Annotated in this window: 191 protein-coding genes, 11 tRNA genes, 1 other RNA gene and 3 pseudogenes (2 of these 206 running past the window's edge); 97 read left to right on the top strand and 109 right to left on the bottom strand. The window is 41.0% G+C overall.

Annotated features, from left to right (window positions below):
* Together J8Z28_RS12300 and J8Z28_RS12295 are read right to left on the bottom strand one after the other, a co-directional pair.
* Positions 1–1062: the beginning of a M3 family metallopeptidase gene (locus J8Z28_RS12300; RefSeq protein ID WP_130166967.1), read on the bottom strand. Its footprint begins 1077 nt before the window's first position; the window shows 1062 of its 2139 coding nt (coding positions 1–1062); its start codon is at positions 1060–1062; its stop codon lies beyond the left edge, outside the window.
* A gap of 217 nt (positions 1063–1279) precedes the next feature.
* Complete coding sequence (locus J8Z28_RS12295) at positions 1280–1489, bottom strand: hypothetical protein (protein WP_054561957.1); 210 nt, start codon at positions 1487–1489, stop codon at positions 1280–1282.
* Between the two features lie 195 nt (positions 1490–1684).
* Here J8Z28_RS12295 and J8Z28_RS12290 point away from each other — a divergent pair, with 195 nt between their 5' ends.
* Positions 1685–2557: a mechanosensitive ion channel family protein gene (locus J8Z28_RS12290; RefSeq protein WP_054561956.1), complete on the top strand. Its 873-nt coding sequence runs from the start codon at positions 1685–1687 to the stop codon at positions 2555–2557.
* Positions 2558–2581: 24 nt separating this feature from the next.
* Here J8Z28_RS12290 and J8Z28_RS12285 read toward each other — a convergent pair whose 3' ends face one another.
* A complete protein-coding gene (locus J8Z28_RS12285) occupies positions 2582–3130 on the bottom strand; it encodes an HdeD family acid-resistance protein (protein ID WP_054561955.1) in 549 nt (182 codons plus the stop codon).
* Positions 3131–3285: 155 nt separating this feature from the next.
* Here J8Z28_RS12285 and J8Z28_RS12280 point away from each other — a divergent pair, with 155 nt between their 5' ends.
* The 6 genes from J8Z28_RS12280 (at position 3286) to yegD (ending at position 11083) form a co-directional block, all read left to right on the top strand.
* Positions 3286–4980 carry a mechanosensitive ion channel family protein gene (locus tag J8Z28_RS12280; protein WP_054561954.1) on the top strand — a complete coding sequence of 565 codons (1695 nt, stop codon included), beginning with the start codon at positions 3286–3288 and terminating at the stop codon, positions 4978–4980.
* Positions 4981–5348: 368 nt separating this feature from the next.
* Complete coding sequence (locus tag J8Z28_RS12275) at positions 5349–7610, top strand: TonB-dependent receptor (protein WP_239962640.1); 2262 nt, start codon at positions 5349–5351, stop codon at positions 7608–7610.
* A gap of 110 nt (positions 7611–7720) precedes the next feature.
* Positions 7721–8020 (top strand): hypothetical protein, encoded by a 300-nt coding sequence (locus J8Z28_RS12270; RefSeq protein ID WP_054551791.1) that lies wholly within the window; start codon positions 7721–7723, stop codon positions 8018–8020.
* Positions 8021–8068: 48 nt separating this feature from the next.
* Positions 8069–8725 (top strand): HAD family hydrolase, encoded by a 657-nt coding sequence (locus tag J8Z28_RS12265; protein WP_250659515.1) that lies wholly within the window; start codon positions 8069–8071, stop codon positions 8723–8725.
* A gap of 83 nt (positions 8726–8808) precedes the next feature.
* Complete coding sequence (locus J8Z28_RS12260) at positions 8809–9648, top strand: DNA ligase (protein ID WP_250659514.1); 840 nt, start codon at positions 8809–8811, stop codon at positions 9646–9648.
* Positions 9649–9715: 67 nt separating this feature from the next.
* The gene (gene yegD / locus J8Z28_RS12255) at positions 9716–11083 is read left to right on the top strand and encodes a molecular chaperone (protein ID WP_175079190.1); all 1368 of its coding nucleotides are present in this window, start codon (positions 9716–9718) and stop codon (positions 11081–11083) included.
* 32 nt (positions 11084–11115) lie between these two features.
* Here yegD and J8Z28_RS12250 read toward each other — a convergent pair whose 3' ends face one another.
* The 4 genes from J8Z28_RS12250 to J8Z28_RS12235 form a co-directional block, all read right to left on the bottom strand.
* On the bottom strand, positions 11116–11580 hold the full coding sequence (locus tag J8Z28_RS12250; protein ID WP_054551787.1) for a methylglyoxal synthase: 465 nt from the start codon (positions 11578–11580) through the stop codon (positions 11116–11118).
* Between the two features lie 8 nt (positions 11581–11588).
* Positions 11589–12221 carry a LysE family translocator gene (locus J8Z28_RS12245; RefSeq protein ID WP_054561948.1) on the bottom strand — a complete coding sequence of 211 codons (633 nt, stop codon included), beginning with the start codon at positions 12219–12221 and terminating at the stop codon, positions 11589–11591.
* A gap of 98 nt (positions 12222–12319) precedes the next feature.
* Positions 12320–14161: a S8 family serine peptidase gene (locus J8Z28_RS12240; RefSeq protein ID WP_250659513.1), complete on the bottom strand. Its 1842-nt coding sequence runs from the start codon at positions 14159–14161 to the stop codon at positions 12320–12322.
* 244 nt (positions 14162–14405) lie between these two features.
* The gene (locus J8Z28_RS12235) at positions 14406–15578 is read right to left on the bottom strand and encodes a multidrug effflux MFS transporter (protein WP_250659512.1); all 1173 of its coding nucleotides are present in this window, start codon (positions 15576–15578) and stop codon (positions 14406–14408) included.
* 177 nt (positions 15579–15755) lie between these two features.
* On the opposite strand from J8Z28_RS12235, the gene J8Z28_RS12230 reads away from it, so the two are divergent.
* Positions 15756–16232 (top strand): hotdog fold domain-containing protein, encoded by a 477-nt coding sequence (locus tag J8Z28_RS12230; protein ID WP_054561945.1) that lies wholly within the window; start codon positions 15756–15758, stop codon positions 16230–16232.
* Here J8Z28_RS12230 and J8Z28_RS12225 read toward each other — a convergent pair.
* The 13 genes and pseudogenes from J8Z28_RS12225 to bcsR all read right to left on the bottom strand — a co-directional run bounded on the left by J8Z28_RS12225 (position 16229) and on the right by bcsR (position 36103).
* Positions 16229–16711: a bactofilin family protein gene (locus tag J8Z28_RS12225; protein WP_054561944.1), complete on the bottom strand. Its 483-nt coding sequence runs from the start codon at positions 16709–16711 to the stop codon at positions 16229–16231. The genes J8Z28_RS12230 and J8Z28_RS12225 overlap by 4 nt on opposite strands.
* On the bottom strand, positions 16701–17852 hold the full coding sequence (locus J8Z28_RS12220) for a M23 family metallopeptidase (RefSeq protein ID WP_054561943.1): 1152 nt from the start codon (positions 17850–17852) through the stop codon (positions 16701–16703). Before J8Z28_RS12220 ends, J8Z28_RS12225 begins: the two co-directional genes overlap by 11 nt.
* 151 nt (positions 17853–18003) lie before the next feature.
* The gene (gene fahA, locus J8Z28_RS12215; protein ID WP_063527710.1) at positions 18004–19317 is read right to left on the bottom strand and encodes a fumarylacetoacetase; all 1314 of its coding nucleotides are present in this window, start codon (positions 19315–19317) and stop codon (positions 18004–18006) included.
* A 143-nt stretch (positions 19318–19460) separates the two neighbouring features.
* Positions 19461–20507: a 4-hydroxyphenylpyruvate dioxygenase gene (gene hppD, locus J8Z28_RS12210; RefSeq protein ID WP_054551780.1), complete on the bottom strand. Its 1047-nt coding sequence runs from the start codon at positions 20505–20507 to the stop codon at positions 19461–19463.
* Positions 20508–20524: 17 nt separating this feature from the next.
* Positions 20525–20719: a hypothetical protein gene (locus tag J8Z28_RS12205; RefSeq protein WP_250659511.1), complete on the bottom strand. Its 195-nt coding sequence runs from the start codon at positions 20717–20719 to the stop codon at positions 20525–20527.
* 103 nt (positions 20720–20822) lie between these two features.
* The gene (locus tag J8Z28_RS12200) at positions 20823–23546 is read right to left on the bottom strand and encodes a metallophosphoesterase (RefSeq protein ID WP_250659510.1); all 2724 of its coding nucleotides are present in this window, start codon (positions 23544–23546) and stop codon (positions 20823–20825) included.
* A 115-nt stretch (positions 23547–23661) separates the two neighbouring features.
* Complete coding sequence (locus J8Z28_RS12195) at positions 23662–25092, bottom strand: peptide MFS transporter (RefSeq protein WP_054561940.1); 1431 nt, start codon at positions 25090–25092, stop codon at positions 23662–23664.
* Positions 25093–25336: 244 nt separating this feature from the next.
* Positions 25337–29149: a cellulose synthase subunit BcsC-related outer membrane protein gene (locus J8Z28_RS12190; protein WP_250659509.1), complete on the bottom strand. Its 3813-nt coding sequence runs from the start codon at positions 29147–29149 to the stop codon at positions 25337–25339.
* A complete protein-coding gene (gene bcsZ, locus J8Z28_RS12185) occupies positions 29140–30255 on the bottom strand; it encodes a cellulose synthase complex periplasmic endoglucanase BcsZ (protein WP_250659508.1) in 1116 nt (371 codons plus the stop codon). The genes J8Z28_RS12190 and bcsZ overlap by 10 nt, the downstream gene beginning before the upstream one ends.
* Complete coding sequence (gene bcsB / locus J8Z28_RS12180; protein ID WP_250659507.1) at positions 30255–32504, bottom strand: cellulose biosynthesis cyclic di-GMP-binding regulatory protein BcsB; 2250 nt, start codon at positions 32502–32504, stop codon at positions 30255–30257. The genes bcsZ and bcsB overlap by 1 nt, the downstream gene beginning before the upstream one ends.
* Positions 32501–35167: pseudogene (gene bcsA, locus J8Z28_RS12175) on the bottom strand (UDP-forming cellulose synthase catalytic subunit). The gene bcsB and the pseudogene bcsA overlap by 4 nt, the downstream one beginning before the upstream one ends.
* Positions 35157–35879: a cellulose biosynthesis protein BcsQ gene (gene bcsQ / locus J8Z28_RS12170; protein ID WP_239964546.1), complete on the bottom strand. Its 723-nt coding sequence runs from the start codon at positions 35877–35879 to the stop codon at positions 35157–35159. The pseudogene bcsA and the gene bcsQ overlap by 11 nt, the downstream one beginning before the upstream one ends.
* Positions 35876–36103 (bottom strand): BcsR/BcsP family cellulose biosynthesis protein, encoded by a 228-nt coding sequence (gene bcsR, locus J8Z28_RS12165; protein ID WP_239964547.1) that lies wholly within the window; start codon positions 36101–36103, stop codon positions 35876–35878. The genes bcsQ and bcsR overlap by 4 nt, the downstream gene beginning before the upstream one ends.
* Positions 36104–36224: 121 nt before the next feature.
* Here bcsR and bcsE point away from each other — a divergent pair, with 121 nt between their 5' ends.
* The 3 genes from bcsE to tyrR all read left to right on the top strand — a co-directional run bounded on the left by bcsE (position 36225) and on the right by tyrR (position 41251).
* The gene (gene bcsE, locus J8Z28_RS12160) at positions 36225–37850 is read left to right on the top strand and encodes a cellulose biosynthesis protein BcsE (protein WP_250659506.1); all 1626 of its coding nucleotides are present in this window, start codon (positions 36225–36227) and stop codon (positions 37848–37850) included.
* A 169-nt stretch (positions 37851–38019) separates the two neighbouring features.
* Positions 38020–39600, top strand: coding sequence for a cellulose biosynthesis protein BcsG (gene bcsG / locus J8Z28_RS12155; RefSeq protein ID WP_250659505.1), 1581 nt, complete (start codon positions 38020–38022; stop codon positions 39598–39600).
* 94 nt (positions 39601–39694) lie between these two features.
* Positions 39695–41251, top strand: a complete 1557-nt coding sequence (gene tyrR, locus J8Z28_RS12150; protein WP_054561931.1) for a transcriptional regulator TyrR — start codon at positions 39695–39697, stop codon at positions 41249–41251.
* Between the two features lie 65 nt (positions 41252–41316).
* On the opposite strand, the gene J8Z28_RS12145 is transcribed toward tyrR, so the two are convergent.
* Positions 41317–41805 (bottom strand): hypothetical protein, encoded by a 489-nt coding sequence (locus J8Z28_RS12145; protein WP_054561930.1) that lies wholly within the window; start codon positions 41803–41805, stop codon positions 41317–41319.
* Positions 41806–41914: 109 nt separating this feature from the next.
* Between J8Z28_RS12145 and J8Z28_RS12140 the strand changes: the two genes are divergently transcribed.
* Positions 41915–42445 carry a thioesterase family protein gene (locus J8Z28_RS12140; protein ID WP_054561929.1) on the top strand — a complete coding sequence of 177 codons (531 nt, stop codon included), beginning with the start codon at positions 41915–41917 and terminating at the stop codon, positions 42443–42445.
* A 61-nt stretch (positions 42446–42506) separates the two neighbouring features.
* Here J8Z28_RS12140 and J8Z28_RS12135 read toward each other — a convergent pair whose 3' ends face one another.
* From J8Z28_RS12135 to J8Z28_RS12090, 10 genes are all read right to left on the bottom strand, one after another.
* A complete protein-coding gene (locus J8Z28_RS12135) occupies positions 42507–43751 on the bottom strand; it encodes a DUF642 domain-containing protein (RefSeq protein WP_054561928.1) in 1245 nt (414 codons plus the stop codon).
* Between the two features lie 247 nt (positions 43752–43998).
* Positions 43999–46752, bottom strand: coding sequence for a hypothetical protein (locus tag J8Z28_RS12130; RefSeq protein WP_250659504.1), 2754 nt, complete (start codon positions 46750–46752; stop codon positions 43999–44001).
* Between the two features lie 58 nt (positions 46753–46810).
* Positions 46811–48088, bottom strand: a complete 1278-nt coding sequence (locus J8Z28_RS12125) for a hypothetical protein (protein WP_250659503.1) — start codon at positions 48086–48088, stop codon at positions 46811–46813.
* The gene (locus tag J8Z28_RS12120) at positions 48078–52352 is read right to left on the bottom strand and encodes a hypothetical protein (RefSeq protein WP_250659502.1); all 4275 of its coding nucleotides are present in this window, start codon (positions 52350–52352) and stop codon (positions 48078–48080) included. The genes J8Z28_RS12125 and J8Z28_RS12120 overlap by 11 nt, the downstream gene beginning before the upstream one ends.
* The gene (locus J8Z28_RS12115; RefSeq protein WP_054561925.1) at positions 52337–53080 is read right to left on the bottom strand and encodes a hypothetical protein; all 744 of its coding nucleotides are present in this window, start codon (positions 53078–53080) and stop codon (positions 52337–52339) included. The genes J8Z28_RS12120 and J8Z28_RS12115 overlap by 16 nt, the downstream gene beginning before the upstream one ends.
* Positions 53070–55334 carry a hypothetical protein gene (locus tag J8Z28_RS12110; protein WP_250659501.1) on the bottom strand — a complete coding sequence of 755 codons (2265 nt, stop codon included), beginning with the start codon at positions 55332–55334 and terminating at the stop codon, positions 53070–53072. The genes J8Z28_RS12115 and J8Z28_RS12110 overlap by 11 nt, the downstream gene beginning before the upstream one ends.
* Entirely contained in the window at positions 55321–58434 is a 3114-nt protein-coding gene (locus J8Z28_RS12105) for a poly-gamma-glutamate biosynthesis protein PgsC/CapC (RefSeq protein ID WP_054561923.1), read from the bottom strand. Before J8Z28_RS12105 ends, J8Z28_RS12110 begins: the two co-directional genes overlap by 14 nt.
* Positions 58434–60326: a CHASE2 domain-containing protein gene (locus J8Z28_RS12100; protein WP_239963799.1), complete on the bottom strand. Its 1893-nt coding sequence runs from the start codon at positions 60324–60326 to the stop codon at positions 58434–58436. The genes J8Z28_RS12105 and J8Z28_RS12100 overlap by 1 nt, the downstream gene beginning before the upstream one ends.
* Before the next feature lie 9 nt (positions 60327–60335).
* The gene (locus tag J8Z28_RS12095) at positions 60336–62549 is read right to left on the bottom strand and encodes a CapA family protein (protein WP_250659500.1); all 2214 of its coding nucleotides are present in this window, start codon (positions 62547–62549) and stop codon (positions 60336–60338) included.
* A 333-nt stretch (positions 62550–62882) separates the two neighbouring features.
* On the bottom strand, positions 62883–63536 hold the full coding sequence (locus tag J8Z28_RS12090) for an OmpW/AlkL family protein (RefSeq protein WP_054561921.1): 654 nt from the start codon (positions 63534–63536) through the stop codon (positions 62883–62885).
* Between the two features lie 235 nt (positions 63537–63771).
* On the opposite strand from J8Z28_RS12090, the gene J8Z28_RS12085 reads away from it, so the two are divergent.
* Together J8Z28_RS12085 and dapE are read left to right on the top strand one after the other, a co-directional pair.
* Positions 63772–65190 carry an MATE family efflux transporter gene (locus tag J8Z28_RS12085; RefSeq protein WP_250659499.1) on the top strand — a complete coding sequence of 473 codons (1419 nt, stop codon included), beginning with the start codon at positions 63772–63774 and terminating at the stop codon, positions 65188–65190.
* Between the two features lie 70 nt (positions 65191–65260).
* Complete coding sequence (dapE, locus tag J8Z28_RS12080; protein ID WP_250659498.1) at positions 65261–66439, top strand: succinyl-diaminopimelate desuccinylase; 1179 nt, start codon at positions 65261–65263, stop codon at positions 66437–66439.
* Between the two features lie 52 nt (positions 66440–66491).
* Here dapE and olsF read toward each other — a convergent pair whose 3' ends face one another.
* Positions 66492–68210, bottom strand: a complete 1719-nt coding sequence (olsF, locus tag J8Z28_RS12075; protein ID WP_250659497.1) for a bifunctional ornithine lipid synthase OlsF — start codon at positions 68208–68210, stop codon at positions 66492–66494.
* Positions 68211–68333: 123 nt separating this feature from the next.
* On the opposite strand from olsF, the gene J8Z28_RS12070 reads away from it, so the two are divergent.
* Both J8Z28_RS12070 and J8Z28_RS21855 read left to right on the top strand, forming a co-directional pair.
* A complete protein-coding gene (locus tag J8Z28_RS12070; RefSeq protein ID WP_054561917.1) occupies positions 68334–69254 on the top strand; it encodes a 2-hydroxyacid dehydrogenase in 921 nt (306 codons plus the stop codon).
* Between the two features lie 97 nt (positions 69255–69351).
* Positions 69352–69486 (top strand): hypothetical protein, encoded by a 135-nt coding sequence (locus J8Z28_RS21855; RefSeq protein WP_258535966.1) that lies wholly within the window; start codon positions 69352–69354, stop codon positions 69484–69486.
* A 62-nt stretch (positions 69487–69548) separates the two neighbouring features.
* On the opposite strand, the gene smrA is transcribed toward J8Z28_RS21855, so the two are convergent.
* From smrA to J8Z28_RS12055, 3 genes are all read right to left on the bottom strand, one after another.
* Positions 69549–70130, bottom strand: coding sequence for a DNA endonuclease SmrA (gene smrA / locus J8Z28_RS12065; RefSeq protein ID WP_250659496.1), 582 nt, complete (start codon positions 70128–70130; stop codon positions 69549–69551).
* 148 nt (positions 70131–70278) lie between these two features.
* Positions 70279–70524: a hypothetical protein gene (locus tag J8Z28_RS12060; protein WP_054551958.1), complete on the bottom strand. Its 246-nt coding sequence runs from the start codon at positions 70522–70524 to the stop codon at positions 70279–70281.
* Positions 70525–70624: 100 nt separating this feature from the next.
* Positions 70625–71068, bottom strand: a complete 444-nt coding sequence (locus tag J8Z28_RS12055) for a hypothetical protein (RefSeq protein ID WP_054561915.1) — start codon at positions 71066–71068, stop codon at positions 70625–70627.
* A 151-nt stretch (positions 71069–71219) separates the two neighbouring features.
* Between J8Z28_RS12055 and J8Z28_RS12050 the strand changes: the two genes are divergently transcribed.
* The gene (locus J8Z28_RS12050) at positions 71220–71603 is read left to right on the top strand and encodes a response regulator (protein ID WP_250659495.1); all 384 of its coding nucleotides are present in this window, start codon (positions 71220–71222) and stop codon (positions 71601–71603) included.
* A gap of 261 nt (positions 71604–71864) precedes the next feature.
* On the opposite strand, the gene rpsT is transcribed toward J8Z28_RS12050, so the two are convergent.
* Positions 71865–72125 carry a 30S ribosomal protein S20 gene (rpsT, locus tag J8Z28_RS12045; RefSeq protein ID WP_054561913.1) on the bottom strand — a complete coding sequence of 87 codons (261 nt, stop codon included), beginning with the start codon at positions 72123–72125 and terminating at the stop codon, positions 71865–71867.
* A 243-nt stretch (positions 72126–72368) separates the two neighbouring features.
* On the opposite strand from rpsT, the gene murJ reads away from it, so the two are divergent.
* From murJ to J8Z28_RS11970, 15 genes are all read left to right on the top strand, one after another.
* The gene (murJ, locus tag J8Z28_RS12040) at positions 72369–73949 is read left to right on the top strand and encodes a murein biosynthesis integral membrane protein MurJ (protein WP_268795220.1); all 1581 of its coding nucleotides are present in this window, start codon (positions 72369–72371) and stop codon (positions 73947–73949) included.
* 73 nt (positions 73950–74022) lie between these two features.
* Positions 74023–74949 carry a bifunctional riboflavin kinase/FAD synthetase gene (ribF, locus tag J8Z28_RS12035; protein ID WP_054561912.1) on the top strand — a complete coding sequence of 309 codons (927 nt, stop codon included), beginning with the start codon at positions 74023–74025 and terminating at the stop codon, positions 74947–74949.
* A gap of 25 nt (positions 74950–74974) precedes the next feature.
* Positions 74975–77800: an isoleucine--tRNA ligase gene (gene ileS / locus J8Z28_RS12030; protein WP_250659494.1), complete on the top strand. Its 2826-nt coding sequence runs from the start codon at positions 74975–74977 to the stop codon at positions 77798–77800.
* Between the two features lie 9 nt (positions 77801–77809).
* Positions 77810–78310 carry a signal peptidase II gene (lspA, locus tag J8Z28_RS12025; protein ID WP_054561910.1) on the top strand — a complete coding sequence of 167 codons (501 nt, stop codon included), beginning with the start codon at positions 77810–77812 and terminating at the stop codon, positions 78308–78310.
* The gene (gene fkpB, locus J8Z28_RS12020) at positions 78307–78747 is read left to right on the top strand and encodes an FKBP-type peptidyl-prolyl cis-trans isomerase (RefSeq protein WP_239963899.1); all 441 of its coding nucleotides are present in this window, start codon (positions 78307–78309) and stop codon (positions 78745–78747) included. Before lspA ends, fkpB begins: the two co-directional genes overlap by 4 nt.
* Positions 78747–79676, top strand: a complete 930-nt coding sequence (ispH, locus tag J8Z28_RS12015) for a 4-hydroxy-3-methylbut-2-enyl diphosphate reductase (protein ID WP_062564284.1) — start codon at positions 78747–78749, stop codon at positions 79674–79676. The genes fkpB and ispH overlap by 1 nt, the downstream gene beginning before the upstream one ends.
* 38 nt (positions 79677–79714) lie before the next feature.
* On the top strand, positions 79715–80740 hold the full coding sequence (locus tag J8Z28_RS12010; protein ID WP_250659493.1) for a sensor histidine kinase: 1026 nt from the start codon (positions 79715–79717) through the stop codon (positions 80738–80740).
* The gene (locus J8Z28_RS12005) at positions 80737–81447 is read left to right on the top strand and encodes a LytR/AlgR family response regulator transcription factor (RefSeq protein WP_350338373.1); all 711 of its coding nucleotides are present in this window, start codon (positions 80737–80739) and stop codon (positions 81445–81447) included. Before J8Z28_RS12010 ends, J8Z28_RS12005 begins: the two co-directional genes overlap by 4 nt.
* A gap of 181 nt (positions 81448–81628) precedes the next feature.
* Positions 81629–82183 (top strand): type IV pilus modification protein PilV, encoded by a 555-nt coding sequence (gene pilV / locus J8Z28_RS12000; RefSeq protein ID WP_062564361.1) that lies wholly within the window; start codon positions 81629–81631, stop codon positions 82181–82183.
* Between the two features lies 1 nt (position 82184).
* Complete coding sequence (locus tag J8Z28_RS11995; RefSeq protein ID WP_250659492.1) at positions 82185–83174, top strand: PilW family protein; 990 nt, start codon at positions 82185–82187, stop codon at positions 83172–83174.
* On the top strand, positions 83162–83644 hold the full coding sequence (locus tag J8Z28_RS11990; protein WP_250659491.1) for a pilus assembly PilX family protein: 483 nt from the start codon (positions 83162–83164) through the stop codon (positions 83642–83644). Before J8Z28_RS11995 ends, J8Z28_RS11990 begins: the two co-directional genes overlap by 13 nt.
* Positions 83645–83665: 21 nt before the next feature.
* On the top strand, positions 83666–86686 hold the full coding sequence (locus tag J8Z28_RS11985; RefSeq protein WP_250659490.1) for a PilC/PilY family type IV pilus protein: 3021 nt from the start codon (positions 83666–83668) through the stop codon (positions 86684–86686).
* A gap of 453 nt (positions 86687–87139) precedes the next feature.
* Positions 87140–87652 carry a pilus assembly PilX family protein gene (locus J8Z28_RS11980; RefSeq protein ID WP_130166997.1) on the top strand — a complete coding sequence of 171 codons (513 nt, stop codon included), beginning with the start codon at positions 87140–87142 and terminating at the stop codon, positions 87650–87652.
* 12 nt (positions 87653–87664) lie between these two features.
* The gene (locus tag J8Z28_RS11975; protein WP_250659489.1) at positions 87665–90871 is read left to right on the top strand and encodes a PilC/PilY family type IV pilus protein; all 3207 of its coding nucleotides are present in this window, start codon (positions 87665–87667) and stop codon (positions 90869–90871) included.
* A gap of 154 nt (positions 90872–91025) precedes the next feature.
* Positions 91026–91451: a type IV pilin protein gene (locus tag J8Z28_RS11970; RefSeq protein WP_250659488.1), complete on the top strand. Its 426-nt coding sequence runs from the start codon at positions 91026–91028 to the stop codon at positions 91449–91451.
* A gap of 6 nt (positions 91452–91457) precedes the next feature.
* Here the strand turns inward: J8Z28_RS11970 and J8Z28_RS11965 are convergent, their stop codons facing one another.
* Complete coding sequence (locus J8Z28_RS11965; protein ID WP_054561900.1) at positions 91458–91997, bottom strand: GspH/FimT family protein; 540 nt, start codon at positions 91995–91997, stop codon at positions 91458–91460.
* Positions 91998–92069: 72 nt separating this feature from the next.
* Positions 92070–92618, bottom strand: a complete 549-nt coding sequence (locus J8Z28_RS11960; RefSeq protein WP_055197039.1) for a GspH/FimT family pseudopilin — start codon at positions 92616–92618, stop codon at positions 92070–92072.
* A 138-nt stretch (positions 92619–92756) separates the two neighbouring features.
* On the opposite strand from J8Z28_RS11960, the gene J8Z28_RS11955 reads away from it, so the two are divergent.
* Positions 92757–93095: a P-II family nitrogen regulator gene (locus tag J8Z28_RS11955; protein ID WP_054551748.1), complete on the top strand. Its 339-nt coding sequence runs from the start codon at positions 92757–92759 to the stop codon at positions 93093–93095.
* Between the two features lie 68 nt (positions 93096–93163).
* On the opposite strand, the gene J8Z28_RS11950 is transcribed toward J8Z28_RS11955, so the two are convergent.
* The gene (locus J8Z28_RS11950; RefSeq protein WP_054561898.1) at positions 93164–93922 is read right to left on the bottom strand and encodes an outer membrane protein assembly factor BamD; all 759 of its coding nucleotides are present in this window, start codon (positions 93920–93922) and stop codon (positions 93164–93166) included.
* A 129-nt stretch (positions 93923–94051) separates the two neighbouring features.
* Between J8Z28_RS11950 and rluD the strand changes: the two genes are divergently transcribed.
* The 3 genes from rluD (at position 94052) to clpB (ending at position 98432) form a co-directional block, all read left to right on the top strand.
* A complete protein-coding gene (gene rluD / locus J8Z28_RS11945) occupies positions 94052–95029 on the top strand; it encodes a 23S rRNA pseudouridine(1911/1915/1917) synthase RluD (RefSeq protein ID WP_239963327.1) in 978 nt (325 codons plus the stop codon).
* Between the two features lie 5 nt (positions 95030–95034).
* On the top strand, positions 95035–95757 hold the full coding sequence (gene pgeF / locus J8Z28_RS11940; protein WP_250659487.1) for a peptidoglycan editing factor PgeF: 723 nt from the start codon (positions 95035–95037) through the stop codon (positions 95755–95757).
* A 98-nt stretch (positions 95758–95855) separates the two neighbouring features.
* Positions 95856–98432, top strand: coding sequence for an ATP-dependent chaperone ClpB (gene clpB, locus J8Z28_RS11935; protein ID WP_054561895.1), 2577 nt, complete (start codon positions 95856–95858; stop codon positions 98430–98432).
* A 59-nt stretch (positions 98433–98491) separates the two neighbouring features.
* Here clpB and J8Z28_RS11930 read toward each other — a convergent pair whose 3' ends face one another.
* Positions 98492–100039, bottom strand: a complete 1548-nt coding sequence (locus J8Z28_RS11930; RefSeq protein WP_054561894.1) for a methyl-accepting chemotaxis protein — start codon at positions 100037–100039, stop codon at positions 98492–98494.
* Positions 100040–100431: 392 nt separating this feature from the next.
* On the opposite strand from J8Z28_RS11930, the gene gshA reads away from it, so the two are divergent.
* Together gshA and J8Z28_RS11920 are read left to right on the top strand one after the other, a co-directional pair.
* Positions 100432–102006 carry a glutamate--cysteine ligase gene (gshA, locus tag J8Z28_RS11925; RefSeq protein WP_250659486.1) on the top strand — a complete coding sequence of 525 codons (1575 nt, stop codon included), beginning with the start codon at positions 100432–100434 and terminating at the stop codon, positions 102004–102006.
* 136 nt (positions 102007–102142) lie between these two features.
* Positions 102143–102751, top strand: coding sequence for a transglycosylase SLT domain-containing protein (locus tag J8Z28_RS11920; RefSeq protein WP_054551741.1), 609 nt, complete (start codon positions 102143–102145; stop codon positions 102749–102751).
* 44 nt (positions 102752–102795) lie between these two features.
* On the opposite strand, the gene J8Z28_RS11915 is transcribed toward J8Z28_RS11920, so the two are convergent.
* The 3 genes from J8Z28_RS11915 to J8Z28_RS11905 form a co-directional block, all read right to left on the bottom strand.
* Entirely contained in the window at positions 102796–103635 is an 840-nt protein-coding gene (locus J8Z28_RS11915; protein WP_054561892.1) for a mechanosensitive ion channel family protein, read from the bottom strand.
* A 165-nt stretch (positions 103636–103800) separates the two neighbouring features.
* Complete coding sequence (locus J8Z28_RS11910; RefSeq protein ID WP_130051057.1) at positions 103801–105069, bottom strand: HlyC/CorC family transporter; 1269 nt, start codon at positions 105067–105069, stop codon at positions 103801–103803.
* Between the two features lie 61 nt (positions 105070–105130).
* Positions 105131–105934 (bottom strand): cytochrome C assembly family protein, encoded by an 804-nt coding sequence (locus J8Z28_RS11905; protein WP_054551738.1) that lies wholly within the window; start codon positions 105932–105934, stop codon positions 105131–105133.
* Positions 105935–106177: 243 nt separating this feature from the next.
* Here J8Z28_RS11905 and ffh point away from each other — a divergent pair, with 243 nt between their 5' ends.
* The 6 genes from ffh to tyrA all read left to right on the top strand — a co-directional run bounded on the left by ffh (position 106178) and on the right by tyrA (position 111145).
* Entirely contained in the window at positions 106178–107554 is a 1377-nt protein-coding gene (gene ffh / locus J8Z28_RS11900; protein ID WP_054551737.1) for a signal recognition particle protein, read from the top strand.
* A gap of 240 nt (positions 107555–107794) precedes the next feature.
* Positions 107795–108043, top strand: a complete 249-nt coding sequence (rpsP, locus tag J8Z28_RS11895) for a 30S ribosomal protein S16 (RefSeq protein WP_054551736.1) — start codon at positions 107795–107797, stop codon at positions 108041–108043.
* A 17-nt stretch (positions 108044–108060) separates the two neighbouring features.
* A complete protein-coding gene (gene rimM, locus J8Z28_RS11890; RefSeq protein ID WP_054561890.1) occupies positions 108061–108594 on the top strand; it encodes a ribosome maturation factor RimM in 534 nt (177 codons plus the stop codon).
* Positions 108594–109361 (top strand): tRNA (guanosine(37)-N1)-methyltransferase TrmD, encoded by a 768-nt coding sequence (trmD, locus tag J8Z28_RS11885; protein ID WP_054551734.1) that lies wholly within the window; start codon positions 108594–108596, stop codon positions 109359–109361. Before rimM ends, trmD begins: the two co-directional genes overlap by 1 nt.
* Before the next feature lie 33 nt (positions 109362–109394).
* Complete coding sequence (gene rplS, locus J8Z28_RS11880) at positions 109395–109754, top strand: 50S ribosomal protein L19 (RefSeq protein WP_054551733.1); 360 nt, start codon at positions 109395–109397, stop codon at positions 109752–109754.
* Positions 109755–110011: 257 nt separating this feature from the next.
* The gene (tyrA, locus tag J8Z28_RS11875; RefSeq protein ID WP_248527480.1) at positions 110012–111145 is read left to right on the top strand and encodes a bifunctional chorismate mutase/prephenate dehydrogenase; all 1134 of its coding nucleotides are present in this window, start codon (positions 110012–110014) and stop codon (positions 111143–111145) included.
* Positions 111146–111236: 91 nt separating this feature from the next.
* Here tyrA and nhaB read toward each other — a convergent pair whose 3' ends face one another.
* Positions 111237–112817 (bottom strand): sodium/proton antiporter NhaB, encoded by a 1581-nt coding sequence (gene nhaB, locus J8Z28_RS11870; RefSeq protein WP_054561888.1) that lies wholly within the window; start codon positions 112815–112817, stop codon positions 111237–111239.
* A 233-nt stretch (positions 112818–113050) separates the two neighbouring features.
* Here nhaB and fadR point away from each other — a divergent pair, with 233 nt between their 5' ends.
* Together fadR and J8Z28_RS11860 are read left to right on the top strand one after the other, a co-directional pair.
* Positions 113051–113764 (top strand): fatty acid metabolism transcriptional regulator FadR, encoded by a 714-nt coding sequence (fadR, locus tag J8Z28_RS11865; RefSeq protein WP_054561887.1) that lies wholly within the window; start codon positions 113051–113053, stop codon positions 113762–113764.
* A 284-nt stretch (positions 113765–114048) separates the two neighbouring features.
* Positions 114049–114654 (top strand): peroxiredoxin C, encoded by a 606-nt coding sequence (locus tag J8Z28_RS11860; protein ID WP_054561886.1) that lies wholly within the window; start codon positions 114049–114051, stop codon positions 114652–114654.
* A gap of 68 nt (positions 114655–114722) precedes the next feature.
* Here the strand turns inward: J8Z28_RS11860 and J8Z28_RS11855 are convergent, their stop codons facing one another.
* Together J8Z28_RS11855 and smpB are read right to left on the bottom strand one after the other, a co-directional pair.
* On the bottom strand, positions 114723–117248 hold the full coding sequence (locus J8Z28_RS11855) for a TonB-dependent receptor (RefSeq protein ID WP_235575475.1): 2526 nt from the start codon (positions 117246–117248) through the stop codon (positions 114723–114725).
* Between the two features lie 265 nt (positions 117249–117513).
* Positions 117514–117993, bottom strand: coding sequence for an SsrA-binding protein SmpB (smpB, locus tag J8Z28_RS11850; RefSeq protein ID WP_054551727.1), 480 nt, complete (start codon positions 117991–117993; stop codon positions 117514–117516).
* Between the two features lie 133 nt (positions 117994–118126).
* Here smpB and J8Z28_RS11845 point away from each other — a divergent pair, with 133 nt between their 5' ends.
* Both J8Z28_RS11845 and J8Z28_RS11840 read left to right on the top strand, forming a co-directional pair.
* Complete coding sequence (locus J8Z28_RS11845) at positions 118127–118567, top strand: type II toxin-antitoxin system RatA family toxin (RefSeq protein ID WP_054561884.1); 441 nt, start codon at positions 118127–118129, stop codon at positions 118565–118567.
* A complete protein-coding gene (locus J8Z28_RS11840; RefSeq protein ID WP_055197025.1) occupies positions 118564–118890 on the top strand; it encodes an RnfH family protein in 327 nt (108 codons plus the stop codon). Before J8Z28_RS11845 ends, J8Z28_RS11840 begins: the two co-directional genes overlap by 4 nt.
* Positions 118891–118932: 42 nt before the next feature.
* On the opposite strand, the gene J8Z28_RS11835 is transcribed toward J8Z28_RS11840, so the two are convergent.
* On the bottom strand, positions 118933–119295 hold the full coding sequence (locus tag J8Z28_RS11835; RefSeq protein WP_054551724.1) for an outer membrane protein assembly factor BamE: 363 nt from the start codon (positions 119293–119295) through the stop codon (positions 118933–118935).
* Between the two features lie 117 nt (positions 119296–119412).
* On the opposite strand from J8Z28_RS11835, the gene J8Z28_RS11830 reads away from it, so the two are divergent.
* Positions 119413–119730, top strand: coding sequence for a GIY-YIG nuclease family protein (locus J8Z28_RS11830; protein WP_062564301.1), 318 nt, complete (start codon positions 119413–119415; stop codon positions 119728–119730).
* On the opposite strand, the gene J8Z28_RS11825 is transcribed toward J8Z28_RS11830, so the two are convergent.
* The 4 genes and pseudogenes from J8Z28_RS11825 to ilvC form a co-directional block, all read right to left on the bottom strand.
* Complete coding sequence (locus J8Z28_RS11825; RefSeq protein ID WP_250659485.1) at positions 119731–120642, bottom strand: M20/M25/M40 family metallo-hydrolase; 912 nt, start codon at positions 120640–120642, stop codon at positions 119731–119733. It lies immediately after the preceding gene.
* Positions 120584–121768, bottom strand: a complete 1185-nt coding sequence (locus J8Z28_RS11820; protein WP_250659484.1) for a tetratricopeptide repeat protein — start codon at positions 121766–121768, stop codon at positions 120584–120586. Before J8Z28_RS11820 ends, J8Z28_RS11825 begins: the two co-directional genes overlap by 59 nt.
* Before the next feature lie 84 nt (positions 121769–121852).
* Positions 121853–123729, bottom strand: a pseudogene (locus tag J8Z28_RS11815) (methyl-accepting chemotaxis protein).
* Positions 123730–123873: 144 nt separating this feature from the next.
* Positions 123874–125346, bottom strand: coding sequence for a ketol-acid reductoisomerase (gene ilvC, locus J8Z28_RS11810; RefSeq protein ID WP_055020946.1), 1473 nt, complete (start codon positions 125344–125346; stop codon positions 123874–123876).
* Positions 125347–125492: 146 nt separating this feature from the next.
* On the opposite strand from ilvC, the gene ilvY reads away from it, so the two are divergent.
* The 6 genes and pseudogenes from ilvY (at position 125493) to J8Z28_RS11780 (ending at position 131001) form a co-directional block, all read left to right on the top strand.
* On the top strand, positions 125493–126395 hold the full coding sequence (ilvY, locus tag J8Z28_RS11805) for an HTH-type transcriptional activator IlvY (RefSeq protein WP_054561877.1): 903 nt from the start codon (positions 125493–125495) through the stop codon (positions 126393–126395).
* 206 nt (positions 126396–126601) lie between these two features.
* Positions 126602–127651, top strand: coding sequence for a GGDEF domain-containing protein (locus J8Z28_RS11800; protein ID WP_055197016.1), 1050 nt, complete (start codon positions 126602–126604; stop codon positions 127649–127651).
* Between the two features lie 167 nt (positions 127652–127818).
* A complete protein-coding gene (locus J8Z28_RS11795) occupies positions 127819–128652 on the top strand; it encodes a MipA/OmpV family protein (protein WP_217876358.1) in 834 nt (277 codons plus the stop codon).
* Position 128653: 1 nt separating this feature from the next.
* A complete protein-coding gene (locus tag J8Z28_RS11790; protein ID WP_055197014.1) occupies positions 128654–129040 on the top strand; it encodes a DUF3019 domain-containing protein in 387 nt (128 codons plus the stop codon).
* 14 nt (positions 129041–129054) lie between these two features.
* Positions 129055–129747, top strand: coding sequence for a response regulator (locus J8Z28_RS11785; protein WP_054562019.1), 693 nt, complete (start codon positions 129055–129057; stop codon positions 129745–129747).
* A gap of 6 nt (positions 129748–129753) precedes the next feature.
* A pseudogene (locus tag J8Z28_RS11780) lies at positions 129754–131001 on the top strand (ATP-binding protein).
* 112 nt (positions 131002–131113) lie between these two features.
* Here the strand turns inward: J8Z28_RS11780 and J8Z28_RS11775 are convergent.
* The 3 genes from J8Z28_RS11775 to J8Z28_RS11765 form a co-directional block, all read right to left on the bottom strand.
* Positions 131114–131329, bottom strand: coding sequence for a DUF3820 family protein (locus J8Z28_RS11775; RefSeq protein ID WP_054561873.1), 216 nt, complete (start codon positions 131327–131329; stop codon positions 131114–131116).
* A 133-nt stretch (positions 131330–131462) separates the two neighbouring features.
* Complete coding sequence (locus J8Z28_RS11770) at positions 131463–131744, bottom strand: hypothetical protein (protein ID WP_054561872.1); 282 nt, start codon at positions 131742–131744, stop codon at positions 131463–131465.
* Positions 131745–132029: 285 nt separating this feature from the next.
* On the bottom strand, positions 132030–133601 hold the full coding sequence (locus J8Z28_RS11765; RefSeq protein ID WP_054561871.1) for a cation:proton antiporter domain-containing protein: 1572 nt from the start codon (positions 133599–133601) through the stop codon (positions 132030–132032).
* 221 nt (positions 133602–133822) lie between these two features.
* Between J8Z28_RS11765 and J8Z28_RS11760 the strand changes: the two genes are divergently transcribed.
* Both J8Z28_RS11760 and J8Z28_RS11755 read left to right on the top strand, forming a co-directional pair.
* A complete protein-coding gene (locus J8Z28_RS11760) occupies positions 133823–134566 on the top strand; it encodes a sporulation protein (RefSeq protein ID WP_054561870.1) in 744 nt (247 codons plus the stop codon).
* A 68-nt stretch (positions 134567–134634) separates the two neighbouring features.
* Positions 134635–135072: a GNAT family N-acetyltransferase gene (locus J8Z28_RS11755; protein ID WP_055197006.1), complete on the top strand. Its 438-nt coding sequence runs from the start codon at positions 134635–134637 to the stop codon at positions 135070–135072.
* Between the two features lie 31 nt (positions 135073–135103).
* On the opposite strand, the gene J8Z28_RS11750 is transcribed toward J8Z28_RS11755, so the two are convergent.
* From J8Z28_RS11750 to J8Z28_RS11725, 6 genes are all read right to left on the bottom strand, one after another.
* On the bottom strand, positions 135104–136456 hold the full coding sequence (locus J8Z28_RS11750; RefSeq protein WP_250659483.1) for a sodium-dependent transporter: 1353 nt from the start codon (positions 136454–136456) through the stop codon (positions 135104–135106).
* Positions 136457–136629: 173 nt separating this feature from the next.
* On the bottom strand, positions 136630–137919 hold the full coding sequence (locus J8Z28_RS11745) for an ATP-binding protein (protein ID WP_054561867.1): 1290 nt from the start codon (positions 137917–137919) through the stop codon (positions 136630–136632).
* Positions 137920–137931: 12 nt separating this feature from the next.
* A complete protein-coding gene (locus J8Z28_RS11740; RefSeq protein WP_054561866.1) occupies positions 137932–138639 on the bottom strand; it encodes a response regulator in 708 nt (235 codons plus the stop codon).
* 13 nt (positions 138640–138652) lie between these two features.
* Positions 138653–139057 (bottom strand): DUF3019 domain-containing protein, encoded by a 405-nt coding sequence (locus J8Z28_RS11735; protein ID WP_250659482.1) that lies wholly within the window; start codon positions 139055–139057, stop codon positions 138653–138655.
* On the bottom strand, positions 139047–139886 hold the full coding sequence (locus J8Z28_RS11730; RefSeq protein ID WP_250659481.1) for a MipA/OmpV family protein: 840 nt from the start codon (positions 139884–139886) through the stop codon (positions 139047–139049). Before J8Z28_RS11730 ends, J8Z28_RS11735 begins: the two co-directional genes overlap by 11 nt.
* Positions 139887–140052: 166 nt before the next feature.
* Entirely contained in the window at positions 140053–140859 is an 807-nt protein-coding gene (locus J8Z28_RS11725) for a hypothetical protein (protein WP_250659480.1), read from the bottom strand.
* 115 nt (positions 140860–140974) lie between these two features.
* Between J8Z28_RS11725 and J8Z28_RS11720 the strand changes: the two genes are divergently transcribed.
* The gene (locus J8Z28_RS11720; RefSeq protein ID WP_055197000.1) at positions 140975–142123 is read left to right on the top strand and encodes a serine hydrolase domain-containing protein; all 1149 of its coding nucleotides are present in this window, start codon (positions 140975–140977) and stop codon (positions 142121–142123) included.
* 105 nt (positions 142124–142228) lie between these two features.
* On the opposite strand, the gene yhbY is transcribed toward J8Z28_RS11720, so the two are convergent.
* Positions 142229–142525, bottom strand: a complete 297-nt coding sequence (yhbY, locus tag J8Z28_RS11715) for a ribosome assembly RNA-binding protein YhbY (protein WP_054551950.1) — start codon at positions 142523–142525, stop codon at positions 142229–142231.
* Between the two features lie 89 nt (positions 142526–142614).
* Here yhbY and rlmE point away from each other — a divergent pair, with 89 nt between their 5' ends.
* The 8 genes from rlmE to J8Z28_RS11675 all read left to right on the top strand — a co-directional run bounded on the left by rlmE (position 142615) and on the right by J8Z28_RS11675 (position 150047).
* Positions 142615–143244 carry a 23S rRNA (uridine(2552)-2'-O)-methyltransferase RlmE gene (gene rlmE / locus J8Z28_RS11710; protein WP_054551703.1) on the top strand — a complete coding sequence of 210 codons (630 nt, stop codon included), beginning with the start codon at positions 142615–142617 and terminating at the stop codon, positions 143242–143244.
* A gap of 66 nt (positions 143245–143310) precedes the next feature.
* The gene (gene ftsH, locus J8Z28_RS11705) at positions 143311–145251 is read left to right on the top strand and encodes an ATP-dependent zinc metalloprotease FtsH (RefSeq protein WP_054561861.1); all 1941 of its coding nucleotides are present in this window, start codon (positions 143311–143313) and stop codon (positions 145249–145251) included.
* Between the two features lie 128 nt (positions 145252–145379).
* Positions 145380–146228: a dihydropteroate synthase gene (folP, locus tag J8Z28_RS11700; protein WP_250659479.1), complete on the top strand. Its 849-nt coding sequence runs from the start codon at positions 145380–145382 to the stop codon at positions 146226–146228.
* Positions 146221–147576, top strand: coding sequence for a phosphoglucosamine mutase (glmM, locus tag J8Z28_RS11695; RefSeq protein ID WP_250659478.1), 1356 nt, complete (start codon positions 146221–146223; stop codon positions 147574–147576). Before folP ends, glmM begins: the two co-directional genes overlap by 8 nt.
* 69 nt (positions 147577–147645) lie before the next feature.
* Positions 147646–148395: a triose-phosphate isomerase gene (tpiA, locus tag J8Z28_RS11690; protein WP_055020942.1), complete on the top strand. Its 750-nt coding sequence runs from the start codon at positions 147646–147648 to the stop codon at positions 148393–148395.
* 1 nt (position 148396) lies between these two features.
* Positions 148397–148744, top strand: a complete 348-nt coding sequence (secG, locus tag J8Z28_RS11685; protein ID WP_054551698.1) for a preprotein translocase subunit SecG — start codon at positions 148397–148399, stop codon at positions 148742–148744.
* Positions 148745–148820: 76 nt separating this feature from the next.
* Positions 148821–148905 (top strand) — tRNA-Leu (locus J8Z28_RS11680).
* Positions 148906–149102: 197 nt separating this feature from the next.
* Positions 149103–150047, top strand: coding sequence for a general glycosylation pathway protein (locus J8Z28_RS11675; RefSeq protein WP_250659477.1), 945 nt, complete (start codon positions 149103–149105; stop codon positions 150045–150047).
* Between the two features lie 41 nt (positions 150048–150088).
* Here J8Z28_RS11675 and J8Z28_RS11670 read toward each other — a convergent pair whose 3' ends face one another.
* The 3 genes from J8Z28_RS11670 to J8Z28_RS11660 all read right to left on the bottom strand — a co-directional run bounded on the left by J8Z28_RS11670 (position 150089) and on the right by J8Z28_RS11660 (position 151888).
* On the bottom strand, positions 150089–150241 hold the full coding sequence (locus J8Z28_RS11670; RefSeq protein WP_167350228.1) for a hypothetical protein: 153 nt from the start codon (positions 150239–150241) through the stop codon (positions 150089–150091).
* The gene (locus tag J8Z28_RS11665) at positions 150241–151083 is read right to left on the bottom strand and encodes a VOC family protein (protein ID WP_250659476.1); all 843 of its coding nucleotides are present in this window, start codon (positions 151081–151083) and stop codon (positions 150241–150243) included. Before J8Z28_RS11665 ends, J8Z28_RS11670 begins: the two co-directional genes overlap by 1 nt.
* 211 nt (positions 151084–151294) lie before the next feature.
* Complete coding sequence (locus J8Z28_RS11660; protein WP_250659475.1) at positions 151295–151888, bottom strand: LuxR C-terminal-related transcriptional regulator; 594 nt, start codon at positions 151886–151888, stop codon at positions 151295–151297.
* Positions 151889–152414: 526 nt separating this feature from the next.
* On the opposite strand from J8Z28_RS11660, the gene J8Z28_RS11655 reads away from it, so the two are divergent.
* Entirely contained in the window at positions 152415–154637 is a 2223-nt protein-coding gene (locus J8Z28_RS11655; protein ID WP_055196989.1) for a TonB-dependent receptor, read from the top strand.
* Between the two features lie 41 nt (positions 154638–154678).
* Here J8Z28_RS11655 and J8Z28_RS11650 read toward each other — a convergent pair whose 3' ends face one another.
* Positions 154679–155047: a hypothetical protein gene (locus tag J8Z28_RS11650; protein WP_054551695.1), complete on the bottom strand. Its 369-nt coding sequence runs from the start codon at positions 155045–155047 to the stop codon at positions 154679–154681.
* 49 nt (positions 155048–155096) lie between these two features.
* Here J8Z28_RS11650 and J8Z28_RS11645 point away from each other — a divergent pair, with 49 nt between their 5' ends.
* Both J8Z28_RS11645 and ggt read left to right on the top strand, forming a co-directional pair.
* On the top strand, positions 155097–155642 hold the full coding sequence (locus tag J8Z28_RS11645; RefSeq protein ID WP_055196987.1) for a GNAT family N-acetyltransferase: 546 nt from the start codon (positions 155097–155099) through the stop codon (positions 155640–155642).
* 76 nt (positions 155643–155718) lie between these two features.
* Positions 155719–157377 carry a gamma-glutamyltransferase gene (gene ggt, locus J8Z28_RS11640; protein WP_239964389.1) on the top strand — a complete coding sequence of 553 codons (1659 nt, stop codon included), beginning with the start codon at positions 155719–155721 and terminating at the stop codon, positions 157375–157377.
* 58 nt (positions 157378–157435) lie between these two features.
* Here ggt and J8Z28_RS11635 read toward each other — a convergent pair whose 3' ends face one another.
* Positions 157436–158638 (bottom strand): aromatic amino acid transport family protein, encoded by a 1203-nt coding sequence (locus tag J8Z28_RS11635; protein WP_250659474.1) that lies wholly within the window; start codon positions 158636–158638, stop codon positions 157436–157438.
* A gap of 406 nt (positions 158639–159044) precedes the next feature.
* Between J8Z28_RS11635 and J8Z28_RS11630 the strand changes: the two genes are divergently transcribed.
* On the top strand, positions 159045–159950 hold the full coding sequence (locus tag J8Z28_RS11630) for a DMT family transporter (RefSeq protein ID WP_250659473.1): 906 nt from the start codon (positions 159045–159047) through the stop codon (positions 159948–159950).
* A gap of 21 nt (positions 159951–159971) precedes the next feature.
* Here J8Z28_RS11630 and J8Z28_RS11625 read toward each other — a convergent pair whose 3' ends face one another.
* A complete protein-coding gene (locus J8Z28_RS11625) occupies positions 159972–160850 on the bottom strand; it encodes a flagellar protein MotY (RefSeq protein ID WP_054561850.1) in 879 nt (292 codons plus the stop codon).
* 216 nt (positions 160851–161066) lie between these two features.
* Between J8Z28_RS11625 and rnt the strand changes: the two genes are divergently transcribed.
* A complete protein-coding gene (rnt, locus tag J8Z28_RS11620) occupies positions 161067–161747 on the top strand; it encodes a ribonuclease T (protein ID WP_054561849.1) in 681 nt (226 codons plus the stop codon).
* On the opposite strand, the gene J8Z28_RS11615 is transcribed toward rnt, so the two are convergent.
* Positions 161731–163356, bottom strand: a complete 1626-nt coding sequence (locus J8Z28_RS11615) for a FapA family protein (RefSeq protein WP_062564333.1) — start codon at positions 163354–163356, stop codon at positions 161731–161733. The genes rnt and J8Z28_RS11615 overlap by 17 nt on opposite strands.
* A gap of 278 nt (positions 163357–163634) precedes the next feature.
* On the opposite strand from J8Z28_RS11615, the gene ssrA reads away from it, so the two are divergent.
* From ssrA to J8Z28_RS11580, 7 genes are all read left to right on the top strand, one after another.
* Positions 163635–163993: a transfer-messenger RNA gene (gene ssrA / locus J8Z28_RS11610) on the top strand.
* Between the two features lie 175 nt (positions 163994–164168).
* Positions 164169–165404, top strand: a complete 1236-nt coding sequence (locus J8Z28_RS11605) for an integrase domain-containing protein (protein WP_250659472.1) — start codon at positions 164169–164171, stop codon at positions 165402–165404.
* Between the two features lie 7 nt (positions 165405–165411).
* Positions 165412–166122: a hypothetical protein gene (locus J8Z28_RS11600; protein WP_250659471.1), complete on the top strand. Its 711-nt coding sequence runs from the start codon at positions 165412–165414 to the stop codon at positions 166120–166122.
* Positions 166123–166173: 51 nt separating this feature from the next.
* Positions 166174–167342, top strand: a protein-coding gene (locus J8Z28_RS11595) for an IS3 family transposase (RefSeq protein WP_502934611.1) whose coding sequence is annotated in 2 segments (ribosomal slippage) — positions 166174–166420 and positions 166420–167342 — 1170 coding nt in all. Because the reading frame shifts where the segments join, the coding sequence is not laid out codon by codon here.
* 163 nt (positions 167343–167505) lie between these two features.
* A complete protein-coding gene (locus J8Z28_RS11590; protein ID WP_008111294.1) occupies positions 167506–167769 on the top strand; it encodes a helix-turn-helix transcriptional regulator in 264 nt (87 codons plus the stop codon).
* On the top strand, positions 167766–168080 hold the full coding sequence (locus J8Z28_RS11585) for a hypothetical protein (RefSeq protein WP_250659470.1): 315 nt from the start codon (positions 167766–167768) through the stop codon (positions 168078–168080). The genes J8Z28_RS11590 and J8Z28_RS11585 overlap by 4 nt, the downstream gene beginning before the upstream one ends.
* 280 nt (positions 168081–168360) lie before the next feature.
* On the top strand, positions 168361–168921 hold the full coding sequence (locus tag J8Z28_RS11580) for a YagK/YfjJ domain-containing protein (protein ID WP_350338372.1): 561 nt from the start codon (positions 168361–168363) through the stop codon (positions 168919–168921).
* A gap of 323 nt (positions 168922–169244) precedes the next feature.
* Here the strand turns inward: J8Z28_RS11580 and J8Z28_RS11575 are convergent, their stop codons facing one another.
* Positions 169245–171581 (bottom strand): TonB-dependent receptor plug domain-containing protein, encoded by a 2337-nt coding sequence (locus tag J8Z28_RS11575; protein ID WP_250659469.1) that lies wholly within the window; start codon positions 171579–171581, stop codon positions 169245–169247.
* The gene (locus tag J8Z28_RS11570; protein WP_250659468.1) at positions 171514–171828 is read right to left on the bottom strand and encodes a hypothetical protein; all 315 of its coding nucleotides are present in this window, start codon (positions 171826–171828) and stop codon (positions 171514–171516) included. The genes J8Z28_RS11575 and J8Z28_RS11570 overlap by 68 nt, the downstream gene beginning before the upstream one ends.
* Positions 171829–172430: 602 nt before the next feature.
* On the opposite strand from J8Z28_RS11570, the gene dgcN reads away from it, so the two are divergent.
* From dgcN to J8Z28_RS11535, 7 genes are all read left to right on the top strand, one after another.
* Complete coding sequence (gene dgcN, locus J8Z28_RS11565; protein WP_250659467.1) at positions 172431–173438, top strand: N-acetyltransferase DgcN; 1008 nt, start codon at positions 172431–172433, stop codon at positions 173436–173438.
* Positions 173435–174451, top strand: a complete 1017-nt coding sequence (gene dgcA / locus J8Z28_RS11560) for an N-acetyl-D-Glu racemase DgcA (RefSeq protein WP_250659466.1) — start codon at positions 173435–173437, stop codon at positions 174449–174451. The genes dgcN and dgcA overlap by 4 nt, the downstream gene beginning before the upstream one ends.
* Positions 174452–174511: 60 nt before the next feature.
* Complete coding sequence (locus J8Z28_RS11555) at positions 174512–175843, top strand: M20/M25/M40 family metallo-hydrolase (RefSeq protein WP_250659465.1); 1332 nt, start codon at positions 174512–174514, stop codon at positions 175841–175843.
* Between the two features lie 31 nt (positions 175844–175874).
* On the top strand, positions 175875–176765 hold the full coding sequence (locus J8Z28_RS11550) for a LysR family transcriptional regulator (RefSeq protein WP_250659464.1): 891 nt from the start codon (positions 175875–175877) through the stop codon (positions 176763–176765).
* A 129-nt stretch (positions 176766–176894) separates the two neighbouring features.
* Positions 176895–179105: a penicillin acylase family protein gene (locus J8Z28_RS11545; protein WP_250659463.1), complete on the top strand. Its 2211-nt coding sequence runs from the start codon at positions 176895–176897 to the stop codon at positions 179103–179105.
* A 57-nt stretch (positions 179106–179162) separates the two neighbouring features.
* Positions 179163–180392, top strand: coding sequence for a dipeptidase (locus J8Z28_RS11540; RefSeq protein WP_250660393.1), 1230 nt, complete (start codon positions 179163–179165; stop codon positions 180390–180392).
* Entirely contained in the window at positions 180376–181497 is a 1122-nt protein-coding gene (locus tag J8Z28_RS11535; RefSeq protein ID WP_250659462.1) for a DmpA family aminopeptidase, read from the top strand. The genes J8Z28_RS11540 and J8Z28_RS11535 overlap by 17 nt, the downstream gene beginning before the upstream one ends.
* A 384-nt stretch (positions 181498–181881) precedes the next feature.
* Here J8Z28_RS11535 and J8Z28_RS21915 read toward each other — a convergent pair whose 3' ends face one another.
* Positions 181882–182034: an AraC family transcriptional regulator gene (locus J8Z28_RS21915; protein ID WP_350338389.1), complete on the bottom strand. Its 153-nt coding sequence runs from the start codon at positions 182032–182034 to the stop codon at positions 181882–181884.
* On the opposite strand from J8Z28_RS21915, the gene J8Z28_RS11530 reads away from it, so the two are divergent.
* Positions 181982–182527, top strand: a complete 546-nt coding sequence (locus J8Z28_RS11530; protein ID WP_350338388.1) for a sulfite exporter TauE/SafE family protein — start codon at positions 181982–181984, stop codon at positions 182525–182527. The two genes, J8Z28_RS21915 and J8Z28_RS11530, sit on opposite strands and share 53 nt — an antisense overlap.
* Here J8Z28_RS11530 and J8Z28_RS11525 read toward each other — a convergent pair.
* From J8Z28_RS11525 to J8Z28_RS11515, 3 genes are all read right to left on the bottom strand, one after another.
* On the bottom strand, positions 182517–183995 hold the full coding sequence (locus J8Z28_RS11525) for a methyl-accepting chemotaxis protein (protein WP_250659460.1): 1479 nt from the start codon (positions 183993–183995) through the stop codon (positions 182517–182519). The two genes, J8Z28_RS11530 and J8Z28_RS11525, sit on opposite strands and share 11 nt — an antisense overlap.
* A gap of 7 nt (positions 183996–184002) precedes the next feature.
* Positions 184003–184839, bottom strand: a complete 837-nt coding sequence (locus J8Z28_RS11520; protein ID WP_055196941.1) for a substrate-binding periplasmic protein — start codon at positions 184837–184839, stop codon at positions 184003–184005.
* A gap of 93 nt (positions 184840–184932) precedes the next feature.
* The gene (locus J8Z28_RS11515; RefSeq protein WP_055196939.1) at positions 184933–185568 is read right to left on the bottom strand and encodes an SDR family oxidoreductase; all 636 of its coding nucleotides are present in this window, start codon (positions 185566–185568) and stop codon (positions 184933–184935) included.
* A 142-nt stretch (positions 185569–185710) separates the two neighbouring features.
* Between J8Z28_RS11515 and J8Z28_RS11510 the strand changes: the two genes are divergently transcribed.
* Positions 185711–187168 carry an OmpA family protein gene (locus tag J8Z28_RS11510; protein WP_250659459.1) on the top strand — a complete coding sequence of 486 codons (1458 nt, stop codon included), beginning with the start codon at positions 185711–185713 and terminating at the stop codon, positions 187166–187168.
* A 26-nt stretch (positions 187169–187194) separates the two neighbouring features.
* On the opposite strand, the gene mnmC is transcribed toward J8Z28_RS11510, so the two are convergent.
* Entirely contained in the window at positions 187195–189243 is a 2049-nt protein-coding gene (mnmC, locus tag J8Z28_RS11505; RefSeq protein ID WP_250659458.1) for a bifunctional tRNA (5-methylaminomethyl-2-thiouridine)(34)-methyltransferase MnmC2/FAD-dependent 5-carboxymethylaminomethyl-2-thiouridine(34) oxidoreductase MnmC1, read from the bottom strand.
* 179 nt (positions 189244–189422) lie between these two features.
* On the opposite strand from mnmC, the gene fabB reads away from it, so the two are divergent.
* The 4 genes from fabB to J8Z28_RS11485 all read left to right on the top strand — a co-directional run bounded on the left by fabB (position 189423) and on the right by J8Z28_RS11485 (position 197847).
* The gene (gene fabB, locus J8Z28_RS11500; protein WP_250659457.1) at positions 189423–190637 is read left to right on the top strand and encodes a beta-ketoacyl-ACP synthase I; all 1215 of its coding nucleotides are present in this window, start codon (positions 189423–189425) and stop codon (positions 190635–190637) included.
* Positions 190638–190769: 132 nt separating this feature from the next.
* A complete protein-coding gene (locus J8Z28_RS11495; protein WP_250659456.1) occupies positions 190770–191891 on the top strand; it encodes a 4-phosphoerythronate dehydrogenase in 1122 nt (373 codons plus the stop codon).
* 32 nt (positions 191892–191923) lie between these two features.
* Positions 191924–192940 carry an aspartate-semialdehyde dehydrogenase gene (locus J8Z28_RS11490; RefSeq protein WP_250659455.1) on the top strand — a complete coding sequence of 339 codons (1017 nt, stop codon included), beginning with the start codon at positions 191924–191926 and terminating at the stop codon, positions 192938–192940.
* Between the two features lie 320 nt (positions 192941–193260).
* Positions 193261–197847 (top strand): FimV/HubP family polar landmark protein, encoded by a 4587-nt coding sequence (locus J8Z28_RS11485; protein ID WP_250659454.1) that lies wholly within the window; start codon positions 193261–193263, stop codon positions 197845–197847.
* A gap of 61 nt (positions 197848–197908) precedes the next feature.
* Here the strand turns inward: J8Z28_RS11485 and J8Z28_RS11480 are convergent, their stop codons facing one another.
* Both J8Z28_RS11480 and J8Z28_RS11475 read right to left on the bottom strand, forming a co-directional pair.
* A complete protein-coding gene (locus tag J8Z28_RS11480; RefSeq protein WP_250659453.1) occupies positions 197909–199534 on the bottom strand; it encodes a M28 family metallopeptidase in 1626 nt (541 codons plus the stop codon).
* A gap of 127 nt (positions 199535–199661) precedes the next feature.
* Positions 199662–200681: an MBL fold metallo-hydrolase gene (locus J8Z28_RS11475; protein WP_250659452.1), complete on the bottom strand. Its 1020-nt coding sequence runs from the start codon at positions 200679–200681 to the stop codon at positions 199662–199664.
* A gap of 175 nt (positions 200682–200856) precedes the next feature.
* On the opposite strand from J8Z28_RS11475, the gene J8Z28_RS11470 reads away from it, so the two are divergent.
* Entirely contained in the window at positions 200857–201450 is a 594-nt protein-coding gene (locus tag J8Z28_RS11470; RefSeq protein WP_062564346.1) for a TetR/AcrR family transcriptional regulator, read from the top strand.
* A gap of 59 nt (positions 201451–201509) precedes the next feature.
* Here J8Z28_RS11470 and lipA read toward each other — a convergent pair whose 3' ends face one another.
* From lipA to leuS, 13 genes are all read right to left on the bottom strand, one after another.
* Complete coding sequence (gene lipA / locus J8Z28_RS11465) at positions 201510–202475, bottom strand: lipoyl synthase (protein ID WP_250659451.1); 966 nt, start codon at positions 202473–202475, stop codon at positions 201510–201512.
* Positions 202472–203125 (bottom strand): lipoyl(octanoyl) transferase LipB, encoded by a 654-nt coding sequence (gene lipB, locus J8Z28_RS11460; protein ID WP_082389180.1) that lies wholly within the window; start codon positions 203123–203125, stop codon positions 202472–202474. The genes lipA and lipB overlap by 4 nt, the downstream gene beginning before the upstream one ends.
* Before the next feature lie 19 nt (positions 203126–203144).
* Positions 203145–203423 (bottom strand): DUF493 family protein YbeD, encoded by a 279-nt coding sequence (gene ybeD / locus J8Z28_RS11455; RefSeq protein ID WP_054551674.1) that lies wholly within the window; start codon positions 203421–203423, stop codon positions 203145–203147.
* 183 nt (positions 203424–203606) lie between these two features.
* Positions 203607–204767 carry a serine hydrolase gene (locus J8Z28_RS11450; protein ID WP_054551673.1) on the bottom strand — a complete coding sequence of 387 codons (1161 nt, stop codon included), beginning with the start codon at positions 204765–204767 and terminating at the stop codon, positions 203607–203609.
* A gap of 54 nt (positions 204768–204821) precedes the next feature.
* Positions 204822–205589, bottom strand: coding sequence for a septal ring lytic transglycosylase RlpA family protein (locus J8Z28_RS11445; protein ID WP_063527804.1), 768 nt, complete (start codon positions 205587–205589; stop codon positions 204822–204824).
* Positions 205589–206695 (bottom strand): rod shape-determining protein RodA, encoded by a 1107-nt coding sequence (gene rodA, locus J8Z28_RS11440; protein WP_062564348.1) that lies wholly within the window; start codon positions 206693–206695, stop codon positions 205589–205591. The genes J8Z28_RS11445 and rodA overlap by 1 nt, the downstream gene beginning before the upstream one ends.
* Positions 206692–208572, bottom strand: coding sequence for a penicillin-binding protein 2 (mrdA, locus tag J8Z28_RS11435; protein WP_054561830.1), 1881 nt, complete (start codon positions 208570–208572; stop codon positions 206692–206694). Before mrdA ends, rodA begins: the two co-directional genes overlap by 4 nt.
* Before the next feature lie 8 nt (positions 208573–208580).
* The gene (gene rlmH, locus J8Z28_RS11430; RefSeq protein WP_036967350.1) at positions 208581–209051 is read right to left on the bottom strand and encodes a 23S rRNA (pseudouridine(1915)-N(3))-methyltransferase RlmH; all 471 of its coding nucleotides are present in this window, start codon (positions 209049–209051) and stop codon (positions 208581–208583) included.
* Between the two features lie 27 nt (positions 209052–209078).
* The gene (gene rsfS, locus J8Z28_RS11425) at positions 209079–209396 is read right to left on the bottom strand and encodes a ribosome silencing factor (protein WP_054561829.1); all 318 of its coding nucleotides are present in this window, start codon (positions 209394–209396) and stop codon (positions 209079–209081) included.
* A gap of 56 nt (positions 209397–209452) precedes the next feature.
* On the bottom strand, positions 209453–210088 hold the full coding sequence (gene nadD, locus J8Z28_RS11420) for a nicotinate-nucleotide adenylyltransferase (RefSeq protein ID WP_063527533.1): 636 nt from the start codon (positions 210086–210088) through the stop codon (positions 209453–209455).
* A gap of 12 nt (positions 210089–210100) precedes the next feature.
* Positions 210101–211141 carry a DNA polymerase III subunit delta gene (gene holA, locus J8Z28_RS11415; RefSeq protein ID WP_250659450.1) on the bottom strand — a complete coding sequence of 347 codons (1041 nt, stop codon included), beginning with the start codon at positions 211139–211141 and terminating at the stop codon, positions 210101–210103.
* Positions 211141–211629 (bottom strand): LPS-assembly lipoprotein LptE, encoded by a 489-nt coding sequence (locus tag J8Z28_RS11410; protein WP_250659449.1) that lies wholly within the window; start codon positions 211627–211629, stop codon positions 211141–211143. Before J8Z28_RS11410 ends, holA begins: the two co-directional genes overlap by 1 nt.
* A gap of 1 nt (position 211630) precedes the next feature.
* On the bottom strand, positions 211631–214219 hold the full coding sequence (gene leuS / locus J8Z28_RS11405) for a leucine--tRNA ligase (protein WP_175079005.1): 2589 nt from the start codon (positions 214217–214219) through the stop codon (positions 211631–211633).
* Positions 214220–214405: 186 nt separating this feature from the next.
* Here leuS and J8Z28_RS11400 point away from each other — a divergent pair, with 186 nt between their 5' ends.
* The 4 genes from J8Z28_RS11400 to J8Z28_RS11385 all read left to right on the top strand — a co-directional run bounded on the left by J8Z28_RS11400 (position 214406) and on the right by J8Z28_RS11385 (position 219080).
* Entirely contained in the window at positions 214406–214864 is a 459-nt protein-coding gene (locus tag J8Z28_RS11400; RefSeq protein WP_054551664.1) for a zinc ribbon-containing protein, read from the top strand.
* A 69-nt stretch (positions 214865–214933) separates the two neighbouring features.
* Positions 214934–217336: a Lon protease family protein gene (locus tag J8Z28_RS11395; protein ID WP_250659448.1), complete on the top strand. Its 2403-nt coding sequence runs from the start codon at positions 214934–214936 to the stop codon at positions 217334–217336.
* Complete coding sequence (gene bamJ, locus J8Z28_RS11390) at positions 217333–217809, top strand: BamJ family beta-barrel-assembly machinery protein (protein ID WP_250659447.1); 477 nt, start codon at positions 217333–217335, stop codon at positions 217807–217809. The genes J8Z28_RS11395 and bamJ overlap by 4 nt, the downstream gene beginning before the upstream one ends.
* 356 nt (positions 217810–218165) lie before the next feature.
* Complete coding sequence (locus tag J8Z28_RS11385) at positions 218166–219080, top strand: hypothetical protein (RefSeq protein WP_250659446.1); 915 nt, start codon at positions 218166–218168, stop codon at positions 219078–219080.
* A gap of 51 nt (positions 219081–219131) precedes the next feature.
* On the opposite strand, the gene lnt is transcribed toward J8Z28_RS11385, so the two are convergent.
* Genes lnt through miaB form a run of 5 tightly spaced genes read right to left on the bottom strand, consistent with a single transcriptional unit; the run spans position 219132 to position 224572 of the window.
* Positions 219132–220685 carry an apolipoprotein N-acyltransferase gene (gene lnt / locus J8Z28_RS11380; protein WP_250659445.1) on the bottom strand — a complete coding sequence of 518 codons (1554 nt, stop codon included), beginning with the start codon at positions 220683–220685 and terminating at the stop codon, positions 219132–219134.
* Entirely contained in the window at positions 220666–221550 is an 885-nt protein-coding gene (corC, locus tag J8Z28_RS11375) for a CNNM family magnesium/cobalt transport protein CorC (protein ID WP_054551660.1), read from the bottom strand. Before corC ends, lnt begins: the two co-directional genes overlap by 20 nt.
* 22 nt (positions 221551–221572) lie before the next feature.
* Positions 221573–222028, bottom strand: coding sequence for an rRNA maturation RNase YbeY (ybeY, locus tag J8Z28_RS11370; protein ID WP_250659444.1), 456 nt, complete (start codon positions 222026–222028; stop codon positions 221573–221575).
* Entirely contained in the window at positions 222025–223077 is a 1053-nt protein-coding gene (locus tag J8Z28_RS11365) for a PhoH family protein (protein WP_055020914.1), read from the bottom strand. Before J8Z28_RS11365 ends, ybeY begins: the two co-directional genes overlap by 4 nt.
* 49 nt (positions 223078–223126) lie before the next feature.
* Complete coding sequence (gene miaB, locus J8Z28_RS11360; protein ID WP_250659443.1) at positions 223127–224572, bottom strand: tRNA (N6-isopentenyl adenosine(37)-C2)-methylthiotransferase MiaB; 1446 nt, start codon at positions 224570–224572, stop codon at positions 223127–223129.
* 258 nt (positions 224573–224830) lie between these two features.
* Here miaB and J8Z28_RS11355 point away from each other — a divergent pair, with 258 nt between their 5' ends.
* Positions 224831–226000, top strand: a complete 1170-nt coding sequence (locus J8Z28_RS11355) for an FAD-dependent oxidoreductase (protein WP_250659442.1) — start codon at positions 224831–224833, stop codon at positions 225998–226000.
* A 204-nt stretch (positions 226001–226204) separates the two neighbouring features.
* On the opposite strand, the gene J8Z28_RS11350 is transcribed toward J8Z28_RS11355, so the two are convergent.
* The 14 genes from J8Z28_RS11350 to J8Z28_RS11285 all read right to left on the bottom strand — a co-directional run.
* A tRNA-Gln gene (locus tag J8Z28_RS11350) sits at positions 226205–226279 on the bottom strand.
* A gap of 38 nt (positions 226280–226317) precedes the next feature.
* Positions 226318–226402 (bottom strand) — tRNA-Leu (locus J8Z28_RS11345).
* A gap of 147 nt (positions 226403–226549) precedes the next feature.
* Positions 226550–226624 (bottom strand) — tRNA-Gln (locus tag J8Z28_RS11340).
* A 40-nt stretch (positions 226625–226664) separates the two neighbouring features.
* Positions 226665–226749, bottom strand: a tRNA-Leu gene (locus J8Z28_RS11335).
* A 66-nt stretch (positions 226750–226815) separates the two neighbouring features.
* Positions 226816–226890 (bottom strand) — tRNA-Gln (locus tag J8Z28_RS11330).
* Positions 226891–226930: 40 nt separating this feature from the next.
* Positions 226931–227015, bottom strand: a tRNA-Leu gene (locus J8Z28_RS11325).
* An 87-nt stretch (positions 227016–227102) separates the two neighbouring features.
* Positions 227103–227179 (bottom strand) — tRNA-Met (locus J8Z28_RS11320).
* 4 nt (positions 227180–227183) lie between these two features.
* Positions 227184–227258: transfer RNA gene (locus tag J8Z28_RS11315), tRNA-Gln, on the bottom strand.
* Between the two features lie 36 nt (positions 227259–227294).
* Positions 227295–227379 (bottom strand) — tRNA-Leu (locus J8Z28_RS11310).
* A 60-nt stretch (positions 227380–227439) separates the two neighbouring features.
* Positions 227440–227516: transfer RNA gene (locus tag J8Z28_RS11305), tRNA-Met, on the bottom strand.
* Between the two features lie 623 nt (positions 227517–228139).
* Positions 228140–229231 carry a redox-regulated ATPase YchF gene (gene ychF, locus J8Z28_RS11300; RefSeq protein ID WP_054561818.1) on the bottom strand — a complete coding sequence of 364 codons (1092 nt, stop codon included), beginning with the start codon at positions 229229–229231 and terminating at the stop codon, positions 228140–228142.
* A gap of 34 nt (positions 229232–229265) precedes the next feature.
* On the bottom strand, positions 229266–229850 hold the full coding sequence (pth, locus tag J8Z28_RS11295; RefSeq protein ID WP_350338371.1) for an aminoacyl-tRNA hydrolase: 585 nt from the start codon (positions 229848–229850) through the stop codon (positions 229266–229268).
* Positions 229851–229869: 19 nt separating this feature from the next.
* Positions 229870–230481: a 50S ribosomal protein L25/general stress protein Ctc gene (locus tag J8Z28_RS11290; protein WP_054551653.1), complete on the bottom strand. Its 612-nt coding sequence runs from the start codon at positions 230479–230481 to the stop codon at positions 229870–229872.
* A 151-nt stretch (positions 230482–230632) separates the two neighbouring features.
* A protein-coding gene (locus J8Z28_RS11285; protein ID WP_054551652.1) for a ribose-phosphate pyrophosphokinase crosses the window boundary here: on the bottom strand, positions 230633–230686 show its end. Its footprint extends 894 nt past the window's final position; only the last 54 of its 948 coding nucleotides appear in the window; its start codon lies off the right edge, out of view; it ends in the stop codon at positions 230633–230635.

Below are 230686 nucleotides of genomic sequence, written 5' to 3'. Positions count from 1 at the left end.
AATTACTTGTTGGATTTGCTCTGCTTCAGCTTCTGCTTTAGCAACCGCTTTCGGTGCTAAGTCATCAAGGATGCCGTAAACATTTTCAGTTGTTTGCGCCATACGGTTAGTCATTACATACGAAGCCCAATCTTTATAACCAAGTAATGCCGCTTTTTCTGCACGTAGCTTAGTTTCTTTGATGATGATAGGGCTGTTTGTTGCTTGTGCACGCGTTGAAGAAGTTGTCCAAATCTTTTCACGAAGCTTGCGGTTTTCAAGGCTTTGTAAGATAGGTTGGCGAGTCGTGTTCACCAATGTGATCATGTAACCTTCTTTACCTGCTTTTTTAGCAGCAGCTGCAAGGCTTGCAATTTCACCTTCAGATAAACCCGCTAATTCACTTTTATCTTTAACTAAAATCACATCTTCTTTAAATGATTTTAAGATGTTTTGTGAAAACTCAGTTGAAAGCTTGGCAAGCTCTGCGTTGATTTCACGCATTTTTGCTTTTTCAGCTTCAGTTAGTTTTGCACCCGCGTTAACGAACTTTTTGTAGTAGTAATCAACAAGGCGTTGATCTTCAGCATTTAAAGATGCTTTGTTGTCGTAAATGCTTTGTACGCGAGCAAATAAAGCTTTGTTTAGGTAAATGTCATCAGTGTGAGCTGACATAATCGGCGCCATTTTCGCGGCGATACGTTGGTACTCACTGTCAGAGATTAAACCTGATAAGTTAAAAAATGCCGCAGATGTGCGGTCTAATAGCTCACCAGAGAACTCCATTGCAACAAGGGTATTTTCAAATGTTGCTGGTTCTGGGTTGTTTGCAATCTTTGCAATTTCAGCTTTTTGCTGTGCGATGCCTGCTTCAAACGCTGGCTCGTAGTCTTTGGTCGAAATTTTATCAAACTCAGGGGCCATGTATTGTAAAGGGCTTGGCTTGAAAAGAACGTTTTCAACATTAGCTGTTTGTGTTTCAGCGGCAGTTTCAACTTGAGTTTGAGTGTCGGCTTGTTGTGAACTACAAGCAGATAATAAAAGCACACTAGCAATCGTAGTTGCTACTAAGGTCTTACGCATGAGAGCTCCAAAAATGTGGATAAATCTTTTCTAACTTACCAAATTTTTGGCTAGAAACAATCAAGTTTGTCGTTTGATTGGGGAATTTGAACGCAAATAATGTGATTGAGAGGATAAATGTGTGTAAAAAGCCATCAATTGTTTATTAATGGCTCACTTAAGTAAAAAGTGGCACTAGCTGCCAGTTTAAATCTTGATGGTAATAAGTCACCATAGATTAGTTGTAACCCAACACAAACTTTTTCTCTGAGCCAAAGCTTTCTGGCATAGCGTTGCCAAACTCTTTGTTAATTAAATTCAGTGAGTGTTCTTGCTCAGCAAGTAAGTTTAAGATGCGGTTACGGTACTCCAAACTTGATTCAAATAAGTTTAGATCAACCAAGGGTTGTAAAGTGGCAAGTTTTTGTGTGAGTGTCATTTGTGACATTGTGTTCTCCTCGTGCTATTCAAAGCCTGTGAAACCTCAAGCTCTCTATGTATATAGCAGCTGTAGTCTAAAATAGTTAATAATTAGCGCATATTGCGCATAAAGAACTTAGTATTTACCAAGTTTTCACCTATTATGCCGTGCTAAACTTAGTCACAACTGAACCAAACTGATTTTTACTAGGAATGTTAATTTATGACCCTTGTTGATCTGCAATCTGCATTATCGTTTGTATTGTTCACCTACAATGATGTGCAAATTACTGTACTAAAAGTAATTCAAGTGCCTTTGGCGCTGTTTTTAATGTGGTTTGTGGTTACCTGGATTGGTCGATTAATTAAAAAAGCATTACTGGCAAAAAACCTAGGCCCTGACGCGGTTCACTTATTTACCCGTATTTACCTTGTTGTGACCATCGCAGTGCTTGTGTTTACCTCGCTAGAGGTACTCAATATTCCTCTAACGGCGTTTGCATTTGTTTCTGGTGCCATTGCGATTGGTGTTGGTTTTGGTGCACAAAACATTATCAATAACTTCATTAGTGGTTGGATTTTAATGTGGGAGCGACCAATTCGTATTGGTGATTTTTTAGAAGTGGGCACAGCTAAAGGAGTCGTTGAGACAATTAATACTCGCTCAACCCGTATCCGCCGTAACGATGGTGTGCATATGCTGGTACCAAATAGCCAGTTATTAGAAAACACAGTAACTAACTGGACCTTAATTGACCGTAATGCCCGTTCATTTGTGAATGTTGGCGTTGCTTATGGTTCAGACGTGGTGCTTGTAGAGAAGCTGATGAAGCAAATTCTTGATGATCACCCAGCCATTTTAAAAACACCAGCATCATCCGTGTTATTTGATGACTTTGCTGATAGCTCTTTAACTTTTAGCGCTATTTTCTGGGTATGTGCTGAATCAGAAGCACCGCTTCGCCAAGTGCGCAGTGAGCTGCGTTTTAGCATTTATAAAGTATTTGCTGAAAACAACATTACCATTGCATTCCCGCAGCGCGATATTCATATCGATGGTGAGATTGCTTTAACAAGGCGTAATAACCAAAAATAAAAAAAGCGGCTTAGCCGCTTTTTTTTATGCTCGTTCATTGAGTTTTTTTAGCTTCATAGCAAGCAACACCATCATTATGCCAAATACGATGGCATAGGTTGCAACTAGCCAAAGTAGGGTGATTATGCCCGCGCCAGGGTTAAATATCAGATAACCACCAAAGATAATCGAAATAATACCGCTACCAATTAACAGCCATTCATTACTGATCTCTTTGCGTAGCTTACTCGCAATCAATATTTCAATCACTCCGATAGCAATGGCCCATGCGGCAATAAAGTACAGCATTAAGATAGCTGTTACGTTGGGAGCAAACAGGGTTACAAGTGCAGCAGCAATTGAAATTAAACCACCCACTAATAGCATCCACCAAAGTGGGTTTTCATTTTTTGAAGCAATAGCTAACCAAGTTCTAATGGCACCATCGACAAAAAAGTAAGCGGCGAAAATAAACATCAGAATCGCTAATGAGGCTTCTGGGGCAAACCAACCACATAAGCCAAAAACGATGGCAATGGCACCGTGGATCATTAATGATGACCAATGGGGGATCAGTGAACTTGAGATTTGCATAATAGTATCCTTTGCTTAAGTCTCTATATAACTAACATTTCAGTGCTTGCTTGCAAAGATTTTTAATTATTTTTTGTACAGTTACACAAACCATGCTCTAATTTAATTAGCTGATTATTTCAGCGATTTAATGTTTATCGAACAAGGAATAGAGTGTGAGCCGTTGTAATACCAAGTTTTCATTACAATTTAGTAAGTTATTAGTGTGTTTTTTACTGTTGTTTAATGCGCCATTATGGGCAACAACCACACCAGAAGTGACCGTTAAATCCTTAATTGATAAAGACAACAAGGAAGAGCAAGCCGAACAAAAACCGGCCAAACAAGAATCTGAAACCAATACACCTGCTACAACGGAAAAAGTGCAGGAGCCTCTTGAAGATGACTTACCCTATGATGCTTTTGACCGAATTACGCCACGCAGCTCCATGCAGGGGTACTTAAAAGCGGCCCGGGACCGCGATTTTGAACGTGCAAGCCATTATCTTGATTATCGTAACTTACCCAAAGACGTTGAGGCATTAGGAAAAATCCAGCTTGCTGAAAGTTTATCTGTGGTACTTGATCGTACCTTATGGGTCGATGTTGATAACTTGAGCAATAAGCCTAAAGGAAAACAAAAAGAAAGCGTGCCTAGTTATCGTGATTTGGTTGGAGAAATCAGCACTTCACAAGGTAAGGTGCAAATTTTATTGCAAAGTGTACCGGATGATAAAACAGGTAATCGGATCTGGAAAATATCGAATGCCACCGTAAGTCAAATTCCTTTACTCACCAAAGAGTATGGCTATAACCGAGTCGGTGAGTGGCTTTACAATAACCTGCCAGACATAGAGTTTTTAGGGGTGATGCTTTGGCAGTGGATTTACTTTGCCTTCACATTTGTTCTGTTTTTAGCGGTCGCGATTATCATAACCCGCCTAATTACGTTTGTTCTCGCACACTTAAAAGTCCCTGTAGAAAAAGATGTTATTGGTTTTATTAATGGGCCAGTTAGCCTGTTACTTGCAGTATTTATGGCGCGTTCATTGAACGACCAATCTAATGTAACTATTGCTGTGATGGCGCTATTCCATGGCGCGACCGTGTTATTGATCGCTTGGGGCTGGATTTGCCTACGGGCAGTTGATCTTGCCAAACACAGATTAAGCCAGCGCTTTATTAGACAAGATAAACCACAAGCGATTTTCTTATTACGCCCTATAAGTAATGTAGCTAAAACCCTGATTGTCATTTCGTTGCTATTCATGTGGTTTGAAAACTTAGGCTTTAATGCCACTACCTTACTGGCAGGTTTAGGTATTGGTGGCCTTGCAATTGCCCTTGCAGCGCAAAAAACTGTTGAGAATATCATTGCAGCAATCACCTTATATATTTCTGCACCAGTAAAAATAGGTAGCTTATGTAAGTTTGGCAGCCAGTTAGGCACGGTAGAAGAGATAGGGCTAAGAGCAACGCGAATTCGAACGCTTGATCGTTCAGTTATCTATGTAGCGAATGCAAAGTTTGTTGATATGCAGCTTGAGAATGTCTCGGAACGGGAGCGTATTTCTTATCGACCTAAATTGATGCTCAGTGCCAATACTAAGCAACAAAACCTAATGTCGTTTATGCAAGCCCTAAGAGAGCTTTTAGAGCAACATAAGCACATTGCCTTTGAGCCTTGCCGTGTTCGCTTTAAAGGCTTCACACCTTGGGCTTTACAAGTGGATGTACTAAGCTACGTAGAGACCGTCGACTTTGCTTTTTATATGGAAGTAATCGAAGAGTTAAACTTAGCAATCTTAGGCTTATTAAATGAGCATGAATGTGAATTAGCTAACCCAGAATTCGCACGTGTGACTGATTAGTTGCTAAAAAAGGGGTAAATGAAAGCGGCTCTCATTTGTACATAATGTATACACATTGTTGCAATTAGATGCACAGGACATATGTCCGCTTTGGTGAAAAATAATTGCATAAAATCTTCTAAATGTGGCGATGTTGCCGCTAATTGTTGTAAAAAAATTGTATATTTCTAATTTTTAATGCAGTAAAAGTGTCATAAAGTGTTATAATCGTCAGCGTTCGTTCAGCCTCTTTACTTCGTTTTGCACTCTCGAACTAGAGGTCCGCGCAGCTTATTACAAGGCGCGAAAAATTGGCCGAGCCCGTCAAATGAATTGACGCAACATCATCACCGTTGAATAAGAGTGCATAAAAAAGGTTAAAACCCGACATGAAAGCAATGAAAAGATCTACGTTAGCAACACTTATCAATGCAACGTTGTTCTCTGCCGTAGCAGGTACTTCATTTTCAACTCTTGCTGCCGACGAAGCGACAGCAGAAAAAAACAACCAACTAGAAGTTATTCAAATCACCGCTCGTAAACGTGTAGAAAACGCTCAGGAAGTACCTGTAGCTGTATCTGCATTACAAGGTGACAGCTTAGATGCTTACAGCTCAGCTGGTATGGATATTCGTTTTATGAATGCGAAGATCCCAAGCTTATCAATCGAATCTTCGTTTGGTCGTTCTTTCCCACGCTTTTATGTTCGTGGTCTAGGTAACACTGACTTTGACCTAAATGCTTCTCAACCAGTTTCTTTAGTTGTAGACGAAGTTGTTCAAGAGAACGCAATCTTAAAAGGTTTCCCTGTATTTGACGTAGCACGTGTAGAAGTTCTACGTGGCCCACAAGGTACTTTATTCGGTCGTAACACACCGGCTGGCCTTGTTAAATTTGATACAGTTAAACCATCACAAGAATTTGAAGGCTATGGCTCTGTATCTTACGGTAGCCGTGGCGCAGTTGATTTTGAAGGTGCTGTTGGCGGTGGCTTAACAGACCGTTTATCAACGCGTGTTTCTGTACTTTGGCAAGAAAAAGACGATTACATCGATAATCGCGCACCGGGTTTTGAACAAGATGACGTATTAGGTGGTTACACTGAAAAAGCGGCACGTGTTCAGTTCTTATATGAAGGTGACGATTTCACAGGTCTTTTCAACTACCACGTACGCGATATGGACGGTACGCCAATCGCATTCCGTGGTAACGCTATTAAAGCTGGCACAAACGATTTAGCTGATAACTATGAGCACGATGTGGTTTACCACGATGCTGCTTCTCGTGCGACACAGCAAGTTGAGTCTCAAGGCGCAAGCTTAAAGCTTGAGTGGGATATCAATGATTTAACTCTTACGTCAATCTCTGCATGGGAAAGCGCTGAAATCTATTCTCGCGCTGACATCGACGGTGGTTATGGTGCAAGCTACTTACCAGATATGGGCCCAGGTTTTATCCCGTTCTATTCTGAAAGCGCTGACGGTATTCCAGATCAAGATCAATACACGCAAGAACTTCGTTTATCTAGCAACTATGCTGGTGACGTTAACTTCCAAGTAGGTTTATTCTACTTTGATGAAGCGCTAACAATCGAAAACTTCAGCTACGACACTTATGGTTCAACACCAGGTGAGTTAAACGGCTATGTTATCCAGCAACAAGATACCAAAGCATGGGCGGTATTCGGTTCATTAGATTACACAATCACTGACGACTTAAAAATCACTGCGGGCCTTCGTTACTCAGATGACGAAAAAGAATTCTCAGCAGACCGTACTTTAAGCCCAATTGGTGGTAGTGCGTTATACCTTACAGAAAACCCAAGTGACGACCACGTTAGCTGGGATTTATCTGCTAACTACAAGATCAACGATGACGTAAACTGGTACGCGCGTGTTGCTAACAGCTTCCGTGCACCAAGTATCCAAGGTCGTATTTTATTCGGTGATGAAGTAACCGTTGCTGAGTCTGAAACTGTGACGTCTTTCGAAACAGGTATCAAGTCAGATGTTCTTGACGGCCAAGGTCGTGTAAATGCAACTGTGTTCTACTACACAATGGATGACCAACAATTAACTGCTGTAGGTGGTGGTGCAAACTTCAACCGCTTAGTTAATGCTGATAAGACAACTGGTTACGGTTTTGAGTTAGACACTGAGTGGGTATTAACTGACAACCTAAACGCTACATTTAACTTAAGCTACAACAACACTGAGCTTGACGATAAAGACTTAGCCGTTGACGTATGTGCGCAGTGTACTGTAACAAACTCACTAAACAGCTCAGGTCAAGCTATCCTTGATGGTAACAGCTTACCGCACGCACCTGAGTGGATCTCTAACCTTACATTACGTTATAGCCGCGAAGTAGCTGACGGTGAATTCTTCACTTACGCTGACGTGTCTTACCGCAGCGAAATCAACTACTTCTTATACGAGTCAGTTGAGTTTGAAGGCAAGCCATTAACTGAAGTAGGTTTACGTGCAGGTTATGCTTGGGCTGAAGGCGACAACGAATATGAAGTATCAGCATTCGTTCGTAACATGTTCGACGAGCAACAATCAATCGGTGCTATCGACTTCAATAACAACACAGCAATGGTGAACGAAGAGCGTTACATCGGTGCTGAGTTCAAAGTAAGCTTCTTCTAAGCTGAAATAAGAAGCCCTATTAAAACCCGCTGTATAGCGGGTTTTTTCGTTTATAATCGCGTTGGTAACTGCTAAAGTGGCAGGATTAATTGAAGAGAAAGAGAATAACTATGGCTGGATTTTGGAACTACCGTGTAATTTTTTGTGAAGCAACAAAAGATGAAGCGGCACAATATCAAATTCATGAAGTTGAATATAACTTAAATGGTAAAGTGACTAACTGGTCAGAAACTGGTGCAGCACCATTTGGTAATACAGTCGAAGAACTTGAAGCAGATGCAGATCGTTTAAAAACAGCGTTTTCTAAGCCGATTTTAAAAGTGGTAAGAAAGCAACGTGGCTACGAGCTGGTTGATGTAGAAACAGGCGAAGAAGCGTTTGCTGAGCCACCTGCGGGCTTAACTGAATAATCATATTTAAAGGTGCCTATGGCACCTTTTTACTTTGAAGGAATGAGGATGACTTTAAAAGCAGTATTGCTTGATATGGATGGCACCTTGGTTGACTCTGAAAGTGTGCATTTTAATATTTGGAATGACTTGTTAGCTCCTTTTGGCGTGCAGTATGATGAAGCTACGTTTTGTCAGCGCTTCTCAGGAAGACCAACACTTGAAGCCGCTAAAGAGGTTGTGACAAATTATGGGCTTACTATCAGCCCAGAACAGTTAACGGATGATAAGTACGCTGCATTTGGCCGTTTTGTTAGTACTAATTTACCTGCCTTTATGCCACATGCAAAAGCGGTGCTTGAGCAAGTCAAAGCCAGTGGTTTAAAAATGGCATTAGTAACAGGTAGTGCAAAAGATGAAGCCTATCCTATTTTAAAAGGCTATGGCATTTTCGATTGGTTTGACTGTGTGGTTACCAAAGATGATGTTAATAATCCTAAACCTGCTGGTGACCCTTATCAATTAGCTCTAGATACGCTAGATATAAAGGCTAATGAGGCTGTAGCCGTCGAAGATACCTTTACCGGTGTCACTGCAGCAAGCAATGCCGGTGTTGCTGTGTATGCGGTGCCAAATCATTTCACGTTAGAGCATGATTTTAGTAAAGCCGCTGGTGTGTTTGCTGATTTGAACGAATTTTTCAAATGGCTACAAACTAAACTATAATTAGCTGACTGTTGCTAAGCTGCTATTGTTAAGTAGTCAAAGCCAGAGCCAGTTAATACTCACAAATTTGCAAGGAAGCAATAATGGTTAAATTCACTCGTGCGCTTTTGTGCGCAATCACGTTATTTATAGGCTTTTCAGCCGAAGCGCAACAAGCTCCTTCAGTGCTTTTAGCAAACGTCTATCAAGCCGAAAAGGTAAATGTATCTGACTATTTAGTTAGTGAAAAATATGATGGCGTTCGGGCTATTTGGACAGGGAGTCAATTAGTAACCCGAAATGGTAACCCAATTTATGCCCCCAAGTGGTTCACAGATCCACTGCCAGGTGTTTGGCTTGATGGAGAGCTTTGGACTAAGCACCAAGATTTTGCCAATGTGAGCGGGATCGTTCGAAAAGTCACACCTGTAGAATCAGAATGGCAAACCGTCAATTACATGATATTTGATATGCCGGATGCGACAACGCCATTTAGTCAACGTTATGAAAACTACACAAGGTTAGTAAACCAGCTGCAAAGTGAGCATATTAAAGGCGTTGCGCAAATGCACTTTAATGATAACAAGCAACTTAGTTTGTTTATGGATGAACTAATCGCACAAGGAGCTGAGGGCGTCATGCTGCATCTAGCAGCTGCAAAGCATAGTGCAGGGCGAAGTGATGCATTGCTAAAGTTAAAGCCTTATTTTGACGCTGAAGCGGTTGTAATCGGTTATATCGCAGGAAAGGGTAAGTATAAAAATATGCTTGGTGCACTCAAGGTGCGCAGCAGTGATGGTACCGAGTTTAAAATTGGCTCGGGGTTTACCGATCAACAAAGATCATCGCCCCCAGCGATAGGTAGTACTATTACCTACAAATATCATGGCTTTACTAAGAATGGCCTACCACGTTTTGCAAGCTTTTTACATGAAACGCCATAGCGTCATTCAAAAACGGCTGCGACTATGGTAAATTTCGCGGCCTTTTTATTGATGTATAGGTGTTAGAATGTTTGCAGGCTTTGATTACGGTAGCTCAAATTGTGCAATCGGTGTAATGAATAACGAGCAACAAGTCTCTTTAGTGCCGCTTGAGCAGGGCAAGCAATATTTACCCTCAACACTTTATACTCATCACAGTGCATTAGTTGTCGATTTTGTGACAAAACACCTTACGGGTAGCCCATTTGAGCACGACTTTAAAACTGAGCGACAAGCGCTTTTAAATACCATTCCTCGTATTAAATCTGACCTCGATATTCAAGCTGGTGATGAGACCTTATTTATAGGTCGAGAAGCAATTAGTGAGTATGTGCAATTTCCTGAAGAAGGTTACTTTGTAAAATCGCCTAAGTCATTCTTTGGTGCAGTAGGCTTAAAGCAAGGGCAAATAAACTTCTTTGAAGACATTGCCACGGCGATGATTTTAAAAATTAAACAACGCGCCGAGCAATCATTGCAAGACACATTAACAGAAACGGTAATTGGACGACCGGTAAACTTTCAATCAGTCGGTGGTGAAGAGTCTAATCAACAAGCGCTCGGTATATTAGAGCGAGCAGCAAAACGCGCAGGCTTTAAAGAGGTGTCGTTTTTATATGAACCATTAGCGGCGGGCATTGATTATGAAACCTCATTGCAGCAAGACCAAAAAGTGTTGGTTGTCGATATTGGCGGGGGTACTAGCGATTGCTCATTTGTACAAATGGGGCCGAGCTTTCGTGATAAGCAATGCCGTGACAATGACTTTTTAGCTCACAGTGGTAAGCGTGTAGGTGGAAATGATTTAGATATTGCGCTGAGCTTTCATGGTTTAATGCCATTACTAGGTTTAGGCACTGAGTTTAAATCGGGTCTTCCACTGCCGAATCAACCGTTTTGGCAAGCCTGTAAAATCAATGATGTAAATCTGCAAAGCCAGTTTTATAGCGATGCCCATCATCGCGAGTTACTGACTCAACTTCGTGAAGTTAAAGAGCCTGCGCTTTTTAAACGCTTAATTCAATTGCAGCAAAATAAGCAAGGTCACCAATTAGTGCAGCAAGGTGAAGCGGCAAAAATTGCGCTCTCGTCAGCGAATGAATTTACTACAGATTTGCGCTTCTTAGATTCAGACTTAACGCAGTGCTTAACGCTAAAAGATCTAGCTTTAGCTGTTGATGACTCAATAAGCCAGATAGTGAGCTTAGCTAAACAAGCGATTCAAGAAGCTGGCACAACGCCTGATGTCATTTACTTAACGGGCGGTAGCGCGCAATCACCGCTGATCAAGGCCGCGTTAAAATCCCATTTAGGCGATATAAATATGCTGAACGGGGATCACTTTGGTAGTGTTACTGCAGGTTTAACTAAGTGGGCGCACAAGCTTTATAGCTAATAGCCCCCACTTTGATATATCGACTTATAGAACTAAAGAGTCACTTGGCGCGTTGCGAGGTATTTTTCGTAATCTGGCAACGTGCGGCACAGCTCAGTTTCCATCATAGGTGAGCTTAATAGCATATCGGCACTGACTTCATTACAGGCAACAGGAATATTCCAAACCGCAGCTAAACGCAGTAATGCTTTTACATCTGGGTCGTGTGGCTGCGATGCAAGTGGATCCCAGAAAAACACCAGCATGTGCACTTCATGTTCAGCAATTTTAGCACCAAGTTGTTGATCGCCACCCATAGGGCCGCTTAGCAGCTTAATTACTTCAAGCCCTGTTGTACGCTCGATTAAATGACCTGTTGTGCCCGTACCGTATAGCGTGTGCTTACTTAAAATGTCTTGGTGCTTTTCACACCACGCCTGTAGGGCTGCTTTTTTACCATCATGGGCTACGAGGGCAATATTCTTTTTGGCTGGTAAGGCTTGTTGTTTTTGTTCCATAAGTGCTCTTATATCAATAGGTTAATTGCTAGTGCAATAAACACCAGCCCCGTGATCCGATCAATCCAAATTTGGGTTTGTGGGTGCTCACGAAAATAACTGGCTATCTTATCGCCGAAATAAATATACGTGCAGTCGATTGGAAAAGCAAAAAGCGGGTAAAGTAAACCAAAAAAAGCGAGCTGAAAGGTCGTTGAAGATAAGCTCGGATCGACGAACTGCGGTATAAACGCAATAAAGAATAGAGCGACTTTTGGATTAAGTACCTCGGTCATCATTGCTTGAAACATCACATTTTGCTTTTTACTGGTACTTACATGGGGTTTTTCTTCGCACTCTGACTCAGGCTGTGTAAAGGTGTCTTTTAACGTCATTACGCCTAAATAGCACAGGTACGCCGCACCTAAATACTGAACTGTGGTATAGGCAACAGTCGACGCTTTTAAAATTGCCGTTAAACCTACCACCGCAAAAAAAGTATGCACCACACCACCTAAGGCAAAACCAAAGGCACTTTGCATCCCGGCTTTACGGCCATTGGCAAAGGTTTGTGCCATTAAAAATGCATTAGAAGGGCCGGGGGCCACGGCAATTAAAAAGCTGGCGCCTAAAAACGACAGTAGAAATTCTGGATTGATCATCGGCACAAAGATAAAAAGCTAGGTAGTTGATTTTAACAAGCTTCTAGAAAAAGAAAAAGCGGACAATCAATGCCCGCTGATTTGGGTTGGGGAAAGTATTAGAACGTCACAGTGCTGTTGTTTGAACAAACAGTTGTGCTTTGTGCTTCACATACTTGGTAAGTGTAAGTGCCACCACCTTTTGTTGTGATAGTATCAGTATAGCTGTTAGTGTTTGCCACTGAGCCTACTTTGCTACCATTACGGTAAACATCTACAGTGCTTGTAGCAGCGCCACTCCAGCTTAAATCAATGTATTTAGTGCCTTTTGACTTATAACCTGAAGTAGAAAGACTAATATCATCACCACCTGGTGTTGTGCCACCGCCATTATCGCCACCACCTGCACAGCCATTGGCTGTTAGGTATGCATCTGCGTCAGCTGCTTTAACAATACCGTGACCGAAGTAAACATCGTGACCAGAAGCACCTTGATCTTCTGCCGTTGCTTTTAGTGCATCACGTATTTCTGTACCCGTACACTCAGGGTGATTTGACCATACTAGCGCTGCGATACCTGAAACAGCAGGCGTTGCCATTGATGTACCGCTCATGAAACCATAATCACTAGTACCAATTGCGATATCAATAGTTGTGCTTGAAAGAAGAGCTGAACGGTCTTCAAGTGCCGCACCGACAGCTGGAATTGTTGTATCGTTAGTATCGCCTAATGTAGCGTATAACATGCCAGCTTCGTTATTGATGATCACAGCCCCGATACCGCCTGAGTTTTCGCAGTTATTTACCTTGTCATAGAACGAGATATTGCCGCGGTCAATCATACAAATTTTCCCCGCTGCGCCAGCATCTACGCTTTCAGCAGTACCCATGTAATACGCCGTGCCTGATGCATTACCCGCGTTTTCCATTGATGAAGTAGCAAAGCCTGCGCCATCAGCTGCTAAGCTAGCTGACGTTGCCATACCAGCAGGGTAAGTAGAAAGAGTATCAACACCACCTGCTGTTACTTCAACACAGATAGTTTCATCTGTAGTAGCGCGTTTACCGCGACCAGATGTACAGCTAGGGAATTGCGAGAAATCTGCAATTTGGTTGTCCGCATCATTTGCACCAACCATCATTACTGATGGATAGCCTGCAGGGTATGAACGTACGTTGTTACCATCGTTACCCGCTGCAGCAACAACTAAACCGCCAGCGCTTGTGAAATTAGCAAATGCGTTAGACTCGGTGCTATTTGAACCACCGCCACCAAGGCTCATGCTGATGATATTTGCACCTGCCTGAGAACATAAATCTGCTGCGTGTGCTAAGTCTGAAGAGTAACCCCAGCCTTCAGCGTTGAATACTTTTATGATGTGCATTGCCACACCGGGCGCCATACCAACCACACCAACATTGTTGTCTGCTGCGCCAATAGTACCTGCTACGTGGGTACCATGTGGGCCACCATTGTCGTACCAGTTGCCTGTGCCACTGTCATTATCACCTGTAATGTTACCCCATACGAAATCAGGGGTTGTAGCATCTAAACCTGAGTCAATTACACAGACTTTCATGCCAGCATTTGCATCGAAGGTAACTTGATCAGCTTGTGATTGGTAAACTGCGTATGGCGTTAATTGCTGCTGCATTGCATTACCAGCGTCATCGTTATAAAGCGCCATTGGTACACGCTTTTGGTCTTCTTCAATTAGTTTGATGTGAGGGTTGTTTAGTAAGCCTTTTACGCTTGCAAGGTCATGACCTGTAAATTGCGCTGCAATAAAGCCATTACCATCAACTTTAATATCACCACCAAGCTTTTTAGCGAGTGCTTTAACTACGCCTTTTTTATTGTTGTCTACTTGGATGATGTAACGGTCATTTGCTGCGTTTGCAGTTCCTGCTGCACATAGTCCACTGATGATCAGTGCTAATGCTAATTTATTCTTTTTCATAATTCGTATCCCAAACATGTTTTTGAGTTAACTAAATGTTAACGTGAGTTAACTAAATATTAACGTGAGTAAACAATAGATTAATGGTGCTATAGGTACAAGTAAAATAATCCACAAAACTGGAACAAATTATTCTAGAAAGATGCTTTTTATAACGGTAGGAAATAACAAGATGTCTAAACGGATAAATAGAGTATAACGATTCTCATTTACCCGTTATGACTAAAAGTATGATAAAACTTTTTTATGACAAGTGCTTATATTTGAACAATAAGTAGGTGAAAGGGATGAGCATTAAAAAATGCACGCCAATTAATACTGGTGTAGTCAAGTTTAACAATTGCGTTATAAACACTAATAAGCTTGCGCCACTCATTTGCATTAAGCCAATAAGTGCTGATGCTGTGCCTGCTTGCTTAGGAAATAAACTTAGTGCACGGCCTGCTGATGAGCCAAGTGTCAGTGCAAAACCAAACGCAGCAATAAACATCGGAAACATCAAGGCAAGCGCAGTACGTTGTTGGCTAAAGGCCAACATTAAGGCACCTGCGATTACAAGCAACAAGAGTCCTGCTTTTAACGCGCGTTTTGGTTGGCGTTTGATGTAAAGTGGCATAATAAAGCTTGCAACAATGCTCAAGACCGCATTACAGGTAAACCAGAAAGTAAAGTCGGTAACACTGCCACCTAATTTAGTAATAAGCCAGCCAGGTGCTAACGTAACGAAGACTAAAATAGCCGACATAGTTACCAAGCAAATTAAGCTATGAAATAAAAACAATGGCGTGCTGATAATTGGCATAAAACGGCGCAGGTCAAGAATATGACCACTATATACACTATCTGCAGGGCGGGTTTCTTTGTACATTAACAAGGTTATGAATAAACCAATGAGTGCAAATACAGCCATGAATAAAAAGTTCATGCGCCAGCCAAACTGTACTGTGAGCCAAGCACCTAAAATTGGCGCGAGGGCAGGGATAAAGCAGACGATACCATTAAGATAAGTAATGATTTGGCCGCTACGTTCACTACCAAATCTATCTCTTACAATGGCAAACGCTACTACAAATGTGGCACAGGCCCCCAAACCTTGCACTGCTCTTGCAATCATCAGGCTTGTAAAATCAGGTGCCAGATACGCGCCAAAAGCCGCTAAACCATAAATTGTCACACCGGTAATTGCCACAGGCTTACGACCAAATTTATCTGCTAATGGCCCTGCAATGAGCTGTCCAAGCCCAACGGTAAGCATAAAAATAGCGACAGTTTGCTGAATTTGCTTTTCTGAAGCGCTGAATTGTTCTGCAATGGTCGGAAAAGCGGGTAAGTAAATATCAATTGCTAACGGGCTAAAGATAACCAGAAGGCCAAGAATAAATAGTAAGCTGAGGTTTTTGTGCTGGCGTGACTGCATTCGCTCTCCTTTAAAACGGTATTTTATGTGCCCCTAAAGGAAAAGAAAAGCGTTCACTTGGCTAAAAGTGTAATACATACGTAATCATTAAAACTGCTAACAAAAATTTTCCATTTCGCTATCTGGTCTGATGTGTTAGCTTTTTACCTCACATCATAAAAATAATGGATAAACGTCGTGAGCTCACAATCATCATTATTAAAAATTTGGACTAAATGCCTGTCACTGCCGAAGGGTAACTGGTTGTTTAGTAAAGCCGTGTGCTTTAAAGCCCCTTACTTTGGTTCAATAAAGCCATTGATCACAGATTTAACTGCTGGGCATTGCAGCGCAACTGTTAAAAATCGCCGAGCAATCCATAATCACATTGGTACCATCCATGCAATTGCACAATGTAATGTTGCTGAGCTATGCGCTGGCTTGATGGTTGATGCAACTGTGCCGGCAAAAACACATCGCTGGATCCCAAAAGGCATGACAGTGAATTATTTAGCGAAAATTGACACAGATATGCGTGCTGTTGCCCAGATAGACGTGCCGAGTGAGTGGTTAGAAAAGCAAGACTTGCTAGTACCAGTGAAGGTTTATAATAGCCGCGATGAACTCGTTTTCACCGCGGATATTACAATGTATGTAACCGCTAAAAAACGTTAAGACTTATCAGCGGCTTGTTTGTTTACAAACGACAGGTCGTTGTCATCATCAGCCAGTATTGAAGAACTGTTTTGTTCTTCAGGCTTAATAGGCGCCACATTATCTTCTTCATTACGATGTTTTAAGCTGCCTTCAATGATTGCGCCGGCTTCGATGCTCAGGGTGTCATGAAATACATCGCCATGAACTTCTGCAGTGCTTTCAATAGTCACTTTATTGGCAATAAGCGAACCAATAATTTTACCTTTGACGATGACACTGTCAGCTTCAATAACACCTTCAATCATGCCAGTGTGACCAATCACTAAATGTTTAACACGTAAATCGCCTTCGATGCGACCGTCAAGCTGAACTTCACCTTGGCTGCTGAGGCCGCCAGTTAAACGAACGTCTTCAGAAATAATAGAAGGGGTGTGGTTGGTTCTTTTTAAAGATGAGCCAGACGAGCTAGCTGCTGATTGTTTTTTTTTACCGAACACGAGAAAGCGCCTTTGTTATTTTAACCGGGTTGACATGTTTGCCATTCACTAAAACTTCGTAATGTAGGTGAGTGCTGGTACTACGGCCAGTACTACCCATTAAGCCGATGACATCGTCTTTAGTCACTGTTTGGCCTTTTTTAACCTTAATTTTATTAAGGTGACCGAAGCGAGTAACGAAGCCATTTTTGTGTTGTAGTTCGATAAAGTTGCCATAACCGCCATTACGACCAGCACGTAAAACGGTGCCGTCAGCGGGAGCAAAAATTTCGGTTTTATGCCAACCTGCTAAATCAACGCCTTTGTGAAAAGCGCGGCGGCCATTCATTGGATCTTTTCGTAGACCATAACTACTTGAAATGTAGTAATCGGCAGCAGGAAGTGTTTGTGGTAATTCGCTCAGTAAGTTTTCGAGGTTATTTAATGCCAGCAATTTGTCGGCAATTGCTAAAAACTCAAGAGGGATTTTTGATTCGTCGAATAAGTCTAATGGGCCACCCTGTGCTGTATCTGTACCTTCTAATACCGAACCATTGGCAAGGCTACTATCAAGGCCTGCGCCCTCTAACATAGCAACAATTTCTTGGTGGCGAAGTTTAATTTGCTCATCTAATACAACAAAGCTGTTGTTATAAGCTGCATCAAGGCGAGCTAGGCGCTCAGAAATGCTCTCTAAGCGTTTAACTTGTTTTGGTTGCTGTTCATCTTCTAAAGGTGCGTGAAACTCTTCAGCGTGCTCCTGAACAGGTAAAAGCAATGGCTCTGCGTCGGTTGGCAGTGCCGGTTTGTTCATTGATTCTGGTAATGACTCGATCATGCTTTGCAATAGCGCTTGCTTTTGTTCAAGTACGGCTAATTGCTCGAGCTGTTTTTCATAGACAGCTTGTTGCTGATAATGCTGTTTTTGCCATTCTTGTTGTTTCGTAAGCTGGGTTTGTTCAATGCTGGTGATCTTGTCAGCTTGAGAAATGATTTGTAGTGTCGAAATGCTTAACCAAACAATAGCAGTTAAAATGACTAGTAAAGTCGTTAATTGCACCCAAGGGGCTAATACTAAGTGTTTTACCTCGCCATTTTGACGGATCAACAGCTGTCTAGCTGGAAAAAACGTGCGATAAAAAGACTTAAGTTTAACTAACATGGCGTACAAAATTTGACTAATAACCGAGCTAAGATAGCAATCTGATTTAAAAAAGCCAGCAAAAAATTGTAACTCAACTGAAAAAAATGCAAAAAAAAGGGCAAAAAATGCCCTTAATCGTTGTTCTGGAAATAAAAATAGCTAGTTATTTTTATTTTGCAGGTAGTACTGTACCTTCGACTGAACCAAAACCAATACGTGCAAAACCGTCTTTTTCACACCAACCACGCATGATTACGTTGTCGCCATCTTCTAAGAAAGCACGTTGTTCGCCATTAGCTAGGGTGATCTTTTCTTTACCACCGCGTGATAGTTCTAATAATGAACCAGCTTCTTCGTGCTCAGGACCTGATTGCGTACCTGAACCTAACATGTCGCCTGGTTGGAAGTTACAGCCATTTACTGTGTGGTGAGTCACCATTTGCGCGACTGTCCAGTAGGAGTGTTTGAAGCTTGATTTAGATACTTGTGTTGGTGCTTCGCCAGCCGCACGCATCTTTTCAGTTTCAATTTGCACATCCATTTTGATATCGAATGCACCAAACTCACGGTTATGAGCTGACTCTAAATAGTCCATTGGTTGTGGATCGTTTTCGTCACGTGTCCAATTTGTTCTAAATGGTGCCAGTGCTTCTGTGGTAACAATCCAAGGAGATACAGTCGAAGCGAAGTTCTTCGCAAGGAATGGACCAAGCGGCTGGTATTCCCATGCTTGTAAATCACGTGCAGACCAGTCATTAAATACACAGAAACCAAATACGTGGTTTTCAGCATTTTCAATGGCAATTGCATCGCCTAATTCATTACCTTTACCAAGGTAAATGCCTAACTCAAGTTCGTAGTCTAGGCGTTTACAAGGGCCGAATGAAGGGACTTCTGCATCTGGCGCTTTAGTTTGACCGTTAGGACGGTGGAACGTTTGACCTGAAACATCAATTGACGATGAGCGGCCGTGATAACCAATAGGTACCCATTTGTAGTTAGGTAGAAGTGGGTTATCAGGGCGGAATAGACTACCTACCGCTGTTGCGTGGTAAATAGAGGTATAAAAGTCAGTGTAATCACCAATGCGACACGGCAGCGCAAATTCGATGTCTGCTTGAGCGATAAGCGCTTCGCTTAATTGCGCTTGCTCACTCGCACCTTCACGAAGTGCTTTTGATAACGCTAGACGAAGTGCAGACCAATACTGCTGACCAAGACCCATAAATTCATTGAGTGTAGCTTGGCTTGCGGCTTTAACGGCAACCTGTGCATCACCAGAGAATAAACCAAGTTCATTTACTTTTGCTAAGTCGATAACTTGATCACCAATTGCGACAGCGCCACGGAACGCTTCGTCTGAATTTTTACGACGTACTTCTGCAAAAGGAAGGTTTTGAATTGGGAAGTCACAGTTAGCTTCGTTAGCAGATGCAACCCAGCTTTTTAGATTAATATCGTGGGTTTCGTTAATTAGGCTCATACTCTTTCCTTATTGGTTCGCGCTGATTTATTAGTTATCTATATGGAGGCAATCAACGCAATTTAAACAGTTAGTTTAAAACAGAATTTAAAACGACAAAAAGCAGCGTGTGAATAACGCTGCTTTTTATTCATCATGATGAACTAGATTACACCACGACGCTCTTGATCACGTTCGATTGATTCGAAAAGCGCTTGGAAGTTACCTTCACCGAAACCGCCGTCATCTACACGTTGGATCATCTCGATAAAGATAGGACCGAATAGGTTCTTCGAGAAGATTTGTAGTAGGTAACAATTTTCGCTTTGGCTATCTACTAGGATCTGATGCTTACGGATCTTCTCTTTATCTTCTTTAACCCAAGGCACACGGTCAAAAATAGTGTCGTAGTACTCAGGGATGATATCAAGCGTCGCAATCGTTGATTGGTCAAGCTTATCAAGTGAGCTTACTAGGTCATTCGTTAGGAATGCTAAATGCTGTACACCCGGACCATTGTACTCATTTAAGTACTCATCGATTTGGTTATTATTGTTATCTTTACCTTCGTTGATTGGAATCGAGAAAGTACCGCACGGAGATTTAAGTGCGTAAGATAATAACGCTGTTTTTTGACCTTTAATGTCGAAGTAACGAACTTCAGTAAAACCAAATACGTCTTTATAGAAGTTAGCCCATGTTTCCATCGTGCCTTTATAAACGTTATTGGTTAAATGGTCGATACGGATGAAGCCTTTGTCTTCAACAATGTTTTGCTCGTTTAAATCTTCAAAATCTGACTCATAGATAGAACCTTTGTCGCCAAATTGCTCGATGAAATAAATTAAGCTGTCGCCGATACCGTAAATAGCAGGGTATGGTAAGTTTTTGTGAGTTGAGTCTGTTGCAGGTTTTGCACCGCGCTCAACAGCAACTTCGAATGCTTTTTGTGCATTCTCTACACGCCAACCCATAGAACAGATTGCCGGGCCGTGGCTTTTAGCAAATTCAGCAGAGAAACCTTCACGTTCATTGTTTAGTAAGAAATGAATGTCATGTTGGTTGTAGTAAACAATGTCTTTACCTTTGAATTTTTTTAGCTTTGAGAAGCCAAAATCAGTAAACACTTTGTCCATGTAATCTGCATCTGGTGTTGCGTATTCAGTGAATTCAATGCCCATTAGGCCTAATGGATTATTTACTTCGCTCATTGTCATTACTCCCGCAATTATAAGCACTGCGCTAAAAAAGAATTATTGTTCTGTAATGAGCGGATGATTAACCAGAATCTCAATAAGGGGAAGATCCCCGCACTATTTAGCCAAAGCCCCTTTTGTAAATTAAATGGGACAATGATTTTAATTTCAGCAATTGCAGTTTCAAAGGCAATGAGTAAGCCACTAGGTTGACTAATATCTACCATTCTATTTTGTGCTTATCTATATGTATTTAAAGGTAAATTTAAGTATTTGTCAGGCAATAAAAAAGGCCAGAAATGGCCTTTTTTATTAAGTTGATTGTATAGCTTAGTTTACAGTTTGGCGCGCTTTGTTAAAAAACTTGCTGCGTTGTTGTAACCAAGGGTTATTCATAATTTGTGGCGCAGCTTGATAATGGCGCTCAACCACTTGGTTTAAGGTACGGGTTGATTGCGTAAAATTAAGTTGCTGCTGTGCAGCACCCATATTAGCAATCTCGGTATCAGTCATCGCACGACCAGCAAATAACAAGGCGTTTAAGTAACCCGGCTTAGTTTCATAGTCATTATCGGTTAAAAGTAAGACCGCATCGTTGATTGCCCAGCGCCCATTGATTTCACCTTCATCTTTAATACCAATCAGCTCGCCATCAAGATAAATTTTTAGTGCACCGTTGTTTGGAGCAGCATAAAACACAAAAGCAATACGGTGCCAGCTGTTTGCCAAAAGCTCGCCAAAGTAACCACTGTCACTGGTGGCAATACCGATGGCGTTATCTCGGCTGACGTAAAGATCTGCGTCATCACTGTTAGTGATATCGGTTTGTAGTAATGAGCGCCACTCATTGGTGCTTTGTTCTGGCCACATAATATCCATCACTAAGGTGTAATCAGCGATAAGGCCTTCTGTTTGGTAATCACCGATTGCAGCACTATTAGCCGTTAAGGTTAAGCCTTGCGTTGGGCTATGGCGAGCAAAGGCGAGCACACCTGAGGCACCACTTGGTAAATCAGTAATTTCAAGCTCAGTGGTGGTGGCAAATTGGCTATCTTCTGGTCCCCAATTGCTGTCTTCAGGGTCATAAAAGCTGAGTGTTGCAGGGCCAAAGTCACTGCTAAAGCCTTGCTCAGGGTTATTAAAATTCCATACTGTGACCGCATCATCTGCTTTACACGCATTAAGCATGTTATCGGTATCGATATATAAACATTGGCTGGTGCGTGCTCGCGCGTAGTTATCAAGCAGCCACCAACTTTCAGCGACCAATTGTGCTTCTAAGTTTGGCAGAGCAGGGAAGAACAATTCGCTATTTAGCGCTGGGCCTTTAAATAGAGCAACGAGGTAAGTGCTTGCATCATCAATGTTATCTGGCACTAAAGAGACCCATTCTGGCTGGCTTTCGAGCATGCTTTTCAATTGGCTGCCAGTCACCTCAACTTGATAAATTGAATTAAAGCCCGGGGTATTCGATGGTTGGCGTTCAACCTTAAACGCGGCATGAAAATCTTCTTGGGTTAATGTACCCGGTAGCCAACGATCTTGTACTTGGCTTGCATCTAGTAACGCTGCATCAATAGCAGGGAACTGCTGCATAGTTGCTTTGGCTGTAATCGTGGTGAGTTCTTCTGCAGTGGGGTAGTTTTCTGAAACGGCAATTTCGGTGTTTGCATCTGGGGCATAGCGACCCATGATTTCATCGATAGCGGCCTTAGTGCTTTCATCTCGGCTTGTAATGCTGGTGGTTGCGACGGTATTGTAATCAACATCTGCAAGAGTTTTGTCATCAAGGTTAAAGGTTAGGGTAAGATCCGTTAGACCTTGTGCAAAAAAGTTTGGCTGAATAACAATACTGCCGTTATCTAAGGTTTGATAACTTTCACCGCCATGGGTATGCCCACCAAGCACTAAATCAATTCCAGTAACATTTTGTGCAATGCGGGTGTCAGTGCCTTCACCTAAGTGACTGACCATGACCATATAATCAACATCTTGACGGTATTGGTTAACAATCAGCTCAGCCACTTCTTGCCACTGCCAATTCATTTTGAAATTAGCGATAAAATCAGGAATTGGCTCGTCTTCAACTGGTTCATCGAGTTCATTCCAAGGCACTGAAGTCATGCCAAAAAAGCCGATACGTAGGCAACCTACTTGGACAACCGAAAAATCAACACCGGCAAACGGCGTATCATCGCTACCATCATATTCGGTGTTACTTGAAAGCACGATGGCATTATCGTCATCGGCAAAGTCCAGTAGTTGCTCAGGTCCCCATGCATAGTCGTGGTTACCAATCACACGTACGTCAAAGGCCATGGCTTTTATTGCTTCGACTGTGGCTAAACCTTGTGATGTTTGTTCTGCTACGGTGCCCTTTTCATAATCGTCACCGCCATTGGTGAATAAGGTGTTAGGGTTTTCAAGTTTAGCTTTGTCGTAGTAACTGCGAATACGGCTGAATAACTGCTCTTTAAAGCCAAAGCGCGCGTGTAAGTCAGCAACATGAATAAAGCGTACTGTTTGGTTACTGGCAGTGTCATTACATTGCTCGCCAATGGTTTTACTGGCTGCAGGAACGGTGCGAGACATTAAAGCAAAGCTACCAAATTCTGTAATAGCACTGACTGCAAATCCATCATTGCTTTGTTCTGTACTGAGAGTTTGCCATTGCTCATCGACTAACTGCACTATGCTAAAAGCAAGGTTGGTTTGTTCATCTGGTAATTTGATCGCTAAACTTAATGGCTCAGCAAATATCAGGTTATTAGGGCGAAAGGTATGAATACTCGAGACAATACCTTGCTCTATATCCGTGCTTGAAGCGCTCGTCTCAGTGTAAGTAAATGTGGTGTCTGTAGTGACTGTGTTACTTATTGCATTAAGTGTGACATCGCCCTGTGCAAATTCAGCCGATAAACCATTTTCAACAGAAATAATTAAACCAGACTGATCAGGAGCTGTTGCGACTTCTTTTGTTGTTTTATCGCCACCGCATGCTGTTAGTAATAAGCTGGTCAGAATAATAACCAGTAGTTGAGTGTTAGAGCGCACTTACTCAGTTCCTTTGCAAACCAAATTAATATCAGAATATAGTATCAGTTTTAAGGACGCTGAGGGAATAGGGGAGAGAGAAATTCCCCGCAGCGGGTGCTACGGGGAATAAGTATTATTGCTTTTCAGCTGTCACTTCTAGCTCTTCAGCTAGGATGTGCTCAGTAGTTTGTGGCTCGTGTTGACCTTCAGCACCGTGCATCCAAGCAACTAGTTTGTCACTTAGTAAGTACATGATCACAGCAGAAAGAACCGCTGTTGCGCCTAAACCAATGAAGATACCCATCGCGTTGTCTAACGCTTCTTCACCTTCACCTAGGAAAGAACCTACGAAACCTGCAATCTTGTTTGCAACCGCTGTACATAGGAACCAAATACCCATAAGCATTGAAGCTAAACGTAGAGGTGCAAGTTTACTTACCATAGATAGGCCAATTGGAGATAAACATAACTCACCTAGGGTGTGGAATAAGTAGAATAAAACTAACCACATCATGCTGATTTGTAGGTGCTCACCTTGACCTTGTGTCATAAGCGCTAGGATCATAGTAATGAAACCTAATGCTAAGAAAATAAGTGCAATAGCAAACTTAACCGGTGAATTTGGTTCACGTTTATCAAGTTTCAACCAAATGATGGCAACTAATGGTGCAAAAACAATGATGAAAATTGAGTTTAAAGATTGGAACCAAGAAGCTGGTACTTCAAAACCAAGTAACATACGGTCTGTGTAATCGTTAGCGAAAAGGTTCATTAAACCACCCGCTTGTTCAAAGCCCATCCAGAAGATGATGCTGAATACACTCATAGTAAAGATAACTTTAATACGGTCAGTTTCTACTTTAGTTAGTGGCTCTTTAGTGTTTGATTCAGACTGTGCTTGAGAAAGCTTAGCAGAAGGCACAACACCGATATCGCCTAAGTATTTGTTGCTTAATGCAAGCTGTAAAAGTACAGATAACACCATACCAACACCAGCTACGATGAAGCCCCATTGCCAGCCCATTGCAGCTGCAGCATAACCCGCAACTAGAGGGCCTAATGCACCACCTAGGTTGATACCCATGTAGAAGATAGTGAACGCGCCATCACGACGTTGATCACCTTCTTTGTATAGATCACCTACCATAGTTGAGATGTTTGGCTTGAATAAACCGTTACCCACACAAAGAAGTGTTAAACCAATGTAGAATACGTTTTCTTCTTGGCCAGCTAAGTAGCTGTGTGGGATACCCATAGTGAAATGGCCTGCAGCCATCAATAAACCACCAAGGATAATTGCTTTACGTTGTCCTAATACGTTATCGGCTAACCAACCACCGAATAGTGGGGTGATGTATACAGCCATTGTGAAGGTACCATAAAGGCTTAATGCGTCTGCATTTGACCAACCAAAACCACCTTCTTGTACAAGCGCTACTAAGTATAAAACTAAGATGGCGCGCATGCCGTAATAACCGAATCGTTCCCACATTTCTGTGCCGAACAACAGGAATAACCCTTTAGGATGCCCTAAAAAGTCACCTGCTTTAGGTAATGAACTCATATTTACTTCCTAACTCTAAGTTTTTATTTGAGGCCTTATTGTTTTTGCTTTGGTCGTTCTATGTATTTATTTAGTGAACGGGCGGCCATGTTTTTTGATGCAGCTAAGATAATGGTTTGTTGCTCAAGTTTTGTACTTGAAGGAAAGGGACACACCCTTATCCTAGCTACAAGTGCGCTACAGTATACATAGACCTTATGGAGAGGGGAAGAACTTGCGACACTTGCCCCTTGTGATGCGACAGTTAGTAGCTTGCATAAGGCACAACAGGTTTACCCGGGAAAGCCAGTTCGCTATACACCGGATTAAAGTAATAACGAAAGTACAGCTGAGCATAATTCGGCTCGTAAAAATCGGCTCTATCTAAGTTGACGTAACCACCAAAGAACCAATGAGGCGTGAATCGATACTCAAAACTTGCCCCTAAGTTATACGATAAACCATTGCTGGTATCGCCTTCAAAGTAAGGTACAACGCCCGTAACAGCTGTTTGAGCCTCTGCTTGGCCTTGCAAAATAGGGTCGTTAGGAAAAAATGCGATGTCGTCTGTCGTGGTGGTTGACCAAGATACGCCAGCGCGCAGTCGGTATACAAAATTATGACCAACTCGCTTATCAAAAATCACAGGTAATGAAGCGCCCAAGTAGTTTTGTGGACTGTAATAGCCACCATGTCCCCAGGTTTCTTCACTTAAATTATACTTATACGACCAGTGTAATAAGTTAAGGCCTAGACTTAATTCGGTGTTTCTTTCGCGAATATAACGATAATAACTGCCACCCATTAGGCTGTAGCTTTGATTATCTTTTACGTTTTTACCTTGCAAGATTTGATAGTTAGTACTGCCCCAAAAACCCCAATCTAGGCCAAGGTCATGAGATAGACTAAGTTGTAATTGCGTAGCTCTAACACCGCCCCATACTTGGTTGGTAAAGACATCTTCTAGTCCGGCGTAAGATAATACAGAGCTGGTAACCGGGCGTTTATTAAAGGTAACGCCATAACCAAAGTCGCCTAAATCACCATTGTAATTAACGCCCCACACGATATCTTCGACTAAAAAGCCAAGTGGAGTGGTCCCAACATCAATTCGCCATTGCTCGTTTTGCCAAGCAAGGCCAATATCCATACCTTGTTGCTTTGGTTTTATACTTAAAAGTGGGCAGTCAAAAATACACAGGGCTCCTTGACCATAGCGGCTACCAGCAAAGGTTTCATCAAAGCGGGTTTCTTGGCTCGATATTGTCATTGGGTCTAATTTCACAATCCCAGTGCCACCCCATAGCGGGAAACCTGCTTCAATAGGCGTTGCACCAGCGCCCAGTGTGGACTCATTTTGTGTGCTGGTTTGGCTACTTAAGTTGATTGCAGCAGTGATATACGCTTGCTCATCGCGCTCAATACCTTGCAATTGACGCTTGGCATTATTGACATACCAAGCTTCATTTTCATCAAGGGCATACAGTTCATAGTTCTGCTCATCGCTTAAGGTGCTCGTTGCCGTATCTGGATCAACTGCAGCGCGGTACCAGCTTTGAGCAAGCGTAGTTTGTTGCTTAGCTTGCGCAACCGCTGCTGCTTGATAATAAAGCTCTTGGTTGTTGTTTGATTTAGCTAGCAATTGCTCAGCTAGATTTATCGCACTTTGTGTATCTTCAAATTGTTCAAGGGCTGCCATTAATTGCTGCTGACGATAGCTTTGCTCACTTGAAAGCTGATTAATTTGCCCAGCAATGATGCGATCTGCTAAACCATCTCTTTGTTGCTGACGAGCAAGTGTCGCAATAGCTAAAGCAGTATCCGTTGACACAGTTTGTCCTTTTGCAACGTGCTGCTCAAAGCGGATAATGGCCTGATTACTATTGCCTTGCTCGATATGAGCATTGATCAGCGCCTCTGACAGTTCTGGGTTATCAGGGTAACGTGTTGCAAGCTCTGAGAGCTTAGCAACTCGTTGGTTACTATCACTAAAGCGATTAACGTAATTAACTTGTAGTGCTAACCATTGTGATTGCTCTGCATCGGTTGCGTTACTCGGCAGTTGATAGTCTGCAAACCAGCTATCAGCAGCGTTTTTATCGTTGCTTTCAATTAGCCAATTTGCATATGTCATGTGCCAATATGGGCTCAAACTTGGGTCACGAGTAAGAGCTTTTTTCAGTTGCCTTATTGCATACTGCTGCTCATTAATTTGTTGCCATTGACTGGCAAGCTCAGCTTGCATTAAAGGTGTTAATGGCTGTGCTTCTAACTCGGTGAGCTTATAAATCACCGTGGCTTTATTCGTGGCTGTATTGTTGGCAGAGAGCCTTTCTAGTTTGGTATTAATACTTAGCTGCTCTGTAAGCACATTAATTTGTTCAGTGCGCGCGTTATTAGGAATGTATTCTAAGGTTGCCAGTGCTCCTTGGTAATCGTTCAACGAACGTAAAAATAGTGCATGGCTATAACGCAAATCTGCATCTAGCGGAAATTGCCACAAGGTTTTTTTATACAGAGCTTTGGCATGATCAACTAAACCTTGTTGTTGATATAAATTTGCAAGGTCGTAGTAAAGCCAGCTTTGACGTGGGCTTTGTTTGATTGCCATAAGTAGCACATCAACTGCTTCATCTAGCTTACCTTCAGCAGTAAGCTCATCAGCGCGGGTTCTCAGTTGCTGTGTTTGTAATAGGGTATAATCTTCAGCAATTAATGCCTGTTGCTGACGAGTTAAGCCATTATAAAAACGATGACTACGAGCATAATTACCATCTGAGGCGGTCAATTCAAGCATGGCACGCAAAGTAGGCTGTTGCAGAGGGTCGTCTTTTAGCACTTGCTTATAAAGGTTCATCGCGTTTTGAAGTTGGCCTGCTTGTTTGGCAAGTTCTGCGCGGTAAAACAATACCGTATTAGGGTCTTCATTTAAGGTGTCAGCTAAATCCAGCTTAAGCGCAGCCTGTTTGAGTTCATTGCTACTCATGGCTGATTTAGCTTCATCTATGTATTGCCAAAAACGAGCAGTATTGGCGAGGCCTTTTAACACCGTTATACGGTTTGCATCTATGCTGTATTTTTGAGCTTTTTTAAAGTACTGGTAAGCATTGGCATTGCGACCTTGCCTTAAATTCAATAAACCTAAGCTATTGTATATTTCAGGATCTTGAGGACGACCTCGCAGTGCTTTATTAAAAAGCTTTTCTGCTGCATCAAAGTGGCGTTTTTCAAGTTCGACACTGCCCTTAAGCCATGTCTGATACGCAGGGTCTGCTTGCTTTTTTTGTTCAGCTAAATGCGCTTTTTTAAAGTCACTAAATTGTAGCTGACCTTTACTGCTTTTAGGGTAGGCTGCAAAGTAACGCTGATATTCGCGCTCAGTTTGTTTATTAAGCGGCATATCCTCAAGGGCTGCAAGCCACGCAAACTCAGCTTCAACACCATATTGGTTACTGTGTGCATAATGGCTCAGTAACCCTATGGCTTCTTTGTTTGTTGGGTTTTGTTTTAACAGATGTCTTGCGTAGGCAAGCTCAAAACGGCCACTATTTGGGTAGCGTTTTAGTAAAGAGCGATAACCGCGCAGTGCTTGCTGATATTGATTTGGATCTTGAGCAAGCCAGTTTATGTGCTCCAGCTCATATTCAATATTAGGGTAGGCGGATTTAAATAGCCGATTGTAGATTTTTACCGCATCACTGTATTGTCCGGCCCTGGCACGAAGCCTGGCTTGTTGAACCGCTTCTTTGTCTTGGTTATTGACGCGTGCAAGTAGGATTAAGCTTGTTACGCACGGATGTGATAGGTTACTAAGCTCTGCTAAATGCGCATTGGCTTTGTCGGTTTCTTTGAGGCTATATAAAACGCGCACCTGGGCGCATTGCACTTGAGTATTTTTAGGTGCAATGCTTTGCAGCTTTTCTAAGCTGTCGCTCATCAATTGATTATCACGCTCAATTTCACCAAGTTGTACTTGGCTAATTAACCAATCAATTGATTGACTATCAAGGTCTTTTTTTATTGCTGCGGATGCACTGGAGCTTGCTAAAACTGCAGCAAGTAGCCACTTTATCGGCATTCATTGCTCCAGTTAGTTGTTAAAGCCCCGTTTTTATCAATACTAAAACGTTTGTTCAATGCGCTGTTACCAAATAAATACAACACGCTGTCGTAGTAGCGGCTGGTGGTAAAGCGGGTATCCATCATTATTTGCTGTTGTAAAGCTGTCACAGTTTGTGATGCATTATCTTCAGCAAGCAATGGCAATAAGGCGGCAACAAAACCACTTGGGGCGTTGCCTGCTGTTTTGCCTGAGACTGCATTGGTTTCTAATGGCACTTTGCCTGAAGAAACAATGCTATCAACAAAAGGTTTAAACTGCTGTGTAAGGGCATTTTTATAGGGGGCATCTTCTGCCATCATACTGGCCCAAAGGTAGACGCGGATCGCATTATAACTACCTGTAGCAGGGGCGCTTTTATCATGATAAAAGCCTTTTTCCACGCTGTAATTAACCCAATCAGGGCTCACGCCTTTTGGTGCTGTATCTATTAATAACTGCGCCGAGTTATCGTGTAATGTTTGCCAAGGCGAGTGCGGGTATAGGTGTGCAAATTGCGCAAATATAAATAGCGGTGCATAGCTTGGATTTAATTTCCAGCTACTGTCTTTTTCAAAGCCTGTTGGCCCAGGTAATAGAGTCAGACCGAGGTTTGGTATTTGCGCTGTTTCTTCACGAATGATGCGCTCAGCAAGCACTGAGCTGAGCACTGCGTAGCGTCTTTCATTCCATAAGATAGCTGCTTGCGACAGGGTATAAGCAATCCATAAATCTGAATCAGAAGCTGGATTTGAATCAAGGATTTGTCCTTGATTTTGCTTTATTCCCCATTGCCACGCTGGTAAACGGGTACTTAAATCACCTTCAGAAAGATGTACTTCAGTCCACTCAAGCAACTTATCGAAGCTGGCTTTATCATTGGCAAGTAAAGCAAAGAATAACGCATAAGATTGCCCCTCTGAGGTGGTAATACTGTAATTACTACCCAAATCAATTACGCGTCCTTCTGGTGTAATGAAGTGAGTTTTAAAGTTATTCCATTGCGGCCAAGCGCTGCAGCTTAACTGAGCTAAGGCGTTGCTTGAAAAAACAAAAACGAATAGTAAAGAAGCGATAGTTTTCATTATGCCTGATCTCCTTCAGATAAACGTTTTTTGGTAAGTAGCGCGAGCACTCGCCACAACATAAATGAAATAAGTAATAGGGTTAGTAGTGATAGAATCGCTAACAATACTGGGCGGTCTGAAAAGTGGAACCAAATGAGGGTATGAATAGGCACGTGACCGACAAAATACTGTTCATCGGTTTTAATCGTTTTGATGCCTTGGCTATTGATAATGGCTGAGCTTCCCATTATTTGAGCTGTTTTATCATTATTCAGTAGAGCATCAGTGAGAAGTGCAAAAGCATTTTCATTACTGGCAATCAAAGAGACTACTGAGCGGTCTGAATCAAACGGTGACTGGAACCCAGACATCACGGCTAAACGGCCAATGCTGCTTATATTTACTTTAATTTTTTCAGCACCTTTAGTGTCGTAGGCACCATTATAGATAGCTTGATCAACAATGCGTTGGTTGTTGTTGATAAGCACACTTAGGGCGCTGTCTTTGGCAAGTGAGTTTAAGAAAGAGTCAGGCTTACCAATAATAATAATGTCTTTATCGTTTAGCGCCAATTGGTTACTTGGAAATTGAATGTCTAAACGGTGCGCTGGGTAGCCTGTTATGGCACCCAAATGACCTGTGAAATTAAGCAATAAACTAATCGCGTTAACTGAGCTGTTAGCTTCCATTACAAGCGTACTTTGGTGTAAATCGGCATATTTGGTGAATGGGAAACCGCCATTTGCAAAGGCGCGTAGGTTTGGCATGGCAATATAGTGATGGAAGTCACTTACATCAATGGTAGAGCTGCCATCAATTGCACCAAATTCACCGCCTGCAGGAATGGCGCTACACTCACCGGTTTTTACGACTGCAAAATTAAAATCATAAGTAAGCTGGTTATTTGTTGTTAAATCTAACCCTGTTAGCTCAAAGTCTTGACGAGTTTTGGTTGGATTGAATTCAGATAAAAGCGGTAACAAGGTATCGGTTGTAATCGTTTTACCACCTTCGTTATCAAGAATAAAACCATCCACAAACTTACCGTTAATCAACATATTCAAACGCGACAACATGTTTTGCTCAACAGGCGTGTTGCGGTAATTCAAGGTAATAGGAATACCATTTTCACGCCAAGTGAATAAATCTGGTGCAAAACGCAAGTCTAACCGAACAGGTAGACCGCGATAGCCTTCCGATTGCAGCTGAGTTGGGTATTCAATAAATTCATCAAAGCTTACTGGGCGATCAGAACGCACCCACAGTGGCGCATCGTAGGCTTCTCGAAGCGGTAAGTTGCTAATTGCATCAATGGTTGCACTGCGACCTGTCATTACTTTATAGCCAAAGACTAAACCTACTACGGCTTCTTTCAATTGTGCTGTGTCTTTACCTAAAACAAGCAGTACTTTGGCGTAGCGCTGAGTAGGGCTGCTGATAATTTCTACAGTTGGCTTTTCAACATCAGGGTAATTCAATAAAAAATCAGGCTTGTTGTCGTTTGTTGCGAATACGACACTATGTTCTGTCGGAGTTGCATTAATTTGTACAGGGAACTGTGCTTTGCGCCATTTTGCTTGAGCGCCAAAAAAGCTTGATAGTGCAGCCGCTGCTTCGAGTGTGTTTTCATCAGGTTGTGATGCAAACACAAATGGCAAAGTGACCTTGTTGTAATCTCGCGAATCAAAAAATGGTGCAGGGAAATACTCAAGTAAGCTTTCAAGAGCAAGTGACTGACGGTCAATAGAAATACGGCTGCTTTTACTAAGCTCGGCCCATATTGTTTTACTATAGTCATCCTGACAAACCAGATCGTAAAAACCGACTAGTTCGAAGCGAATTTGGTTAAAGTCTTTAATTAGCTTAGGGTTAAGAACAACGCTGCGCTCAGAGACTGTGCCAATTGGCGTTGTCTTATCATCAATGGGTAGCACAGTGACAAGGTTTTCATTTAAGAAAATTTTCAAATGTGAGACACGGCCAATAAGTGATGGTGAGGTTGTGTATGAAAAGTCTAGAGTCAGTTTTTTCCCTAATTTATCGAGGCGGTTTGTAAAATCAACACGGGTACTATTACTCACTCCATCAAGCTTGAACTTGCTTAAACCAAGCTTTTCAAAGCTTAGCGTCATGCTTTCAATTGGTGCTTGCTCTGGGTAACCATCATCAAAAATCGCTTTATTAGAGAGAGGCTCAGCACTTATCGCCCAGCCAGATATGCCGAGTGTGCCAAAAGCTAATAACAAGGTTAAAAAAGTTTTTATCATGATGTTTTTAGTACTTTTGTTGGTTTTTTAGGTAATAACGACGCCACAAAGTACAAGACTCTTGATGCAAACGCAATCGCTGGTCTTAATTCATTTGGGGCATGGAAAATCAAGTTCTTAAAGCCTCTTAGACTGGTATAAAAAACGTGAGAAAAGCTGTATGAAGGCTTGTCGTGTTTAAAGTTTTCTTGCCAATCAAGCCAAGCATCAGCACGTGAGAAAGTGCATTGAATAAAGGCTTTTTGTTTTTCTAAATCTAAATCTCTGAGGGTAAGACCCAGTTGTTTATCGCGGGTGTTACAGATATAAGTTGGGAATTAAAACTGCTTCAAGCCACGGCTCATGAGTAGCTCGACTTTATCATTTACGCGGCAAAGGTGATTATGGTCAGTTTCAAGGCCAACACCATTATTTGAGTAGTCCGTAATTTTCACTTTAATGGTACGGCCATTAGCAAGGCGAATAGCTGCAGGGAAGTTTGCTTTTATACGGTGTGAGCTACGTACTTGTTTGGCTTCAGCGGCAACAGCCACAGCTGCGCCCAAAATTATCACATTATAGCTTGCCCACAACATGCTAATGACGAGTACACCTATTTGTGAGCTGTCACCAAAGAACAACCTGAACACGCCATAGGTCATACCTAACACGTTAACCAGTAATAAGATGATATAGGGTTTTGAAATCGTCCAGTCGTAGTGATCTTGCTTGTTTAAGCCACCTTTTTCTGTCACGTTAAATTTACCCTTATTCGGGTTGATAAGCGCAACTGTCGTGGGTTTTAAAATATACCAAGCAAGTACTGACTCATAAACTTCGCCCCAAAATGAATAGCGGTATTTTCCTTGAATCCGTGAATTGGTGATTTTTACCTGTAATAGCGTTGGCACAATATAAAGAAAGATGGCAACAAACGGCGCATAGATAATTTGCGCATTAAAATAAATTAATGCCAGTGGCGCTGTTAAGAATACAATTCGCGGAATGCCTGATAAAAAGTGCAACATAGCGTTTAAATAGCACAAGCGCTGCGCGATATTTAGGCCCTTACCAAACAGCGGGTTATCTAATCGGAATATTTGTGCCATGCCGCGTGCCCAGCGAATACGTTGACCGACGTGGGCAGATAAACTATCTGTAGCTAGGCCGGCGGCTTGTGGAATATTAATATATGTTGTTTTGTAGCCAGCGCGCTGCATTCTTAGGGCGGTGTGGGCATCTTCAGTGACGGTTTCTACGGCAAAACCACCAATTTCTTCAAGGGCACTGCGCCTTAAAACAGCACACGAACCACAAAAGAAGGTCGCATCCCACATATCATTGCCATCTTGAATTAAGCCATAGAACAACATATTTTCATTTGGGATTTTACGATGGTTTTTGAGGTTGCGCTCAAATGGATCGGCAGAAAAAAAGTGGTGAGGTGTTTGTACTAAACACACTTTACTGTCATTGATGAATTGTCCCATTGTCATTTGTAAGAATGAGCGAGCAGGGATATGGTCACAGTCAAAAATAGCAATGTAGTCGCCATTAGTTACTTTCATCGCATGGTTCATGTTACCGGCTTTGGCATGTTTGTTATCAGGGCGAGTTAAATAACCAACACCAATTTGCTTTGCGAATTCGGCAAATTCAGGGCGCTTACCATCATCTAGAATATAAATATTAAGCTTATCTGCTGGCCAATCAATACTTTGCGCGGCGATTGTCGTTGGCTTAACAACATCAAGCGGCTCGTTGTAAGTAGGAATATAAATATCAACTGTTGGCCAGTTTGTTGTATCTTTATCTAAAGCGATCGGTTTACGGTTTAATGGGTTGATGGTTTGGAAAAAACCTAAGATCAGTACCAACCAAGCGTAGCTTTCAGCAAGCAGCAAACCAATCCCTAGGGTAAGGGCTAAAGGGTCACCCCAGTTAAGAGTGTCAGTGTAGCGCCACCATAGATAACGTGTAGAGGTTGTAACAGAAAGGGTGATCATCACAATAGTGGCCATTTTCCCTTCAACCCGCCTTAGAGAATAAGCAACAACCAAAATTAAACTAATGAACACTGCTTGCGCTTCAATACTAAATGGCACGGTTACAAATATAGCCACCGCAAAAATAATGAGAGTGAAAAAAGCGACCTTTAAGGTGCTGTTTCTCCAAAGTGGAGAGCGACTCACTGCTTTATATGATTTAGTTTTTGTTTGCTTTCTAGCAACTAACCAAAACCCTTTAAAAGAGCGTACTAGTTTACTGTCTGCCAGTCTCAATAAGCGAGCTGAACGCGTGATTTTACGCCAAGATTTACGCTGCTCAACGGCGATATGTTGCTGTGAGGTTGTGGTGGTATTGAATAGCGCAAGGTACACACTTTGCAATGCAATCCGAATGCAATTGCTTGGTGTAAATACTGGTTGAGAAACATGAGGATACAAGCGTTTAAGTTTAAGCTTTAACTCACGTTTTTTATTGTTTTCTAATTTAATAAACAATGACAAAAAAAGCACAAAGAAGGGGAGTAAAATCGCTCCCAATAGGCTCATTTTGTGTTGGTTGTAATAACTATAAAATTTTATAAATACGAAGCGCACAAGTTGCTTCGTTAAAAACAACCCTAAAATACCTTTAAGTAGTCGGTGTGTGATACCGAGTGAATGGATGCTATTGGTCATTCTGACTCGCGCGGCTTACAAGCCAACCGGCTAGCGTTTCAAAGTCATCATTAGCAACGCTGTATGGAGCACAGTTAATCGCCACATTTCTAAATGCAGTTGCTTCTTTGATGACTTCATCTTTATTGATATATAAAGGTGCAATCAATGGTAATTCAGTTTGCCAAAGCTGCAATAAATCTGATTCAATCTCAGAGGCTGAATTATATTTATTGGTTAAAAAATAATGCTGCCAAGATGATTCAGCCTGCTTTAGAGTGTTTAAACGTTTGAAAGCAAAACTGTGACAAATAGCATCACAATTAATAATCTCAAGGAATATATCGTCTTCATTTAGTGAATAGCGGTGCACATCAACATGGGCTGGGCAGTCAAATAAAAACCAGCTGTCATCGCTGTCATTAAGCTGCTGACAACTCTCTATAACGCTTGAAAAGTCTAACCCTAAGTTCGAACGGCTGCCATAGGGTAAAAACTTTACGCCGTCGTTATCTTGGTGAAACTGCTCACATGCAGAGGCAAAGTTTGGGTAATCACTCCAGCCTAGCTGATGCTCCCAAGCAAGACCAAGGTGTAGGCCTAAGTCGCCTTTTGGATCTAAATCGATGGCATACACAGGCACATTTGATTTTCTCAAAGCACAAGCAAGGTTGGCCACAATAGATGTTGTACCAGTGCCACCTTTAATTCCTTTTAAAAAAATTCGCTTCATTTATGATTCTTTATTGCGTTTTTGTTAATTTTTTTTGTGCTCTGTGTTTGTGTTGTTGCTAATGCGATATCGTTAAGCAAAGGGTACTTTTCAATCGTTTTGCGATTTTTTTCAACATCAATAATTTCAACATAATCCGTTTCCTTGCCGCCAAATTGGCGTAACAGCTTTTCAATATCGTATTGAGTTAAGGTATGTGAATTTTTTACTGCAAAGTCATTCATCTAAAAAACCGTTATGAGAAAAATTAGCTTAAAAATGTTCACGATCCATGGACATAATCTGCATTATATATAGAATAGCGTTTAAAACTAGTACTAAAGTATCTTTTTTAAGGGTTTGTTGGTGCCTCATTTAAATATTACAGGACTAAACGGAGCTTTCTCTGAGCTAAAGCGAGGCGCAAACTACGCTTTACTTGCCCCGCTAGATAATCAGCTATTAGAGTTAACAAGGCATCTTTTAACCAATCATAAAGACTCGGTTTTTTTGCTTTCTGAACAAGTCGAATTATTTTTCGAAGGCGAGGGAAGCGAGTTATTATTTACCTTGTTCGAACAAGGGGTACTACGTCCTTTCCATTTACATCATAATGAGAATGTATCAAAAAGTTTGCATTTTTCCCGTGGTGTTATTAACGAAATAAAACAGTATGAGCAACTGAAAAACAGCACGGTTATCGTGCATGTCGATTCAGAACATTTAGTCTCTTTGAACGAACAGCAGCTTGGTGAAAAACTCAAGCTCTATGTTGCTTTGTCACAATCAAAAAATGTCACTTTAGTGTTTTTAATGTCAGGTGCTTATGTCAGTGAATTGAGACGTCAGTTATTAGCCTTAAACCGTTTCTTTGATGGCCTTATTTATATAACTCAAGAGGCATCAATTCGCACTCTTGAGTATGATTATTGGTGTCATAAAGAAGGAGTTATCGCTGGGCGTTCGGTTAATTTACAGCTTCATGATGGTCAACTTGCATTAGTTGAGGTAGAGCAAGAGGCTGATGATAAGTCGCAAGCAACGGAGCAAGACTTTGATGAAGACGAGGTATGGCTAACTCGCAGTGCTGTACCTGAGGGTACAAAGCTACCCGTGTTTTATAAAATAATTGATGATAATGATGCTCTTTTTTCTAAAGGGCTTACCAAAAAATCAGCGACGTTAGTTTTTGCAGTTACCCGATACACTGATTTAAAAGCGTTAGCCAAAGATTGCTTCTCTCTTCGAAAGAAATGTGGTCGCCGACTGAAATTAGTAATTCAAAATGTTGATGGCATTATTCGTCACCAGGACGAGTGCTTATTTTTAACTTTAGGGGTTAATCTTATTTTATATAGTTATTCTGAGCCTTCGCGTTTACTGTCACAAATTCAGTCAATTCAAGGGTTTCAGTTTACAAGGCCACTACCGAAATCTATTGATGATGTTCTAAAATACAGTGAAAATGTATTGGCTAAAGGTTATTTGCCTCCAGATAAGTTCGTACAGCAGGTTGCTAAACATAGTGACTCAGCTGCCAATCTGGGTGTAAGTGGCGTGCTTGTTATGTTGCAGCTTTTACCGCGTATTGATGCCATACATCCATTACATTTATTTCATGTAAAACGTGAAGGGGATATTTTTAGTTTTGCTGATGGCACGGTTTACCTTTATCTACATGCTTGTCGAGAGCACGATGTGGAAAGTGCGATTAAACACTTATTTAAATTACAGATAAGCGACTTTTTTATGTCAAAAAATGTCATTGCTGATCATTTTTATATTCAGCAAGAATGTCGCCGTATGCAACGTCATTTTGCTAATACTGAAATAACCGACTTTACCCAACAATTACAAGAAAACGTCAGTTACATTTTTGATACAAAAATAGCAGACATTGCAAATTTAAATACAGAGACACCGGAATTTAAAAAAGTGATTCGACCTATATCTGAGCCAATTAAAGTGACCTTAAAAGGTGAGCTATCATGAGCTTAAACCAGTTTTTTATTACTTTTATCATCGCAATGTTAATCGGCATTTTGCTAAGTAATACAGGTAAGGTATTGTTTAATAAAGTAGTCGTGCTCTACCGAAAACTAACATTTAGGCATGTATTATTAACGCCCTATACGCCAAAACGACACAAGAAGGATAACAAGTGAGGCTTTCAGGATTAGGTATTTGGAATTTATACTTTCTAGTTAAGTTTGTTCTGTATAGCCGAGGTGATATTTCTTTTGATTTATTTGCAAACTTAGCATTTTTTGCTTTTCTAGCTATCTCTTTTCAACATGTTTGGTTATCTCGTATCAAACACGCTATGAGTGTGGTGGTAGGAGTGGCCTTGTTGTATCACGACTCGTGGTTGCCCCCGATTTCCAGGCTCACCAAGCAAGCTGGCAATGTACAAGACTTTAGCATCGGCTACTTTTTTGAGATCTCAGCGCGCGTTGTTAGCCTCGATATGATTTTTGCGCTCTTTGCTTTAGTGGTTTTTTATTGGTTTACTGTGAAGTGGTTGCGTTACACCAGTATTTCAATAATTGGCTTTATGTATGCGTTTTGGTTAGGTGGGGCTGTTACGAGTGATGAGGTTACAACTCAAGTCGCTAGCAATAACCAAACTACAAAAAAACAAGTACCCGTTTTAGTTTCTGATACAGCAAAACAAAAGACACCGGATCAACAGTTACAAGACTTTTACCAGCAACAGAATTTACTACAAAGCCAGTTTCCTGACGTATTTAATGGCCAGCCATTTGATGTTGTTGTGCTAAATATTTGCTCTTTAGCGACGGCTGATTTAAATGCAATTGGTGTTGAGCCACGTAACTTATTTGCTGATTTTGATATTTTGTTTAGCCAATTTAACTCAGCAACGTCGTACAGTGGTCCTGCGGCAATTCGACTATTACGAGCAAGTTGCGGGCAAACAAGTCAAGAGCAACTATTTAAACCTGTTGATAAGCAATGTCAGCTATTCACTAACCTTGCTGAGCTTGGCTATAAAACCAGTGTGGCTCTTAACCACGATGGACATTTTGATGACTTTATTGGTTTGATTAGACAATACGGTGGTGTTTCTGTGCCAAAACTGGATTTTAGCCAATTTAGTGCTGCGCAGTATGGTTTCGATGGCAAACCGATTTATTCTGATGCGGATATACTCACTAATTGGTTGAAAAAGCAAGGTTCGAGTGAGCAGCCTAGGGCTCTTTACTACAACACCATTAGCTTACACGATGGCAATCAACTTGCTGGTCGTGAACGTATGAATAGCTTTGAAAGCTATCCGCTTAGACAACAGCGCTTATTTAATGACATCGATAAGTTTATAACTGAGTTAAAAGCACAAGGTCGAAACGTAATGCTGGTGGTTGTGCCTGAGCATGGGGCTGCCTTACAGGGTGATAAACTACAATTCTCTGGTTTGCGCGAAATTCCGAGCCCTTCAATAGTTTCAGTGCCAACAGCGGTTAAATTCATCGGTCCTGATATAAAGCATGATGGGCTGAATGTCGTTGATGAAACAATGAGTTATTTTTCATTATCAGAGTTAATCAATAATACGATGAAGTTAGATTTGTTCACAGGGTCGGTACCCATTAACCGAGTGCTTGATAATTTACCAACTTCAGCCAAGGTCGCCGAGAATGAGGATACGGTAATGATGTATATAAAAGGGCAGCCTTACATCCAATTAGATGGTGGAGAATGGACCAAGTACCCGACTAATTAAGTTATTTGTCCAAAATTGTTTACAATAGACTACCCAGCTGCAGGGAGTTAGCGTATTATTCTCATACTATAGGTTCCCGTTTTTTGAGGATGTAATGCGTTTAGATATCCACTGTGCTGACCGAATTGGTATCGCACAAGAGATTCTCAATATCTTGGTTAGTTACCAAGTTGATTTAAAAGGCATCGAGGTAGATTCGGTTAATTGTCGAATGTACGTGAGCTTTCCGCCTATTGAGTTTGAACAATTCCAAAAAATTATGCCATCTATCCGTTTGATAGATGGCGTGAAAGACGTTCGTACAACTGCATTTTTACCTTCTGAGCGAGAGCATAATGAGTTAAATACATTACTACGTGCATTGCCAGACGGTGTGATATCTATTGACGCTAAAGGCTGGGTGCGTTTATGTAATGATGCCGCTTGTCGCGACTTGCAATTATCTGAAAGCGAAGTGATTGGCGCTAACATTAATAATTTGCTCAAAGGCTTTAATTTTACGCGTTGGTTAGAAGGCAAAGAAGTACTTGGTCAAACAACCCGAGTTGAAGTAGCTGGCGAAGACTTTATTGCCGATATTCTACCTATTTCAGTCCCCCAAGGTGCTGAAGGGGATGTGTTAGCCGGTGCAGTTATCAATATCAAATCACAAAGTCGCTTAGGCCAACAAGTCAGTGCGTTCCGTCGTTATGGCCAAGAAAGTTTTGCAACCATACATAACTTTAGTACTGCAATGCGCCGTGTGGTTCGTGAAGCGCGTAAAATGGCACAACTTGAAGCGCCAATCCTGATTACTGGTGAAACAGGTACAGGTAAAGAGCTACTTGCTCGTGCTTGTCATTACGCATCAAACCGCTCAGTAAAACCGTTTATCGCTTTGTCGTGTGCTTCGTTGCCTGATGATGTCGCTGAGTCTGAACTATTTGGTTACGCAGGCTATGAAGAAAACGCGGCACCAAAACGCGGCGTTTTAGAGCAAGCTGATGGTGGCACAGTGTTTTTAGATGAAGTTGGTGAAATGTCGACTCAGCTACAAACTAAGCTACTACGTTTTTTACAAGACGGTACCTTCCGAAAAGTCGGTGATGAAAACGAAGTAAAAGTAAATGTGCGTATTGTTGCCGCAACACAAAAAGATTTACCAGCGATGGTGCAAGAGGGAACATTTAGAGAAGATCTCTATTACCGAATTAATGTTTTGACTTTAGAAATAGCCCCATTACGTGATAGAAAAGCAGATATCGGCCCGCTAGCAGAGCACTTTATTCAAAAGTATGCCCAGCAAAATGGTCATTCTGTGCCTGTGATGTCTGAGGATTGTTTACGCTTTTTACAAGATTACCCATGGCCGGGTAACGTGCGCCAATTAGAAAATGCGATTTATCGTGCGGTATCCTTGCTAGATGATAACGAACTGCGTATTGAGCACCTGCAGTTACCAACATTTACTCATGATTTAGGTTATCTTGAGTCTGACTTTGAAGGAACCTTAGACCAAGCGGTAAAACGTTTTGAGGCGACATTACTTCGCAAGCTTTACCCCGCTTATCCAAGCTCTCGCCAGCTCGCTAAGCGATTAGGTTTGAGCCACACTGCAGTAGCAAATAAGCTGCGCGATTATGGGATTAACCGTAAGACAGTGAAGGTTTAATTATATAGTTTAATTAAGCAAAAAAGGCTTAGGTAAAACCTAAGCCTTTTTCTTTTCGATAAAAACTATTGTTTGGTACCCATATCTTTGGTGACACCATCAATGGCGATACTTTTTATACCCTCATCGTCGAACTTAATAACAACACTGATGTTATTGCGGGCAAAAAAGTAGTCTCGATTATCAAGGCTGATAACATAATCACCTTTGACTGAATCGCTGAATTTGCGCTTTTCGAGTTTTAGGGTGTGATCAGCAATTTGCCAGTTGAAGCCTTCAATAAAGCCATTATTAAATTCCTGAACCCATACCTGTTGCTCGTCTTTGCTGAGTGTAATCGCCACAGAATATGACTCAGGTAATGACATATCATAGCTTTTATCACCAATAGTGAACTTTTCAGCATCTTGTTGCCAAGCAAAGCCAAATTTAAAGGCTTTTTCAACACCCGTTGGGTACTTTAAGGTTCCATCCCCAGCAAAGTTAAAATCTGCAAAGGCAGAGCTGGTAAATAAACTGGCTGAAAACAGAGTGACCAAACTAAATAATTTCATTAGGTTATTCTTTTTTTATACTAATATATGCACAGATTAGAGCAGAATATTCGCCTTAGCAATACGCTGTGATACACTTTGTGCATCATCAACTGGTTAGACCTTTACCGTGAACCTCTATTTTCGACTAATACTGCTGTTTTTTAAAATTAAACGTAATCGTGATTATCAACAATTGTTAGACACGATTGATATTGAATTCAAAGCGTTACCGACCGATTGCGATATTAACTTCCATCTGACTAATTCTCGCTACTTAGCAATGATGGACCTTGCCCGTACTTGGATGACTGAGCGAGTAGGCTTGTTAAAGCACATAATGAAGCGCCGCTGGTTTCCAATCGTTAATGCAACTGCAATTACCTATATTCGCGATATAAAGCCAATGCAAAAGTACACAGTTAGCACTCGCTTGGTTGGCTGGGATCATAAATACTTTTACATTGAGCAAAAATTTCATTCAGAAAGAGGTTTGCATGCAATTGCTTATGTGCGTGGTGTATTTAAACGCAAAAAAGGTGTAGTCAGCGTTGAAGAGATGCTTGAAGTTGCGGGCTTTAGCGGTGTTGCCCCTATTTTGCCAGCAGAAGTGATGCACTGGAAAGAAATGTTAGAGCAAAAGAAGCTCACTAATAAGTGATACCTAAGATTAGCTAAAAAAAATGCCAGCTAAGCTGGCATTTTATGGCTTTAAACACAGTTTACTCTGCTGCGCAAACTGCTTCACTAACAAACGTTAAGTCGTTTACGTGTGCTGGACCATCCATTACGAATGTCGCTTCAGCGGTGTTTTGATCTAAGGTGTAGATTTTTGCATTCTCGCCGCTTTCTCTACCTGAAATATAAATTGTACCGTCATCAGCAATCGCAATACCTGACGCCCAGTTAACACCGTGCTCACCGATTTGAGTTAACTCAAGGCTGCCTTCATCTAATGTGTAAAGTGCTTTACCAGTTAATACGTAAAGTACATTGTAGTCACTTGAATAAGCGATGTCGCCATCAGAGAATGAGTCGCCTTCATACGATAGTTTACCTAATACCGTTTTTTCACCTGTAGTTAGGTCAAAATCATACATGTATGTTTTGCTTGTCGCACGTAAAGACAGACCATCCGCAGTCACTGTTGAGCGATAAATAGGGAATGATGTCGCATCGGCAACTTCAGCTTGCGTATCAGTGGCTAAATCTAGGCTATAGATTTTTGACGCTTTGCTGCTTTTATCAAGTTGCTCCATGAAGTACAGCATACCGTCTTTGCTAGCAATATTTGATGCTGTATTGTTAAGACCTGCAACAACCGTTACAGCGCTTGATTCTGGGTTAAAGTGATACACATAGCCTTCAGTCTCAGAACCAAAGTTATTAATACCATATAAACCGGTTACAACTGCACATGGTGCCGGAATTTCAGTCACTACGACGTTATCAATGAATGCACCTACTGAATCAGATGTCCCCGCGCCTGCAAAGCTTAACACTGAGCTTGCGCTGTCAGCCTCAACTGTAAAGCTGTATTTAGTCCAGCCTTTTGTGCTGCTGTTGACAACGGCTAATGATTCACTATTCCAGAAAACTTCTGCTTTATTTGTTTGTTCATTGCCTGTTACACGTGCAGAATAGTAAAAGCTCACTTCATATTGATTCCCAGCAGTCGTCGCAATTGCTTGCGAAATACTGTAGTTGGCTGTTGAATCAAGCTCAATGAGTTGCTCACCATCTTGTGCAGGAACAATGCCAAGTTTATTGGTTTGAATTTCAAATTTAGCGTTAGTACTACGAGTCCAACCAGGTATTACATCAAATAACTGCCATTGACCATTGTGATCGGTCACTGTATCTGTATTCTCAAATGATCCGTTTTCTACTAAATTTGTGCCAGCCATTGCGATCGTTGATGCAATAGCTAAAGGTAAAATTGCTAGTTTAGTAACCAAGCTTTTCATGACACTCTCCGTTAGGTGATTAACATAAAATTAATATTGAATAGTATAATTTTACTGCTTTAAATGGCTTTTGTTCAATTAAGGAACAAGCCGGATTTGCGGTGATTTTACGTTTAATCGTTTAACTTTATGATTTGTAAAAGCTTGTTTTTTTGATCGGAAATTTCTGATTTTTCAAGATTTTTTTATAGCTCAAAAAAACCAAACCCATAAGTATTGGGGTTTGGTCTTGGGTCTAACCATAAAGTTAGTCTTGATTTGACTTGTTCGCGAACCATCCAGACTTTTGATTGCGACTAAGTTTACCGAGTAGCTTAATCGCTTTTTCTAAAGTGATACGCTGATCTGCAATATCGCGATAAATTTGGTTTGCGCGCTTTTTCCGTTTTACTGCAGCACCGGCATCTAAAAATGATTCAATTAGTTGATTGAAGTATTTCACAAGTAAGGCTTGTTGTTGCTCCTGCTTCTGGTTTGATTCATCTTCTTCAAGTTTTTCTAACAGGCTAGATATTTCAGCCTGGCAAAACTCATTTTGCGCAAGGTGAGTTTTCTTTAAAGTTGCTAAATGTTGTTTCATATAGTCTATTTCAATGAGATTGAACGAAACAATCATATTTAAGTTTGTAAGTGCGGTACGAAACTCTTTAGCTGAACACTGTTCAGTAAATAAGTGGCGAATGGTTTGATGTATTTTCTGCCACTGTTGCCATGCGTACACGTAGTTTAAACCCGCACCTTTTATGTTTTGCATGCCTACAATAACCTGATGTGTATTTGGCAGAGCTAAATCGGCGGTTGAAATAGTAAGTTCATCGGCAGATAAGTTACTATTTTCATGGACTGTTATTTTAGACTTAGTAATAGTTAATAGGCGCTCTTTTATTTCATTTGCATTTTCAGCTATGTTTTCTTGTAAAGCAGCAAGCGCATTTCGTTGAAAGTGGTGGCAGAAATAACTCAAAATAACACCTACTTGTGAGTCTAAAATATCTCCGAGAATTTCTTTTACGCAGGCTTTATTGAGTGTCCCTTCACTCAGCGACATTAATTTATCTGCATTGGTTTGCCCATATGCATTGACAAAGCAGGCATGGAGCTGCTCTGCAGTAAATAAGTTCAGTTGTACCAATAGGCTTTCAAGTTCTTCAATATCATTATTTTCAATGAGCTTATCAATTCGCTCTGTTAATGCATTAATAAAATAACTATAAAAGCCATCTACATTAGTACCTATCACTACAATTCGGTCAAACCTTAAGTCATGGCTCAAAATATTAGCGAATACTTTCGAGCGAGCGACACGATCATTACGGTTATTAATTAATGCAATGACTTGTGTCTTAGGGCAATCATTGAGCTCATAAAGGCTGAGTCTGCGCCAATTCTCAAGCGTTGCTAAGCGCTCGTTTGCCGACATACTATTTACAAAAGACTGCTCTATAGAACCTATTGGTGCCCTAGGAAACTGTTGTAATACGCCGATATCAGGAATAATTCGCGCAGAGGTTTCTTTAAATACATAATCTTTGCTGAGGCCAATGTGTTTGGCCATTTTACAAACTAAAGCAATATTTGCAGGGTGCTCTTGATATGGATAAAGGGCTCGAATATCTTCGGTAATTTGTAGGCCGTCAGCCCAATGAACCTGAATTAAATTTGAATTCTTTTGCTTCGCATTCGCCTCAAGTATAGGGGCCATGTTTTGCTCGCTGGTGAATACTAAGCTGTTTTCACCAATAAAATGGCTTGTTTCATTAGCAACATCGATACCTGTTGGTCCTAAAATGTCTTCATGATCCGGGTAGGCGTTAGTGATAGTTGAAAAGCTATCTTGCATCCAGTTGCGCAAAATTCTGACATAACGCGGAGTTAACCCCATGCATTCCCATAAAAAAACATCCGCATTTACATTTTTGGCAAAGTGTAAAACGTCACTTTGTTCCCAAATGCTGGCTTTATCAAAGGGTCTAAATAGAGGGATTTCGAACTGTTCACCACTGGCTCTGGCATAGATCATGGTCGCTTCACAGCCTGTGGTTTTACTAACAACTTTTAACGTGAGGCTACTAAAAAGTGCAGCTTTTAAACGCTCAGTTCCTGACTTTCCTCGCGTTCCCCAACCACCAATTGAAACCGGAATGTGTGCTCTGTCAGACTTTATTTGACGACTAATCTTCAAATGCCTTGCCCAAAAGTAGGCAATAAAGCTGAGCACAAAGAATATAAGCTGGCCTATGCTATTTTGGTAAATTGAATACGCATACTCTTTAAAGCTTGACCATAGATTAAACAGAAATGGTGTAATTGCGAGTTTGTTATATAACCTACTGATACTTGTTTCTACCGGGAAGTTTGTATCAAGTACGCTACCATACGGCTGAAAATCAAGTGTAAACCCTTTACTTTTTAATATCTCTAAAAACTGTTTTTGTTCAACTTCTGAGCCATTTCTCAGTTCGTTTAATTTTTCATAGTTAAACGATATCCAGCTATAGCAGTAAAGCCTTTTAAATAGGCTCTTCGGTGGGGTCACTATGAGAATACCATCCGGTGTATAGGTTTTTGCTGGCGTTTTTAGGTTGTCTTGAGAAAGGCTGCTCAAAAGAAAGTCGAGTAATGGCAAGTGTTCACGAGCACTAAATTGCTGTTCATCAAAGCGTGGTTCGCCAGGGACTTCTGTTTGACTAATTTCAGCCACTGTACTACTAGGTACATGCATAAATGCACTTGGTTTTCTTGCATGCAAGTGGTTAAAACTCTGGCGTTTATCAGTACTCGGCGTTTTGAATTCATGCCAAAGTCGCCAAAAACGAAAGCCTCGCTTGTAGCCATATTGTACTTGCCATGATTTCTTTCGCGCACTGACATTGTAGGCTTCATAATTTTGCGCTTGATTACTTAATAACCTGCCGAGTAACTGCTCATTCCAATCAGCTAAATCTAGATTTTTGTGGGCGCTCAGGTCAACTTCAAGTTGTGCTACTTGCTGCTGGTGCACAAAGCTGACAAGTTGTTCCCGTACACGGCTGATAATGCGGCGAATAGCGAGACTTGGCTCATCTTCTAGGCGCTGATAGGCGCTGATTTAAAAATTCCACAAATGATTTAAATAAACTATTAGCTTGCTGCTCTGTATGGCAATCCACTTGCAGGTTAAACATAATGCGAGGACTTAATTCGAGTAATAAGCGCTTTTCAGCAAAGCTAGCCGTTGCTATTAATTGTTGTTGCCAAACTTTGAATCCTTGCTGATGCTCACTGAAACGTGGATCGGCTAATTGCTTGATCAGAGTTAACCTAACAGCCTGTTGAGTCTCATTTTGTAAGCCTTCTAAAATAAGCTGTTGCGAGCATGGCCATGGCAACACAGAACACAGCTCATAGACACTTTGCCTTACTCTTGGGTAGCGATGTTTGGCGAGTAAAAATAATAGTTTAATGTTAACCTCACTGAGGTTAAGCTGTTTGCTAAGGATGCCAGCAAAGGCACTGAGTAAAAATAACTGCCTTCGGTCAATTTGCTCATTTTCAGGTAGCTCTAAATCAATATGAGAGCGCATATAGTAGCGTGTGAATGTTGGCCTTAAATTAATTAAAATTTCTAAGATATCGACTTTTGCAGCATGCGGGGTTGTTATTTTTTCAAGAGACTGTAGTAAGTTTTCTACTAATTCGGCATTAAACTCAGGATCATCTACATATTCACTTATTAGCTGCACTTGATTTGCCAAAGCGCGAAAAATTGAGTTGCGAATGGCTTCATTGTCAGTTTTTTCTAATAACGACAAGAAAAAGCTTTCTAAATTTAGAGTCAGCCATGATTGCGCAATTTCGTCAGCGTGGCTACGTAAATAGCGATTCGCTAAATCCCCAAGTTTACCAATTAAAAATTTCAGTGATTGTTCAAGCTCAGAGGTTTTATCTTGATAGCGATTAATCATCGCACCTTCATCAAACCAGCGCTGAAAAGCCTCTTGATCTTTTTTTAGCTGCAGTCGGTCTGCCCCTAAAATGTATGCGTAATCAAGAATGTGAAACTCACGTTCTGCTTTTAACTCTGCATGGCTCAAACGCTCTACAAAACGGCGATGGTCGGTATCAAGTTTAAGCAACTGATTCTGCAAGGTTTCAATCTTGTGAGTAAGGAAAGCAATCGCTTGTAATAAAAGCCAGTCATCTTCATCGTCATCGTCAGGTTGATTTTTTATCAGCTCCCATTGGCTTAATTCATCAACAAGTTCATGGTACTTCTGACGGTATAAGTCTAGCCAAAAACTAGCTATATCAGCAAATAGCAAGGTTTCTAGGCGTTGTTTAAGTTGTTTACTGCTCATAATCACTGTGCTCTAGCAAATGGTTAAGTTGAAGTGCAGGGAAAATAATTTCATCATGAGCAAAAGGTGCAAAGCCGGTGTGCTGGTTATTACCTGATGAAAACTCGAGACTAATATTATGATTGTTCCAGACCCAGTCTTGCTGCCAGCTTAGTTTCAGCCAGCCATTTGTAAAACTGCCTAAATTGACTTGTTTTTGCCACGCAAAGCGAGTGATGTATTGCCATGTGGCTGTAGCTCTATGCTCATCGGCAAAGCGATAGTAGCTATCTAAACCAACTTGAAAAATGTGGCCACGATAATATTGGTTCCAACTTGAGTTGAAACGTAAGTAGTCTAGGCTTATCCAGTCATCGTTAGAACCAGAGGAAACACCAAAATTAAGGTAGTTATCAACCCAAGGTTGATAACGGTACTGGTAATAACTCAACCAGCCAGATGCATGATTTTCACGGTAGAAGTTGAAAACGCTCGAGTTTAGTTGCTCATCTGATAAGTAATCATCAAGGTCTGCGCTGTTATAACGAATGTAAGGCGTTACTTGCCATTGGTGACGGTGCACAGTATCGCGCTGCCAAGACTGACCAATACTGATACTTGCATCTAATGCATACTGTAAGTCAAAACTATCATGGCTTGGCTGCCAACGTGAGTTGATTTGCGTGTCGATATACCATGGGCTGTTTTCATCTTGCCAAGAATGGTAACCATTTAGGGCAAAAATATCAGCCTGGCTATCGCTCATAGAGTAATAGCCCTCTAATTGATACCAGTGGTTATCATCATTGAGGCGTAAGCGGGCACCTATATCTATTTCTTCACGGGCAGGTATATCTTCGGCACTTTGGAAAATTGTTTGTTGATCGTAGCGAATAAATCCCTGCCAATTTAATTCGTCACTATGTAGGTTTATCTGCTCATTGATAATAGAGGGCTTTTCTGGCGCTTGATAAGTGACCAGTTCTGGCAACAGGGTTTTTGCCTGTGAGTAAGGTGAAATTTTATTGCTTTGCTCACTTAGCTGCCAGCTATACAAACGAACGTATTGTAATTTATCTGCAGTCACTTCAACCTTACCCGCAGGGTGGAAGAAACGTCTTTCTGTTCGCTTAAATTCATTCATCTGTTCTAACTTAATGAGTCTGTCAGCAGGTAATTTGGCCATTAAAGGCGTATCAGGTGTCACTGTGTAAAAGAGTAACGTTGTCGGCAGCTCTAGGTGTTGCCAGCGACCTGAAACATATTGTTCAGCTTCAATTGTTAGGTGCTGCGATAGATACGGGTTCAGCCACCTGACAGAAATGATGTTGTTATCCAATTCACGTTTATTAAATGTGAAAGGAATGCTTTGCTGCTCTGTGACTGACCAGATCTTTTGATCATTTGCTAATTGTAATGACAGGTTAGCAACATTTGCACGAGCCAATTCAGCAGTAGAAAAGTTAAATTTAAAGCGAATTTGTTGCCCTTCAGTTTGTGCTAAATCAATGTTTAATGTGTGGAATGGGCGCAGCAGTATGCCTTTATTGGAGCCTGCCTGTGTATTAAGCAATGTAAAACGATCTGCAAAGCTACTTTGTGCTGTACTTTGCATGTCAAATAATCGCGTACCAGCAAAGTCGAGCAAACTATCTAATGGCTGCCATTGACCATAACTTTCTATTCTGTTCTGTAAAAAGGTCGACTTAGAATCCGCACCTAAGGTTTCTAAGCGCTGAAGAAGTTGTGTGTATTGGTTATTGGTAAGGCGCTTTTTACTAAGTAAATAAAGCCCATTTAATAAAAGTTCGGCTTGTGTAGCGTCTGCAGAGTAGATAAGCGACATAATATCATTTGATGGGGATTTATTTGCGGCGTCAGACACATAATCGAACTGACTAAATAAAGAGTCTGGAATGAAGCTCACATCAAGATAACTCGTATGGTCAGCTGTTATTTTTAGCGCTTCACCAGCTTTAAGGCGAATTACTAGTGTGGCTGCAATTGAGGCCGCTTGTTGGTTTTTAACAAACAAAGTAGTTGCGGGTATATCACTAAAAATAGGCATGAGTTTATGCTGATATTGACTCTCAGCCATAAGCCAAGCGGTTTGATACTCACCGTTCTGCTTGGCTGCTGTGCGAGCCTTAATAACTAAATTAATAGGTGTTTGGGCTGTAAAGTGCCATGGCATTGTTTGTTTGATGACAGTATTTTGATATTTCCCCTGGCTGTTAATAAAGGTTTCTTGCATACCTGCTTTTACTAAATAACGCGCTTCATCAATGAAGGGAGTGGCACTGAGAGTTTGATAGTTAAGCGCTTTAAAGCTTTCAGACACTTTAGTTGGCACAGTTGATGAGTGAGCCAGCCAGGCAGCCAAACGATGTTTTTGCTGTTTTACTGCTAAATTAATCAAAACTGGCGGGCACTCATTTATGCTTGTTAAGTTACCTGCACACAGTGCAAATAGTTTGATATCTTGACGTTCTGTTTGATAACTATCAATCAAGGCTTTTGCTGCAAATTGCTTCAGCTCTAATTGCTGTGTACTTTTGTATAGGCCTTCTAAATAACTATTGGCTAAGTGGAACTGTTGCTGTTTACGTAAAATTGCGACTCTAAGTTGCCAAGCTTGTTTAGCAATTGTTGTATTCGCATTTTGGGTCAGAGGTTTTAAAAATGCTAAGGCATCGAGAGGGGCGCTATTAGCTAAGTCTTTCGCTGTTAATAATGATTGTTCGGCATTAAATGCAGAGACGTTTTTACGTGCTGGCGCGTAGGGCTCGATGGCCGCTAAATAATCAGCATGTTGTTTGTGTAGGTCATCTGCAATCAGTTTTGATATCGCAGGGCTTATATTCTTAGTATTAACTGCTTGTTGATATATCACTTCGTCGCTGGGCAGATCAGCAAGCGTTCTTGCATAGAGCGCAAACTCAACTTTATTTGATTGACTACTTAAGCTTTGAATTGTTAACGACTGACTGCTCAGTGGCACAGAGATAAATAATGTTTGAAAGTCATTTGTTGCTTTTAGGTTTACTAACCAACTATTTTCACCTGCAGATAGTTTCAATTGGCTGTCTTTAGTGCTCCTTGCAATTAAAGTTAACCAAGGTGTTGCACGTTTTTCACTAGATAAATCAAATAGCTGTGCAGATTGGCTTAAAGTGCTTATAAGGCGGAGCTGTTGATTTATACGCGGATAAAACTGATCGTCTACTAAGCGTTGCTCAGCGAGTTCAGTAACCATACTATTTTGAGACTCAACTGGGTTCAAAGTGCGATAACTACCGTTAAGCTGAGATTGCCCAGTCATCATAGATAGCAAGTTGGTACGGCGTTTTAGGGCAAGTGAGTTATTTGCTTTAAATACATCATCACTAAACACTTGCAATGAGTGGTCGCGATAAACCGCTGTAATGGCATCATCAGCGACTTGATACCAGTAGGGTAACAGTAATTTTTCTTGTTCTTTTTCTGCAGCATTATCATCATAAATTGCGCGGTGACTTTGCTCCAGTTTGATAAATGCATCGGTTTTACTTTTTATCGTTAAGTATTGTCCGGCAGCGATAGCTAGGTACTCAGTATTTTCAAGGCCTAACGACTGTTCTTTATATTCTAATGCTTGGCTATTAATGGTATTGATTTTAGCAACCAATTGTTTATCGACATACGCATAAACAACACCTTTTTCATCAGGCTGTTGCATATTTTGGCGAACAGATAATTTAAGCTTTTTTGCTGCCGAGAAAAACAAGGTGACTTCGTCATCTTTGCTTAGTTGATAATAACGTTCACTGCCATTGCGGTTTTTAGTTACAACTGAGGGCTTAGCAAGCGACAAGGCTCGTCTAAAGCTATCTACATTTTGTGGTATATGACCAATCATAGCGCTGAACGTGGCACCCTCATCTAGGTGATTTTGGATGGCGACAATTCGGTTATGGCTCATAGCGGGGAGTTGGCATCGCTTCGTATCGCATAATAAATCGCGATGCACTTGTAGGCGTTGTTGTATGTATTGGGTATTCCCCGCACTAATAATGAATTTATTAAGAAGCTCAGGGTCAATGTCTAGCCAATGCCCTTTCGGAAGCCAAAGATAGCGATGTTGCTTGGCACTAAAGTTCATATCTTGGCTGGTGGTATAGGGCGCGAGCTTTGGCGAGGTTTGCAGCCAAATTGCGGGCTCAAGAACACCTCTATTTGTATCAACAGCGTATGCAGGCTGCATTGAAAGCAGCAGTAAAATAATAGCAATTATGAAATAAGGCATTGGTTAAACAACTTAAATAGCTGGTTATTAGAAACTAATCGCTCACGCAACTGGCGACTTAACTCGATATGGAAAAACTGACTGTTGTTAGGAGCCAGCGATGCAAGAATATTGGTGGTGCCTCCAAGTTCTTTAACATCAAGGCCATAAACCATAGCTGTAATATCTAGCTGTTCATTTAAACAGGCTGTGATTGCAATCGTCCGCTTGCTAGGTATTGCATGACCATTACTTATAATTGCATCAGCTTTTTTACCCTCAGGAGTCTTCCTTTTTTCTTTTGCGTAACCATGGATCTGATAAATCGAAAATGACTCAACATGTTCAGAGTATGCAAGAATAAAGGCATTACTCGCGCTTGGTTTATACTTACCAAAGTCAATAAGTTCTCCATGCTCATCACGGTCGTTGCGGTGTTTAGTGTTGCTTAAAAATACTTGGCAGTGTGCATATAGTGCCTTTGCAATAGTATGTGTGTGTTTGTCATAAAAGCGATGTGGTGCATAAGCAATGCACTTTTCACCTTGCTGTTTATAATGAATTTCACCACCGGAATTTAAAGATTCATTTGCAAATAGAGCACCTTGGTTGACATTAAAGTGTGTGGGAGTCTGTTGCTGATCAACAAGCCATAACTTTAAGCTCAAGGTAAGCTCATTTAAACTAGGTGTTGCGTGGCATGTAGATACAAAGAGCCAAACTATAATCATCATTATTTTAGTTTTCATGGTTCCACCACCTTACTTTTTGCTCCTGCAAAGGATATTCCTCAAGTATAGAAACCCACACCGTGTCAGTTGTTTGCAGTGTTAGGGAATGTAATTCAGCAATGTCATTAGTGATTGTTTGAGTAACGCTAGGATAGCTTGTTAACTGACTATTTTTTGGGTGAATTAAAAAAGCATCGAGTAATGCCGATTGATTTAGCATAAAGCGTTGTTTAGCGATGCTGTATTCACTGGTCAGCCCTGCTTTGTAGTCGGCATTTTGTGTAAGCGATAACTCTACAGGTTCGCTGCTATTTGCACGAAACACTTTAAATACTAAGCTCATAGGGCGCTGTTGCTTTGTGAAATCAAGTGTCAAAGGAGTATTTTTATCAAGTTGGTAAATGCGTTGCTTTATCCATGGACGATCTCCATACCAATTTTGGTAAATAGTTTTCGCCTGTGACTGTAATTGCTTTAATGCCTCGACCGATAGCTCAGACACCGCGACTTCTTTGCTGCTTTTGTTAGTTAAGCTATAAACTAAACTATTGTCCTCAGAATCGTCATAAGGTGAATAGTTATTTTTGTTATATAAGCCAAAGTTAAACACCTGCGGTGGTAACTTCGGCATAAAATAGCGATCAGGACTTAGCACTAAAGCGACATTTGATAATGGCAGCTTTGCAAAGAGCTCTTTAGATTGATAAAAAGTTGTCACTAAATCCGGCTCTTTCGGCGGAGTAAAAGTACGGATATTAGTAAAATGTGCTAGCTGCGTTAACTCATAATGATTTGCAGCTCTCTGTTCATACCAAGCGGCAATATCGTAAAAACCATTGATTGGCTCGGGTAGATATTGATGAGAAATTGTTCGTTGATAATTGAAATCTGCTAACCGAGATTTTAATCGAACGTAGACATCTTTTTCAGCGCTAATTTTCAGATGATGAGCATTATCTGGGGTACGTAAATAGTAACTATTGAGCATACCGACACGCTGTCTTTGAGTTGTATCGGTGATCAATCGGTCGAAGTCTGACACTTCACCTTTTAAAGTCACGGTGTAATCTTCTATTGCTAGGTTACGTTCATCATAAATAACCACGTTAAGCTGACTACTTTGCAATGCACGAACGTCAATATTGAGATTACTATTTGGCTCTATATCAAAATCTACACTGGCAAATTCATTCACCAAATAGCTGCCTGCATAACTCGTTAAAATTGGTGTGCTTGACGCTGTTCGCCAATTTGTCAGTAATGGCTCTTCACTACAAATGGTGACTAGGCCTGCATCAATAAGCTCTGTCTTATAGCTATTTTTGCTATCGGTTGGAGATACACTGATTGGTATTGGCGCCTTGAACTGATGCTTATCATACCAAGTTAGCGATGGTAATAGCTGCTCTGAGTTGACGGTGAAAATAAGGCTGTCAGTCACATCAAGTTTAATACTGGCACAGAGGCCAAGTTCAGTGTAATAAGCGCCTAAGTCATGCTGCTGCATGCTAAAGTCATAAGTAGTGACATTGTAAGGTAGCGTTTCATACAAAATGTCAGATTTAAAGTCGATACCAGGGATCCCTTGAGGTGCAATTTTTTGCCACCAAAATGCCATCGCATTACTAATTTCAGCGCTGGTTAGCGTGTTTTCACCCATAGTTAAATAGTCAGTGGCACGTCTTCGCCTTTCTAGAGGGCGTTTAAGCCAACTGTTGAGTGGGTCGATATTTTGTTCAGGGGTTTTTGCATGAACACGGACAACCACGCCTTGTAGTGATTTTTCTTCTGGGATCAGCGTTAAATCAAGGCTTTTGGCATTTGGATAATGAGTGATTGGCAAATAAAAAGACTGCCCAGAAGCAACGTTTAGTGATTGTTTATTCTCTATTATTTGTTTGATCTGTTGTTCTTCACTATTGTTAACTAGTTTTGAAGCGTGATGGTAAATTTTATCTAAAATCACATTACCTTTATCGTCATAAAGAACGTATTTAATTGCGTAATTGACCGGTAATTCAAGAGACACAGATTGGTCAAACACGGCATTCGAGAGAATTCGTAATGAATGAGTTCGCTGATTAGAAAATGTAAATCGCAGTGGCTTTTCGCTACTTAACCACTGTACATTAGATCGCGTTTCGGTATTGCTACGTGCATCCACTGGCTCTGCTGAGTCTAGCCACACTAAAAAGCTGCGCCCTGCAAAAAATATAGCTAAAAGTAATGTCAAAATAAGTAATAGGGCGAATAAGCGTTTAATTAAATACACGCTGACCTCCTCCCATTAGCAGGTTAAATGCTTTTACATCAATCAGTTGATTGTTTGTCGGGTTATAGATCGCAAGGATGTTATTGTTCTGCTTTATCATTAGTGCGAATTTATCAAGGTGTTCCAGCTTGATGGTTTGTAAACTACAAGCGGGGATTTGGAAGCAAAAATCTCGCAACGATGTGAGACGCTGATTAGCGACATAGTTATTTACAAGGGTTTGTAGCTGTTGGTTCTTGTTAACATCCAACGGTTGCCAGTTAAATGGCGATAGAGTGGCAAGGTTTATTACCTTAACCTTAGAGTTACTCGAAATGGCTAATAAACGTTGTAACACACTACTTTGATCCATCGAAAACTGTTGTTTAAAGTCTGAAGCGAGCCACAAGGTTGCCAGCTCACTATTGGCATTAAACTGCTGGTAACCGGATTGCGGAGAGCTACCAATCTCGAGACCGCGAGTGGCTTGTTGCCCCATGACTGTTTGATAATTGACACCTAACGCGTTGAGTTCATTATCAACTTGCTTCATTAATGGGAGCGCTGTATCGCTTATTTGTGTTGTTGAGAATGCGATTGCATTTGGGCGTATCCATGAAGGTGCGCTATGGCTGCGAATTTGAATATTCAAACTAGGCTGGTTTTGTGTAAAACGTAAGAAGCTTTGGTGAATAATATTGAATAAAGAATCAACATTATCTGCAGCTAGTACATTTGCTTGTGGATGTGCATAAGGGTGCGCCCCTGCAACGAGTAGGTTAGCAGCGTTCGACTTAGCAAATAACTCACTGGCAAAGCTTAACGTATTACTTTCAAATAAAGGTCTAGGGACACTTAAGGTAATTGCTTCGTGCTCGGTCAAATTAAATAGGAATATGCCTTGGCCTTGTTGTAATGCAGCAGGAGTATCTAGCGGGCTCAGCAGTAAATAACGGCCACTGTTGTTCTTTACAAGCCTTAATTGATAGCTCAAAAGCTGTGCGGTGCCATTAATTTGTTTTAGCTGGTTTAGCATATCTTCAGTCAGCGCATCATTACCAATGCGAGCAATCAGCTTGTAAAGTGGCGTTAAGACTTCAAACTCCCAAAGTGCGACCTGACTATTAGAAAGTGGTTGATAGTCAAAACTGCCTTTTTTGCTTATGTGAGTCGAATAAATATCAACTATTTGATTAATTTCTTCATTTAATTCATTCAACTGTAGATTACTGTAATTGAAATTATCACGGTATATACTGGCTAAAATATTGGTGTAATTATCACCATCTAAAAACATTTCGAACATTGAACCAGAAAAGCTTGAAGAAGGTAGGCTGCTACTCGTTGCCGTGCCAAAAGAGGTTGTTTCACTGCCGACAAAATCATGTAACTCGCGTTGACTTACTGAGCTTGGTAATTGGTTATAGATCCAATATTGGCTGTTTGCGTGTATTGTTTTGTCTGAAAACAAAGTAGCAGTATGGCGGTTGGCCTCTCGAATTTGCAATATCTCTGTACCTTCTAATGCAGAGATAAACGCCTGATAAAATGGGCTTTGTTGATTTTCTTTCGCTAAGGTCTTTTGTGGCGTTTTACTTGTACCAAATACCAAAGCTTTACTTTGTAGCTGTTCGAAAATCAGGGCCGCAGAATCACTGGCTAAACTTTCAGTAATTGGAAATGGCACGGTGACTAATAAAGGGGTTTTAGGTTGTTTGTTGAAAACAAACAGTCCGCGTTGCCTATCTTCAATTGTATCAATCAGATAAATATAGTTTTCATCACCTTGCAGTAAAAAGCCAATGCTAGAAAATAAAGCTGAGAGCTCAGCGATATCTTGCTGTTTAATGATTGCCTTATTTAGCTGATAAACAGCATACTTAAACTCAGCAACGGCTTGATTTGCTTTATAACTACTTACACTAACTTTATTACTACGACTGGTATAAAGGTAACTTTTATACTGACTAACTTGCTGATTAAGCGTAATAACATGCTGAATTTCAGTTTCGGGTTTAAGGTTCGGCTTAGATAGTATCGAAGGAATTAGCATAACAATAAAGCCAACGATAATGGCAAGTACACCACCCACTATCGAAGTTTGTAATGTTGCTCTGACGACAAGACCTAAGGCGTTTTTTTGATAAATCTTTAAAGCAAGTAAGGTCGCTAACATATAACCAAACGCGAAAGTATCGGTCACTTTTATGGCAGGGAAATACCAGACCACAATGTAGTTAAGAATCAGTTTATAAATAAAGCCGATAGTGAAGAACAGCATCAATAATCTGGCACCTTCAATATTGGCGTGTCTAAGCCTAGTAAAATGAATAAGTGCCCCGCCAACGGCCAAAATAATGGCTGTTTCAGCAAATGAAGTTAGTAATTTACTCGGTTGAGTAAGTTGAAGGGCAAGAAGTGCTGGTAGCATGATACCGTTAAACTCCCAGCCGTACTTAATATTCGCCCGAGAGGCAAGAAAAGCGGTAATAACTAGGATGATATAGGCTTTGGGAGCCGCAATAATCGACGCAGCTACTGCTTCGTACATAATACCCAAGTTAGCAATACTAAAGTTTGTGAAAGGCATGAGCACAAAACGTACGAGAATAAAGGTTATAAGTATCTGAATAAAGGTTACTTTTAAGCCATATTTAAAGCCCCCGTTCCACATTACATTAGCTGTTAAAGCGATAATGATAAGACCAAGAGAGTAGAGCTGTGAAGCATAATCAAAGGTGATATCCCAGCGACTTAATTGGTTTGCAATTAACGGCCAAAACAAGGTATCCATACATACTCGAACTAGGATACTTATCAATATGATGGCAAAAAAACGATCACGACCAAACATTTGGCTATAGCCAAATTTTTCCATCATATAATGTGCGCTAAAACGCATTAAGGCATATACAACAATAGCTTCAATGATAATAACTGCCGCAGAGGTCGGACTAATTATTAACAAAGGAACGATATAACCGGGTACTACAAGGCCTGTTAATGGAAAGCCGAAGCGCAAGTTAAGTAAGCATACAACTGCAGTGCCTACCCAAACTGTTGTAATAACAGATTGACCAAGGCCACTACCTGCAGGGAAGAGTGCTAACACAAAATCCATTAACCTTGCCCCTCATTACGAGCTACATGGTTATCGATAAATTCAAATAATATACCTGATACTTGAAAAGGCTCACCGGATGCCGCTTGTGAGCTGTCAGTGTGTAGGGCTTTAATATTTAAGGTATAGTCTTGTTCGCCAAACTTAGCTGGTAAGGCTACTTCTGCTTTGTTTAGAGTGATATAACGCAATTTCCCTTTAGCAATTTCAGCGTCTAAATCACAGCTCTTGCAAAGTAGGTCTAGTGCCGTCATTTCAAAAATCGCAAGTTGGTGCTGCTTGGCAAATTGTTCAAGGGATGCGTTTGTTTGAATTACTTGACCAAACAAATTAAATAAAACAGTGGCAGAGCGGGTATGATTAAATACCATTTCTAAGGTTGTTAGCTTTTGCTCCATTTCATTAATAGATTGTTTAACCTGCTCACTAATCGGCTCATGTAGCTTTAAGGTTAGTAATTGATTTAATAAGCTATTGTTACTCGCTTGAGTCGTTTTAAATATATGATAATGGAAAAGCAATTCAGCAACTTGAGCTGCGAATTTATTGACGTTTTTTTCAAACGCTTGCTGATTGAAGTATTTGTTAGGGATAACAGATAGTGCCCAAAAGCCGCGGACGTCACCGGCATAAACCAAGGGCGCCATAAATTCGATTTCACCTTCTTTAATATGTGTAAAGAAGGGGCGGGTAATTTGTACAACCCCTAATGATTTTAACGCTTTGCTGTAAGGAGTGCGCTTGTAATCACGACGCATCTCTTGAATATCATCTAAATTACAATTTATCGCACGAATTTCAACAACACGATGATCATCTTCTTTTCGGGCAAGGAATATTGATTTTTCTAAGTCTAGCTGCTGGCTAATTAATTGAATGATTGGATCCCACGGCGAGGCTTGCTCAATAAAGCTTTGTGGGATAAAACGGCCCATCATTTTTTGCTGAATATTGTTCACAACAGTGTTCAGCTCGTTATCTTCAGACATCTTTCGAACAACAATTACCCAAAATAAGGTGATAAATGTCAATACTATGTATTGTCCGATTGGGATGAAAAGTTGATTAAATTCTATGAAAAAATAGCCCAATAAGCACCATAGCAGCACGCTATTTAAGGCAATAATAAAAGAATATATGAGCGACAGTTTTTGAAAGCTAAAAAGCAGTACAAAAACAAGCGCAAGCTCAATAAAAATAGTCAGTAAGCTATTTAGTTGTTTTACAGTTGTTTGTTTATCAATACTGTCAGCGAGATAGGCTATCAGTAATAAAGGATCATTTAAGCCGTCGACTTTTGGGGCGTGAATAAAGACATTAAAAGCGGCCGCTTTTTGACCAATGATAATAATCTTATTTTCAAGTTGCTCACTCATTACGTCAACATTTAGCACCCGTTCAGCACTAAATTTTGGCAGCGCAGTGACAGCTAAATCAAAGTCAATAAGTTGAACGTGTTCTGAATCATAATTAAATATCTGCTGCCAAATACTTTTGCATTCAAGCTCATTTGATTGAGGAATGCGCATTTGGTAAGTAGCCCAATTATCAATTTGTGGTACGCAATATTCTCCCTCAGCGTATGGGTAATAGACATTTTCTAGTTTTGGTGCGACTAATGTTTCATTAGCCAGCACTACAATCGCGCGAGGTTGATATTCAACCAATTTTTCAACGAGTTGCTGGTGGTTGTCTGTTAAGCGGTCGCTGGTAATAAGTACAACATTAGTTTGTTGAGTGTGGCTTAGTGACTCTAAATTTTGATAGAAAAAAGCATTGCTCGCCTGAAAGAGGTTGAACATATTACTTAACAAGACCACACAAAATAAGCTTAAAGTAAGCCAAAATGCGCGCAAGTTTTTTAAACGCAACAATTGTTGAACAGCAGACACATCTCCTCCTTAATCAAGTAATGTGAACGTAATTTTTACACTCGTATCATCACTTGCTGAGATTTTTAAAAAGTCAAAACCGTGCATTTTCTCGGTTTGCCATAGTCCATTATCTAAGCTGATAGCATCTTGCCAGCTAATTAGTGCAACATTATCTAAGCGAGAGATTGCTTCACCTGTACTTGGTGCATAATGTCTAAATTGCAGTTTCACACCTCTTGGTGGAAGTTCTTTTGGTCCTAAAGTGAACTCATCTGACGGTAAACTAAAGTCATGACTAAATGCATGCCATGCTTGGTCACCGCCTTCACTTACATCTATTTTATGTTGTGAAAAAGTAAGATCGTCTATTTCGGTTGTATAACTTAATAGAGCATCAATTTTTCCACCATTTTCTGATTGTAAATAACCATAAAATGAGAAGTCTTTACTCAGAAGTGGATCGCCATTTTCATCTGTTAATTCCATCACTCGCATTGTATGTCTAAACGGTATTATCGATGGCGTATTATCGAACTCGTCACGACTTGAGCAAAGTGCTTGAATGCCACCATAAGGTTGGTCTGTACATGGAAAAACGCTGTCACTGGTGTGATCCCAGCGGCTTACTTCAAACGCCTCGCTGTCGTTATCCCAATCTTCAAAATCACCAAACACCATTATGTCGCGGCCAAAGACCATACTACTGAGTTCGCCACTGGTTACTTCGATCTCAGATACGAATGCGGCTGATGAAGGGGCGTATTGTCGCAAGTCAATAATGTCACTATTGCTATTTACCTCAATAGTGACGTCTGTCGTGCTCTTTGTTGCCTGATTTTGACTAAAATAGACTTCACCATAATTATCACGAGGAATTAAAGTGATATTGTCATCAGAAAACTCAGCAAGGCGTCTTAATAAGTAGTGAGTTAAAAAACCTGTTGTAAAGCGTGGTTTATAATCTTCAACAAAAATAGGATAAGCAAAAGCCCGGTTGACGGTTTGCGTTTCTGTGTTTAAATCGATCATCACAGCAACACCGAGTAAGGTATCAAGGCGAGGTTGGTCAAATACGAAATTACCAAGACCGAGTACAGCAGGAATATCGTTATAGACAGCAAAGCCTTGCGCTACATGGGGGTGGTGAGCAATAAGGAGATCTGTATTTTGCTTTGATAATGCTTCAAACCGGCTGCCAATATAGCTTGAAGGAGAATAGGTGTATTCATCACCTCCGTGCATTTGGGCAATGATAAATTGTGAAGAATCCTGTTCTTCTAGTGAAGATTTAACTGTATCCGTGTTGGTTAAATTTGCAGCCCCGCCTTTTTCAGTATCAGCAATGTAGCTGTATTCGTGTTCTGTCCCTGTGATTGAAGTGGCGGCAAAAAGCACGAGCGTTACATCTTCAAGTGTTTTACTCACTGTGGTCATTGCTTGGGTTTCATCAAGTCCTGCACCGCTATGTAGTAAGCCAGCATTGCTTACTTCAATAAGGGTATCTTCTAAGCCGGATTGCAAGTAATCGTAGATATGGTTATTACCAAGACCAACATAATCTATGCCTATCTCGGTTAGCCCTTGCAGTGAGTCTGGTAGACTAAAAAAGCTGAACTCTTTGGTTGGATGGACGGTTGCTGGATTAGTCGTCACTGGCGATTCTAGGTTAACTGATGCAAAGTCAGCATTTTCAAATAGGGCTGCGACATCCGCAGTAATTGCAATGCTGTCTGGCCCGGCTGTATCTGGATGGATCAAGGCATCAGTTACATCGGGAATAGACGTGCCCATGGTTTTTAAATTGGGATCTAAATAACGACGGCCAAACATGGTATCTCCAGCAAATAAGAGGCTTTTACTGCTCGAAGCTTTAGTTTGGAGTTGGACTGTAGTTGTCGATGAGTCTGGTTGATTAACGACAATACTTGCACGCGGAAAAAATCCCGTTTGCTCAACCATAATCGCATGATTGCCATAAGCAAGGTTACTAACACTTATAGTACCATCGCTATCAGACTGATAGCTTTGCCCAGCTAAGGTAACACTGATATTGCTTAGAGGTGTTTGATTTTCATCGGTGATCGTAAAAGAAATATTTGCACTACCAGCAAGCAGCTTTTCGCGATCGCTGATTGCGACCTGCGTTTGCTCATCTGGTTTATCTTCGTTCGGGTCTTTTACTTTACATGCAGTTAAATTAAGACACGTAAGCAGAACTAAAGAATTAAAAAATATTTTCAACTAACGCCCCTCGTTATCACACAATTTACATTCTATACGTCAAAATTATTATGGTTATTTTATAATTGCTGGCTAATAGGGACAACAATTGACCAGCTCTGAAAATTCAGATATTGCATGCTCTTGGGCATAGTTTCGATGATATTTTGTACTGGTGGCTCAATAACCAATGATAAAGGTGTAGCTTAAGTTTTAAGTGTAGTTCAAATTTATTGGTTAGCAGAATTTGTCTTAAAATTTAGACAAATAGCAATTTGGTATTAGGAAATGAATGGAAATAAAAAAGGCCAATAAATGGCCTTTTTGTGCGTATGGGCTTTCACAAAATGAAAGTTAGAATTTGTATTTAACACCGAACATAGCAACAACTGGGTCGATTTCTACAGTTGAAGTTAGTGCTTTTGCGCCGTCAGCATAAACAGTTGCATCTGTATCGATGTCGATTAGTGAAACCATGCCATGAAGGCCCCAGTTTTCACTCATCATGTAGTTAAAACCAGCTTGAGCTGCAAAGCCAAATGAGTCATCTAGTTTAACTTCTACATCGTCAGTGCCTAGTGTTGCTTTTAGTGCAGCTGAAGGCTCTTCATCAAAGAAAACAGTATAGTTTACGCCTACACCCACAAATGGACGGAACTTATAAGTTGAGTCTAAGAAGTGGTATTGCGCTAAAAGTGTTGGTGGTAAATGTTTGATTTTCGCAATTTTGTTACCTGCTAAACCACCTGCACCTTGAACATCATGACTAAAAGGTGTTGCTGCTACTAATTCAATTACCCAATTGTCATCAAGCGCATAATCTACAGTAATACCTAGCTGAGTATCATCATCTGCACGTAGACCTAATGTTGGTGCTTCATTGATTTTTGAGCTGTCGTTATCAGGGTTTACATTAATTGCACCTACGTTCACGCTTAAGTTTGCGTTTGCAACAGGAGAGAGTGCTAATAGTGAAGTAAGTAATGCAATGCTTAATTTAGTTTTCATGTTGTTCTCCGCGAACTACTTGTCTTATTTGGTTGAGGCTATTATTACTAACTTGAAGCGGACAAAACCTGTTCTAGATCAAAGTTTCAAAAATGTTTGAACTAAGTGAAGCCATTTATTGATTTAGATTAAGTTTTTAAACAGGTACAGCAAAAAAAAGATTGACTCTTATTGACTCTATATTCAGTTGCGGCTGGTAAACTAACAGGGTTATTTGCTTAATTAGGTGTTTTTCATGGCTGATCCGCAGCACTTATTTCTTCATGGCTCGATTTCAAAAGCGTTACTTAAATTAGGTATCCCGATCATCTTAATCAATATTTTGCAGTCTGCTTATCAGTTGACCGATGCATTTTGGGTAGGGCGCTTAGGGGCAGAACAAGTGGCTGCCGTTTCTGTCAGTATGCCCGTTACCTTTTTGGTGATTGCTATTGGCTCTGGTTTGGCAATGGCGGGCGCTATTTTATCCGCTCAATACATGGGAGCTGGTCAGCAAGATAAGGTAAACCATGTTGCTGCCCAAACTATGTTAATGGTGACAATTACCGCAACCATACTTGGTTTAATTGGCTATGTGCTTTCTCCTTACTTTTTGACTTTATTAGGTGTTGAAGATCAAGTGTTTGGTGATGCGCTTAAATTTATGCATGTATCTTTTATTGGCGTTGTGTTTGTATTTATTTATGCCATGTTTCAAGCCTTAATGCGTGGCATAGGGCAAACCAAGGTACCGCTTTATATTGTAAGCGCTACTGTATTAATCAATTTTGTGCTCGACCCTTTACTGATTTTTGGTTTTGGTGACTTTGCTGGATTTGGCGTAATGGGGGCTGCACTAGCCACACTAATCACGCAAAGCTTAGCGGCTGCAATCGGGGTATGGGTGTTTTTGCGAGGCCGCCACGGCATCCAACTTAAACTCTCTAGCTTTAAACCAGACTGGCAATATATGAAACAAGCCTTCTTTTTAGGGGCTCCTGGCTCGGTTGAACTTTCTGCGAGAGCCTTTGGCTTAATCATTATGTCGTTTTTGGTTGCCAGCTTTGGTACGCACACCATTGCCTCTTATGGTGTTGGTTCTAATATTTTACAAATGGTGATGATCCCTGCAATGGGTCTTTCAATGGCTGCTTCAACCTTGGTTGGTCAAAACATGGGGGCAAGAAATCCACAGCGTGCAGCACAAATAACACGTTTAGCCTCGCTTTGGGGATTACTAGGCCTAACATTAGTGGGCGTTGTTGCTTATCTGTTTGCTGAATACTTTGTGGCTTTTTTCATTCCTGATGATGAGTCTGTGATTGCTGGTGGCGCAGAGTTCATTCGCGTTATGTGTTTAACTTGGGGCGGAATAGGCGTGCAGCTTTGTGTGGTTGCTGCATTTAGGGCTTCAGGAAACATGCTCAATGCTATGGTTGTGTCACTGCTTTCGCAATGCGTTATTCAATTTCCTACCGCGTATATTTTGTCAAAGCATACTTCACTTGGACCACAGGGCATATGGTATTCGTTTGCTATTACTAATGTACTTGTGGCTATTATTACTTATCTTTGGTTCGCAGCTGGTCGTTGGCAGCGAACACAATTAACCAAAGAAGACAAAGATATTGCCAAGGTAACCCAAGAAACCCTCATTGAAGAAGGAAATCATTAATTTAAGTTTCACACTGCGGTCATAATCTCTCGTTGTAATAACCTAAGGTTTCTAACTGACTAGGGTTATTATGAGTTTGATATCAAATGCAGAGTTAGCAACGCACTTCTCGGTGCAATCAGATGTGGTAGAAACATTACAAACCTTGATCCGATTTAAATCGGTAACGCCTGCTCAAGCTGGTGCAATTGATTGGCTTGAAAGTAATTTAAGCCAGCTCGGCTTTGACTGTGAAGTATTTAGCTTTAATCATGTTACTAATTTAATTGCTAAAATCACCTTTGGTGATGGCCCTATCGTTGCTTTTTCTGGTCATATTGATGTGGTCCCTGCTGCAGAAGGTGATTGGCGAGTTGATCCTTTTAGTGGTGAGATAGTTGATGGCAATATCTATGGCCGTGGCGCAGCAGACATGAAAGGCGGCGTTGCTGCTATGCTTTGCGCAACAAAACGCTTTTTAGCGCAAAATAGCAATAAACGCGGCACATTTTACTGGTTAATTACCTCAGATGAAGAGGGCGAGGCTGAATACGGCTCTTTACTGATTGCTGAGCGGTTAGCAAAACAAGGTGTTGTGCTAGATGGTTGCTTAGTAGGCGAGCCGACGAGTCATTTGCATGTGGGTGATACCATTAAAAATGGCAGAAGAGGCGCTTTGTCTGCTCGATTATCTATTCAAGGTAAAGCTGGGCATGTTGCCTATCCAGCAAACACTATAAACGCAGCGCATTTAAGTGCAGAGGTTGTGAAGCGCCTAACGGCAATTAGTTGGCACAAAGATGAAGCTAGTTCGGCTACAACACTGCAAGTGACCGGAATTAATATTGCCAATGTGGTCGATAATCTTGTTCCTGCTCAATGTGAGCTCACGTTTAACGTACGTTATAGTCATGGCTACAAAAGTAAAGACGTTAAAGAAGAAATTCAGTTTGCATTGGCAGATCTAGCATCACAGCTAACGCTTGTTTGGGAACGCCCGTGTGAATCATTTTATACCCTGCATCAAGCAAGCAATTGCTTATTGCAGCAGCTTGAACAAGCCGTGCATGAAGTAACTGGCAGCTTCCCTATGCTTAGTACTAGTGGTGGCACATCAGATGGTCGCTTTTTTGCTAATGAGCACACGCAAGTGATTGAATGTGGAGTGCGAAACCATACCATTCACCAAGTTAATGAGCATGTTCCTATCGCAGATTTAAAAACTATTGAGCAAATATATCTAGCTGCACTTAGAAATATCTTTAATTAAAAAGAAAAAGCCGGCGAGCGTACCGACTTTTCTTTTAGCTATTTTATAACGACTATTCGCGTGTCTGCCCTAAGTATCGTTTGGCTTTACTCGCTTTCACTTTATCTAGGTCGACAAGCACTAAACCATCGATGCAGTTATTAAACTCAGGGTCGATGCTAAAACTTAAAAATTGTACGCCACCAGGTTCGCAAAGCTCGGTGTATTGTTTAAATAGGGTTGGGACTTGCGCGCCGATATTGGCAAGTACATGCTTAAGTTCAACAAAGTCTTCTTTAATATCATCCCCAGCAAATAGCTGAGCACATTGTTCTTTTTGTGATTCGGTATGGCGATATTCATTATTGGGGATAGCTAACACTTGTTTAGCACCATAATAATGCTGGTAATAATGAACGAGTAGTGATTTAGCTTGCTCGGGGAGTGCGTTAGATACGCTAACTGCGCCAAACAAATAGCGGTATTGCGGGTAGCGGTTCACAAATGCGCCAATGCCGAACCATAAATAATCTAAGCTCTTTCTGCCCCAGTACTTGGGTTGCACAAAGCTGCGACCAAGCTCAATGCCCTTTTCAAAATACGGCGTCATATCATTGCTGTAGCTAAATAGGCTATCGGTATATAAACCTTTACGGCCATGTTTTTCTATAATGTCTTGTGCGCAGGCAAGTCGGTATGCGCCGACTAGTTCAAGTTGCTTAGCATCCCACAGTACAAGGTGTTGATAATCCATGTCGTATTTATCTATATCTCGGCGTTTGCCACTGCCTTCACCGACTGCCCGAAACGCAATTTCACGTAGTCGTCCCAATTCACGAAAAATCGGTGAGCTACCACAGTATTGATATAAGTAAATTTTCATACCATCAGAGGTTTCTCCCAATAACTCACACTCTTCAATGGCTTTTTTTAGGTCTTTCGTTGCTTCTGGACTGGCAATAGGGGTTTGTGATTTTAACGGCAGAGGCTTTTTAGTGATAAGTCGATACAACTGCTTTCTTATCAGCTGAGCTATTTCTTTGTCTTTTAAATTCTCGATTAAATATGACTCAGGTGGGATGGACGCGCCAATTTCAAACTCTAATGATTTTTGTCGTTGTTTAAACATCTCTTTGACTAACAACAAACTGGCTAAGGGTTTGTAGATCATTGAGGTGCCGTAGAATAATGGGCTGTTTTTCGCTTTGATGTAAATAGGCAAAATAGGTGCGTTGGCCTTTTTCGCCATACGTAAAAAGCCAGTATTCCATTTACAGTCTTTAATGCCCGTTGGACTTAAACGTGACACCTCACCTGCAGGAAAGATTAATAACGCACCGTCTGATTTTAAATGCTGTTGGATATTAGCAAGCTCTTTCTTTTTGCTTGTACCAGAGAGGTTGTCAACGGGAAGGAGTAACGAGTGCATCGGAGTGATTGACATCAGCATGCGGTTTGCAACGACTTTTAAGTCAGGGCGAACACTTGATAAGACTTTTATTAGCGCTAATGCATCAAGAGAACCGATAGGGTGGTTAGCGACAATAACGACATTACCTTCACTAGGAATATGTTCCATCTGCTTTGGCTTGTAGCGCGTGTCAAAGTCTAGCTCATCAAGTACTTGCTCTACAAACTCAAGTCCTTGTAAGTGTGGGTATGCATCACCAAAGGCAACAAACTCTTGCTCGTGTAATAAATAACCCAAACCTTTCTTTACTAAGCCTTTTACTTTTGGTGAATTTTCTAACTGTGGTAAATTTGCTTCTATTACTTTATCAACACTGATCATACAAACCTCAAACATAAACGCATTCAGCGATGAGGTTAGGGTAAGAGTTCGCTGTGACAGTTAGGTTGCAGTTGTGTGACTTTTTAAAGAGCGCTTCGAGTACGAGGCAAAATGGAGAAGACAATGATTTTACTTGTAGCTGTAACTGGCCGAGATTGCAGCCAATTAATTGCCCGATTACAAGCGTTATTACCAGAGGTTGACGTGCAGCTTTGGTCTGAATGCACTGATTACCAAGCCGTGGAGTTTGTATTAGCTTGGAATGCCCCTGCTGATTTATGGCCTAAGCTGGTAAATTTAAAAGCGGTTTCTTCATTTGGGGCTGGCGTTGATAGCATCGACTTAACGAAGATAGCGGCGCACGTCCCCGTTGTTAGAATTGTTGATGATAATCTTGCGAATGATATGGCAGAGTACGTGTTGACCCATGTGTTGGCACACAAGCTGAGACTCAAAGAATATTATTTAAAACAATCAGCCAGTACTTGGAAGCCAAAGCGAGCGTATTCACATCAACATGTGGGTATTTTGGGTTATGGTGAACTCGGTAAAGCCTGTGCTAAGCGTTTACTCGCAAATGGCTTTAGAGTGAGTGCTTGGTCTAATAGTGAAAAACACGATGCTGAAGTAAGTACCTATTACACACAGCAGGGATTAGATGACATGCTTGGTCAAATTGATTATCTCGTGTGCTTGTTGCCACTTAACCAACACACTCAGGGTATCATTAACAAATCACTGCTAAGTAAATTGCAAAATCATGCGGTGCTTATTAATGTTGCCAGAGGCAAGCATGTTGTCGATGAAGATTTGCTTGAAGCACTTGATAGTGAGCAATTACGTGGCGCTACCCTTGATGTGTTCAGTGAAGAGCCTTTACCTAAGTCGCATGCTTACTGGTCTCATGAAAAGGTGACCTTAACACCTCACTGTGCTGCATTGTCAGATTTAGAGACTGTGACTTTGCAAATTGCGGGTAATGTCAAAAGATTAATTGAAGGTAAAAATCTAATAAATCAGGTTGATAGAACAAAAGGTTATTGACACATTACAAATTAGTTTAATATACAGCTTGTTAACATCTGTAACTTTGCTATTCTGTTGTTGCTCAATAAAAAAACAACAATAAAAAAGAGGCGTTATGAAATCTAATCAAGGTGGAGCTAAATTTAGTCTAGTCGTAGTGTCAGTAATCGTTCTTGGTGTTTCAGCATGGTTTAATCAAGCGAATGCGTCGGAGCAGCCAGCTCAGGCTATTGAAGTAAGCCAATCATAACCAACCAATCACAGTTAATATGTGCAGCATGTTTTTATGCTGCACTTCAATCACTTATTCTATTAACTTCTTTTTGAATGGATTTCTCTGTTCTCGTGTTTCTTCTCGTCTGACTTTTTAATCATCACATACGTCGCACCGCTACTACCATGATGCTTAAGGGCGCTATGAAAGGCTAAAACCGCTGGAATTTCTTGCAGCCACTTATTGGTATAGCTCTTTAAAATACCCGGCTGTGATTTATTTTTGATACCAATACCATGGCGAATTAGTACGACACGAATATTTCGTTTATGGCAGTCATCAATAAAATTAAAAAGCGTACTGCGCGCTCGTTGAAGAGGCTGGCCATGCAAATCAAGCGTGGCATCGAGTTGATATTTAGCTAAGCGCAGGTTTTTATATACTTGGCCTTGTACGCCATCTTTTTTAAATGCCAATATGGCATGAGGATCTAATAGCTCAACGAATTCAGTACGTAAATAGTTTTCATCAATTGCTAAATCACACTCAGCTGCTTTACGTTTTTCTTGTTGCGCTAAAGAAGGGCCCTGTTTCGTAGAATCAAATTGAACAGTGTCATGCTTAAGAGGTTTTACGTCTTCCATTGATGAGAGAAATAAGTCGAAGTCGTTTAATGACATAAGGTACCTCCAAATTATTTATATACGCCATTAATGGTATCTCAGTTCAATCATTTTGTAAGTAAAAAAAAGCCCAAGCAGAGGACTGCTTGGGCATAAAAGCTGATAGATGGGATAGCCTATTCTATCAATTTATCTTAGGAGAAGATTAACCTTGATTGATATTCAATTGGCCAAATGTGTAGACCTTGAATAAATAAAATGTGTTGATCAACACCAAGCTCATATTTGAGATAACGCTTGATGACATCAGATCTAAACTAAACGATAAAAATAATAAACTACACGCGCTAATCGCTGCAAAACGCAGTAATGTAAGCTGGTTAATAAAAAATGCACCTAGTCCTAGTGCAAGTAACGTTAAGTTTAAAAGCCAATCTAGCTCGTTTAGCATGGTCGTATCTGATCGTGTCTGTGTTGAAAAAGGAGCGCCATTATGGTGATCTTTTACACAGCTTTCAACCAAGTAATTTTAAATTTTCGGATTAGATTTTTTAATCCATTATTAGCTTTTTCATGGCAGCAAAAAAACCACTTTGCTCTGTCACGCGATACTTCTGGCAGGTATCTGGTTTGCGCTTATCCTGGCACAGGTAAATAATGTTGCGGCTTAGGTCTGCACGGGGGCTGAGGGTTGAATCAAATAAGTTTGCACCATAACCAAAAACCCCTGGCCAAAATACACTTTGCGAGACCATACCTAGCTTTTCATAAGTGATTAACACAGGTTTGGGCGTAATTAGCAGAATTAATACAACTGCTGCTAGCGCATACCATCGTGTTTTACTTTTTTTAAGTTCGACTTCAGGAACGCTTTGCTGCGCAGCTTGTGCACGCGCTTGTTGCTGGGGGGCTGGTCTTTGGCGCTTTGCTTGTGTTGGTTTTTTTCGTGCAGGTGTTTTACCAAGCAAAGATTGTTTTTTTATTTTATTAGACATAAAGCTTATCTGGCCTTTTAAACATAGGTCTCTATAATGAGATTATAACGAAGTTTTTGATATAATAGTCAAATTCAAATCACTTATAGCTTAAATGCGTTACACTCTACAGTGCAATGAGTGTTTATCTTCATAGTTTAAGAGGAATAGTATGGATACGCAGCTTTCAATTCTTATTGTGGACGACGTAGGCACAGTTCGCAGTTTTTTAAATCAAACATTAATGCACCTAGGTATCGATAATGTGCGTGAGGCTTCTACGGCCGCGCAGTGTTTAAGCGCATGTAAAGAAAAAGAGTTCAATATTATCTTTTTAGATATTGAATTACCCGATGGTGACGGCAAAGAGATTATCTCGCAAATCAACGAAATTTCGCCTGAAGAAAACGTAGTAATGGTTTCAGCCCATTCAACAGTAGAAAACGTTAAAGAAGCGATTGAGAAGGGCGCTAAAGGGTTTGTAGTAAAACCTTTCACACCTAAGAAGATTGCCGCTATGCTGAAAAAGTTTTATCCAGAGCTCGAAATTGTCTAGTTAACAACTTTAATGAGGCATATAGAACACGAGCCTTTTATACCAACCCGCAATAATACTTAATCATTTTGAGGGATTAAACCTGTCGCTAACTGCGTTAAAAATTTCTCTTTTAGAACAACTAAATAACGAAATTTTTGCCTTTTTATCAACGAGGTTTTATTGCCTCAAAATAGACTACTTAATTAAGCGGATTGGTATTAAATTACAGATAAAAAAAAACCGGCAAAAGCCGGTTTTTTCATATTCATCAAAAACAAATTATAGCGCTTTGATTTTAGCTGCTAAACGGCTCTTATGACGAGCTGCTTTGTTCTTGTGGATTAGACCTTTAGTTGCGTAACGGTCTAGGATAGGTGTTGCAACAGCGAATGCCGCTTGTGCAGCTTCTTTGTCGCCCGCTTCAATAGCAGTAACTACTTTTTTGAAGTAAGTACGCATCATTGAACGACGGCTTGCGTTATGTTGACGATTTTTTTCGCTCGTAATAGCGCGTTTTTTTGCAGACTTGATGTTAGCCAAGGTTTGCTCCTAACAATCTTAAAATAAGCTTAATTTAAAGGCCGTGGAATATGCCTGTTTTTATCATGAATGTCAACGAAATTTTGACATCTCAAGAAAAACTGCTCCTTATAACGAACATCAATTTGCCGCTTTAGCAGTTAATATCGCCATTGTAACAAAGGGTCGGGTTCGAGCCTAGTGCTTTAAAGATATTTTAGGCATAATCGCCCATCTTAGAAGTTTTTTGATAATGGGTTTAAGGTGGCAAAAGGATTATTTCGTTCTGGGATGATTGTTAGTGCAATGACGATGATCTCGCGTATTTTAGGGTTAGTACGAGATGCTGTTGTGGCAAATCTGCTAGGTGCCAGTGCTGCTGCGGATGTGTTTTTATTTGCCAATCGAATTCCTAACTTTTTAAGACGTTTGTTTGCCGAAGGTGCCTTTGCTCAAGCTTTTGTGCCGGTTTTATCTGAGATAAAAGAACAACAAGGCGATGATAAAGTGAGGCTGTTTGTAGCTCAAGCAGCCGGTACCCTAGGTACTATTTTATTAATTGTTACTTTGTTTGGGGTTGTTGCCTCTCCTGTGATAGCGGCCTTATTTGGTACTGGCTGGTTTATCGATTGGTGGCAAGGAGGCGAAAATGCAGAAAAGTTCGTACTGGCTAGTGCACTGTTAAAGCTGACTTTCCCTTATTTATTTTTTGTGAGTCTGGTTGCCTTAAGTGGTGCGGTTATGAACGTATATAATCGTTTTGCTGTGGCTGCATTTACGCCTGTGCTGTTAAATGTATCAATTATCACGTGTGCTGTTTTTCTACACGATAAATTTTCGGTGGGGGCATACGCGCTTGCCATCGGCGTGTTTGTAGGGGGCTTAGTACAGTTATTATTCCAGTTGCCATTTTTGTATCGTGCCCGCATGTTGAGCCGCCCTAAATGGGGCTGGCAAGATGAAAACGTTAAGAAAGTCCGAAAACTCATGCTACCAGCCTTGTTTGGCGTGTCTATCAGTCAAATAAACCTGTTACTCGACACTATGATCGCCTCAATGTTGATGACCGGCTCTATCGCGTGGCTTTATTACTCTGACCGTTTAATTGAGTTTCCTCTTGGTTTATTCGGTATCGGTATCGCGACGGTCATATTGCCTGCATTGTCTAAGTTACATAGCACCAATAGCACAAAAGATTTTCAACTAACCCTCGATTGGGGGGTGAGGTTTGTAATTTTCTTAGGCTTGCCGGCCATGTTTGGCTTAATGGTGATAAGCCCGCTCATTATTACGGTTTTATTTGATCATGGTGCGTTTCAAAACGGTGAAATTGATCATGTAAAAGCGGTAAGTTACGGTGTGATGGCCTACTCAGTGGGACTGGTTAGCTTTATGTTAATCAAGGTGTTAGCTCCAGGTTTTTATTCACGTCAAGATACTAAAACTCCAGTAAAAATAGGCATTAAAACACTGGTGTTAAATATGGTGTTTAACATTATGCTAGCTCCATTTATTGGCTATTTGGGGTTAGCGTTAGCAACCGCGATGTCGGCCAGTTGTAATGCCTATTTGTTGTACCATCAACTACGTAAAGAAGGCGTTTATCAGTTTTCTGCGATGAGCCTTGGCTTCACCTTTAAGTGTTTGTTTTCAAGTTTATTAATGGCTGCTGCAGTGTGGTATGTTGGCCAGCAATTTGCGTGGAAAACATGGTACTTTACTGAACAAGTGCTGCTGTTGAGTGGGTTATTAGTGCTGGCGGTTTTTGTTTACTTTGCGGCCTTATTCATTTTAGGTGTGCGACTAAATACGATAAAAAGTGTTGCAACTACTGAATCAAACTAAAAAAAAGATTATAATCGGCGCTTCAAGCCCGATATCAATGTTTTGGGCTCGCTGATAAAGGCAAAAAGGTGGCATGGAGTTAATTAGAGGTATTCACAATATTCGCGCGCAGCATTATGGCTGTGTGTTGACCATTGGTAATTTTGATGGCGTGCACTTAGGTCATGCAGAAGTGATTAAAGGCTTGCTGCAAGACGCAGAAAAGCATCAATTGCCAAGTACCGTGATGTTATTTGAGCCTCAGCCACAAGAGTTTTTTGCTAAAGATAATGCACCCGCGCGTTTAACTCGACTACGTGATAAGCTCAGTTTGCTTGCTAAATTAGGCGTGGAGCGAGTGATTTGCATTAGCTTTAATCAGCAATTTGCCAACATGGAAGCAGAACAGTTTGTCAGCCAAGTACTGGTTGAAAAACTAGGCGTTAAGGCATTAACTGTTGGTGATGACTTTTGTTTTGGCAAACGTCGTCGTGGTGATTTTGCATTACTAAAAACCATGGGCACTGAGCTGAACATGGATGTGAAAAGTACTGCAAGTTTTCGCAGACTCAATGATAGAGTTAGTAGTACCCTTATTCGCCATGCGCTTGCTGCAGGGCAATTAGAAGATGCAAAAACCATGTTAGGTCATGGTTATGCGATTTCTGGACGTGTTATTCATGGCTGGGCGAAAGGTCGTGAATTAGGGTTCAGAACTGCCAACATAGCTCTAAAACGCCAAGTATGCCCTGTAAATGGGGTATTTGCGGTACGAGCTAAAGTTGGTGATAAAGAATTATATGGGGTTGCAAATATTGGCAACAAACCCACATTTAATGGAACACGCGCATTGTTAGAAGTTCATCTTTTCGACTTTGCGCAAGACATTTACGGACAATTTATGCACGTGGAGCTAATTAAAAAGCTTCGCGATGAGAAAAAATTCGAGACATTAACACAACTGACGGCGCAGATTGCAGATGATGTAACCGCCGCTAAGCAGTGTTTTGGTTTAAATTAGGTAGCCGATACGGAAAGTAGGATTAATGAGCGACTACAAACATACTTTGAATTTACCGGAAACAGCGTTTCCAATGCGCGGCAATTTGGCACAACGTGAACCAAAGATGCTTAAGACATGGTATGAAGACGATCTTTACGGTCAAATTCGCAGCGCTAAAAAAGGTAAAAAAACCTTCATTTTGCATGACGGTCCTCCGTATGCAAACGGTGATATCCATTTAGGCCACTCGGTAAACAAAATTCTTAAAGATATTATTGTTAAGTCAAAAACTTTGTCTGACTTCGACGCACCTTACGTGCCGGGTTGGGACTGTCACGGTTTACCAATTGAATTAATGGTTGAAAAGAAAGTAGGCAAGCCAGGCGTGAAGGTGTCTGCTGCTGAGTTCCGTGAAAAATGTCGCGCATACGCAAAAAAACAAGTCGAAGGTCAAAAAACAGACTTTAAACGTCTTGGTGTATTTGGTGACTGGGACAAGCCTTACTTAACAATGAACTTTGACTTTGAAGCGAATGCAATTCGCGTACTTGGTCGCATCATTAAAAATGGTCACTTACACAAAGGTGCTAAGCCTGTTCACTGGTGTACAGATTGTGGTTCAGCACTTGCTGAAGCGGAAGTTGAATACCAAGATAAACAGTCTCCAGCAATCGATGTGCGTTTTCAGTTTGCTGATCAAGATGCTGTAATCAATGCGTTTGAACTTGCTGAAGGCCATGAAGGTACAGGTGCAGTTAGTACAGTGATCTGGACGACAACACCTTGGACATTACCAGCTAACCGTGCAGTAGCGGTTCACGAAAAGCTTGAATATGCTCTTGTTCAAATTGATGATGAAGGTGCACAGCAACGTCTAATTTTAGGTTCTGAGCTAGTTAAAGATGCTATGGACCGTTATGGCTTTAAACATTACCACGTACTCGGTTATGTAAAAGGCGCTGCACTTGAGAACTTACAAGTTGCTCACCCATTCTATGACTTCACAGTGCCTGTGATTGTTGCTGATCACGTAACGACTGATTCTGGTACTGGTGTTGTTCATACTGCACCTGGTCATGGTCAAGAGGATTTCGCGGCAGGTCTTGCTTATGGTTTAGAAGTAGCTAATCCGGTTGGGGCTAACGGTGTTTACTTACCTGACACACCAATGTTTGCAGGTCAGCACGTATTTAAAGCGAATGCGAGCGTTATTGACGTATTAACTGAAAACAATGCGTTATTGCATCATCATGCACTTACGCACAGCTACCCACATTGCTGGCGTCATAAAACTCCTATTATCTTCCGTGCTACGCCACAGTGGTTCGTAAGTATGGACCAAGCTAACCTTCGTCAAGATTCATTAAGCGAAATCAAAAAGACTGAGTGGTTACCTGAGTGGGGCGAGAGCCGCATTGCAAACATGGTTGAAGGCCGTCCTGATTGGTGTATTTCACGTCAACGTACATGGGGTGTGCCAATTGCATTATTCGTTGATAAAGACACTGGTGTGCTTCATCCGAATACCGAAGAGCTAATTGAAGAAGCTGCGAAATTGGTTGAAAAATCAGGTATTCAAGCTTGGTATGACTTAGATCCAGCAACCTTACTTGGCGATGACGCTGAGCAATACATGAAAGTACAAGATACGCTAGATGTATGGTTTGACTCAGGTGTGACTCACGCATGTGTGGTTGATGCACGTGAAGATTTAACCGGTCCTGCTGATCTTTACTTAGAAGGTTCTGATCAACACCGTGGTTGGTTTATGTCGTCAATGATGACATCGGTTGCTATTAATGGTCATGCGCCATATAAGCAAGTGCTAACACATGGTTTCACGGTTGATGAAAATGGCCGTAAGATGTCTAAATCATTAGGCAACGTAATTTCGCCACAAAACGTGATGAACAAACTAGGTGCTGACATCTTACGTTTATGGGTTGCATCAACTGATTTTACAGCTGAAATGACTGTATCTGATGAAATCTTTAAGCGTTCAGCAGACCGTTATCGTCGTATTCGTAACACGAGCCGTTACTTACTTGCGAACTTAAATGGTTTTGATCCAAAAACTGATCAAGTTGCTATTGAAGACATGGTTGAGCTTGACCGTTGGATTGTGGGCCGTGCAGCTGAACTTCAAGATGAAATCTTAGCGGCTTACGACAAGTATCAAATGCTACTTGTAACGCAAAAGCTAATGAACTTCTGTACTGGTGAGCTTGGTTCGTTCTACCTAGACGTAATCAAAGATCGTCAATACACAGCGAAAAGCGACAGCCACGCGCGTCGTTCATGTCAAACTGCGCTTTACCATATTGCTGAAGCAATGACGCGTTGGATGGCACCGATCTTAAGCTTCACCGCGCAAGAAATCTGGGAAGCATTACCAGGTGAGCGTGACAAATTTGTATTCACTTCAGTGTGGTACGATGGCTTGCAAGCCTCTTCACAAGGTAAGTTCAGCAACGATGATTGGTTAACAATCCTTAACGTGCGTGATGAAGTAAACCGTGTACTAGAAGCAGCTCGTAAAGAAGAAGTTATTGGTGCAACTCTACAAGCAAACGTAAACATTTATGCAGGTGAAGAGCTAAGCGCGAAATTAGCTGCATTAGGTGATGAACTGCGCTTTGTACTATTAACGTCAGGCGTAACCGTTGAAACTGTGACAGCACAGCCAGAAGATACGCAAGCTACAGAAATTGATGGCTTATACATTAAAGTTGCTGCAACAACCGCTGAAAAATGTGAGCGTTGTTGGCATTACTGTGATGATGTAGGTGCTGATCCTGCTCACCCTGAGATCTGTGGCCGTTGTGTAAGCAATGTTGATGGCGATGGTGAACAGCGTCAGTTCGCATAGGAGTTGTTTGTGAGCAAACTAGCCGGAAAAAGTGGCTTGGTTTGGTTATGGCTTAGTCTACTACTTTTGGTAGTAGACTATGCGACAAAATCACTTGTCGTTAGTACCATGGCCTACGAAGAGTCGATTGATATTCTGCCGTTTTTTAATTTCACTTATGTACATAATTATGGTGCAGCCTTCAGCTTTTTAAGTGATTCAGGTGGCTGGCAGCGTTGGTTCTTTAGTTTGATTGCAGTGTCGATCAGTGTGCTTTTAGTGTGGTGGCTGAAACGCTTACCAGCGTCTAATAAAGTATTATGTTCTGCTTATGCGTTAGTATTAGCCGGTGCGATTGGCAACTTATACGACCGCATAGCTTATGGCTATGTCATTGACTTCCTGCATGTATATTACGAAAACTGGCACTTTCCTGTTTTTAATATTGCCGATTGTGCAATTTGTATCGGTGCCGCATTACTTTTATTTGATGCCTTCACAGGCGAAAGTCCTAAGGAGCAACAAGCATGAGCCAAGCTGTAATTGGTGAAAACTCTGAAGTGATCTTTCATTTCTCAATTAAGTTAGAAGATGGCTCAGCAGCCGATTCAACTAAGGTACATAATAAACCTGCAAAATTGCGAATGGGTGATGGTAGCCTGACAGAAAACTTTGAAAAGTGTTTACTCGGTTTAGCGGCTGGTGACAGTAAGTCATTTGCATTAGAGCCAGAAGATGCATTTGGTCAGCCAAACCCAGATAACATTTATTATGTTGACCGCAGTAAGTTTGGTGCAGACACTCCAGCTGAAGTAGGTAATATTATTGCCTTTACTCAGCCTGATGGCACTGAGCTTCCGGGTCTTGTTCGTGAAGTCCAAGGTGACTCAGTCACGATTGACTTCAACCACCCTCTTGCAGGGCAGCGATTAACCTTTGAAGTTGATATTTTAGAGGTAACAGGCTAATGGACATTTTATTAGCAAATCCACGTGGCTTTTGCGCAGGTGTAGACCGTGCAATTAGCATTGTGGAGCGTGCACTGGATATCTTTGAAAAGCCAATTTATGTGCGCCATGAAGTCGTTCACAACCGATATGTTGTTGATGGCTTAAAAAATCGCGGTGCTGTGTTTGTTGAAGAGCTAGATCAGGTTCCTGACGACAGCATTGTTATCTTCAGTGCGCATGGTGTATCGCAGGCAGTTCGTAGTGAAGCAAAACGCCGCGACCTTAAAGTGTTCGATGCCACTTGCCCACTGGTAACAAAAGTACATATGGAAGTAACACGCGCAAGTCGTAAAGGCACTGAGTGCGTGTTAATTGGTCACCATGGTCATCCTGAAGTAGAAGGCACAATGGGGCAGTACGACAACGAAGCGGGTGGTATTTACTTAGTAGAAACCCCTGAAGATGTTGCTGGCCTAACGGTTAAAAACCCTGAAAACCTGTTTTACTGTAGCCAAACGACGTTATCTGTAGATGATACGGCAGATGTGATTGATGCACTTCGCACTAAGTTTCCGGCAATTGATGGCCCGCGTAAAGATGACATTTGTTATGCTACGCAGAACCGTCAAGATGCAGTCCGTGACTTAGCAGATAAAGTGGATGTGCTGCTTGTAGTAGGGGCTAAAAATAGCTCTAACTCAAATCGTTTACGTGAACTTGCTGACAAAATGGGCACCACTGCTTATTTAATTGATGATGCGAGTAATGTTGAAGCGGATTGGTTCAACAGTGTCAATGCAGTGGGTGTGACTGCAGGTGCATCTGCACCAGAAGTTTTAGTTCAACAAGTAATTGCTCGTCTAAAAGAATTGGGTGGTAATCAAGTTGTTGAAAATCCAGGTGAAGAAGAGAACATAGTATTTGCCGTTCCTGTTGAGCTACGCTAATCTAAGCAAATAGTAGTCAACAGTTAAAAGAGGAGCCCATGAGCAAACAGCCTAATTCTAACGGCTTGCTGATTGCGGCTCTTTTTCAATCTCGCGGTGTCCTTGCCACACTGATCGTCAGCCAAGTCATCGCTATTTTGCTCGCTTTTTCACCCATGAGCTTAGGTGATGTTTGGTTACGCCTTGCTATATTTAGTTGCTTTTTACATCTAATCTTTCTTTCAAGCTTGTCGTTACTGTATGTGTGCCGAGCCTTACTTACAAAGCTGTCACATTCAAAGCAGCTATTCATTCTGATATTCACGTTACTGGCATTAACGTATGTTTTTAGCTGGCTGTTTTTGTCAATGTTTTCAGATGTGTTCCCTATGGAGTCGAGGGTTAGCTTTATTGTCAGCAATTTACTGATCATATTTTTGGTCACAGCGTTATTCAGCCAATTCCTGCTTATTCATAATCAAAAAGAGCAGCAAACGAAAGCGTTAGCGCAGGCTGAGCTTGATGCCTTACAAGCAAGAATTCGCCCCCACTTTTTGTTTAATAGTTTAAACACTGCTGCTGAGCTTACCCATTATGATGCTGAGGCGGCTGAACAAGCAATTTTGGCGCTGGCGGCGCTGTCGCAGGCCGCAATGCGTAGCGGTAAAGCCATAAAGCTTGCTGATGAAATCACTTTGTGCCAGCAGTATGTGGCACTTGAACGTTGGCGCTATGGCGAACGCCTAGCATTAAGCTGGCAATTACCTGACGCGTTGCCAGACATTGATATTCCGTGTTTAACAATACAGCCAATTATTGAAAATGCGGTATTTTATGGTGTAGAGCCTGCAGAGCAGGGCAATATTTCTGTCGAGATGCATCAATCGGATAAAGCTTATACCTTCCTTATAACGAATCCTGTAGCTTCACAAGTGAGCCATTCGCGGACAGGTAATGGTATGGCACTGGATAATATTCGCCAACGTTTGGCGCTTTTCTATCAACAAAAAGCGCAACTTACGACGACTATCCGTGAGGGAATTTTTAGAGTGAAGTTGGTTATACCAAAGCAGAGGGGCGCATGATAAAAGTATTGATTGCTGATGATGAGCCTTTAGCAAGGGCGCGTATCAAACGTTTATTATCTGCAAACGAGGGTTGCACTATTGTTGGTGAAGCAAGTAATGGTGAGCAAGCAATTGAACTTTGTAAGCAACTACAGCCCGATTTAGTGATGCTTGATATTAATATGCCTAAGCAGTCTGGCCTTGAAGTGGCCGCAGAGCTAAAACAGTTTTCGATCCCGCCTGCAGTTATGTTTTTAACGGCCCATTCAGAACATGCTCTAACTGCATTTGAGCTCGCTGTTGATGGCTATTTAGTTAAACCTGTGTCTGAGCAGGCATTAATCAAAGCAATGACGCAACTGAGTAAATTAAACCGTACTCAAGTAACCGCCCCCGAAAATAACTACATTAGTTATCAACTTGCAGGTGTAATACGACGAGTCAATTTAGATGATGTGGTTTGCTGTATCGCAGAGCAAAAATATACCCGAGTAGTGTTTTTTGAAGGTGAGGCACTTGTTGAGCAAAGTTTAAAGCAACTAGAGCAAACCTATCCGCTGCAGCTACTTAGAATTCACCGAAATACACTTGTGAATAAGCAACATATTGTTAGCCTTAATAGGCCATCTTCAGGTGGGCATACTGTTACAATGAAGCAGTTTGAGGAGCCTTTGGCAGTTAGTCGCCGAGAGCTTAAAAATGTTAAAGCTGTAATGGGTAAATAATAACAATCTTCATTGCAGCATCTTATCTTCAATAATTACTTTCTTTATTAGTCATTATCTAACTTTGAGCAAAGTTTAAGTACCGTTTATCGCTCATTTTGACCGCTCGTCCATATACAGATTGTTATTTATTTGTGCCGTAATACTCTTACTGTATGTAAAAGTATCCATGAAACTTACCATGATTAAACATTCTGAGCAGCAAGGCTTTACCCTTATAGAAGTACTTATTGCCTTTGTTATTTTAAGCTTTGGTTTATTAGGCGCTGTGGCCCTGCAAGCAAAAGCGAAGCAGGCAAGCTTTGATTCTATGCAGCGTGCAGCTGCTGTAGCACTTGGTAATGACATTATCCAGCGTATGCGAGCGAACGACTCACCTGGCTTTGCAGCGTTATATAATGGCACTTTCGATAGTGATACAGCTCTAAATACGAGTTTGAGTTGCTATAACTCAGCATGTAGTGCTCAGCAATTGGCAGAATTAGATAAACAACAGTGGGTGCGTGCAATTCAGGCTCGTGAAAACACCGGCGCTTTAGACGATGCAACTGTGTGCATTAGTAGTACTCCCGTTGCTGCAGGCAATGCCAGCGAATTCAATATTGAGGTTGTGATCAGTTGGCAAGGCCGTCAAGAACTTAGTGCTAATAAAGATACAGCTGCAATTGATTGTGGTTCTAAAGGCGATAAGCGACGTTTGATTGTTCTACAAAGCTATATTTATTTAAGGTCTTGATATGAAAAAGCATAATGGATTTACTCTCGTCGAGATGATGGTTGCTTTATTCATCGGAGGTGTGGTGCTCGGCGGGGTGATGTTTACCTATATAAGCATGAAATCAACAACTCGTGACACGATGACAATTGGTGAGCTACAAGAAACTGGTAGACTGGCTATGAATATCATGCAACGTGATATTGAACAGATTGGTTTTTGGGGCACGTTTTATGAAGACTCATTTTCGGATGCAAATACAAACAGTTTAGGAAATCCCGGTAATGATTGTTCAGAAGGCCTTAATAATGGCAGCTTTCCAGATACAGCTGCAACCAGTAACTTTCGCTCCGTTTATGCAGTGCAAACAACCGGTAACTCAGCCCTTGGATGTATAAACAATGTTGAGAAAAATACAGATGTACTGCAAATTAAATTTTTAGAAGGCTTACAAATTCAACCTGCTGATACTAGTGATAACTATTACTATTTTATTGCTGAGCAAGAGCTTGCTGAGTTTCAGCGCGGCCCAATCGCGGCAGCAGCTGTAAATGGTAATGCTACGATTTGGCGTTATCGACATCATGTTTATTACATAACAAAGCAAACCTACACCATTAATGACCAAAGAGTGTCTGTTCCTTTACTTAGACGTAAACGCTTAACTCCTTCTGGGGGCATGACAACTGAAACGGTTATGGAAGGGGTAGAAAATATGCACTTTGTGTTTGGTCTTGATACTACAAATAACAGTCGTGTTGATACATATAAAAGTATCAGCCAGATGACCAACACTGATTGGGAAAATCGCCGTGGTATTTTGACAGTGCAAGTATTCTTACTTGTGAGATCGCTTTTACCAGATTCAAACCTTAAGTTAAAAAATCAAACTTATACATTGGGTGAAGACGCAAATAGCCGCGTTCTTACATTTGACGATAACTACCGACGCGCACTATTTACGACCACTATCCGCTTGAACAATGTTGGGGCAAACTTATGGCGCATTTAACTATGATGCATAAGCAACAAGGTGTTGTATTAATCGTTGCTTTGATCATGGTTATTGCGATAACCGGTATTGCTGTGACTTTGATGAGTAGCAGTAGTGTAGATATTAAAATCACAAATGCCGCTCAAGAGAGAGAAGCGGCAGAGAATGAATTAATTGGTGATGTACAAAACCTCATTGCTAATGAAGCAAAAAAATTAGGTAACAGCCGATTTTTCTTTAGTCGAGGGCAAGTTCCTGAAACAGGCCTCGATCTAGGTAATACAAATGACACATCTAATACCATGTTTAACAAAAATGAAGGCCCTATGGCTTTAAGGTGCCCAAGACGTTTTGATGATACTGCAGGCTTAAGATGCAATATGGTTGAGATTAATTCAGTGATTGAATATGGCTCTAAAAGTAAGCATAACCTCACTATTACAACAGGGATTGCTCAAGAAATGCTGAGCTTAAATAGTGGAAATTAATGGAGTAAGGCGAGTATGAGAATGAAGTTAAACAGCCTATTTTTTATTTTTGCATGTGTATTTTGCCAAAATCTTTATGCTGAAGATATAGACCTATATGTAAATTATGAAGTAGCGGAAGATGAAAAATTACGGGTCTTACTTGTTTTTGATACATCGAATAGCATGGCATTCTCTATAGAGACGGGCAAAGTCTGTAGAAGTAAGGGGAAGCTTATACTATGTCCAGAAGGAAGTCGTTTAGAGGTCGCACAGGAGGCGATGATTAAATTAATTAACGACAATAGTGATATTGAGTTTGGTTTAATGCGGCTCATTAAAGGAACTGGTGGGTATATTATTCACGGAATTGGAACAAATCATAATAAGATAAAAAATACTATCCGAAACTGGGATGTAACTGATCTTGAAGGGGGAACACCACTTGTAGAAACTATTACAGAAGCATGGCGATACCTAACGGGCGACGAAATATCCTATGCTAATTTAGTAGATCCCGTTGAACGAGATACTTCTATAGAACAAAGTGGTAAGTATATTTCTCCATTCAAGCAGTACTCAGGTGATCCAATTCGTTGTGATAATAGCGTTAATATCATATTGATGACAGACGGTGAGCCTTATTGGGATGTTGATCAAGATGACTATATTAAACGCCTGTACAAAAGTATTTATGGTACTGAACCTCAAGCAGTTGGTAAGAGTCATTTACCATCAATGGCAACAATTCTTCATGGTAAAAAGAATGAAAATAGGGATATATACCCTGCAACAAGTGTTGTAGATGGCGCAAATGTTTACACGATAGGTTTTGGTAAAGGCTTAGTTAAAAACGCAGGAGATATTTTACAGGCGACTGCTGATAATGGTGGTGGTGATTATATTTTCGCAGAGTCTCCAGAAGAGTTAAGTGAGGCATTTGATTATGTTGTCGACAATATAAGAAAGGTTAACTCAACATTTTCTTCGCCAGCGGTAGCATCAAATAATTCAGATAAATTATCGCACCGTGATGCAGTTTATTATCCTATGTTTCTACCTTCAAACGATGCTCGATGGCGAGGGAACCTTAAAAAGCTAAAAGTATCCAGTGGTGTCGTAGTTGATGCTAACTTTGACTCTGCCCTTGATAATGATGGGGCGATTTTATCAACAGCAAAAACATATTGGCAATCTAATAGCAACCTCATTGCTGATGGTGGTTCCGTTGAAAAAGGAGGCGTAAACGCTTATTTAGCTGAACAATCGAGTATTCCAAATAAAGGCCGGAAAGTGATCACCAACTTATCGGGCGGTCGAATGCTCAATTTTACGGTTTATAGAGTTATTTTCCATTATGTAAATCGATTTAAGGCTGCCGTTGATTTTGAAGCAGACCCAGATGAAGTCTTTGATCTTATTAATTGGTCTCGTGGACTTGATGTTGATGATGAAGATCAGGACGGTTCAACAGACGATTCTCGCCATGATATTTTTGGTGATGTACTGCACTCTAAGCCTGTTACGATAGATTATGGCTACAATGATGTTCGTATTCTTATTGGCACTAATGCGGGCTATTTACATATGTTTAGGGACAGAAACGATGTTTTAAGCGAGAGCTGGGCATTTATGCCTGCGGAACTGTACTCAATTATTAAGCCATTACGCGATAAAAAGATACACACAAAAGTATATGGAGTGGATGGCCCAATAACCGTTTATTTTGATGATAAAAACGAAGACGGCATCGTTAATAATGATGACAGGGTATGGGCATTTTTCGGATTACGTCGAGGTGGTAGTAGCTATTACGGTTTAGATATAACTAACCCTAATTCACCTTCTCTGATGTGGGGTGGTCCGTTAAAAAGTGGTGATGGAAAATTTTTAGAACTAGCACAAACATGGTCTAAACCTCAAATTACATTTATCAATCTTAAAGGCTATGAAGATAGACCGCTATTGGTTTTTGGTGCTGGCTACGACACGAATAAAGATAATTCAATCTCAACAGATTCTAAAGGGCGAGGCTTATACATTGTTGATGCAGAAACTGGAAAACAAGTTTGGGCGTTAACAAACTCAGAAGGTGGCTTTAAAGGGCAGCACAGTATAGCGTCAGACATACATTTACTTGATTCTGATTACGATGGTTACACTGACAGATTGTATGCAAGTGATACTGGTGGTGGGATCTGGCGAGTTGACTTAGCAACAAACAACAAAAAAAATTGGACGCACTTTCAACTTGCAAAATTAGGCAATAATAACCGCCGCTTTTTTTATGAGCCATATGTTTCAAGAACTTTGTTCAGTAAAGTAACAGAAACAACACTTGATGGTGAAACAACTTACTCAAGAATTGATACCCCATTTGATGCAGTACTTATAGGAAGTGGTGATCGTACAGATCCATTGAATTTAAAAGTCGGTGATAAGCTCTATATGATTCGAGATATAAACACAGTAACTCGAAGCTTTGAAGAGAAAGAAATACCAGATTTAATTTGGCAATCAGATTTAATGAATGTAAATAGTGACCCATTTGCCAAAGTTACCGACAGTTTGAAAGACTTTGTTGAACTAGAAGCTGATTTAGCTGAAAAAGATGGTTGGTTTTATAATTTAGGGTGGGGTGAAAAGGCAACTTCGAAGGCTACCGTGTTAGGAGGCGTTGCTTATTTTACTACATATAAACCAGATACCAATTCTTCATCGGATTCACAGTGCTCAATTGCAGAAGGGCAAGGTTATCTTTATGCATTTCATCTTCACTATGGGACCAAAGTGTATAATTGGTTAAGAACCCCAACAGCGGCAGAACTACCAGATACACCAACTATGTATGTTGAAAATGGTGATGTGTATATCTTTCCATTACCAAATAAAGACCCAAATTGTACTGAAAACTGTGAGAAAATTGAGGCTAAAGTAGTTAATGGGCCAACTCCTAGCGTTGATGAAAATGGCAATGTTCAGCTTTATGATGAGGAACCACTTAAATTAGAAGTTCATCAAAGTTATATTTATAAGCAAGAAAGAAATGATAATAGCTTGTGATTAAACTGTTTTTTTCTTAATTTTTATATTTAATTTCTTATTTATTTAAATCGTATTTTTAACCTGGTAATTTGTCTGGGTTGGAAATTTTTTATAATCGCTATTTCATTGCTGGTTATCTAGTATTTATAATCTCCTGTCGTAACTTTGTCCTGAAAAGTTTACATTTAACCTGTTGTAAGTTGGTTGATTTTTTCTTTTGATTCTAGGCGCTTTGTAACATTTTAAATTAATTGAAATTTTCTTTTTTACCTTTCTTCTTTTTCTTTTATTAAATCTTTAAATATTTTAATAAATAACTGGAATGATGTTGTGTATTTATTATAATACTAATTAGTTAGCCTTAATTGGTTGCGTGTTTTAAATTTAAAAATACTTTTTACCTGATTTTGTTTTGCTGACTTAGATATTACTAGGCGAGATGTAGATGAAATATCAACACGAAGGTTTGCTATGAAAAACTTTTCAATTAATCGAAATAGAAAAAACAGTGTTCCTAATATACGAAAACAGCAAGGTATTGTGCTTATTATTGCTTTGATTATGGTCGTTGCTGTGACAGGTATAGCTGTGACTTTAATGAATAGCAGCAGTGTAGATATAAAAATTACAAACTCAGCTCAAGAGCGTGAGACTGCAGAAAATAGCTTAATTGGTACAGTGCAAAAAGTTATCGCTAATGAAGCGGCAGCAGGTGGTAATAGTGCTTTTTTAATGAAGGCATCTGAGATACCTGAGGGTGGTTTTGGTATGGATGATATGGATGGCGCATCTAATACTATGACAAATCTAAATAATGGTGCGCTAGATTTACCATGCCCACGTAAATTTAACTTTACCGCCGGTGTGTCATGTAACATGGTCCAAGTAGATACCACTATTACTTATGGCACTAAGAGTAAACATACCTTAACGATCAGCACAGGTGTTGCCCAAGAAATGGCTAGCCTCAATACCGGTGGTTAGTGGAGAAAAGTGATGAATTTAGAAAAAATAACTCAACGTATACTGCTAACTTCTTTAGCAGTGTTTAGTTTTTTGGGTCACGCTGAAGATATTGAATTATATGTCAATCACAATGCCAATCTAGATGAAAAACCTCGGGTTCTTATTGTTTTTGATACCTCAGGTAGTATGGCTTTTTCGACTAGTTCCGGTAACAGTTGTGGCTACTCAGGTGGTTATATTTTATGTAGTGATAGCCGTTTAGGCGTTGCACAAGATGCTATCACTAAACTGGTTGATGGTAACGATGACATTGATTTTGGCTTAATGCGTTTTAACAGCACCAATGGTGGCTATGTGCTTGCTGGTATTGGTTCAGATATATCTGCCTTAAAGACCACAATTGCGGGGCTGCCAGCCGATGGGGGTACACCACTGACCGAAACGCTTTGGGAAGCCTATCTTTATATAACAGGGCAAAGTCTCTTCTACGGCGAAAAAGTTGATATCACTAGACGTGATACTTCTATAGAAAATGCCAATCCTTACACATATTACGAGCGTGTTTGCTCAGGTCCTTGGTGGGATCGTGATTGTTATAATAAACCCCGAATTGGGTATACCTATTCATATATTTCACCGTTTGATAATTCTGAAGAAGTAAAGCGCTGTGATAACTCAGTTAATATTATCTATATGACAGATGGTGACCCATCAGCTGGCTCTGATAATGAACAAGACTCTAATATTAGCGCGTTACACAAGTCGTATTTCGGTAGCTCTCTATCAAGTGATGATAAAATCGCTGGTGTTTACTTACACAAGCTCGCAAAAATCATTCACGGTACTGATGATGTAGAGGTGGATTTAAGGCCAACGACGGCAGACATTCACGAAACAGGTCGAGTCTATACCATAGGTTTTGGTTCTGGTATGAGTGATAATGGTAAGCGCTTACTATCAGAAACGGCAGCTGAAGGTGGCGGTAAGTACCTACATGCCAATACTGCAGAGCAACTTTCTGAAGCCCTTAAAAATACGATTACTCAAATTCGAGAAGTGAACGATACTTTCACGGCGCCATCTATAGCAAGTAATAATGTTGACCAAACACGCAGCCGCGAATCAATTTATTATGCGATGTTTTATCCTAAAACTGGGGCTCGTTGGCGCGGAAATCTGAAAAAGCTAAAAGTATCTGGCGATCAAATTATCGATAAAGATGGTAAATCTGCTTTAAATGAAGATGGTTTAATCGATAAAGACGCTAAAACCTTTTGGCTGCCTAGCGGTGAAAGCGCTGATGGTAATTCAGTTGAGTTGGGTGGTGTAAATCTTTATTTATCTAACTCTTCGAGCGTGCCGAATGAAGGGCGTAAAGTACTAACAAATGTAAATGGTCGCATGCTTAACTTTACCCGCTATCGTGTTGTATTCCATTATGGAACTATAGACAAGGCTGCCGTTGATTTTGAAGCTGATCCGGATGAAGTTGAAGACCTTATTAACTGGTCAAGAGGCCTAGATATTGATGATGAAGACAAAGATGGATCGACAACGGATTCGCGTAAAGACATCTTTGGTGATCCACTGCATTCAAAACCTGTAACAATTGACTATGGTAATGATGATATCCGAGTTTTAATAGGCACTAATGCCGGTTACTTGCACATGTTCCAAGATAAAAATGATGTGCTAAGTGAAAGCTGGGCGTTTATCCCCAGAAGCTTGTATAAAATAATAAAGCCACTTCGTGATAACCAAGCAGATACCAAGGTTTATGGTGTTGACGGGCCAATCTCAGTATTCTTTGATGATAAAAATAGTGATGGCGTAGTAAATGGCTCAGACCGAGTTTGGGCATTCTTTGGCTTAAGACGCGGTGGAAATTACTACTACGGACTCGACATAACTAACCCAGACTCGCCAAGTCTACTGTGGGATCAACCAATTGTAGGTGGCACAGGCGACTTTAAAGAATTAGGGCAAACTTGGTCTAAACCTTCTGTTACTTATGTGAATCTAGATGGTTACAAAGACAGACCTGTGCTTATTTTTGGCGCGGGTTATGATACAAACAAAGACAATGTTATTCGTACAGACGACACTCATGGACGTGGTATTTTTATTGTTGACGCGCAAACGGGCAAAAAAGTGTGGGCATTAACGCCGAGTGAGAATAGCTTTTTAGGTAAGCATAGTATTGCATCAGATATTAGTATCTTAGATTCTGACTATGATGGCTATATTGATAGGCTATATGCAACGGATACGGGCGGTGATGTGTGGCGTGTTGATATGCCTTCTGACAGCCCAACAGATTCAGAAAACCCATGGACACATTTTAAATTAGCAAGCTTAGGTAGCGCACTTTCAACCCAAGATCGTCGCTTTTTCTATAAGCCTTTGATTGCAAGAACTATGTTCAGCAAAGTATCAGAAACATCTGTTAATGGTGAAACAGTAACTACACGAATTGATACGCCATTTGATGCTGTGCTAATAGGTAGTGGTAACCGCTCTAAACCAACGAGCACTGTTACCAACGATCAACTGTTCATGATCCGTGATATCAATACGGTAACTCAACCATTCCTTGGTAATGATGTACCCGCAGCAATTACACAAGCAGACTTGATGAATATGGATTCTGATCCATTTGGAAATTCACTGGACGACGTGGATAAATTTACTGACTTAGAAATTGAGTTAGGTGAGTATCACGGTTGGTATTACAATTTATCTTCTGCTGGTGAAAAATCCCTTGCTGCAAGTACAGTTATCGGTGGTGTAGCTTATTTCACCACTTATACACTAGCTTCAGCGACAGAAACAGCGAACCAGTGTTCACTAACTGGTGGTTCAGGAAGTTTATACGCTTTCCACTTACATTACGGTACAAAAGTGTATGATAGCTTGAAATTTACTACTTCGAATGACGTGCCAGATACTCCTCAACTTTATTTTGGTGTAGGTGACAGTTGTGTTGATGGTAATAGCGATGGTTATTGTGATGACAACACAGATGAAAAGGTTAAAGAGCAAAGTCAGTTTTTAACCATTGGTCCAGGTATCAAAGGTGAGCAAAATCCACTGAAAGTACAGGAGATCCAAGGTCCAGGTTTAGTTATTGAAGATGGTAAAATTAAACTTGTTAGTGATGCTGTGCCTATTGGCTTTGGCTTTAAAACGCAACAAACTTTCATTTATAAGCAAGAGCGAAACGATAATAGCCAATAAAGCACTAAGTGACTGCTCTGCCTTACATGTTAAGGCAGAGCATGTGGTCGCTATTTGAATACTCGCCTTAATTGCATAATTATTGTTAGCCATCTAAGATAAGAACAAATAGAGGTAATTCCTCTAAAAAAACAATTATATAGGTTTTTAAAATATGAACTTTATAAGAACAAAGAGTCATAATGGTTTTACGCTAATCGAGCTGATGATTACTGTAGCTATCTTAGGGATCATCGCTAGCATTGCTATTCCTAGTTATTTTGAGCACGTAAAACGTACCGCTCGAACTGAGGCAATTACTTCGTTATTAGATGCAGCTAATAAACAAGAGCAATACTTTGTTGATAATCGAGAATATACAAGCACAATTGCTGATTTAGGTGTTTCTAGTACTACAGAAAATAATTTCTATACCATTAGTGTTAAGGTAGATAATGATGCAGGTACATTTACATTTAAGGCAACACCTAAATCTGGCCCACCATTACAAGATTCTGAATGTGCAACATTGTCTATTTCTGATACAGGTTTAAAAACGTCAACGGGGTCTGCTGATTCAAGCACCTGTTGGGGTAAATAAGCTTTATCAATTATCAGTTTGGCATTTATCAGTATCAATTAATCTAACTCGGCCTATCGGGCTGACCCTAATTGCAAGCCCTTTGAGGCTTGCTTTTATGTATTCTGGGCAGTAGATAAAAGTGCCATTGCCTAATCCCATCGGCATACCCGCTGGGCTAAACGTAACTGCATGACGTGGGTATGTTAGCATGTCAAACTTACTTATTGCTTCGATTTCCATTAGTTTAGTATCACCACTTTCAAATATACCTAGTTCGCCTTTGTCTACAAAAACGGTTAACGATTTGTGCCATATAGCTTTGTTGCATCTGTTGTTTTTTAAGGCGCAGAAGGTGACATAGGCATCATTTGTTTGCGCTTTTAGGCGAGTAAACTGCAGCGCTCTTTTCACCGTTTGCATGTTGCTTTCTAAACGGTTTGTAGCCAGAAGTGGCTTAAATTCAAATAAGGCGATATGCAGCAGGAGTGATAAAATTGATAGCACTACGAGGCTTTCAATTAACGTTGCCCCATTGAGGCTGCGCAGAGTTGTAAGTGCCTTCATCCTTGAAGATTCCAAATTTGCGGCTGTTTATTTAACTATAATTCGAGAAGGTGGGCTGTCAATTTACCAAGCTTAATTACAGCCATCTGTCGTACTGCCAATATATAAAGCAGTCCCTGAGGCAAATACTTCTAGTTGTTTGTTATTATCGTCATCAGCTTTTGAAGGGCAGTAAGTGAATTTTCCAGTATTTGACGTGAGCATCCCGCTGGTATCAAATGTGATAAAGTTATCACCAGTGAAATTTAACTGACTGTTCTCAGGCACTTCTTCCATGACTCTTAAAATGATATCGCCAACTCTTGGGTTGTAAACACCATTTTGGTTTGAATCGAAAAAGACGAATACAGTACCTTGGCTCCAATCGTTTAAGCATGGAACTCGTCTGTTACTTTCAACTCTTGAAGTGTTGCCACTACAAACAACAATAATTGCATCACTACTTGTTGCTTTTGCTCGTGCAAAGCTGAGTGTACGTTTTAATTCTAATAAGTAGCTCTCAGCTCGGTCATTTTCAAGCATATCTGAGCTATCCCATAGTGCTATCAGTGCAACGATACCCACAATAGCAAGCGTGACCATCAGCTCTAATAATGTAAAACCCCGTTGTAATGATTTCATTGTTGTCTCTATTTTGAATCACTTTGTTTAATAATATCATGATTGCTGATTTAATCACCGTAATTCATAGCTTTGTTTGCCATCAGCAATCGGATTGTCTAAAATCGAGGCAATCGAGAAATAATAAGTAACCCGAAAATGAAAAAAATCGAAGCAATTATTAAACCATTTAAGCTTGATGATGTACGCGAAGCATTATCAGATGTGGGCATCACAGGTATGACGGTAAGTGAAGTAAAAGGCTTTGGCCGTCAAAAAGGACATACCGAGCTTTATCGCGGTGCTGAGTACATGGTGGACTTTTTACCTAAGGTAAAACTAGATATCGTATTAAGCGACGAAGATGTTGACCGTGCTATCGATGTTATCGTTAAAACATCGCAAACTGGTAAAATTGGTGACGGTAAAATCTTTGTCACTGACGTTGAGCGTGTAGTACGTATTCGTACCGCTGAAGAAGATGAAGATGCGATTTAATACAAATTTAAATTAACCGCAAACATTAAAAAAGGCGCCTAAGGCGCCTTTTTTGCTTTTAGTCTATTTTAACGCTTGTTAGCTTCTCGCGTCGCTTTAGCGTGTTCGCTCAACTCAGGTAAACCCAGCTTGTTGTAGCTTTTTTCCATGATCTCTAGTGCTTGATCAAGGTAGCTGCTTTGTGAGTAGTGCTCAACCACATATTTACCACGGTTTGCTGCAGCAAGGTATGCCTCACGCTCATAGTAGTATTCAGCAACTTTTAACTCGTAGCGTGCCATTTTATTCAGTAGCCATACTAAACGTTTTTTCGCTTCTGGTGCGTAGGCACTGTTAGGAAAACGCTTTAAAAGTGTTGATAAATCAGTAAATGCGACACGAGTACGATTTGCGTCTCTGTCGGCACGGTCTACACCAAAATATTCTTGGAATGCGTTTTCATCCGCTTTGATGTTTACCAAGCCACGCATGTAATACATGTAGTCTAAATCTTTATGGTTTGGGTTTAAACGAATGAAACGGTCGATAGTTGCTAGTGCTTGCTCAGTATTACCTGCTTGATAATGCGCAAATACTAAGTCCATTTGTACTTGTTTTGATAAAGGACCAAAAGGATAGCGAGAATCAATAGCACTTAATAGCTCAATTGCACGAGCATACAAGCCAGAATCTAATGTTTGTTTTGCATCTTCATATAAAGCTTGCGCAGATTTATTAGGAACGCGTTGGATATCTTCTTGGTCTGGTGCTGATGAACAGGCACCTAAGCCAAGTACAGATACTGAAAAAACTATGGCGAACGCACGTTTCCCTATTTTATTTATCATTTTATTTCTTACCTTCGATGTCTTCGGCTAGGCCAAGTGAGGAAAACCGAGTAAACTATACGTATTATATTAAAGCGATTCTAACCCAGTCGAGCACAGCTTGCACTGGTAAATTGGGTAAAGTTACTAATGTCAGAGCAAATTTCTCTCCAAGCCGAGGTTCCAATTGACCTTGGCGGTAAACGTCTAGACCAAGTATTAGCGCAATTGTTCCCTGATTATTCTCGTTCACGCATAAAAACGTGGATTTTGGATGATAAAATCACAGTAAACGGCGAAATATTAAACACACCGCGCGAAAAACTACTCGGTGGCGAAACGGTGAGTGTTGAAACAACCATCGAAGCCCCTCGTGAATACGAGGCACAAAATATCAAATTAAACATCGTTTATGAAGACGATGATATTTTGGTGATCAATAAACCTATGGGGTTAGTAGTACATCCAGGGGCGGGTAACCCAGATGGCACGGTATTAAATGCTTTGCTACATCATTACCCTGACATCATTAATGTGCCTCGTGCAGGTATTGTGCATCGTCTAGATAAAGACACCACCGGTTTAATGGTGGTGGCGAAAACAATTCCGGCACAAACACATCTAGTATCTGCATTACAAAAGCGTGAAAACTTCACCCGTGAATACGAAGCAATTTGTAATGGCACAATGACAGCAGGTGGCATGGTTGAAAAACCAATTGGTCGCCATGCAACAAAACGTACTCATATGGCCGTGCACGAAATGGGCAAACCAGCAGTTACGCATTATCGTGTTGCAGAAAAGTTCCGTGCACATACACGCTTACGTTTACGCCTAGAAACAGGCCGTACTCACCAAATTCGTGTACACATGGCTTATTTAAACCACCCATTAGTTGGCGACCAACTGTATGGTGGTCGTCCGCGCCCGCCAAAAGGTGCTACACCTGAGCTGTTTCAAATGCTACGCGACTTTAAACGCCAAGCATTACATGCTGTTAAGCTATCAATTGCACACCCAATTACAGGTGAGCTAATGACTTGGCAAGCGCCAATTCCAGATGATATGGCAGCTATGACAGAAGCATTACGCGCTGATACTAAAGCAAACCCAAATATCGAGTTCTAAGCGTTATGTTCAAACCAGCATGGACTGCCCCAAACACTGTTAGCGCGCTGAGTACCACCCGAGAGGGCGGTGTATCAGTTGCACCCTTTGATAGTTTTAATGTGGGTTTACATGTTGGTGATGATGAGCAAGCCGTGCTTGCAAATCGCGCGTTACTTACAAATCAGCTGCCTAATCCTGCTGTGTGGTTAAACCAAACACATAGCAGCGATGTAGTCGTAATTGATGAACAGTCTGACTTAAGCCAAGTACGCTCTGCTGATGCGCTTTACACCCGTTTAATAAAGCAGCCGCTGGCGATAATGACTGCAGATTGTTTACCTGTGTTACTTTGCTCGAGTTCTGGGGATGAAGTCGCTGCTGTCCATGGTGGCTGGCGTGGTTTAGCGCAAGGTATATTGGCAAACACGGTTTCGCACTTTCAAGCGCCAGCAAGCGATATTATTGCTTGGTTAGGCCCAGCTATTGGTCCTTTACAATTTGAAGTCGGGCAAGAAGTAAGAGAGTGTTTTTGCTCACAAAACCCAGAGCATCAACAAGCTTTTACAGCCAAACATGAAAAATACATGGCTGATATCTATTTATTAGCACGTCAGCAATTAGCACAATTAGGTGTGGTCAAAATGTATGGTGGTGAGCACTGTACTGTTACTGAAAAATCACAGTTTTTCTCTTATCGCCGTGACGGACAAACAGGCCGTATGGCGAGCTTGATCTGGCGCAATTAATACGCCTTTTTTGCGATTAAATTTTCTTCTTTTACTTGAACAAATCACTAAGCATACCCATTAATTAAGCAATTAGATTTTTTAATAGGTAAACCCTTATGCGTTTAGATAGATTTACAAGTAAATTTCAATCTGCGCTTTCAGATGCGCAGTCATTAGCACTTGGGCGCGATCATCAATTTATTGAGCCTGTGCATTTAATGTATTCATTGCTTCAGCAAAATGGTTCAAGTGTGCGTGCGTTACTTGCACAAGCAGGTGTGAGTGCTGATGAGTTAAACACCAAGTTATCCCAAGAAATCGAGAAACTGTTTAAAGTTGAAGGTATTGGTGGCGATGTTCAGCTGTCAAATAACCTGATTTCGTTAATTAACTTATGCGATAAATATGCTCAAAAACGAAAAGATAAATTCATTTCGAGTGAGTTGTTTGTTCTTGCTGCGTGTGATGATAAAGGTCCATTAGGTGACATTTTTAAAGCGCTGAATATTACTTCTAGCAAGATCGAATCTGCAATTGAAGCCATTCGTGGTGGCCAAAAAGTAGAAGACCCAAATGCTGAAGAAACTCGTCAGGCATTAAAAAAATTCACCATCGATTTAACTGAGCGAGCAGAGCAAGGTAAGCTTGATCCTGTTATTGGTCGTGATGACGAAATTCGTCGTACTATCCAAGTTTTACAGCGCCGAACTAAAAATAATCCGGTGTTAATTGGTGAGCCAGGTGTAGGTAAAACAGCGATCGCTGAGGGCCTTGCACAACGTATTATCAATGGTGAAGTACCTGAAGGTTTAAAAAACAAGCGAGTATTATCCCTTGATTTAGGTGCTTTGGTTGCTGGTGCTAAATACCGTGGTGAATTTGAAGAGCGTTTAAAATCAGTATTGAATGAACTTGCCAAAGAAGAAGGCCAAGTCATCCTCTTTATTGATGAAATTCATACCATGGTAGGCGCAGGTAAAACAGACGGAGCAATGGATGCGGGTAATATGTTAAAGCCTGCACTTGCCCGTGGTGAGTTACATTGCGTGGGTGCCACAACCCTTGATGAGTATCGTCAGTACATCGAAAAAGATGCGGCACTTGAGCGTCGTTTCCAAAAGGTATTTGTTGATGAACCATCGGTTGAAGACACCATTGCGATTTTACGTGGTTTAAAAGAGCGTTATGAGCTGCATCACTCAGTTGATATTACCGATCCGGCCATTGTTGCCGCGGCGCAGTTATCGCATCGTTATATCAGCGATCGGCAATTACCAGATAAGGCAATAGATTTAATTGACGAAGCAGGTTCTTCAATTCGTTTGCAAATAGACTCAAAACCAGAGTCTTTAGATAAGCTAGAACGTCGTATTATTCAGTTAAAACTGGAAGATAATGCACTGGCGAAAGAAAAAGACGAAGCAAGTCAAAAGCGCCGCACCGAAATGCAAGAGCTGATCACTGAACTTGAAGCGCAATACCGCGAACTAGATGAAGTGTGGAATGCTGAGAAGGCCTCACTGCAAGGCACGCAAGTAATCAAAGCAGAACTTGAGCAGGCACGTCTTGATTTAGACGTGGCACGCCGTGCCAGCGATTTACAGCGTATGTCTGAGCTGCAATATGGTCGTATCCCTGAACTTGAGCGCAAACTCGACCTTGCTTCACAAGCTGAAATGCAAGAAATGAGCTTGCTTAAAAACCAAGTGGGTGAAGACGAAATCGCTGAGATTTTATCGCGTTGGACAGGTATTCCGGTATCGAAAATGCTGCAAGGTGAACGTGAAAAGCTACTGCAAATGGAAGATCAATTACACCACAAAGTGATTGGTCAAGATGAAGCTGTTGTAGCTGTTGCAAATGCAATTCGTCGTTCTCGCGCAGGGCTTGCTGATCCAAATCGCCCAATCGGCTCATTCTTATTCTTAGGCCCAACAGGGGTGGGTAAAACTGAGCTGACCAAAGCACTCGCCAGCTTCATGTTTGACACTGAAGATGCCATGGTGCGCATTGATATGTCGGAGTTTATGGAGAAACATTCGGTGGCACGTTTAGTCGGTGCACCTCCGGGTTATGTTGGCTATGAAGAGGGTGGCTATTTAACTGAAGCGGTACGCCGTCGTCCGTATTCCGTCATTTTATTGGATGAAGTCGAAAAAGCGCACCCTGATGTATTTAACATCTTACTGCAAGTTCTTGATGATGGGCGCTTAACGGATGGTCAGGGCCGTACCGTTGATTTTAAAAATACGGTGATTATCATGACCTCTAACTTGGGTTCCGATATTATCCAAGAGCAAGCAGGTTCTAATGATTATGCCGGGTTAAAAGAAAAAGTGATGGGCGTATTAGTTAGTCAGTTCCGCCCTGAGTTTATTAACCGAATCGACGAAACCGTGGTATTCCATCCACTTGCTAATGAGCACATTAAGGAAATTGCAGATATTCAGTTAAGTAAGCTACGTGAGCGATTAACTGAAAAAGGCTACATTCTTGAAGTTACGGATGCAGCTTTAGACCGCATCGCTGAAAGTGGTTTTGATCCTGTGTATGGGGCAAGGCCTTTAAAACGTGCTATTCAACATACCATTGAAAACCCATTAGCACAGCGCCTGCTCGGAGGGGATTACCAACCAGGTGCCATCATCCATATTGATGCTGATGAGAATGGACTTGTTTTCTCGAGTCGTTAATTAGCCCTAAAAACAAAAGCCGCATCAATTATGATGCGGCTTTTTTGTATCAGTTAAGTTTAAACTTTAAAGGTTAACAGCATATCATTAACTTTGCGTGAGCCTTCAACAAGCCCCGCTGCATCTTTAGCCACGTTGTAGCTAAGCTTTAAGTTCTCTTCGCTGTGTCCTTTAATGCTTTCTACATTTTCGCGTATATCGGTGCTAACAACTTGTTGTTCCTCAGCAGCCGTCGAAATCTCCGTCGCAAGGCCTGATATTTCATCAATTTGTGCGAAGATGCTCGCAAGCTCAGTTTGAGTATGTGCAGTCGTATCAACACAACTATCTGCTTGCGCTTTAGTTGATTGCATCACTTTAGACCAGCTAAATAACGTATCTTGGATCTCTTTAATTGAGCTATGAATTTGTGCCGTCGCATTTTGCGTGCGTGAAGAAAGTGCGCGTACTTCATCTGCTACAACCGCAAAACCACGGCCATGCTCACCGGCACGTGCTGCCTCAATTGCTGCATTCAGCGCTAATAAGTTTGTTTGTTCAGCAATGCCTTCAATCTCACTCATTACTTGGCCTATTTTGTCAGCTTCACTAGCAAGAGAGTTAGCGGTAGTGGCTGCTTGCTCTACCTGGTTAGCTAGATCAGTCACCATGCTGCTATTATCTTCAATATGCAGTTTGATATCGTTACAGCTTTGGTAAGTGGTTTTAACCTTATCAGCAGTGTGATGAGTATTTGCTGAAATTTCGCCAATAGTCGCACTCATTTGTGTCATTGCCGTAGCAATATCACTTAAACGCTGGCCTTGTGCAGCAATACCTTGCTCGGTTAGTGACGATTGTTTATCTAAGTTGGTAGCAATGTCTTTAAATGAGTAAGTAGAGTCTTTAACACGACCTAATACAGTTCTAAGCTTAGCGAACAGCATTTGCTGATTATAGGCAGCAATACTAAATGGGTGCGAGCCCGAATACACATAACGTGATACTGAATCAAACTCTGCACGTTGCTGCTTTAAATGTCTTGGCGTAACTACGAGTTCGTCATAATTTAAAGCAAAAAGTAGTGCTACAAGGACACATGCGGCTATAGCAATCATCCATGAGGCGGCCACAGCTAAACCAACAATGCCTGCAATTAATAAAATCGCAGACACTATTTGTCTAAGTGAAATATTCTCACGAAATGATGCGATTGATTTACCGTCATTAATTTTAGTGTAAAGGGCCATCGCACGGGTTTTTAATTGTTCAGATGGCTTGGTACGCACTGATTGATAGCCAACTAACTGGCCATGTTCATATATAGGTGTAACGAACGCATCAACCCAATAGTAGCGACCATCTTTACAGCGATTTTTTACCATGCCACGCCAAGAGTGGCCCTCTTTAAGTTTTTCCCACATCTCTTTAAATGCCGCTTTAGGCATATCAGGGTGGCGTACAATATTATGATTTTTTCCGAGAAGCTCTTCTTCGGTGTAACCTGCTATAGTACAAAATTCCTTATTTACGTATGTGATTACACCGCGTAAATCTGTGGTAGAGACAAGCTCTTGATTATCTGAGTATGTCACTTCTTGATTGACGATTTCTTGCCCACGACGCATATGAGTCCTCGAAATATACTTTTTTATGGTGTGCGGATTATAGTCTCAGAAAAATGTAAGGGAAGGGGGGACATAGTGTTAACTGTGAAACTTTTAATAATTTCATCTTCCCTTTGATCTAAAACAATATCTTGCCTGAATTATTATGTTTAGCCTCAGTCTTTTATATTAGTTAAAAGGTCTAATATCCTCAAGGAAAAAGCCTAAATTGTATTTTTAACCGTTTTAGCAACAATGAAGTGCCACCAAAGCAATTGTATATTGTGACTCACAATGGCAAGATTGAGCTTCAAGTGTATGGGTAAATAATGAAACTGATATTTCTGACTTGAGTAATTGTTTTTTGCCCCCATACACTTAGGATTACAGCCACGCGGCTCGAGGAAGCATTTTTGATAAAACATGATTTAAATAAAACGCTAGAAGCGTTAACGGCACAATTTCCTAACGCAATTAATGGGATTCAACGTGGTATCGAGCGAGAAGCATTAAGGATAAAACCAAGTGGTGTTATCTCACAGCAAGGTCATCCACAAGGCGTAGGTAGCGCTTTAACGAATGATCATGTCACCACTGATTTTTCAGAATCACTTTTAGAATTTATCACTCCGGTTAGTACATCTGCAGAGCAAACACTCGCGCAGCTAAAAGATTTGCAAAAGTTCACCTTATCGCAGATGGGCGATGAGCTGTTATGGCCGATTAGTATGCCATGCTTTATTGAACATCAAGATGATATTGTACTCGCACAGTTTGGTGACTCAAACATTGGCCGCATGAAAACACTTTACCGTGAAGGCTTAAAGAACCGTTATGGTAGCATGATGCAAGCCATTGCCGGTGTGCATTTCAATATCTCTTTCCCTGAGAGCTTATGGCAAAGTTTGTATAGCTTAAACGGCAACCAAGATACATTAGCTGAGTCTATTTCGAATGGCTATTTAGGGCTTATTCGTAACTTTAAGCGTGAGCTTTGGTTAATAAGCTTTTTATTTGGTGCATCACCAGCGTTATGTAGTTCATTCTTACAAGGGCGCGAAACTGATTTACCATTCAAAAAGCTAGGTAAAGGTACCCTTTACTTAGAAGTGGGTACAGCGCTGCGTTTGGGTAACCTTGGTTACACTAACAGTGCACAATCGTCTTTACGTGTTATGTATAACTCACTCGAAGAATATGTAGCAGGCTTAAAAGAGGCGATTCATACACCATCAGATATTTATGGCCATATAGATGACTACACGAGTGCTGAGCCAAAGCAGTTAAATAAAAATATTCTGCAAATCGAAAACGAGTTTTACTCGCCAATTCGTCCTAAGCGCAATGCAGCATCGGGCGAAACACCAACCGATGCATTACTTCGCGGCGGTATAGAATACATCGAGGTACGTGCGCTTGATGTTAACCCGTTTAGCGAAACGGGTATCGATTTACAACAAATTCGTTTCTTAGACGTATTCTTAACTTATTGCCTCTTGAATGACTCGCCAGAAATGGATTGGCAAGAGCAAAAATTAAGCACAACTAACCTTGATGCGGTTGTCAATGAAGGTCGAGACCCAGAGCTAATGCTCAACAAGCAGGGGGAGATGGTGCGTCTAACTGATTGGGCCGAGACAATTTTTACTCAGCTATCTGAGGTTGCCCGTTACATGGATAATGCATATGGCGTGAGTTATTACAGCGAAACCATAGCTGAGCTTGCAACCTGGGTGAACAGCCCAAGTAAAACGTTCTCTGGCAAATATGTTAGTGCGCTGGCAAAAGAGAACCAAGATAATGGTCATTTCGCTTTAGCACTTGCACAGCAGTACAAGCAAAGCCACCTTGATGCTGATTACCAATTTTATGATCAAGCATTTTTGGCAAAGCAAGCGGTTGACTCTGTGCTTAAAGAGCGTGAAGTTAAAGCGGCAGACAGTGTATCTTTCACTGAATTTTTAGATGACTATTTTGCTAAAGCTTAGTATGGTGAAGGCATAAAAAAACGCAGCCTAGGGAGGCTGCGTCAAAGATTCTTCAGGGATGAAACAATGCTATACTGCTGCATTCATAAGTTCAGACTGACCTGATGAGAAAAAGTTCAGCGAGATCCATAAAAAAATGAAAAAAAGTATAATTATTTTATCGCTGGCCGCATCTTTGGCTGGTTGTGCAACGGCTCCCCCTGAGCAACCTCATGATATATGTAAGATTTTTGAAGAAAAACCTGACTGGTATTACGATGCTCGTGATGCACAAGAAAAATGGGGGTCGCCAAAACATGTGCTAATGAGCATGATGTATCAAGAAAGCTCATTCCGCCATGATGCAGCGCCACCAATGGAATACTTCTTATGGGTAATTCCAATCGGACGTGCTAGCTCTGCATATGGCTACTCTCAAGCAAAAACCCCAACATGGTCAGATTACATTCGTGAAACAGGTAACAGCGGTGCAGACAGAGATGATTTTGATGATGCTATCGACTTTATGGCTTGGTTCGTTTACAAAACTCATAAAGTAAATGGTATATCGAAATGGGACGCCTACGCGCAGTACCTAAATTACCACGAAGGGTGGGGCGGCTATAAGCGAGGCACTTATAAAAGTAAAAAATGGCTAATGAGCGTTGCTAATAAAGTTAAACATCGAGCTAGCCGCTATGGCGCACAACTTAAAAAGTGTGAAGCCGATTTAGACAAAAACTGGTTTGAACGCTTATTTAGTTAATGCATAAATAGAAAGCCCGCATCAATTAGCGGGCTTTTTGTTAGTTATTTACCAGGAAACTGGTGAATATGAACATCCCTTTGCGGGAATGGAATCGTGATATCAGCGGCGTCAAAGGCAATTTTAACGCGTTCGTATAAGCCAAAATACACTGGCCAGTAGTTATCAGACTCAACCCACGCCCATACCAACATGCCAATATGGCTTTCACCGTGCTGGCTAACATGAACCGATGGTTTTTTATCTTCTATATCTTTTAGTATCAAATCATAGTCATTAAGCACGCTCATAAGCACATCACGGGCTTTATGGACATTATCTCCATAACTAATGCCAAATTCGATAGCAACGCGGTGTGTTGGCTCTGAAAACTTATTCTTAACGCAGCCATTTGATAGCGTGCCATTAGGAATAATGATTTTTTCATTGTCGTAGGTGAGTAAAACAGTGACAAAAATTTGTATCTCAACAACTGTACCCATGTAGCCTTGCGCTTCGATTACATCGCCAACTTTAAAAGGCTTAAAGAACAGGATAAGCACGCCACCTGCAAAGTTAGCAAGGCTACCTTGAAGAGCCATGCCGACCGCAAGGCCTGCAGCACCTAGCATTGCGATAAACGACGTGGTTTCTATGCCAATCATAGAAGCAACAGATATCAGCAACAGTACTTTTAAAATGACCGAGATAAAGGAGACTAAAAAGTGCGTAAGGCCAACTTCAAACTTGACCTTGTTCATTGATTTTTCGGCCATATTGGCAATTCTACCAATTAACCACCAACCTATAATTAAAACCAGTATTGCGAGGATAAACTTTGGCCCGTAAAGCATCAGCAATTCGATAGCTTGGTTATAGATTTTCTCGATTGATATTTCGTCCATTATTTTCCCTTTTATATCAATATATGCAAAAGAAAATAATAGTAGAGGAATTCGTGTTCGGGTGTGCGGGATAGCTAATAAAATGTGAATCTTCAGAAGTAATTCAGCTATAAGTAACAAAAAAGGAGTAGCAAGCTACTCCTTTTGTTTAGATGGTGTAGAAAATTATTCTGTACGTTTACTTGGAATAACTTTAACTAACTTAACCATATTTTCTTTTATCTCGATAACTTCAATAGGGTAGCCGGCAATACGTAAACTTAGGTTTGAGTCTGGGATGTCCTCTAAGTATTCAACGATTAAACCACTTAGCGTTTTCGGGCCATCAATCGGTAGCTCCCAACCCATTTCTTTATTTAAATCACGAATGTTAGCACCGCCATCAACAAGTACTGAGCCATCATCTTGCTCTGTTACTTCTTCACTCGGTGTACGCGTTTGCGTTGTAGTGAAATCACCCACTACTTCTTCAAGAATATCTTCAAGCGTTACTAGACCTTGAATATCACCATACTCATCGACAACTAAGCCAATACGTTCTTTTGATTGCTGAAACTTAAGTAGTTGCGTGTTCAGTGATGTGCCTTCAGGAATAAAGTAAATTTCACGTACCGCGCGTAGTAGTGATGGTTTATCAAACTGCTCTTTCGTTAATAGACGCAGTGCATCACGTGAGTGAATAAAGCCAACAGCATCATCAATTTGGTCACGATACAACAGTACACGGGTGTGCTGTGCATGAGTAAGTTGGCGGCTGATAAGCTTCCAATCGTCATTGATATCGATAGCAACAATTTCGTTGCGTGGGATCATGATATCTTCAACAGTGACTTGTTCTAAATCTAAAATTGAAGTCAGCATGCTTTGGTGGCGAGCAGGTAACAGTGCACCTGATTCGTTCACCACAGTTTTTAGTTCTTCTTTACTTAAGCTGTGCTCTTCAATTTGTGCGGTAGTAATACCAAACAAGCGTAACATGCCGTTGGTCATCCAGTTTACGATAACCACAAACGGGAAAAGGATTTTCAATAGGCCTTTGAGCACAATTGAGCTTGGAAAAGCAACCTTCTCTGGGTATAGCGCAGCAAGTGTTTTTGGCGTTACTTCGGCAAAGATTAAAACAACCAGCGTTAGCGCGCCGGTTGCAATAGCGATACCGAGATCACCATACAAACGAATACCAATAATCGTTGCAACCTGTGCTGCAGCGATATTTACAAGGTTATTACCAATTAAGATCAGACCAATGAGTCTGTCAGGGCGACTTAATAGTTTGCTGACGCGCTTCGCTGCACGATGATCTTCTTTAGCAAGATGACGCAGGCGAATACGGTTGATTGACATAATTCCAGTTTCAGAACCAGAAAAATAAGCAGAAATAAGTATCAATAATCCCAATATAATAAACAGGGTACTAGTCGATATGTCGTCCAAGGATGGATCCTTTTTTTATAAATCAGTGCATATTAAGCTAGAGACAGCTTGCTGAGTCAAGTTAAAACTTATTTAGAACCACTTCTTGGATGAAACGGCTGCCAAAATAAGCAAGTGACAAGATAAAAGCGGCTATCATGATCGAAAATACCACAGGCTTACCACGCCAGCCTTGGCGTAAATGACCTACAGTGACCACAGTGAAAATTAGCCAAGCAATTAACGATAAAACCGTTTTGTGGATAAACTCACTGGCAAACATTCCCTCTAAGAAGATGAACCCAGAAAGGAGAGCAAAAGTCAGTAAGATAGTACCCAGCGTGAGTAATTGATATAGCTGACGCTCAACCACCATCAAAGGAGGGAGGTGGCTGTGTACAATTGCCAAGTCTTTGCGTTTGAGGCGCTTATCAATAAAGTAGAACTGTACAGCATAAAGTGTTGAGATTATCAAAACACAATAGGCTAGCAGTGATAACGATATGTGAGTAACTAAACCAAGCTCAACATCGATTGACTGTAAAATCACATGATGCGGTATAAACAAGCTGGCAAGAGTCAGTAAGGCTGCAAAACCATAAACAACTGGCAACAATAAAGTCGCAGGGAATTTGAGAGACACAGCAGTTACTGACACCACAATGACCCAACAGGTTAATAAAGCAACGTTGACGATACTTAAATCTTGGCCGTCAGCACGAAAAACTGAATTAACCAGTAATAGCATATGAGCAAGGATAGCCACAGTGCTAAGAATGACTGTGAGTTTTTGGCTTGGACCTTGTTTGTGAAAAAGGCGTGATAGCACATGTGACGTTGCTAACACATAAAACAAACTAGCAATAATAGTTAAACTAATAATCATCGTGTTTTGGCCACTTAATTTATATCGATAAATCCTTGTCTCTTTGATGCCATTGTATTTTATAGCAAGGCAAAAGCATAGAGTTTGTAAAAAGAAACTCAAACTGAACACTTGAACACTGTATTGTCGACCACCATTTACGGTATACTGCTAGGAATTAAATTTTAATATTGCCTGTATTGTCGCCAAACTTGTTTGATTTATGTACATTGCAGGTGCAACACGTTTTATCGGAACCTTTACATGTTTGAGAATCTCCAAGAACGCTTAGGTAAAACCTTAAAAAATATCAGTGGCCGCGGACGCCTAACTGAAGACAATATAAAAGATACATTACGCGAAGTCCGCATGGCATTTTTGGAAGCGGACGTTGCATTACCTGTTGTTCGTGAGTTCGTTAAGCAAGTTAAAGAACGCGCTGTAGGTGTTGAAGTAACAAAGAGCTTAAGCCCTGGCCAAGTCTTTATAAAGATTGTTCGTGAAGAACTTGAAAAAGCCATGGGTGAAGCTAACGAAGAGCTAAGCCTTAATGCACAGCCGCCAGCGGTCGTGATGATGGCGGGTTTACAAGGTGCTGGTAAAACGACCAGTGTTGGTAAACTAGCTAAATTCTTAAAAGAGCGTAAAAAGAAATCTGTATTAGTTGTGAGTGCTGACGTTTATCGTCCGGCAGCAATCAAACAGCTTGAAACACTGGCTGATGAAGTGGGGGTTGAGTTCTTCCCGAGTGACATTTCACAAAAGCCGGTTGATATCGCAAACAATGCGATTTCGCACGCAAAGAAGAAATTCATTGATGTGGTATTAGTTGATACCGCAGGTCGTTTACACGTCGATAACGACATGATGGACGAGATCAAAGCACTTCACAGTGCGATTAACCCAATCGAAACCTTGTTCGTTGTTGATGCGATGACAGGTCAAGATGCAGCAAACACTGCAAAAGCATTTGATGAGGCGCTTCCTTTAAGTGGTGTGATCTTAACCAAGACCGATGGTGATGCTCGTGGTGGTGCTGCATTATCGATTCGTCATATTACCGGTAAGCCAATTAAGTTCATGGGTGTGGGTGAGCGCACTGATGCTCTTGAACCATTCCACCCTGACCGTATTGCTTCTCGTATCCTAGGTATGGGTGATGTACTTTCATTAATCGAAGAAGTCGAAATGAAAGTAGATAAAGAGAAAGCCGCTAAAGTTGCCGAAAAAGTATTTAAAGGCGATGGTTTCACATTAGATGACTTTGCTGAGCAACTTCGTCAGATGAAGAACATGGGCGGTATGATGTCGATGCTAGATAAGCTGCCAGGCATGCAAAACCTACCAGACGCTGTAAAAGGCCAGATGGGTGATAAAACTTTCGTACAAATGGAAGCTATCATCAACTCTATGACGCCAAAAGAGCGTGCTCGCCCGGAAATCATCAAAGGCTCGCGTAAAAAACGTATTGCAGCAGGTTCTGGCACTCAGGTGCAAGAAATCAATAAACTGCTTAAGCAATTTACGCAAATGCAGAAGATGATGAAGAAGATGAAAGGCAAAGGTGGCATGAAGAAAATGATGCGCGGCATGAAAGGCATGTTACCACCAGGTATGATGGGTGGCGGCCCTAAATTTTAATAGTGCTGTTTATTAAGTGTATAAAAAGGAGCATATAGCTCCTTTTTTTGTAGATAATTTATGCGTAGTTGTTAGCTGCATGTAAGATTTAAAGCCCAGATCAGTGTTTAATCAACTAAACTTACATTTTGCAGCAGTTCTTACTTGCAATGTTGCAAAAAACTCGTACAATTCCCCAGCTTCCCGTACTGGGGAGTAAATCTTATTAATGAAAACAGTCAATCTAATGTAGAGGACGGTATGGTAACTATTCGTTTGCAACGTGGTGGCGCTAAAAAACGCCCTTTCTATCAAATTGTGGTTGCGGATAGCCGTTTCTCGCGTGACGGTCGCTTCATCGAGAAAGTAGGTTTCTTTAACCCAATCGCTTCTGGTCAGGAAGAAAAAGTACGTTTAGATTTATCTCGTGTTGATCACTGGGTAGGTCAAGGCGCATCTCTTTCAGATCGCGTAGCTAAGTTAGTTAAAGACGCTCGTAAAGCGGCTTAATAGGCGTAAGAGTAACCATGAGTCAAGAGAACACCTCGTATATTACAGTAGGAAAGCTCGGTGCCCCGTATGGTATAAAGGGCTGGCTTAAGGTGCATTCATTTACTGATGATCCCGAAGGGATCTTCGATTTCAGCCCATGGTTGATAGGGCAACAAGGTAAATGGCAGACCTTAGAAGTGGTCGACTGGCGTCGCCACAACAAAGGCTTTATCGCTAAAGTTGCGCAAGTAAACGACCGAGACGAAGCAATGGCTTTAACCAATGCAGAAATCTCAGTAGATGCAGCGCAGCTACCAGAATTACCGCAAGGTGAATTCTATTGGCGAGATCTGATCGGCATGTCTGTTGTAACTGATAAAGGTTATAACTTAGGCACTGTTGATGACCTAATGGAGACAGGGTCAAATGACGTTTTGGTTGTGAAAGCAAACAAAAAAGATGCATTTGGCCAAGCAGAGCGTTTAATTCCTTTCTTAACAGATTCTGTTATTAAAGAAGTTAAACATGATGCAAGAGAAATTACCGTAGACTGGGACCCAGGGTTTTAATGTCACAAACGAGTTCGCTATGGGTAGGGGTGATAAGCCTTTTCCCGGACATGTTTGATGCGATTACCACCCAAGGGGTAACAGGTCGCGCAGTTAAAAATGGTCTAATCGACTTTAACTGTTGGAACCCACGTGACTATGCTACTGATAAGCATAGAACTGTGGATGATCGTCCTTACGGGGGCGGTCCTGGCATGTTAATGATGGTTGAACCATTGAAACAAGCTATCCTTGACGCTAAAAAAGCGGCAGGTGATGGTGCAAAAGTAATTTATATGTCACCGCAAGGGCGCAAATTAGATCAGCAAGGTGCAAGCGAGCTTGCACAATCAGAAAAGCTGATTTTAATTGCAGGTCGCTATGAAGGTATAGATGAGCGAATTATAGAATCATACGTTGACGAAGAATGGTCAATTGGTGATTTTATTTTAAGTGGTGGTGAGCTACCCGCGATGACGCTAATTGATGCAGTAGCACGATTAGTACCAGGGGTGTTAGGTCATAACCAGTCAGCTGAGCAGGATTCATTTTCGAATGGCTTGCTTGATTGTCCTCACTATACACGGCCAGAGACATTGGATGATAAACAGGTGCCTGCTGTATTACTCAGCGGAAACCACCAAGAAATCGCTAAGTGGCGCACAAAGCAATCACTTGGTAGAACTTGGCTTCGTCGTCCTGACTTGTTGCATAACCTAGCTCTGACTGAGGAGCAAGCGGCACTCCTTGCTGAATTTCAGCAAGAGTACCAACAAGCTTGTGGCTAGAAGACAGTTACACCTAGGAAAGTGAGAAATATAATGGCAAAAGTAAACCAAAATATTATTAAAGCGCTTGAAGAAGAGCAGCTTAAAACAGACGTACCAGCATTCGGCGCTGGTGATACAGTAGTTGTACAGGTACGTGTAAAAGAAGGTAACAAAGAGCGTCTACAGGCCTTTGAAGGTGTTGTAATCGCTAAGCGTAATCGTGGTCTTCACTCAGCATTCACAGTTCGTAAAATCTCGAGCGGTGAAGGTGTTGAGCGTGTATTCCAAACGCACAGCCCTCTTATCGATAGTATCTCAGTTAAACGTCGCGGTGCAGTTCGCCGTGCGAAACTTTACTATCTACGTGAGCGTTCTGGTAAATCTGCACGTATTAGAGAAAAACTTAACTAATACGCGCTGTTTTACAACGCAAAATAAAACGGGTTGCAGCCTTAGGTTGCAACCCGTTTTGGTTTTTATACCACAAAAAAATTTCTCTCCCCTGAGAAATACTCCCTTCTAGATTATCTGTTATCCCTTTATGAGCTATGCTACATGCACGTTAGGGCTTTGTGCTTTGGCTGTTATCCTGTTACTATAATTTGTATTAAAAGCTTTACTTTTTTGTATATAAATATTTACGTTTTAAGGGTTTGAGGTGTGGTAACGTGGTAACAGTGAATGATCTAGCTGATTTAAGAGCAGGAATAGATGAATGTGATGCGCAATTGGTGGCATTACTGGCAAAGCGTAATGGGATTACAGAAAAAATAGGCGCAATTAAGCAACAAATCGGTGCTCCATTACATGCACCTGATCGCGAGGCTGATTTACTCGCGGCACGTCGTCAAGAAGCAATCGCACAAGGGGTTAACCCTGAGTTAGTTGAGGACATCCTACGCCGTATGATGCGTGAAGCCTATCAGAATCAGCAAGGTAGCCTTGCTTGTGTTGCGCCTCAGTTATCACCTATTGTAATTGTTGGTGGTGAAGGTGCAATGGGCCAGTTGTTTGCACAACAGTTTACTCGTTCAGGTTATGAAGTGCGTATTTTAGATAAAGCACAGCAAGCACAAAGTGAAACGATATTAAAAGGGGCAAAATTGGTTCTTGTTAGTGTGCCAATTAATGCACTTGAGCAAGTTGTCGCAGCGTTACCAACACTTGATGATGACTGTTTACTGGTTGATATTACCTCAGTTAAGCAAAAACCTTTAAAAGCACTTATGGCGGCACATAGCGGCCCTGTAGTTGGCTTACACCCCATGTTTGGCCCAGATATTTCACATTGGGTAAAGCAAACGGTCGTCGTGTGTGAAGGGCGAGATCATGAAGTGGCTAAAGGGTTAATGGCACAACTACAAGTTTGGGGCTGTCAAGTAGTTGAAATGGATGCTAAAAAACACGATGAAGCAATGCAGATCATTCAGGTTATGCGCCACTTAACAACCTTTGTATATGGCCAGTTTCTTGCCAAGCAAAGCCATACACTTGCAGAGCTTCGCAGCTGCTCATCACCCATTTATCAATTAGAGTTAATGATGGTAGGGCGCTTATTTGCCCAATCGCCAGAGCTTTACTCTGACATCATGTTAGCGCAATTCGACGATGTAGAAGCACTGCTTGCCAACTACCAAGATACTTTTGCAGACACGCTAGAAAAGCTAAAAGCAGGGGATAAAGCATCATTGATTGCCGCATTTGCTGATGCGAAAGAATACTTCTCTGATGCAACTGCACATTTCTTAACGCAAAGTCGCAGCTTACTCAATAAAGCAAACGACGCGAAAGTACTTGATTAAATGCCTCTTATTTAGCAAAAAAGAGCTCTAGCAAAAAAGCCCGCATCAAGCGGGCTTTTTAGTTGCAAATAAATTGTTTTAAATAATCGTTTTAATGACCACCTAATGAGCCAGGTAACGCACCGCTGTGGTGATTGATTAATCCCCATTGATAAAGTAAGTCAGTCATATCTGAAAGGCTGAATAAAGTCATGCTCAAGCCAACAATCGTCAACACTATGGTATAAGGTAGCGCCATGTATACCATGCGTCCATAAGATAGCCTTAACACAGGGGCTAATGTTGATGTAAGCAAGAATAAGAATGCAGCTTGTCCATTTGGTGTAGCAACACTTGGCAGGTTGGTACCGGTATTAATTGCTACAGCTAACAAATCAAACTGATCACGGGTAATTTGACCTGCCTGTAACGCAGCAGCCACTTCATTGATATACACAGTACCCACGAAAACGTTATCGCTGACCATCGACAGAATACCGTTGGCAATAAAGAACATCACTAGTTGCAGCTGACCTTCAAAGGTAAGCACCCATGCGATCACAGGTGTAAATAAATGCTGGTCGATAATAACTGCGACAATTGAGAAGAATACGCAAAGTAATGCTGTGAATGGTAGGGCTTCTTCAAATGCTTTACCTAACTGGTGTTCTTCAATAATACCAGCACTGGCTGTGGCAAAAATAATTACAGACAAACCAATTAAACCAACAGTGGCTAAGTGAAGGGCTAAACCTATGATCAACCAAACAGCAATGAAAGCTTGAATCGCTAGGTTCACTTTGTCGCGTGTGGTGCGTTTTTTCTCAAGCTTTTTAGCATGATCCGATAAAATCGTGTGGATGGGGGCAGGGAGTTTTGCGCCGTAACCAAAGGCTTTAGTTTTTTCGAGTAAGAAAGTAGTGGCAATACCGGCAATCATAACGGGTAAAGTAATAGGCAACATTCGGAAGAAAAATTCGCCAAATAACCAGCCAGCACGCTCAGCAATGATCAAGTTCTGTGGCTCGCCTACCATGGTACAAACACCGCCTAAGGCAGTACCAATTGATGCATGCATTAATAAGTTACGAAGAAAAGCACGAAACTCTTCAAGCTCCTGACGATTGACAGGGCGAACTTGGTTATCGTCATTAATATCATGCTCGCTGCTAGAGTCTTTTCCTGATGCAACCTTGTGGTAAATACTGTAAAAGCCCATCGCGACAGCAATAACAACGGCCATTACCGTTAACGCATCTAAGAAAGCAGATAAAAAAGCCGCAGCAATCGTGAACGACAGCGACAATACGGTTTTACTTCGCACCGAAACAACCAGCTTTGTGAAGATATACAAAAGCAAGTCTTTCATAAAATAGATGCCGGCAACCATAAAGATAAGTAACAGGATCACATCGATATTCTGAACTATTTCATGTTCAACTTGGCCGGCGGTTGTCATGCCGATAAATAAGGCCTCAATTGCTAATAAGCCTCCCGGTTGTAGCGGGTAACATTTAAGCGCCATGGCGAGTGTAAAAATAAACTCTAGCACTAACACCCATCCTGCCAGGTAAGGGTTAAGTTGAAATAACACCGGGTTGATTAGTAAAAACGCAATAATGGTGTATTTATACCACTGTGGTGAAGTCCCCAAAAAATTTTTAAATATTGCTGGTAAAACGCGCTGCTGCATGGCCGTACCTTTTAAAAGTGCTGGTTGTTATTGTTAATATTTGGAAATTCAATATACCGAAAGTATTGTTATTTGGTGTACTTTTAATCCAAAAGGTCATTTATTTATCGAGATTTTACAGATTTTTATGCACTGCGGAGTTAGTTTACTTGTTAGTTGCTGATCATCTGGTACAATCAGTGAGTTGAACACCAAATGCGGTAAAAGTAGTTGCTAACTCAAGTGGAAATTGGATGAGAATTTTTAAAGCGAAAAGCCCAGCAGGTTTTGCTGAAGAATACATTGTTGAATCTATTTGGAATGGTGACTTTCCGCCTGGCTCAATTCTTCCTGCTGAACGTGAATTGTCAGAGCTGATTGGTGTAACACGTACAACCTTACGTGAAGTACTTCAGCGTCTAGCCCGTGATGGCTGGCTAACGATTCAACACGGTAAACCTACCCGTGTAAATAACTTCTGGGAAACCTCGGGTCTTAACATTTTAGAGACGCTAGCACGTCTTGATGAAGACAAAATGCCAGAGCTTACAGACCAATTACTTTCTGCTCGCACTAATATCAGCGCAATTTATACCCGTGCGGCTATTAAACTTGCCCCAGAGCGTGTAATTGAAATTTTATCGCAAAGTGAAGAACTTGAAGACAGTGCTCAAGCATTTGCTGATTACGATTATAAAGTTCACCATGAATTAGCAGTAGCAGGTAATAATCGTATCTATGTGCTTATCTTAAATGGTTTTAAAGGTTTCTACTCAAAAATTGGCTGCCATTACTTCTCTGATTCACGTACTCGTGAATTAGCGCGTCAGTTTTATAAAGACCTAACAGAGCTTGCTGAGCGTCGTGAGCATGACGGTGCGATTTCTATGATGCGTAAATATGGTCATCAAACAGGTGAAATCTGGCAGCAAATCCGTGGTGATATGCCAGAAGATATCATGGACTAAGCGTCTGTATTGATATTCATTTAAGAACCCAGCTAAAAGCTGGGTTTTTTGTGTTCTATGGGTCAATTTGCACACTAATATAGAGTTATCTCAATCCACGTTTATAGCGAATCAATTTTTCCGATTAAGCATATCGTTTTTTTCGATTGTTCATTTGTCTGTAACCTCATTAAACTATCTTGCAAATTATCAATACTTACTCTTGGTTTTTGATTTTTAGTAACCATATCTAAGTGAGTATTGCATAGGCAATTGGAAATAAACTCAAATATTTGGAGATAAAAATGGGTGTATTAGTTGGCCGTCAGGCACCAGACTTTACTGCAGCAGCTGTTCTTGGTAACGGTGAAATCGTTGAAAACTTCAACCTAAAAGAAACTATCAAAGGTAAAAAAGCAGTTATCTTCTTTTACCCGTTAGACTTCACTTTCGTTTGTCCTTCAGAGCTAATCGCTTTCGACAAGCGTTTTGAAGAGTTCCAAAAGCGTGGCGTTGAAGTAATCGGTGTTTCTATCGATTCACAATTCTCACACAATGCATGGCGTAACACTGCCGTTGCTGACGGTGGTATTGGTCAAGTTAAATATGCACTAGTTGCAGACGTTAAACACGAAATCTGTCAAGCATACGACGTTGAGCACCCAGAAGCAGGTGTTGCTTTCCGTGGTTCTTTCCTAATCGACGAAGAAGGTAACGTACGTCACCAAGTAGTTAACGACCTTCCACTAGGCCGTAACATCGACGAAATGATCCGCATGGTTGACGCGCTAGCGTTCCACAGCGAGCACGGTGAAGTATGTCCAGCTGGTTGGACTGAAGGTAAAAAAGGTATGGACGCAAGCCCTGCAGGTGTTGCTAAATTCCTTTCTGAAAACGAAGGTGACCTATAATCTAGGCCTTAGTTAAAGAATTAAAAAACCCGCCAATTGGCGGGTTTTTGTTTTTAAGCTCAACGAGATTAGTTAAAGCGCATTGTTAGCTTAGTATAGAAATAACGACCACGTGGGTTATGTACGCTTGATACATAGCCATATAAGTCGCCATCACCATCACCGATTGCAAACGGAGGATCTTCATCAAACACGTTATTCACACCCACAGAAAGTTTGATTTTCTCTGAGAAGTTATACGCAGTTTGTAAATCAACTAGCGTTTGTGAATCAACCATACGTGATGTGTTGCTATCAAAGTCTAGATTACCGTCAAAGTCGATATCTGGCGTATCTTCAAACTCGCCAGTGTAACTAACGTTTACATTAGTATTGAAGTCACCCATTTCCCAGTTTGTTGAGAAAATCCAACGGTTTTCAGGGTAACGGTACTCGCCAGTGTAATCGCGGCCATCTTTCTTAAATTCGTTTTGGTAAGCCCATTCTAAATTGAATTTTAAGAAGCCATAATCGTTCATCGCATGCGTGTAGTTAGCCGATACATCGACACCAGATACCTCTTGTGATGAAACGTTTTCAAAGGTGCTGTAAACTTTTTGGATTACACCTAAACTCTGACCATTTTGTGGTGCTAAACGCACACACACAGTGCTGTTTTGGTCATTACAGTTGTTATCGTAAATAGGGCCGAACTCTTGCTCGTCAATCTTATTATCTTGAGTAATGCTCCATACATCGATTCCAAAACCAAATTCAGCGGTAGGTGCCCAAATGAAACCCACATTCCATGACTCTGATTCTTCAGCTTCAAGGTTCGGGTTACCCGCAAATTGGATATTGTAATCAAGCGCATTACAGTCAAGTCCCGTTGCCTGACAACGGTAAGTATCTACAAAGAACTGACTCTCTTCAGATGGACCTAAACCAATTTGTGCCAGTGAAGGCGCGCGGAAACCTTGAGCCCATGAGCCACGCACAGTGATTGAATCAGTTGGTGCCCAGCGAACAGCTACTTTAGGGTTTGTTGTTGAGCCAAAATCGCTGTAGTCATCGTATCGACCCGCTAATTGCAGTTCTAGGTTATCCGCTAAAGGAATTGAAAACTCAATATATGCTGCGTATTGGTCGCGTTCAGCAGCGGCTGAGACAGATTCAGTACCAAAGATTAAACCACGTTGGAATTGATCGTCTGGAATATCGCTTACATCTTCTTCACGGTATTCAATACCAGCAGCCATCATCACCACATCATCGCCAAAGCTGAATGCTTCACCACTGATATTTGCATCAAATGAAGTCATATGAGACTCACCACGGCGCACTAAGCTTGTCGTGATACGGTCAATCACTGCTTGGTCATTATAGGTGCCACCAAATGGGTTATAGTTACCAGCATCGATTTCTTGTTGTAAGAAATCAGTGCGCACCCAACCTTGGCTTCTGTCACCGGTTTGCATTGATTTACTGCGACCTTTTTGCACTGCGGCTTCCCAGCTCCAGTCACTGATCTCACCTTTTAGGCCTGCAACAAAACGCAGCGTATCTGATTCAATATCCCATTGGCGAGGGCCGGCATCTACCGTTCTGTAGCGACCAATTTCGATATCTTGGCCAAACGGGTTGTTAGGGTGGCTTGCTGGCACGGTAAGGCCTGCGTCTTCATCAAGAGGCGTTGGTGCACCTGCAGCTTGCGACGTATTATGTTGTACTGCAACCTCTAAGAAAGCTGAAATACCATTGTCGAAGTTATATTCAAATTGTGAGATAGCACCGACACGCTCAGATGCTGGAGTTACGTAACCATATGGGCCGTAGTCAAATAAGCAGCTGCCACTTGCAGTTGCATTTTCTGCCGGACAGGCCGGATCAATGGTTTTTTCACCATCTACATAGAAGTAGCCTGGGAAGCCACGGGATGAGCGAAAATCCATACCACCGTATGGTTCTTGGTTTGCTGTGCCTAGGCGGCCCATTTCATCAGAAGAGAGCGCGGTATTGTTAAAATAATCAATAATAATTGATGCGCTGCTTTTCTCTGTACTGGTACCCCAAACTAGGCTTGCTGTTTTTTCTTCGTAGTTAGGACCGTCAGTGCCACCATATCCAAGGTTTACCTCTAGGCCGTTAATATCTTTTTTTAAGATAATATTAACTACACCTGCAACTGCATCAGAACCATAAATAGCTGATGCGCCATCCTTTAAAATATCGATACGCTCAATCGCAGAGACAGGGATTGAGTTGATATCAACAAACGAATTAGTAATGCTTTCAGCAAAAGCGCTAATAGATACACGACGGCCATTAATAAGTACCAATGTTGCGTCTGAGCCTAAGCCTCGAAGGCTGACTGCTGCAGCACCATTAGCTGTAGAGTCTTGGTTATTACCGCGAGTAGAGAAAGTACCATTACCTGCAACTGGCATACGTTCTAATAGTTGTTGTAGGTTGTCGTAGCCCATGTTATCGATGTCTGCACGACTGATTGATTGAACCGGTGATGGCCCTTCAATATCTGAGCGCTTAATGCGAGAACCTGTAACTTCAATACGCTCGACCTTTTCAGCTCCGTCTGACTCTGCAGCAGCTGACATAAAACTTGTGCCTGCTAATGCTGCAACTGTAAATGCATAGAGAGGTCGTTGTATAAAGCGATGGGTGTTCTTCATATATTTCAATCCTTGTATAATTGTGAAAGTGTTGTGAATTAATCACGACAAAGATTGATATCATGTAAATGCAGGAGATTGAAATAGCAAAAAAGTATGGGTTTATTAAGGGGTTAAGGTTCTTAAGTAGGGAAAGTTAGGACTGGTAAGGGGTACGAGCCTACCAAAAAGGTTAGGCTCATTTCATAAATTAAGCTTTATGTTTCATCAGGCGTTCTTTTTCACGCGCCCAATCTTTATTTTTTCCGTCTTCACGTTTGTCGTGCATCTTTTTACCTTTAGCAAGGTGGAACTCCAACTTCACCCAGCATTTTTTCCAGTACATTGCAGTCGCGATTAATGAAAAACCTTCGCGTTCTGTAGCACCGATAAGACGATCGATTTCACGCTTATTTAAAAGTAACTTACGATACCTTAAAGGATCGCAAATTACGTGAGTAGAAGCACTGTTGAGAGGCTGAATTTGACTGCCAAGTAAAAATGCTTCGCCGTTTTTAATGTGAATATAAGTCTCAGAGATGTTTACTTTACCAGCTCGGATACTTTTTACTTCCCAGCCCTGTAGTTCAACCCCTGCTTCGAACTTATCGTGTAAAAAATACTCATGACGCGCTTTTTTGTTAAGCGCGATGGTATTACTTGTCGATTTAGATGATTTTTTCTTAGCCATAGTGGCTCATATTATACGTAAAAACAGCGTTTTTACATCGCTTTTTTAAGGCTTTGCAGATATTTTCGTGTTACTAAAATTTGGGGAAATAGCCAAAGCTTGCTAAAATTCGCCGACAAAGTTGGGAGTGAATATGCCGCAAATAGAAAAAAGTGCGCTGGTAATGTACAGCAGCAAAGAAATGTTTGATTTAGTGAATGATGTTGATGCTTATCCAGAGTTTTTACCACATTGCTCAGATGCTAAAATCGTCACACAACAAGCCAGTGGCATGACGGCCAGTTTAGAGATCTCAAAAGCGGGTTTAAAAAAGTGGTTCACTACCGAAAATACCTTCATAGATGAGCAAACTGTTGCACTACGCTTAGTCGATGGCCCATTTAAAAAGCTGCAAGGTAAATGGCATTTTTTACCGCTGGACGATAAAGCATGTAAAGTTCAGCTTCACCTTGAGTTTGAATTTGCTAGTAAACTTATTGAGATGGCTTTCGGAAAAGTATTTAACGAAGTCGCTAAGAACATGGTTAATGCATTTACACAACGTGCTAAAACTGTATATGGAGTTCGCCCATGATCACTGTTGAAGTGGTTTTTGCTTTACCAACAACGGCAACCAGTTTGCTGGTAGAAGTACCAGTAGGTACTACAGCTGAGCAAGCGGTGATTAAGTCAGGTATTATTGATAAGTGCCCAGAAATAGACGCAAATAACCTAACGCTTGGGATTTGGAATCGTACTTGTAAACTGCATCAAGAAGTAAAAGATGGCGATCGCATAGAAATCTATCGACCGCTTATTGCTGATCCAAAGGATGCACGCAGACGCCGGGCTGAAAAAGCCAAAGAAGAGGGCCGAGCCAACAAAGTGACGGGCGGTCGCCCTTTAAATAAAGCATAAAAAAGGGTAGCTTAGGCTACCCTTAATTAATTCGAATTAAGATTACTCTTGTTCAAGCGGCGTATTAAATTCGCTAGGTTGTTCATAGTCTCCCGACAACGAAACAAGCTTATCGTTTTCAAAGTTAATAGTGAGTGACTTTCGTTGCTCGTTGCTACGACCAAGGTTGAATACGTACAGGTAGTGCCAGGTATTTTTATCAAATGAGTCTTCAGCTACTGGCTTGCCTAGTACATACAGTACTTGCTCGCGAGTCATATTTACACGAAGCTTATCTACATCTGATTGCTCTAGGAAGTTACCTTGAGGAATGTTGATTCGGTAAACCCAGCTTGAACACCCTGCTGTAGCACTTAAAGTAAGGGTAAGTACTAACCAAAAAGAAAAAGTTTTAAACGACTGCATTATTTGTTTGAATCCTTATTTTTTATACACTGCATGATACCGATTAGTCACAGAAGGTAAAACCCTTTTCAGTAATTGTTTTTACTGAAATGCGATTAACAATCACGAGGCACAGATTTGACCACAGCAAACCCAGAAAGTTTACAGCAGCCTATAAAAAACAACGAAAATTCAGAGGCTCTGTGGCATTTGTATATAGTGCAGACACGTTTAGGTCATTGGTACACTGGGATCAGCACTAACGTTGAAAAGCGCTTTATGCAGCATCAAGCGGGAAAAGGGGCTAAAAACCTCAAAGGCAAAGGGCCTTTAACACTTATCTATCAACAGCAGGTAGGTAATCGTAGTGAAGCAACTAAACTTGAAATAAGCGTAAAAAAGCTCAGCAAAGCACAAAAAAGGCAGTTTGTTTTAACCTCTGAACTACCCAAATAACTAACTTGGAAGCTTTTCAATAAATAGGGCTATTTTCGCCATGGCATATTCGAACAATGTAAAGTCGATGTGCGCCGCCGTGTCGGTGCTTTGATGATGATGTTTATCGTGTCCGATGCCAAAATAAATGTATGGGATCCCGGCTTTAGCGAATGAATAATGGTCACTTGCTCTGCGCCAATCAACTTTGAGATCAAATAATCGATTCAGCCTCGCTGACGAGCTAGTTGCCATAAAGGTTAGATGCTCATCAGATAGGGTTTTAATGTCAGTTTGATATTGCGCTAATGATTGCTTATCTAAAAACGCATAGATACGCGGTTTTCGTGGGTTTACAACGAGCATATCTAAATTAATATTAAGTTTGATTTCGTTTTTATTAAGTGTCGATACCAAGTACTCGCTACCATGTAGGCCATTTTCTTCTGCATCGGTTGCAACAAAAACTAATTGATAGGGCTGGGGGCTTTGTGCAAAGTGTTTAGCTAAATAAAGTAAAGCGGCAACGCCGCTGGCATTGTCATTAGCACCAGGATAAAGCCGACTGCCTTTTTGCCCTAGGTGATCATAGTGGGCAGTAAAAATAACTTTTTTACAGTTTTCACAGCGGCTATTTTGGGACGCAATAATGTTCCGTCCTGTAGCCTTACCAAAGAATCCTGATTGATAAGTAAAACCTTGTTCATTAACCGAATAGCCAAGTGCTACAAAGCGCTCTACTATGAAGTCGGCGGCTAATTTCGCGCCCTCGGTATTCGTTTTTCGTCCTGCAAATTGAGCCGATGTTAGCGTTATGATGTCGTGTTCTAAGTCTGTATTGGCAAATGCTTGCCCAATGCTTATCAGTACAGCACTAGCGGTAATCAATAAGCTTTGCAGTATGCGAGCGAAGCGCTTGTAATTTACTCTCATAACGCTGTTTATCATGATCAAAGTCTGCTTTATTGTTAGCCATAGTTAAATACTTTTTAGCCAGCTTTAAGTCACCCAATTGATAGTAGGTTCTCGCTAAACCAAAATCAGTATCATGCAGGGTTGGGTTTAAGTCACGGGCTTTTTTGTAGTGCTTTATGGCATCTTGATAACGGGCGGTTGTATAGGCGTCGTTTCCTAAAGAAATATGGTAATACGGGTTTGCTTGGCGTTTATTATCAAGCTTGGCTAATATAGCTTGACCTTGCTCTTTACGATTGGTCAGGTTATAGAGTCTTGCTAAATTGCCTAAGGCGGTGTTGTTGTCTGGATCTAAACTAATCGCGTATTGGTAGGCTGTTTCAGCACTTTGATAGTCACTCGTTAATCTGAATAACACGCCAAGATTACCCCATGCACCTGAGTAGTTGCTATCAATATCAACTGCTGCTTTGTAATAGCTAAAAGCAGTATCATAATCATGTTTTAGCATCGCAGCTGCACCTTTATTGTTATAAAACATTGCTGTGATGCGGGCTTTATTGATGTTGCTAGTTTTAAACGCTTCTTGGCGGCTGTTAGGGTCAAAGTCTATCACTAAAGAGCGCTCTTCTGGGTAAATGACTTTTCTATTTACCACAAGTTTTTGAGCTTCACTTACTTTTAAGTTGATATGGCCTGTGAGTAAATTAAAGCCATTATCAAGTGCCCAATATTCTGGGATATGCACTTTTTGAAATTGCCCTGCAAGGCCGAGGTAGTCAGCAAGGCTATAGGCTAAAATCGATAACGATAAACAGTTAGCGTTTAAATTTGAGTAGGCTTGATTAGCGGTTAAGGTAGCACCAGATTGATAAGATAAAGATGCATCGCCATTTTGCAACAGGAACTTCAGCAAACGTTTAGTGCTTTGCAATGAACGGCTGTCTTTTGGAAAAGCACTATCAAGTTGCTCTTTAACATGTTCGCTTAATGCAAAAATCTCTTGTTGAGTTTCAACTGGGGTTTGAGTAAACGTATTACTTTGCGTCAAAGCAAGTGGTGGGGGAGCGGTGTTATTTTCTGTACTACTACACGCTGTTAATAAGCAAAAGCTTGAGGCTAAAACAATGCTAGGTAATTTCATCTGACCCTCTTAATTCATGGCCTAATACCATTTAAGTATAGGCCGTGAATGAAAAAGGGTCAGGGTTAACTGTTACAAAACGTGTCAGCGTTTATCAAATGTCGCAACAAGGTCATCAAGGGTTTGCGCACTGTTCGCTAAGTCTTTGATTGCTTGTTCACTGTCAATTTGTTCACGCATGACGTTATCACTAATGTCACTTATTTGCTCAATGTTACGACCCACATCTGCCACAACATTACTTTGCTCTTCGGTCGCAGTTGCTATTTAGGTTGCCATATCGTTTATTTCATTGGCAGCATCGTTAATGGCATTAAGTAATTCAACAGAGCTCTGCATTGCATCAACGCTTAATTGAGCTTGCGATTTCGAGTGATTGATGTGATTAACCACTAAATCAGAGGTACTGGTAAGTTCACTGATCATAGTTTGAATTTCAGTTGTTGATTGTGAAGTGCGATTTGCAAGCGCTCTTACTTCATCAGCTACAACAGCAAAGCCTCGGCCGTGCTCACCCGCACGAGCAGACTCAATCGCTGCGTTGAGTGCTAACAAGTTGGTTTGCTCAGAAATACCCCTGATAGAGTCAACAATACTGGCGATAGCTTGCGTTTTATTTGCCAACTCGTTTACTTGCTCGGTGATATTATCGATATCACATGCCAGCTCTATTATCGCTTCTTTACTTTGCGTTACTTGAGTATGGCTTTGTTCGGTATTTTGTTTACTGTTTTCAGTGAGCTTTGCCGTGTTTGCTGCGCTTGAGGCAATTTCTTGCACTGTCGCACCCATTTCATTAATTGCCGCAGCAACAGAGATTGTTTGCTCTTTTTGATTATCAAGTGCTACTGAGTTCTTTTGTGCTTGCTGAAACACATGATCAGCGCTTTGTCTGATTTCACTACTCTCTTGAGCTACTTGGCTAATTGCAGTTTCAATCTTAGAGATAAATTGGTTAAAGCCAGCAGATAAGTTAGCAAGTTCTGGCTGCTCAGAGTCAGGAAGTCTATATGCTAAATTAGCATCACCAGAGCCTAAACGGGTGAATAACTCAGCCATTTTCGACAGCGGCGATGAAAGCGTGCGTGCAAGCACTAAACCAGCAAAACTTGCGATCAGCGCAATCACTATTGCAAAGCTGATGATTTGCCATTGTAAAACCTGAATACTCGAAAACACCTCGTGCTTAGGTACTTGGGCAATAACAAATAAATCGGTGTTTTTAATTGGACTTGCAGCCACTAAGGTTGCTTCACCATTAAGATCAATCTCTTGTAAATTGAAGTCGCTTTGCGTTAGCAAAGTTTGCGTGATACCCGTTTTATAAACGTCATCCAATTTAGCTTTAGCGACCTTATTTTCGTCTTTATGTAACTGTATGAGGCCGTTTTTATCGGCAACAAATACAAAACCGGTTTCTTCGATTTGGAAGCGCTGCAGCATAGCCTGCATATCGTCAATGCTTTTAGCAAGGCCTGCTAAACCAATGCCGTTGGTTTGCTGGTGGTTTACAAACATTTTCACATCAGTCGGTGATTCTTGATAGATACTGATAGAAAAAGGCTGTGCGGTGTTTGTAAACGCAAAAAACCGTCTTGGTTCCAATATTGTGCCGTTTCACGATTAGCCCACGAGGCGGTTGCTAAATCGTATTGCTTAACAAGGCGGTTAAGTTCTTTTAGCAGTGTTTTATCATCAGTATTGCCTGAACGCGCCCACTCTAATACAAACTCGTTACTAGAGAGTTGCTCAGCTGCACTGATCATTTGATTTATATCGTGAGTAATATAGTTATCAATTGCTTGAAGTTTGCTAGGTAGCTCAGATTCTATCATTCGTTTTTCGATGATTTGTTTTGCACTGTATATCGCTGTTGCGCCGATTAACGCAGCAACAATGAGAGCTATAGAACTGCCAAGCAGTGTAATTTTTTTAGTAATGGTGAGTTGATTTAACGCCATGAAAGTGTCTTAGTTTACAACATTTAAGTCAGTAATTTTAGCATACACTTTACAGATGACGAATCAATGTAGGGACAAAAAAAAAGCCCAAAGCATATAAGCAATTGGGCTTGGTTTCTAACAAGCGAAACTTACTTTCCAGGGTTAAACAATTTTCTTCATTGCTGACATGTAACCACGTAGCTTGCTACCAATGATTTCAACCGGGTGCTCGCGTAGTGCTTTATTCACGGCAATCAAGGTTTGGTTATCAACTTGGTTGCTTGCACTATCAAGACCTTTACCAATCACATCTGTATCGATGCCTTTCATAAAGTCTTGTAGCAGCGGTAAACACGCGTGGTTGTATAAGTAACAGCCATACTCTGCAGTATCTGAAATAGTTCGGTTCATTTCGAAAAGCTTCTTACGAGCAATGGTGTTTGCGATAAGCGGCGTTTCGTGTAGTGATTCATAGTAAGCAGATTCAGCGATGATACCTGCGGCAGTCATGGTTTCGAAAGCAAGCTCAACACCTGCTTTAACCATGGCAACCATTAAAATACCTTGATCGAAGAATGCTTGCTCGCTGATCTCTTGGTCGGTATTTTGTTGCTTTTCGAATGCAGTTTCGGCAGTTTCTGCGCGCCATGCTAGTAATTTTGCGTCATCTTCAGCCCAGTCAGCCATCATACCGCGAGAGAATTCGCCGCTGATGATATCGTCCATATGCTTGTTATAAAGTGGACGCATAATTGTTTTAAGTTCTTCACTTAATTCAAATGCTTTCACTTTTGCTGGGTTTGATAAGCGGTCAAGCATGTTAGTTACGCCACCATACTTAAGTGCTTCAGTGATCACTTCCCAACCGTATTGGATTAGTTTTGATGCGTAACTTGCATCAATGCCTTTTTCGACCATTTTATCGAAGCAAAGTAGTGAGCCTGTTTGTAACATGCCACATAGAATCGTTTGCTCACCCATTAAGTCAGATTTAACTTCTGCAATGAATGATGATTTTAATACACCCGCACGATGACCGCCGGTACCTGCTGCATAAGCTTTAGCTTGCGCTAAACCATGGCCTTGAGGGTCGTTTTCTGGGTGAACCGCAATTAATGTTGGTACACCAAAGCCACGTTTGTATTCTTCACGTACTTCTGAACCAGGGCACTTAGGTGCAACCATGATTACTGTTAAGTCTTCACGGATTTGCATGCCTTCTTCAACAATGTTGAAGCCGTGTGAATAAGCAAGTGTTGCACCTTGTTTCATTAACGGCATGATGGCAGTTACAACAGCCGTATGTTGTTTATCAGGCGTTAGGTTTAATACTACATCTGCTGTTGGGATAAGCTCTTCATATGTGCCTACAGTAAAACCATTTTCAGATGCGTTTAAGAAAGATTGACGACGCTCAGCAATAGCTGACTCACGAAGAGTATAAGAAACATCTAAACCTGAATCACGTAAATTTAAACCTTGGTTAAGGCCTTGTGCGCCACAACCGACAATAACGAGTTTTTTCCCTTTTAAAGCGTCTACACCATCAGCAAACTCTGCTGGGTCCATAAATTCACACTGCGCTAATTGCGCTAACTGCTCTCTTAAAGGAAGAGTATTAAAATAATTCGCCATTGTTAGTGTCCTATAAATACAATTTTGTTAGAAAATCAAAGAACCGACGTGGTGTTCTTTGTATGTATTAACACTATGCAATTTTTTACCTTGCGTAAAATGATATATTTGAATTAAAGTGTTTCATAAAATGAAATGGTGGCGATATGGATCACAAACATCTTAATTACTTTTTGGCGTTAGCTAAGACGCTGCACTTTGCTAGGGCCAGTGAGCTTTGTCATATCAGTGCGCCAACATTGAGCCGCAACATCAAGCAACTTGAAGAAGAAGTTGGGGTAGTGCTGTTTAATCGGGATAATCGCACCGTCAAATTAACTCGCGAGGGTGAGTCATTTATTGAGTACGCTAATGCGACGCTGGCTAACTGGCACCGTTTTAAGGCTAACGTACAAGAGCCGCAACAGCATGTTTATGGCAATGTCAGTATTTATTGCTCAGTAACAGCCTCTTATAGTTTTTTACACCAAATACTTGAGCAACTGCGAATGCAGCATCCATATATTGAAATTACCCTCAATACCGGTGATCCTGCTCTTGCAATAAATCGTGTTTTAGATGGCCATGAAGATATGGCAATTGCTGCAAAACCGATGAAGTTACCAGGGCAAATAGCCTTTACCAGCGTTGGTTACTCACCATTAGTACTGATAGCACCAAAAATAGCATGCCCGATCAGTGAAAAGCTTTCTGCCAGTGAACAAATTGATTGGTCAGATTTAGAATTTATTGTTGCTGAGCAGGGGTTATCAAGGCAACGTCTTGAGCAGTGGTGGCGTAAAAAGAATATTCATGGCCGTATATATGCGCAGGTTGCAGGTCATGAAGCTATGGTTTCTATGGTGAGCTTAGGCTTAGGTATTGCCATGGTGCCAAAAATTGTACTGGATAACAGCCCGCTCAAAGATAAAGTACAAATAGTGAGTGATGCAGAGCAGACTATTGCAGGATTTGAAATTGGTCTAGCTGTTTTAAATAAAGAGCGCCATGATCCGGCACTCAACGCAATTTGGAGTATTGCTCAATCGCTTACTCAGCAAGCAATCTAGCTTAAGATCTAGTCAATAACACTTTATTGTTAAATATATTATGTTGATACAAATGACTTAATTTAAATTAATCATTTAGTATTGGTTTTTGTAAAAAATATTCGTGGTTTTTGCTGGTTTTACGTTTGTAAAATCCTTTTTCATTGATTTTTTTAATGGGGTTGATACCGTATTTTAAAATAATAAAACCTTCATGGCCTAGACTCATGATACTTTCAGCGCAAGCCGAACACTCTTTAAGCTACTCGAGCCACTGTCTGAAGCTCGCAATTCCTCTAATGGTTAAGTACAAAATGCCAATTACTCCGCTTAATTATGCGCTTTGGTATTGTTATGTTAGCGAAAAGAACCAAGACTTAAACGAAGAGCTTGATAGTATTATTAAAAAGCACAATACCTGTAGCCATGAGCAGGCAAAGCACCTTTTCAACAAGTATTTATCTCGGGACGACTTGGCACTATTTTATCAGCTATCTGGCGGCTTTAATGATGTTGTTGGTAAAGTGCATCAAGATATCAATGAGGCACTTAGTTACTCAGCTGAATTCAACCAAGCTTTGCAAGAATGCCGTGACACACTAACTAGTGCAGATATAAGTCAGGAAAGGGGCTTTGATGATGTACTTGATTGTGTCGAGCGCTTAAGTGACGAGTCGGCAGCTTTGCAAAGTCGTGCACAAGATTTTCAAAATCAGCTTGCGCTGGCATACTCTGAAATTACAGAATTAAAACAAGAGCTTGTCAGGTCTAGAAGTAAAGCCGAAAAAGACCCGCTTACTGGGCTTTATAACCGCGGTAAGTTTGATGAAGATATCACGCGGTTTTGTCAAACCAATGACTTAGCTGAAGTCACTGTTCTTACTATGGTTGATATCGATCACTTTAAACAATTTAACGACACTTTTGGTCATCAAAAAGGAGACCAAGTTTTGCGTGCAGTTTCAGCAAAACTACTTAAACATGTATCTAGTGTTGGTCAGGCCTATCGTTATGGTGGTGAAGAGTTTTGTTTCACCGCACAGTTTGCAAGTATCAGTGACATGACTAATTTTACTCAGCAGCTGCGTCATGCTGTCGCTAAATTACAGATTAAAGAGCCTAAATCTAATAAGGTGTTAAGCCAAGTCACTGCTAGCTTTGGTATTGCTATAAAAGCTAAAAATAGTAATCCAGAACAACTCATAGCAAAAGCCGATAAAGCACTCTATTTAGCCAAAGAGCATGGCCGAAATCGTATCGAAATCGTCGAAGAGTAACAAACTTAACCGATATATGTATCAAATTTGTGAATAGTTGTAACCTTGCAACGACAGTTTGTTCACATCTTGATATTATGCTCTTATTGCAAAACCCCTTTGGTCGTAAAATAACAATGAAATCACAAACGATCAGGATGTGCGCAGCGGTTTATGTATTGATAGGCATGCTAGTAAGTCAAGCAAGCGCCGATGACTCAACGCGCACTGAACGTGAAAGCCGTGTGGCAAATCAACAGATCGATACCCAGCAGTGGCACCTAAGTATTAATACGGGAGCTGGGGTGATCACGAACCCTCTTCATGGTGGTGATAACTTACCATTAATTGTGCTGCCTGAAATCGCTTTTTATGGTGAAAAATGGTTCTTTGATAATGGCCGTTTAGGTTATTCATTCCAAGAAAGCGATACTCATGTTGTTAATTTCGTAACCGAGTTCAACCCTGAGACTCGCTTCTTTATAGATTTTCACCCTAGCAATGTTTTCGCACTGCAAACATCGAATAGCTTTATTGTTGAATCGACCACCAGTAATGAACTGGCAGAAAAGTCAGTATCTACGAACGATATTAAAAAGAGACGATGGGCATTAGATGCTGGCTTAAGCTATCACTATATTCATAATAATCATGTGATTTCTTTACAGGCACTAGCCGATATTTCGGGCGTTTATAAAGGCCTTCGTAGTGCTTTACAATGGCAATCACATCACCGAATAGGAAACCTATCTGTCGCACCTAGCTTAGGGGTTTGGTACAAATCAGCCAGACTAAATGATTATTTTTATGGTTTATCGGCTAAAGAGTCCTCATATGGGGAAATAGATGTTGGCAGTAGTTGGCAACCTTATGCTAAAATCGACGCCCGTTGGCCCCTGAGTGAGGCTAACTCTCTTCGTTTTCATTTAGCATATTATGACTACTCAGCCGTGGATGACAGTCCGCTTTTTGAACACACGTACTCGATGACTGCATTTATAGGATTCAATCATATTTTTTAATATGAAGTATTTTGTTTTTAGTCTGTGTGTGTTTGCTGCTGTTATTTGGGCTACCCCAAGCCATGCGCAAGCGACTCAGTTTGATATCACGCCAAAAGTGTGTGTTGTATTACAACAGCACGAATTTTGTGATCTTGAGTTAAAAATCAGCTGGCAAACACAGCTGCCTCAAGATCTGTGTTTGTTTCAAAATAACCAACAAATTCAATGCTGGAACGACAGCAAAAAAGGGCTTTACAGCCATAAAGCGCGGGTTCAGGTTGAAACAATATACTCCTTAGTCAATCCGCACACGGGGAGCAAAATTGCGACCGCAAAAGTCGAAGTGCAAAGCACCGAAGCAAAAACAACGAGGCGTAGATTACGCTCACCGTGGAGCTTTTTTTAATTCAGGAGCAACCAATGGCAAAGATTTTACTTGTTGAAGATGATCTCGGCTTACAGCAGTTAACACGTGATTACCTTCAACATAATGGGTTGGATGTTGCGGTCCTTGAACGCGGCGACGAAGTATTTGAATACCTTGAAAACAACCCAGTTGATTTAATGATTTTAGATGTCATGTTACCGGGTAAAGATGGCTTTAGCGTTTGCCGTCAGGTACGTGATAAATTTAGCTTACCTATCTTAATGCTGACAGCTAAAGGTGAGGACTTTGACCAAGTGATTGGCCTTGAACTTGGCGCAGATGATTATGTAATTAAGCCTGCAGAACCTCGTGTATTGTTAGCACGTATCAATGCATTGTTACGTCGCGGTCAAGCTACAAACAAAGCGCCAGAAGAGCTTAGCTTTGGCGATTTAACCATTGATAAAACTAGCCGCATTGTTACACTTAAAGGCAGTGAAATTACACTGACTTCTCATGAATTTGAGCTGCTTTGGTTGCTTGCGTCAAATGCTGGTGAAGTGTTAAGTCGTGAGCATGTTCATCAACACATGATTGGTCGTCAATATGATGGTTTAGACCGAACCGTTGACGTACGTGTATCGCGTATCCGTAAGAAATTAGGTGATAACAGTGATAAACCATACCGAATTAAAACAGTTTGGGGACAGGGATACCTTTTTGTATCTGACGCATGGGATATGTAATTTTTAATGGGGAAACTATTTGCTAGCTTATATCTTTATATAATAGTTTCTCTGTTTCTAGTTAGTGGGGTCATAGAGCAGTTATGGCCCTACGAAGAAACGCAACAGCAAATAGCCCTAGACCAAGAATTTGGTAAATCTCTGTGGTTCTTAAGCCAAACTGAAAATGGCTTAGCGACACTCCAACAAGAATTCGAAAGCGAGATAATTAATCTTACCGATCTAGCACTTCCTGAAGACCTAAAAACACAGCTCAACAATGACCATTACCTGTATTTGTTCAATCAAGAACAAAAAGTGGTTTGGTACATAGCTCTTAATGACACTCAGCTTTTACATGTAGGCCCACTTTCAGTTGAAAATCCAAACTTTAGCTCCGTTTGGCCATACTTTTTATTATTAACTGTGATTGGCCTACCAATTGGACTCTAGAGCCTATTGCTATGGCGTGACTTTAATAAATTGACGCTTGCCTGTGAAGCTGTAGGAGGATCGCAAGACTTTGAGCTTCAGGATGCCTCTAAATCATTTTTTCTGCCGATTACTGATACCCTAAACGCGATGCAAGAACGCATTCAGTATCTACTGGCTGCGCAGCAAGAGCTAACTTCTTCCGTTTCTCATGAGTTTAGAACACCCCTTGCGCGTTTAAAGTTTGCTGTTGCCATGCTCGAAGAGCAAATCGAGAATGAAAAGTCGTATACATACATTGATAACATGCAGGCTGATATTGCAGAGCTTGAAGCACTGGTGTCAGAAATGCTTGAATACGCACGACTTGATTCACACCAACCAAGCTTAAAGCCCCGTTCCTGTGACTTAACAGCGCTTATCAATAGTGTGGTGAATAAACTCGAGTTTGCTACTGATATAGAGGTTGCAGTGAGTGCACCCAAGCAGCTTTACTACGAGTGTGACGAGCATTTTATGGCGCGTTGTATTCAAAATTTGTTAGGCAATGCACAAAAATACGCAAACCATAAAATTCATGTAAGTCTTGAAGATTTAGGGGATTCGATACAAATAAGTGTTGAAGACGACGGCCCAGGGATCGCTAAATCTGAGTGGCAAAGTATTTTTAAGCCCTTCACTCGTTTAGATAAAAGTCGTGATAAGAAAACCGGTGGTTTTGGGTTAGGTCTGGCGATTGTTGCTAAAATTGTTAGTTGGCATCAAGGGCAGTCTGAGGTGTGTGACTCACCATTAGGTGGAGCTAAATTTACTATTCATTTGTTTAAAAGTAACTCGCTTTAAATTGCAGGCATAAAAAAAGCGCCTAGGGCGCTTTTTAAAGATTAAAACCAAAAATAAACAAGTAGCAAAGTAATAGACCGCACTTAAAAATAAAAGTTCGAAAAAAGTTTAATTATTTTTCATCTAATAATGGCATTAGCATTTTTTCAAGGCCATTGAGCTTCACTTCATACATCATTGCCAGCTGTGCGCCTAACTGGGAATCAGGAAATCCTTGCTGTTTAAACCAGACTAAATAAGGCTCTGGCAGCAACAATAAAGGGCGACCAGCATACTTTCCAAATGGCATCTTAGTATTTATGGCGCGTTTGAGTTGAGCTGAATCCATCTTTATCTCAAAGAAATTTTAAAGCTAGATGATACGGTAAAAAGGAGAGAGAAAATAGGCTGTGACGGGCAAGAAACAGCCTATTTAGTGAGGGATGTAGGCCCTCAGAATAACAACCACTAATTACGGCGTATTAGTGTAGTTGGTGACGACGCTTTTTCGTAAAGCCAAGTTTATTTAGCTTAACGACAATAGCTGGGTCGTCGATTCGTTCTGGTGTTTCACCATCACGAAGAAAATGATCGCTTGGTACTTGATATACATCGAGCATCTTGTTGAATAACACTGTTCTAATATCCATTGCAGTCATGCCATTGTTTTGTAACTCATCAAGTTGCTGCTGAATATCTGAAAGTTTCCCAGCACGTGCATCATCCGTGTTTGCTAAAAATTCGTTGGTAAACTTATTTTTCATTTAAACAACCTCAATCCATCTAACAGTGCTGAATTAAAAACAGCGGTAATACACAACACTGTTAAACTTTTTTGTTTTAAAAATAGATACTTAGCTAAGCATCTTGAAATTAATTCTACTCTTTTTTTTAGCCTGATTGCTAATCTGGATGTAAAGCTTTGTAAATAAGCTTGACCCAATAGAGGGACTGATTTGATATGTCGTGAAAACTAGTTAGCCAACTAACTGAATACAGTGAAAATAATTCTCAGTACCATGAAAAGGTACCGAGAATTATTTTTTACATTAAGAGAAAAGTTTTTGTTTTACATGCTCTGCGAAGCCGCTACCAGCTTCTAAATAGAAGTTATAAGTAGAATCGACACCCATATCCTCTAGTTCTTTTTGCTGATCTGGATAGTTTGCAATCGCTGTAACTTGACCTTCATAACCTGAAGCACGCAGTTGCTCTAAGGCAAAAATATTTTGCATGTGTTTTGGCATTGCAAGCATCACCATACCTACATGTGAGTGGTTTACCCGCTGCCAAAAGTCAGGGTCAGTGGCATCAGCAAGTAACACTCTGCGGCCTCGTTTAATATGCTTATCAACAACATCCGGCTTAATATCGATACCAGCGACAAGGTTAGGGTGAGTTTGGCTGATTGTTTCATAGGCACCTGTACCAATTCGACCCATACCAAAGATCACGATTTTAGTGTCATTTAGATTAACTGGCAGCTCTTCTGCAAGACGGCTGTTACTTTCAAATTTAAGCAACCAATGTTCAATTTTTACATACACTTCATTCGAGCGTTTATTTAAAGGTGATGCGAGTATAAAGGTGATTGACACAGCGATAGCCATGACAGCTAGCCATTCAGACGTGATTAGATTGCTGGTGGCTGCAACGGCGCAGACAATCAAACCAAATTCACTGTAGTTAGCTAAGCTAAACGCGCTTAATAGTGAAGTACGAGCACGTAATTTGAAAGCGTTTGTCAGCACATAATAAAGTGCAACTTTTACAGGCAAAACCAAAATAATAATGAGTGCAACAATCACAGCATGGCTAGTCAGCTCTGCATTCAAACCAATATTTAAGAAAAAGCCAACCAGTAACACGTCTTTTAAATTAAGCAGTGACTTTGATAATTCACCGGCTTTTTTATGGGATGCGAACATCATACCGATAATCAACGCACCTAAATCACCTTTAAGGCCTGCAAACTCGAAGGCTTGGTAACCAATAATTAGCGCAAAGAAAAAGCCAAACAGGGGCAATAACTCACCGTGTTTTGAGCGATTTAATACCCAAAACATCACAGGACGTAAAATAGGTAAACCAACCAATAATGCCAAAGCCCAAATGTTAGGGGCTTTACCAGTGCTGATGGCTAAGAATATAACGGCAAAGATATCTTGCATAACTAAGATACCGATGGCGATTTTACCATGGAGGCTTGCCATTTCACCGCGCTCTTCAAGTACTTTTACGGCAAATACGGTGCTCGAGAAGCTAAAGGCAAAGCCGACTAACAATGCACTTTGCCAACTAAGTTCGTTAAATAAAGGCAGTGCAAGTGCACCTAGCAGTAACATAAAACCACTAAATAGGGTACTGCTCAAAACAATATGCATTGAAGCAGGCGCCCAAACTTGTGGTTTCATTAAGTTTGATACTTTGAGCTTAAGACCAATGCTAAACAATAACAAAGTAACTCCCAAGCTTGCCAACGTATTAAGCAGCTCGGTTGTCTTATATCCATATAGGTTAAGTGCAAAACCCGCTAATAAAAAGCCGATAAGAGGAGGCAGCTTTAGCTGGTAAACAGCAAAGCCACAAACGAACGCGGTAGCAAAGTAGATTAGTTCCATAGTTTTTCTTTTGACTTCATTTGCTAGAAGTGTAGCGAAATATTTGTTGTTGGAAAACAATATCAGACAGTGAGAGTTCAAAAAATAAGCACTTATACATGATTTATTGATTAATCCACCAAAAGCATCATTTTTTCGCTGACATTAGCTTTTAATTGTGGTTAAGATGCATTAACAAAGGAATTTAAGCCATAGGTTATAAGCTGGCTTAAGGAGAAAAGATGTTTAAGAAAATCCTTGCATCAGTAGGTATTGGTGCAGCAAAAGTTGACACTGTACTTGAGACAGAGCATTTACAACCGGGTCAAAAATTTAATGCCGTTATTGTTATTAAAGGCGGCGATGTTGATCAAGACATATCGGGTTTAGACTTAGCACTGATGACGCGTGTTAAAGTTGAAGGTGAAGATGGTGAGTACTTTACAAACCATGTGATTGAAAAGTGGCGAATTACAGATATCGGCACGATTGCAGCAGGTGCAGAAAAACATATTCCATTTGAAGCGCGACTGCATTCAGAAACACCGATCACCGAAATTAACGCTGGTTATAACCAATCACATGTGTGGCTTGAAACAGGCCTAGATATTGATTTAGCACTTGATCCAACTGATCGTGATGCACTTCACATTTATCCTAATGATGCCGTAAGCACGTTAATGGAAGCGATGGATAGGCTTGGTTTTAGCCTAGTGAAAGCGGATGTTGAAAAAGGCTTCTTAAGAGCACCTACATTCCAATCACATTCGGGATGTTATCAAGAGCTAGAGTATCGCCCAAATAGCCGAAGCCTATTTGGTCTACAAGAGATAGAGTTGTCGTTTGTGCCTGAAGCGCACAAAACTCATGTACTGATTGAACTTGACCGTGCCTTTAGAGGGGATGGTTATGTCGATTTAACTATAGAGCATGATCATGTCAACCTATCGCAGTTGTGTGATCAGCTAGAACGATTATTTGCTTAAAGATTAACGACTAAATAGCTAGTTAAAACCCAGCTACGGCTGGGTTTTTGTCTTCATAAAGGAGCGTTATGTTTACTGTTAAAAGTTATAGCGAACTCAGTAAAGATGAGTTATTTGCCATTTTACGGGCGCGGGTAGATGTATTTGTGGTAGAGCAAACTTGCCCTTACCCAGAAATTGACGAAGTGGATAACAATGAACTGACCCAGCACGTGTTCTTGTTTAAAGGTCAGCAAGTGGCGGCTTATGCACGATGCTATAAAAAGAGTGAGCAGTTTAGCGCATTTGGTCGTGTGCTGGTAGCAGAGCAATTTCGTGGTGAAGGTTTGGCGAGTAAGTTGGTGCAAACTGCGATAGACACATGTAAAGAGCATTGGCCTGACAAAGCGATTATGATTGGTGCTCAGTGTTATTTAACAGGATTTTATCAGCAATTTGGTTTTGAAAATGTGGGCGATGATTACCTAGAAGATGGCATTCCACATCAAGATATGTGTTTGAAGTAGCCTAAATGGCCACTTCAAACATAAATATTTATTAGCTTAACAGAGAGTTAGCAAATACGAGTGAAATGGCTAGTGGGCAAATAAACTTGATATACCATGGCCATACTTTCCAGAAGAAACTACTAGCAGCTTCCGGGCATCCTTGTTGGATTTCTTTTAGCAGTGACGCGCGATGCCAAATCCAACCGACAAAAATACAACACATTAAGCCTAGAATTGGTTGACCAATCTTAGTGGTTAAGGTGATCACAAAGCCAAACAAGGTGCCTAAGTTAAAGACAATTGTAAAACTGATGAGCGCAATAATACCGCCAATGATCCATGTTGCTTGCACACGCTTTAACGCAAAGCGTTCAACAGCATAGGAAACTGGTGCTTCTAGCATCGAAATCGATGAGGTTAACGCTGCAATACTCATTAACGCGAAAAAAGCAAAGCCAACAAAAATACCCACATCACCCATGCTAGTGAAAAGTGCCGGCAGAACTTGGAATACTAAGGTATCTTCAGAAAGTAGTGCACCCTCGGCTGAAAAAATTTGTACGCCTTGTGCCTGTGCTACATACATTGCAGGAATAATGAGTAAACCGGCTACAAAGGCAATGAACACATCGATTAAAGTCACATAAGCGCCTAACGATACTAAGTTCTCTTTCTTGCTGATGTATGAGCCGTAGATGATCATTACGCTGGTACCAAGCGATAATGAGAAAAATGCTTGTCCTAACGCATTCACTAATAACTCAGGGTTTAAAATCGATGAAAAGTCTGGCACTAAATACGCTTTTAAGCCTTCCATTGCGCCATCTTGAGTCATTACATAGATAATTAGCATAAATAAAATGCCTAACAGGGCAGGCATTAAGCGCTTAGACCATTTTTCAATGCCGTTTTCGACGCCTTTAGAGATAATCGCAACAGTTAAAATAATAAATGCGGCAGTGAATAAAAGGTTTCTTGATAGTGACTGCTCACTAAGCCAAGTGCCAGCTTGCTCTTGCCCCGCTAATTGCGCAACGGGTTCAAGGGTCGCACTCAGCATCCAGCCTGCGACGATAGCATAGAAGCTTAAAATTAAACCCGCACAAATAATACCGCCAAAACCTACCATGAAGGCAAACTTCTTTTGCCATGCTTGATTTGTTACTTTTCGAAGTGAAGTGACGGCATTAGCTTGACCATGACGACCAATGACTAACTCAGCCATTAAAGCAGGATAAGCAAGACAAAATGCTAACACTAAATAAGCCACTAAAAACGCGGCACCGCCATTACTTGCAGTTTGTGTTGGGAAACCCCAAATATTTCCTAAGCCAACAGCAGAGCCTGCTGCAGCCATAATAAATCCAAAGCGGGAGCTGAACTCCCCACGTGATGCGCTCATATTATTGTTACTTCTCTATTTGTGACGGCGCTGACAATCTACTTGAATTAACGCTAAATAAAAAGGGTTAATCATCCGCATTTTGGTTGTTCTTCGTTATGTGCGAGCTGTCAGCGTAGATTTCGTGCAATTGCGCATTACAATACGAAACAATTAACACAAATGAAACATGTTTATTGGCTTTTATTTTGAATTGAAAGAGTAAAACACGCGCCACCTAGTTGCTTACTTTTTGATACTTCGACCGTACCATGATGCCAATCAACCACTTTCGCAACGATAGCAAGGCCAAGCCCGTAGCTTTCGCCATCCCGGTTACGATGTGTTTGTTCTTGGAAAAATGGAGTAAATACTTTTTGCCAGTTTTGTTCGCTGACACCCGGACCGTCATCTTCAATTTTTATGGTAACGGATTCACTGGTACTGGTTGCACTGAGCAAAATTTCTGATTCAGCAAAGTCGCAAGCATTACTTAATAAATTAACAATGGCCCGAGCTAACCAGTGTAAATCAGCACAAATATCACCGCCTTCAACTCGGTGATTAATGCGCAAGCTTTGTTGTTCAAGCTTAGGCTCAATTTGATGAATTAAAGTAAGAATATAGGTTTCTAGATCAGAATGATTAAAGGTCAACTGATTCGCTTTTTGCTCAAGGGTTGCAAATGCCAAGTAACTTTTTAGCATTGACTCCATTTGATCTAAGTCGTTTTCCATTCGAGCAAGATACTCAAGGCGCTTTTCGTTATTAGGGCAGTCTTGCGCTGCCTCGAGACCAAACCTTAAGCAGGCGATAGGTGTGCGAATATCGTGAGATAAACTTGATGCCATTAACTTATTTTCATCAAGAAGTTTTTCAATTTGACTCGCCATACGGTTAAATGTCAGCTCAACATCTTTGATATAGGTAAAGTGAGATAAGTGAATACGGCTTTTTAAATCACCTTTAGCAAAGCGTTGTGCCGCTTCGTTTAATACCGTTAAACGCTTGGCCAGTGGCGCAATGATAAAGCCCATAAATACGCATAACCCAGCGTAGAATAACAAGGTCAGTAATACATCGTTGCCTTGCTCGTGTGTTAAGTCTTTATCTAAACGCATTTTTAAGTGGTGTGTGCCTAAAGCAGCTTCACTGTAAAGTAAATAGTATCCTTGCTGATCTTCGAGGATAAGGCCACTAGGTTGGGTTATTTGTGTTAACAATGAATGAGGTAGCGCAAGCGACTGTGTAGGGCGATACTCTAGTTGCACAGCAAAGTTTTGGTTAATATCCGCAATAGCTTGCTCACGCTCTTTAGCATCATACTTAGCGAGTTGCTTTGCAAAGCCTTTAATCATTTGTGTTTCGCTAGAAAACACATCCTGAGGAGCTTGGGTTTGTTGGCTAAAAGCATCAATTAGCCAACCCAACACGATGATTGAAAGCAGGGCACTGCCAAGGAGTGAGATATAAAACTTTTTCACAGGCGCGAGTCGTTATTGCCAAGCGGTGGCAACAAGTAAATAGCCTTTGCCCCAGATAGTTTTAATTTTTTCAGGGTGCTGAGGGTCATCATTAAATTTTTTACGTAATGATGAAATCAGCACATCCACACTTCTGTCTAAGCCATCATATTCGCGCCCTTTCGTTGCCTTAAACACTGCATCACGTGAAACCACTTGACCTGCATTACTTGCTAAATAATGCAGTAGTAGGTACTCAGCGCTTGAGATATGAACCTCATCATTATTAAAGTAAACGGTACGTGACTCAGTATTGATTGATAACTTACCCACATTAATAAGCTCAGAGCTTGTGCTTGATTCTTGTGTATCTGATTTAGAGCGAAGTGCCGCTTTTATACGTGCTAATAAAGCGCGAGGGCGAACGGGCTTCATCATGTAATCACTAGCACCTACTTCAAGGCCAATTACTTCATCCATTTCATCATCACGTGCGGTGAGCATAATAATCGGGGCCTGATAAAACTGTCTTAAATCACGGCACACACTTATACCGTCTTGACCAGGCAGCATAATATCTAACAAAACTAAGTCAGGGTTTGTTTTACGTACCTGCTCAACGACTTGGTCGCCACGTTGGCATATTGTTGTTTGGTAGCCTTGTTCAATTAAATATTCCGCAACCCAATTGGCGAGAGAAATATCATCTTCTACTAATAAGATAGTTCCGTAATGTTCCATTATTTACTCCTGCTTAGAACAGTCGCCAACGACGTTTCTTCTGACGATTTTGATAGACCCACTGTAATTGTATTTCAGTACTTGCGACAACCTTACCGTTATCACTGCTTATAAGTTCAAAACCTATGGTTTCTGCTGAATCAAATTGGTATCTAAATAAGCCCTTTTGTTGCATCAACCAGCACTGAATAATGTGCTTGCTTTGCGCATTACGTAAGCAGTAATTACCAACTTGCTCTTGATGCCATGTTAAATCAACTTCAGCGTAGCAATTCCTACCTTCACGCAGCGCTACGCAAGTGTCGGGCAGGGCAACTAACGCATTTTCAATATCTTTCTTACCTGCTGCAGACTGCTGCTCAGCGAGTAATGGCCCTGACAGTAATAAGGTAAAGCACAAGTAATACTTAGAAAACATAACGCACGCCTACCTTGGCTTTATGCTGATACTCTTGAGAAATAATAGGGCTTTGGTGAATATCGTTTGAAAACCAAGTCGATAACCAACCAGTTAAAAACACCCAATGTCTGTTAATTGGGTATTCTGCATGAAACTCAAAAATAAGGCTGTAAGAGGTATCTGGGTTATATATAGGGCGAGTTTCGAGCGCTTCAGCTTCTGAAATGCCAAAGTAGTAATTTGTAAAGTCTTCTGAGTAGGCACTTAAACCAACGCCAGAGCGAAACTCCCAATTTCGCCAAGGAATGATCTGACTAAAAAACGAATTCATTACCCAGCCATTATGCGCACCTGATATATCATGCAGGTATTCAAATGAAATTTGCGAGTTTTCAAAGCGACGTGATAGGCGAAGGCCTACATCAAAATCGTAGTCGCGTGTTCTGATCCCTTCAAGCTCTTCAATTACATCGTTACCATAAATATTTAAGCCTGTTTCATCAAAGCCAGATTGAATGTTGGTGCCGACAATATCTAAGCCCCATTCAAATTTATCGATAACGCTGTAACCTAATGTTAAACCGCCGCTAAGTTGGCTTTGGTCGTAATCGAGGTAAAAGCTGTCGTAAGAAACTGCGAGGTGTACGTCTGGCTCTATGCCATCATTGTAAGAGTCCATGCCTACAAGGTAAGAATCTTCAATGTAGTAACCTAACCCAATGCCCCAGTCCCATGCAAAGCCTTGGCTTGGCTCTAAAGTATTGTCTGCATAATAGCGGTTACTTGCTTGGCTTGTGGTACTAAGTAAGGTTAAACATATCAATAATAGGGCACTGTAAGCTCGCAATGTTGCTTCCTTGTCTGTGAGAAAGGGTAATAGCTTATAGTATATTGTTAAGGAGTTCCTGTAATCTGTAAAAAAATGTAGTAACAGAAATTGGAAGTGTAAGAAAGTGTTGCAAATTCAAGGAGGGAAGCTGTTTGCCTATGGGCAGACAAACAGCAAAAGTTAGTTACTGAACTTTAATTTTATCGATTAAAATGCTGCTCAGGTAGTACTGCATCATAGGTGTAAGTGCACTAATTTCTGTACGGTTACACGGGCCTTGTTCTTTTTTTAAGGCGGTCATTTGCGTGATAGTTTGATAAGCAGGAATCGTCACTTCTTGATTAATTCGCGCCATGCGAGCTTGTTCCGAGTTTTGCTCGTGCACAAAGCTCGCTACTTCAAGCTCATTCTTGATTACTTGCTGTTGTACAAAGCTATAAATTAGGGGTTCACGGTGAAAGCTTGCGCTGTCAATTGATGACTTTGCAAACCACACAACATCACCGGTTTTCTTGTGAGTTAAGCGCATGCTTACTTGACCTAAAATAGTCGCACATTGCTGAACTGGAAACTGTTTTGCAATTTCATCAAATAAAGGCAGAGGCTTTTCTGGTTTGACTAATTGATATTCTGTGTCTTCAATCAGTTCAAGGTCAAGCTGGTGAATAGATAGGGTGTAATCTGCTTGAGTGCCATCTTCTACAACCTTTAATTGTTTGGCTGTAAGTGCTTCAGTCAGTTGCGTATAAAGTGTATCTGTCACACTGGTTTTGTCGGCAACTATCACCACAGTTTGGTTTTTACTAACTGCATGTGCAGGCAACTGTACTGACTTCACTTTAGGAGCTGCATGCTCTGTTTGATACTCTACTTGAAAGCGATGGCTTTGTAAGCTTGGTTTCTTTGGCATTGAAAGTAATGGCGCAGGTTCAGGTTTAAGGGCACAACCAGCTGAAATTAAAGTAAAAAACAAAACTACAAGTAAGCGCATAAAGATTAATCTACCCATAAATATTTAAGATTAAGCGTATTGTACGTTAGTCGAGGCAAAAGTTCATGATATTATGTTATAAGAAACTTCCTAAACAGACTTAAAAAAATAAATAATGAAGTACAGCTTATCTTTAATTCCCTTTCTTTTTTCTTTTTTACTGCTTTTTGTTAGCGGAGAAGCTGCTTCGAGTGATAAGCAATGGCAAACTTTCGTTGCTGATTATAATAAACACCTTACTCGTAAGTTAAAAAGCAAAGGGATCCCAGGTGGCTCACTGGCGATTGTAAATATTGGTCATGAAGATTTTATTAACGGTATTGGTCGAACAAAAATAGAAAAAGGTCGTAAAGTCGATAAACATACCCGCTTTCGATTGGCATCAGTCTCTAAAACCTTTGCGGGCTCATTAACTGCTAAACTTGCAGCGCAAGGGGAGTTTAATATTGATGACCCAATAAGTAAGTTTATTCCTGCTTTTTCTAATACAGCTTACAAAGATGACTTAAAAATTTATCATATCCTTAGTCATTCTAGTGGCCTAGTACCTAATGCATACGATAACCTAATTGAGTCGCGTATGAGTTACCCAGATATTGTCGAGCGGCTATTGACTGTTGAGCCTATCTGCAAACCAAGCGAGTGCTACGGCTATCAAAATGTGATGTTTAGTTTGATTGACTCAGTGATTTATCAATCAACACAGATGGACTACTCACATTGGATTTCAGAATATATCTTTGCGCCTTTAAAAATGGTGGATGCCAGTGTTGGTTTTGAGGGGATGGTGAAAGACAATAACTATGCTCATCCTCATGTACGCGGAAGAAAGCGTTGGTATACATCTCGTTTAAAGAAGAATTACTATAAAGTGCCTGCAGCTGCAGGTGTGAACGCCAGCGCAAATGACATGGCTATTTGGTTGAATGCGCAGCTAGGACAATACCCAGATGTATTACCACTCGAAGCATTGATCAAACAAACCCGTCCTTATACACATACTAAAAAAGAAACTCGTCGCCGAGTTTGGCGAAGTCATGTTAAAGATGCTTACTATGGATTGGGTTGGCGTGTTTACAACTATGATGATGAAGTACTTTATTACCACAGTGGTTGGGTTCAAGGCTATCGCAGCGATATTGTAGTATTCCCGCATCTAAACATAGGGTTTAGCTTAGTTCTCAATGCAGAAACAGGGTTAATTAATGAATTAACTACCGAGTTTATTAATCGGGTTCTTAAATACACGCGAGAGCAAAAATAGCCTAGCTAAAAAGTTTAGTTACAAATTAATTCAAAATTATTTCTGCCTACAAAAAAGCCAGCATATTTGCTGGCTTTTTCTGATTCGAAATTTCACAAGGCAGGATTAACCGCGTGGTAATTGAATCTTTTTCTCTTCGCTTTGGCGATACAATACAATTGTATGGCCAATTGTTTGTAGTTTCGTTGCGCCTGTCTCGCGAACAATTGCGTCAAAAATCAATGTTTTAGTTTCACGTTCATCTGTAGGAACTTTAACTTTGATTAGTTCATGAATTTCTAGGGCGCTTTCAATTTCAACTAAAACGCCTTCGGTTAATCCGTTTGCACCAAGTAATACAACAGGTTTTAAACTGTGCGCTTGGCCTTTTAAAAACTGCTTTTGTTTGTTCGATAATTTCATCATGTTACAAATTTTGCTGAATATGGCTTGAATTAAGGGTATTCTAACGCCATCTAGAGAATATTACTAATTAGTTACGTATTAATTTTATGGCAAATAAAAAACATTCAGCCAGTTCTAAGCGTTGGCTGAAAGAACATTTCGACGATCCTTATGTTCACGAAGCGCAAAAGAAAGGTTGGCGTTCTCGTGCGGTATTCAAATTAGACGAAATTCAAAACAAAGATAAATTAATCAAACCATCGATGACGGTGGTTGATTTAGGTGCTGCGCCAGGTAGTTGGTCGCAATATTTAGCAGAAAAAGTAGGGGATAAAGGTCAAGTAATTGCTTGTGATATCTTACCTATGGATTCCTTAGCAGGTGTTGACTTCTTACAGGGCGACTTTCGTGAAGAAGCGGTACTTGATGCACTATTGACCCGTATTGATGGAAAAAATGTTGATGTAGTTTTTTCTGATATGGCACCCAATATGAGCGGCAATACATCTGTTGACCAAGCTGGTAGTATGTACTTAGTTGAGTTGGCATTAGATATGTGCCACCAAGTTTTAAAGAAAAATGGTGCATTTTGTGTCAAAGTCTTCCAAGGCGAAGGATTTGATCAATACTTGCAGGAAGTACGTAATAGCTTTAAAGCGGTTAAAATTAGAAAGCCCGATGCATCACGCGCCCGTTCTCGGGAAGTTTATATAGTGGCGACAGGCTACAAACTGTAGTACAGTTGTGCTGCGTTAAGTTGAATTTAAATTAATTGGATACAAGAGGTTAACTCCTTGAGCGATATGGCGAAAAATCTAATACTCTGGCTGGTCATTGCAGTAGTGCTAATGTCAGTGTTTCAGAGCTTTAATGGTGGTGATCAGGCAGATCGCCAAACAAGTTACACTCAATTTGTTAGCGACGCTCGTAGTGGCGCTATCCAAGAAGTCTCAATTGAAAGCACCACAGGTACGATTACTGGTACTAAAACAAATGGTGAGCGCTTTCAAACCATCATGCCAATGTATGATAAAGACATCTTGAATGATCTTTTAAAAAGCAACGTTAATGTAAAAGGCGTTAAGCCAGAAGAGCAGTCATTCCTCGCCAGCATTTTAATCTCTTGGTTCCCGATGTTACTGCTTATTGGTGTGTGGATTTTCTTCATGCGTCAAATGCAAGGTGGTGGCGGTAAAGGCGCGATGTCTTTCGGTAAGAGTAAAGCGCGTCTGATGAGTGAAGACCAAGTTAAAACGACGTTTGCTGATGTTGCTGGTTGTGACGAAGCGAAAGAAGATGTAACTGAACTTGTAGACTTCTTACGTGACCCATCAAAATTCCAAAAACTAGGTGGTAGCATCCCTAAAGGCGTGTTGATGGTTGGTCCTCCTGGTACAGGTAAAACGTTACTAGCTAAAGCAGTAGCTGGTGAAGCTAAAGTGCCGTTTTTCACAATTTCAGGTTCTGATTTCGTAGAAATGTTTGTAGGTGTCGGTGCATCACGTGTACGTGACATGTTCGAGCAAGCGAAAAAAGCAGCACCTTGTATCATCTTTATTGATGAAATCGATGCAGTAGGCCGTAAGCGTGGCGCTGGTATGGGTGGTGGTCACGATGAGCGTGAGCAAACACTTAACCAAATGCTTGTTGAAATGGACGGCTTTGAAGGTAACGAAGGTATTATCGTTATCGCTGCAACAAACCGCCCAGATGTGTTAGACCCTGCGTTATTACGTCCTGGTCGTTTTGACCGTCAAGTTGTTGTTGGACTTCCTGATATTCGTGGTCGTGAACAAATTCTTAAAGTTCACATGCGTAAAGTGCCACTAGGCGACAACGTAGAAGCTGCGGTAATTGCACGTGGTACGCCTGGTTTCTCTGGTGCTGACCTTGCAAACTTAGTTAACGAAGCCGCTTTATATGCAGCTCGTGGTAACAAACGCGTTGTTAGCATGGCAGAGTTTGATGCTGCAAAAGATAAAATCATGATGGGTGCAGAGCGCAAGACCATGGTGATGAGTGAGCAGGAAAAAGAAATGACTGCTTACCATGAAGCGGGCCACGCGATTGTTGGTCGCATGGTACCTGAACATGATCCCGTTTATAAAGTGTCTATCATTCCTCGTGGTCGTGCACTCGGTGTCACTATGTACTTGCCTGAGCAAGACCGTGTGAGTCACTCTAAAGAGCTTTTAGAGTCAATGATCTCTAGCCTTTACGGTGGTCGTATTGCTGAAGCACTAATCTACGGTGAAGATAAAGTGACAACCGGTGCAAGTAACGATATTGAACGTGCAACCGATATTGCTCGTAAAATGGTTACTCAATGGGGTCTAAGTGAAAAACTAGGTCCATTACTTTACGCTGAAGATCAAAACGAAATGTACATGGGTGGCGGCGGTAGCCGTGCTATGAGCATGTCTGATGAAACTGCAAAAGTGATCGACACAGAAGTTCGTTTATTCTCAGATCGTAACTATCAACGTGCAGAGCAAATCCTTAAAGATAACATTGATATCTTACATGCGATGAAAGATGCACTTATGAAGTACGAGACGATTGATGCGGGTCAAATTGATGACTTAATGGCACGTCAGCCTGTACGTGAGCCACGTGATGTTCATGACCGTCGTTCAGATGATAAAAAGCCAGCTCCTTCTGCTGCAAAAGTTGTCGAAAACGACACAAAAGAGCCAGAAGAATCATCAGAAACAAAAACAAATGTTGATGACAAAGCCGAATAGTCGGTACAATTAGACACAGAAAGGCCCCGCTAGTCGGGGCTTTTTTATTTCAAAAAATGCGCAATTTTCAAACTGTTATCTAGAATAATAAATGCGCAATTGACGCTAATTTATAGCATAGGTGTTCAATGACCGTTCTTAACTTACCTCGAGGTCGCACATTACACCTCGATTCCCCAGTGGTGATGGGGATTTTAAATGTCACTCCAGATTCATTCTCTGATGGCGGTAGTTATTGCCAGCTAGACAGCGCTGTCAAACAAGCTCATGCGTTATTAAATCAAGGCGCAAAAATAATTGATATAGGTGGTGAGTCTACCCGCCCAGGGGCACCTGATGTATCTCTTGAAGATGAGCTTGAACGCGTTATTCCTTTAGTTAAAGCGCTTAGAGCAAGCAGTGATTGTATTATTTCGATTGATACCAGCAAGAGCGAAGTAATGCGCCAAGCGATAATCGCAGGAGCTGACATCATCAATGATGTTAGAGCGTTACAAGAACCTGGTGCAGTTGAGGTACTGGCACAATACCCAGAGGTGGCAATTTGCTTAATGCATATGCAAGGTCAGCCTCGCACTATGCAAAGTAACCCGCATTATAATGACTTGTTTAATGATATTAATGAGTTCTTTGCAGAGCGATTAGCTGTGTGTGAGCAAGCGGGCATTCAGCAACAACGTATTATTTTAGACCCAGGCTTTGGCTTTGGTAAGACTTTGGCTCATAATTATCAAATACTTAAAGAGTTTAATATATTTAATAAATTCAATTTACCAGTACTAGCAGGCCTTTCTCGTAAATCGATGATTGGTAATTTATTAAATAGAGACACACATGAACGCTTAGCGGGAAGCCTTGCCGGTGCGCTGATAGCAGCACAAAATGGCGCAAAAATTATTCGTGTTCATGACGTACAAGAAACAGCTGACGTGCTAGCGGTTTGGCAAGCATGTGATCGAGGAATTTCAAATGAGTAACACAAGAAAGTATTTTGGCACAGATGGTGTTCGTGGCATGGTGGGTGAGTTTCCAATTACACCTGAATTTGCTTTAAAGTTAGGTTGGGCTGCAGGGCGTGTATTATCAAAAATTGGCACAAAAAAAGTCATTATTGGTAAAGATACCCGTATTTCTGGCTACATGCTCGAAACATCACTTGAGGCAGGTTTAATTGCTGCTGGTATTGATGTTGTTTTGTTAGGCCCAATGCCGACACCAGCTGTTGCTTATTTAACGCAAACTTTCCGTGCTGAAGCGGGTATTGTGATTAGTGCATCTCATAACCCTTACCATGATAACGGTATTAAGTTTTTCAGTGGTCGTGGTTTAAAGCTTGCAGATGAAGTAGAACTTGAAATTGAAGCCATGATGGATGAACCAATGACCTGTGTTGCTTCTGATAAGCTTGGTAAAGCGCGTCGTTTAGAAACTGCTGATGGTCGCTACATTGAATTCTGCAAAAGCCAATTCCCGCAAGGCTTATCGCTTGAAGGTTTAAAAATTGTTCTCGATTGTGCTAACGGTGCTACTTATAACATTGCACCTTCAGTAATGCGTGAACTAGGCGCGGATGTTATCTGCCATGCCTGTGAGCCAAACGGGGTAAATATCAACTTAGAGTGTGGAGCAACTCATGTTGAAACGCTTAAACGCAAGGTATTAGAACACAATGCCGATGTTGGTATTGCCTACGATGGCGATGGTGACCGAGTAATGATGGTTGACCATAATGGCCGTGTATTTGATGGCGATGACATTGTCTATATCATTGCTTGCCAAGCTGCAAATGACGATATTTTAGGTGGTGGTGTCGTTGGCACTGTCATGTCAAATATGGGTCTTGAGAATGCCTTAAAGGCTCGTGGAATCGAGTTTGCTCGCAGCAAAGTGGGTGACCGCTATGTGATGGAGCTACTTCAAGAGAAGGGTTGGAAAATCGGCGGCGAGAGCTCAGGTCACGTATTAAATCTAGATTTAATTAGCACGGGTGATGGCATTATCTCAAGCTTGCAAGTATTAGCAGCGATGGTAGCGCAGAATAAAACATTGCAAGACTTAGGGGCTGGCTTTACAAAATATCCAATGAAAATGATTAATGTGCGCTACCCACAAGGTACTGATCCAACGCAAGATCAAACGGTGATTGATTCTGTTGCACAAGTTGAAGAAAAATTAGGTGATACAGGTCGTGTATTACTTCGTAAATCAGGTACTGAACCTGTTGTGCGAGTAATGGTTGAAGCTGAACAGGAAAAAGTTGTCCTTGATAGCGCACGTAAAATAGCCGCAGTTGTCGAAACTGTGAGCAAACAAACCGAGGCATAACAATAACCTCTTGTAACTTTGGGCAAGTCGAGTTAGTATCTTGCCCGCTTTCTAATGTGGAGTGGAATAATGGCAACACGTAAGCCGATGGTCGCAGGTAATTGGAAAATGAACGGCTCTCTAGAGCTTGTTGAACAGTTATCAACTGCTATCAAAAATGTTCAATCGGATGAACTGGATATAGTGGTGTTTCCACCATTCCCATTGTTGAGTTCTTTGCAGCAACAAAACGTCACGTTTGGTTCGCAAACAGTCTCTGAAAACCAAGCTGGTGCTTTTACTGGTGAAGTTGATGCTCAGTTAGTCAAAGACCTAGGCGCAGCTTACACTTTGGTTGGTCACTCTGAACGTCGTAGTATCTACGGTGAGTCAGATGAAGTTGTTGCAGATAAGTTTGCGCGAGCGCAGCAAGTTGGCTTAACTCCTATCCTTTGTGTGGGTGAAAGTGAGCAGCAACGTGAAGCAAACGAAACTGAATTAGTGGTTGCAGCTCAAATTGATGCTGTAATTAGCAAATTAGGTGTAGCAGCACTGAAGAATTCTGTGGTAGCATACGAGCCCGTTTGGGCCATTGGCACAGGTAAGACTGCCTCTCCTGAGCAAGCGCAAGCCGTGCACAAGTTTATCCGCGAGAAGATTGCTTCTTCAGATAGCGACGTAGCACAGCAATTAACCATCTTATATGGTGGTAGCGTGAATGAAAAAAATAGCGAATTATTATTTGCACAACCAGATATAGACGGCGGCCTTATTGGTGGCGCGAGTCTTAAAGCAGATTCATTTACTGCTATCTGTGAAAGTGCAAAAGGGACCGTATAAGATGTACGAAATTTTATTAGTAGTTTATTTAATTGTTGCTTTAGCATTAGTTGGTATGGTTTTAATCCAACAAGGTAAAGGCGCAGATATGGGTTCATCATTTGGTGCTGGCGCTTCTGGTACCGTATTTGGCTCATCAGGTGCTGGTAACTTCATGACTAAAACAACAACAATCTTAGCGACGATCTTCTTCGTACTAAGTATTGTTCTAGGTAACCTTACTGCAGGTCAAATCAAAAAGACTGATGAGTGGGAAAACCTAGAAGCTGCGCCAGCTGTTGAAACTGTAACGCCAGCACAATCTGATGTGCCTGCGACAGAAGATAAAACGTCTGACGTACCTAACTAATTAGCTTTGCTAATTATCGTTAAGCAGTTTTCATTCCTCAAGTAAACGTAAAGCTTAACAACATACAGAATTGTATGCGGATGTGGTGGAATTGGTAGACACGCCATCTTGAGGGGGTGGTGGCTTCGGCCGTGGGGGTTCAAGTCCCCCCATCCGCACCAAAATTAAAAAGCTGTAACTCACAGAGTTACAGCTTTTTTCGTTTTAGTGCTTCATAAAACAAAATGCGCACCTTTATAGTGCTTTTATTCTAATGTCATTCCCGTTCACGAAATTAACTAATTGATTATTAATTGAAATAAAAATTGGAGTCTTCCTTGCTTAACTAGAGTGGATATCACTACTTTGAGGAAGCAAGATGGCCAGAATGAGTTATTTAAGTGCTATAGAACGCTATGAAGAGCAACAACAGCTTATTCATGAACTTCTTCTTTCTATACTTGCCAGTGTTCAGGCATCGTTGACTAACAAGCAAGCCTACCAACAGCTCGTCAATCAATATCCATTTCTAGAATTGCAATATTGCTTGAATGAACAAGGCATTCAGCAAGGTGACAATGTTTGCTTTAAGCGTCAGTACAACAAGAAACTGGGTCATATTGGGGCTGGGCAGGACTTAAGTGCTCGGCCTTATTTTTTACTCGCTTCGTCAACACCCGTGCCGCATTTTACTTCGCCATATATTTCGACTGCGACTAAGCACCTTTGTATCTCAGTGATCAAAACAATCCCTTCAGGCAACGATAAACAGCAGTTTTTGGTTATCGATGTGTGTTTAACAGAACTGATTGAATTTATTATGGGAGACACCAAGCGAGCCAGAATGACACCTTACTTTAAGGTGGGTTATGGCTTGATTGTCGCTTGTTTGTTCTGCTTGGTGTTCTATCTGTTATATAAAGTATTTGCCGGAATGGTGGACTTAGTCTTAAGCGAAGACACCCAGTCAGACCCGCTTAAACCATTTACTATTATTATCTTTGTTACTTTAGCGTTGGCTATTTTTGATTTAGGCAAAACAATTCTAGAAGAAGAAATCCTCATGCATAAGGATATTTTTCGGCACAGCTCAACAAGACGAACGATCACACGCTTTATCTCAACAATTTTGATTGCAGTATCGATAGAAGCCTTACTAACCATGTTTAAAGCAGCACTCGGGCAAACTGAGTATGTTATACCTGCTGTATTGATGATGTTTGCTGTGGTAGGTCTGTTGATTGCACTGGCAATTTACGTTTACCTAGGCGCCAAAGCTGAAGATGTGCTGACCCAGGTACAGCGCTTAAAAGTAAAACACTAATGATAGGGCGCTTTGTTTAAAACGTAGCGCCCTGAAATTGATTAAAGTGTACCGCCAATGCCAATACTTGGGTTAACGTACACAGGACCTACTTTAAATGGCGCATTAATATCTAGGCTTGCATAGGGGGTGCAGGCATTTAAAGCTAACATTGCAGCCGCAAGAGCAGCTAAGCGAATCATTTTTTTATTCATTACATTTGCTCCTGAATTACAATACCAGCACCCGCTGGATCACGAATAATGGCGACACTGCCACTTCGCACTTTGTCATTTGGTGCCATTAGAACTATGCCGCCTGCGGCGGTTACTTTTAATAGGGTCGCGTCAACATCGGCTACTTTAATGTAATTCACCCATGTGTTGCCTATCTCGGCATCTGGTTTTTTTACAAAGCCAATCGCAGGTGTGCCATTTAAGGCTAAGTAACTGTAATTGCCATTATTAAGCGGTTTATTTTGTGCTGAATAATTACCAAGTGATTGGTAAAAGGCTTTGCTCTGCTCAGGGTTATCACTCCATACTTCTTGCCAAATCCAGCCGTTATCAGTCTGATGCGTTTCAGGGTCACCATTAACAGTATTGATCAGTGAAAAAACAGCCCCTTGGGGGTCTTCTAATACAGCAATAGTGCCACGGCCTTTAATTTCGGTACTGCTTACTAAGACTTTACCTCCGGCTTTGATCGTTTTTTTACTAACGGCAGCGATGTCTTTACTACTGATAAGGCTCAACCAGTGGCTGGCATTTTGCTTATTATCAAGTTCAGCCATGCCTGCAATTAATTTTCCGTCTAAGGATGCCAGCGTATAGCTATCGTTAACGGCTTGAAACTGCCAACCAAATACACTGCCATAAAATGTTTGAGATTGTGCCAAATTGGGTGTAATCAAATCATGCCACACAACGTGACCTGAGTTTTTTGTTCCTGAATCACTGATTGCAGGTAATTCACTTGAGGTAAGCTGGCAACCTGTCAATGAGACCGCTGTGACTGCCATTAAAATTGTGGCGCGTAAGGGGGTGAGTACTTTCAAAGTTTGCTCCTTGCAAAATGGGGTCAAGTAAAAGCATAGACCATTATTTGTTTGTTATTCAATCAAAAACGATTTTCCCAAAAGGCAAAGAGTTAAATAATTATTTTGCAAAAATACTTAAAGCTTCGAGCAATGCTGTATAGCGCATGATATAGGCGCTAGGATGGAAACAGAATTATGAGGCTGTACCAAGTTACAACTTAATTGCAATTTAGCCCGCAAGCTTATTGAGTTTGTCTATATTTCTTTCGCACCACTGCAAGGCTTTTTGTTTGTTTTTAACATTAATTTTTTGGTAAATCTTGTGCAAGTGAACTCGCACCGTCGCTTCGCTAATAAATAAAGTATCGGCGATTTGAGGGCAGGTCGCGCCAGAAGAAAGCAAGTGCAGTACTTTAGATTCTTTAAACGTTAAGTTATTTGATTGAATTTGATTTTTTTGCTCAGTTTCGAGCATTTCTCTCATCCATTTATCGCTCACTGTTCTTGGAAACCACAAGGCTCCCTTTTTAATTTCTTGTAGCCCTTGTTCAAAAATATCAGTCTTGGTGTTTTTGAAAAATAACCCTTTTAGCTTTGGCCAGTCTTTTAATGGCAGCACATCCGCTCTATCAGGCATATTAAAAATTACCAGATGATGATAGCCATGAACCTTCATAAATTCACTTATTAAATCACGGTTGGTTAAAGTCTCTAAAGAGTCGTAATTAAGCAGCAGAGTTTTATCATCATTCGCAATACAGTAGGGAAGAGTCGAAGCAGGTGACACAGAATCAGCCGCGTTTTTATTAAAAAGAAAATCCATATTCACGCCAAAAACTATCGATAAATGATAACAAGTAAATTGTGTTGCTGATTATTACGTTTAAAAAATGAAATTCCAACAGAGGAAAATTTTGCGCACATTTTTGTTTAGTTAGCTTTTGCCAACTTGGCTGCACTTAATTAAACATTACCTGAGCTAGGTACTCTTTGGAAGCTGAGAAATCTCTGAAATTTGTTTCTACTTTATTGAAAAACAACAAAAATAATGTTCACTTTTTGTTCATTTTAATTGTGTTAACAAGTAAGTTTATAGCGGTAATACAGAGCTAAACATTTATTTTTAGTTACTAATTTGCAAAGAATTTAGTAGCTTATAATTCGAAAATACGGAGGTGATGTGGTTTATTTATACAGTTTTTGATAAAAATTAAAATAATTATACATATTTTCACAAAACTAACATATAATACCCCTCCAGAGGAAAGATGCTTATACCTAAGCGTCTTTTTTTATGCCTGAAATTTACGGGTAAAAATACACACACACGGTATCCTTTGGAGTTTTAATTGAAATTACGTCACCTCTCACAGTTAACTGTAGCCATTGTTGCTGCATTATCTACTTCAGCCTTTGCTGAGCAAGAAAAAACCACTGCTAAACAAGATGCTTTTGAAAAAATCGAAGTAACAGCGCGTAAGCGTACAGAAAGCATTTTTGAGTCGCCAACAGCAGTGACATCAATCGGCGAAAACCTGATTGATAAAGCGAACATGAGCAACCTTGAAGACATTGGTAAATACGTACCTAACCTAAACATCACTCGTTATGGTGTAGGTAATGCGGCCCATGCATCTGTATTTATTCGTGGTATTGGTTTACAAGACCACGTGATCACAACTGATCCGGGGGTAGGTGTTTACTTAGACGGTGTTTACCTTGGTCGCCAAATGGGCTCTAACTTATCATTACCAAATGTTGAGCGTGTAGAGGTATTACGTGGTCCACAAGGTACTTTGTACGGTCGTAACACATTAGGTGGTGCAGTAAATATTATTACTAAGCAACCTGGTGATGAAGGCATTGTAACTACAAATGCAAAAGTAGGTAGCCGTGGTCGTTTAGCCGGTGACGTTTACTTTAATAACAGCCTTACTGACACTGTAAGCATGTCTGCAAGCGTGTCTTATAAGCAACGCGATGGTGTAGGCGAAGCAATTAACCTTGCAAACCCAGAAAAAGAAATTGGTGAAGAGCAAGAGTTAAGCGGTCGTATGGCGCTTAAATGGCAAGCAAACAGCGACTTATCTTTTGTGTTCTCAATTGATGGTGTTGATAACGAATCAGGCCAATCACCATACACAATTGAACTAACGGCGCCACTTGACCCGAATGACCCATTCAATGGTGATTTCCCACTACTAACAGAAGACATGTTACCAAGCGATCCTGATGATTTAGCAACAACGGTAGCGGGTATTGAATCGACGGCTTATTCAGGCTGGGGTACTTCACTAACAGCTGACTGGGATATCAATAATACGTATACGGCTAAGTTCATCACCAGCTACCGTAGCTCAGAATACGAAGGGGGTCTTGATGATGATGCTGTTGCCCTTAACCTATCAGAGTTCCCTGAAGAAGGCGGCGCAGATCAATATTCATTCGAAATCCAGTTAAACGGTAGCTTCGATAATATGGACTTTGTGTCTGGCTTATACTTCTTTAATGAAGATGGCTTCACAAGCTCTGGCCCGTTTGTATTTAGCCCATTCAATACACCTGATGGTCTTCTGAATGATGGTACTACAGCGTCTTTTGGTGATTATGGTTACTTTGATATCAACCAAGAAACTAACTCATACGCAGCTTATATCAATGCGAGCTATGACCTAAGCGACGATTTAACTGTAGGCGGTGGTCTACGTTATTCGAAAGATAAAAAAGAAGCCGATGCCTTATTCCCAACGTTTGCGACACGTAAATACGTAAGTGCTGATTTTGATGCAGTAACATGGGATTTAAATGCGTCTTACCAGCTTAGCAATAACATGAACGTGTATGGCCAAATCCAAAAAGGTTATCAAACAGGTGGTTTCCCTCCGCGTCCATTTGGTGGCCCTGATCAATTTGTTTCTTTCGATGAAACAAAAGCAATTAACTATGAGCTTGGCCTAAAAGGTCAAGTACATGAAGATGTATCTATGATGCTTGCTGTGTTTGTTACTGACTACACAGACCTGGCATTACCATTCTCAGATCCAACTGCAGGTGGCGGTTTTGTTACTATCGTAGAAAATGCCGGTGAATCTAAAGCACAAGGTATCGAGCTTGAGACAACAATTGCATTTACTGATGACTTTACGCTACGTAGCGCAATTGGTTACCTAGATTCAGAAATCACAGAAGTAGATGACGGTGTATTAGGTATTGGTAAAGGTGACTCACCAGCACTAACACCACGTTGGACTGTGATGGTCGCACCTTCTTATTTCATTGATTTAAGTAACGGTGGCACAGTGGCAGTAAACGCTAACTATTCATACCGCAGCGATATGCAAGGTCAGTCGGTTTACAACCAAAGTGAACATATTGACTCTCGTGAATTAGTGGGCTTCAACATTTCTTACTTAAACCCGAACGGTGACTTTGAAGTGACTCTTTACGGTGAGAACGTGTTAAACGAAGTATACGATGTAGGTCGCTTACAACAATCTGGTTTTGTTGGCGTAATGCGCAGCAATGACCGCAGTGAATTTGGCTTAAAATTCAAAAAAGAATTTGAGCTTTAATTACTAACAAAAAAGGGCAAGTAAATACTTGCCCTTTCTTTTTAATTATTTTTCTCTTGTTCTCGCTTTTCGCGCGCTTCTCTTAATTCTTCAGCCAGTTCTTTTGCTTTTTGCTTGGTTTTTTCAGACAGCTCACCAGCCGCTTCTTTACTCTCAATCCATGCATCTAAGGCAATTTCTTTACCGTCGTCATACATGCTTAATCCCATCTTTTTACTCTCTTCAAGTAACTCTTGCAGTGAGTCGTCATTAAACTCGTTGGTGGCGTCTTTTACGTCGCTCCAAGCATCATTTAGGGCTTGCTTTACTTCCTCTTTTGCTTCGCTGGCATCTTTCTTGGCTTGTTCTGCGTCATCACAACCCGTTAAGGCAATACAGCCTAATAAAACTAAGCTTGCTAATTTGTTCATATTTTTCTCTAATAGTTAATCAACTATTAAGCAGTATAAGCAATAAAAAATGAATATAGCTAGAACAGCACGATTAAGTTTTCGGTTAATGGATGAAAATGATGCCGAGCTACTTTATGAGCTCGATAACGACCCTGAGGTAATGAAACATTTAACTCGTGGCAAAGTATCCAGTATGCAGACCATTAAAGAGGTGTTTATTCCACGCTTGAATGCCTATAAAAATGAGCAAAAAGGGTGGGGGCTTTGGCAAGTAAACATCATCGAGAGCAATGAATTTATTGGTTGGGTATTAGTCAGGCCTATGGGCTTTTTTGAACAGCCTGATTTTAGTGATTTAGAAATTGGCTGGCGCTTTAAAAAAATGAGCTGGGGCAAAGGCTATGCGTCTGAGGCAGCACTTGCCATTGCTAAAGCCGTAAGCGAGCCAGAAGAAATAAAGTCGCTCAGTGCCACAGCACTTCAAGATAACCTAGGCTCAATAAAGGTGATGGAAAAACTAGGCCTTAAGTTTGTAAAAAACTATACCCATAAAGATGAGCAAGGTGAATTACCTGCAGTACTTTATTCATGTCCTAAAGAGCAGCTAAGCTAAGTTAACCGTAACTAATTGACCTTATGGGTTTCACATGTCTAAATGGTCAAAATAACATCAAGAAAAAGGAAGTACCATGGCAAATTTAGTCAAATACGCGGCACATCTGTTGATCGTTACCGCGATATTCTTTCATCCGTCAAGCTTTGCAAAGCAAGCGGCTGTCGCGATGCCAGATAGTTACAGCAGTGATACGGCGCGGGCTATTTTAGAGCAAGGCGGCAACGCCGTTGATGCGGCAATTGCGGCACAGTTTGTATTAGCGGTTACTTTACCAGAAGCCGGAAACATCGGTGGCGGCGGCTTTATGTTGATCCAAAAAGATGGCAAAGGTGATTTTATTGATTACCGCGAAACAGCCCCTGCTGCAGCTCATCGCGATATGTACCTTGATGATAAAGGCGATGTTATTGATAACATGTCTGTGTACGGTATTCACGCAAGTGGAGTTCCGGGCAGTGTTGCTGGTATGTGGCTTGCCCATCAAAAGCACGGAAGCTTAGAGTGGAAAACACTGCTAGAGCCTGCGGTTAAATTAGCCGAGCAGGGCTTTATTGTGCATCCTAAGCTAGCCGCAAGTATCGAGCGTTACATTGCGCGAATGGCCAAAAAATCGGTAAACATTAACTTTGCTGATTACTTTGCTGATGCCAAAGCAAATAAGGTATTTAAACAGCCGGAACTTGCCGCCACACTAAAACGTATTCGTGATCAAGGTAAAGCAGGTTTCTACGAAGGTGAGACAGCGAAGATCATTGCGACGTTTATGAAGCAACACGGCGGTATTATTACTGAGCAAGACTTAAAAGCTTATCAAGCTAAATCGCGTACACCGATTAAAGGTAATTGGCGCGGTTACGAAGTGCTCACATCGCCACCGCCAAGTTCAGGTGGTATTGCTATTTTACAATGGCTAAAAATGTACGACTTGGCAAAGCCAGAAGGAAAGCTTGAGCATAACTCGACCACCTATGTTCATATTTTGGCTGAAGTAGGTAAGCGCGTATTTGCCGACAGAGCTGAATATTTAGGCGACCCAGATTTTTATGAGGTGCCAAAAACAGCTCTACTTGCAGATGATTATCTCGCCAAGCGTGCAAGTACAATCCATCCAGATGCCATTTCAACTACCGAGAACATCAAACCAGGTTTACACGAAAGTGAGCAAACAACGCATTTTTCTATTCTAGATAAGTGGGGTAATGCCGTTGCTAATACCACGACCATCAACTTAAGCTTTGGCAGTGGCGTGGTTGTATCGGGCGCAGGATTTATTTTGAATGATGAAATGGATGACTTTAGTGCCAAGCCAGGTGTGATGAATGTATTTGGTGCAATTGGTGGTAAAGCTAACGAAATTCAACCTCATAAACGTATGTTGAGCTCAATGACACCGACCATTCTACTTCAGGATAATAAAGTTAAAATGGTAACTGGCTCTCCGGGTGGCACCACGATTATTAGCTCTGTGTATGAGTCTATTTTAAATGCGGTTGAATTTGATATGACTGCAGAGCAAGTGGTAGACAGCCCACGTTTTCATCACCAGCTATGGCCTAAAAATGTGATTAGATACCACACAGGTCTTGAACCAAAGGTTGTTAAAGCGCTTGAGAAGATGGGTTATACACTTGATGAACGCCATTTTGGTGATATGCATGTGATCATCAATAAAGACGGTAAATTAGATGCAGCCTCTGAAGCATCTGGCCGTGGTAAAGCAATGGTGTTTTAATTAAGCTTTAAACCAGACACAAAAAAAGCACCCTCGGGTGCTTTTTTTGATGAGCTGTTTAACCAATCGCTGGAATAAGCCCCGCCATTTGCAAACCTTGAGCACTAATAATAAGCACACCAAACAGGGCGGCTAGTGCTAAGCCAATATTACCGCCTTTAACTTGGTAACCCGCATCAGGTTTGCTGCTTCGTTGCTTATAGACCATAGCAACCGGTAAAAACACCGCTAAAATAACTAGGGCAATGGCGGCGTAGCCAAGTGCCATAATAAACCCTTGTGGATAGAATAGCGCAAAGCCTAGCGGTGGAATAAAGGTGATCAAGGCTGTTTTGATTCGATCTTTACTGCCATCACCTTTTTTGAATGCATCAGCAAAAAAGTCGAATAAACCTAAACTCACCCCTAAGAAAGATGTGGCTAACGCTAAATCAGCAAAAATGTTCACAGCAGTAGCAACATGTGGGCTGTGAGCAATGCTAGCAACACTGCTTACAAATCCCGGTAAGCCTTGGCTTTGCAATAAGTCGTTTTGACTCATCATGCCTTGGCTAAGTAACTGCCAAAAAATGTAAATGACTAAAGGTAGTGCCGCACCTGCCACCATTACTTTACGAAGTGTTTTGATATCTAAACCGACGTATTTCACAATCGATGGAATAGAGCCATGAAAACCAAATGAGGTAAACACCACCGGGATTGCAGATAAAATCAGACCTTGATCAATCGGCATTTCAAGTAAGTGTTGACCGTGAACATAAGGCGTCAGCATATAAAATAAGCTGGCTAATACACACACTTTAATGGTGAACAGTACGCGGTTAAGTTTATCGACTTTGCTAGTACCTAGTGTCACCACAGTACCAATCACAACAGCCAGAATAACTGAGCCAACTTGCGGCGCTAAAGAAAGCGATAAACCATTGTTGAGCTTTTCTTGTAATTGCGCACCGCCACCTGCGATATAGGCAGCGCATAATGCGTAAAACAAAAACATCACCGAAAAGTTAGCGACCCATTGCCCACGTTTACCCAACCATGACTTAGCTAACGTATTGAGGGTTGCATCTCTGTCGGCATATTGATGGAGCTCTAGCATCAGCAATGCTGTGTAGGTCATTAAAACCCAAGTTAAAAAGATTAGTGATAACGCTGTTGTGAAACCAAGCCCTGCGGAGGCGATAGGCAATGCCAGCATCCCTGCACCTATGGTGGTGCCAGCAACAATTAACATGCTACCTATTGTTTTATTTTTAAGCACTTTTTGCCCCTTAAACTTCGTGAGAGGCAAGCAAGATATAACTTGTTTAACAAAACTTAAATAGTTTTGTTATAAATCAAAGAAATTAAATGTAACCTATGATTTACATGTGCAAACAGGCTGTTGAAATCAGCAAATAACTTTTTGCCAAATAGCATGAGTATTCGTGTTGACAAAATCACCATTTAGGCGGATTCTTAAGCTTCTTCAACTTACTTTATTAAATACCATGATGCAGCTAAACCAACGACCAACAAACAATTGTATGCGCCTGACCTCATCAGTCGTATGGTCTGTTATGTGCTGCGGTTAATTAAGTAAGTTTTACTAACCGCGTTCTAAGCGGTTGGTTATTTCCCTTTTAAATTCTCTTCCGCTTTTTTCGCCTTTTTAAAGGAATAAGCTTGTGCCTGTTAAAGCCTCATATTTTTTAATGGTGGTGATTTGGTCAACAACACCACTGGGTATTGTTTGGAGTAGTGAAACGGTAGCGCCGACTCTGGCTGTGTTTTTACGCATGCTGGTGGGGCTGGTGTTGGCTTCGTTTGTCGTTGCTGTTGCCAATATCCGAGTGCCATGGCATCGCCGTGCTTTATTCCTTTATGGCTATTCAAGCATAGGTATTTTTGGCGGCATGTTATTAAGCTACATGGCTGCTAAAACAGTGCCTTCAGGGTTAATATCATTGATGTTTGGCCTTGCGCCAATTTTATCGGGCTTACTTGCGCAAAAGATCTTGAATGAACCTAAGTTTAGCGCCATTAAGCTTGGCGCACTTGGCTGTGCTTTAATCGGTTTATTTTTAGTAAGCCAACGCCATATTCAAGGTGGGGTAGAGCAGCTTAGTGGTCTGTTATATGTATTTATGGCGGTGTGCTTTTTTAGTTTGAGCGGTGTGATGATCAAACGGGTAAGAATTGCTATTCATCCAATGGCCACCACATTTGGTGCGTTGGTTTTTGTAACCCCACTGTTTTTTATTACTTGGTTGCTTGTAGATGGCCAACTAAATAGCCAGATGTGGAGTGCAAAGTCACTGTACTCAATTGTTTACTTAGGCATGTTTGGTTCATTAATTGGTGCGCTGGCGTATTTTCATGTATTGCAGAAGTTGAACGCCAGCACGGTCGCATTAACAACCCTGATCACACCAAGTTTTGCAATCGCGATTGGTGGTTTACTTAATGATGAGCCCATTGACCAAGCACTGATTGTTGGCGCGACCATCATTATGATTAGCCTCGCATTTTTTCAGTTTGGCGATAAGTGGCTAAAGCGCTTTAAAGGCGTGAAGTCGGTAGAAATGAGTTAAGGTTAGTAGCCGCTGCAGCGGCTACATTTTTGCAATTTGAATGACTAAACGACGGTTTTTGTTTCGGTCTAAAATGTTGTCGTTGCTAGCAACATGGCGCTTTTCACCGTAACCATCGGTATCTACTTTGCTTTCATCGACCCCTAAGCTAACAATGTAATCCTTAATCGCTTTAGCGCGTTTCTTTGATAATTCGAGGTTGTTCCAGCGACCACCGTAGCTGTCGGTGTAAGATGATATTGAAATAGACTCAATATTGGTGTCGTACTTTAAGTATTCGCCAATTTTGTCTAAGCGTTTTTGTGATGATTTAGTCAGCTTGCTGGTATTAGGCTCATAGTTCATCACTGTGAACGAAATATCTTCAAAGCTGTAAGGCAGCATTGCATCTCGGCACTGTAAAAACGCCCAATAGGCTTGCTTAAAGTTGACACTCGATAAACCAACGGCAATTTTATCGGCACTGTTTTGCCAGTCTTGGTAATAAAATGTCGGTTGGTAACCTTTTTCAAGTTCGGTCAGCATTTCCCAAGCAGTTTTGTTGCCAAGCTCGCCGTCAAATTTGCGTAATAGTTTCATATTCGCTAAGTCTCGAGCAGGCATACCTGCACGCCAACTAGGTGGTACGGCTTTTAGACCAGCAATACTGTAGTTGTCTGGGCGTACGACCATATCAAGGTTAAAGTTTACGTCTTTATTTTTACTGGCAGTGGTGCTGAAAATTGCTTCACCATAGTAAGGAACTTCATGATTTAATTGGCATTCTAAGCGAGATGTTTTAACCATTTGCCAGTTCGACATATCAGCATTAGCGGTATACTCACGCATGGCTGCATGCGCATTTATACTTGCAACTGAGGTTAATAGGCCTAGGCTTAAAGGAAGTAATGAAAGCTTCATCACGGTAATTCTCCAACAAATCATCAATGCCAAATAATTGGCAATTTTTGTGTTTAATTGCATCAGCATACTAAACACAGGGCTAGCTGATTAATGTAAAGCAAGTAATGTGCCTAAAAACTCAGTAAGAATCTGCGATTTCACACTATTTACTCTAGCAGAGTAGCCGTGGTTTTTGACATAATAGCCAGCTTACACTGGCAAACCAAGAAGACTATGGAAAATACTGAACAAACTCTTTTCGCAAAACGCTTTCGTGGCTTTTTTCCTGTTGTGATTGATGTTGAAACCGCAGGTTTTAACAAAGAGACCGATGCGTTATTAGAAATCGCTGCATCTGTCCTTAAAATGGATGACGACGGCGTGTTAAGTATTGATCATACTGTGCATTTTCATGTTGAGCCATTTGAAGGCGCGAATATTGAACAAGCGGCCATTGAGTTTAATGGTATTGATCCATTCTCTGCGCTGCGTGGTGCAGTGCCTGAAGAAGAAGCGATTAAAGAAATCTGTAAAGTTGTGCGCAAGGCACAAAAAGCAGCGGGTTGTCAGCGTTCAGTGGTAGTAGCACATAATGCAGCGTTTGATCACGGCTTTTTAAATGCCGCCATTGAGCGTTGTAAAATTAAGCGCACGCCATTTCATCCATTTGTTAGTTTTGATACCACATCATTGGCAGGTCTTGCACTAGGGCAAACAGTATTAGCTAAAGCGTGTAGGGCGGCAGGTATTGAGTTTGATAATAAACAAGCTCACTCAGCACTTTATGATACCGAACGCACAGCAGAACTGTTTTGTTTAATCGTTAATCGCTGGCAACAACTCGGCGGTTGGCCATTGCCTGAAACTGAAGCAAGTGAAGAAGAGCAAGACTCAGCCGTTAAAACGACTGAGTGATCTTACCTTCAAAAAAACGCACCATGTTAGGAGGGTAAATACGTGAAAACTGTTTACTCTCTTGCGCTATCTTAAGCTCCACCCCTGGATGCATTAATTCATTCACTTTTAAGCGACTTGTTGCTAATAAACGCGCAATCTTAATTTTCACTAAGTGTTTCTTTTTCTTTGTGTTGGCTGTTTTAATTTTAATCTGCTGCTCGCTGGCAGTGATCTTTTTGATATAATGCGCCCGTTGAGCTGGGTCGGGTATTTTATTGGCCTTTTTGCGTGCTTGCTGTAAGGCAGCTGCTTTTGTCGCTAATAACTTTTCAAAGTCATTAATTTGCTGCTGCTTTTGGCGTAAATCATGCCAGTACTGAGCAATGAAAACCCGTGTTTTAGTGCCTGATGGCGCACCAAGCTCGCCGGTTTCTATTCGCATCGCATCTAAAATATTGCCACCAATAATTTTGCCTCGCGGGTTATTGGCTTTGCCGACTCGAATAAGGCGGCGAGCGCTTAAATCACAATGTAAAGCTTGGCGTTCAATGAATAAATCTTGCTCTGTTTTTATATGGCAGTACTGAGCATAACCCACTGAGATAGTGCGCGAAGCCGTTATGTTACAGGTAAAGTTTTCGACGTTTTCACGTTTTCTGCCAACAGCCCCAAGCATCACGGTGACTTCACTTTTACTTTCAATTGTGGCTGATTCAACAAACCCTAAAACAGTGATATCACCCGTGGCTTTGACGCGCATACCATCTTTTACATCACCACTAATAATAACACTGCCATCAAATTCGACATGGCCCGTACTCACATCTACATGATGAAAACACAATACGTCGTCAACGCGCATACCGCGGGGTAGGGCAACAGGCACCCCCTTCGCATCGGCAATCAACATATCGCTATTATTAGGGTCAATACGCGTTCCTTCGAATGGCTCAAGGGGTAAGTCTTTACCGGGCTTAGCTGGCATCACATCACCAAACACAGTAAAGCCATCTTCACCGGGTGTTGCAGGAACTCGCTGCATTAATGGTGTACCCGGCTTAACGGTAATAATGGCACCTAAATTACGCATGTCGACTTTACCGCCAGAGGTCGCTTGCGGGCTAAGAACGCGGTCTTGTGCTGTAGAGCATAAGCGCACGAATTTAGCATCGGTGCCTTCTTTAGGCATTCGGCCATGGGCAACAATTGCGGTGTAATGGGCGCCGGGTGGTTGCTTAAATTGTTGGCCTAAAAAGGTATCAAGGGCACGTAAACTAATGCCTTTAATCACTCCCGCCTCTGCAAGCACCTCTTGCGCCATATCCATGCTTACAATTTTACCGCCACGGGCTGTTGTTAAGCTTGCTTCAACCACCATGTTTTTAGCATCGACTTTTACTTCAAGGTGAGCATCAACGGCTTTAGCAACCACTAAAGATTGGTTTTGATATTGGCTGCTAGGTATAAACAACTTGCCTATATTGGCATCAATATATTCGTAGCTGGCATAAGGAGACTGCTCAAGTAATTCAATTAATTGAGAACTCGTAGTAGGAAAACCCGCATCACGAGGATGCTCACACAAAGAGACATAGCCGCTTTGTTCATCGAATGAAAACATCGACATCTGAAAAGCCCTGTAAAAAACTGCCTGTTATTATAGTTATGTGTTGTTACAGGTTATTTTTGAAGAAGGGTAACAACGTTTCCTATTTCAGCACAACTTTTGTACTATGTTAAGAATTTGTATGATTAAAATGTGAAAATATGTATAAAAACTGATTTTTCCTGCCTGAAAATTCAGCATTCAAAGGCACTTAGCAAAAATTTACTGATTAATGCCTTGAGTCTGAATAGGCTACTCAGTTATACTGCACGAACACTCTGAATGAGATACCAAATTCAGGGGCTGATTAGGATTCGACGGAATTCAAGACGCCCGAGGTGCATGTCGAGGTGCGGTTGGCCTCGTAAAAAAGCCGCAATTTAAAGTAATCGCAAACGACGATAACTACGCTCTAGCGGCATAATAGCCCGCTAGCACTTCTCCGGTGTATGTCTGTGGACCCGGTTCTGAAGTGTCACCCTACACGGACTCGCTACGGAAACCCTGGCCGGGGTTGAAGGGCTAAAACTAAGCGGCCTCGCCTTTGCAGATCGTGTTCGTCCGAGCTGTAAAAGGTTAACTAAAAGACGATACTAAACATGTAGTACCAAAGGTCGAGGCTTTTCGGACGGGGGTTCAAATCCCCCCAGCTCCACCACTTAAAAAACTAAGACGCCAATAGGCGTCTTTTTTTTTGCCTTGAACCCCCCGCATTGCTGGCTTTTCGCCAAGTTACGATTCCAAGTAGAGTTTTTAATGAACAGTGACATCCAGATTTTAAAGTAGTACATTTGGTGGTACCACTTTAATTAAAGAAAATCTGGTACTACTTTATGGCAAAAACAAAACCACTAACCAATACGGAAGTTAAGCAAGCCAAGGGAAAAGAGAAAGTATATAAACTATCTGATGGTGACGGCTTGCAACTTAGAGTTAAACCTAACGGCAACAAATCTTGGTTGCTAGACTATTACAAACCCTACACAAAAAAACGGACCAGTATTGGTTTAGGTGGATACCCGGCTATATCTTTAGCGGATGCTCGTAAACTAAAATCAAAATTTAGAGAGTTACTAGCTAAAGACATCGATCCCAAAGAATATAAAGATGATCATGAGCGTATACAGTTAGAGGCAGTATCAAACACCTTCAAGCATGTTGCTACTAATTGGTTTGAAATAAAGAAAACGCAAGTAAGTGAAAACTACGGCATTGATTTATGGCGATCGCTAGAAAATCATTTATTTCCAGAGTTAGGAAAACTACCTATAAGCAAAGTAACGGCACCAAAAGTTATTGAGGTAATAAAGCCTTTAGCTGCGAAGGGAAGTTTGGAAACGGTTAAACGCTTATGCCAAAGGTTAAATGAAATAATGACCTATTCTGTCAATACAGGGCTAATACACGCCAACCCGTTATCTGGCTTAAGGGCTGCTTTTCAAAAGCCGGTCAAAGAAAACATGCCTACAATCCCACCTGAAGAACTCCCTGAGTTAATGAAAGACCTTAGCTATGCGAGTATTAAGCTTGTTACTCGTCTTTTAATCGAGTGGCAACTTCACACGATGGTTAGACCAAGCGAAGCTGCCGGTGCAACATGGCGTGAAATCAATTTTGAAAATAAAGTATGGGAGATTCCAGCAGACCGAATGAAGAAGAAGCGCGGGCATAATGTTCCACTAACAGAGCAAACAATAGAGTTACTAAATAGACTAAAGCCTATTAGTGGTCATCGAGAGCATATATTTCCGGGTGATAGAAACCCCCGAACTCATCTTAATGAACAAACTGCGAACATGGCTTTAAAGCGTATGGGGTATGAAAATCGATTAGTTGCCCACGGCATGCGGTCCATTGCCAGTACCGCATTAAATCAACATGGCTTTGAAGGTGATGTAGTTGAAGCTGCACTCGCTCATGTTGATAAAAATGAAGTAAGGCGAGCATACAACCGAGCAGATTATTTAGAACGTAGACGAGTAATGATGAGCTGGTGGTCCGAATATATAGAGTTAGCTAAGCAAGGCAAGGTCGGTGTCTCTAATGCTACTCTAAAAATAGTGGGTTGAGGTTATTATGGATAATAAAGAGATGAATATGGAAAATGATTTTAAAAATGACTTTTTTACCAAAGAGCAGCTACAGTCGTTAATTAATATACCGATTCATGACGTTATAAATGATCTTGATGCTTATATTTATTATGAAGGCATAGTAAGTGAAATTCCATTTGATGAAGATCCCGTAAAAGTCTATGTAGTCGGGTTTATTAAACAAACTAGAAAGCCTGTTACTCACTTAAACCGGCCGGGGTATAAGCCTGTATTTGAAGTCTCTTATGAATGTGGGGATTATTGCTCTCGACCTGAATTAAAAGATATTAAGCCTCTGTTTATAAATGACAGTTACGATAGGCAAGTTTATTTTAACTATTCAGAATTTATTGAATTTTGTTCAAAGCTTGGTGTACCTTTAAAAAGCAATGATAAACCTATAGATACTCAATCAGACCCTATAGAAAACAATGAAAAGCAACATAGCAATAATGAAGTAAATATCTCAAATCGATACCCTCCGGAGCTTCAGTTGGCAATAGATGCATACGAACAACTTTGCACAGATAAAAATAACTTGCCTTTAAATAAAGAAATAGAAGCTTGGCTAAAAACTGAAAGCAAAATACGAGGTATTACTCATTTAGATGGCTCTTCTACATTAAAAGGGTTAAGCAATGTAAAAGCTGAAAGAATTGCTTCAATGATAAAGTCAAAACCTGACGTGGTTTAATGGATTCGACTACCCCAGTTAAGAGATAATAATCTTAATTGGAGATCGAAAATGACAAAACGTAAAAAATATTCAAAAGAATTCAAATTGGATGCGATTGCATTGGTCGTTGAGCAAAACTATAGTCAAGCGGAAGCTTCGAGAAACCTGGGGATTAATCCCAACATGCTCGGCCGTTGGATCAAAGAAGCCGAAAATGATGATGGTCATGCTTTTCGGGGGAATGGCAAACTAACCCCAGAGCAAGAAGAGATCCGCAGCTTAAAAGCACAAGTAAAACGCCTCGAAATGGAGCGTGAAATATTAAAAAAGGCAACGGTCTTCTTTGCCAAAGAAACGAAGTAAAGTATTCGTTTATTGCCCAACATAAGAAGATCTGGCCTGTGGTCATAATGTGCCATGTACTGGGTGTTAAGAGTAATAATTATTATAGTTATCAAAAACGTAACGTTAACAAACCGGAAGACCCAACGCATCAAGAAATGCTTGATTGGGTCAAAGATATTGCCAAGTTCAGCGATAACACCTATGGCGAGCGACGTATTCAAAAAGTGTTAAACGCGCTGAGTTATCCCGTGAGTCGGCAAAAAACCGCGCAGCTCATGAAAGAAGCGGGTGTATGGGTTCGTTATAAAAAGAAATACAAAGTGACAACAAACAGTGACCACAATAAGCCTGTTTACGCCAATGAACTGAAGCAAAATTTTACTGTTGCAGCACCCAATCAAGCGTGGGTGCAGGATATCAGTTATGTTTGGACAACCGAAGGCTGGTTATATCTAGCGGTTGTCATTGATTTATATTCTCGTAAAGTGGTCGGCTGGAGTATGGGAGCGAGAATGAAAGCTCAACTGGTTTGTGATGCGTTGACTATGGCTATTTGGCAACGTCAGCCACTATCGGGATTGATTGTTCATTCAGATCAAGGCGTTCAATATGCGAGCCATCAATATCGGCGATTATTAGAAAAACATAGCTTTATTGGTAGCATGAGTAAAAAAGGTTGCTGCTGGGATAATGCGGTTGCAGAAAGCTTCTTCGGCAGTTTGAAACAGGAACGTGTTCACTGGCGTCACTATGAAACCCGCTATGCAGCGCAGCAAGATGTTATGAATTACATAACGATGTGGTACAACAGCCAACGGCTTCATTCTTATCTGAATTATCAAAGTCCAAATAACTTTGAATTGGTGGCTGAAGAATTAACTATGGTTGCTTAACTGAGGTGTCTGAATTTGGTTGACCACGTCAACCTAAGTAATTAACTTAGGGGGTTATCTAGGTAACCCCCTAAATTAATTAGCTAACCCGTCTAGCCTTACCCCTATACTAATAGTTTTTAATGTGCCTGAATCATTCCATAACGTACTAAGGCAATTAAAAATGAACATTAAAAGTTTTTCTAAAATTATCCGCAGACCTGAAGTTTTAAATAAAACTGGCTGGTCAAAATCGACACTCTATAACCGCATTAATGATGGCCTATTTCCTACACCCATAAGCTTGGGAGTAAGAGCTGTTGGCTTTGTGGAAAGCGAATGTGACAAAGTAGTCCAAGCAATGATTGCAGGCTACACAGAGCAACAATTAAAAGCATTAGTGCAAAGCATTATTAGTAATCGTGGCATAAAGGAGTTGCAGTTATGATCCGTAGAAATAAATGCTTAGAGCTAGGTTTGCCAGAGCCAAACGACTGTCAAAAAGAGTCGAATTATGTGTTGAGTGTGATAAGCCAAGGGCTAACAATAAATGCTAATATGGCTCGCTATATTGGAATTGATGACCTGCAAGATGTGGTATGTGCAATTAAACGAAAAGGCTACTTATTTACAGTAGAAGATAAAGAGGCCGAATGCCCATCAACGGGTCGATTAACACCATTTCCGATAATGGTTTTGTCGATGACGGATGAGCAGCAAGCATTGTATAAAAACGAGGAAAGCCGCAAAGAAAGTTAATTTCAATGCGACTTATCAATGGTGTGCTGGTGGCGCAATGTGGAAGTTAAACCACCAGCACGTTTAAGCATAACGTTAATTACCTAGCTAAACAATGTTAGTACTCGCTTACGCTGAATACATTGTATGGATTTAAAAAACGCTTATTGGTCGCTATTTATAGGTTTTTGACCCTATAAATTATTAGCAAGGCCATGACGCTTTAAATTCATACTTATTGAATAGTGATAGTAGTGACTAACACGCCACTAGGTAATTAATAATATCTCTTGAGTGTTGTATGTCTTATAAGGTTAAGGTTAGGGCTATCGAGGTAAATGATCAGGTGTTCTGGGTGAACGGTCAGCATAGTGGTATTTACTTAACTATGGCCAAGAAGATGATAAACCAAGTTGATATGATATTAAAGCATCATAGCAAAGTACACCTAATTCGTTTCGATCTCCGCCTTTACGAGTACTCGTCGGATAATCAAATAATTACAAAATTTAATCGAATCCTATTTAGGTGGCTTAAGCGAGCATATAACTTAAAACGGGTAGGTTTCATTTGGTGTCGTGAGATTGAAACCGCTAAGCAACAACATTACCACTACGTTTTGATGCTCGATGGTCATAAAGTACGTCATCCGTATGATATTTTAATTAAGGTAAAAGCTATCTGGGAGTACCAGCTACAAGGTTCACAATATACCCCAAAGCACTGCTACTACAACATTGTGCGAGGTGATTACGATTCACTCCAAGAGGCTATATGGCGTATATCGTATTTGGCTAAAGTGAGAAGTAAGGGAAAGAAACCGCCACAAACAAAACATTATGGAACAAGTCGAATCAATTGAAATGTGTATTATTGTTAACTTTTCACGCGTGCTAAACGTTTGTGAAAGCCTTCAAAGTGTTAAGGTGTGTCTCGGTTTACTATGTATAGCAACCGGAACAATGCGGAACAAACCGGAACAATCTAAAATAACTAAGGTTATGATAATAATGGTTTTATATTTTATTTTGGAACATATTAAAGCACATTCAAACGGTTTGTTCCTGTTTTACGATAAGCCCTCTCGTTGCCACAACCCTAATAAAACATTCAGCAATTACCACTCAATAAGGTGCTTATTAGGTTTAGAGCATTGCTCACAAAACGATAGGTTTTCATATCGGGTTAACGTAACACTTTCATTTTGTGTTGCCATTCAGCCTTTGGAGTTCCACTTTGGCTACCAAAATATCCAGCACAATCATAATCAACTAATGGATCTTTAAATTCATCTTTTAATATTTTCGTGCCGCGTAAACTTACGTTAAAGCTACCCCAGTTCTGAGTATCCATGCTGTATTGAGCTTCAAGGTCAATACCGCTTGCGTGTAGTTCACCTGTATTTTTACGAATCGTTTCCGTGTAGCCAGCAGTACTACGCCATAGCGTTCCCGCAGAGTCACGCTTAATCAAACTACACAACTCTGGATCACCGTTACGTGCACAGGTGTTAATTACATCATCGGCACCCAAAGTACCGATGGCATCGGTGATCGTGATGTCATACCAATCAATAGACATGTTAAATTCAGGTAAGGCTGTCGGTGTAAAAACAGCACCTACCGTGTAAGTATCAGCTTGTTCCGGATCTAAGTCGACATTCCCCCCCTCAAGTGTATTATATTGGTCAGCTGGATTACCAGGAATGTTTCCATATTGTTCAGCAGTCACCCCTGTATTCAAACATTCAGCTAATGTAAATTCAGGATTTTCACCAGAACAAAGATCGGTAGCACCACCGAGGCCAGACGTTTGTGGATCAAACAGTTCTAGTGCATTTGGCACACGAACCGCTTGGTTATAACCTAAACGGAATTTAATATCAGAGTTTGCTGCCCAAGATAATCCTACCTTATAGGTATTTGTGCCGCCTGCTAAATTATAGTTGGAATAACGATAAGCTAATTCCATTGATAAATCATCAACCCACACCTTATCTTGCATAATTGGAACTATTGCTTCAGCAAAAATTTCAGCAACATCAAAGCCACCTTCGATGGCTGGAGACGAGCCACCACTACCCGCTCTAAGCCCTTTCGAAAAAACTTCATCAGGTTCATAGGCAAGCGATTCTTCGCGATATTCAACCCCTAATAATAAAGAAACGCCATCCTCTGAGCCTGGTAGCGCAATACCGTATTCACTTAAATCACCAGTTACTGATGCACTAATGAGCTTAGTTCTTGTATTTCCCGTGGCAACCGCAATAGTGGAAATATACTCAGCTGCTTCTTGTGTTACACCACCCTTAGAAAATACATCCCAAGGTACACAATTAGAGTCAGCGCCACTGATAGCCGATCGACAAGCTGGCTGGCCAGTCTCAGGGTCAGTGATTACATCCAACGCATTTCTGATCCGATTGCTATTCAGATCATTAACATAGCGTTCATTAAAGATACTAGTGCTGTACATAGCATTAACATCAAATAACCAGGTATCGTTTATTTCACCTTTTAGTCCCATCAACATACGATAGTTTGTATGACCTAGTGAGTTAATACGATTACCACCCTCAATATTACGACGTCCAAAGTTCAGTGGTGCCGTGTCACTACCGCTATAGCCAAATTGAGTACAGATAATATCAAGTTGATTAGCGCTCAACAGTGGGTTGTCACAATTGATAGTATCTGTACGATAGAAATTACCCGACGGGGCTATTTGAGCTTTAGTTCTGTCATCCATAAACATGAATTCACTATAAAAATCAACAGAATCATTAACTTCATAATTAACAAACGCGCCAGCAGTGTAGGTTTTATCTGGGCGTTGAATATGATTTAGTGGCCCATAGTTATATGTTTGCCCTCCATATGGCACGAAGCTTCCGCTATCAGGGTCAACCATATAACGATCGTTGTTTTCAACATAGAAGGTGCCCCATGGGGTAGTTGATGAACCGCCACAGGCGGTGCCTGAACTTCTAGCACTTAAAGTACAATTAGTATAATCACGATTTGCTTTAGTAATTGGCTCAATTTCGCGATAGGTCATATAAGCCGAGGCATGGCCTTTACCGTCAGCAAAAGAGCTACCAGCGGCAATACTAAAATCATAGGTTCGCCCATCAATAATAGAACCACTGGGTGCATCAAAGCCTTTTTTACTGTTAATTTCCTGCATAAATGCATTGTCATTATCATGCTGATAAAAACTATATTGAGCGGATGTTTTTACCCCTTCAAAATCAGTATCTAAGATAAAGTTTACAACGCCGGCTACCGCATCTGAGCCATAGGTAGCTGACGCTCCACCGGTTAATACTTCTACCTGCTTTACGAGTGTTGTAGGAATAAAGTTTAAATCGGCAGAGGGATTTTGAGGGTCTCCTGACATCAATCTACGGCCATTGACAAGCACTAAGGTACGTTTTGATGCTAAGTCACGAAGGCTAACGGTTGCTGTGCCTGATGCACCATTTGCTGCCGTAGAGTTCTGACCAACAAAAGCTTGAGGCAAAACTTGAAGTCAAATCCTCCAAACGCGTAATACCGATACCTTCAATTGCTTCAGCACTAAGTACGCTCACAGGTGACGAGGCGGTTATCCCTTGTCGTGCAATTCTTGAACCTGTGACAATTATTTTCTCTATTGACTCCTCATCCGCTTGTTGATTCTCTTCGGCCAATGCGTATTGACTGACCCCCATTAAGTTAACCGCCATGCATAGTACTATGGCATTATGTTTAAAGTGTTTAGTTTTCAAAATATGTCCTCGATATAATTATTATAATATTGAGCAGGGCAATCTAATTATTCCCCAAGTGCCTACAATGTGCTTAGACTTATTTGAATGAAAAGATATGGTTGTTATTAACTATTCATCAGCTCATAAAAAGTACAAGCCAAACCAGTATATGGAGTAACTATTCTTGCAACAAATGCATAATCTTTCGTTTAGTATGCTTAAAATCTATACATTGATAACCTGTAAAACATCAACAAAAAACACCAATCAATCAATAACTTGGCGAGACACAATTACATTTTTACAAATTTTGGTTATTGTGCTGCACAAAAGTTACATTGTTTTGGTTATAAAATTCCTGATGTTCGTACAGTACAAGGCGTTGTCAATACCAGTTAAGGATTACTGCTCTTCTTTTGAAAGAGGTTCAAAAGTAAACAGTATACTCAGGAATTTCAAAATGAAGCTGATGCGAGAAGCTTCATTTAAACGAGTTTTCAATGCATGACTTAAGTGTAGGCTATAGCTTTTATCTATAAAGGCTGTGAATTATGTAATATGACATAGAGATATTAAGTATTTACAATGCCAGCACATATAGTTTATTTCCCTTATTGGTTATGTCAGTTCTACTTAAGTTAAAAAAGCCATACCTATTATATTTAGGTGATAGTAGTAAAACGCTAGAAATTAAAACAGCGCGAGGTGTTGCACAGTGGACTCCAGAACATTGTCTTGGTGAGTTTAGGCAAGATAACTGCCAAACTACACTTAACTTGCCAAAGCTGACAATTCGTGATGCTGTGGCACAAGGTGCGCAAACGTTAATTATTGGGCTTGCCAATAGCGGTGGCCGAATCTCACCTGCTTGGCATCAAGATATTATAGAAGCGTTAGAGCAAGGTTTAGATGTTGCCTCTGGTCTACATAATAAATTAACGGATATCTCCGAATTTGTTTCTGCCGCCAAACGTTATAATAGACAACTGATTGATTTACGCTCTTCAGGTGATTTTAGTATTGTCGGCAAAGGGCTTAAGCGTACAGGTAAAAGGATACTAACGGTTGGCACTGATTGTGCCGTCGGTAAAATGTACACGGCGTTAGCTATCACTAAAGAAATGAAAAATCGAGATATGCAGACTCAATTCGTTGCAACTGGGCAAACGGGGATTTTTATCTCAGGTACCGGTATTTGTATCGATGCTGTGGTTGCAGATTTTATGTCGGGAGCTGTTGAAGCGATTACGCCAGATATTCCTGAGCAACACTGGCAAGTTGTCGAAGGACAAGGCTCTTTATTTAACCCTTCATTTGCAGGTGTCAGTACAGCATTATTGCACGGCGCTCAACCTGACTACTTGGTGGTTTGTCATGAAGTAGGCAGAACGTCGATTAAAGACTTAACTGGTTATGCTATTCCAACATTGGCAGAATGTATTCAACAAAATCTAGTAGTTGCCAGATTGACTAACCCTGACGTAAAAGTTGCAGGTATTGCACTAAATACGCGTAACCTAACACCTGAAGAGGCTTATGAAGTGATTAAAACAACGGCTCAGCAATTCAACCTCCCATGTTTTGATCCCATGCTAACAGGTGTTTCTAACCTAGTTGACGCACTATGAATAAACGTAGAATGCAGATATTCGTGGAAGAATGGCCTTTAAAAGACCATTTTACTATCGCGCGTTCTTCTCGTTTATCAACGGTTACCGTGCGTGTCAATATCGCACAAGACAACGTAATCGGTCGGGGCGAATGCGTGCCAACTGAGCATTATGGAGAATCAGTGTATTCTGTTACTGAGCAGTTAAAAACCGTTGAAGAAGCGATAATTCAAGGGGGGAGTCGCCAAGCATTGCAGCAGTTATTGCCTCCTGGAGCGGCCAGAAATGCACTAGATTGCGCGTTATGGGATTTGGAAGCTCAGTTGCTAAATCAACGGGTTAGCGATTTGTTAGAATTTGATGGCATGGATAATTGTCATGAGCCCCAAAATATAACGACCGTACATACTATTAGTATTGATTCACCTGATAAAATGGCTGACGCTGCTCGAAAACTATCAGGCTTTTCAATGCTAAAAATTAAACTGGATCGCCATCTTATCAGTGAACGTTTGCACGCTATTTATGATGCTGCGCCTAATGCTAAGTTGTTAATCGATGCTAATGAAAGTTGGGACATTGAATTGCTTAACCAAATGATAGTGCAATGTCATAACCTGCCCATTGCCATGATAGAGCAACCTTTACCTCGCACTCAGAATGAGTTACTAAAAGATTTACATTCACCTATCCCGATAGGGGCTGACGAATCTTTTCATACGGCAGACGATATTGACGATATTCGTCCATATTTTGATGTGATCAATATCAAATTTGATAAATGTGGTGGCCTAACTGAAGCGGTGAATATTTTCACCAAAGCGAAAAGTGCTAATTTAAAAGTCATGATTGGTTGTATGCTAGGTACCTCATTATCTATGGCACCAGCGACGTTGATCGCACAATATGCAGATTTTGTTGACTTAGATGCTCCTCTATTATTAGCTAAAGATTATGAACCCTCCCTTATCTACCAACAAGGGATCATTCAAGCCTTACCTCGTTCTTTATGGGGAGGTATATCTACTTAACTATCTTAATAAATGATTATTAACAAGTAATAACCAATAAGATTATGGCTAGAATTTAATATGAACAAACCTGTTTTTAAACGTAAAAACGCTCATTTAGCTGCTGCTGGCATTTTATTTTGCTTGCTGTCATCACCTAGCATGGCTCAATCTATATCTACAACAGAGCAAAACATTATCGACACGGTAAACCGTAATTTTGACAGCCAAATCGATTTTCTTCGTGATACCGTCAATATTAACAGTGGCACGATGAATATCTCAGGCGTTGAAAAAGTGGGTCTCTTATATCAACAAGCATTGAAGAGTATTGGTATGGATACTAAGTGGGTTAAGTTGCCTACTTCTATGCAGCGTTCAAGTCACTTAATCGCGAGTGCTATTACTGGTAAGGCGGATAAAAAAAACGATATTTTGTTGATTGGTCATTTGGATACCGTATTTGCAAAGAACAGCGATTTTCAAAAATTTAAACAAGACGGCAATACCATTTCAGGGCCTGGTGTCACCGACATGAAAGACGGCAATAGTATTATTGTGTATGCGCTTAAAGCTCTTTACCAGCAAAATTTACTGAATAATGCTAATGTTAGGGTTATATTCAACAGCGATGAAGAAAGTATTGGGCAACCAATTGCAGTCAGCCGCGCGCCCATGATAAAGCTCGCGAAAAAAAGCGACTATGCTTTAAGTTTTGAGTCTGGTTGGCAAAATGCAGCAACTATTGCTAGGCGGGGTACTACCAGCTGGAAGTTGTCAGTAGACGCCAAACGAGCTCACTCAAGTGGCATTTTTAGTGAGAATACCGGTGCTGGTGCTATTTTCGAAACATCACGGATATTAAACGCTTTTTACAGTCAAATTAGAGGCGAATCAGGTCTTACTTTTAATCCTGGAATAATTGTTGGTGGCACCCAAATAAAAGCCAACGATCAATCCAATTTATCAGCGTTTGGTAAAACTAACATCGTCGCTGAAACTGCTGTAGTCAAGGGAGACATGCGTTTTATCAGCAATGAACAACGTGAAGCTGTTAAAGATAAAATGAAGAAAATTGTCGCTATTAACCTACCAAAAACATCTGCATCAATTGAATTTAATGATGGTTACCCTGCCATGGTTGCCAGAAAAGAAAATAAACAATTGTTGTCAATTTTCAGCAAGGTAAGTGAAGATATCGGATATGGTAGTGTCACTGCTTTTCCAGCTGAAAAACGAGGCGCCGGAGACTCGGCATTTGTATCTCCTTATGTAGCTACTATCGATGGTTTAGGTGCGAGTGGTGGTGGTAGTCATAGTAAGTTTGAGCATTTAAATGTAGAGTCATTAAAAATGGCAACAATTAGAACTGCGATTTTTATTTATCGCCTTAGTCAAAATTCACAAAAATGAATATTTCATGATAGTAGATTACTAACTTACGATGCGTTTAAGACATATAGAAGTATTTAATGCTGTTTATACACTTGGCTCAGTTAGTGCTGCAGCCAAGTCATTGCATATTACTCAACCAACGGCGAGCAAAATCTTACAACATGCCGAGAGCCAGCTCGGCTACAAGTTGTTTGAACGGGTTAAAGGTCGTCTTATTCCAACGGTCGAAGCAACAATTATCTATGAAGAGTCACTTGATATTATCGACAAAGTCTTATCACTGAATAAACTGGCAAAAAATATTCGCAATGCGGAACACGGAAAAGTGAAAATAGCCTCTGTGGTTGCATTAGGCTTGGAGTTTGTACCAAAAGCAATTGTTGCTTTCAGACAAAAAAATATTGGTATTCATTTCGAAGTTCAAACACAGCATACAAGTAATTTAACTACACAATTGAGAGAGCATGATAAAGATATAGCCTTAGCGTTTAGTCCAGATCGTGAAGAGGGTATGCGCTACAAAAATATTGGCCAAGGTGAGTTTGTCTGCATTTATTCAGGTAACGAATTTGATCATATACTAGGAAAAATCACCCTAGAAGATCTTGAGAATCATTCACTAATTAGCATAGAAAATAGTGGTGTATTAGGTAACCAAATTATTGAACAGCTAAATGAGAAAAGCATCAAAGTTTCACCTGTTATCACAGCTCAAACCTATTTTATGGCTTTAAATTTTGTTGCCTTAGGTGGTGGTATTGCTATTGTAGATGAGTTTACTGCACGTTCAAGTGGAGTTAAACCGATTAAATATAAGTCATTTGACCCACCAATTTCTTTTACCGTTGAAGCCATTCATATGGAGAAAAAAATACCATCAAAGCCTTGTGCTGAATTTTTGGAATACCTTAAAAGAACCATTAACTCGATAAAGGAATAATCACTTGACGTTCATAATGTAAACCATATAACGAGAATAAAAATTGCCTGTATGTACGCTGCTCTCTCGTATATTTATGAGTAAATATTGAGTTTTTATTTTCATCAATAAACAATAATAAGGATACAAATGAAAAATATTATCTTGGCAGCTACTATTTTAATTACTGCCTGCACTCCCCTCCCCAAAGAAATGACAGAAGTCGAACTTTGGCAAGCAACGGCAAACAAAATTACTATTACACGCGATAATTGGGGAATTCCACATATTTACGGCCCTACAGATGCCGATGCTGTATTTGGAATGATTTACGCTCAAGCAGAAGATGATTTTAATCGTATAGAAGTCAATTTCTTAAATGCCATGGGACGTTTAGCTGAGGCAGAGGGAGAAAGTGAAATTTATCGTGATTTACGCATGAAATTATTTATTCGTCCTGATGAAATTAAGGCCATGTATAAATCAAGCCCTCCTTGGTTGAAAAAGCTAATGAATGCATGGGCTGATGGTTTAAATTACTACCTACATACACACCCTGAAGTAAAGCCCAAAGTACTAACCCGATTTGAACCCTGGATGGCATTAACTTTTTCAGAAGGCAGTATTGGTGGTGATATTGAACGTGCGCGTCTAAACAGGTTAGAAAATTTTTATGGCGATAAAATTAAAAATATACCTGATGAAAAACTTGATCTAACCAGAGAGCCACAAGGCTCTAACGGTTTTGCTATAGCACCAAAGAATACAGCATCTGGCAATGCTATGTTACTGATCAACCCACACACCTCTTTTTACTTTCGCAGTGAATTACATATGCAAAGTGATGAAGGATTAAATGCATACGGCGCTGTAACTTGGGGACAGTTTTTTGTTTATCAGGGGTTTAATGAAAAAAATGGTTGGATGCACACATCTACGGGTGCCGATTTTATTGATGAATATTTAGAAACTGTAGAAGAACGAGAAGACGGTGTTTATTATCTATACGATGATAAGTGGCGAAAAATGACCTCATCAGTTATCACCATCCCTTATAAAACAATTTCAGCTAATGGAAAAGAAGGTATGGCAAGTAAGCAATTTACAGCTTATCATTCTCACCATGGACCTATTATTAGAGCTGAAGGCGATAAGTGGGTTGCCATGGCTATTATGGAAAGCCCGATGAAAGCCTTGATACAATCTTATGAGCGCACTAAAACAGATGGTTTAGTCAGTTTTAAAAAGAATATGGAGTATCATACTAATTCATCTAACAATACAGTTTACGCTGATGCTGATGGAAATATTGGCTTTTTTCATGGTAATTTCATCCCGAAAAGAGACCCTAACATTGATTGGACCAAGCCTGTTGATGGCAGTACATCAGCTACTGAATGGCAAGGGCTTCACTCTGTTGATGAATCAATAAATCAGTTTAATCCTGATATTGGCTGGCTCCAAAATACTAACAACTGGCCCTTTTCTATGAGTGGTTCTGAAAGTCCTAAAAAATCAGATTATCCACAATATATGTCTACCTTTGGTGAAAACCCTCGAGGTATTCATGCTATTCGAGTCTTAGAAAATACCAAAAATTTCACGCTTGATAGCTTAATTTCAGCGGCTTATGATAGCTATTTAACCGCATTCGAACCCTTAATCCCTCTTTTGTTAAGTGCTTATGATAATGCTAACAACGAAGATAAAGTAGCATTCGCCGATTCAATAGCCTTGCTACGAACATGGGATCTGCGCTTTGCTGTAGACAGCGTACCAACCTCTGTAGCTATTTATTGGGGGCGTGAATTAATGCGCGCATCATCTGCGCCAGCTCGTGAAGCTAACATGGATATTTATGATTACATGGAAAATAAAACTTCAGCCACACAAAAATTAGATGCTTTACAGGCAGGATTAGCCAAATTGACTTCTGATTTTGGCAAATGGGATATGCCATGGGGCGAGATTAACCGCTTCCAACGTTTAACCAGCGATATTGTTCAACCGTTTGATGATAATAAACCTAGTGTACCTGTTGCCCTTGCTTCAGCTCGCTGGGGTAGTTTAGCTGCTTTTGGTCAGCGCACATTTAATGACTCTAAGAAAAATTACGGTACTCGTGGTAACTCATTTGTAGCCGTTGTTGAGTTTGGCGATAAAGTTAAGGCTAAGGCAATAACCGCAGGCGGTCAAAGTGGTGATATAAACTCACCTCATTTTGCAGATCAAATAATAGGTTACGCGAACGGTACTTTACGTGATGTCTACTTTTACAATGATGACATTAAGGCCAATGCCGAAGAAACATATCAGCCAGGTAGTCGAGTCATCACTAAAAAGAATATAAAACTTAATTAATAATAAAAGCTAATCGAGAACATAATGAAAATTAAACTTAATAAAAAACCGTTTGAAATGAATGAATTAACATCAGTTATTTTTATGTCTATGATGCTATTAACAGCCTGTGATAACCAAAAAGCCACCTCTGTTGAAGATAAATCACCTAAAAAAACAGTGGTATTGTCTGCTCTTGAAATATCTCAAAAATATATCATTGCCGATAGCCATATTGATGTGCCTTATCGCATCGAAGAAAAATATGACGATGTATCAGTAGCAACCATTACGGGAGATTTTGATTATCCTCGTGCTGTTGCTGGTGGTTTAAACGCACCATTTATGTCTATTTATATTCCTTCAGTATTACAAAAAACAGGCGGTAGTAAAGAATTAGCCGATAAACTCATAACTATGGTTGAAGGTATTGTAGAACATGCACCCACTAAATTTGCGATGGCTTATTCAACACAACAATTAGAAGACAACTTCAAAAAAGGTTTAATTTCTTTACCTTTAGGAATGGAAAATGGTAGTGCAATTGAAGGTGACTTAGCTAATTTAGAGCATTTTTATAACAGAGGTATTCGTTATATTACCTTAACTCATGCTAAAGCAAATAATATCTCCGACTCTTCTTATGATGAAAACCGTCCTGCAAAAGGTTTAACACCTTTTGGCAAAACATTAATCACTGAAATGAATAATATTGGTGTTATGGTTGATGTCTCTCATATTTCAGATGATGCTTTTTATCAAGTTATAGAGACGAGTAAAGCCCCTGTTATTGCCTCTCATTCTTCTGCGCGTCATTTTACTCCTGGCTTTGAACGTAATATGAGTGATGACATGATTAAATTATTGGCTAAAAACGGTGGTGTTATTCAAATTAATTTTGGTTCTTCTTTTGTCTGCGGTACAAGCCAAGAATACTCAAAAAACTTTAGTGCAGCACGTAAAGCTTATATGGAAGAAAATAACGTAGAAAGAGAAAGTGAAGAAGTAAAAACATTCACAAAAAATTTCCGTACAGAACACCCATACCCTTATGCCAAACTAAATGATGTTTTAGACCATTTTGATCATGTTGTTAACTTAGTAGGCATTGATCACGTAGGTATAGGCTCTGATTACGATGGTGTAGGTGATAGCTTGCCTGAAAATTTAAAAGATGTTGCTAGCTACCCTAATCTTATTCAAGGTTTGTTAGACCGAGGTTATAACGAGCAAGCTATTAGTAAAATCTTATCTGGTAATTTATTAAGAGTTTGGCGTCAGGTAGAAGCTTATGCTCAACAACATTAAACCCACTAAAACTTATATTCTCGGCTTAGGAATACTGCTACTTACATGGCAAAGTTATGCGCAAAAAAATGACAATGTTAGAGCAAGAGATTTAGGTATTATTCCCGGCTATTTTCCTAGCGGAAAATGGAATGCTATTACTGATGTGCCGGGGGTAAAAGTAGGTCACATTAGCTTGATTAAACAGTCAAAAGGAATGCAAACAGGCGTGACTGCTATTTTACCTCACGGTGGAAACCTGTATCAGGAAAAAGTTCCTGCTGGTTTTTTCCAAGCCAATGGCTATGGAAAGATGATGGGGATTTCTCAAATTGTCGAATTAGGTGAAATTGAAACCCCTATATTGTTAACAAATACTCTAAATGTTGCCGACTGTGCTCAAGGAATTATTGAGTGGACGTTAAATTTACCGGGAAATGAGCAGGTAAAGTCGGTTAATGCCGTTGTTGGTGAAACAAATGATGGGCGTATTAATGATATTCGTCAACGTTTTGTTAAAAAAGAACATGCGTTGTCGGCTATTACTAAGGCTAAATCAGGCCCCGTTGCAGAAGGAAATGTAGGTGCTGGTTCTGGTACTGTTGCTTTCGGTTATAAAGCAGGTATTGGTACTTCATCGAGAAAAATAGGTGAATATTCGCTTGGGGTTTTAGTTCAAGCTAATTATGGCGGTGATTTACACGTATTAGGTGTGCCTGTTGGTCGTCAATTAAAATCAATACAAGCACAGAAAACGGGACCTGATGGTTCGGTTATGATTATTCTTGCAACGGATGCACCACTGTCTGATAGAAACTTAACCCGTTTAGCTAAGCGGGCTATGTTAGGTATTGGACGAACCGGTGGTGTTATGTCTAATGGTTCAGGTGATTATGTGGTTGCCTTTTCAACATCAGAACAAGTTAGACGCTTAGTTGGTGCAAAAACAATAACTGCAAATAGTTTATCTAATAGTGAAATGACACCGCTTTTTTCAGCAGCAATTGAAGCAACTGAAGAAGCCGTATATAACGCATTAATTGCTGCTAAGCCTGCGGGAGATTACCAGCCAATGCCGATAAAATCACTCATGCCATTACTCAAACATCGCTTGATACTCAACTAAATACCTTGCGTACTATCCGTACCCTCTATAATGAATAGCTCTGTTATTAATGCGAGTATTTTAGTTTTAAATATTAGATAACAATTGATTAACACTAAAAAATAAGCAAGTGATAACTAAAAGGATAAATAAGCGCTTGACTTACAAACGGCTACTTTAAAAAAAGTGAACTGACACATAAGTCAATTTTCGTTGACTATTTAATTATCTACTAAAAAACACTTAGAGAGGTGAGACCAAAAGCTTTAGAACAAATTTATTGTACAACTATTAATTAGCAATTAAAACTGAGCCAGTAGTTGTACTGCTCTATATAGTAATTGATACTCAGGCTTTATTAAAATTGAGTTATAGGAGACACATAGCTCGATATTACTCATGTTATTAGTCTTTCTTAAGTTGAGTATACTGCTTTGGCGTCACTCCCAACATATTTTTAAAATCATTAATCAAATGAGATTGATCTGTATAACCTAGAGCATCTATTAAACATATTGATGGTACTATGTTTGTGTACTTCTCTTTAGGGGGAGTCATAGGAGCGCTGGTTGCCTCAACGATTGTCACATCAATTCCCCTTGAATTAATGAAAATAGTGGTCGCTGCATTTGTGCTTTATTTACTGTGGGGGGTTACGCCAAAGCTCAGAGAAACCTCAAAGTTATGGCGTGTTCTCGCTGGACTTTGGACCACGTTTATTTCGATGTTCGTCGGGGCAAGTGGGCCTTTGGTTGGCAGCTGCTTATATGTAAATAATTATAATAAGCTTAAATTTACTGCCACATTTTCAAGCTGCATGACAGTACAACATACCTTAAAAGCGATTTTATATGGGGCTGTGGGGTTTGCATTTTGGCAGTGGTTGCCGCTGGTTATGCTAATGATATTAAGCGGTGCTTTAGGTACTTGGCTTGGCCTTAAGTTACTGCACCGCATTTCGTCAGATAAATTTAAAAAGATTTTTCGTTTAGTGTTAACGGTGCTTTCCCTGCAACTTGCGTGGCAGGGAATTATGGCTTTTAGTATTTAAACAAACCCAGTTTAGCAACAATGCCGCGTTCTAATTCATTGAGTTGGCCTATGGTGTTATCGAGGTGCTGAGCTTCTTGCGATAGGCTCTTAGCGCCTTGGTTAATAAGCTGCATGGTATTTAAGATATCAGCGGTCACACTGGTTTGCTCTTCAGAACTTGCCGCCACGCTCTCGTTCATTTGATTAATGGTATTGATTTGTTTAGCAATATCTTTAAACACCGCTTGGCTTTTTTGATTCGCTTGGCTCACTTTATCGCTGAGTGACTTACTTTGCTCCGTTGCGGTTACACAATCAGAGGTATTATTGTGTAGCGATACAATAATCGACTCAATCTCAGACGTTGAATCATAGGTTTTACTAGCAAGCGCTCTTACTTCATCGGCCACCACCGCAAAGCCACGGCCTGATTCCCCCGCACGAGCCGCTTCAATAGCAGCATTTAGAGCCAGTAAATTGGTTTGCTCGGCAATACTTTTTATAACATCGAGCACTTGGCTGATTTCGTTACTGCTGGCGTTTAATTGTTTAACTACGTTTGATGTATGGTCGAGTTGTGCAGCTAATTCGTCAACCATGTTGCCATTGGCATTCATATTTTGTTCGCCTTGTTGGCATAAGCGATGTACGTCTGTTGTTTGCTGTGCAGTTTGATTAGCTCCTTGCGCAATCTCTTTGGTTGCTTCACTTAACTGACTAAGCGCATTGGTTGCAGAATCAGTGCGGTTATATTCAAGCTCGGCTTCGTTTTTAGAGCGCACAGATGCTTCGTTTACTGTGCTGGCTATCATTTCAAGCTCACTGGCTGTGCTGCCTAGCTCTGTAATTATTTCTTGTACTTGCGCTATAAATCGATTGAAACCATCAACCAAATAGCCTATTTCATCATTAGATTGATAGCTAATACGTTTTGTAAGGTCGCCTTCACCTTTGACAATTTCATCAACAAGGCTATTTACGCTATCGATTGGTTTTATCACTAACAGTCGCACGATATAAATAATCACCGCACCCAAGGCGATAAAAGAGACCAGCAAGGTAATAAACATGGTGCGTGTCGAATCAGCAATGGTGCTATGCAGTGCTTGTTGTGAGTAACCAATTTTTATGTGACCAATTAAATTATCTAAATAGTGCAAATCAATAGTTTTGCTAACCGATGCGCTATTGCTTTGTTTAGTGATAGAAGCAAGTGGCTTATTGCGATGATCTGTCACTGAAATGCTATGTACATGTTTGTTTTGCGAAAAGGCTTTAATAATCTGATTTATTAACGGCTCATCATAAGAGAATACCGGCTCGGCTAAAATAACCTGCATTTGCTCATTGAGAGCCGTGATGTCGTCTTGCCATTGTTGTGTTTGACTCGACTTTGCGAGCAGATAGTTTGCACTGATCACGAAGATCACGCTCAGTAAAAGGCACAAAGACAGTGCCAAGGTCATTTTATATTTTAATGATTTCATTGTGCGCTCATTGAAATGGGTTAAACCACAAAGGGCTATTTTTATTAGGTGTGTTCGACGATAATGTTGGGTTATCTAGCTCAATAACGCGACGCGAGCTTAAGTTGGCTTTTGATAAAACCGTTTGTACTTGGCTGTCTGCCAAAAACATGGCGTTAAATGTGCCATCAGCAATCATCTCGTTTAGCGCATCATTTAGCTGTTTATGCAGCGTGTGGTTGTTTTTGTTGACGAAAAAGTAAAGTGGTGCGGTGTACTTAATCACCAAATGCGGCTCTACAGTGAGGTTAAGCTCTGAGTGATTGGCAATTTCATCCCAAGGTTCATTCACCCCACGTGGGAAGTAATCAAAGCGCTCGCCTTCAAGCATTGGGAACAAATTAGGGTATTTTAATGTGGTAACAACGGGTAGTTGATTTGCTTTTAATATTTTAGTGTCTGGCCAGGTTTTACCTTGCCCAGCGGTGAAACGTTTTAAATCTTGTAAGCTAGTTACCGAGCTAAACAGTTCGCGGTTTTGTGCTTTCACTATTGCTACTCGCATGCCAAGTAAGCCACGAAATAAGGGAATATAAACGGCTTTATAATCCTGTTCTAACTGAGTTGATGTCATGCTCCACATCACATCAAGCTGGTTGTTTTTTACATCGTTTAAGATACGTGCATTAGAGATATCTTTATTGGTTTCATAAGGGTGAATATACTCTAAGTCAGCACGTTCGATGGCGCTGATCAGTAATTTGTGGGGAAGGGAGGTATCGCCACTGTAGCTTTGAACTTTTACCGGTGCGGCAAAACAAGCCGACGTAAAAGCAAAGCAAAAAAGTAAAGCAAAATGACGCATAAAGCACCTTTGTTATTATTATGTAAACAATAAACTAAAGTGCTTTACGCGCTTTCTCAATCTTATTTCTTATGCATACGTATTCATACCTAATCAATCGCCTAGTAGGCTGTCGATTGACTTATCACCATTAAATAATTCAAACACTTGTGGTTTTTTCGGTGTATGTTCAGCAAGGTATAGCAGGGTATCTGCTACATCTTCACGGTTGATCACCGCATCTTGGCGGGTTGCAGGCCGCGTGGTGGTTAATAGCCCTGTTGCAGCGTCATTTAATAGCGTGCCAGGTCTGACAATGCTGTGATTCAATTCGCTATTGATTAAATGTTGATCAGCCATGTGTTTTGCAACTAAATACGGTTTGATACTACTTTCAATGTTGTCAGGGGCATCAGCACCAATAGAGCTCACCATTATAAAGTGCTTAACCTTGGCATCTACCGCATAATTAATCGCTTTAACAGCGGCCCATAGATCTATCAGTAAGGTTTTATCAGCACCCGTTGCGCCGCCGGAGCCCGCGCTAAAAATCACTTGTTCAACGCCCTCGAAGGCACGACTAAAATCGTTTTCGAGGTCTTGCTCTACAATCATTAAATGACTACTTTCAAGTGTACTCAGTTTGCTTTTATCTCGAACCAGAGCCACTACATCATGACCGTTTGCCAGCATTTTTTCGGTGGTCATTTTACCTATTTGGCCCGTTGCGCCAATGATTAAGGTCTTCATATCAAACTCCTTCTAATTGCTGTGTTACTAAAGACCTTGGGGTGTGGATTTATTTTTAAAGGGGTACAAGCAAACTTTGAATAAAAAAGTATTATTTGGCATAGTGCTGAAATAGGTACAAATTCAATTAAAAGGACTTAAAGTGAAAATATATTCTAATCTTTTGATGGTGATAACATTAGCATTTTGCAACGCGGTATCTGCTAATCAATGGATATCACCTTATCCAAATAGTGACGTTGAAAAGTCGGTTAAACTCAGTGGCGAACAAACACAATTAATGAATCAGTTTGATGGCAGTAAAAAGTCATCAGAGCGATTTAGTTACACAGACTTTATTGGCGATGTAACCCACACATTGTACGAAATAAACAATGTTGCCACTCTCAAAGTATTTGAAAACTATAAACACGCTTTACTCACAGATGGCTTTAATATTGTTTATTCTTGTCAGCTAGACGCTTGCGGTGACAGCAGTGATTTTGCAGAGGAAGTCGGTTACTTTCAGCTCTATAATTATCATCGTAAGCCATATTATCTATTTGCCACTAAAGGTGAAAAGCCTGAGTTTGCTGTGTCATTATTTGTTGGCCAGTACAACAGTAAAACGCGTGTTATGAATAGCTCAATTGCGATTAAAGAGCTTGAAACAGACCTGATAAAAGCCAATACAGCTGCTTTTGCAAAACAGCAAACAAATCCAGTTACCAAAGCACCTAAAGACGATATTAGAGGCTCAAGCGATCATCCATTACTTAGCCGTTATCCTGGTAGTTTTATTGAAGACTACGAGCAAATTGATTACGAAGAATTTTCACTACCAACAGGAATATTCAACCGTAAAAACAAAGCGCTACCTGTTGAAGATGTGATAGGTGATATCACTCGTATTACTTATGAAATTAGAAAAGTATCAACCCTTAAGGTCTTTCATAACTATGTGTCTGCCTTAACAAAAGAAGGCTTCGAAACGGTTTTTAGTTGCGAGCGTCAAGCATGTGGTGACGACCGTAAGATTATACAAGCACTTGGTGATCACTTGTCGGTAAAACAAGTTTATAACTATTATCGCCAGCCGCGCTATCAGTTAATGAAAAGCACCATAGAAAATCAAACAACCTATGTCGCATTTTTTGTTGGGAATTACCAAGGCACTTCGCGAGTGCAGCTTGTTATAATTCGAACAGAGCCTTTACAAGGCGATTTAGTTAAAACCAATCCGGACCAAGTGTTAAAGCAACTAGAGCAAAAAGGTAAAGCAGCCATTTATGGCATTTACTTTGATCATGATAAATCAGACATTAAGCCAGAGTCAGCAGAGTCATTAAAAGTGATTGCAGATGTTTTAAATAAAAATAACAGCTTAAACTTGTACGTTGTTGGTCATACAGATGATAAAGGAAGCCCAGAATATAATTTAGGGCTGTCATCTAAGCGAGCTAAAGCAGTTGTTAAAGCGCTCGTGAGTCAATATGGCATTAAAGAGTCGCGTTTAATTAGTTATGGCGTAGGCCCTTATGCGCCAGCTGCCAATAATAAAAATGATTTGGGTCGTCAGCTAAACCGGCGCGTAGAGCTAGTTGAGCGATTAAGTAATTAACAATCAAAAGGGGCTTTTTAGCCCCTTTAAATTTTATTACGAATTAGGTCACGAACAATAAAGCGGGCGGGGTGAATAGCCTGACTCACACGTTCGCTAAATGGTCTTGGCTCATTGTTTAAACAAGCAATTAAATTTTCAGCACAAAGGGGGGCACTGCACAGGCCTCTTGCACCAAAGCCTGTGAGTACATGCAAGCCTTGCTGAGGTTTCGTTAACGTTTGGTACTGATAACGCTTACCTAATCTTAAATTAGCAAACGCACTTACATAATCACTTTGTTCAGCCCATTCACCAGCCATAGGTAAATGGTCAATGAAGGTACACCTTACAGCTGCTTTCGCTGCAGTTATCTCACCTAAGGTCGTTGCAAACTCGCTGTTTGTGTAAAAACTTAATAGTTGTTCGCGATTGGTGTGGTTGTCTTGCTCTTTAACTTCACGGCTTTTTGAGTTTTTTTCAAAAGTCGCGCCCATGCAATGATGGCCCTGATATTCAGGAGTAAAATAGCCCTTATGGCAAAGCACGGTCTTTAGGCGTTTTGACTGCTCGCTTGCTTGCACATGCGAGACTTGGCCGCGCACACCAACAATAGGTAGCGCTTGAGTTTGGCTAAACTGGTCACTGTGTTCACCTGCACAATTAATCACATCACTAAATGGCCCGAAAGTTTGCTCTTTGCTGTGTAGTAACCAGCCATCAGCGGTTTTCTCGAGCTTTTCAATATGGCAATTAAAGTGACTGTCCATTTTATTATTGGTAGTTGCACTTAACGAATTTGCCGCATTAAATAATGCTGTAACCAGTGCTGGTGGATTTACCCAGCCACCTTTTGCAAAGAATACACCTGAGTAACCAGTATCCACACCGGCAATTTCGTCACCTTCTTCGGCGCTTACATTACGCATTAATTCTGCTGGCCAAAGTGCTTTATCGGCAAGGTTTTGATGTTTATCAGCTAGGCCTTGTTTAACCGCGTGCTGTAATACACCACACCACTGGTGAGGGTAGTCAAAACCATCATCAAGTAATTGTTGGTATAGACGCATCGCATATAAAAAACTATGGGCGAACATTTCACTGTGTGGTGAATTTTTCGCTTGTAAATGCGGATACACAGCCCCTTGTACATTGTGAGAAGCGCCCATGGCAAGCGCTTCGTCTTGGCAAAAAAGCGTGGCTTTTAGGCCTCTTTTTACCAGTGAATACAGTACACTGCTACTGGCAATACCACCGCCAATAACAGCAACATTACTCAGTTCACTTTGCTGATGAGCAAAATAGGCAGGTCCTGACTGTTGCTCATTAGGCTCAGAGAGCTCGCCAATCAGCATTTCGCGCTTTTTACCATAGCCTTTTGCTTTACTCATGCTAAAGCCAGCTTCAATGAGTCCTCTTCTGACAAAGCCTGCGGCAGTGAAAGTGGCGAGTGTGGAATTTACTCTTGAGATAGCACGCATTTTGTTGAACAAACTCTGTTGCCACATATCTGGGTTTTTGCTCGGAGCAAAGCCGTCTAAATACCACGCATCGACAATTCCTTCACTTGGGTAGCTCATGGCATCAATACTGTTTTGTACGTCACCAAAATAAAGGTCGAGTATTAGTTTGCCGCCTGCAAATTCAAGGCGATGACAGCCGGCCAAATTAATTGGGTATTGAGTAATTAGTTGCTCACTATACTTGCTTAAACTAGGCCAGGCTTTGAGGGCTTGAGCAAGGTCATCACGCTTAATAGGAAATTTTTCAAAAGAGATAAAGTGCAAGCGGGTCACGCTTTTTTTACCACTATGGTCGGGTTGATTTTGAACTTCTTGCTCTGCATGCTGCCTATCAAGGTGAGCAGCAAAGTGCTGCCATGTATTTAAAAAGTTAAGCCCGGTACCAAAGCCTGTTTCAGCAATTGCAAAGTGGTCACGGTCATGATTTTGTAATCGTTGCGGGATATGGTTTTGTTGATAAAACACATAATGTGATTCGGCTAAGCCATCGTCATTAGAGAAATAAACATCGTCAAACTGATCGGCGACAGGGGTACCAAGGTGATTAAAATGAATATGTGCGTTTTTGATCATGCTTTAACTAATTAACTACAAACTTTTTTCATTATTTTACGTGTTTTCTTTGAAATAGTCTGGCGTTATTTATAAGCTAGACATTCAGAGTACATGTGTACGCTAGAAAGCTGACCACTTCGAAAGTAATTTCAGCGTAAAATAGAACACAATTTAGTATAGAGCTAAGGTAATTACCTATGAGAAGAGCCGTTATTACGGGCATCGGTGTTGTTTCAAGCATCGGTAACAACAAAGAAGAAGTATTAGAATCATTAAAACAAGGCCGTAGTGGTATCGCGTTCAACCAAGAGTTTGCTGACTACAACCTACGTAGTAACGTATCTGGCAAAATCGATATTGATGTTAAAGAGTTTGTTGATCGTAAAGCAATGCGCTTTATGGGCGATGCTGCTGCATACGCTTATATCTCAATGTCACAAGCGATTGCAGATGCTGGCCTTAGTGAAGATCAAGTTTCAAACGAGCGCACTGGTTTATTAGTGGGTTCAGGTGGTGGTTCATCTAAATGGCAAGTTGAAGCGGCTGACATTTTACGTGAAAAAGGCGTAAAACGTGTTGGTCCTTACATGGTACCACGTACTATGGCTAGTACGACTTCGGCGTGTCTTGCAACACCATTTAAAATTAAAGGTGTTAACTACTCATTAAGCTCTGCATGTGCGACATCTGCACACTGTATCGGTCATGCGGTTGAGCAAATTCAATTAGGCAAGCAAGACGTAATCTTTGCAGGTGGTGGTGAAGAGCTTCACTGGACGCTAGCAATGGAATTCGATGCAATGGGTGCATTGTCTACTAAGTACAATGAAACACCAGAGAAAGCATCACGTACATACGATGCAAACCGTGACGGTTTCGTTATCTCTGGCGGTGGCGGTATCGTTGTTGTTGAAGAACTTGAGCATGCACTGGCTCGTGGCGCGCACATTTATGCAGAAATCACTGGTTACGGTGCAACGTCTGACGGCTACGACATGGTAGCTCCATCAGGTGAAGGCGCTGTACGTTGTATGAAGCAAGCAATGCAAGATCTTGAAGGCGGCATTGATTACTTAAATACTCACGGTACTTCAACACCTGTTGGTGATGTGAAAGAGCTTGGCGCTATTCAAGAAGTATTTGGTGGTAACTCGCCAATGATCAGTGCAACCAAAGCGATGACAGGTCACGCTCTAGGTGCGGCAGGCGTTCATGAAGCAATCTTCTCGCTATTAATGCTTGAGCATAACTTTGTTGCTCCATCTATCAACATTGATGAACTAGATGAGCAAGCTGAAGGTCTAAATATTGTAACTGAGCGTAAAGACGTTGTACTAAATACAGTTATGTCTAACAGCTTCGGTTTCGGTGGCACTAACGCCACATTAGTAATGAGCAAATATAAAGGTTAAACCTCTCCAGTATTTGCTTAAAGCCGAGCAATAGCTCGGCTTTTTCATTTGTTATAAAGTCTTAGTTGTTACCTATCCGAATACTGATAAATTCGCTACAATAGCGCCACTTTCTGCCTCTCGGACACACAAATGAAAATTCTTGCAGATCAAAATATGCCATTGGTTGAGCAGTACTTTGCCGATTTTGGTGATGTTGAGCTATTTGATGGCCGTAATCTTCAACCCGAGCAGCTAGTCGGGGTCGATATCTTGTTAACCCGCTCTGTTACCAATGTAGATAAAGCCTTACTCACTCAAGCAGATAAATTAAAATTTGTGGGCACAGCAACCATAGGTGTTGATCACATTGATACCGAGTTACTTGCTGAGCGAAATATCGCATTTAGCAGCGCACCAGGTTGTAATGCCGTGGCGGTTGCTGAATATGTTATTAGCTGCTTGTATGCCTTGAGCCAAGAAAATGCCAGTTCATTACAAGGTAAAACCATCGGCATAGTGGGTGTTGGCAGTATAGGTAGCTGTTTACGTGATAAGCTTAGCCTGCTTGGTATGAATGTATTGTTATGTGATCCACCAAAACATGAAGCCGGTGAGCTTGCAGAGCATATTGAGTTAGACACATTACTAGCCCAAGCCGATATTGTGACTTTTCACGTGCCATTGGTTAAACAAGGTCCGCATAAAACCTTGCACATGCTAGACGAAACTCGCTTAAAAGCACTTAAGCCGGGTATGACGATTATCAATGCAAGCCGTGGTGATGTGATTGATAACCAAGCATTGCTAGCATTGTTTGAGCAAGGCGCAAAATTAGATTGTGTGCTTGATGTTTGGGAAAACGAACCCAATATACTGACACCTCTGCTTGATTATGTACGTTATGCCAGTGTGCATATTGCAGGGCATACACTTGAAGGCAAAGCCCGCGGTACACAAATGCTGTATCAGCAAGTATGTGAGCTTGAAGGCATCGCAGCGCTTAAGTCTCTGGACGATTTTTTACCAGAGCCAATTAGCCATTCTGTCACGCTTGGTGAAACCTTTAACCAAGACGATATAGGTCGCTTAGTGCACTTAATTTATGATGTGCGTCGCGACGATGGCATTTTACGAAGTAAATTAGCAAGCGAAGGCTTTGATAGTTTACGCAAGAATTACCCGCCACGACGCGAGTTTAGTACTTTGTCGGTGGCTGCCAACAGTGCATGTGAAGGCGCATTAGCTGCACTGGGATTTAGAATTAACGAATAAAGCCATTTGCTTTATTCAAAAGAGGAAAACACATGTCGCAAAAATTTAATGTAGCCGTATTAGGTGCCACAGGTTTAGTGGGTCGTCAGATTATCGAAACTTTAGAAGATCGTAAGTTTCCGGTAGACCAATTATTTTTACTCGCAAGCAGCCGTAGTGCTGGTGAAGAAATTCAATTTCGCGGTGAGAGCATTGAAGTAATCGATGTTGAAGAGTTTGATTTTAGCCAAGCTCACATTGGTTTATTTTCAGCAGGCGGCAGTGTCTCTGAAAAATACGCACCGATTGCGGCGGACGCAGGCTGTGTGGTAGTTGATAATACCTCACACTTTCGTAATGACTACGATGTGCCACTAATTATTCCTGAAGTGAATGCATCAAGCTTAGCGGATTTCAGAAACCGCAACATCATTGCAAACCCTAACTGTTCAACGATTCAAATGCTGGTGGCACTAAAGCCAATTTATGATGCTTATGGCATTGACCGCATTAACGTATCAACTTATCAAGCTGTATCGGGTGCGGGTAAAGAAGCCGTTGATGAACTAGCTAAGCAAACAGCAAACTTAATGAATGCGCGTCCGATGGATAATGCCGTTTTCCCTAAACAAATTGCTTTTAATGTGATACCACAAATCGATAGCTTTGAAGATAACGGTTATACCCGCGAAGAAATGAAAATGGTCAACGAAACACAAAAAATCTTAGGTGATAACAGTGTTGTGGTTAACCCTACTTGTGTTCGTGTTCCCGTGTTCTTTGGCCACAGTGAAGCGATTAATATTGAAACGCGTATGCCAGTAGATATCGAACATGTTAAGCAGCTATTAAACGATGCACCTGGTGTAGAGTTTATTGAAGACTTAGCCGATTACCCAACAGCAGTATCAGATGCAAGTGGTAACGATACTGTATACGTGGGTCGTTTACGTGCTGATATTTCGCATCCTCATGGTTTAAACATGTGGGTTGTTAGCGATAATACGCGCAAAGGTGCGGCAACAAATAGTGTGCAGATTGCTGAAGAGCTAATCGCAAATTATTTATAAATCTGATGATTTAGGCTGAGCTAAATTTAAGAAAAGCGGCAATTTGCCGCTTTTTTTGTGAATTCACTGCCAAATTATTGCCGCATACGCTGTAAAAGCGTATAAACTTAACGATAACAATAAAAAAGCCTCTCAGCCGCTATTATTTAAGCTATTTACTATCAAGGTGTTGCAATAGATATTGCAAGGCAACTAAGTTATAGTTTGCAGCTGGAATAGAGCTTGCAAGAAAACATAATTAAGAATCAATTCTGCAAGAATTACTTGATGTTTAAGCAACCAAGGTTGCTGCGTTAACATTTAAAACATAAAGGATCAGCATGCGCGGTTTAGCAACACTCTTCATATTAGCGTCTGCATTGGTGGTAACACCGACATACTCTGATGAAGGCACCACACTTAAAGGCCCTAAAGGTGTCGATTACGGTGCGCAGGGGCGCTCTATTGGTCCAATTAAACCGACCGATACATTATGGCGTATTGCCGCTAAAATTCGCCCTGACAACTCTGTAAGTATTTATCAGGTCATGCAAGCTCTGTATGACAAAAACCCATCGTCATTTTTAGATCAAAACCTAAATCATATGCGTGATGGCGCATACCTAAAAATTCCAACCATTGCAGAAATGCGTGCGGTCAACCCTACATTAGCAAAAGCGCGTTCTGAACAAGATGATGAGCTGTGGGAAAAAAAGAAAAACGGCACGTTGACTACAGCTGAAATTAATGAATCGCAAAAGAAAGTAACTCAAGCCCGTAAAGTTGATGTAGACGAAGCAAAACAAGAACTTAAGCAAGAAATCAACACTATTAAAACGGAGCAGGGCACGCAGCTAGTAGAGTTACAAAAGCAGTTTAAATCGTCGGTTGAAAATGTTGAAGAAATCTTAGCTGAGAACAACAAGCTCAAAAAGCAACTGAGCGGTATTTCTAAAGAGCTTGAAACCGTTCGTGATCAACTTGGCCAAGACAGTGAAATTCAAAAGCAACTGAAAGAGTTGATCACTAAACAAAATGAAATCATAGAGCAGCAAAAAGCAAAAAAGATTGAAGAGGACAGTGGGTTTAGTTTTTCGAGTTTACTGAGCAACCCATTTGTTCTCGGTGCTTTAATGTTTATTCCTGCATTACTTATCATTGCAGCCGTTGTGATGTTTTTGAAAAAACGTAACAGCGCCAATGATGATACAGATGCCAGCGATGACGATGAATTTTTACCACAAAGCCCAAGTTATAATGCTGATGATGATTTAGAACCAATTATAGAAACTGATCCGCTAGTTCCTGATCCGGTCGAAGACAATGATGACTTGAGTGTGCGGTTAGATGACGACTTAGACCAAGACATGCTGCCAGATGATGACATCATTTTTGACGACAGCATTGATGATAGTTTTGATGAAGATGACAGTGTTTTAAATCAAGATGAACTAGAAGGTTTATTAAGTGATGACATCGAGTTTAATGATGAGTCTTCAAGTAGTGCTGACGATGATGATTTAGATGCATTTTTACAGCAAGATTTCGATCAAACCGATGACGATAGTTTAGGTGATGAAATTGACCTAGATAGCGAACAGTCTCCAGCAGATTCATCGGGTGATATTTTAAGTGCTGATGACATTGATGACCTATTTGATACTGATGAAGATGACTCGTTAGATAACGCCAATGATGAAATGGCAGCGCTTAGTGAAGAGCTTGCAGAAGATGACGCTGAAGATGATTTTGACATTGATAGCTTAATTGATGAGCAAAACAACACGGATTCTAATCAAGATGTAAACCTAGACGATATTGATGACTTACTCGATGAAAATAATGATGCCTCAACAACTAACGTTGAAGCTGAACTCATCGATGAAGATGATTTCGATATCGACAGCTTAATTGATGAAGCGCAAACAGACGAGCCAGCAGCCGAAGCTAATGATGCATTAGAAAGCGATGATCTTGATGATGCGCTGGATGTTGATGACATTGACTCGCTGTTAGATGAAGCTCAAGAAGAAGCGCCAGCCGAAGAACCAAGCGCGGATGAACTCATCGATGAAGATGATTTCGATATTGACAGCTTAATTGATGATGCACAAACAGAAGAGCCAGTAGCTGAAGCTAACGATGCATTGGAAAACGATGATCTTGATGATGCGCTGGATGTTGATGACATTGACTCACTATTAGATGAAGTTCAAGAAGAACCTGCAGAAGAACCTAGCGCAGACGATTTAATCGACGAAGACGAGCTTGATGATGCCCTCGATGTTGATGACATTGATTCATTGCTAGATGAGGCACAAGCAGAGCCTGAAGCGGAACTTGTTGAAGAGCAGGCTGAAGAGCTTGCAGAAGAACCTAGCGCAGACGATTTAATCGACGAAGAAGAGCTCGGTGATGAACTTGATGTTGATGACATTGACTCGTTATTAGATGAGGCACAGCCTGAGCAAGAGCCTGAAGCGGAGCTTGTTGATGAGCAGCCTGAAGAGCTTGCAGAAGAACCTAGCGCAGACGATTTAATCGACGAAGACGAACTTGATGATGCCCTAGATGTTGATGACATTGACTCATTATTAGATGAGGCACAAGCAGAGCAAGAGCCTGAAGCGGAGCTTGTTGAGGAGCAGCCTGAAGAGCTTGTAGAAGAACCAAGCGCAGACAATTTAATCGACGAAGACGAGCTTGATGATGAACTAGATGTTGATGATATTGATTCATTACTAGATGAGACACAAGCAGAGCCTGAAGCAGAACTTCTTGAAGAGCAGCCTGAAGAGCTTGTAGAAGAACCTAGTGCAGACGATTTAATCGACGAAGACGAGCTTGATGATGCTTTAGATATCGATGACATCGACTCATTATTAGATGAAGTTCAAGAACAGCCTGAATCTGAAGAGCTGGTTGAAGAGTCAATTGAAGAACCTAGTGCAGACGATTTAATCGACGAAGAAGAGCTTGATGATGCTTTAGATGTCGATGACATCGACTCATTATTAGATGAAGTTCAAGAACAGCCTGAATCTGAAGAGCTGGTTGAAGAGTCAATTGATGAACCTAGTGCAGACGATTTAATCGACGAAGATGAGCTTGATGATGAACTAGATGTTGATGACATCGAATCATTATTGGATGAAGCGCAGGAAGAGCCAGAACAAGAACCAGTTGAAGAGCTTACCGAAGAGCCTATTGCGGATGATTTAAGCGATGAGTTTGATACTGATGAAATCGACTCACTACTTGATGAGGCTGATGCAGAGTCAGAAGAGCCTGCGTTAACAAATGAAAGTAGCTCAGATATTGATGACAATGCTGAGCAAGACGATGAACTCGATGTAGCAGATATTGACTCATTACTTGATGAAGACGCTAGTGATGAGCAGGACTCTGACGTTGATGATGAGCTTGAAGAGCTTATTCAGCAAACAAATGAGCTGAAGCAAGACACTGAAGCACAGATATCAGATTTAAGTCATGAACAGAGTGACAGTGCAGATCATGATGAGAATCTACAAGAGTCGCTAGAAGATTTAGCCGATGCTGATCAAGCGGTTGATGACATGAATGTTGAATCGATTGCATCAGAGTTGGTTGATGATACGGATGATAGTGACGAAGTTGATATCGATGAAGCGCTTAATCAAGAGTTTAATGAAGATAGCGATGAGCTATTAGATGAAGATGATAGCCTTGACGAGTTTGATGATCCGTCACTTAAAAGTGTCGATGAGTTATTAAATGAAATTGGTGAAGAAGATGACTATGTCGAAGCACCAGACTGGTCAATAGATGAACCAGAGCAAGACATAGAAGAAGTTGAAATTGATTTAGGCGATGATCCGCTAGCAGATGAAGACCTAACTGATGAATTTGATTTAACCGCCGACGAAGAGCCATTACAGCAAGATACGGTGACTCCTAGCCAAGAGTTGGAAGAGTATCCAGAGCTTGAGCTAGATGAAGCCGGTTTTGAATTGGATGAGTCTGATGAAGACATTTCTGGTGAGTTAGATGAAGATGCACCATTACAGTTAAGTCAGGCAGAGCAAGACCTTGCTAATTCATTAGCAACGGGTAATGAGCTTGATCAGCTAGACGATGATTTTGATGATGAGATCTTGCTTGATAATGAATTTACAGAAGATGATATTCTTGACCCTGAGGATGACTTATCGGATCAATCACAGATTGAAGGCACAACAGAGTTAACGAGCGAAGCGCCAATTGACGATGAGGTGCCTGATAGCCAAGACGAATTAGAAGAGTTCCCTGAATTCGAATTGGACGATATTGAGCTTGATGATGCCGTAGAAGCTGAGCAAACATTAGCTGATATCGAGTCTAATTTAGCTGACGAGGCTGATTTAAGTGAGCTTTCAGACGATGAAATCGATGATGATTTTATGGCTGACCTTACTCAAACAGACTTTGATGCGCTGTTAAATGAATTAGCAGAGCCAGATGAAGCTGATATTGCTGATGCCAGTGAATTCGACGTTGATTTTAATGCACTATTAAATGAAGACTTACAGGGTGAAAGCGAACAGCCAGTTGAACCTGATGTACAGGCATTAGATGCCGAGGAGCAACAAACTACTTCAACGGATGAGTTTGTAGATATCGATTCATTACTTGAACAAAGTGACGATGAAGCACTCGACCACGAACCTTATGATGAGGTTGATATGGATGTAGGACTGAGTGATTTTAATGACTTACTAGCGGGTGATAACCCAACTGATGTTGATGCCGAAAGTGGTGGTTACTCAGCAAAACTGGACTTAGCGCGGGCATATATCGAAATAGACGACTTTGACTCAGCGCTGCAAGCCATTGAAGATGTTATTGCCAATGGCCCAGAGGAAGTGCAAGAAGAAGCACAATCACTTAAGGCTAAAATTAACGAGTAATAAGTAAAACTGACAGTAAAAAACCGAGCTACTAGCTCGGTTTTTTGTATCTAAGCAAAGGTTATTGCTTGTCTTGTAAGCGACGAGCTTTGAAGTCAGACTCGACTTTCCACTTAGGCCAATCGCCGTTATCAGCAAGTTTGGCAGCAATATCAACTATCAGCTCGATATCTTGCTCAACACCACCCATAGACCAATCTGCTGAATAGTCATCAGCTTCTTTATGATATTTGTGAGCGATGTAATCAGGATCTGTATCACCTAAACTCATAAATAATAAGCTAGGCACGCCTTGTTTAGCCAGCGAGAAGTGATCAGAGCGGAAGAACAAACCATTTTGAGGACGAGGGTCCATTTTTACATGACGACCTTGTGCTTTCGCTGCATCTGCAAGGTAGTCTTCCATTTCAGACATGCCTTTACCGTATTGTAATATGTAGTCAACGCCGTCTAGCACGTTCATACCATCAATATTAAGCAGCGCGACCATTTGCTTGGTTGGTACAATCTCGCCAGTAGCGAATTGTTCTGAGCCAATAAGCCCTGTTTCTTCGGCCGTAAAGTTGGCAAAGATAATAGAGCGTTTAAATGGTTTTTTCTTATGCATTTCAGTAAGAATACGGGCTATTTCAACCGTTGCTGCGCTACCTGATGCGTTATCAACAGCACCATTGTAGATTTTCACACCGTCATCAGTTTGCTTGGTGCCAAAGTGGTCCCAGTGCGCACCAATTACAATGTACTCATCAGGAGTTTCGCTACCTTTAAGCGTTGCAACAACATTATGCGATTGCGCTTGAGAGATATCACTTTTCAGTGTCAGCGCTGCTTTCGCTTTTAAGTCGACAGGTTTAAAGTCAGCTTTTAGTGCGTTGGCTTTTTCAGTTTGATAATCAAGGCCAGCTTGAGCAAAAATTTCATTTGCCGCTTGCTCATCAATCCAACCCATTACAGGGATGTCAGAAGCATTCTTATCTTGGTCGATTAAGGTATATTTGCTACCCGTGTTCGAGCTTTCTACAACGCCCCAAGGGTATGCGGCAGGAGCAGTTTCGTGAACGATAAATACTGCTTTTGCACCTTGGCGAGCACCTTCTTCATATTTGTAAGTCCAACGACCGTAGTAGGTCATAGCATTACCGGTGAAAAGCGTGTCGTCTTGGGTGGCAAAACCAGGATCATTAACAAGCACGATAATTGTTTTGTCTTTTACATCAATATCTGCAAAGTCATCCCAATTATATTCAGGTGCATTAATACCATAGCCAACAAACACAACATCAGAGCCATCAATGTTGATTTCAGGGTTAATTTGTTGGGTACGGGCGGTAAAATCACTGCCAGCATTAAAGCTTAAATCACCCACTTGTAAGGTCATGTTTTGATCTGGAGTGAGTTTTGCCATGGTAACTGGCTGTAAAAACTCGCCATTAAAACTACCGCTTAAGCCGAGTTTTTTATACTCGTCGGCTAAATAGTTAATGGTTAGTGTTTCGCCTTCAGTTAAAGGGCCACGGCCTAAGAATTCATCAGAGGCGAGGGTTTTAATATGTGAGCGTACATTGGCAATGTTTACGGCTTCATTGCTTTCAGCGTTTGGTTTATCAGTGCTTGTTGTTGGTTGCTCAGAGCAGCCGAATAAACCAATTGCAAGTGCCAAGCTTGCATACTTAAGGTGAGTTGTCATAGTTTTTCTGGTTGATTGCACAGGGTTTCACTATATGGGACGCGAAGGGGGGCTGTCCAGAAAGAGTCTACAAATAACTAATTATTCAGGATGAAAGGATAATAATGCACCTTTCATCCTGTCAATTTTACCACCACGCTTTATCAATGGCGGTATCTTGAATTTTAAATACCTCTCCAACTAGCGGAGTACTCAGTGATACTTGCTCTTGTCCTGCTTTTTTAGCGACACGTTTAAGTGGGTCATACCAAGCATGAAAGGCCAGATCGAATGTACCATTATGCACTGGCACCATTACATCACCTTGTAAGTCGAGGTGAGCTTGCACTGATTGTTCTGGTGTCATGTGAATGTCAGCCCAATCTTTGTCGTAAGCACCGGTTTCAATAAAAGTGATATCAAACGGCCCATAGCGATTACCAATTTCTTTAAAGCCAGCAAAATAGCCAGAGTCACCGCTAAAATAAAAGCGCTTGTCATTTACTTTAATAGCCCAAGAGCCCCAAAGAGTTTTATTGCCATCTGTTAAACCTCGGCCAGAAAAGTGCTGGGTTGGGGTAAATACAATTTGGCTATTTGCCATATTTTGCTCTTGCCACCAATCAAAGCTATGCACCTTTTTTTCATCAACGCCCCATTTTTTCAGGTCGTTTTCGACTCCTAATGGCACATAAAAAGAATCTGTTTTATCAACAAGCTGTTTAATTGCTGCTTTATCTAAGTGATCATAATGGTTGTGCGAAATAAACACTTTAGCAATGTTTGGTAGCTCTGCAATGCTGATAGGTGTTGGCTGAAAGCGCTTTGGCCCCATGAATGAAAAAGGCGAAGCGCGTTCTGAAAATACCGGATCAAATAGCCAGTATTCGTCATACACTTTCGCTAAAATAGAGGAGTGACCTAATTTTACAAAATGCACTGTGTCATTAGATAAACGCTCAAGCTGTGCATGGGAAACAGAATGCATAGGCAGTTCACCTTTTGGCTCTGCATCAATTTTCTTTTCTGTAATAAAGCGTTTGAAGATACCTAGCGTTTTCTTAAAGCTGGGTCTTTCTACCTCAGCAATGTTGTGGAACTTGCCATCAGATAATTGCGCAGAGTGGCTGTTATCACTCACGCCTTCAGCGGCTAATTGATTATTCATAATAAACACTCCTATCACGATGCATAGAGTGGCGATTGCGAGCCATTTTAGAAATTTCATATCGTCACCATAAGTAAACTACACGGTGTAGTTTTTCATGGTTTGCTATAAAAGTAAACTATCTAGTGCATTTTTTATTTTTGCGTTACACTAGTAACCCTTATCGGAGGGGTCCATGAAATTATCACAGAGAAAACGATTAGATATTTTGAATGCAGCTGAGACATTGTTTTTTCAGCAAGGTGTTGAGCATACCAGTATGGATCAGGTTGCAAGCTTAGCGGGTGCCTCAAAGCGTACCGTATATAATCACTTTGAAAATAAAGATGTGTTGTTTCAAGCCATTCTAGTGTTTATGTTTGAAAAAGTCCGCCAAGAGCAAGCGGTTGTATTTGATGCTGCTGTGCCAATTGCACAGCAGTTAACACGCATTGCTGAACAAGAAGTGGCGCTTTTGACCTCTGAAGAGTTTTTAAAAGTAGCGAAAGTCGCTTTTATGCAGATGTTGCAGCAGCCTGATTTAGCAAAATCATTAGCCAGTAATAACATGGGCTGTATGCAAGATCTGGTGGCGTTTTTAGAAGCGGGTGTGCAAGCACAGGTTTTAACGATTGATGATGTTGAGTTTGCAGCAAAACAGTTTGTGTATCAGTTAAAGTCGCTGATCTTTTATCCGTTGCTGTATGGCTTTGAACGCCAAGAAGGCGACTCCGATAACAAAGTAATAAGCGAAACTGTAAAAATGTTCTTAGCGCGTTATGGGCGCTGATATTTTGGAACATAAAAAAGCCCGCTTAATGCGGGCTTTTTAAATATCTGCAAGAAGGTTTACTTCACTTCTTTACCAGCTGCTTGTTGGTCAGCATGGTAGCTTGAGCGAACAAATGGACCACAGGCCGCATGTGTAAAGCCAATTTCGTCTGCATAATCTTTTAATGCATCAAACTCCGCTGGCGGCACATAGCGTTTAACCGGTAAGTGGTGCTTAGAAGGTTGTAGGTATTGACCTACTGTTAGCATATCAACGTTATGCTCGCGTAAGTCACATAACACTTCTTCGATTTCGCTAATTTCTTCACCTAAACCTACCATCAAACCAGACTTAGTTTTCACATCTGGATGTGCTTCTTTAAAGCGTCGTAACAACTCAAGTGACCATTTATAGTCAGCACCTGGACGCGCTAATTTGTATAAACGCGGTGCTGTTTCTAGGTTGTGGTTAAATACATCTGGCGGCGTCTCGATTAAGATATCAAGGGCTCTGTCCATACGACCACGGAAATCAGGTACTAGAATTTCAATCGTGATTTCTGGGTTGTGCTTGCGAATTTCACGAATGCAGTCAGCAAAGTGCTGTGCACCACCATCACGTAAATCATCACGGTCTACTGAGGTGATTACAACATAGCTTAGCTTCATGTCTTTAATAGTCAGCGCTAGCTTTTCTGGCTCAGCTGCGTCTGGCTTTAATGGACGGCCATGGGCAACATCACAGAACGGACAACGACGAGTACAAATAGCACCTAAGATCATGAAAGTCGCAGTACCATGGTTGAAACATTCAGATAGGTTAGGGCACGAAGCCTCTTCACACACTGAGTGTAAACCATGTTTACGCATCGCTTGTTTAATACCATCAATACGTTCAGTTGATTTTGGTAAGCGAATTTTTAGCCACTCTGGCTTACGCAACATTTCGTTTTTTTCAGTCGGTAAAACTTTAACTGGGATCAGTGCCATTTTTTCTGCATCACGCAGTTTTACGCCTGGTTCCATTTTGACTGGTTTATTCATTCGTTTTCAAACCCTTCAGTGTGCTTAACCACAGTAGCATTAAGCTTTTTAATCATGTGTTTTACAAGCCCTGCACCTGCTTGCTCGAGGTTTTGCGGACCGTTAAGATCGGTTGTTTGCACCATGTTCATGCCAGCATAGCCGCATGGATTAATACGTAAGAATGGACTTAGATCCATACTTACATTTAGTGCTAAACCGTGGAAAGAGCAACCGCGGCGAACGCGAAGGCCTAATGAGGCAACTTTGCTGTCGTTAACGTAAACACCGGGTGCGTCCGCTTTCGCGTAGGCATCAATGTCGTAGTCTTTTAACGTATCAATAATGCACTCTTCAAGCCAGGTTACCAGCTCCCTTACACCAATGTTTAAACGACGTAAGTTGAATAGCACATACATCATTTGTTGGCCTGGTCCGTGATAGGTAACTTGACCACCACGATCCACTTGGATCACTTCGATATCACCGGTATTTAATAAGTGCTCAGCTTTGCCTGCTTGGCCTTGCGTAAATACTGGCTCGTGCTCTACAAGCCAAATTTCATCTGCTGTGTGCTCATCACGGGTGTCGGTAAAAGATTGCATTTTTTGCCAAATTGGCATGTAACGCTGACGACCTAGTTGACGAACGATTAATTCTCTTTCGCTCACGAGTTACTCCGTAATCGGCCTATAGCATGTGACGTACGTCATCGATGTTGCTGATCACGTTATAAATTTCTTCAATGTGCTCTTTACTTGTAACCGTTGCTACAAGCGTTACAGATTCGTAATTACCTTTGCTGCTTGGTTTTACCTTTGGCGCATAATCGCCAGGTGCAATTGGTTGCAGCTTTTCTAGGATCTGATCTGTTAGATTTACGTTAGCTAAGCCCATGATTTTAAATGTGAATGGGCATGGGAAATCTAAATACTCGTCAAACTTAGTATTTTTTACAGGTTGAACCACGACGGTGACTCCTCAAACAGTGAGTGTGCTTAATAGAGGTGTTCTCTGCCATTTCTTGGCGTTAAGCAAACTTAGATTACGACGCACTCGACCCAGCGCGACTGATATGGGGCGCATTCTATCATTTTTCAGACAAAAAAAAACGCCTTGCGGTGCAAGGCGTTTATAAACTTTATGACCAGATTACTGAATTTGTAAACGTAGGTAATCGTAGATCTTGCTAAAGAAGCTGCCTTCTTCCACTTCTTCTAGTGTAACTAGTGGATATTGTGCAATTTCTTCACCTTCAAGCTGTAAGAATAGCGTGCCTACTTTAGTACCTTTAGCAAGCGGTGCTTCTAGTGTTTTATCAAGCTCGAAGTTCGCTTTTAAGTTTTTACGCTGACCACGTGGAATAGTAATAGGTGTATCTTCTAAGATACCTAACGATACGTTTTCTTTGTTACCCATCCAAATACGTTGCTCAGCAAAGCTGTCGCCTGCTTTATATGGCGTGATTGTTTCGAAAAAGCGGAAACCGTAGTTTAATAGTTTTTTGCTTTCAACTTTACGAGCACGTTCGCTTTCTGTGCCCATTACTACCGCGATTAAACGCATGTCATCTTTAGTTGCAGAAGTTACTAAGCTATAACCCGCTTCTGATGTATGGCCAGTTTTAATACCGTCAACGTTCATGCTTTCATCCCATAACAATGAGTTACGGTTGTATTGCTTGATGCCGTTAAAAGTGAATGATTTTTTCGCGTATACTTCGTACTCATCTGGTACATCGCGAATAAGTGCAGCACCTAATGTTGCCATATCACGTGGAGTCGTGAAGTGTTCGTTAGTATCTAAACCATGGCTATTCACGAAGTGGCTGTTAGTCATGCCAAGCTTTTCAGCGTGGGCATTCATTAAATCAGCAAATGCGCTTTCACTACCAGCAATGTGTTCAGCCATTGCTACACAGGCATCGTTACCTGATTGAATAATGATACCGTGGTTTAAGTCATCAACACTGATCTGCTTACCGACTTCGATAAACATTTTTGATGATTCAGGAAAATTCTTTGCCCAGGCTTTTTCACTGACTGTAACCATATCAGTTGGTGCAATATTACCTGCTTTGATTTCAGTACCAATTACATAACTGGTCATCATTTTGGTTAAACTAGCCGGTGCTAATTTTGTATCAGCTTCGCCTTCGGCAATTACTTTACCTGTGGTGAAATCAACCAAGAAATAACCTTTCGCATTAACTTGAGGTGGGGCAGGGATAATTTGGGCTGTTGCAGAAAATACGCTAGCAGTGCAAACAAGGCCACAAACGCCACTTAAGATTTTATATTTTATAGATTTCATCGTACTCATTAATGGTTAAAGTTAAACATGTTGCGTTGACCTATTCTAAAGGTCTTACTCACTGTAAAGCAAGAACGCGTTCTGAAATTGGTTTTGTTTTAGCTTTTCTAAAACTGCTTGTGCTTCTGCGGCATCTTTTATTGGACCAAGACGTAATCGATAGATTCCATCTTTTTCAACAATGTTTGTTGGCACATGATATTGCTGACGAAGTTGAAACGCGAGCGCTTCAACATTAGCAAGAGTACTTCCCGCTGCAACCTGAATGTAGCTTAAACGAGGGGCAGAATTTGCAAGGGTAACAGCCTCAACCTTAACACGGGCTGTACCTTGTCGGTAATAACCTAATTTATAGGCCGCAGAATAAGATAAATCGATAATCCGGTCATCATGAAACGGGCCTCGGTCGTTTACGCGAACAATTACTGATTTTCCGTTATCTAAATTTGTTACTCTGGCAAAGCTCGGTAGCGGCAGTGTTTTATGAGCTGCTGTCATCGCAAACATATCGTACACTTCGCCGTTTGAGGTGTGATAATTGTGAAACTTTCGACCATACCACGAAGCAATGCCTTCTTCAGAGTAGCCAGTTTCATCTAACATCGGCGTGTATCGTTTACCACGGACTTCGTAAGGGCGACTAGCGCTTGCGCTTTTAACAACCGGGGTGACTATGGCATCTTGCATTTCAAGTTCGGTTGGTTTTCGAAGCGGGGCTGCATCATGCTCCATAGCATAACGGCCTTGCTGAGATGAAGAGCTACACGCCGCAAGCAGCACAGAAAATAACGCTATAAGTAAGTAATTGACTCGCTGTGTCATTATTTTAAAAGCATCCTTTTATCGGTGGCGATAGACATGATAATGCCAAATCCGGCCATCAAGGTCACCATTGAGGTGCCACCATAGCTTATTAGTGGTAACGGAACACCTACTACTGGCAGTAAGCCCGAAACCATGCCAATATTTACAAATACATAAACGAAGAAGGTCAGTGTTAATGCGCCGGCAAGCAGTTTACCAAACGCATCTTGTGCGTTTACCGCAATATATAAGCCACGACCAATAATAAACAAGTACATACAAAGTAATAAACAAACCCCAAACAGGCCAAACTCTTCGCTCAGTACAGAAAAGATAAAATCGGTATGACGCTCAGGTAAAAACTCTAGTTGTGATTGTGTGCCTTGCAGCCAGCCTTTACCTTCAACGCCGCCAGAACCTATCGCAATTTTCGATTGAATAATGTGGTAACCCGAGCCAAGCGGATCGCTTTCAGGATCTAAAAAGGTCAGTACCCGTTGTTTTTGATAATCAAGCATCACGTAATGCCAAAACGGCCATGCTGCCAATCCAACAGTAGCAGATAAAAAGCCAATAAGACGCCAACTTAGCCCAGATAAAAATAATACAAATATCCCTGAGCTGGCAATCAGAATAGAGGTACCTAAGTCGGGTTGCTCTTTAATTAAAATGGTTGGCACCATTACAATCGCAAAGCCAATAATTAAATGGATGATTCTTGGCGGTAAATGGTTACGCCCGATATACCATGCAACCATCATTGGCACGGCAATTTTCATTAGCTCTGACGGCTGGAAACGGGTCACACCTAAGTCAAGCCAGCGCTGTGCACCTTTTGAACTAACCCCGAATAACAACACCCCAACCAGCATTAAAAGCCCCACGCAGTAGAGCGGAATAACCATACTCTTTAATGTGTTAGGCGAAAACTGCGCGAGTATAAACATACCTAAGATAGCGCCAAACATACGTGTTGCGTGGCGTATCATCATGGCAGAGTCTTGGCCGCTAGCGCTGTAAACAATAGCAAGGCTGGCTACCATCATCGTCATAAGGGCAATAAGAAGTGGTAAATCGAGGTGTAGGCGCTGCCAAATTGAGCGTTTTTTATTTAATGGGATCATGGCGCGTCACTTTGGGCTATTTGAATCGGGTTCGCTGAAAAGTAGTAATCCATTAATTGACGCGCAATAGGCGCACCAACTGTACTACCACCACCAGTGTTTTCAACCACCACAGAGACCACAATTTGTGGGTCGTTATAGGGTGCAAAACCAACATAGATAGCGTTATCACGTTGGCGCTCTTTAAGTGATTTAGCGTCGTAACGCTCACCTTGAGCAATACTCACAACCTGAGCAGTACCTGTTTTACCAGCTGGGTCGTAATTCGCCCCTTTAAAAGCTTTATGCGCCGTACCTGTGACTTTATGTACGGTGTTGTGCATCGCATCTAGCGCAATTTGCCAATGATGAGGATTTTTTAATACTACAGGTGGCTTTTCATCATTATTAATTTGCGTTACTTCGTTTTCTTTTTTAGCGACTTGTACAAGATGCGGAGGATGATCGAGCCCGCGGTTCACTAATATGTTGGTAGCATTAGCTATTTGCATTGGTGTTGCGGTCCAATAACCTTGGCCGATACCCACTGAAATGGTGTCGCCGCGCCACCATGACTCTCTAAAGCGGGCTTCTTTCCATTCTCGCGATGGCATAATGGCAGATGTTTCTTCATGAATATCGATTCCAGAGAGCTCACCAAAGCCAAATTGCGTCATAAAGTCACTGATTTTGGTGATCCCTAAACGGTAAGCAACATCGTAAAAATAGGTATCGCATGATTCTTCAATAGCACGATAAACATCAACATGACCATGGCCCCAACGTTTCCAGTCACGCCATTTGTGCTCCACATTAGGAATTTGGAAAAAACCCGGATCCCAAATTTGTGTTTGCTCGGTTACCAGTCCTTCTTCAAGGGCAAGGATCGACATATGAGGTTTTACTGTAGAGGCAGGTGCATAACGCCCTTGCGTGGTACGGTTAATTAGCGGTCTGTCAGGGTTTAACAACTTTTTGTAATCTGTACTGCTGATACCATGGACAAATAAATTCGGGTCATAACTTGGGTTGGAGTAGAGTGCTAAAACGCCGCCATCTTTAGCATCAAGCACCACAATGGCACCACGCATATCTTTTAAGGCATGTTGAGCAATTTGTTGCAGGCCAATATCTAAAGTCAGTACTAAGTCGTGACCTGGTTCAGGTGGCGTGAGGCTTAAAGTACGGATAACTCGGCCACGGTTATTCACTTCAACGCGTTGTGAACCAACTACACCATGAAGGAGTTCTTCGTAATACTTTTCGATACCCAGCTTACCAATGTCGTGCGTTGCACGGTAGTTAGTAGCTTGGTCTTCAGCTTCAAGTTTGGTGAGTTCTTTTTTGTTGAGTTTGGCAACATAACCTAAGGCATGGGTAAGGGTATCGCCATAAGGGTAATAGCGAGCTAAACGCGCTTCGATACTAAAGCCAGGAAACTTATGCTGATTAACCGAGAACTTTGCAACTTCGGTTTCGTCTAAACGGGCTTTTAATACTTGGCTTTTAAAGCGGCGATTATGCTTAATGTCATCTAGAAAGTCGGCTTTTTGTTGCTCAGTTATTTCGATAACTTTTTCAACTTCGCTCAGTGCCTCTTCAAGGTTATCAACTTCCTCGGGGATCACTTCTAAATTATAAACTGGCTTGTTTTCAGCCAGTAATACGCCATTTCTGTCGTAAATAAGCCCACGGTTAGGGGCAATTGGAATAACTTTGATGCGGTTATCGTTCGAACGTGTTTGATAGTCTTGATGTTCGATAACTTGGATGTTGTATAGGTTAGATAACAACACACCAATTAATAGTGTAACAAACACAAAACCCACAAATGCTCGGCGAGCAAATAAGTTTGCCTCAGCCGAGTGGTCTCGAATCGTGGGTCTGTGTTTTCGCATTGGCTTTACTACTCGCGATGATAAGGATGGTTGTTATTCAAGCTCCAGCCTCGGTATAGGCTTTCTGCAACAATAATGCGCACTAGTGGGTGCGGTAGTGTCAGGTTTGATAATGACCACTTTTGCTCAGACGCTGCAATACACTCAGGTGCTAAACCTTCTGGTCCGCCGATCAATAAGCTAACATCGCGACCATCAAGCTGCCACTTTTCCATACTTTTTGCCAGCTGATGGGTATCCATGGGTTTACCGGTTACCTCTAGTGTAACAATGCGGTTGCCTTTAGGGATAGCAGCAAGGGTCTTTTCGCCTTCAAGTTGTAAAATACGTTTGATATCCGCATTTTTACCACGTTTACCTGCGGGGATTTCAATTAGCTCAAGGGGCATATCACGTGGGAAGCGACGTTGATATTCTGTGAATCCGGTTTCAACCCATGCTGGCATTTTGGTGCCAACAGCAATCAATTGTATTTTCAAAATGGTTACCTATGTCCTTGCTAAGGGTTAGCCCCAAAGTTTCTCTAGATCATAGAAGTCGCGAGATTGGTCTTGCATTACATGCACAACCACATCACCTAGGTCTACAAGCACCCATTCGCCTTCGTTTTGGCCTTCGTAACCGAGAGGCTCTTCACCTGCATGGCGTGCTTCTTTAGCAACGTGATCAGCAATCGATTGTACATGGCGTTTAGAGTTACCTGAGCACACTAACATGTAATCAGTAATGTCAGACTTACCACGAACATCAAGCTGTACCACATCACGGGCTTTCATATCGTCGACTTTATCAAGGGCAAATGCGAGTAGTTGTTTAGAATCCAAAGTGTTTTCTCAAAAATAAATAATCTTAATTTGTTATTTTATCACGCAGGCAGTATTTATTCATCTGTTTGGTAAAGATGATGCTGCGCAATGTATTGACTTACATTGGTAGGTAAAAGTTCCGCTATACCGTCATTTAAATGCAGCTTTTTTCTGATTTCGCTTGAGGCGGCATTAACTTGTAAGCCATTTAAAAAGAATAACTTACCTGCAGGGGCTTGTTGTAGCTGGCTAAGTTGCTCTGTTACGGCATTCTCTTTATAAGCTGCAAGTTCACCAGATACTTGGCAGTGCTGCCCCGGGCGCTGGTACACGACGATATGACAAAGTTTGACAATCTCTTGCCATTTAAACCATTTATCTAGACTATTGAATGAGTCCATGCCGATTAAAAACATAATCGGCGCTGCTGGGTTTTCTGCACGAAGCTCTTCTAAACTCAGCAAAGAATAAGACGCACCTTCTCGGTTTAGTTCACGGTAATCGATAGCAAAATGCGGATTGTCGTCAATCGCAAGTTTTAGCATATTAATGCGATGCTCATCACTTATTCCTGGCTTGGCTTTATGAGCAGGAATAGCGCAAGGCATGAAGTAAAGGGTATCGAGTTGGCACTGCTGAACACACTGCTGGGCCATATTAATATGACCTAAGTGAATTGGATCAAAGGTGCCACCAAAAATAGCAATCATGAATTGTTACTCTTAGTCAAAGACCGGGTGGCAAGGTAAAGGTATCGCCACAGGTTGGCAAAACACTAAGCATATTTGCATTAATGCTTGGTAGGGGGTTACAAGGTTGCCTTGTTTATATGCGGCATCAAACTGAGCTAATTGTTTGGTAATTTGTTCGAGTACTTGGATGTTCAAGCGATTTAAGGCCTGTTGCACAACAGCTTGTTGGTTTTTCCAAATATTATACTTTTTGTATAAATCAGCCATATTGGCACCATTCAAGCGCCCGTGTTGCATAGCCAGTAAGTTAGCTGCTTCTTTATTGATGGCCCAAAAAATACTCATGGCTTCAGTGTTATCAGCAGCCAGTTTAGTCATTACTTTAACCGCTTGTTCGGCGTGGCCATTTAATAAAGCATCACTTAAATCAAAAATATCAAATTTTGACTGATTCAGTAGCCCTTGCATAACGGCTTGCTGGTCAATTAGCTCACTACCATATAGCAAAGATAGCTTTTCTAACTCTTGATGACAGGCAAGTAAATTTCCTTCTGTGGCATCAATTAAGCTTTGTTTCGCGTTGTTATGAAGATTTAAGTTTAAACGGTAGCATTGCTCATCTAACCAGCGGCTCAGGTGATTACCTGTTAATGGGTAACAAGGAACAAATAAGCCTTGCTTATCGAGGGCTTTAAACCAAGCACTGCGTTGAATATCTTGGCTGGCTTTGGCACCTTTTAAAACCAAAATAGTATCGGGATTAGCAAGCTCAACAAGCTGCTTAAAGATTTGACTGCCTTGCGTACCTGGTTTTTGCTCGTTTAAATCAAACTCAATTAAGGTACGAGCGCTGAACAGTGACATACTTTGGTATTGAGCAACAATTTCTTGCCAATCAAAACCCGGCATTAAGGTAAATTTGATTACCTCGTCAAAGCCTTGCTGTTTAGCTACTTGACGAATTTGCATGATGCACTGAGCAATTTGATAAGGCTCTTCACCAAACACCATGTAAAAAGGCGCGAGGCCTTTTTTTAACTGGCTAGGAAGCTGGTTTGCATAACAACGCATTACAGTTGTGATAACTCACGAACAATACGACGACTCGCTTGCTTACGAATTTCGCCTAATAGCAAATCAAGCTCTTTTGCTTTTGCAAGGGCATTGTCTGGGTCGTCTTGGTAGTTACGATACAATTCAAAGCTTTGATTTATGGCTTTTTGTCCAGGGCGCTTCAGGGTATAGCTTACGCTGTAGGCAAGTTCATATTCAGCAACCTGACCATTATCAAACAATGACAGAATTTGACGCTCTAAACGATCTCTGTGAATCTTTAATTCAGGGTGTTTACCAACTTGGTTAAGCTCAACTTTACTCGCAATCAGTTCTTTTTCAACTAATTCGAATAATGCTGACTTTTCATCATCACCAACAAGGGTGAGTACTTTCAAGTCGTCAGGCAAGTTAGAGGCTTTCTTTAAATGAAAGCCACAACTTGTCAGCAGTAAACAGACTAGCGCAAGGGCTAGTCCGTTTTTCAGTGCTTGAAGCGCTGCCATCTTAGTTAGCAACCACGTTAAGTAGTTTGCCAGGTACGTAAATTACTTTACGGATAGTCGCGCCTTCAGTGAACTTAGTCACGTTTTCTTCAGCAAATGCTAATGCTTCAACTTGCTCTTTGGTTGCATCAGCAGGCACTGTTAACTTAGCACGTAGCTTACCGTTAACTTGTACAATGATTAGCTTCTCATCTTCAACAAGTGCTGACTCATCAACTGTTGGCCATGCTGCATCTAAGATGTCGCCTTCTTTGCCAAGGTCTTGCCATAACTGGTGACACATGTGCGGTGTGATAGGCGCAAGCATGATAAGTAATGCTTCAAGTGCTTCGTTAGCAATTGCCACATCTTGTTTATCAGCAAGTGGTGCTTTAAGTAACTTGTTCGAGATTTCCATGATAGCAGCGATTGCAGTGTTGAACGTTTGACGACGTTCAACGTCATCAGTCACTTTTGCAATTGCTTTATGAAGTTCACGACGAAGAACTTTTTGGTCGTTGTTTAATGCTGATTTATCAAGCGCTTGGTAGCCTACTGTTTCTACATCAACAGCGTATTTCCAAATACGTTTTAAGAAACGCATTGCACCTTCAACACCTGAATCAGACCATTCAAGAGTTTGCTCTGGTGGTGCTGTAAACATCATGAATAAACGAACTGTATCTGCACCGTACTCGGCAATAACTTGTTGCGGGTCGATACCGTTGTTTTTCGATTTCGACATTTTGCTCATGCCCGCAGAGAATACCGGCTCGCCATCTTCTTTGTGCCACGCTTTAACAACACGACCTTTGTCGTCTGTTTCAGTTTGTACGTCTGTTGGTGAAATCCAGATATCACCGCCTTTCTCATCTTTACGATAGAAAGTATCAGCTAGTACCATGCCTTGACATAATAAGCGCTCAAATGGCTCATCTGAGTTTACTAAACCAAAGTCACGTAATAGTTTGTGGAAGAAACGCGAGTAAAGTAAGTGCAAGATTGCATGCTCAATACCACCAATGTATTGGTTTACTGGTAACCAGTAATTGGCAGCACCTGGCTCGATCATGCCTTCGTCAAAACGTGGGCTACAGTAACGAGCGTAGTACCAAGACGATTCCATGAAGGTATCGAAGGTATCAGTTTCGTGGAATGCAGGCGCGCCATTTACCGTTGTTTTAGCCCACTCAGGATCAGCTTTGATTGGTGAAGTCACACCATTCATAACTACGTCTTCTGGTAAGCGAACTGGTAGCATGTCTTCTGTTGCTGCAAGCTCATCACCATTTTCGTCGCTTAACATTGGGATTGGAGAACCCCAGTAACGCTGACGGCTAACACCCCAGTCACGTAGACGGAAATTAACTTTACGCTCACCTACACCCAGCGCTTCTAGTTTGTCTGCAACGGCATTAAACGCTGCTTCAAACTCAAGACCATCGAACTCACCTGAGTTAACTAACACGCCTTTTTCTGTGTATGCTTGATTGTCTAAATCAACCGTTTCTTCAGAGCCTGCAGCTGGTGCGATAACTTGAGCAATCTCAAGGCCATAAGCTGATGCGAACTCGTAGTCACGTTGGTCATGTGCAGGAACAGCCATAACTGCGCCTGAGCCGTAATCCATTAATACAAAGTTAGCAACCCAAATCGGTACTTGCTTACCTGTTAATGGGTGAATCGCATAAAAGCCAGTTGCAATGCCTTTTTTGTCCATGGTTGCCATGTCTGCTTCAGCGATTTTCGTGTTTTTACACTCATCAACAAACATAGCTACAGCGTCGCTGTTTTTAGCGGCTTCTTGTGCAATTGGGTGACCGGCAGCAACCGCTACATACGTCACACCCATGAAGGTATCTGGGCGCGTTGTGTAAACACTGAATGTATCTTCGTTATCTGCACGCTTAAATTCGATTTCTAAACCTTCAGAACGACCAATCCAGTTGCGCTGCATGGTTTTAACTTGCTCAGGCCAGTGATCAAGCTTATCTAAATCGTCTAATAGCTCTTGTGCGTAATCAGTGATTTTGATGAACCATTGTGGAATTTCTTTTTGCTCAACAATGGCACCTGAACGCCAACCACGACCATCAATAACTTGTTCGTTAGCAAGTACAGTTTGGTCAACTGGATCCCAGTTTACTGTTGACATCTTTTTGTATACTAAGCCTTTTTCGTAAAGCTTAGTGAAGAACCACTGTTCCCACTTGTAGTATTCTGGGTGACATGTTGCGATTTCACGATCCCAATCATAACCAAAGCCTAATTGCTTTAACTGGTCGCGCATGTAATCGATGTTTTCGTAAGTCCACTTAGCAGGGGCTGTGTTATTTTTGATTGCCGCATTTTCAGCAGGTAGACCAAACGCATCCCAACCCATAGGTTGCATTACGTTTTTGCCTTGCAAGCGTTGGAAGCGTGATACTACGTCACCAATGGTGTAGTTACGAACGTGACCCATGTGGAGTCGGCCGCTTGGGTATGGGAACATAGATAGGCAGTAATACTTTTCTTTGCTCTCATCTTCAGTGACTTTAAATACTTGGTTTTCTTCCCAGTAGGCTTGTACTTTTGACTCAATGTCTTGCGGGTTATATTGCTCTTGCATCTACGATTCCAGACTTCTTGCAAATTAATAAAAAATTGTCGATAAGGATAACCCAAAATACATGCTAATCACAGCGGCAAATAGGCGCTTTTGTTAATTTTCCAAGGAAATATATTTTCAGGGCAGGTTAACCTATACTCAACTAGAATAACGGTTGATTTTTCATCATTTTTGAAGGAGTAAACGATGGCAGATTATAAATCTTGGCTTAGCGATTTAAGTGCATGGCTTAAAGACGTAAAAGATCATGAGCTAAAAGATGCAATGGAAAAATTTGTTGAGTCAGAGCAAGCACTTAAAGACTTAGGGCAAGAAAAGCTCAATCAGTATCGTGACTATCTGCAGCGCGATATCGACCACATCAAAGAAAACGACAGTCACTATGATTCACTCGCATGGCTAGAGCTTAAAGAATCGCTTTGGTATGAGTTATCGCACATTGAAGATAAAACCCAGCTCGAATGGCAAGCCTTAAACCAAGATTTTCAACATAATGGTGTTTATCAAGAGGGAGAATGGATAGCCATGGGCACATTAGTATGTAAAAATTGTCAGCATAGTTACGATGTTTACCATGCTACGCAAATTACTCCTTGTACTGAATGTGGCGGTATTTATTTTCGCCGTAAGGCATTACAACCTTAATCAGTGACGCAGGCTTGTGCTGGGCGTTACCTATAATGCCCAGTCAAGACTGGGAAATAAGAAGTTAGAATGACAAAAAAACTAATCCCTCTACCTATTTCTGCGTTAGCGCCTAAGATTGCCGCAAGTCATGTTGCGACTTGTATGCAAAACCCATATCCAGAAGCGTTGCCATTTATTGGTCAACAACGTGCACAAAGTGCCCTCGACTTTTCTCTCGGAATGGAATTACCGGGTTACAATGTTTATGTGATGGGTGAAGCGGCTCATGGTCGTTACACCTTAGTAAAAGACAAACTCACAGCCCATTCTAAAGACCGCCCAACGCCTAATGAGTGGTTGTATGTTAACAACTATGATGACCACCGCGAGCCAATCGCGTTATTTATGCAAGCAGGTCAATCAAAGCAGTTAGCTGACGATATAGATTCATTCATTGACGAAGTACTCGATACATTCCCAGCGGCTTTTGATAACCCGGGTTATCAGCGCAAGAAAAAGTCAATCGATCGTGAATTCACCGATACTTACGATGCGGCAATTACTGCTGTTGAAATTGCAGCTCTTGAACAAAGCGTGGCACTGATTGAAGAAAATGGCGTTGTTGGGTTTGCGCCTTTAGTGAATGGTAAACAACTGAGCGACAGTGAATTTGCAGCCCTTGATGAGCCTCTGCGTATTGAGTTTTATGAGGTTATCGAAAAGCTTGAAGATGCGTTAATCGAAGCATTAATTGAGCTTCCTCGCTGGAAACGAGAGTCATCCGAAAAGCTACGTAACCTTAAAAAATCAACTGCTGAGCTTGCCACTAAGCCACTCATTAAAGCCCTTGAACATAAATACGCGACACACATCGGTGTATTACGTTATTTAAAAGATATTCGTGAAGAAATCATTGATGCGGTACTTGAATGGCTCGACGATGATGAAAACGACGAAAACAAAGAAGACTTTGACCGTAAAGGGATGCTCACAGACTTCTTTGCGCCAAACATTCTAGTCGAATACAAAGAGGGCGATGCAGCCCCTGTGGTGTATGAGCCAAACCCGACCTTTGGCAATATTTTCGGCAAAATTGAATATGCGACTTCGCAAGGCTCGCTTATCACCAGTTACCGCTCAATTCAGCCAGGTGCACTGCACCGTGCTAATGGTGGTTATTTGATTATGGATGCTGAAAAAGTCATGGCGAACCCACAAGTGTGGGATGGCCTTAAGCTTTCTTTAAAAACGCATCAAATCAAAAACGACTTACCATATCAAGACAGCTCTGTGGGAAGTAGTTTTACGTTACGTCCGCAGCTTATTCCTCTTGATGTAAAAATAGTGCTGCTAGGCTCTCGGGACCTTTATTACACCATAGGTGAATATGACGAAGAGTTTGCAGAGTTATTCCGTGTCCTTGCTGACTTTGATTATTACTTGCCAAGTAGCGATAAACTGCAATATCAGTTCATTACCAAGGTGACTGAGTATTGTCAGCAAACACTCAATTGCACGGTAAATGAAGCGGCAATGGCGAGGTTATTAAAGTTTAGTTATCGCCAAGCTGAGCACCACAACAAGCTTTCAGCTCGCTTTGCTGATGTATTAGAATTAGTGGCAGAAGCCAGTTTTTATGCCAAACAAGATGGCCAAGCCGTGATTGATGCTCATCACATAGATGAAGCCATTGTTGGTAAGCAATACCGTACAGGGCAAATTTCAGAAACCATGCTGAGTGATATCAAAGAAGGGCAAATTTTAATTGCAACCGAAGGTCACGCAGTGGGCAAAGTAAATGGCTTAACAGTGCTGCACATTGGCGATACCTCATTTGGTACACCTGCGCGCATTACAGCCACTGTGTACGCGGGTGCAGATGGCGTTATTGACGTTGAACGTGAAGCTGAGCTGGGTAAAGCCATTCACTCAAAAGGGGTGATGCTATTAACCGGTTACTTGGGTAACAAGTACGCTCAGCAATTTAGCCTGACACTCAGTGCGAATATCGCAATTGAACAAAGCTATGGCTATATCGATGGTGATAGCGCTTCATTAGCAGAGCTGTGCGCGCTTATATCAGCCATTACGAACTTACCTATTAGCCAATCTATCGCACTGACGGGGTCAATTAACCAGCATGGTGATGTGCAATCAATTGGTGGCGTAAACGAGAAAATAGAAGGCTTCTTCAAACTTTGTAAAATGCGTGGCTTAACCGGTGAGCAAGGGGTGATTATTCCTAAATCTAACCAAGTTAATTTAGTGCTTGATGACGAAGTACTCGATGCCGTTGAAAAAGGACGCTTTAATATTTATGCCGTTGAAACCGTTGATCAAGCGCTGAGCTTATTAATGGATAAAGACGCAGGTGAAATGACCGCAGAAGGTTACCCTGAAGGTTCTATTAACGCGCTAGCCTTAGCAAGGCTTGCCAATATTGCAGATATCGTAAATGGCGACAATGATGATGAGAAGGACGCAGAATGATTAATTTAATACTTTTACTGATCATTGGTACTTTTTGTTTTTTAATTTTTAAAAACAGTAAAAAGGCGAAGCTACAAGCCCTTGAAAATGAAAAACTCGCCGCCGACTTTTTAGCGAACAATAGTAAAGCTGACGATGTTCATGAAACCGCATCTGGGCTGCAATACAAAATTGAGCAAAGTTCAGGTAATGACACAAAGCCAAGTGCAACCAGTAAAGTCAAGGTTCACTATCATGGTACGTTGTTAGACGGCAGCGTATTTGATAGTTCAGTAGTCAGAAACTCGCCAATCAGCTTTGGTTTAAATCAAGTCATTGCAGGTTGGACCGAAGGCTTACAGCTAATGAACGAAGGGGATAAGTTTACCTTTTATATCCCGCCTCAGCTTGCTTACGGCCGTAAACGCGTCGGCAGCATTCCAGCAGGTTCGCTACTTATATTTGATGTAGAGTTGATTAAGATAGAATCTTAAAATGTTAAAAAGGCTTCATCATGAAGCCTTTTTTAATTGCCTGCTAAAGTAGTTGAACAGATTTACCTCAATGCAAACATTATTAAATGTAAAGTAGCTGAGACTTTTAAAGTAATTTGCTCTTTCGAACATGCACGTTGCAGTGTAATAACTAGTTAATCTTGCGTTGACAAAATTGCTCGGTCGCTATAAAAGGTCTACAGTACCCTTTTAGGGTATTTTATTTGCGCTGAAGTAGTAAAGCCTCATCTCATTTTTTAAAATGAACTTCTATAGCCCATAGAAAACCTTCAGAAAATTAGGTTGTTTCTTGTATTTTGGTTATTTTAAAGTTGTATTAATAAAAGGATTTTTGAATGTACAAACTTATATTATTGTTTATTATTTTTTCGGGAATATCCTTGCCTGCTTTTGGTCAGGCAGAAGTTGAAATCTGCAATAATTGCTCTCAAAGTCAAAAAGACAAGGTTGCAAGGCTAAGCGTTAACTCTGATACTAAAGCTGTCATTGTGGTCGATATGATTAATGAAACAGCATTAAAATATGATACTAACTACATTGAAGATCGTTATGGTGAGCCAGTAGTTAGTGTTTCTTTGTCTGAGCTTAGTAATGATGAAGCTTTTGATTTAGACCTTCTCTATGAATACCGCAAAGAGTTAGTACGTGTAATAACGCGTGCTTCTGAAAAGAGTATGCTTAAAAATGCGCAAAGTACTCAACGTAATATATCGACTCCTAAGTATACTAATTCCAATGTAAATGATAATTCTCCGATAGGAAAGGGGATTGAAGTCAAGGGAAGTCCCTATGACTTTTTGCTTGCCAGTTATTTTAGAAATGATGTTTATGACTTTTATTTTGCGGGTGAGACATTAGCTTTAACAAAAATATTATTACCAACTAAGGGAACAATTAAATTTCCGAATATGAATCAGTTAAAGCTATATGTTCGTATAAACTTTTATAGTGATGATTTGGCTAAAAGCCTAAATGGTTTTGTTAGCGTAACACTAAACCCAGTAATTAAGTCATTTAATATTTTAGGTGGGCGGGATGGATTTAAAAACTCAATTCCTTTGAACCAAGACGAAATTAGTGGTCATGATTTTATATTCGCAAATGCTAAGAGCGAAGATAAAAATGAGAGCGAAAGAAATGAACACGCCAAGTTTGAAAGATACTCCAGCTCACTAGAAGGAGGAGTTAGCTGCCGAGTTGTGGAAACCAAAACGAAGGGAAATAAAAAAATATACACTTATCAATGCTAGCGTTATAAGTTAAAGAGTGGAGTTACCACTCTTTAACTGTCGTCTAAACTTTTACTTGTTATTTTTAATCCTAGCAAGCACACCAACAGTACCGAGTAATATCACCACCGCCCACACAGGCCAATTGCCGTATTGGCTATAAATACTATCGCCTTTAATCAAAGTGATATTGGCCTCAAGTACATCAGCTTTAAATTGTGGCATAGCTAATTGTGATTTAGCGATAGGGTCGTAAACGGCGCTAGTACCATTGTTGGTCACGCGGATCAACGGGCGCTGTAACTCTAGGGCGCGCATACGCGCTATTTGCATGTGCTGATGCGGGCCATGTGAGTCACCAAACCATGCGTCGTTACTCACTGTGAATAAAATGTCGGAGTCACTGCGATAATTACCACGAACCAACTCAGAAAAGGCAATTTCATAGCAAATAGCCGGTAAAATATTTAAACCATTTGCGCGTAAATTGTTTTGCACTTCATCGCCGCGAGTGAAAGATGACATAGGTAAATCAAACAGTGGCGCAATTGGACGCAAGAAGTCCTGAAACGGCACAAACTCACCAATAGGTAATAACTGATGCTTTTGATAGCGGTTTTTACCTAAATATTGATAGTGGCCTTCACTGTCATCGTGTTCTTTTTTACCAAGCACTATTAAAGTATTAAAAATGTTACGCGTGTCGTATTGGTAATCAACGATACCGGTAATAAGCGCGGTGTCATTAAACGTTGCGGCACTATCAAGGCCTGTTAAATATTCGGTTGATAATGCTTCAAGCTCAGGCACAGCAGCTTCTGGCCAAACAATTAAATCAGCATTCCAATGCAGGCGAGTCATATCTTGGTATTTGCTCATAGTCGTCCAGAACTCAGACGGTTCAAAGCGAAGATGCTGTTTAATATTACCCTGCACTAGTACAGTTTTAATGGTTTTGTCTTGGTAGTGTAGCTGGCTGCTGCTTGCAATCGCATATAAGCCAGCAAATAGGGCTACAGAGACGATAAGAGGTTTACCATCTTTATTTGCTAGGCGATATAAAGCAAACGCAATTAATATACATACAAGCGTAATCCCAAACTCACCAATCACTGGGGCTAAAAAATTAAGTGGGCTGTCTGTTTGCGTGTAACCAAAACTCAGCCACGGAAAGCCCGTTAGCAATGTGCCACGTAAGTATTCTGTTGTTGCGATAGCGGCGAGCAACCAACATATAAAGCTATATGGGCCTGTAGCAAGGCGTGTTGCCAGCCAAGTAGCTAATGCAGGATAAAGGGCTAAATAAGCACAAAGCAGCACCATTAACGAAAGTGATGCGATTAATGGCATGCCACCAAAGGTCGCTATTGATACATGCACCCAGCTTATACCTGCACCAAACCAACCTAAACCAAATATAAAGCCATATTTAGCACTTTGTTTAGCGGCTAATTTACCGTTTGCGAGAGGGTTAATGCAGTAGAGTAGAGCACCAAGGGAAAGAAAAGTTATAAACCATAGGTTATAGGGTGCGTAACTTAAGGTTAAAAAGAGGCCCGCAACAAGTGCGAGCCAGGCTTTTTTATCTTTTGCAAGGTGACTTAGGTTAGTTAGCAGTTTCTTCACTGTCGTTATCATCAGCCTTTGGAATGGTGACTTGCAATTGTAAGATACGGCGGTTATCTGCGTTAGTGACTTTAAATTGTAAGCCTTCTACCTCGATTGTTTCACCACGGCTTGGCATGTGGCCAAATGCATGTAAAACAATACCACCTATGGTGTCAGCATCTGAGGTGCTGTAACCAGTTTTAAAATACTCATTAAAGTCATCAACTTCAGTCAGCGCTTGCACAGCGTAAACGTGTTTTGCAACTTGGCGAATATCTTGTAGGTCTTCACTTTCATCGTGCTCGTCTTCGATTTCACCCACGATGATTTCAAGGATATCTTCGATAGTGACAAGACCAGACACACCACCATACTCATCAATAACAATCGCCATGTGGTAACGTTGTTGACGGAACTCATTAAGCAGCGTGTCTACACGTTTACTTTCAGGCACTACAACTGCAGGACGCAAATATTCACGTAAAGAAGGCAGTTGCTCATCTTTGTTGATGATCAGTGGTAATAAATCTTTTGCTAATAAAATACCTTCAACATGGTCTTTGTCTTCACATACCACAGGAAAACGTGAATGCGTTGAATCAACCATCATAGGTAATAGCTCTTCTAATGGTGTATCAACCTCTAAGGTTACCATTTGCGAGCGTGGGATCATGATGTCCCGCACTTTTAGCTCTGATACACCTAGCACCCCTTCAATCATATCTTTGGTTTCAGGGTCGATAAGGTCGCGTTCTTGCGCATCGGCAATTACTTCTACCAGCTCTTCTCTATTCTGGGGTTCCCCTTGCAACATTTGGGCTATGCGGCCCAGCCACGTTTTGCCAGAAGAACCCTGGCTAGTTTGCGAGTTGTCGTCGCTCATTGCGTCTAATTGCTCCGTTAATTTAAATATCGTCTCGATATGGGTCAGCGATGTTCAGATCGGCAAGTAATTGCTTTTCAATGCTTTCCATTTCAAGTGCATCTTCGTCCTTTATATGGTCAAATCCAAGTAAATGCAAGCATCCATGGATAACCATATGGGCAAAATGGTCGTGAAAAGTTTTTTCTTGCTCAATTGATTCGGCTAAAACAATAGCCGGGCAAATGATTAAATCACCTACTAAAGGTAACTCAATGCCCGGTGGTGCTTCAAATGGAAAAGATAAGACATTAGTCGGTTTATCTTTGCCGCGGTAATCATTGTTGAGCAGCTGGCTTTGTGCTTCATCGCTGACCACTATAGTCAGCTCTGCATCTTCACGGTAGTTGCTAAGGGCTTTGTCAGCCCATAGCTGGAATTGTTCAAAGCTTGGTAAGTCGTCAAACTCACAGGCTATTTGTAAATCTAATTCGGTCACGAGTTTGCTTCTTGTTGGTTTGCTTGTGCTTCTTTCAGACGTTGCTTCTCTGCACGTTTTAAACGTTCTGCTTCATCGTTACGCTCATAAGCTTCAACGATACGGGCAACAACTGGGTGGCGAACCACATCGTGTGATTGGAAGAAGTTAAAGCTAATTTCATCGACACCGTTTAATACTTCGATGGCATGACGTAGGCCTGAGCGGGCACCGCGCGGTAAATCGACTTGTGTAATATCACCCGTGATCACCGCCTTTGAATTAAAACCAATACGAGTTAAGAACATTTTCATTTGTTCTGCTGTGGTATTTTGGCTTTCATCGAGAATAATAAACGCGTCATTTAGCGTACGACCACGCATGTAGGCAAGGGGCGCGACTTCAATCACATTTTTCTCAATTAGCTTTTCAACTCGTTCAAAACCCAGCATTTCAAATAATGCATCGTATAAAGGGCGTAAATACGGGTCGATTTTTTGGCTTAAGTCACCCGGTAAAAAGCCTAGCTTTTCACCAGCTTCAACCGCAGGACGAGTTAACAAAATACGGCGAATTTCTTGACGCTCTAAGGCATCAACGGCTGCAGCAACCGCTAAATAAGTTTTACCTGTACCAGCAGGGCCAATACCAAAGGTAATATCGTGATGCAAAATATTTGCAACATACACGCCTTGATTATCATTGCGCGGTTTAATAACGCCACGGCGAGTTTTAATCACCATGTCTTTGCCATATACACCTGGGTTTTCATCTTGCTCTAGCGCATTTGATTCGCTAATTGCCAAATGTACGGCTTCAGGTTCAATCTCGCCAATCAGGCCGCGAATAGGTTGAGTTTCAATATAGAGGTTTTTTAGTATCTCAACAGCCGCAGCTGCAAGGTGCAGTTTACCGGTTACTCTGAAGAAATTATCACGGTGTGCAATCTCAACACCAAGGCGGCGTTCAATTTGCTTAATGTTTTCGTCAAACGGACCACATAAAGATGAAAGGCGTTTGTTGTCGGCGGGTTCTAAATAAATCTCTAATGTTTTTAACTGATTACTCAAAATTGCTTCCTATTGATGGGTGCAGGCTGTGCCTGCACCAAGTGTCACCCTAAGGTACGAAAGTAGCAACGCCAATTTCGTTAGGGGCCGTAGCGGCCTCAGCTTCAGCAGCTTTATTTAAAATAGCTGAAGGTGCCACATCACGGCGTAAGTTCATTTCTGATTCTGTACGAATTAATTCACCACGTAAAGAGTTTGGCAATGCTTCTGTAATACGTACATCAACGAATTGACCGATCACTGAGTGAGGGCCTTCAAAGTTAACCACTCGGTTGTTCTCAGTACGGCCACGTAATTCCATTGGGTTCTTCTTAGAAGGACCTTCAACTAGGATACGCTGTTCGGTATCAAACATTTGGCGGCTGATTTGCTGCGCCATTTGCGTGATACGGTTTTGCAGAATGTATAAACGTTCTTTTTTCTCTTGCTCTGTTACGTCATCTGGTAAATCAGCAGCTGGTGTACCAGGGCGCGTACTGTAGATGAAACTAAAGCTCATATCAAAACCAATATCATTGATAAGGTTCATAGTTGCTTCAAAGTCCGCTTTGCTTTCGCCAGGGAAACCAATGATGAAGTCTGAAGACATGCTTAGGTTAGGGCGAATTTTACGTAACTTACGAATCGTAGATTTGTACTCGAGTGCAGTGTGACCACGTTTCATAAGGTTAAGAACACGGTCTGAACCACTTTGCACTGGTAAGTGTAGGTGGTCAACAAGCTCAGGTACGTCTGCATACGCATCAATGATATCTGGCGTAAATTCTACTGGGTGCGATGTGGTATAACGAATGCGGTCAATACCGTCAATCGCAGCGACATAACGTAATAGATCAGAGAAGTAACAAATTTCACCATCGTGAGTTTCACCACGATACGCATTTACGTTTTGACCAAGTAGGTTTACTTCGCGAACACCTTGCTCTGCAAGTTGGGCAACTTCAAGTAAGACGTCATCAAGTGGGCGGCTTACTTCTTCACCACGCGTGTAAGGTACTACGCAGAATGTACAGTATTTAGAGCAACCTTCCATAATTGATACAAACGCAGTTGGGCCTTCCGCTTTTGGCTCAGGTAAACGATCGAACTTTTCAATCTCAGGGAATGAAACGTCAACTACCGAGCTGCTGTCGCCACTTTGCACTTGCTTAATCATTTCAGGTAAGCGGTGTAATGTTTGCGGGCCAAAGATTACATCAACAAACGGCGCACGTTGACGAATTGAGTCACCTTCTTGCGATGCAACACAGCCACCAACACCAATGATTAACTCAGGTTTGTCGTCTTTTAATAGTTTCCAACGGCCAAGCTGATGGAATACTTTCTCTTGTGCCTTTTCACGGATTGAACAGGTATTGAGTAAGATCACGTCAGCGTCTTCAGCTTCTTCAGTTAACTGATAGCCGTTAGTCGCATCTAGTAGATCAGCCATTTTCTGAGAGTCGTACTCGTTCATCTGACAACCCCAGGTTTTAATATGCAGCTTTTTACTCATTGAAATATAGCCTCGTTTTCAATTCGGTAGTGACACAAAAATGTGTTAGAAACAGGATTAAGTGGCAAGTATGCCGACTTAAAGGACGCGTATTTTAGCTGGATACCCGCACAGATCCAAGTATAGTTTTTATCTTTGTGGTGTGAAATCAAACAAGTCACTGTTTTGAAATTCATAAGCAGTAAATGCACTGACACGCAATATTGAATTACGTTACAATTTATCCCGTATTTAAATAGCCAAATGAGCGAATATTAAATGAATAAAAATAAGGTAATTGTTGTCGGTGGCGGCATGGTAGGTGCTGCTACTGCTGTAAAACTGGCCAAGCAGGGTAGGGATGTCACCGTTATTGAAAAGCACCTTATCGATGCTGATCAAATTTTAAGCTCAGATAAGGTAGATATTCGCATTTCGGCTATTAATCGTTTTTCAGAGAATTTACTTGATGAGCTTGGTGCAATGCCGTTACTAAGACAAAATCGTATCGCACCCTATCAACAATTAGAGGCCTACCAGCAACAAGGCGAGAATTTATTGTTTGATAGCCATGAGATTGGCGAAACGCATTTAGGTCATTTAATCGAAAATAATTTAATTCAAGCAAGTCTTTGGCAGCAATTCGCCAAGTACAACATCGAAGTGATAGAGCAGTTATCTGCCATCACGGATATTACTCAAACGGCTGATTCAATCACCTTACATTATGGCGATACTCAATATACCGCTGATTTAGTTGTTGCTGCAGATGGTGGACAGTCACAATTGCGAAATAAAGCTGGTTTAGGTGTAACGGGTTGGCAATATGGCCAGCATTGCATGGGCGTGTTAATCAAATTAGATGCCCCGCAGCAGGTAAAAACGTGGCAACAATTTACGCCAACCGGGCCTGTGGCGTTTCTACCGATGCAGGCGCCTTATGCTAATTTAATTTGTTATCACGATGCTGCAGTTTTAAAGCAGTGGCAAAAGTTGTCGAATGAGCAACTCGAAGCAAAGCTCATTGACCATTTTCCTGAACTACCGGGTGACTTTGAATTACTTGAGCATGCTGTTTTTCCACTTGCACGCCAACATGCCAATGATTACTCGCACGGACGTTTAGTTTTGGTGGGTGATTCGGCGCACACAATTAACCCGCTCGCTGGGCAAGGTGTGAACCTAGGGTTTCAAGATGTTGTAGCACTGGCAGATATTTTGGCAGATCAACCTGATGTTGGTCAGCAAGCGTTATTGAAACGCTATGAGAAAAAACGCCGCCACGCTAATTTACTAATGATGAGCATGATGGATGCATGTTATTTTGGTTTTTCAAACGAGATTAAACCACTAAGTTGGGTTCGCAGTAAGTTTTTAAAGCTTGCTAATAACACAGGCCCTGCAAAGAACTGGGTTTTAAAGTATGCGATTAGCGGGACATTAAGTTAATCGTAAAAAATTAATTGTACAAAAGATAAAGAAGCGGGGTAATGAAAATTAGCCCGTTTTTTTTGTGCTAATTGTGCTAAAAATTACCGAATATACTTTGGAGAAACTTGAAACTTGAAACTTGAAACTTGAAACTTGAAACTTGAAACTTGAAACTTGAAACTTGAAACTTGAAACTTGAAACTTGAAAGGGAAGTAAGTAGTTGGCTGGGATACCAGGATTTGAACCTGGGAATGGCAGGATCAAAACCTGCTGCCTTACCGCTTGGCGATATCCCAACGCTAAACTTGAAGAGTTTTAGTTCTACTTAAGAACATGGTGCGGAAGGAGAGACTTGAACTCTCACAACCGAAGTTACTGGAACCTAAATCCAGCGCGTCTACCAATTCCGCCACTCCCGCACATTGTGTGATGCAAGTGTATAGTAATGGAACCTAAATCCAGCGTCTAATCAAGACACCAGCCAATTCCGCCACTCCCGCATCATAAGGTTTGCTAATTTAAACTCTTAGCGTGAGTTTTCTTATTCACTCTCTTGGTAGAGAAAGTGGCTGGGATACCAGGATTTGAACCTGGGAATGGCAGGATCAAAACCTGCTGCCTTACCGCTTGGCGATATCCCAACAAAGAATAATTTGATAGTTTTGGTTCTTATCAAGAACATGGTGCGGAAGGAGAGACTTGAACTCTCACAACCGAAGTTACTGGAACCTAAATCCAGCGCGTCTACCAATTCCGCCACTCCCGCATCAAAGGGTTTGCTAATTTAAACTCTTAGCGTGAGTTATCTTATTCACTCTCTTGGTAGAGAAAGTGGCTGGGATACCAGGATTTGAACCTGGGAATGGCAGGATCAAAACCTGCTGCCTTACCGCTTGGCGATATCCCAACAAAGAATAAATTGATAGTTTTGGTTCTTATCAAGAACATGGTGCGGAAGGAGAGACTTGAACTCTCACAACCGAAGTTACTGGAACCTAAATCCAGCGCGTCTACCAATTCCGCCACTCCCGCATCATTCGTACTAAAAGTACTGGTAGTTATTTTAAACTCTTCATTGAGTGCAGCTTTAACTCCTGCAGAGCCATTCTAAAAGAAGAATGGTGGCTAAGACGGGATTTGAACCTGTGACCCCATCATTATGAGTGATGTGCTCTAACCAACTGAGCTACTTAGCCATCGTGGCTGGGATACCAGGATTTGAACCTGGGAATGGCAGGATCAAAACCTGCTGCCTTACCGCTTGGCGATATCCCAACAAAAGCTTGATAGTTTGAGTTCTTATCAAGAACATGGTGCGGAAGGAGAGACTTGAACTCTCACAACCGAAGTTACTGGAACCTAAATCCAGCGCGTCTACCAATTCCGCCACTCCCGCATCATTCGTACTTAAAGTACTGGTAGTTATTTTAAACTCTTCATTGAGCAACAAAAAGAATGGTGGCTAAGACGGGATTTGAACCTGTGACCCCATCATTATGAGTGATGTGCTCTAACCAACTGAGCTACTTAGCCATCTTTTTTGTTAGCACTTCATCGCTGAGTGCGGGGCGTATTATGCTGATATGACCTAAATCCGTCAACACCTTTTTTGCAAAAAAATGCTTATCAGTGTTTGTTTGCATTAAAATTAAGCTAAGTGGCGAAATTTCATTTAAATTGCTGTTTTTTTGACTGCAATTTATTAGTTTAATTCCCAAATACATAATAAGAGTTTTAAAACGCACATTTAAAGTTGCTTGATTTTCATACAAAAATCAAGTTTCAAAATTAGTAAGTGTGTTTTTTTAACGTGTTTAACTGCAAAAAATGAAAAGCGAATGATTTTATACAGGGAAATTTGCGATTAATCGGCCTAGTTTTTACTTTTATAATACCCACAATTTGCTAATCGAGCAGTCAATAGGTCGCAAAATTGCTAGCGAGTTTTTAAATCCCCTCTAATTGACAGTTGTTATCACTCATTTGCTTTCGACGTATTTATTAATGCGATTTACTGTTAAGCATAAATAACACCGTACATCACTAAAAAGAACAAGCAGAGGTATTACTCACCATGCTTTAATGTTTTAGGAATATTTAGGCAATAAAAAAGGCTCGTAATAACGAGCCTTTTGTAATCGAATGAACGAATATGCTTATACGTTAAATAAGAAGTTCATCACATCGCCGTCTTTAACGATGTATTCTTTACCTTCTTGACGCATCTTACCAGCTTCTTTAGCACCGCTTTCGCCTTTAAACTCAATGTAGTCGTCAAATGCGATAGTTTGTGCACGGATAAAGCCACGCTCAAAGTCAGTGTGGATTTTACCCGCAGCTTGTGGTGCAGTCGCACCTACTGGGATTGTCCATGCACGTACTTCTTTAACGCCAGCAGTGAAGTAGGTTTGTAATTTAAGTAACTCGTAACCACCACGGATCACTAAGTTAAGACCTGGTTCTTCTAAACCTAGGTCAGCCATAAATTCTAGTTTATCTTCTTCTTCAAGTTCAGATAACTCAGATTCAATCGCTGCACATACTGGAATAACAACTGCGTCTTCTGCAGCGGCAATTTCACGTACTTTGTCTAGGTAAGGGTTATTTTCAAAACCATCTTCTGCCACGTTCGCAATGTACATGGTAGGTTTGATTGTTAAGAAGTTAAGTGGCTTAATTGCTGCTTTTTCTTCTTTTGTTAGTTCTAAAGAACGTAACGTTAAACCTTCATCTAAGTGTACTTTTACTTTTTCTAAAACAGCATTTTGCTCTTTAGCGTCTTTGTCGCCGCCTTTTGCTTTTTTAGCATTACGAACAATCGCTTTATCAGCACTGTCCATATCAGCAAGTACTAATTCAGTGTTAATTACTTCGATATCATCAGCAGGGTCAATTGTGCCAGCAACGTGAACAATGTTTTCGTCTTCAAAACAACGGACAACGTGACCAATCGCATCTGTTTCACGAATGTTTGCTAGGAATTGGTTACCTAAACCTTCACCTTTCGATGCGCCTTTTACTAGACCGGCAATATCAACGAATTCCATCGTCGTTGGTAAAATACGCTGAGGATTTACGATAGCGGCTAAATCATTCAAGCGCGCATCAGGAACCGGTACCACACCCGTGTTAGGCTCAATGGTACAGAAAGGGAAGTTAGCGGCTTCAATACCCGCTTTAGTTAGTGCATTAAATAGAGTTGATTTACCAACGTTTGGCAAACCAACGATGCCACATTTAAAACCCATAGTAAGATACCTTGTGTAATTTCATTAAAACGGATTAAGGTTTAAATGAATGTAGTCTGTTTTGTGCTTTTAACACACCATCTTTTGCAAGTATTTCTATACAACGAACTGCTTCGTCAACGGCGGCGTCCATTTTTTCTTGATCGTCTTTCGCGGCTTTACCTAGCACCCAGCCTGTTACCATTTCTCGGTGGCCTGGATGACCAATGCCTATGCGAAGGCGCATGAAATCTTTTTGGTTTGCCATTTTCGCAATAATATCTTTTAAACCATTGTGACCGCCGTGGCCGCCACCTTTTTTAAGTTTTGCAATCCCAGGATCTAAGTCCATTTCGTCATGAGCAACGAGAATGTTCTCAACAGGGATTTTAAAGAAATTAGCGAGACTACTCACCGCCTTACCACTTAAATTCATATAAGTTGTAGGGATCAGTAATTTAAATTCTTGGCCTTGAATAATCACTTTGCCGGTGAGGCCGTGATATTTAGGATCATGTTTGAGTGTGCAGTTATAACGTGCAGCCAGTTCTTCGATGAACCAAGCACCTGCATTATGGCGTGTGTTTGCGTATTCGGGGCCTGGATTAGCCAGGCCCACAAGCATTTGAATAGAATTCAAGGTGTTTACACCTTAAAAATTATTCTGCAGCGTCTTCTGAAGCTTCTTCTTCAGCTGGAGCTGCTTTGTTAGCTTTAACAGTAACAACTGACTGATCGTGATCAGCGCCTTTAGTTAGCTCAACAGATGAAACACCTGAAGGAAGTTTAAGGTCAGAAAGGTGGATTGAATCACCAGCTACTAAGTCTGAAACGTTAACTTCAACGAACTCAGGAAGTGCTTTAGGAAGACACGTGATTTCGATTTCAGTTAATTGGTGAACAACAGTGTTACCAGCTTTAGTTACTTTCTCTTCACCGATGAAGTGTACTGGCACTTTAGTGTGAAGTTTGTGAGTAGCATCTACACGTTGGAAGTCTAAGTGAGTGATCTTAGGCTTGTACGGGTGACGTTGAATATCTTTAAGGATAGCTTCAACTGACTCGCCACCGATGTTTAAAGTAAGGATGTGCGTGTAGAAACCTTCGTCTTCTTGCGCTTTGATCATATCTTTGTGTGCAAGAACGATTGATGCAGCTTCTTTGTCAGCACCGTAAAGGATTGCAGGAACTTTATCTTCACGGCGTAGGCGGCGGCTCGCACCAGTACCTGTTTCTGTACGTAATTCTGCATTGTATGTGTAAGTTGACATAATGTCTCCAATAATTAATAGTCTTAGGGCCTTTGCGACCAAGGTCCCCAGCCAAAAGGCGCGCTATCATACCACCCCTTTCGGGGAAAATAAATAACGACTACAAAAAAAGCACCTAGACGGTGCTTTTTTAGTATTGCAGTAATGTTGATTAGTGTTCAAACATCGCTGAAATAGATTCTTCGTTGCTGATACGACGGATTGT

The organism is Pseudoalteromonas sp. SCSIO 43088 (assembly GCF_023650795.1).
In the GTDB taxonomy this organism is placed as follows: domain Bacteria; phylum Pseudomonadota; class Gammaproteobacteria; order Enterobacterales; family Alteromonadaceae; genus Pseudoalteromonas; species Pseudoalteromonas shioyasakiensis.
The sequence above is the reverse complement of the archived record's forward strand: the minus strand, read 5'-3'. Positions and strand labels throughout refer to the sequence as shown.

Excerpts from the sequence above, each read along its gene's own strand:
- J8Z28_RS12295 (WP_054561957.1), bottom strand. The coding sequence starts at position 1,489 with ATGTCACAAATGACACTCACACAAAAACTTGCCACTTTACAACCCTTG.
- J8Z28_RS12290 (WP_054561956.1), top strand. The coding sequence starts at position 1,685 with ATGACCCTTGTTGATCTGCAATCTGCATTATCGTTTGTATTGTTCACC.
- J8Z28_RS12285 (WP_054561955.1), bottom strand. The coding sequence starts at position 3,130 with ATGCAAATCTCAAGTTCACTGATCCCCCATTGGTCATCATTAATGATC.
- J8Z28_RS12275 (WP_239962640.1), top strand. The coding sequence starts at position 5,349 with ATGAAAGCAATGAAAAGATCTACGTTAGCAACACTTATCAATGCAACG.
- J8Z28_RS12270 (WP_054551791.1), top strand. The coding sequence starts at position 7,721 with ATGGCTGGATTTTGGAACTACCGTGTAATTTTTTGTGAAGCAACAAAA.
- J8Z28_RS12265 (WP_250659515.1), top strand. The coding sequence starts at position 8,069 with ATGACTTTAAAAGCAGTATTGCTTGATATGGATGGCACCTTGGTTGAC.
- J8Z28_RS12260 (WP_250659514.1), top strand. The coding sequence starts at position 8,809 with ATGGTTAAATTCACTCGTGCGCTTTTGTGCGCAATCACGTTATTTATA.
- yegD (WP_175079190.1), top strand. The coding sequence starts at position 9,716 with ATGTTTGCAGGCTTTGATTACGGTAGCTCAAATTGTGCAATCGGTGTA.
- J8Z28_RS12250 (WP_054551787.1), bottom strand. The coding sequence starts at position 11,580 with ATGGAACAAAAACAACAAGCCTTACCAGCCAAAAAGAATATTGCCCTC.
- J8Z28_RS12245 (WP_054561948.1), bottom strand. The coding sequence starts at position 12,221 with ATGATCAATCCAGAATTTCTACTGTCGTTTTTAGGCGCCAGCTTTTTA.
- J8Z28_RS12240 (WP_250659513.1), bottom strand. The coding sequence starts at position 14,161 with ATGAAAAAGAATAAATTAGCATTAGCACTGATCATCAGTGGACTATGT.
- J8Z28_RS12235 (WP_250659512.1), bottom strand. The coding sequence starts at position 15,578 with ATGCAGTCACGCCAGCACAAAAACCTCAGCTTACTATTTATTCTTGGC.
- J8Z28_RS12220 (WP_054561943.1), bottom strand. The coding sequence starts at position 17,852 with ATGTTAGTTAAACTTAAGTCTTTTTATCGCACGTTTTTTCCAGCTAGA.
- fahA (WP_063527710.1), bottom strand. The coding sequence starts at position 19,317 with ATGAGCCTAATTAACGAAACCCACGATATTAATCTAAAAAGCTGGGTT.
- hppD (WP_054551780.1), bottom strand. The coding sequence starts at position 20,507 with ATGAGCGAAGTAAATAATCCATTAGGCCTAATGGGCATTGAATTCACT.
- J8Z28_RS12205 (WP_250659511.1), bottom strand. The coding sequence starts at position 20,719 with ATGGTAGATATTAGTCAACCTAGTGGCTTACTCATTGCCTTTGAAACT.
- J8Z28_RS12195 (WP_054561940.1), bottom strand. The coding sequence starts at position 25,092 with ATGAGTTCATTACCTAAAGCAGGTGACTTTTTAGGGCATCCTAAAGGG.
- J8Z28_RS12190 (WP_250659509.1), bottom strand. The coding sequence starts at position 29,149 with ATGCCGATAAAGTGGCTACTTGCTGCAGTTTTAGCAAGCTCCAGTGCA.
- bcsZ (WP_250659508.1), bottom strand. The coding sequence starts at position 30,255 with ATGAAAACTATCGCTTCTTTACTATTCGTTTTTGTTTTTTCAAGCAAC.
- bcsB (WP_250659507.1), bottom strand. The coding sequence starts at position 32,504 with ATGATAAAAACTTTTTTAACCTTGTTATTAGCTTTTGGCACACTCGGC.
- bcsQ (WP_239964546.1), bottom strand. The coding sequence starts at position 35,879 with ATGAAGCGAATTTTTTTAAAAGGAATTAAAGGTGGCACTGGTACAACA.
- bcsR (WP_239964547.1), bottom strand. The coding sequence starts at position 36,103 with ATGAATGACTTTGCAGTAAAAAATTCACATACCTTAACTCAATACGAT.
- tyrR (WP_054561931.1), top strand. The coding sequence starts at position 39,695 with ATGCGTTTAGATATCCACTGTGCTGACCGAATTGGTATCGCACAAGAG.
- J8Z28_RS12145 (WP_054561930.1), bottom strand. The coding sequence starts at position 41,805 with ATGAAATTATTTAGTTTGGTCACTCTGTTTTCAGCCAGTTTATTTACC.
- J8Z28_RS12135 (WP_054561928.1), bottom strand. The coding sequence starts at position 43,751 with ATGAAAAGCTTGGTTACTAAACTAGCAATTTTACCTTTAGCTATTGCA.
- J8Z28_RS12125 (WP_250659503.1), bottom strand. The coding sequence starts at position 48,088 with ATGAGCAGTAAACAACTTAAACAACGCCTAGAAACCTTGCTATTTGCT.
- J8Z28_RS12120 (WP_250659502.1), bottom strand. The coding sequence starts at position 52,352 with ATGCCTTATTTCATAATTGCTATTATTTTACTGCTGCTTTCAATGCAG.
- J8Z28_RS12115 (WP_054561925.1), bottom strand. The coding sequence starts at position 53,080 with ATGAAAACTAAAATAATGATGATTATAGTTTGGCTCTTTGTATCTACA.
- J8Z28_RS12105 (WP_054561923.1), bottom strand. The coding sequence starts at position 58,434 with ATGGATTTTGTGTTAGCACTCTTCCCTGCAGGTAGTGGCCTTGGTCAA.
- J8Z28_RS12090 (WP_054561921.1), bottom strand. The coding sequence starts at position 63,536 with ATGAAAACTAAATTAAGCATTGCATTACTTACTTCACTATTAGCACTC.
- J8Z28_RS12085 (WP_250659499.1), top strand. The coding sequence starts at position 63,772 with ATGGCTGATCCGCAGCACTTATTTCTTCATGGCTCGATTTCAAAAGCG.
- dapE (WP_250659498.1), top strand. The coding sequence starts at position 65,261 with ATGAGTTTGATATCAAATGCAGAGTTAGCAACGCACTTCTCGGTGCAA.
- olsF (WP_250659497.1), bottom strand. The coding sequence starts at position 68,210 with ATGATCAGTGTTGATAAAGTAATAGAAGCAAATTTACCACAGTTAGAA.
- J8Z28_RS12070 (WP_054561917.1), top strand. The coding sequence starts at position 68,334 with ATGATTTTACTTGTAGCTGTAACTGGCCGAGATTGCAGCCAATTAATT.
- J8Z28_RS21855 (WP_258535966.1), top strand. The coding sequence starts at position 69,352 with ATGAAATCTAATCAAGGTGGAGCTAAATTTAGTCTAGTCGTAGTGTCA.
- smrA (WP_250659496.1), bottom strand. The coding sequence starts at position 70,130 with ATGTCATTAAACGACTTCGACTTATTTCTCTCATCAATGGAAGACGTA.
- J8Z28_RS12060 (WP_054551958.1), bottom strand. The coding sequence starts at position 70,524 with ATGCTAAACGAGCTAGATTGGCTTTTAAACTTAACGTTACTTGCACTA.
- J8Z28_RS12055 (WP_054561915.1), bottom strand. The coding sequence starts at position 71,068 with ATGTCTAATAAAATAAAAAAACAATCTTTGCTTGGTAAAACACCTGCA.
- J8Z28_RS12050 (WP_250659495.1), top strand. The coding sequence starts at position 71,220 with ATGGATACGCAGCTTTCAATTCTTATTGTGGACGACGTAGGCACAGTT.
- ribF (WP_054561912.1), top strand. The coding sequence starts at position 74,023 with ATGGAGTTAATTAGAGGTATTCACAATATTCGCGCGCAGCATTATGGC.
- ileS (WP_250659494.1), top strand. The coding sequence starts at position 74,975 with ATGAGCGACTACAAACATACTTTGAATTTACCGGAAACAGCGTTTCCA.
- fkpB (WP_239963899.1), top strand. The coding sequence starts at position 78,307 with ATGAGCCAAGCTGTAATTGGTGAAAACTCTGAAGTGATCTTTCATTTC.
- ispH (WP_062564284.1), top strand. The coding sequence starts at position 78,747 with ATGGACATTTTATTAGCAAATCCACGTGGCTTTTGCGCAGGTGTAGAC.
- J8Z28_RS12010 (WP_250659493.1), top strand. The coding sequence starts at position 79,715 with ATGAGCAAACAGCCTAATTCTAACGGCTTGCTGATTGCGGCTCTTTTT.
- J8Z28_RS12005 (WP_350338373.1), top strand. The coding sequence starts at position 80,737 with ATGATAAAAGTATTGATTGCTGATGATGAGCCTTTAGCAAGGGCGCGT.
- pilV (WP_062564361.1), top strand. The coding sequence starts at position 81,629 with ATGATTAAACATTCTGAGCAGCAAGGCTTTACCCTTATAGAAGTACTT.
- J8Z28_RS11995 (WP_250659492.1), top strand. The coding sequence starts at position 82,185 with ATGAAAAAGCATAATGGATTTACTCTCGTCGAGATGATGGTTGCTTTA.
- J8Z28_RS11990 (WP_250659491.1), top strand. The coding sequence starts at position 83,162 with ATGGCGCATTTAACTATGATGCATAAGCAACAAGGTGTTGTATTAATC.
- J8Z28_RS11985 (WP_250659490.1), top strand. The coding sequence starts at position 83,666 with ATGAAGTTAAACAGCCTATTTTTTATTTTTGCATGTGTATTTTGCCAA.
- J8Z28_RS11980 (WP_130166997.1), top strand. The coding sequence starts at position 87,140 with ATGAAAAACTTTTCAATTAATCGAAATAGAAAAAACAGTGTTCCTAAT.
- J8Z28_RS11975 (WP_250659489.1), top strand. The coding sequence starts at position 87,665 with ATGAATTTAGAAAAAATAACTCAACGTATACTGCTAACTTCTTTAGCA.
- J8Z28_RS11970 (WP_250659488.1), top strand. The coding sequence starts at position 91,026 with ATGAACTTTATAAGAACAAAGAGTCATAATGGTTTTACGCTAATCGAG.
- J8Z28_RS11965 (WP_054561900.1), bottom strand. The coding sequence starts at position 91,997 with ATGAAGGCACTTACAACTCTGCGCAGCCTCAATGGGGCAACGTTAATT.
- J8Z28_RS11960 (WP_055197039.1), bottom strand. The coding sequence starts at position 92,618 with ATGAAATCATTACAACGGGGTTTTACATTATTAGAGCTGATGGTCACG.
- J8Z28_RS11955 (WP_054551748.1), top strand. The coding sequence starts at position 92,757 with ATGAAAAAAATCGAAGCAATTATTAAACCATTTAAGCTTGATGATGTA.
- J8Z28_RS11950 (WP_054561898.1), bottom strand. The coding sequence starts at position 93,922 with ATGATAAATAAAATAGGGAAACGTGCGTTCGCCATAGTTTTTTCAGTA.
- rluD (WP_239963327.1), top strand. The coding sequence starts at position 94,052 with ATGTCAGAGCAAATTTCTCTCCAAGCCGAGGTTCCAATTGACCTTGGC.
- pgeF (WP_250659487.1), top strand. The coding sequence starts at position 95,035 with ATGTTCAAACCAGCATGGACTGCCCCAAACACTGTTAGCGCGCTGAGT.
- clpB (WP_054561895.1), top strand. The coding sequence starts at position 95,856 with ATGCGTTTAGATAGATTTACAAGTAAATTTCAATCTGCGCTTTCAGAT.
- J8Z28_RS11930 (WP_054561894.1), bottom strand. The coding sequence starts at position 100,039 with ATGCGTCGTGGGCAAGAAATCGTCAATCAAGAAGTGACATACTCAGAT.
- J8Z28_RS11920 (WP_054551741.1), top strand. The coding sequence starts at position 102,143 with ATGAAAAAAAGTATAATTATTTTATCGCTGGCCGCATCTTTGGCTGGT.
- J8Z28_RS11915 (WP_054561892.1), bottom strand. The coding sequence starts at position 103,635 with ATGGACGAAATATCAATCGAGAAAATCTATAACCAAGCTATCGAATTG.
- J8Z28_RS11905 (WP_054551738.1), bottom strand. The coding sequence starts at position 105,934 with ATGATTATTAGTTTAACTATTATTGCTAGTTTGTTTTATGTGTTAGCA.
- ffh (WP_054551737.1), top strand. The coding sequence starts at position 106,178 with ATGTTTGAGAATCTCCAAGAACGCTTAGGTAAAACCTTAAAAAATATC.
- rpsP (WP_054551736.1), top strand. The coding sequence starts at position 107,795 with ATGGTAACTATTCGTTTGCAACGTGGTGGCGCTAAAAAACGCCCTTTC.
- rimM (WP_054561890.1), top strand. The coding sequence starts at position 108,061 with ATGAGTCAAGAGAACACCTCGTATATTACAGTAGGAAAGCTCGGTGCC.
- trmD (WP_054551734.1), top strand. The coding sequence starts at position 108,594 with ATGTCACAAACGAGTTCGCTATGGGTAGGGGTGATAAGCCTTTTCCCG.
- rplS (WP_054551733.1), top strand. The coding sequence starts at position 109,395 with ATGGCAAAAGTAAACCAAAATATTATTAAAGCGCTTGAAGAAGAGCAG.
- nhaB (WP_054561888.1), bottom strand. The coding sequence starts at position 112,817 with ATGCAGCAGCGCGTTTTACCAGCAATATTTAAAAATTTTTTGGGGACT.
- fadR (WP_054561887.1), top strand. The coding sequence starts at position 113,051 with ATGAGAATTTTTAAAGCGAAAAGCCCAGCAGGTTTTGCTGAAGAATAC.
- J8Z28_RS11860 (WP_054561886.1), top strand. The coding sequence starts at position 114,049 with ATGGGTGTATTAGTTGGCCGTCAGGCACCAGACTTTACTGCAGCAGCT.
- J8Z28_RS11855 (WP_235575475.1), bottom strand. The coding sequence starts at position 117,248 with ATGTCAGCTGCTGCAGAGTCAGACGGAGCTGAAAAGGTCGAGCGTATT.
- smpB (WP_054551727.1), bottom strand. The coding sequence starts at position 117,993 with ATGGCTAAGAAAAAATCATCTAAATCGACAAGTAATACCATCGCGCTT.
- J8Z28_RS11845 (WP_054561884.1), top strand. The coding sequence starts at position 118,127 with ATGCCGCAAATAGAAAAAAGTGCGCTGGTAATGTACAGCAGCAAAGAA.
- J8Z28_RS11840 (WP_055197025.1), top strand. The coding sequence starts at position 118,564 with ATGATCACTGTTGAAGTGGTTTTTGCTTTACCAACAACGGCAACCAGT.
- J8Z28_RS11835 (WP_054551724.1), bottom strand. The coding sequence starts at position 119,295 with ATGCAGTCGTTTAAAACTTTTTCTTTTTGGTTAGTACTTACCCTTACT.
- J8Z28_RS11825 (WP_250659485.1), bottom strand. The coding sequence starts at position 120,642 with ATGAGAGTAAATTACAAGCGCTTCGCTCGCATACTGCAAAGCTTATTG.
- J8Z28_RS11820 (WP_250659484.1), bottom strand. The coding sequence starts at position 121,768 with ATGAAATTACCTAGCATTGTTTTAGCCTCAAGCTTTTGCTTATTAACA.
- ilvC (WP_055020946.1), bottom strand. The coding sequence starts at position 125,346 with ATGGCGAATTATTTTAATACTCTTCCTTTAAGAGAGCAGTTAGCGCAA.
- ilvY (WP_054561877.1), top strand. The coding sequence starts at position 125,493 with ATGGATCACAAACATCTTAATTACTTTTTGGCGTTAGCTAAGACGCTG.
- J8Z28_RS11800 (WP_055197016.1), top strand. The coding sequence starts at position 126,602 with ATGATACTTTCAGCGCAAGCCGAACACTCTTTAAGCTACTCGAGCCAC.
- J8Z28_RS11795 (WP_217876358.1), top strand. The coding sequence starts at position 127,819 with ATGCTAGTAAGTCAAGCAAGCGCCGATGACTCAACGCGCACTGAACGT.
- J8Z28_RS11790 (WP_055197014.1), top strand. The coding sequence starts at position 128,654 with ATGAAGTATTTTGTTTTTAGTCTGTGTGTGTTTGCTGCTGTTATTTGG.
- J8Z28_RS11785 (WP_054562019.1), top strand. The coding sequence starts at position 129,055 with ATGGCAAAGATTTTACTTGTTGAAGATGATCTCGGCTTACAGCAGTTA.
- J8Z28_RS11775 (WP_054561873.1), bottom strand. The coding sequence starts at position 131,329 with ATGGATTCAGCTCAACTCAAACGCGCCATAAATACTAAGATGCCATTT.
- J8Z28_RS11770 (WP_054561872.1), bottom strand. The coding sequence starts at position 131,744 with ATGAAAAATAAGTTTACCAACGAATTTTTAGCAAACACGGATGATGCA.
- J8Z28_RS11765 (WP_054561871.1), bottom strand. The coding sequence starts at position 133,601 with ATGGAACTAATCTACTTTGCTACCGCGTTCGTTTGTGGCTTTGCTGTT.
- J8Z28_RS11760 (WP_054561870.1), top strand. The coding sequence starts at position 133,823 with ATGTTTAAGAAAATCCTTGCATCAGTAGGTATTGGTGCAGCAAAAGTT.
- J8Z28_RS11755 (WP_055197006.1), top strand. The coding sequence starts at position 134,635 with ATGTTTACTGTTAAAAGTTATAGCGAACTCAGTAAAGATGAGTTATTT.
- J8Z28_RS11750 (WP_250659483.1), bottom strand. The coding sequence starts at position 136,456 with ATGAGCGCATCACGTGGGGAGTTCAGCTCCCGCTTTGGATTTATTATG.
- J8Z28_RS11740 (WP_054561866.1), bottom strand. The coding sequence starts at position 138,639 with ATGGAACATTACGGAACTATCTTATTAGTAGAAGATGATATTTCTCTC.
- J8Z28_RS11735 (WP_250659482.1), bottom strand. The coding sequence starts at position 139,057 with ATGTTTTCTAAGTATTACTTGTGCTTTACCTTATTACTGTCAGGGCCA.
- J8Z28_RS11725 (WP_250659480.1), bottom strand. The coding sequence starts at position 140,859 with ATGCGCTTACTTGTAGTTTTGTTTTTTACTTTAATTTCAGCTGGTTGT.
- J8Z28_RS11720 (WP_055197000.1), top strand. The coding sequence starts at position 140,975 with ATGAAGTACAGCTTATCTTTAATTCCCTTTCTTTTTTCTTTTTTACTG.
- yhbY (WP_054551950.1), bottom strand. The coding sequence starts at position 142,525 with ATGAAATTATCGAACAAACAAAAGCAGTTTTTAAAAGGCCAAGCGCAC.
- rlmE (WP_054551703.1), top strand. The coding sequence starts at position 142,615 with ATGGCAAATAAAAAACATTCAGCCAGTTCTAAGCGTTGGCTGAAAGAA.
- ftsH (WP_054561861.1), top strand. The coding sequence starts at position 143,311 with ATGGCGAAAAATCTAATACTCTGGCTGGTCATTGCAGTAGTGCTAATG.
- folP (WP_250659479.1), top strand. The coding sequence starts at position 145,380 with ATGACCGTTCTTAACTTACCTCGAGGTCGCACATTACACCTCGATTCC.
- glmM (WP_250659478.1), top strand. The coding sequence starts at position 146,221 with ATGAGTAACACAAGAAAGTATTTTGGCACAGATGGTGTTCGTGGCATG.
- tpiA (WP_055020942.1), top strand. The coding sequence starts at position 147,646 with ATGGCAACACGTAAGCCGATGGTCGCAGGTAATTGGAAAATGAACGGC.
- secG (WP_054551698.1), top strand. The coding sequence starts at position 148,397 with ATGTACGAAATTTTATTAGTAGTTTATTTAATTGTTGCTTTAGCATTA.
- J8Z28_RS11675 (WP_250659477.1), top strand. The coding sequence starts at position 149,103 with ATGGCCAGAATGAGTTATTTAAGTGCTATAGAACGCTATGAAGAGCAA.
- J8Z28_RS11670 (WP_167350228.1), bottom strand. The coding sequence starts at position 150,241 with ATGAATAAAAAAATGATTCGCTTAGCTGCTCTTGCGGCTGCAATGTTA.
- J8Z28_RS11660 (WP_250659475.1), bottom strand. The coding sequence starts at position 151,888 with ATGGATTTTCTTTTTAATAAAAACGCGGCTGATTCTGTGTCACCTGCT.
- J8Z28_RS11650 (WP_054551695.1), bottom strand. The coding sequence starts at position 155,047 with ATGAACAAATTAGCAAGCTTAGTTTTATTAGGCTGTATTGCCTTAACG.
- J8Z28_RS11645 (WP_055196987.1), top strand. The coding sequence starts at position 155,097 with ATGAATATAGCTAGAACAGCACGATTAAGTTTTCGGTTAATGGATGAA.
- ggt (WP_239964389.1), top strand. The coding sequence starts at position 155,719 with ATGGCAAATTTAGTCAAATACGCGGCACATCTGTTGATCGTTACCGCG.
- J8Z28_RS11625 (WP_054561850.1), bottom strand. The coding sequence starts at position 160,850 with ATGAAGCTTTCATTACTTCCTTTAAGCCTAGGCCTATTAACCTCAGTT.
- rnt (WP_054561849.1), top strand. The coding sequence starts at position 161,067 with ATGGAAAATACTGAACAAACTCTTTTCGCAAAACGCTTTCGTGGCTTT.
- J8Z28_RS11615 (WP_062564333.1), bottom strand. The coding sequence starts at position 163,356 with ATGTCGATGTTTTCATTCGATGAACAAAGCGGCTATGTCTCTTTGTGT.
- J8Z28_RS11605 (WP_250659472.1), top strand. The coding sequence starts at position 164,169 with ATGGCAAAAACAAAACCACTAACCAATACGGAAGTTAAGCAAGCCAAG.
- J8Z28_RS11600 (WP_250659471.1), top strand. The coding sequence starts at position 165,412 with ATGGATAATAAAGAGATGAATATGGAAAATGATTTTAAAAATGACTTT.
- J8Z28_RS11590 (WP_008111294.1), top strand. The coding sequence starts at position 167,506 with ATGAACATTAAAAGTTTTTCTAAAATTATCCGCAGACCTGAAGTTTTA.
- J8Z28_RS11585 (WP_250659470.1), top strand. The coding sequence starts at position 167,766 with ATGATCCGTAGAAATAAATGCTTAGAGCTAGGTTTGCCAGAGCCAAAC.
- J8Z28_RS11580 (WP_350338372.1), top strand. The coding sequence starts at position 168,361 with ATGTCTTATAAGGTTAAGGTTAGGGCTATCGAGGTAAATGATCAGGTG.
- dgcN (WP_250659467.1), top strand. The coding sequence starts at position 172,431 with ATGTCAGTTCTACTTAAGTTAAAAAAGCCATACCTATTATATTTAGGT.
- dgcA (WP_250659466.1), top strand. The coding sequence starts at position 173,435 with ATGAATAAACGTAGAATGCAGATATTCGTGGAAGAATGGCCTTTAAAA.
- J8Z28_RS11555 (WP_250659465.1), top strand. The coding sequence starts at position 174,512 with ATGAACAAACCTGTTTTTAAACGTAAAAACGCTCATTTAGCTGCTGCT.
- J8Z28_RS11550 (WP_250659464.1), top strand. The coding sequence starts at position 175,875 with ATGCGTTTAAGACATATAGAAGTATTTAATGCTGTTTATACACTTGGC.
- J8Z28_RS11545 (WP_250659463.1), top strand. The coding sequence starts at position 176,895 with ATGAAAAATATTATCTTGGCAGCTACTATTTTAATTACTGCCTGCACT.
- J8Z28_RS11540 (WP_250660393.1), top strand. The coding sequence starts at position 179,163 with ATGAATGAATTAACATCAGTTATTTTTATGTCTATGATGCTATTAACA.
- J8Z28_RS11535 (WP_250659462.1), top strand. The coding sequence starts at position 180,376 with ATGCTCAACAACATTAAACCCACTAAAACTTATATTCTCGGCTTAGGA.
- J8Z28_RS21915 (WP_350338389.1), bottom strand. The coding sequence starts at position 182,034 with ATGACTCCCCCTAAAGAGAAGTACACAAACATAGTACCATCAATATGT.
- J8Z28_RS11525 (WP_250659460.1), bottom strand. The coding sequence starts at position 183,995 with ATGAAATCATTAAAATATAAAATGACCTTGGCACTGTCTTTGTGCCTT.
- J8Z28_RS11520 (WP_055196941.1), bottom strand. The coding sequence starts at position 184,839 with ATGCGTCATTTTGCTTTACTTTTTTGCTTTGCTTTTACGTCGGCTTGT.
- J8Z28_RS11515 (WP_055196939.1), bottom strand. The coding sequence starts at position 185,568 with ATGAAGACCTTAATCATTGGCGCAACGGGCCAAATAGGTAAAATGACC.
- mnmC (WP_250659458.1), bottom strand. The coding sequence starts at position 189,243 with ATGATCAAAAACGCACATATTCATTTTAATCACCTTGGTACCCCTGTC.
- fabB (WP_250659457.1), top strand. The coding sequence starts at position 189,423 with ATGAGAAGAGCCGTTATTACGGGCATCGGTGTTGTTTCAAGCATCGGT.
- J8Z28_RS11495 (WP_250659456.1), top strand. The coding sequence starts at position 190,770 with ATGAAAATTCTTGCAGATCAAAATATGCCATTGGTTGAGCAGTACTTT.
- J8Z28_RS11490 (WP_250659455.1), top strand. The coding sequence starts at position 191,924 with ATGTCGCAAAAATTTAATGTAGCCGTATTAGGTGCCACAGGTTTAGTG.
- J8Z28_RS11485 (WP_250659454.1), top strand. The coding sequence starts at position 193,261 with ATGCGCGGTTTAGCAACACTCTTCATATTAGCGTCTGCATTGGTGGTA.
- J8Z28_RS11480 (WP_250659453.1), bottom strand. The coding sequence starts at position 199,534 with ATGACAACTCACCTTAAGTATGCAAGCTTGGCACTTGCAATTGGTTTA.
- J8Z28_RS11475 (WP_250659452.1), bottom strand. The coding sequence starts at position 200,681 with ATGAATAATCAATTAGCCGCTGAAGGCGTGAGTGATAACAGCCACTCT.
- J8Z28_RS11470 (WP_062564346.1), top strand. The coding sequence starts at position 200,857 with ATGAAATTATCACAGAGAAAACGATTAGATATTTTGAATGCAGCTGAG.
- lipA (WP_250659451.1), bottom strand. The coding sequence starts at position 202,475 with ATGAATAAACCAGTCAAAATGGAACCAGGCGTAAAACTGCGTGATGCA.
- J8Z28_RS11450 (WP_054551673.1), bottom strand. The coding sequence starts at position 204,767 with ATGAAATCTATAAAATATAAAATCTTAAGTGGCGTTTGTGGCCTTGTT.
- J8Z28_RS11445 (WP_063527804.1), bottom strand. The coding sequence starts at position 205,589 with ATGACACAGCGAGTCAATTACTTACTTATAGCGTTATTTTCTGTGCTG.
- rodA (WP_062564348.1), bottom strand. The coding sequence starts at position 206,695 with ATGATCCCATTAAATAAAAAACGCTCAATTTGGCAGCGCCTACACCTC.
- mrdA (WP_054561830.1), bottom strand. The coding sequence starts at position 208,572 with ATGCGAAAACACAGACCCACGATTCGAGACCACTCGGCTGAGGCAAAC.
- nadD (WP_063527533.1), bottom strand. The coding sequence starts at position 210,088 with ATGATTGCTATTTTTGGTGGCACCTTTGATCCAATTCACTTAGGTCAT.
- holA (WP_250659450.1), bottom strand. The coding sequence starts at position 211,141 with ATGCGTTGTTATGCAAACCAGCTTCCTAGCCAGTTAAAAAAAGGCCTC.
- J8Z28_RS11410 (WP_250659449.1), bottom strand. The coding sequence starts at position 211,629 with ATGGCAGCGCTTCAAGCACTGAAAAACGGACTAGCCCTTGCGCTAGTC.
- leuS (WP_175079005.1), bottom strand. The coding sequence starts at position 214,219 with ATGCAAGAGCAATATAACCCGCAAGACATTGAGTCAAAAGTACAAGCC.
- J8Z28_RS11400 (WP_054551664.1), top strand. The coding sequence starts at position 214,406 with ATGGCAGATTATAAATCTTGGCTTAGCGATTTAAGTGCATGGCTTAAA.
- J8Z28_RS11395 (WP_250659448.1), top strand. The coding sequence starts at position 214,934 with ATGACAAAAAAACTAATCCCTCTACCTATTTCTGCGTTAGCGCCTAAG.
- bamJ (WP_250659447.1), top strand. The coding sequence starts at position 217,333 with ATGATTAATTTAATACTTTTACTGATCATTGGTACTTTTTGTTTTTTA.
- J8Z28_RS11385 (WP_250659446.1), top strand. The coding sequence starts at position 218,166 with ATGTACAAACTTATATTATTGTTTATTATTTTTTCGGGAATATCCTTG.
- corC (WP_054551660.1), bottom strand. The coding sequence starts at position 221,550 with ATGAGCGACGACAACTCGCAAACTAGCCAGGGTTCTTCTGGCAAAACG.
- miaB (WP_250659443.1), bottom strand. The coding sequence starts at position 224,572 with ATGAGTAAAAAGCTGCATATTAAAACCTGGGGTTGTCAGATGAACGAG.
- J8Z28_RS11355 (WP_250659442.1), top strand. The coding sequence starts at position 224,831 with ATGAATAAAAATAAGGTAATTGTTGTCGGTGGCGGCATGGTAGGTGCT.
- ychF (WP_054561818.1), bottom strand. The coding sequence starts at position 229,231 with ATGGGTTTTAAATGTGGCATCGTTGGTTTGCCAAACGTTGGTAAATCA.
- J8Z28_RS11290 (WP_054551653.1), bottom strand. The coding sequence starts at position 230,481 with ATGTCAACTTACACATACAATGCAGAATTACGTACAGAAACAGGTACT.